At 62.2% G+C, this 225,133-nt stretch carries 204 protein-coding genes, 6 tRNA genes and 1 riboswitch (2 of these 211 only partly in view); of the genes, 103 read left to right on the top strand and 107 right to left on the bottom strand.

Annotation, left to right across the window (positions count from 1 at the left end):
- The 4 genes in view from ACTJLB_RS07965 to ACTJLB_RS07950 are tightly spaced (at most 46 nt apart) and all read left to right on the top strand, a layout consistent with a single transcriptional unit that may run on beyond the window.
- On the top strand, positions 1-465 hold the 3' end of the coding sequence (locus ACTJLB_RS07965; protein WP_440782980.1) for an ABC transporter permease. It extends 543 nt beyond the left edge of the window; 465 of the gene's 1,008 nt are visible here — the last part of the coding sequence; its start codon lies beyond the left edge, outside the window; its stop codon occupies positions 463-465.
- Positions 466-508: 43 nt separating this feature from the next.
- The gene (locus tag ACTJLB_RS07960) at positions 509-1,606 is read left to right on the top strand and encodes an erythritol/L-threitol dehydrogenase (protein WP_020069187.1); all 1,098 of its coding nucleotides are present in this window, start codon (positions 509-511) and stop codon (positions 1,604-1,606) included.
- 46 nt (positions 1,607-1,652) lie between these two features.
- Positions 1,653-3,197 carry an FGGY-family carbohydrate kinase gene (locus ACTJLB_RS07955; protein ID WP_440782979.1) on the top strand — a complete coding sequence of 515 codons (1,545 nt, stop codon included), beginning with the start codon at positions 1,653-1,655 and terminating at the stop codon, positions 3,195-3,197.
- The gene (locus ACTJLB_RS07950; RefSeq protein ID WP_310067599.1) at positions 3,194-3,931 is read left to right on the top strand and encodes an SDR family oxidoreductase; all 738 of its coding nucleotides are present in this window, start codon (positions 3,194-3,196) and stop codon (positions 3,929-3,931) included. Before ACTJLB_RS07955 ends, ACTJLB_RS07950 begins: the two co-directional genes overlap by 4 nt.
- A 109-nt stretch (positions 3,932-4,040) precedes the next feature.
- Here the strand turns inward: ACTJLB_RS07950 and kynA are convergent, their stop codons facing one another.
- The 3 genes from kynA to kynB are packed head-to-tail and all read right to left on the bottom strand — an operon-like array spanning position 4,041 to position 6,919.
- On the bottom strand, positions 4,041-4,982 hold the full coding sequence (gene kynA, locus ACTJLB_RS07945; RefSeq protein ID WP_288825272.1) for a tryptophan 2,3-dioxygenase: 942 nt from the start codon (positions 4,980-4,982) through the stop codon (positions 4,041-4,043).
- A 10-nt stretch (positions 4,983-4,992) separates the two neighbouring features.
- Complete coding sequence (kynU, locus tag ACTJLB_RS07940; RefSeq protein ID WP_288825273.1) at positions 4,993-6,243, bottom strand: kynureninase; 1,251 nt, start codon at positions 6,241-6,243, stop codon at positions 4,993-4,995.
- Positions 6,244-6,280: 37 nt separating this feature from the next.
- The gene (gene kynB / locus ACTJLB_RS07935) at positions 6,281-6,919 is read right to left on the bottom strand and encodes an arylformamidase (protein ID WP_440782978.1); all 639 of its coding nucleotides are present in this window, start codon (positions 6,917-6,919) and stop codon (positions 6,281-6,283) included.
- A 129-nt stretch (positions 6,920-7,048) separates the two neighbouring features.
- Between kynB and ACTJLB_RS07930 the strand changes: the two genes are divergently transcribed.
- Complete coding sequence (locus ACTJLB_RS07930) at positions 7,049-7,564, top strand: Lrp/AsnC family transcriptional regulator (protein ID WP_020069181.1); 516 nt, start codon at positions 7,049-7,051, stop codon at positions 7,562-7,564.
- 42 nt (positions 7,565-7,606) lie between these two features.
- Here the strand turns inward: ACTJLB_RS07930 and ACTJLB_RS07925 are convergent, their stop codons facing one another.
- On the bottom strand, positions 7,607-8,116 hold the full coding sequence (locus tag ACTJLB_RS07925; protein ID WP_027804823.1) for a flavin reductase family protein: 510 nt from the start codon (positions 8,114-8,116) through the stop codon (positions 7,607-7,609).
- Positions 8,117-8,371: 255 nt separating this feature from the next.
- On the opposite strand from ACTJLB_RS07925, the gene msrA reads away from it, so the two are divergent.
- Positions 8,372-8,920: a peptide-methionine (S)-S-oxide reductase MsrA gene (msrA, locus tag ACTJLB_RS07920; RefSeq protein WP_440782977.1), complete on the top strand. Its 549-nt coding sequence runs from the start codon at positions 8,372-8,374 to the stop codon at positions 8,918-8,920.
- Here the strand turns inward: msrA and ACTJLB_RS07915 are convergent.
- The 3 genes from ACTJLB_RS07915 to pdxH form a co-directional block, all read right to left on the bottom strand.
- Positions 8,907-10,313, bottom strand: coding sequence for a DUF72 domain-containing protein (locus ACTJLB_RS07915; RefSeq protein ID WP_440782975.1), 1,407 nt, complete (start codon positions 10,311-10,313; stop codon positions 8,907-8,909). The two genes, msrA and ACTJLB_RS07915, sit on opposite strands and share 14 nt — an antisense overlap.
- A gap of 71 nt (positions 10,314-10,384) precedes the next feature.
- A complete protein-coding gene (locus ACTJLB_RS07910) occupies positions 10,385-11,599 on the bottom strand; it encodes an SAM-dependent methyltransferase (RefSeq protein ID WP_020069177.1) in 1,215 nt (404 codons plus the stop codon).
- 143 nt (positions 11,600-11,742) lie between these two features.
- Positions 11,743-12,384 (bottom strand): pyridoxamine 5'-phosphate oxidase, encoded by a 642-nt coding sequence (gene pdxH, locus ACTJLB_RS07905; RefSeq protein WP_020069176.1) that lies wholly within the window; start codon positions 12,382-12,384, stop codon positions 11,743-11,745.
- A gap of 220 nt (positions 12,385-12,604) precedes the next feature.
- Here pdxH and tcdA point away from each other — a divergent pair, with 220 nt between their 5' ends.
- Positions 12,605-13,456 (top strand): tRNA cyclic N6-threonylcarbamoyladenosine(37) synthase TcdA, encoded by an 852-nt coding sequence (gene tcdA / locus ACTJLB_RS07900; protein WP_408130984.1) that lies wholly within the window; start codon positions 12,605-12,607, stop codon positions 13,454-13,456.
- A gap of 86 nt (positions 13,457-13,542) precedes the next feature.
- Here the strand turns inward: tcdA and trxA are convergent, their stop codons facing one another.
- Together trxA and ACTJLB_RS07890 are read right to left on the bottom strand one after the other, a co-directional pair.
- Positions 13,543-14,391 (bottom strand): thioredoxin, encoded by an 849-nt coding sequence (gene trxA / locus ACTJLB_RS07895; protein WP_020069174.1) that lies wholly within the window; start codon positions 14,389-14,391, stop codon positions 13,543-13,545.
- Positions 14,392-14,487: 96 nt separating this feature from the next.
- Positions 14,488-15,363 carry a pirin family protein gene (locus ACTJLB_RS07890; RefSeq protein ID WP_440782974.1) on the bottom strand — a complete coding sequence of 292 codons (876 nt, stop codon included), beginning with the start codon at positions 15,361-15,363 and terminating at the stop codon, positions 14,488-14,490.
- A gap of 175 nt (positions 15,364-15,538) precedes the next feature.
- Here ACTJLB_RS07890 and ACTJLB_RS07885 point away from each other — a divergent pair, with 175 nt between their 5' ends.
- Entirely contained in the window at positions 15,539-16,420 is an 882-nt protein-coding gene (locus tag ACTJLB_RS07885; RefSeq protein ID WP_440782972.1) for an EamA family transporter, read from the top strand.
- Between the two features lie 101 nt (positions 16,421-16,521).
- Here the strand turns inward: ACTJLB_RS07885 and ACTJLB_RS07880 are convergent, their stop codons facing one another.
- Together ACTJLB_RS07880 and tsaE are read right to left on the bottom strand one after the other, a co-directional pair.
- The gene (locus tag ACTJLB_RS07880; protein WP_440782971.1) at positions 16,522-18,135 is read right to left on the bottom strand and encodes an N-acetylmuramoyl-L-alanine amidase; all 1,614 of its coding nucleotides are present in this window, start codon (positions 18,133-18,135) and stop codon (positions 16,522-16,524) included.
- A complete protein-coding gene (gene tsaE, locus ACTJLB_RS07875; RefSeq protein WP_440782969.1) occupies positions 18,117-18,689 on the bottom strand; it encodes a tRNA (adenosine(37)-N6)-threonylcarbamoyltransferase complex ATPase subunit type 1 TsaE in 573 nt (190 codons plus the stop codon). Before tsaE ends, ACTJLB_RS07880 begins: the two co-directional genes overlap by 19 nt.
- A gap of 17 nt (positions 18,690-18,706) precedes the next feature.
- Here tsaE and queG point away from each other — a divergent pair, with 17 nt between their 5' ends.
- The 3 genes from queG (at position 18,707) to xerD (ending at position 21,463) form a co-directional block, all read left to right on the top strand.
- Positions 18,707-19,954, top strand: coding sequence for a tRNA epoxyqueuosine(34) reductase QueG (queG, locus tag ACTJLB_RS07870; RefSeq protein WP_440782968.1), 1,248 nt, complete (start codon positions 18,707-18,709; stop codon positions 19,952-19,954).
- A 76-nt stretch (positions 19,955-20,030) separates the two neighbouring features.
- On the top strand, positions 20,031-20,501 hold the full coding sequence (locus ACTJLB_RS07865; protein WP_088175668.1) for a methylated-DNA--[protein]-cysteine S-methyltransferase: 471 nt from the start codon (positions 20,031-20,033) through the stop codon (positions 20,499-20,501).
- Complete coding sequence (gene xerD, locus ACTJLB_RS07860; RefSeq protein WP_440782967.1) at positions 20,498-21,463, top strand: site-specific tyrosine recombinase XerD; 966 nt, start codon at positions 20,498-20,500, stop codon at positions 21,461-21,463. The genes ACTJLB_RS07865 and xerD overlap by 4 nt, the downstream gene beginning before the upstream one ends.
- A 46-nt stretch (positions 21,464-21,509) precedes the next feature.
- Here xerD and ACTJLB_RS07855 read toward each other — a convergent pair whose 3' ends face one another.
- The gene (locus ACTJLB_RS07855; protein WP_440782966.1) at positions 21,510-23,072 is read right to left on the bottom strand and encodes a class I adenylate-forming enzyme family protein; all 1,563 of its coding nucleotides are present in this window, start codon (positions 23,070-23,072) and stop codon (positions 21,510-21,512) included.
- A 140-nt stretch (positions 23,073-23,212) separates the two neighbouring features.
- Between ACTJLB_RS07855 and ybaK the strand changes: the two genes are divergently transcribed.
- Positions 23,213-23,704: a Cys-tRNA(Pro) deacylase gene (ybaK, locus tag ACTJLB_RS07850; RefSeq protein ID WP_310352756.1), complete on the top strand. Its 492-nt coding sequence runs from the start codon at positions 23,213-23,215 to the stop codon at positions 23,702-23,704.
- A 161-nt stretch (positions 23,705-23,865) separates the two neighbouring features.
- Positions 23,866-24,504, top strand: coding sequence for a glycerol-3-phosphate 1-O-acyltransferase PlsY (plsY, locus tag ACTJLB_RS07845; RefSeq protein WP_440782965.1), 639 nt, complete (start codon positions 23,866-23,868; stop codon positions 24,502-24,504).
- A gap of 136 nt (positions 24,505-24,640) precedes the next feature.
- Here the strand turns inward: plsY and ACTJLB_RS07840 are convergent, their stop codons facing one another.
- Positions 24,641-25,126, bottom strand: coding sequence for a YajQ family cyclic di-GMP-binding protein (locus ACTJLB_RS07840; protein ID WP_020069163.1), 486 nt, complete (start codon positions 25,124-25,126; stop codon positions 24,641-24,643).
- Between the two features lie 174 nt (positions 25,127-25,300).
- On the opposite strand from ACTJLB_RS07840, the gene murB reads away from it, so the two are divergent.
- Positions 25,301-26,356, top strand: a complete 1,056-nt coding sequence (murB, locus tag ACTJLB_RS07835) for a UDP-N-acetylmuramate dehydrogenase (RefSeq protein WP_440782964.1) — start codon at positions 25,301-25,303, stop codon at positions 26,354-26,356.
- Between the two features lie 248 nt (positions 26,357-26,604).
- Here murB and ACTJLB_RS07830 read toward each other — a convergent pair whose 3' ends face one another.
- Together ACTJLB_RS07830 and argF are read right to left on the bottom strand one after the other, a co-directional pair.
- The gene (locus ACTJLB_RS07830) at positions 26,605-27,831 is read right to left on the bottom strand and encodes an argininosuccinate synthase (RefSeq protein WP_440782963.1); all 1,227 of its coding nucleotides are present in this window, start codon (positions 27,829-27,831) and stop codon (positions 26,605-26,607) included.
- A 270-nt stretch (positions 27,832-28,101) separates the two neighbouring features.
- A complete protein-coding gene (gene argF, locus ACTJLB_RS07825; RefSeq protein WP_020069160.1) occupies positions 28,102-29,031 on the bottom strand; it encodes an ornithine carbamoyltransferase in 930 nt (309 codons plus the stop codon).
- Between the two features lie 448 nt (positions 29,032-29,479).
- Between argF and ACTJLB_RS07820 the strand changes: the two genes are divergently transcribed.
- On the top strand, positions 29,480-29,827 hold the full coding sequence (locus ACTJLB_RS07820) for a DUF3579 domain-containing protein (protein ID WP_020069159.1): 348 nt from the start codon (positions 29,480-29,482) through the stop codon (positions 29,825-29,827).
- A gap of 186 nt (positions 29,828-30,013) precedes the next feature.
- On the opposite strand, the gene rpsT is transcribed toward ACTJLB_RS07820, so the two are convergent.
- Positions 30,014-30,292 (bottom strand): 30S ribosomal protein S20, encoded by a 279-nt coding sequence (rpsT, locus tag ACTJLB_RS07815; protein ID WP_020069158.1) that lies wholly within the window; start codon positions 30,290-30,292, stop codon positions 30,014-30,016.
- 502 nt (positions 30,293-30,794) lie between these two features.
- Here rpsT and murJ point away from each other — a divergent pair.
- Entirely contained in the window at positions 30,795-32,345 is a 1,551-nt protein-coding gene (gene murJ / locus ACTJLB_RS07810) for a murein biosynthesis integral membrane protein MurJ (RefSeq protein WP_087752904.1), read from the top strand.
- A gap of 5 nt (positions 32,346-32,350) precedes the next feature.
- A complete protein-coding gene (locus ACTJLB_RS07805; RefSeq protein WP_027778942.1) occupies positions 32,351-33,193 on the top strand; it encodes a SirB1 family protein in 843 nt (280 codons plus the stop codon).
- 114 nt (positions 33,194-33,307) lie between these two features.
- On the opposite strand, the gene ACTJLB_RS07800 is transcribed toward ACTJLB_RS07805, so the two are convergent.
- From ACTJLB_RS07800 to lpxK, 5 genes are all read right to left on the bottom strand, one after another.
- The gene (locus ACTJLB_RS07800; RefSeq protein WP_440782962.1) at positions 33,308-34,066 is read right to left on the bottom strand and encodes a 3-hydroxyacyl-CoA dehydrogenase; all 759 of its coding nucleotides are present in this window, start codon (positions 34,064-34,066) and stop codon (positions 33,308-33,310) included.
- Positions 34,067-34,237: 171 nt separating this feature from the next.
- Positions 34,238-34,903 carry an adenylate kinase gene (gene adk / locus ACTJLB_RS07795; protein WP_440782961.1) on the bottom strand — a complete coding sequence of 222 codons (666 nt, stop codon included), beginning with the start codon at positions 34,901-34,903 and terminating at the stop codon, positions 34,238-34,240.
- 208 nt (positions 34,904-35,111) lie between these two features.
- Positions 35,112-35,912 (bottom strand): 3-deoxy-manno-octulosonate cytidylyltransferase, encoded by an 801-nt coding sequence (gene kdsB, locus ACTJLB_RS07790; RefSeq protein ID WP_440782960.1) that lies wholly within the window; start codon positions 35,910-35,912, stop codon positions 35,112-35,114.
- Positions 35,913-36,175: 263 nt separating this feature from the next.
- Positions 36,176-36,379, bottom strand: coding sequence for a Trm112 family protein (locus tag ACTJLB_RS07785; RefSeq protein ID WP_007180583.1), 204 nt, complete (start codon positions 36,377-36,379; stop codon positions 36,176-36,178).
- Positions 36,360-37,376 carry a tetraacyldisaccharide 4'-kinase gene (gene lpxK, locus ACTJLB_RS07780; protein ID WP_310067646.1) on the bottom strand — a complete coding sequence of 339 codons (1,017 nt, stop codon included), beginning with the start codon at positions 37,374-37,376 and terminating at the stop codon, positions 36,360-36,362. Before lpxK ends, ACTJLB_RS07785 begins: the two co-directional genes overlap by 20 nt.
- A gap of 574 nt (positions 37,377-37,950) precedes the next feature.
- Here lpxK and xseA point away from each other — a divergent pair.
- From xseA to ACTJLB_RS07765, 3 genes are all read left to right on the top strand, one after another.
- Positions 37,951-39,330 (top strand): exodeoxyribonuclease VII large subunit, encoded by a 1,380-nt coding sequence (xseA, locus tag ACTJLB_RS07775; RefSeq protein ID WP_440782959.1) that lies wholly within the window; start codon positions 37,951-37,953, stop codon positions 39,328-39,330.
- A 218-nt stretch (positions 39,331-39,548) separates the two neighbouring features.
- Positions 39,549-40,127 carry a superoxide dismutase [Fe] gene (gene sodB, locus ACTJLB_RS07770; protein ID WP_440782958.1) on the top strand — a complete coding sequence of 193 codons (579 nt, stop codon included), beginning with the start codon at positions 39,549-39,551 and terminating at the stop codon, positions 40,125-40,127.
- A 342-nt stretch (positions 40,128-40,469) separates the two neighbouring features.
- A complete protein-coding gene (locus tag ACTJLB_RS07765) occupies positions 40,470-41,051 on the top strand; it encodes a YMGG-like glycine zipper-containing protein (RefSeq protein ID WP_440782957.1) in 582 nt (193 codons plus the stop codon).
- Positions 41,052-41,118: 67 nt separating this feature from the next.
- Here ACTJLB_RS07765 and ACTJLB_RS07760 read toward each other — a convergent pair whose 3' ends face one another.
- Positions 41,119-42,612 carry an NYN domain-containing protein gene (locus ACTJLB_RS07760; RefSeq protein WP_440782956.1) on the bottom strand — a complete coding sequence of 498 codons (1,494 nt, stop codon included), beginning with the start codon at positions 42,610-42,612 and terminating at the stop codon, positions 41,119-41,121.
- A 108-nt stretch (positions 42,613-42,720) separates the two neighbouring features.
- Positions 42,721-43,380: an ATP-dependent Clp endopeptidase proteolytic subunit ClpP gene (gene clpP / locus ACTJLB_RS07755; protein WP_440783098.1), complete on the bottom strand. Its 660-nt coding sequence runs from the start codon at positions 43,378-43,380 to the stop codon at positions 42,721-42,723.
- A 201-nt stretch (positions 43,381-43,581) separates the two neighbouring features.
- On the opposite strand from clpP, the gene ACTJLB_RS07750 reads away from it, so the two are divergent.
- Positions 43,582-44,769: a sigma-70 family RNA polymerase sigma factor gene (locus ACTJLB_RS07750; RefSeq protein ID WP_440782955.1), complete on the top strand. Its 1,188-nt coding sequence runs from the start codon at positions 43,582-43,584 to the stop codon at positions 44,767-44,769.
- Here ACTJLB_RS07750 and ACTJLB_RS07745 read toward each other — a convergent pair.
- From ACTJLB_RS07745 to ACTJLB_RS07735, 3 genes are all read right to left on the bottom strand, one after another.
- Positions 44,725-45,999, bottom strand: coding sequence for an EAL domain-containing protein (locus ACTJLB_RS07745; RefSeq protein ID WP_087752966.1), 1,275 nt, complete (start codon positions 45,997-45,999; stop codon positions 44,725-44,727). The two genes, ACTJLB_RS07750 and ACTJLB_RS07745, sit on opposite strands and share 45 nt — an antisense overlap.
- A 509-nt stretch (positions 46,000-46,508) precedes the next feature.
- A complete protein-coding gene (gene mdtD / locus ACTJLB_RS07740) occupies positions 46,509-47,969 on the bottom strand; it encodes a multidrug transporter subunit MdtD (protein ID WP_440782954.1) in 1,461 nt (486 codons plus the stop codon).
- 257 nt (positions 47,970-48,226) lie between these two features.
- Complete coding sequence (locus tag ACTJLB_RS07735) at positions 48,227-49,639, bottom strand: aminotransferase-like domain-containing protein (RefSeq protein WP_288825326.1); 1,413 nt, start codon at positions 49,637-49,639, stop codon at positions 48,227-48,229.
- A gap of 172 nt (positions 49,640-49,811) precedes the next feature.
- Here ACTJLB_RS07735 and ACTJLB_RS07730 point away from each other — a divergent pair, with 172 nt between their 5' ends.
- Positions 49,812-50,117 carry a DUF2917 domain-containing protein gene (locus ACTJLB_RS07730; protein ID WP_440782952.1) on the top strand — a complete coding sequence of 102 codons (306 nt, stop codon included), beginning with the start codon at positions 49,812-49,814 and terminating at the stop codon, positions 50,115-50,117.
- Positions 50,118-50,185: 68 nt separating this feature from the next.
- On the opposite strand, the gene ACTJLB_RS07725 is transcribed toward ACTJLB_RS07730, so the two are convergent.
- Positions 50,186-51,415, bottom strand: coding sequence for a citrate/2-methylcitrate synthase (locus tag ACTJLB_RS07725; RefSeq protein ID WP_088177052.1), 1,230 nt, complete (start codon positions 51,413-51,415; stop codon positions 50,186-50,188).
- 128 nt (positions 51,416-51,543) lie between these two features.
- Between ACTJLB_RS07725 and ACTJLB_RS07720 the strand changes: the two genes are divergently transcribed.
- Positions 51,544-52,962, top strand: coding sequence for a CoA transferase (locus ACTJLB_RS07720; RefSeq protein WP_440782951.1), 1,419 nt, complete (start codon positions 51,544-51,546; stop codon positions 52,960-52,962).
- Positions 52,963-53,004: 42 nt separating this feature from the next.
- On the opposite strand, the gene ACTJLB_RS07715 is transcribed toward ACTJLB_RS07720, so the two are convergent.
- Positions 53,005-53,751 (bottom strand): GntR family transcriptional regulator, encoded by a 747-nt coding sequence (locus ACTJLB_RS07715; RefSeq protein WP_020069137.1) that lies wholly within the window; start codon positions 53,749-53,751, stop codon positions 53,005-53,007.
- 207 nt (positions 53,752-53,958) lie between these two features.
- Between ACTJLB_RS07715 and ACTJLB_RS07710 the strand changes: the two genes are divergently transcribed.
- Complete coding sequence (locus tag ACTJLB_RS07710) at positions 53,959-54,804, top strand: aldo/keto reductase (RefSeq protein WP_408419872.1); 846 nt, start codon at positions 53,959-53,961, stop codon at positions 54,802-54,804.
- A gap of 133 nt (positions 54,805-54,937) precedes the next feature.
- Here the strand turns inward: ACTJLB_RS07710 and ACTJLB_RS07705 are convergent, their stop codons facing one another.
- From ACTJLB_RS07705 to ACTJLB_RS07655, 11 genes are all read right to left on the bottom strand, one after another.
- Positions 54,938-55,420 (bottom strand): hypothetical protein, encoded by a 483-nt coding sequence (locus ACTJLB_RS07705; RefSeq protein WP_020069135.1) that lies wholly within the window; start codon positions 55,418-55,420, stop codon positions 54,938-54,940.
- 246 nt (positions 55,421-55,666) lie between these two features.
- A complete protein-coding gene (locus tag ACTJLB_RS07700) occupies positions 55,667-57,901 on the bottom strand; it encodes an ABC transporter ATP-binding protein (RefSeq protein ID WP_440782950.1) in 2,235 nt (744 codons plus the stop codon).
- A complete protein-coding gene (locus ACTJLB_RS07695) occupies positions 57,898-58,767 on the bottom strand; it encodes an ABC transporter permease (protein ID WP_110405006.1) in 870 nt (289 codons plus the stop codon). Before ACTJLB_RS07695 ends, ACTJLB_RS07700 begins: the two co-directional genes overlap by 4 nt.
- On the bottom strand, positions 58,764-59,771 hold the full coding sequence (locus tag ACTJLB_RS07690) for an ABC transporter permease (RefSeq protein WP_440782949.1): 1,008 nt from the start codon (positions 59,769-59,771) through the stop codon (positions 58,764-58,766). Before ACTJLB_RS07690 ends, ACTJLB_RS07695 begins: the two co-directional genes overlap by 4 nt.
- A gap of 41 nt (positions 59,772-59,812) precedes the next feature.
- A complete protein-coding gene (locus ACTJLB_RS07685; protein ID WP_440782948.1) occupies positions 59,813-61,486 on the bottom strand; it encodes an ABC transporter substrate-binding protein in 1,674 nt (557 codons plus the stop codon).
- A 364-nt stretch (positions 61,487-61,850) separates the two neighbouring features.
- A complete protein-coding gene (locus tag ACTJLB_RS07680; protein ID WP_204522356.1) occupies positions 61,851-62,879 on the bottom strand; it encodes a HoxN/HupN/NixA family nickel/cobalt transporter in 1,029 nt (342 codons plus the stop codon).
- A 17-nt stretch (positions 62,880-62,896) separates the two neighbouring features.
- Positions 62,897-63,421: a cupin domain-containing protein gene (locus tag ACTJLB_RS07675; RefSeq protein WP_440782947.1), complete on the bottom strand. Its 525-nt coding sequence runs from the start codon at positions 63,419-63,421 to the stop codon at positions 62,897-62,899.
- Between the two features lie 213 nt (positions 63,422-63,634).
- Entirely contained in the window at positions 63,635-65,740 is a 2,106-nt protein-coding gene (gene fusA, locus ACTJLB_RS07670) for an elongation factor G (RefSeq protein WP_027804816.1), read from the bottom strand.
- A 377-nt stretch (positions 65,741-66,117) separates the two neighbouring features.
- Positions 66,118-66,633 carry a DUF192 domain-containing protein gene (locus ACTJLB_RS07665; RefSeq protein ID WP_027804815.1) on the bottom strand — a complete coding sequence of 172 codons (516 nt, stop codon included), beginning with the start codon at positions 66,631-66,633 and terminating at the stop codon, positions 66,118-66,120.
- 144 nt (positions 66,634-66,777) lie between these two features.
- Positions 66,778-66,972: a hypothetical protein gene (locus tag ACTJLB_RS07660; protein WP_011489640.1), complete on the bottom strand. Its 195-nt coding sequence runs from the start codon at positions 66,970-66,972 to the stop codon at positions 66,778-66,780.
- A 386-nt stretch (positions 66,973-67,358) separates the two neighbouring features.
- On the bottom strand, positions 67,359-67,928 hold the full coding sequence (locus ACTJLB_RS07655) for a pseudouridine synthase (protein WP_027804814.1): 570 nt from the start codon (positions 67,926-67,928) through the stop codon (positions 67,359-67,361).
- A 330-nt stretch (positions 67,929-68,258) separates the two neighbouring features.
- On the opposite strand from ACTJLB_RS07655, the gene icd reads away from it, so the two are divergent.
- The gene (gene icd / locus ACTJLB_RS07650; RefSeq protein ID WP_204522353.1) at positions 68,259-69,515 is read left to right on the top strand and encodes an NADP-dependent isocitrate dehydrogenase; all 1,257 of its coding nucleotides are present in this window, start codon (positions 68,259-68,261) and stop codon (positions 69,513-69,515) included.
- Between the two features lie 294 nt (positions 69,516-69,809).
- Here the strand turns inward: icd and ACTJLB_RS07645 are convergent, their stop codons facing one another.
- Positions 69,810-70,016: a cold-shock protein gene (locus ACTJLB_RS07645; RefSeq protein ID WP_007180614.1), complete on the bottom strand. Its 207-nt coding sequence runs from the start codon at positions 70,014-70,016 to the stop codon at positions 69,810-69,812.
- A 549-nt stretch (positions 70,017-70,565) separates the two neighbouring features.
- On the opposite strand from ACTJLB_RS07645, the gene clpS reads away from it, so the two are divergent.
- Together clpS and clpA are read left to right on the top strand one after the other, a co-directional pair.
- Positions 70,566-70,880, top strand: a complete 315-nt coding sequence (clpS, locus tag ACTJLB_RS07640; protein ID WP_440782946.1) for an ATP-dependent Clp protease adapter ClpS — start codon at positions 70,566-70,568, stop codon at positions 70,878-70,880.
- A complete protein-coding gene (clpA, locus tag ACTJLB_RS07635) occupies positions 70,877-73,174 on the top strand; it encodes an ATP-dependent Clp protease ATP-binding subunit ClpA (RefSeq protein ID WP_020069123.1) in 2,298 nt (765 codons plus the stop codon). The genes clpS and clpA overlap by 4 nt, the downstream gene beginning before the upstream one ends.
- Before the next feature lie 76 nt (positions 73,175-73,250).
- Here clpA and dut read toward each other — a convergent pair whose 3' ends face one another.
- From dut to ACTJLB_RS07605, 6 genes are all read right to left on the bottom strand, one after another.
- Positions 73,251-73,697 (bottom strand): dUTP diphosphatase, encoded by a 447-nt coding sequence (dut, locus tag ACTJLB_RS07630; RefSeq protein ID WP_440782944.1) that lies wholly within the window; start codon positions 73,695-73,697, stop codon positions 73,251-73,253.
- Positions 73,698-73,711: 14 nt separating this feature from the next.
- Positions 73,712-74,731 carry an LLM class flavin-dependent oxidoreductase gene (locus ACTJLB_RS07625; RefSeq protein ID WP_440782943.1) on the bottom strand — a complete coding sequence of 340 codons (1,020 nt, stop codon included), beginning with the start codon at positions 74,729-74,731 and terminating at the stop codon, positions 73,712-73,714.
- Between the two features lie 76 nt (positions 74,732-74,807).
- Entirely contained in the window at positions 74,808-76,022 is a 1,215-nt protein-coding gene (coaBC, locus tag ACTJLB_RS07620) for a bifunctional phosphopantothenoylcysteine decarboxylase/phosphopantothenate--cysteine ligase CoaBC (protein WP_440782942.1), read from the bottom strand.
- Between the two features lie 141 nt (positions 76,023-76,163).
- Positions 76,164-76,670, bottom strand: a complete 507-nt coding sequence (gene lspA, locus ACTJLB_RS07615; RefSeq protein ID WP_251031403.1) for a signal peptidase II — start codon at positions 76,668-76,670, stop codon at positions 76,164-76,166.
- 11 nt (positions 76,671-76,681) lie between these two features.
- A complete protein-coding gene (gene ileS / locus ACTJLB_RS07610; RefSeq protein ID WP_440782941.1) occupies positions 76,682-79,519 on the bottom strand; it encodes an isoleucine--tRNA ligase in 2,838 nt (945 codons plus the stop codon).
- Between the two features lie 165 nt (positions 79,520-79,684).
- Positions 79,685-80,680 carry a bifunctional riboflavin kinase/FAD synthetase gene (locus ACTJLB_RS07605; protein ID WP_020069117.1) on the bottom strand — a complete coding sequence of 332 codons (996 nt, stop codon included), beginning with the start codon at positions 80,678-80,680 and terminating at the stop codon, positions 79,685-79,687.
- Positions 80,681-80,796: 116 nt separating this feature from the next.
- Here ACTJLB_RS07605 and purN point away from each other — a divergent pair, with 116 nt between their 5' ends.
- The 6 genes from purN to nadC all read left to right on the top strand — a co-directional run bounded on the left by purN (position 80,797) and on the right by nadC (position 87,754).
- Positions 80,797-81,450, top strand: a complete 654-nt coding sequence (purN, locus tag ACTJLB_RS07600) for a phosphoribosylglycinamide formyltransferase (RefSeq protein WP_131317013.1) — start codon at positions 80,797-80,799, stop codon at positions 81,448-81,450.
- The gene (locus ACTJLB_RS07595; RefSeq protein WP_440782940.1) at positions 81,447-82,706 is read left to right on the top strand and encodes an RsmB/NOP family class I SAM-dependent RNA methyltransferase; all 1,260 of its coding nucleotides are present in this window, start codon (positions 81,447-81,449) and stop codon (positions 82,704-82,706) included. Before purN ends, ACTJLB_RS07595 begins: the two co-directional genes overlap by 4 nt.
- 79 nt (positions 82,707-82,785) lie before the next feature.
- Positions 82,786-84,159 (top strand): mechanosensitive ion channel family protein, encoded by a 1,374-nt coding sequence (locus ACTJLB_RS07590; protein WP_440782939.1) that lies wholly within the window; start codon positions 82,786-82,788, stop codon positions 84,157-84,159.
- 202 nt (positions 84,160-84,361) lie between these two features.
- A complete protein-coding gene (locus ACTJLB_RS07585; RefSeq protein WP_027778980.1) occupies positions 84,362-85,558 on the top strand; it encodes a DesA family fatty acid desaturase in 1,197 nt (398 codons plus the stop codon).
- Positions 85,559-85,685: 127 nt separating this feature from the next.
- Complete coding sequence (gene nadA, locus ACTJLB_RS07580) at positions 85,686-86,825, top strand: quinolinate synthase NadA (RefSeq protein WP_440783097.1); 1,140 nt, start codon at positions 85,686-85,688, stop codon at positions 86,823-86,825.
- Entirely contained in the window at positions 86,825-87,754 is a 930-nt protein-coding gene (gene nadC / locus ACTJLB_RS07575; protein ID WP_310067703.1) for a carboxylating nicotinate-nucleotide diphosphorylase, read from the top strand. The genes nadA and nadC overlap by 1 nt, the downstream gene beginning before the upstream one ends.
- Positions 87,755-87,817: 63 nt before the next feature.
- Here nadC and nadB read toward each other — a convergent pair whose 3' ends face one another.
- The 4 genes from nadB to radC form a co-directional block, all read right to left on the bottom strand.
- Positions 87,818-89,416 carry an L-aspartate oxidase gene (gene nadB, locus ACTJLB_RS07570; protein ID WP_440782938.1) on the bottom strand — a complete coding sequence of 533 codons (1,599 nt, stop codon included), beginning with the start codon at positions 89,414-89,416 and terminating at the stop codon, positions 87,818-87,820.
- Positions 89,417-89,657: 241 nt separating this feature from the next.
- Positions 89,658-89,825, bottom strand: coding sequence for a 50S ribosomal protein L33 (gene rpmG, locus ACTJLB_RS07565; RefSeq protein ID WP_007180630.1), 168 nt, complete (start codon positions 89,823-89,825; stop codon positions 89,658-89,660).
- Positions 89,826-89,835: 10 nt separating this feature from the next.
- Positions 89,836-90,069 (bottom strand): 50S ribosomal protein L28, encoded by a 234-nt coding sequence (rpmB, locus tag ACTJLB_RS07560; protein ID WP_006050117.1) that lies wholly within the window; start codon positions 90,067-90,069, stop codon positions 89,836-89,838.
- 278 nt (positions 90,070-90,347) lie between these two features.
- Positions 90,348-91,112, bottom strand: coding sequence for a RadC family protein (gene radC / locus ACTJLB_RS07555; protein WP_087752875.1), 765 nt, complete (start codon positions 91,110-91,112; stop codon positions 90,348-90,350).
- A gap of 177 nt (positions 91,113-91,289) precedes the next feature.
- Here radC and ACTJLB_RS07550 point away from each other — a divergent pair, with 177 nt between their 5' ends.
- The 7 genes from ACTJLB_RS07550 (at position 91,290) to ACTJLB_RS07520 (ending at position 98,330) form a co-directional block, all read left to right on the top strand.
- Positions 91,290-91,745: an FKBP-type peptidyl-prolyl cis-trans isomerase gene (locus ACTJLB_RS07550; protein ID WP_440782937.1), complete on the top strand. Its 456-nt coding sequence runs from the start codon at positions 91,290-91,292 to the stop codon at positions 91,743-91,745.
- A 2-nt stretch (positions 91,746-91,747) separates the two neighbouring features.
- A complete protein-coding gene (gene ispH / locus ACTJLB_RS07545) occupies positions 91,748-92,707 on the top strand; it encodes a 4-hydroxy-3-methylbut-2-enyl diphosphate reductase (protein ID WP_410800440.1) in 960 nt (319 codons plus the stop codon).
- Positions 92,708-93,241: 534 nt separating this feature from the next.
- Positions 93,242-94,444 carry a branched-chain amino acid ABC transporter substrate-binding protein gene (locus tag ACTJLB_RS07540; RefSeq protein ID WP_020069106.1) on the top strand — a complete coding sequence of 401 codons (1,203 nt, stop codon included), beginning with the start codon at positions 93,242-93,244 and terminating at the stop codon, positions 94,442-94,444.
- A 229-nt stretch (positions 94,445-94,673) separates the two neighbouring features.
- Positions 94,674-95,624 (top strand): branched-chain amino acid ABC transporter permease, encoded by a 951-nt coding sequence (locus ACTJLB_RS07535; RefSeq protein ID WP_013340266.1) that lies wholly within the window; start codon positions 94,674-94,676, stop codon positions 95,622-95,624.
- A gap of 22 nt (positions 95,625-95,646) precedes the next feature.
- The gene (locus ACTJLB_RS07530; protein ID WP_440782935.1) at positions 95,647-96,816 is read left to right on the top strand and encodes an ABC transporter permease subunit; all 1,170 of its coding nucleotides are present in this window, start codon (positions 95,647-95,649) and stop codon (positions 96,814-96,816) included.
- 18 nt (positions 96,817-96,834) lie between these two features.
- Positions 96,835-97,608, top strand: coding sequence for an ABC transporter ATP-binding protein (locus ACTJLB_RS07525; RefSeq protein ID WP_013340264.1), 774 nt, complete (start codon positions 96,835-96,837; stop codon positions 97,606-97,608).
- A gap of 17 nt (positions 97,609-97,625) precedes the next feature.
- On the top strand, positions 97,626-98,330 hold the full coding sequence (locus ACTJLB_RS07520; protein WP_027804809.1) for an ABC transporter ATP-binding protein: 705 nt from the start codon (positions 97,626-97,628) through the stop codon (positions 98,328-98,330).
- A gap of 120 nt (positions 98,331-98,450) precedes the next feature.
- Here ACTJLB_RS07520 and ACTJLB_RS07515 read toward each other — a convergent pair whose 3' ends face one another.
- The 3 genes from ACTJLB_RS07515 to ACTJLB_RS07505 all read right to left on the bottom strand — a co-directional run bounded on the left by ACTJLB_RS07515 (position 98,451) and on the right by ACTJLB_RS07505 (position 101,547).
- Complete coding sequence (locus ACTJLB_RS07515; RefSeq protein ID WP_440782934.1) at positions 98,451-98,924, bottom strand: GNAT family acetyltransferase; 474 nt, start codon at positions 98,922-98,924, stop codon at positions 98,451-98,453.
- 15 nt (positions 98,925-98,939) lie between these two features.
- On the bottom strand, positions 98,940-100,124 hold the full coding sequence (locus ACTJLB_RS07510) for an acetylornithine transaminase (protein WP_408130959.1): 1,185 nt from the start codon (positions 100,122-100,124) through the stop codon (positions 98,940-98,942).
- Between the two features lie 391 nt (positions 100,125-100,515).
- Positions 100,516-101,547: a CDP-6-deoxy-delta-3,4-glucoseen reductase gene (locus tag ACTJLB_RS07505; RefSeq protein WP_087752872.1), complete on the bottom strand. Its 1,032-nt coding sequence runs from the start codon at positions 101,545-101,547 to the stop codon at positions 100,516-100,518.
- 128 nt (positions 101,548-101,675) lie between these two features.
- On the opposite strand from ACTJLB_RS07505, the gene ACTJLB_RS07500 reads away from it, so the two are divergent.
- Positions 101,676-102,743 (top strand): NAD-dependent epimerase/dehydratase family protein, encoded by a 1,068-nt coding sequence (locus ACTJLB_RS07500; protein ID WP_440782933.1) that lies wholly within the window; start codon positions 101,676-101,678, stop codon positions 102,741-102,743.
- 140 nt (positions 102,744-102,883) lie between these two features.
- On the opposite strand, the gene ACTJLB_RS07495 is transcribed toward ACTJLB_RS07500, so the two are convergent.
- A complete protein-coding gene (locus ACTJLB_RS07495) occupies positions 102,884-103,072 on the bottom strand; it encodes a hypothetical protein (protein ID WP_020069098.1) in 189 nt (62 codons plus the stop codon).
- A 166-nt stretch (positions 103,073-103,238) separates the two neighbouring features.
- Positions 103,239-103,949 carry a pseudouridine synthase gene (locus ACTJLB_RS07490; RefSeq protein ID WP_288825405.1) on the bottom strand — a complete coding sequence of 237 codons (711 nt, stop codon included), beginning with the start codon at positions 103,947-103,949 and terminating at the stop codon, positions 103,239-103,241.
- A 92-nt stretch (positions 103,950-104,041) separates the two neighbouring features.
- Here ACTJLB_RS07490 and ACTJLB_RS07485 point away from each other — a divergent pair, with 92 nt between their 5' ends.
- From ACTJLB_RS07485 to ACTJLB_RS07445, 9 genes are all read left to right on the top strand, one after another.
- Positions 104,042-105,292: an MFS transporter gene (locus ACTJLB_RS07485; RefSeq protein ID WP_440782932.1), complete on the top strand. Its 1,251-nt coding sequence runs from the start codon at positions 104,042-104,044 to the stop codon at positions 105,290-105,292.
- A gap of 148 nt (positions 105,293-105,440) precedes the next feature.
- Entirely contained in the window at positions 105,441-106,448 is a 1,008-nt protein-coding gene (locus ACTJLB_RS07480; protein ID WP_020069095.1) for a MurR/RpiR family transcriptional regulator, read from the top strand.
- On the top strand, positions 106,445-107,440 hold the full coding sequence (locus ACTJLB_RS07475) for an isoaspartyl peptidase/L-asparaginase family protein (RefSeq protein ID WP_440782931.1): 996 nt from the start codon (positions 106,445-106,447) through the stop codon (positions 107,438-107,440). The genes ACTJLB_RS07480 and ACTJLB_RS07475 overlap by 4 nt, the downstream gene beginning before the upstream one ends.
- A gap of 58 nt (positions 107,441-107,498) precedes the next feature.
- Entirely contained in the window at positions 107,499-109,421 is a 1,923-nt protein-coding gene (locus tag ACTJLB_RS07470) for a dipeptide ABC transporter ATP-binding protein (RefSeq protein WP_408202145.1), read from the top strand.
- 141 nt (positions 109,422-109,562) lie between these two features.
- Positions 109,563-111,125 (top strand): glutathione ABC transporter substrate-binding protein GsiB, encoded by a 1,563-nt coding sequence (gene gsiB, locus ACTJLB_RS07465; protein ID WP_131317027.1) that lies wholly within the window; start codon positions 109,563-109,565, stop codon positions 111,123-111,125.
- 111 nt (positions 111,126-111,236) lie between these two features.
- Positions 111,237-112,157: a glutathione ABC transporter permease GsiC gene (gsiC, locus tag ACTJLB_RS07460; protein WP_020069091.1), complete on the top strand. Its 921-nt coding sequence runs from the start codon at positions 111,237-111,239 to the stop codon at positions 112,155-112,157.
- Positions 112,158-112,164: 7 nt separating this feature from the next.
- Positions 112,165-113,070: a glutathione ABC transporter permease GsiD gene (gene gsiD, locus ACTJLB_RS07455; RefSeq protein ID WP_020069090.1), complete on the top strand. Its 906-nt coding sequence runs from the start codon at positions 112,165-112,167 to the stop codon at positions 113,068-113,070.
- On the top strand, positions 113,067-114,179 hold the full coding sequence (locus tag ACTJLB_RS07450) for a DmpA family aminopeptidase (RefSeq protein ID WP_440782929.1): 1,113 nt from the start codon (positions 113,067-113,069) through the stop codon (positions 114,177-114,179). The genes gsiD and ACTJLB_RS07450 overlap by 4 nt, the downstream gene beginning before the upstream one ends.
- Positions 114,179-115,012 (top strand): M55 family metallopeptidase, encoded by an 834-nt coding sequence (locus ACTJLB_RS07445; RefSeq protein WP_440782928.1) that lies wholly within the window; start codon positions 114,179-114,181, stop codon positions 115,010-115,012. Before ACTJLB_RS07450 ends, ACTJLB_RS07445 begins: the two co-directional genes overlap by 1 nt.
- A gap of 56 nt (positions 115,013-115,068) precedes the next feature.
- Here ACTJLB_RS07445 and ACTJLB_RS07440 read toward each other — a convergent pair whose 3' ends face one another.
- Positions 115,069-116,019 (bottom strand): alpha/beta fold hydrolase, encoded by a 951-nt coding sequence (locus tag ACTJLB_RS07440; RefSeq protein WP_440782927.1) that lies wholly within the window; start codon positions 116,017-116,019, stop codon positions 115,069-115,071.
- A gap of 213 nt (positions 116,020-116,232) precedes the next feature.
- Between ACTJLB_RS07440 and ACTJLB_RS07435 the strand changes: the two genes are divergently transcribed.
- Both ACTJLB_RS07435 and ACTJLB_RS07430 read left to right on the top strand, forming a co-directional pair.
- On the top strand, positions 116,233-117,618 hold the full coding sequence (locus ACTJLB_RS07435) for an amino acid permease (protein WP_440782926.1): 1,386 nt from the start codon (positions 116,233-116,235) through the stop codon (positions 117,616-117,618).
- Positions 117,619-118,149: 531 nt separating this feature from the next.
- Positions 118,150-119,577: a hypothetical protein gene (locus ACTJLB_RS07430; RefSeq protein ID WP_440782925.1), complete on the top strand. Its 1,428-nt coding sequence runs from the start codon at positions 118,150-118,152 to the stop codon at positions 119,575-119,577.
- Between the two features lie 76 nt (positions 119,578-119,653).
- On the opposite strand, the gene ACTJLB_RS07425 is transcribed toward ACTJLB_RS07430, so the two are convergent.
- Positions 119,654-120,052, bottom strand: a complete 399-nt coding sequence (locus tag ACTJLB_RS07425) for a hypothetical protein (protein WP_440782924.1) — start codon at positions 120,050-120,052, stop codon at positions 119,654-119,656.
- 988 nt (positions 120,053-121,040) lie between these two features.
- Positions 121,041-121,304, bottom strand: a complete 264-nt coding sequence (locus ACTJLB_RS07420) for a hypothetical protein (protein WP_440782923.1) — start codon at positions 121,302-121,304, stop codon at positions 121,041-121,043.
- Between the two features lie 386 nt (positions 121,305-121,690).
- Between ACTJLB_RS07420 and ACTJLB_RS07415 the strand changes: the two genes are divergently transcribed.
- Together ACTJLB_RS07415 and ACTJLB_RS07410 are read left to right on the top strand one after the other, a co-directional pair.
- Positions 121,691-122,617 (top strand): replication-relaxation family protein, encoded by a 927-nt coding sequence (locus ACTJLB_RS07415; protein ID WP_440782922.1) that lies wholly within the window; start codon positions 121,691-121,693, stop codon positions 122,615-122,617.
- A 602-nt stretch (positions 122,618-123,219) separates the two neighbouring features.
- Positions 123,220-123,969 carry a DUF5131 family protein gene (locus ACTJLB_RS07410; RefSeq protein ID WP_440782921.1) on the top strand — a complete coding sequence of 250 codons (750 nt, stop codon included), beginning with the start codon at positions 123,220-123,222 and terminating at the stop codon, positions 123,967-123,969.
- A 7-nt stretch (positions 123,970-123,976) separates the two neighbouring features.
- Here ACTJLB_RS07410 and ACTJLB_RS07405 read toward each other — a convergent pair whose 3' ends face one another.
- The gene (locus ACTJLB_RS07405) at positions 123,977-125,251 is read right to left on the bottom strand and encodes a three-Cys-motif partner protein TcmP (protein ID WP_440782920.1); all 1,275 of its coding nucleotides are present in this window, start codon (positions 125,249-125,251) and stop codon (positions 123,977-123,979) included.
- A 109-nt stretch (positions 125,252-125,360) separates the two neighbouring features.
- Between ACTJLB_RS07405 and tcmP the strand changes: the two genes are divergently transcribed.
- Positions 125,361-126,203 carry a three-Cys-motif partner protein TcmP gene (tcmP, locus tag ACTJLB_RS07400; protein WP_440782919.1) on the top strand — a complete coding sequence of 281 codons (843 nt, stop codon included), beginning with the start codon at positions 125,361-125,363 and terminating at the stop codon, positions 126,201-126,203.
- A gap of 661 nt (positions 126,204-126,864) precedes the next feature.
- On the opposite strand, the gene trfA is transcribed toward tcmP, so the two are convergent.
- A complete protein-coding gene (gene trfA / locus ACTJLB_RS07395; protein ID WP_440782918.1) occupies positions 126,865-128,352 on the bottom strand; it encodes a plasmid replication initiator TrfA in 1,488 nt (495 codons plus the stop codon).
- Positions 128,353-128,544: 192 nt separating this feature from the next.
- On the opposite strand from trfA, the gene ACTJLB_RS07390 reads away from it, so the two are divergent.
- The 5 genes from ACTJLB_RS07390 to ACTJLB_RS07370 all read left to right on the top strand — a co-directional run bounded on the left by ACTJLB_RS07390 (position 128,545) and on the right by ACTJLB_RS07370 (position 139,057).
- The gene (locus ACTJLB_RS07390) at positions 128,545-128,748 is read left to right on the top strand and encodes a hypothetical protein (RefSeq protein WP_440782917.1); all 204 of its coding nucleotides are present in this window, start codon (positions 128,545-128,547) and stop codon (positions 128,746-128,748) included.
- 177 nt (positions 128,749-128,925) lie between these two features.
- A complete protein-coding gene (locus ACTJLB_RS07385; protein ID WP_440782916.1) occupies positions 128,926-131,964 on the top strand; it encodes an ATP-binding protein in 3,039 nt (1,012 codons plus the stop codon).
- 16 nt (positions 131,965-131,980) lie between these two features.
- Complete coding sequence (locus tag ACTJLB_RS07380) at positions 131,981-132,466, top strand: DUF7680 family protein (protein WP_440782915.1); 486 nt, start codon at positions 131,981-131,983, stop codon at positions 132,464-132,466.
- A 399-nt stretch (positions 132,467-132,865) separates the two neighbouring features.
- Positions 132,866-135,829 carry a DUF1156 domain-containing protein gene (locus tag ACTJLB_RS07375; RefSeq protein ID WP_440782914.1) on the top strand — a complete coding sequence of 988 codons (2,964 nt, stop codon included), beginning with the start codon at positions 132,866-132,868 and terminating at the stop codon, positions 135,827-135,829.
- Positions 135,830-135,832: 3 nt separating this feature from the next.
- The gene (locus ACTJLB_RS07370; protein ID WP_440782913.1) at positions 135,833-139,057 is read left to right on the top strand and encodes a DEAD/DEAH box helicase; all 3,225 of its coding nucleotides are present in this window, start codon (positions 135,833-135,835) and stop codon (positions 139,055-139,057) included.
- A 482-nt stretch (positions 139,058-139,539) separates the two neighbouring features.
- Here the strand turns inward: ACTJLB_RS07370 and ACTJLB_RS07365 are convergent, their stop codons facing one another.
- Entirely contained in the window at positions 139,540-139,881 is a 342-nt protein-coding gene (locus ACTJLB_RS07365) for a hypothetical protein (RefSeq protein WP_440782912.1), read from the bottom strand.
- A gap of 447 nt (positions 139,882-140,328) precedes the next feature.
- A complete protein-coding gene (locus ACTJLB_RS07360; protein ID WP_440782911.1) occupies positions 140,329-140,682 on the bottom strand; it encodes a hypothetical protein in 354 nt (117 codons plus the stop codon).
- Between the two features lie 245 nt (positions 140,683-140,927).
- Between ACTJLB_RS07360 and ACTJLB_RS07355 the strand changes: the two genes are divergently transcribed.
- On the top strand, positions 140,928-141,440 hold the full coding sequence (locus ACTJLB_RS07355) for a hypothetical protein (RefSeq protein WP_440782910.1): 513 nt from the start codon (positions 140,928-140,930) through the stop codon (positions 141,438-141,440).
- A gap of 35 nt (positions 141,441-141,475) precedes the next feature.
- On the opposite strand, the gene ACTJLB_RS07350 is transcribed toward ACTJLB_RS07355, so the two are convergent.
- Positions 141,476-141,754, bottom strand: coding sequence for a hypothetical protein (locus ACTJLB_RS07350; protein ID WP_440782908.1), 279 nt, complete (start codon positions 141,752-141,754; stop codon positions 141,476-141,478).
- Positions 141,755-141,957: 203 nt separating this feature from the next.
- Between ACTJLB_RS07350 and ACTJLB_RS07345 the strand changes: the two genes are divergently transcribed.
- The 4 genes from ACTJLB_RS07345 (at position 141,958) to ACTJLB_RS07330 (ending at position 144,504) form a co-directional block, all read left to right on the top strand.
- Complete coding sequence (locus ACTJLB_RS07345) at positions 141,958-142,512, top strand: HAD domain-containing protein (protein WP_440782907.1); 555 nt, start codon at positions 141,958-141,960, stop codon at positions 142,510-142,512.
- Positions 142,506-142,889: a hypothetical protein gene (locus ACTJLB_RS07340; RefSeq protein WP_440782906.1), complete on the top strand. Its 384-nt coding sequence runs from the start codon at positions 142,506-142,508 to the stop codon at positions 142,887-142,889. Before ACTJLB_RS07345 ends, ACTJLB_RS07340 begins: the two co-directional genes overlap by 7 nt.
- A gap of 512 nt (positions 142,890-143,401) precedes the next feature.
- The gene (locus ACTJLB_RS07335) at positions 143,402-143,785 is read left to right on the top strand and encodes a hypothetical protein (RefSeq protein ID WP_440782905.1); all 384 of its coding nucleotides are present in this window, start codon (positions 143,402-143,404) and stop codon (positions 143,783-143,785) included.
- A gap of 140 nt (positions 143,786-143,925) precedes the next feature.
- Entirely contained in the window at positions 143,926-144,504 is a 579-nt protein-coding gene (locus ACTJLB_RS07330) for a hypothetical protein (RefSeq protein ID WP_440782904.1), read from the top strand.
- Between the two features lie 54 nt (positions 144,505-144,558).
- Here ACTJLB_RS07330 and ACTJLB_RS07325 read toward each other — a convergent pair.
- Positions 144,559-144,643, bottom strand: a tRNA-Leu gene (locus tag ACTJLB_RS07325).
- A gap of 312 nt (positions 144,644-144,955) precedes the next feature.
- On the bottom strand, positions 144,956-146,341 hold the full coding sequence (hemN, locus tag ACTJLB_RS07320; RefSeq protein ID WP_440782903.1) for an oxygen-independent coproporphyrinogen III oxidase: 1,386 nt from the start codon (positions 146,339-146,341) through the stop codon (positions 144,956-144,958).
- A gap of 221 nt (positions 146,342-146,562) precedes the next feature.
- On the opposite strand from hemN, the gene ACTJLB_RS07315 reads away from it, so the two are divergent.
- Genes ACTJLB_RS07315 through ACTJLB_RS07305 form a run of 3 tightly spaced genes read left to right on the top strand, consistent with a single transcriptional unit; the run spans position 146,563 to position 148,430 of the window.
- On the top strand, positions 146,563-146,883 hold the full coding sequence (locus tag ACTJLB_RS07315) for a YkgJ family cysteine cluster protein (RefSeq protein WP_087752860.1): 321 nt from the start codon (positions 146,563-146,565) through the stop codon (positions 146,881-146,883).
- A 54-nt stretch (positions 146,884-146,937) separates the two neighbouring features.
- Positions 146,938-147,528: a DUF1439 domain-containing protein gene (locus ACTJLB_RS07310; RefSeq protein ID WP_020069083.1), complete on the top strand. Its 591-nt coding sequence runs from the start codon at positions 146,938-146,940 to the stop codon at positions 147,526-147,528.
- A gap of 50 nt (positions 147,529-147,578) precedes the next feature.
- Positions 147,579-148,430, top strand: a complete 852-nt coding sequence (locus ACTJLB_RS07305; protein ID WP_020069082.1) for an undecaprenyl-diphosphate phosphatase — start codon at positions 147,579-147,581, stop codon at positions 148,428-148,430.
- A gap of 63 nt (positions 148,431-148,493) precedes the next feature.
- On the opposite strand, the gene trmB is transcribed toward ACTJLB_RS07305, so the two are convergent.
- Entirely contained in the window at positions 148,494-149,282 is a 789-nt protein-coding gene (gene trmB / locus ACTJLB_RS07300) for a tRNA (guanosine(46)-N7)-methyltransferase TrmB (protein WP_440782902.1), read from the bottom strand.
- A 425-nt stretch (positions 149,283-149,707) separates the two neighbouring features.
- On the opposite strand from trmB, the gene ACTJLB_RS07295 reads away from it, so the two are divergent.
- Positions 149,708-150,091, top strand: coding sequence for a hypothetical protein (locus ACTJLB_RS07295; RefSeq protein ID WP_440782901.1), 384 nt, complete (start codon positions 149,708-149,710; stop codon positions 150,089-150,091).
- 107 nt (positions 150,092-150,198) lie between these two features.
- Here the strand turns inward: ACTJLB_RS07295 and ACTJLB_RS07290 are convergent.
- From ACTJLB_RS07290 to ACTJLB_RS07275, 4 genes are all read right to left on the bottom strand, one after another.
- Positions 150,199-150,272 (bottom strand) — tRNA-Gly (locus tag ACTJLB_RS07290).
- A gap of 106 nt (positions 150,273-150,378) precedes the next feature.
- Positions 150,379-150,942, bottom strand: coding sequence for a YggT family protein (locus ACTJLB_RS07285; RefSeq protein ID WP_027776334.1), 564 nt, complete (start codon positions 150,940-150,942; stop codon positions 150,379-150,381).
- Positions 150,943-151,139: 197 nt separating this feature from the next.
- Positions 151,140-151,460 carry an EthD family reductase gene (locus ACTJLB_RS07280; RefSeq protein WP_440782900.1) on the bottom strand — a complete coding sequence of 107 codons (321 nt, stop codon included), beginning with the start codon at positions 151,458-151,460 and terminating at the stop codon, positions 151,140-151,142.
- Positions 151,461-151,537: 77 nt separating this feature from the next.
- Positions 151,538-152,491 (bottom strand): Rossmann-like and DUF2520 domain-containing protein, encoded by a 954-nt coding sequence (locus ACTJLB_RS07275; RefSeq protein ID WP_440782899.1) that lies wholly within the window; start codon positions 152,489-152,491, stop codon positions 151,538-151,540.
- A 239-nt stretch (positions 152,492-152,730) separates the two neighbouring features.
- On the opposite strand from ACTJLB_RS07275, the gene ACTJLB_RS07270 reads away from it, so the two are divergent.
- The 3 genes from ACTJLB_RS07270 to ACTJLB_RS07260 all read left to right on the top strand — a co-directional run bounded on the left by ACTJLB_RS07270 (position 152,731) and on the right by ACTJLB_RS07260 (position 154,760).
- Positions 152,731-152,892: a hypothetical protein gene (locus ACTJLB_RS07270; protein WP_164701921.1), complete on the top strand. Its 162-nt coding sequence runs from the start codon at positions 152,731-152,733 to the stop codon at positions 152,890-152,892.
- 368 nt (positions 152,893-153,260) lie between these two features.
- Positions 153,261-153,575, top strand: coding sequence for a hypothetical protein (locus tag ACTJLB_RS07265; RefSeq protein ID WP_020069074.1), 315 nt, complete (start codon positions 153,261-153,263; stop codon positions 153,573-153,575).
- A 219-nt stretch (positions 153,576-153,794) separates the two neighbouring features.
- The gene (locus ACTJLB_RS07260) at positions 153,795-154,760 is read left to right on the top strand and encodes a threo-3-hydroxy-L-aspartate ammonia-lyase (RefSeq protein WP_408131016.1); all 966 of its coding nucleotides are present in this window, start codon (positions 153,795-153,797) and stop codon (positions 154,758-154,760) included.
- Positions 154,761-154,834: 74 nt separating this feature from the next.
- Here the strand turns inward: ACTJLB_RS07260 and ACTJLB_RS07255 are convergent, their stop codons facing one another.
- Both ACTJLB_RS07255 and ACTJLB_RS07250 read right to left on the bottom strand, forming a co-directional pair.
- On the bottom strand, positions 154,835-155,530 hold the full coding sequence (locus ACTJLB_RS07255; RefSeq protein WP_020069072.1) for a LysE family translocator: 696 nt from the start codon (positions 155,528-155,530) through the stop codon (positions 154,835-154,837).
- A 58-nt stretch (positions 155,531-155,588) separates the two neighbouring features.
- Entirely contained in the window at positions 155,589-157,157 is a 1,569-nt protein-coding gene (locus tag ACTJLB_RS07250) for a UbiD family decarboxylase (RefSeq protein WP_440782898.1), read from the bottom strand.
- Positions 157,158-157,759: 602 nt separating this feature from the next.
- Between ACTJLB_RS07250 and ACTJLB_RS07245 the strand changes: the two genes are divergently transcribed.
- The gene (locus ACTJLB_RS07245) at positions 157,760-158,965 is read left to right on the top strand and encodes a transglycosylase SLT domain-containing protein (protein ID WP_440782897.1); all 1,206 of its coding nucleotides are present in this window, start codon (positions 157,760-157,762) and stop codon (positions 158,963-158,965) included.
- Between the two features lie 209 nt (positions 158,966-159,174).
- Here ACTJLB_RS07245 and ACTJLB_RS07240 read toward each other — a convergent pair whose 3' ends face one another.
- The 8 genes from ACTJLB_RS07240 to ACTJLB_RS07205 all read right to left on the bottom strand — a co-directional run bounded on the left by ACTJLB_RS07240 (position 159,175) and on the right by ACTJLB_RS07205 (position 166,750).
- Positions 159,175-160,374, bottom strand: a complete 1,200-nt coding sequence (locus tag ACTJLB_RS07240; RefSeq protein WP_440782896.1) for a pyridoxal phosphate-dependent aminotransferase — start codon at positions 160,372-160,374, stop codon at positions 159,175-159,177.
- A 156-nt stretch (positions 160,375-160,530) separates the two neighbouring features.
- Entirely contained in the window at positions 160,531-160,968 is a 438-nt protein-coding gene (gene nusB / locus ACTJLB_RS07235; protein WP_440782895.1) for a transcription antitermination factor NusB, read from the bottom strand.
- Complete coding sequence (gene ribH / locus ACTJLB_RS07230; protein WP_020069066.1) at positions 160,965-161,468, bottom strand: 6,7-dimethyl-8-ribityllumazine synthase; 504 nt, start codon at positions 161,466-161,468, stop codon at positions 160,965-160,967. Before ribH ends, nusB begins: the two co-directional genes overlap by 4 nt.
- Positions 161,469-161,524: 56 nt before the next feature.
- Positions 161,525-162,655 carry a bifunctional 3,4-dihydroxy-2-butanone-4-phosphate synthase/GTP cyclohydrolase II gene (ribBA, locus tag ACTJLB_RS07225; protein WP_088175261.1) on the bottom strand — a complete coding sequence of 377 codons (1,131 nt, stop codon included), beginning with the start codon at positions 162,653-162,655 and terminating at the stop codon, positions 161,525-161,527.
- A 254-nt stretch (positions 162,656-162,909) separates the two neighbouring features.
- Positions 162,910-163,524 carry a riboflavin synthase gene (locus ACTJLB_RS07220; RefSeq protein ID WP_087752849.1) on the bottom strand — a complete coding sequence of 205 codons (615 nt, stop codon included), beginning with the start codon at positions 163,522-163,524 and terminating at the stop codon, positions 162,910-162,912.
- 11 nt (positions 163,525-163,535) lie between these two features.
- Positions 163,536-164,693, bottom strand: coding sequence for a bifunctional diaminohydroxyphosphoribosylaminopyrimidine deaminase/5-amino-6-(5-phosphoribosylamino)uracil reductase RibD (gene ribD / locus ACTJLB_RS07215; RefSeq protein WP_440782893.1), 1,158 nt, complete (start codon positions 164,691-164,693; stop codon positions 163,536-163,538).
- A gap of 56 nt (positions 164,694-164,749) precedes the next feature.
- Positions 164,750-166,033, bottom strand: coding sequence for a glutamate-1-semialdehyde 2,1-aminomutase (hemL, locus tag ACTJLB_RS07210; protein ID WP_440782892.1), 1,284 nt, complete (start codon positions 166,031-166,033; stop codon positions 164,750-164,752).
- 138 nt (positions 166,034-166,171) lie between these two features.
- A complete protein-coding gene (locus tag ACTJLB_RS07205; RefSeq protein ID WP_408191743.1) occupies positions 166,172-166,750 on the bottom strand; it encodes a hypothetical protein in 579 nt (192 codons plus the stop codon).
- A 263-nt stretch (positions 166,751-167,013) separates the two neighbouring features.
- Here ACTJLB_RS07205 and ACTJLB_RS07200 point away from each other — a divergent pair, with 263 nt between their 5' ends.
- Together ACTJLB_RS07200 and ACTJLB_RS07195 are read left to right on the top strand one after the other, a co-directional pair.
- Entirely contained in the window at positions 167,014-168,234 is a 1,221-nt protein-coding gene (locus tag ACTJLB_RS07200; RefSeq protein WP_440782891.1) for a Bcr/CflA family multidrug efflux MFS transporter, read from the top strand.
- A gap of 204 nt (positions 168,235-168,438) precedes the next feature.
- A complete protein-coding gene (locus ACTJLB_RS07195; RefSeq protein ID WP_088175265.1) occupies positions 168,439-168,669 on the top strand; it encodes a hypothetical protein in 231 nt (76 codons plus the stop codon).
- A gap of 179 nt (positions 168,670-168,848) precedes the next feature.
- Here the strand turns inward: ACTJLB_RS07195 and ACTJLB_RS07190 are convergent.
- The 4 genes from ACTJLB_RS07190 to rph form a co-directional block, all read right to left on the bottom strand.
- Positions 168,849-168,938, bottom strand: a tRNA-Ser gene (locus tag ACTJLB_RS07190).
- A 55-nt stretch (positions 168,939-168,993) separates the two neighbouring features.
- The gene (hemW, locus tag ACTJLB_RS07185) at positions 168,994-170,223 is read right to left on the bottom strand and encodes a radical SAM family heme chaperone HemW (RefSeq protein ID WP_392394262.1); all 1,230 of its coding nucleotides are present in this window, start codon (positions 170,221-170,223) and stop codon (positions 168,994-168,996) included.
- Positions 170,220-170,867, bottom strand: a complete 648-nt coding sequence (rdgB, locus tag ACTJLB_RS07180) for an RdgB/HAM1 family non-canonical purine NTP pyrophosphatase (protein WP_408172702.1) — start codon at positions 170,865-170,867, stop codon at positions 170,220-170,222. Before rdgB ends, hemW begins: the two co-directional genes overlap by 4 nt.
- Positions 170,860-171,600: a ribonuclease PH gene (gene rph, locus ACTJLB_RS07175; protein WP_408413077.1), complete on the bottom strand. Its 741-nt coding sequence runs from the start codon at positions 171,598-171,600 to the stop codon at positions 170,860-170,862. Before rph ends, rdgB begins: the two co-directional genes overlap by 8 nt.
- A gap of 221 nt (positions 171,601-171,821) precedes the next feature.
- Between rph and ACTJLB_RS07170 the strand changes: the two genes are divergently transcribed.
- The 5 genes from ACTJLB_RS07170 to ACTJLB_RS07150 all read left to right on the top strand — a co-directional run bounded on the left by ACTJLB_RS07170 (position 171,822) and on the right by ACTJLB_RS07150 (position 176,769).
- Positions 171,822-172,745, top strand: coding sequence for a YicC/YloC family endoribonuclease (locus ACTJLB_RS07170; protein ID WP_027776353.1), 924 nt, complete (start codon positions 171,822-171,824; stop codon positions 172,743-172,745).
- A gap of 17 nt (positions 172,746-172,762) precedes the next feature.
- Entirely contained in the window at positions 172,763-173,446 is a 684-nt protein-coding gene (gmk, locus tag ACTJLB_RS07165; RefSeq protein WP_020069050.1) for a guanylate kinase, read from the top strand.
- 60 nt (positions 173,447-173,506) lie between these two features.
- Positions 173,507-173,710: a DNA-directed RNA polymerase subunit omega gene (rpoZ, locus tag ACTJLB_RS07160; RefSeq protein ID WP_006025620.1), complete on the top strand. Its 204-nt coding sequence runs from the start codon at positions 173,507-173,509 to the stop codon at positions 173,708-173,710.
- 111 nt (positions 173,711-173,821) lie between these two features.
- Positions 173,822-176,182, top strand: coding sequence for a RelA/SpoT family protein (locus ACTJLB_RS07155; RefSeq protein WP_440782889.1), 2,361 nt, complete (start codon positions 173,822-173,824; stop codon positions 176,180-176,182).
- Positions 176,183-176,277: 95 nt separating this feature from the next.
- Entirely contained in the window at positions 176,278-176,769 is a 492-nt protein-coding gene (locus tag ACTJLB_RS07150; RefSeq protein ID WP_440782888.1) for a phage protein NinX family protein, read from the top strand.
- A gap of 96 nt (positions 176,770-176,865) precedes the next feature.
- On the opposite strand, the gene ACTJLB_RS07145 is transcribed toward ACTJLB_RS07150, so the two are convergent.
- Positions 176,866-176,942 (bottom strand) — tRNA-Arg (locus ACTJLB_RS07145).
- 79 nt (positions 176,943-177,021) lie between these two features.
- Positions 177,022-177,098: transfer RNA gene (locus ACTJLB_RS07140), tRNA-Arg, on the bottom strand.
- Positions 177,099-177,218: 120 nt separating this feature from the next.
- Here ACTJLB_RS07140 and greB point away from each other — a divergent pair.
- Positions 177,219-177,788: a transcription elongation factor GreB gene (gene greB, locus ACTJLB_RS07135; RefSeq protein ID WP_440782887.1), complete on the top strand. Its 570-nt coding sequence runs from the start codon at positions 177,219-177,221 to the stop codon at positions 177,786-177,788.
- Positions 177,789-177,887: 99 nt separating this feature from the next.
- Here the strand turns inward: greB and ACTJLB_RS07130 are convergent, their stop codons facing one another.
- Both ACTJLB_RS07130 and ACTJLB_RS07125 read right to left on the bottom strand, forming a co-directional pair.
- Positions 177,888-179,033, bottom strand: a complete 1,146-nt coding sequence (locus ACTJLB_RS07130) for a porin (protein ID WP_440782886.1) — start codon at positions 179,031-179,033, stop codon at positions 177,888-177,890.
- A 571-nt stretch (positions 179,034-179,604) separates the two neighbouring features.
- A complete protein-coding gene (locus ACTJLB_RS07125; protein WP_440782885.1) occupies positions 179,605-179,853 on the bottom strand; it encodes a hypothetical protein in 249 nt (82 codons plus the stop codon).
- Between the two features lie 547 nt (positions 179,854-180,400).
- On the opposite strand from ACTJLB_RS07125, the gene ACTJLB_RS07120 reads away from it, so the two are divergent.
- Positions 180,401-181,552, top strand: coding sequence for an exonuclease domain-containing protein (locus tag ACTJLB_RS07120; protein WP_440782884.1), 1,152 nt, complete (start codon positions 180,401-180,403; stop codon positions 181,550-181,552).
- Positions 181,553-181,657: 105 nt separating this feature from the next.
- Here the strand turns inward: ACTJLB_RS07120 and ACTJLB_RS07115 are convergent, their stop codons facing one another.
- From ACTJLB_RS07115 to pepN, 7 genes are all read right to left on the bottom strand, one after another.
- Positions 181,658-182,254: a chorismate mutase gene (locus tag ACTJLB_RS07115; RefSeq protein WP_310352599.1), complete on the bottom strand. Its 597-nt coding sequence runs from the start codon at positions 182,252-182,254 to the stop codon at positions 181,658-181,660.
- Positions 182,255-182,529: 275 nt separating this feature from the next.
- The gene (locus ACTJLB_RS07110) at positions 182,530-182,679 is read right to left on the bottom strand and encodes a hypothetical protein (protein WP_006050185.1); all 150 of its coding nucleotides are present in this window, start codon (positions 182,677-182,679) and stop codon (positions 182,530-182,532) included.
- A 984-nt stretch (positions 182,680-183,663) separates the two neighbouring features.
- A tRNA-Thr gene (locus ACTJLB_RS07105) sits at positions 183,664-183,739 on the bottom strand.
- Positions 183,740-183,793: 54 nt separating this feature from the next.
- Positions 183,794-184,810 carry a class 1 fructose-bisphosphatase gene (locus ACTJLB_RS07100; protein WP_020069041.1) on the bottom strand — a complete coding sequence of 339 codons (1,017 nt, stop codon included), beginning with the start codon at positions 184,808-184,810 and terminating at the stop codon, positions 183,794-183,796.
- A 131-nt stretch (positions 184,811-184,941) separates the two neighbouring features.
- The gene (locus ACTJLB_RS07095; protein WP_088175277.1) at positions 184,942-185,397 is read right to left on the bottom strand and encodes a HigA family addiction module antitoxin; all 456 of its coding nucleotides are present in this window, start codon (positions 185,395-185,397) and stop codon (positions 184,942-184,944) included.
- A gap of 16 nt (positions 185,398-185,413) precedes the next feature.
- Positions 185,414-185,695, bottom strand: a complete 282-nt coding sequence (locus tag ACTJLB_RS07090) for a type II toxin-antitoxin system RelE/ParE family toxin (RefSeq protein ID WP_020069039.1) — start codon at positions 185,693-185,695, stop codon at positions 185,414-185,416.
- A 202-nt stretch (positions 185,696-185,897) separates the two neighbouring features.
- Positions 185,898-188,603 (bottom strand): aminopeptidase N, encoded by a 2,706-nt coding sequence (gene pepN / locus ACTJLB_RS07085; RefSeq protein WP_204522309.1) that lies wholly within the window; start codon positions 188,601-188,603, stop codon positions 185,898-185,900.
- Positions 188,604-188,859: 256 nt separating this feature from the next.
- Here pepN and ACTJLB_RS07080 point away from each other — a divergent pair, with 256 nt between their 5' ends.
- On the top strand, positions 188,860-189,570 hold the full coding sequence (locus ACTJLB_RS07080; RefSeq protein WP_440782883.1) for a DUF4136 domain-containing protein: 711 nt from the start codon (positions 188,860-188,862) through the stop codon (positions 189,568-189,570).
- A gap of 69 nt (positions 189,571-189,639) precedes the next feature.
- Here the strand turns inward: ACTJLB_RS07080 and ACTJLB_RS07075 are convergent, their stop codons facing one another.
- A complete protein-coding gene (locus tag ACTJLB_RS07075; protein WP_440782881.1) occupies positions 189,640-190,212 on the bottom strand; it encodes a TMEM165/GDT1 family protein in 573 nt (190 codons plus the stop codon).
- An 11-nt stretch (positions 190,213-190,223) separates the two neighbouring features.
- A riboswitch (yybP-ykoY riboswitch) is annotated at positions 190,224-190,440 on the bottom strand.
- Between the two features lie 519 nt (positions 190,441-190,959).
- On the opposite strand from ACTJLB_RS07075, the gene ACTJLB_RS07070 reads away from it, so the two are divergent.
- Genes ACTJLB_RS07070 through ACTJLB_RS06985 form a run of 18 tightly spaced genes read left to right on the top strand, consistent with a single transcriptional unit; the run spans position 190,960 to position 208,224 of the window.
- Positions 190,960-191,766, top strand: coding sequence for a beta-ketoacyl synthase chain length factor (locus tag ACTJLB_RS07070; RefSeq protein WP_440782880.1), 807 nt, complete (start codon positions 190,960-190,962; stop codon positions 191,764-191,766).
- Positions 191,750-192,544, top strand: coding sequence for a lysophospholipid acyltransferase family protein (locus ACTJLB_RS07065; protein WP_020069034.1), 795 nt, complete (start codon positions 191,750-191,752; stop codon positions 192,542-192,544). The genes ACTJLB_RS07070 and ACTJLB_RS07065 overlap by 17 nt, the downstream gene beginning before the upstream one ends.
- The gene (locus ACTJLB_RS07060; RefSeq protein ID WP_020069033.1) at positions 192,519-192,818 is read left to right on the top strand and encodes a phosphopantetheine-binding protein; all 300 of its coding nucleotides are present in this window, start codon (positions 192,519-192,521) and stop codon (positions 192,816-192,818) included. Before ACTJLB_RS07065 ends, ACTJLB_RS07060 begins: the two co-directional genes overlap by 26 nt.
- 3 nt (positions 192,819-192,821) lie before the next feature.
- The gene (locus ACTJLB_RS07055; protein WP_020069032.1) at positions 192,822-193,073 is read left to right on the top strand and encodes an acyl carrier protein; all 252 of its coding nucleotides are present in this window, start codon (positions 192,822-192,824) and stop codon (positions 193,071-193,073) included.
- Positions 193,073-193,741 carry a hypothetical protein gene (locus ACTJLB_RS07050; protein ID WP_440782879.1) on the top strand — a complete coding sequence of 223 codons (669 nt, stop codon included), beginning with the start codon at positions 193,073-193,075 and terminating at the stop codon, positions 193,739-193,741. The genes ACTJLB_RS07055 and ACTJLB_RS07050 overlap by 1 nt, the downstream gene beginning before the upstream one ends.
- Positions 193,738-195,450, top strand: coding sequence for an AMP-binding protein (locus ACTJLB_RS07045; RefSeq protein WP_440783096.1), 1,713 nt, complete (start codon positions 193,738-193,740; stop codon positions 195,448-195,450). Before ACTJLB_RS07050 ends, ACTJLB_RS07045 begins: the two co-directional genes overlap by 4 nt.
- Positions 195,450-197,186, top strand: a complete 1,737-nt coding sequence (locus tag ACTJLB_RS07040; protein WP_408488299.1) for a glycosyltransferase family 2 protein — start codon at positions 195,450-195,452, stop codon at positions 197,184-197,186. Before ACTJLB_RS07045 ends, ACTJLB_RS07040 begins: the two co-directional genes overlap by 1 nt.
- Entirely contained in the window at positions 197,173-198,786 is a 1,614-nt protein-coding gene (locus ACTJLB_RS07035) for an HAL/PAL/TAL family ammonia-lyase (RefSeq protein ID WP_440782878.1), read from the top strand. Before ACTJLB_RS07040 ends, ACTJLB_RS07035 begins: the two co-directional genes overlap by 14 nt.
- A complete protein-coding gene (locus ACTJLB_RS07030; RefSeq protein ID WP_408162344.1) occupies positions 198,783-199,223 on the top strand; it encodes an acyl-CoA thioesterase in 441 nt (146 codons plus the stop codon). Before ACTJLB_RS07035 ends, ACTJLB_RS07030 begins: the two co-directional genes overlap by 4 nt.
- Positions 199,214-199,894 carry a LolA family protein gene (locus ACTJLB_RS07025; RefSeq protein WP_408162345.1) on the top strand — a complete coding sequence of 227 codons (681 nt, stop codon included), beginning with the start codon at positions 199,214-199,216 and terminating at the stop codon, positions 199,892-199,894. The genes ACTJLB_RS07030 and ACTJLB_RS07025 overlap by 10 nt, the downstream gene beginning before the upstream one ends.
- Positions 199,894-202,407, top strand: a complete 2,514-nt coding sequence (locus ACTJLB_RS07020; RefSeq protein ID WP_440782877.1) for an MMPL family transporter — start codon at positions 199,894-199,896, stop codon at positions 202,405-202,407. Before ACTJLB_RS07025 ends, ACTJLB_RS07020 begins: the two co-directional genes overlap by 1 nt.
- Positions 202,404-203,588 (top strand): beta-ketoacyl-[acyl-carrier-protein] synthase family protein, encoded by a 1,185-nt coding sequence (locus ACTJLB_RS07015; RefSeq protein ID WP_088175286.1) that lies wholly within the window; start codon positions 202,404-202,406, stop codon positions 203,586-203,588. Before ACTJLB_RS07020 ends, ACTJLB_RS07015 begins: the two co-directional genes overlap by 4 nt.
- A 6-nt stretch (positions 203,589-203,594) precedes the next feature.
- Positions 203,595-204,080 carry a hotdog family protein gene (locus ACTJLB_RS07010; protein WP_087752772.1) on the top strand — a complete coding sequence of 162 codons (486 nt, stop codon included), beginning with the start codon at positions 203,595-203,597 and terminating at the stop codon, positions 204,078-204,080.
- Positions 204,077-204,802: a 3-ketoacyl-ACP reductase FabG2 gene (locus ACTJLB_RS07005; RefSeq protein ID WP_020069022.1), complete on the top strand. Its 726-nt coding sequence runs from the start codon at positions 204,077-204,079 to the stop codon at positions 204,800-204,802. Before ACTJLB_RS07010 ends, ACTJLB_RS07005 begins: the two co-directional genes overlap by 4 nt.
- Complete coding sequence (locus tag ACTJLB_RS07000) at positions 204,802-206,028, top strand: beta-ketoacyl-ACP synthase (protein WP_087752771.1); 1,227 nt, start codon at positions 204,802-204,804, stop codon at positions 206,026-206,028. The genes ACTJLB_RS07005 and ACTJLB_RS07000 overlap by 1 nt, the downstream gene beginning before the upstream one ends.
- Entirely contained in the window at positions 206,025-207,263 is a 1,239-nt protein-coding gene (locus tag ACTJLB_RS06995; RefSeq protein ID WP_440782876.1) for a beta-ketoacyl-[acyl-carrier-protein] synthase family protein, read from the top strand. Before ACTJLB_RS07000 ends, ACTJLB_RS06995 begins: the two co-directional genes overlap by 4 nt.
- 36 nt (positions 207,264-207,299) lie before the next feature.
- Complete coding sequence (locus ACTJLB_RS06990; protein ID WP_440782875.1) at positions 207,300-207,722, top strand: signal peptidase; 423 nt, start codon at positions 207,300-207,302, stop codon at positions 207,720-207,722.
- Positions 207,723-207,780: 58 nt separating this feature from the next.
- On the top strand, positions 207,781-208,224 hold the full coding sequence (locus tag ACTJLB_RS06985; RefSeq protein WP_020069018.1) for an excinuclease ABC subunit A: 444 nt from the start codon (positions 207,781-207,783) through the stop codon (positions 208,222-208,224).
- 16 nt (positions 208,225-208,240) lie between these two features.
- Here the strand turns inward: ACTJLB_RS06985 and ACTJLB_RS06980 are convergent, their stop codons facing one another.
- A complete protein-coding gene (locus ACTJLB_RS06980; protein WP_408191761.1) occupies positions 208,241-208,969 on the bottom strand; it encodes a class I SAM-dependent methyltransferase in 729 nt (242 codons plus the stop codon).
- Between the two features lie 120 nt (positions 208,970-209,089).
- Between ACTJLB_RS06980 and ACTJLB_RS06975 the strand changes: the two genes are divergently transcribed.
- Positions 209,090-210,343: an NAD(P)/FAD-dependent oxidoreductase gene (locus tag ACTJLB_RS06975; protein ID WP_087752793.1), complete on the top strand. Its 1,254-nt coding sequence runs from the start codon at positions 209,090-209,092 to the stop codon at positions 210,341-210,343.
- Positions 210,344-210,463: 120 nt separating this feature from the next.
- On the opposite strand, the gene guaD is transcribed toward ACTJLB_RS06975, so the two are convergent.
- The 10 genes from guaD to ACTJLB_RS06925 all read right to left on the bottom strand — a co-directional run bounded on the left by guaD (position 210,464) and on the right by ACTJLB_RS06925 (position 223,653).
- Positions 210,464-211,828, bottom strand: a complete 1,365-nt coding sequence (gene guaD, locus ACTJLB_RS06970) for a guanine deaminase (protein ID WP_440782874.1) — start codon at positions 211,826-211,828, stop codon at positions 210,464-210,466.
- A gap of 82 nt (positions 211,829-211,910) precedes the next feature.
- Positions 211,911-212,957: an adenosine deaminase gene (locus tag ACTJLB_RS06965; RefSeq protein WP_027804794.1), complete on the bottom strand. Its 1,047-nt coding sequence runs from the start codon at positions 212,955-212,957 to the stop codon at positions 211,911-211,913.
- 66 nt (positions 212,958-213,023) lie between these two features.
- A complete protein-coding gene (gene xdhC, locus ACTJLB_RS06960; protein ID WP_440782873.1) occupies positions 213,024-214,040 on the bottom strand; it encodes a xanthine dehydrogenase accessory protein XdhC in 1,017 nt (338 codons plus the stop codon).
- A gap of 152 nt (positions 214,041-214,192) precedes the next feature.
- Positions 214,193-216,643, bottom strand: coding sequence for a xanthine dehydrogenase molybdopterin binding subunit (xdhB, locus tag ACTJLB_RS06955; protein ID WP_440782872.1), 2,451 nt, complete (start codon positions 216,641-216,643; stop codon positions 214,193-214,195).
- A complete protein-coding gene (gene xdhA / locus ACTJLB_RS06950; protein WP_440782871.1) occupies positions 216,643-218,187 on the bottom strand; it encodes a xanthine dehydrogenase small subunit in 1,545 nt (514 codons plus the stop codon). Before xdhA ends, xdhB begins: the two co-directional genes overlap by 1 nt.
- 494 nt (positions 218,188-218,681) lie before the next feature.
- Positions 218,682-219,191, bottom strand: coding sequence for a disulfide bond formation protein B (locus ACTJLB_RS06945; RefSeq protein ID WP_408162351.1), 510 nt, complete (start codon positions 219,189-219,191; stop codon positions 218,682-218,684).
- A gap of 124 nt (positions 219,192-219,315) precedes the next feature.
- Positions 219,316-220,695, bottom strand: coding sequence for an amidase (locus ACTJLB_RS06940; RefSeq protein ID WP_440782870.1), 1,380 nt, complete (start codon positions 220,693-220,695; stop codon positions 219,316-219,318).
- Between the two features lie 59 nt (positions 220,696-220,754).
- Positions 220,755-221,435: a GntR family transcriptional regulator gene (locus ACTJLB_RS06935; protein WP_020069007.1), complete on the bottom strand. Its 681-nt coding sequence runs from the start codon at positions 221,433-221,435 to the stop codon at positions 220,755-220,757.
- Between the two features lie 159 nt (positions 221,436-221,594).
- Complete coding sequence (locus ACTJLB_RS06930; RefSeq protein ID WP_027804793.1) at positions 221,595-222,944, bottom strand: MFS transporter; 1,350 nt, start codon at positions 222,942-222,944, stop codon at positions 221,595-221,597.
- Between the two features lie 22 nt (positions 222,945-222,966).
- Positions 222,967-223,653 carry a DUF2848 domain-containing protein gene (locus ACTJLB_RS06925; protein ID WP_440782869.1) on the bottom strand — a complete coding sequence of 229 codons (687 nt, stop codon included), beginning with the start codon at positions 223,651-223,653 and terminating at the stop codon, positions 222,967-222,969.
- A 169-nt stretch (positions 223,654-223,822) separates the two neighbouring features.
- Here ACTJLB_RS06925 and ACTJLB_RS06920 point away from each other — a divergent pair, with 169 nt between their 5' ends.
- On the top strand, positions 223,823-225,133 hold the 5' portion of the coding sequence (locus tag ACTJLB_RS06920) for a cation:proton antiporter (protein ID WP_440782868.1). The gene runs 447 nt beyond the window's last position; the window shows 1,311 of its 1,758 coding nt (coding positions 1-1,311); its start codon is at positions 223,823-223,825; its stop codon lies beyond the right edge, outside the window.

The raw sequence follows: 225,133 nt of genomic DNA, 5'->3' as shown, positions 1-225,133 counted from the left end.
ATTCTCGGCATCCAGGCGCCGGTCGTGATCATGGCGGTGATCTATGTCATCGCGTGGGTGTTTCTGGAGCGCATGCCGTTTGGCCGCTACGTGTATGCGATCGGCGGCAATGAACAGGCGACGCGTCTATCCGGCGTGCGCGTAGCGCGCGTAAAGCTGATCGTCTACACGATCGCAGGTTTGACGTCCTCGTTCGCCGCCATCGTATTGACCGCACGTTTGATGAGCGGCCAGCCGAATGCGGGCGTGGGTTTCGAACTCGACGCCATTGCCGCCGTGGTAATGGGCGGCACTTCGATTTCCGGCGGACGCGGCTCGATCATCGGCACGTTGATCGGCGCGCTGCTGCTCGGCGTGTTGAACAACGGGCTGAACATGGTCGGCGTCAATCCGTATGTGCAGAACGTGATCAAGGGCGGAATCATTCTGCTCGCGATTTACATCAGCCGTGACCGTAGAAAGTAAGGCTCGAATTTCCATCTGATCTCCACTTCAGGCAGGATTTGCAATGACGAATCAATCTACTTCATCCGACCAGCAGAACATGACAGCGATTGTTTGCCACGCACCGAAGGACTATCGCGTGGAACAGGTAGCGAAACCGCGTGCGGGAGCGCACGAACTGGTGATCCGTATCGCCGCGTGCGGCATCTGCGCGAGCGACTGCAAATGCCATTCGGGCGCGAAGATGTTCTGGGGCGGTCCAAGCCCGTGGGTCAAGGCGCCGGTGATTCCGGGCCACGAGTTCTTCGGCTTCGTGCAGGAACTCGGAGACGGCGCGGCCGAGCATTTCGGCGTTAAGGTCGGCGACCGTGTGATCGCGGAACAGATCGTGCCGTGCGCAAAGTGCCGCTATTGCAAGTCGGGCCAATACTGGATGTGCGAAGTGCACAACATCTTCGGGTTCCAGCGCGAAGTCGCGGACGGCGGCATGGCCGAGTACATGCGTATTCCGCCGACCGCGATCGTCCACAAGATTCCCGACGGTATCTCACTTGAAGACGCTGCGATCATCGAGCCGCTCGCGTGCGCGATTCACACCGTCAATCGCGGCGAGTTGCAGCTGGACGACGTCGTCGTGATTGCCGGCGCGGGGCCGCTCGGATTGATGATGACGCAAGTCGCGCATCTGAAGACGCCGAAGAAGCTCGTGGTGATCGACCTCGTGGAAGAACGCCTCGCGCTTGCGCGCGAATACGGCGCGGATGTCACGATCAATCCAAAAACTGACGACGCGCTCGCGATCATCCATTCGCTTACCGACGGCTACGGCTGCGACGTATATATTGAAACAACCGGTGCGCCGATCGGCGTGAATCAGGGCATGGATCTGATCCGCAAGCTCGGGCGCTTTGTCGAGTTCTCGGTGTTTGGCGCGGATACGACGCTCGACTGGTCGGTGATCGGCGATCGCAAGGAACTCGATGTGCGCGGCGCGCATCTCGGGCCGTATTGCTATCCGATTGCGATCGATCTGCTCGCGCGCGGGCTCGTTACGTCGAAAGGAATTGTCACGCACGGCTTTTCGCTGGAAGAATGGGATGAGGCGATCAAGATCGCCAATTCGCTCGATTCGATCAAAGTACTCATGAAGCCGCGCGCTTGAGCCTGCGCCTGGGCGGAAACCGGAGCGGCATATAAACGGAGACTGTATGGATTACGTCATCGGCGTGGATATCGGCACGCAGAGCACGAAGGCGCTGCTCGTGGATCAACATGGCGCCATCGTCGCGCACCATGCGTCGAGCTATCAGCCGGATACGCCCAGGCCGCTATGGGCGGAACAGTGGCCCGCCGTGTGGTTCAAGGCGGTCACGGAATGCATTGCCGCGTGCGTTCGCAAGGCACAGGAGGCGGGCGTTGCGGCAAATACCATCAAGGCCGTGTGCGTGAGCAGTCTGTATGGCGGCTCGGGCATTCCTGTCGATAGCGATATGCGTCCACTCTATCCCTGCCTGATATGGATGGACCGGCGTGCGACCGATCAGGTCGAGTGGGTGCGCAACAACGTCGACCTCGATCGGCTTTATACGATCACCGGCAACGGCGTGGACAGCTATTACGGCTACACGAAGATGTTGTGGCTGCGCGATCACGAGCCGGACGTATGGGCGCAAACACGTTATTTTCTTCCGCCGAATGCGTATGTGATCTACATGCTGACCGGCGAGATTGCCGTCGACCACAGTTCCGCGGGCAATATCGGCGGTATTTACGACATCGCGAAGCGCGACTGGTCGGACGAGGCGCTCGACATGCTCGGCATTCCCGCAACGATGATGCCGGAGCGCCTCGTTGAATCGTCCGAAGTCGTCGGCAGCCTGCTGTCGCAGTGGACCGAAGAATTGGGACTCGCCGCAGGCACGGCGATCGTCGCGGGCGGTGTGGACGCAGCCGTCGCAACGTTCGCGGCCGGCGTGAGCCGCGCGGGGCAGCATGTGGCGATGATCGGCACGAGCATGTGCTGGGGATACATCAATCAGACGGTGGACGCCCGCCACGGATTGATCAGCATGCCTCACGTTTTCAACGGCCAGCGCGACATTTATGTATTCGGCGGTGCGATTACCGCCGGGGCGTCCGTGACCTGGTATCGCGATCAGTTCTGCCATGCGGAAATCGAAGCCGCGCGCGCGACGCCTCATGGCGATCCGCATCGGCTGCTAGAAGACAACGCCGCGAAGGTGCCGGCCGGGTCAGATGGCGTGATGTTTTTGCCGTATCTGATGGGCGAACGCAGTCCGGTCTGGGACGCAAAGGCGAGCGGCGCATTCGTCGGGCTGAGTCTGTTCCATACGCGCGCGCATCTTTATCGCGCGGTACTGGAGGGCGTGTCGTTCGCGTTGAAGCACAACATAGAGGCAGGCCGCAAGGGCGCGCAGTCGCTGGAAGACAAGCTGGTGGTGGTCGGCGGCGCGGCGCATTCCGACTTGTGGATGCAGATCATCGCCGACATCACCGGCTATCCGGTCTACACCATCGAGCAGGAAGTGGAGGCGGCCATGGGCGCCGCATTGCTCGCGGCGCTGGGCGTCGGACTGATTTCGCAGGAAGCGGCGCAGGGAGGATGGGTCACGCTGGTTGAGCGTGCGCAGCCGGACGCCGCGCGAATGGCGCTCTATGAACAGCGCTTCGGTATCTACACGGATCTCTATCCGGCATTGAAGCCGGTCATGCATCGCTTGCAAACATCATGAATGCTACTTTCGATTTTTCTGGCCGCTCGATACTGGTGACGGGCGCTTCGAGCGGAATCGGCCGCGCGACGGTCGAGATGTTGTGCGCTTGCGGCGCGAACGTGGTGGCGGCGGCGCGCAGTGTCAGCGAGCTTGCGCGCCTCGCTGAAGAGACCGGCTGCGAGCCGTTGATGCTCGACGTAAGCGATGAAGCTGCAATCGACGATGCGTTCGCGTCGCTCGGCCCTTTCGACGGTCTCGTGAATTGCGCAGGAATCGCGTTGCTCGAACGGGCAGTGGATACCACGGCCGCGAGTTTCGATCGCGTGATGGCAGTGAACACGCGCGGCGCAGTGCTGGTTGCGAAGCATGTCGCGCGAGGAATGATCGAGGCGAAGCGGGCTGGCAGCATCGTCAACGTGTCGAGTCAGGCGGCGCTCGTCGCGCTCGACGATCATCTGAGCTATTCGGCTTCAAAAGCGGCAATGGATGCGGTGACGCGGGCCTTGTGCATCGAATTGGGGCCGTTCGGAATTCGCGCGAATAGCGTTAATCCCACTGTGACGTTGACACCTATGGCGGTGCAGGCCTGGAGCGATCCTGTGAAGCGCGAGCCTGCCCTCAAGGCTATTCCACTCGGACGGTTCGCCGAACCCGCTGAAGTGGCTTCGGTCGTGGCGTTCTTGTTGAGCGATGCGGCTTCTATGGTGAGTGGGGTTTCGTTGGCTGTCGATGGGGGATTTACTGCGAGGTGATTGGGGGCTCGTGGCAATTGTTGTTCTTCAACCCTTGGCCGTTCCTTGATGTCACCGTGGTTTATGCGCGCTGCCCCGTGCGAGGCAGCGCGCAGCAACTACAACACAACTACAACATAGTCCTGACATGCCAAAGCTCAGGAAACAGCACCACGTCGAGCATTTTGCGCAGATACGGCGCCCCACTGGTCCCCCCCGTGCCCTGCTTGAATCCAATGATCCGCTCGACCGTAGTCACATGCCTGAAGCGCCACTGCCGGAAAGCATCCTCGAGATCGACCAGTTCTTCGGCCATCTCGTACAACTCCCAGTGCTTCGAAGGATTGCGATAAACCTCCAGCCAGGCCGCTTCAACGGAAGCATCATGAACCGTCGGCTGCGTCCAGTCGCGCGCGAGCCGCGAAGGCGAGATCGCAAAGCCGCGACGCGCCAGCAGCTTCACTACTTCATCGTAGAAGGACGGGGACTCGAGAGAAGCCTTCACCTCGGCGAGCACTTCAGCACGGTGCGCATGCGGCTTTAGCATCTGCTCGTTCTTGTTGCCAAGCAGAAACTCGATCTGCCGATACTGGTAAGACTGAAACCCCGACGAACTGCCCAGATAAGGACGCATCGACGTGTATTCGGAAGGCGTCATCGTTGCAAGTACGCTCCAAGCTTGCACCAGTTGCTCCATGATCCGCGAGACGCGGGCAAGCATCTTGAACGCCGGAGGCAATTCATCGCGATGCACAGCGCCCAGCGCGGCGCGCAACTCGTAGAGCGCGAGCTTCATCCACAGTTCGCTTGTCTGATGCTGAATGATGAACAGCATCTCGTTGTGATCGGGCGACAAGGGATGTTGCGCATCCAGCACCGTGCCGAGCGACAGGTAATCGCCGTAACTCATCGACTCGGAGAAGTCGAGTTGTGCGTCGTGCCAGCCATCGGCTGAAGCAGCTTCTGTAGCCGGCCCGTCAGCGGAAGCGGACGCAGCGCGCCCATGACCGAACGGGCATCCTTGCGCGGGCGTTTCTTCGGGCAAGCCCGGCGTTTGCATGTGATCGTTCATCGCGCGCTCCTCAGGTCACCGCGCCGCGCGCGGCGAATTCGGGTGCTCGCCAGGTCTCGCGCACGAGCACCTCGCGCAACGTTTCGACGGCATCCCATACATCGACGAAGCGCGTATACAGCGGCGTGAAGCCGAAGCGCAATACGTGCGGCTCGCGATAATCGCCGATCACGCCGCGCGCGATCAACGCCTGCATGACCTCGTAACCATGCGGATGTTCGAAGCTCGCATGCGAGCCGCGCTGTGAGTGTGCGCGCGGCGTGACGAGCTTCAACGGAAATTCGCTGCAACGTGTCTCGACCAGTTCGATGAACAGATCGGTCAGCGCAAGCGACTTGCGGCGAATCGCCTGCATGTCGGTCTGCAGGAAAACATCGAGTCCGCATTCGACGAGCGCCATCGAGACCATCGGCTGCGTGCCGCACAGAAAGCGGCCAATGCCGTCGTCGGGCTGATACGCGGGGTCCATTTTGAACGGCGCGCGATGCCCCCACCAGCCGGAGAGCGGTTGCGCAAACTCGTTCTGATGGCGCTGCGGCACCCAGACGAATGCGGGCGAGCCCGGGCCGCCGTTCAGGTATTTGTACGTGCAACCGACTGCGTAGTCGGCACCCACGCCGTTCAGGTCGACCGGCACGGCGCCGGCCGAATGTGCGAGATCCCACAGCGCCAGCGCGCCCTTGTCGTGGATCAGTCTGGTCAACGCGGCCATGTCGTGCATGTAGCCGGTGCGGTAGTTGACGTGCGTGATCATCGCGATTGCGGTGTCTTCGCCGATCGCCTCGGGCAACTCGGACGGGTCGTCGACGAGTCGAAGTTCATAGCCGCGGTCGAGCTGCTCGATCAAGCCCTGCGCGATGTAAAGGTCCGTCGGAAAGTTAGAGCGCTCCGAGACGATCACGCGGCGCTTCGGGTCGCGTGCGTTCGCGAGCCGCAGCGCGGCGGACAGCAGCTTGAACAGATTGATCGAAATCGTATCGGTGACGACCACTTCGTTTTCAGCCGCGCCGATCAACGGCGCAAGCTTGTTGCCGAGGCGCCGCGGCAACGCGAACCAGCCCGCGGCGTTCCAGCTGCGGATCAAACCCTCGCCCCATTCGGCGGCGATCACGGTTTGTGCACGTTGCGCCGCTGCGGCGGGCGGCACGCCGAGCGAATTGCCGTCGAGGTAAATAGTGGTCGCCGACAACGCGAACTGATCGCGTAATGTCGCGAGCGGGTCGGCGCTATCGAGCGCCAATGCTTCTTCGCGGTGTTTCATGGTGGTCTCGTTCAGTCGGATGATGCGGATTCAACAATCAGTGCGCGTCTGGGAGCGCGCGAAGCACTGCGCGCACGGGGCTTGCGTCGAGCGTGGTCAGTTTCAGCGGCAGCGCGATCAGCTCGTAGTCGCCGGGAGCGACGTCGTCGAGCACGATGCCTTCGAGAATAGCCATGCCGTGCGCGCGAACGCGGTGATGCGCGTCCATCGTTTTCGATTCCTGTGGATCGAGCGAAGGCGTGTCGATGCCGATCAGCTTCACGCCGTTCGCCGCCAGCAGGTCGATCGTCTCAGGCGCGACGGCGCAGAAGCCGCTGTCCCACGCCGCAGTCGGCGCATTTCTGTAAGTTCGTAGTAAGACTCGCGGTGGCAAGTCGCTCTGCAAACCATCCAGGTGTTGTGGCGTCACAACAGGCGAGGCGCCAATGCAATGAATCACGCGGCATCGTCCGAGGTAGATGTCGAGCGGTACATGGCCAATCGCGGCGCCTGCTGCGTCGTAGTGCAAGGGGGCGTCGGTATGGGCACCGGTGTGCGGCGAGAGAGTCAGCCGTGCGACGTTCACGGGCGAGCCGGCCTCGATTCGCCAGACGCGCTCGATGCCAACCGGGGTGTCGCCAGGCCAGACCGGCGTTGCCGTATCGACGGCGGGGGTGATGTCCCAGAGTGTCTGCATGTCTCCATCTGCGGTTGATGTCTATAGGGAATGATAGGTGTCTGACCGCGAAATGTGATTGCGAAAAAATCACCTTCCGAGCCGTGTCTTGGAACATAATTTGAGACAAATGGGAAAGGGAGACCGAATATGAACGCGATCTCGCTCGACGCCACCGATTGCCGTATTTTGGCGGTGCTCCAGCAAGAAGGACGAATCAGCAATCTCGATCTCGCGGAGCGCATCTCGCTGTCGCCGTCGGCGTGTCTGCGGCGCTTGCGTCTACTGGAAGAGCAGGGTGTCATCGAACACTACCGCGCGTGTCTGAACCGCGAGGTGTTGGGATTCGAACTGGAAGCATTCGTGCAGGTGTCGATGCGCAATGACCAGCAGAACTGGCACGAGCGCTTTGCGGATGCGCTGCGCGATTGGCCCGAAGTGGTCGGCGCCTTTGTGGTGACGGGGGAGACGCACTACCTGTTGCGCGTTCTTGCGCACAACCTCAAGCACTATTCGGATTTCGTCCTGGAGCGTCTCTACAAGGCGCCGGGAGTGATGGATATTCGCTCGAATATCGTGCTGCAGACTCTGAAGGAAGATTCGGGCGTGCCGGTGTCGCTGGTCACGAAAACCGGCGGGCACGGCGCGCCGCACAACGACCGTTGAGGCGCGGCCTCGCGTTGGCGCCGTTGCAGGCGCTAAAAACGGTTACAGCGGTTTGAGCCCGTGAAACTGGCCGTTCTGAAACACGAGCGGCGCGATCTCCGCCGCATTCTCATGCACGCCGCAACGCTCCACCTCGCCGACGAAAATCACGTGGTCGCCTTCTTCGTAACGGCTGCGGTTGTGGCACTCGAACCAGGCTAGCGCGCCGTCGAGTACCGGCATGCCCGTGTCGCCCGCCGCGTGCGATACGCCTTCGAACCGATCGCCTTTGACCGTGGCAAAGCGCTTGCATAGATCGAGTTGCGACGAGGCCAGCACATTGACGACGTAATGGCTGTTCGTGCGGAACACCGGCATGGACGCCGAGCGCGTTGCGAGGCTCCACAGCACGAGCGGCGGGTCGAGCGAAACCGAATTAAACGAACTGGCGGTGATGCCGATCAACTGCCCGGACGCCGCACGCGTTGTGATCACGGTGACGCCGGTAGCAAACTGGCTGAGCGCCTGCCGGAAGGCGGCCTGGTCGAAATTAGGCGGGCTGGCTCGCTTCATTGTGCGGAGGCCGTGGATGCACGTAGACGGGAGGCCGCGTTAAAGCGCTTGCCCGCACAGCGGGAAACAGATAATTCGAAAGTCATAGTGAAAATCGTCGATTTGCCCCAATTTTAACTGCAATCGCGATGCACCGGCCGGACACAGAACGGCGCATCGCAAAACCCGCTAAGCTGAACACTGCGCCGGCACCATAAGCGCTATGGCGAAGCGGAAGCGGCATAGGCCGATCACGAGCTTGAAGGAGCGAGCAGCATGAGTCAGACAGGCGAAGTCGCCACCTTGGGTGGCGGGTGTTTCTGGTGCCTCGAAGCGGTCTATCTGGGCGTCGAGGGAGTGAACTCCGTGGAGTCGGGCTATGCAGGCGGCGAGACCCAGCGTCCGACATATGAACAGGTGTGCGATGGCGCAACGGGCCACGCCGAAGTCGTCAAGGTGGACTTCGATCCGGCGAAGATCGGCTATCGCGAGATTCTGGATATTTTCTTCGCGATCCACGATCCGACGCAGTTGAACCGTCAAGGTAACGACGTCGGCACGCAATATCGCTCAGTGATCTTCACGCACTCCGACGCGCAGCGCGAGACAGCTTTGCAGGCAATCCGCGAGATCGGCGCGCAGGGCATCTACGACGGCCAGATCGTCACGCAGGTACTGCCGCTCGACGGCAACTACTGGCCCGCCGAGGCCTATCATCAGAACTATTTTGCGCAGCATCCGAATCAGGGCTACTGCTCGTTCGTGGTCGCGCCGAAGGTCGCGAAGTTCCGCCAGAAGTTCGCGCACCGCATCAAGGCGAGCTGACGGGGAGTGCGCCGAGATCTTCGTGCTCGTGTGCAAGCCGCGCACAGGCTTCGACGATCTCGCGCGCCAGTTCCACACAACTGAGCGGCGCTGAGCCTTCAGCCTTGTTGTTGACCGCGATCACCACCGGCTGGCCGGCAAGCGCATAACGCGCGGCCAGTTCGGCGAGCGACGCGCGCGTCGCCGGGTCCTGATCGACGAGCCGGTCGAACGGCTCGTACTTCGCCTTCGCCTGCTCGTACTTGAAGCCGCCATGCAGGCTCCAGCGAACGATTAGCGGCCCGGCCGGTTCGCCGTCCAGCAGCGCGAGCGCAGCCGCCTGCCGAAGAGGGTCGGGCATCCGCGCATGGATGCCCACGCAGTAGCGCACGCCCGCCGCTTTGAGCGTACGAATGAAGCGCGGCGTGAGCAGACTGGCGTCGCGGATTTCGATTGCATAGCAGGTGCCTTGCGGCAGCTTCGGCAGCGCCATCAGAAAGTCGCCGAGCCGTTCTATGAACGCGGCCGGCTGCGCGAGCATCTGGTCGGGCAGCGGCGACAGCTGGAACACCAGCGCTCCGGCCTTTTCGCCGAGACCTTCCAGACACGGCGTGACGAAGTCGTCGATCGCCATCTGCGCGTTGAGAAAGCATGGGTTCAGCGACACCGGCTCGCCGCGTTCGGCGCGCACGGTTGCGTCGGTGATCGTCATCGGCGCTTTCACGATAAAGCGGAAATGCTCGGGCACCCGCTGCGCGTAGCGCAGATATTCGGTGACCGTGAGCGCCTGATAGAACGACCGGTCGATGCTGACTGTCTTCAGCAACGGATGCGCGCCGTAAGCGGTGAGGCCGTCGCGCGAGAGCTTGCTGTTGCTGTACTCATCGCCGTACACAATGCCGTTCCAGCCGGGAAACGACCATGTCGATGTGCCGAGGTGCACGTGCGGCGGCAGTTGCGCGGCGAGTGCGAGTACCTCCGGTGAGGGTGGGGCGGCGAGGATTTCCTTCGTGCGCCGCTTCTTTGGCGTATCGGCTGGCGGCGGGTTTGCAGCGGCGGATGTCGGCGCTTCGTCCTGCTGCTCGTCCTGCAGCCCGTCCTGCTGCCAGAGCGACGCGGCGGCGGCTTTCTCCCGCGCACCGCGCCGGCTCGCGGGCTTCGGCACAGGGGCGGAGTTGGCGGCCGGAGACTGAGAGGCGGCTTCCGGCGCGTGCGGCAATGGATCGCCCGATACAGTGCGCAAGGGCTTCGCGCGCGCTTCGGTTTCCGCCGATGCAACCGTCGACGCGACCGCCGGTTCCACCGGCATTCCGAATAGATCGAACTGTACCGCTTCGCTTTGCACGTCCGCCTGGAGTGGCGCTTCCGGCTCGCCCGGCGCCTGTTCCACTTCGCTTGTCCCGCTCTGGCCCATCGAGATTCGACCTGCTGTTCAGTAGTTTGCGCCGCGGCGGCACGCTGGTGCACGACGCTGCGGCGCTCACGTCACAGCGGCTTCTCGTACATGTAGCGGCGCGACCACGGCAGGGTTTTCGCACTGCGGCCGGCCTTCCGGCATACGACCTGATAGATGGAGACGTCGTCGTTTTCGAATGCGTACGCACAGCCGGCCAGATAGACGCGCCAGATGCGGAATTTTTCGTCGTCGACGAGCTTGCGGGCTTCTTCCGCATGCGCCTCGAAATTCTCCGCCCAGATGTCGAGCGTGTGCGCATAGTGACGGCGCAGGCTTTCGACGTCAACCGCTTCGAGCCCGCCGCGCTGCATCGATTCGAGCGCGAGGCTGATGTGCGGCAACTCGCCGTCGGGAAACACATAACGGTCGATGAACTCGCCGCCGCCAAGCGCGGTTTCGCCACTATCCGAGTCGCTCGACGTGATGCCGTGGTTCATCGCGACGCCGTCGTCGGCGAGCAGGTCGTGCATCTTCCTGAAATAACCCGGCAGATTTTTGCGTCCGACGTGCTCGAACATGCCCACACTCGTGATGCGGTCGAATTGCCCTTCGACGTCGCGGTAATCCTGCAGACGAATCTCGATCTGATTTTCGAGGCCCGCAGCTTTCACACGCGCCGTGGCGAGATCGAACTGGTTCTGCGACAGCGTCACGCCCACGCATTGCGCACCGAATTTCTGCGCTGCGCGCAGCACCAGCGCGCCCCAGCCGCAGCCGATGTCGAGCAGGCGCTGCCCCGGCTGCAACTGGATCTTGGTGAGGATGTGGTCGATTTTCTTGATCTGCGCGGTCGCCAGATCTTCGTTGCCGTTCTCGAAGTACGCGCACGAGTACACCATGTTCTCGTCGAGCCACAGCTTGTAGAACTCGTTCGAGACGTCGTAGTGATACTGGATCGCCTTCCGGTCCGACGCTTTCGAATGCTGGAAATAGCGCCGCATGCGTGCGAGTTTGCTCGCACTGGTGACGGTATTGCGCGCGAGCTGATAGCCCACGTTGATGATGTCCGAGAGCTTGCCCTCGATGTCGATCTTGCCCTTGACGTACGCCTCGCCCAGATTGTCGAGGCTCGGTTCGAGCAGGTAAGGCAGCGCCGTCGCGCTTTTCACATGCAACGTGACCTGAGGCGCGGCGAACCGCCCGAAGTCGTGTTGCTGGCCGTCCCACAGCACGAGACGTGCTGGTAAGTCAGCCTTGGTTTTTACTTCTTCCACCCACTGCGCCAGCTTTTTCTCCCAGAACATGCGATCTCTCCGTGTCCGTTGAACTAAAGCGAAGCTTGTGTGGAGCGCAAATCAATGCGGCGCGACTCCCATGCCGCGAGATGCGATCCGTGCGCCGCGCGCTGCTGCGTTGGCTGCGCGCTGGCGGCATTGTTTGTGTCGATTCACGGCGAGAGACGGGAGATCTGCCAGTTGCTGTTCTCGCTTACGCGCGTGTAAAGCAGGCGGTCATGCAGACGCGACGGCCGACCTTGCCAGAATTCGATTGCTTCGGGCACCAAACGATAACCGCCCCAATGCGGCGGACGGGGAGGTTCATCGCCATATTGCAGGCGCATTTCGCGTTCGCGCGTTTCGAGCTGCGAGCGGCTTTCAATCACCTGACTCTGATTCGATGCCCATGCGCCGATTCGCGAACCGGCCGGACGAGACGCGAAATACGCGTCGCTTTCTTCCGCGCTCGTTTTGACGACGCGCCCCTCGATGCGCACCTGGCGCTCGAGTTCGATCCAGTAGAACAGCAGGCTCGCGTAAGGATTAGTGGCTAGCTCGCGGCCTTTGCGGCTTTCGTAGTTGGTGAAGAAGACGAAGCCCCGTTCGTCGACGCCCTTGATCAACACGATGCGCGCCGAAGGCCGGCCGCGCGAGTCGACGGTGGCGAGCGTCATCGTGTTCGGTTCGGGCAGCTTCGCGTCGACAGCCTGTTGAAACCAGACGTCGAATTGCCGGAACGGGTTGCGATCTACGTCGCCGATGTCCAGAGAACCCAGCGAATAGTTTTTTCGAAGTTCGGCGAGTGAGGTCATGTTGTTATGCGAACGCTACAGTCAGGGCAGTATAGCTAAGGCATTAATTTTTTGCGCGCGACTGGGTCAAGCGCGACGCAGGCCCGGCGTGCATGAACGGGTAATGCCCCGGAGCGCGACAGGGTGATTGCGGCGGCAATGCTCATGCAGGCGTTCAGGCAAAATACGGCTGCGCGATCTAGAAGCGCGTCCGTTTCCTGCCTGTTCAATGAGTCCCATCATGTCGACCACCGCGCAATCTGATCTTACTACCAGCCTCGACGGGAGTGAAACCGCCGACCGTGCGCGGCGCTTCGGCGGCATTGCGCGTCTGTACGGCGCGCCGGCGCTCGCCGCTTTCGAAAGCGCGCATGTCGCGGTGATCGGCATTGGCGGAGTCGGGTCGTGGGTGGCCGAAGCGTTGGCGCGCAGCGCTGTCGGCACACTGACGCTGATCGATCTCGACAATGTCGCCGAGAGCAATACCAACCGGCAGATTCACGCGCTTGACGGCAACTACGGAAAACCGAAAGTCGAAGCGATGGCTGAGCGCATCGCGGCAATCAATCCGTTCTGCGACGTGCGCCTCGTGGAAGACTTCGTCGAGCCCGACAACTTCTCGACGACGCTCGGCGGCGGCTTCGACTATGTGATCGACGCTATCGACAGCGTACGCACCAAAACCGCGCTGATCGCGTGGTGCGTCGAGCGCAAGCAGCCGTTGATCACGATTGGCGGCGCGGGCGGTCAACTGGATCCGACGCGCATTCGCATCGACGATCTCGCGTTGACGATTCAGGACCCGTTGCTGTCCAAGGTGCGTGGGCAGTTGCGGAAACAGCATGGGTTTCCGCGCGGGCCGAAAGCGAAATTCAAGGTGAGCGCGGTGTATTCGGACGAGCCGCTCATCTACCCGGAGGCGGCGGTCTGCGATATCGATGCGGAAGCGGAGCACGTCACCACGTCGCCCGGTCATACGGGGCCGATCGGCCTGAACTGTGCGGGCTTCGGTTCGAGCGTTTGCGTGACGGCGAGTTTTGGTTTCGCCGCCGCCGCGCATGTGCTGCGTGCCTTGGCGAAACAGGCGGGGTGATGCGTTTCTGGCGCGGCAAGCGGCGTGCGGGACGAGCCGGAATTCAGCCCGACGCCGCACGCGAGGTGCGGGCGCCTACCCGCGCTTCAGTACAGCGCCGCGCTTAGCTTGCGCCGCCATTGCGACACCAGCTCCGGCTGATGCGCGGCGAGATCGAACACGGAGAGCATGGTCTTACGGCCAATGTCGTCGCGGAACGTGCGGTCGCGCTGCACGATGCCCAGCAGATGTTCCAGCGCGCCCTCGTATTTGCGGCGTGCGATCAGCGCGCTTGCCAGATCGAAACGCGCCTCCAGATCGTCCGGATGACTTGCGACGCGCGCTTCCAGTGCGTCGGTGGGCGGCAGGTCGGCGGCGGCATCCACGGCGTCGAGCCGCGTCTTGATCGCGTTGAAGCGCGCGTCGATGCCTTGCGTGGTTTTCGGCGACAGCAGATCGACTTCGTTGCGCGCCTCGTCGATGCGGTTGTCGTCGAGCAGCATCTCGATGCGATCCATGCGTGCTTCGTCGAAGCCCGGGTCGTAGGCGAGCGCGGATTCCAGCGCATCGTAAGCGTCTTCGCGGCGACCTTCTTCGAGCGCGGTCTGCGCCTCGAGACGCGCGGCATCCGCGCCTTGCGGCACGAGCCGCTCGATGAATTCGCGCAGTTGGCCCTCAGGCAGCACGCCGATGAACTGATCCACCGGTTGGCCGTCGGCAAACGCCATGACGTGCGGGATGCTGCGCACCTGGAAGTGCGCGGCGAGTTCCTGATTCTCGTCTACGTTCACCTTGACGAGCTTCCATTTGCCGGCGGCTTCGGCTTCGAGCTTTTCCAGCATCGGGCCAAGCGTCTTGCAGGGGCCGCACCACGGCGCCCAGAAATCGACCAGCACAGGGGCCAGTGTCGACGCCGTGATGACGTCCTTTTCAAATGTGGCCAAAGTGGTGTCCATTGCGTCCTCGTCGATAAAAACGGTTTGTCTGCTAGTTGGGGCCGAACGGCGTGGATTCAATGTTCAATGCGCGCCGCGCCGCGCCGGGACTGGCCGTCATTGTTTTTGCGGCAGCGGAATCCATTCGGTTTCGCCCGGCACTTTGCCCATCTCCTGATTGGTCCATGCCACTTTCGCGGCTTCAATCTTCTCGCGCGAGCTTGCGACGAAATTCCATTCGATAAAGCGTTCACCGTCGAGTTTCTCGCCGCCCAGCACCATCACGCGCGCACCGTGCGTGCTCGCGAGGGTGACGGTCTCGTCGAGCGCGAGCACTGCCATCTGGCCGACTTCGAGCGGCGTGCCGTCGATTTCCAGATCGCCGTCGACAAGATACACGCCGCGTTCCTCGTGCTCCGGTTCCAGCGCGAAGGCGCTGCCCGGCGCGAACTCGCCGGCGACATACAACGTGCCGGAAAACGTCGTGACAGGCGACGTTTCGCCGAAGGCCGTGCCGGCGATCACGCGCAGCGTGACGCCGTTGCGTTCGACCACCGGCAGCGTGTCGGCGGCGTGATGCGCGAACGACGGCTCCACCTCTTCGTCTTCGAGCGGCAGCGCGACCCACGTCTGAATGCCGTGGATGGTCTGGCCGTTCGCGCGGTCCTCGGCGGGCGTGCGCTCGGAATGGACGATGCCGCGCCCGGCCGTCATCCAGTTGACGTCACCGGGGATGATTTTCTGCTCGGAGCCGAGGCTGTCGCGATGCATGATCGCGCCTTCGAACAGGAAGGTCACCGTGGCAAGGCCGATATGCGGATGCGGACGAACGTCGAGGCCGACGCCCGGTTGCAGTGTCGCCGGTCCCATGTGGTCGAAAAAGATGAACGGTCCGATCAGCCGCGCGGCCATTGCAGGCAGCACGCGCCGCACAGTCAGACTGCCGACATCGCGCAGATGCGGTTTGAGAACTGCTTTGATCGAAGAGGACATGGCGGGCTCGGCTGAATAAGGAGGAAGAAATTTCTCAATGGACGATTCTACTGCGGAGGGCGCAACGACGACGTTTCGCAGCACAGTCCTGCTCCGAAAATCCGTAGCACGAACAATCACGTGTCCCGCCACCCTCCGCTAAACTGGCAGGTTCAATAATCAATTGGAGACTGGGATGTCACCCAGGGACCTGCTGCTCGCGCTGATCGTGGTGATCGCGTGGGGCGTCAATTTCGTTGTAATCAAGGTGGGCTTGCATGGCGTGCCGCCCATGCTGCTAGGCGCGCTGCGCTTCATGCTCGCCGCGTTTCCGGCGATATTTTTCGTCAAGCGTCCGCAATTGCCGTGGCGCTGGCTGCTGGCATACGGCGTGACGATCTCCTTGGGGCAGTTCGCCTTCCTGTTCTCGGCCATGTACGTCGGCATGCCTGCGGGGCTCGCGTCGCTCGTATTGCAGGCGCAGGCATTTTTCACGCTGATCTTTGCGGCGTTTTTCCTGCACGAACGCTTCCGCTTGCCGAACGTCGCCGGTTTGCTGATCGCAGCTGCCGGGCTCGCCGTCATAGGCATGCAAGGCGGTCACGCCATGACGCTCGCCGGTTTCCTTCTCACGCTGTGCGCCGCGTGTTCGTGGGCGCTCGGCAACATCGTCACGAAGAAAGTCGGCAAGGTGGATCTGGTCGGCCTCGTGGTGTGGGGCAGCCTGATTCCGCCGCTGCCGTTCCTGGCGCTGTCGTATGCGTTGGAGGGCTCGCAGCGAATCGCTGCGGCGCTGTCGGGTATCAGCGCCATGTCGATCTTCGCGATCGTTTATCTAGCGTTCATCGCCACGCTGATCGGCTACGGTTTGTGGAGCCGTCTGCTGTCGCGCTATCCGGCGAGCCAGGTCGCACCGTTTTCGCTGCTCGTGCCGATCGTCGGCCTGGCGTCTGCATCTCTCTTTCTGGATGAGCGGCTTTCCGGCGCGCAGATCGCCGGCGCGGTACTGGTAATGGCAGGTCTCGCGGTCAACGTGTTCGGCGGATGGGTCGCTCAGCGCCTGTCGCCGGCGCGTTGAATCGCGCTACTGAACGAGAAGGGAAGGAAAAACGGCCGCATTGCTGCGGCCGTTTTTTTGTCGTCGTATGCGTCGTCGTGTGAAAAGGCGCTATACGCGCGTCACGTCATGCGGTTCTTCGCGAGTGGCGGGTTCGCCGCAAAGTAACGCTTGATGCCAGTCATGATCGCGTCCGCCATCTTGTCGCGGTACGCGTCGTCGTTCAGGCGGCGTTCTTCGTCCGGGTTGCTGATGAACGCGGTTTCCACGAGGATCGACGGAATATCGGGCGCCTTCAGCACCGCAAATCCCGCCTGTTCGACCGAGCCCTTGTGCAGCTTGTTGATTCCGCCGATCTCCTTCAGCACGAAGTTGCCGTAGCGCATCGAGTCGCGAATCTGCGCGGTGGTGGACATGTCGAACAGTGCGCGGTTGACGGTCGCGTCGGCGGACTTGATGTTGATGCCGCCAATCTGATCCGACGAGTTCTCCTTGTTCGCCATCCAGCGCGCGGCTGCGCTCGACGCGCCGTGCTCCGACAGCGCAAACACCGACGAGCCCCGCGCCTCGGGCGTGGTGAACGCGTCCGCGTGGATCGACACGAACAGGTCTGCGCCAACGCGCCGCGCCTTTTGCACGCGCACGTTCAGCGGCACGAAGAAGTCGGCGTCGCGAGTCATCATGGAGCGCATGTTCGGCTGCGCGTCGATCTTCGCGCGCAGCTTCTTCGCGATGTCGAGCGCGACGTGCTTTTCGTAAGTGCCCGAGCCGCCGATTGCGCCCGGATCTTCGCCGCCATGTCCCGGATCGATCGCGACAGTCAGTAGGCGGACCGTGTTGCTCTTGCCCGGCTTCGGCGTGGTGAACGCGTAGGTGTCGTCGCTCGCGTCGTCGTCGTTGCCGAGGCTGTTAGCGCTGTTGCCACCGTTACTACCGTTACTACCGCTGCCTTTATTGCGCGCGATTGCGCTGGGCGGCGACGCGGGAGCGCCCGGTGTCGCCGGCTTCGCGATGATCGGCGGGATCGGCGGCAGTGGCGTCGGTGCGCCGTGCGCGGGCGGACGTTGCACGCTCGGCGCCGACCCGCTGCCGCCGTTTTGCGCATAACGCTCGAAGAACGCTTCGCTGTTGTCGGCGACCGGCGGCGTGGTGCCCGGGCCGCTCAACGTGGCCGGCGGCGCGTTGTTTTCTTCGTTCAGCGTTTGCTGCTTGCGCTCGCTCTGCGCGAGCAGTTCCATCAGCGGATCGGGTGCGACGGCGGGATACAGGTCGAACACCAGCCGGTACTTGTACGCGCCGACAGGCGGCAGTGCGAATACCTGTGGCTTCACCGAGCCCTTCAGGTCGAACACCATACGCACGACGTGCGGCTGAAACTGGCCGACTCGCACCGACTGGATCTGCGGATCGTTTGGCGTGATCTTCGAGACGAGGTCCTTCAGCGCCTGGTCGAGATCGAGGCCGCTGAGATCGACCACGAGCCGGTCCGGACCCTGAAGCAACTGCTGCGCGTTTTGCAGCGGCTGATCGGATTCGATCGTCACCCGCGTGTAGTCGCGCGCGGGCCATACGCGCACGCCGAGCACCGAGCTGGCGAGTGCAAGACGCGGTGCGACGAGACCGAGCACAAGCGTGGATGCGCCCGCGCACAGAATCTGCCGGCGCCGCCAGTTATGCGTTGCGGTGGCCGCTGATTCGATCGAGCGGAACGGTTTGATCAACATCTTTCGAGACATGCCTTTCCTGTTTCGCTGTATGCCCGTGCGACGAGTACGCGGCCGTCGCCCTCGCTATCCAGGTCGAGCGAGAAGACGAGATCCGGCACGCCGAGAAGACGCCCCGCGCGTTGTGGCCATTCGACGAGGCAGACCGCGCCGCTGTCGAAATACTCGCGAAAGCCGGCGTCGGCCCATTCGGCCGGATCGGTGAATCTGTACAGATCGAAGTGATAAAGCGCGAGTTCCCCAGTGGGTCGCTCGAGCACGTAGGGCTCGACGAGCGTGTACGTGGGACTGCGCACGCGGCCCGTGTGACCGAGGCCGCGCAACGTGGCGCGCACGAGTGTGGTTTTGCCGGCGCCGAGATCGCCGACCAGTTGTACTTGTAGACCGTGGAATGCCTGAGCACCCTGGCCGCTGACCTGGCCTTGTGCTGCGACGGCGACGCTTTCGATGGCCCGTGCGAAGCGCTCGCCGAATGCGAGCGTGGCGGCTTCGTCCGCGAACGTGAAGGCGCGTTCGAGCAGAACTTCGGCGGGCGGCGCGATCGCGCGATCGGGATGGTCAGGCATTCTCGTAAAATGGCGTGATGAACCGAAGTCCGGAGTCTCCCGTGTCCCCTGCGCCCAATGCGCCGACGTCTTGCGACGAGGCGCGCGCCGAGCGTCAATTCGATGAAGCGGCGCTGCATGCGCTCGCGCGAAACATCAAGACGTGGGGCCGTGAACTGGGTTTCGGGGCGATCGGCATTAGCGACACCGATCTCTCCGCTGCCGAAGCGCCGCTTGCAGCCTGGCTGGAAGCGGGGTGCCACGGCGAGATGGATTATATGGCGAAACACGGTATGAAACGCGCGCGGCCTGCCGAGCTTGTGGCCGGCACGCTACGTGTGATTACCGCTCGCATCGCCTATTTGCCCGCCCATGCAATCAGCGGAAAGCCGGGCGAAAGCGAACCGCAGGAAGTGCCGCCCAGCGAGGACTGGCGGGCTGTCGAGCATGCGCGCCTGGCCGATCCGTCGGCCGCGGTGGTGTCGATTTATGCGCGCGGCCGCGACTATCACAAGGTGATGCGTAACCGTCTGCAACATCTGTCAGAGAAAATTCAGGCGGAGATCGGCGCGTTCGGTTATCGCGTGTTTACCGACTCCGCGCCGGTGCTCGAAGTGGAGCTTGCGCAAAAGGCCGGCATCGGCTGGCGCGGCAAACATACGCTGCTGCTGCAACGCGATGCGGGTTCGCTGTTCTTCCTTGGCGAAATTTATGTCGATGTGCCTTTGCCGACCGACGCCGAGACGTCGCCCGAGCACGCGCCTGAAACGCCGGGCTCGCATTGCGGCAGTTGCGCGCGCTGCATCGGCGCATGTCCGACAGGCGCGATCGTCGCGCCTTACAAGGTGGATGCCCGCTTGTGCATCTCTTATCTGACCATCGAACTGAAGGGCAGCATTCCCGTCGACATGCGTCCGCTGATCGGCAATCGCGTTTATGGCTGCGACGATTGCCAGCTCGTGTGTCCGTGGAACAAGTTCGCGCAGGCTGCGCCGGTCGGCGATTTCGACGTGCGGCACGGGCTCGATCGCGCGTCGCTGGTGGAACTGTTCGGCTGGAGCGCGGACGAGTTCGACACGCGCATGCAGGGCAGTGCGATCCGCCGTATCGGCTACGAAAGCTGGCTGCGCAATCTTGCCGTGGGCATGGGCAACGCGCTGCGTGCGCCGCGCGAGACTTTAAGTGCGGACGCTCGCAAGGCGATCGTAGAGGCGCTCGAGCGCCGCGCCGACGACTCGTCTCACGTGGTGCGCGAGCACGTGCAATGGGCGCTCGAAGCGGCGTGAAAAGCGGCGTAAAGTATCGGCAATCCGCGAGTCTGTTGTACGTCTCGAATCATCGTCGCGCGAGTCAGGAGGCGCCATGTTCAACGCAGTGATCGACGCGCCGTTCGGCAAGGTCGGCATTCGCCTGGAAGGCGAGGCCGTGCGCGAGATCGTCTATTTGCCCGAGTCGATGCAGAACGTCGCGCCTGACACGCCGTTGGCGCGACAGGCGGTCGAGCAGATCGAGCGGTATTTCAGCGAGGCGTCGGCGACATTCGAACTGCCGCTCGCGCCGGTCGGCACCGCTTTCCAGCGACGCGTGTGGCAGGCAATTTGCGAGATTCCGCCGGGTGCCGTGGTGACCTACGGCCAGCTTGCCCGGCAACTCGGCAGTGTGCCGCGCGCGGTCGGCCAGGCGTGCGGCGCCAACTACTTTCCCATTGTCATTCCATGTCATCGCGTGGTGAGTTCGAGCGGCATCGGCGGATTCGCGCATCACGCCGAAGACGGTTTTTTTCGCAACGTCAAGCGTTGGCTGCTGACGCATGAAGGCCTTCCCTACGCATGAGCGATACCCTGGTTGAAGACGCGAGCGCGCAATCGCCTTCGCCGTCGCCGTCGCCGCTATCGTCGCCTTTGTTCGCGACGAGTTCCGCGTCGATCGATGCATTCTGCGACGCGCTCTGGCTCGAACACGGTCTGTCGCGGAACACGCTCGACGCATACCGCCGCGACCTGCGTCTCTTTAGCGAATGGCTCGCGCAAACGCGCAACGCGTCGCTCGACACCGCCAGCGAGGCCGATCTGAACGCGTACAGCGCCGCGCGTCAGAAAGACAAATCGACGTCGGCGAATCGGCGACTCTCGGTGTTTCGACGCTACTACGGGTGGGCCGTGCGCGAGCATCGCGCGAAAGTCGATCCGACGTTGCGCATCCGTTCGGCGAAGCAACCGCCGCGTTTTCCGTCGACGCTCAGCGAAGCGCAAGTCGAGGCGTTGCTCGGCGCGCCCGACATCGAGACCGCCCTGGGTTTGCGCGATCGCACGATGCTCGAACTCATGTACGCGAGCGGCTTGCGTGTTACCGAACTCGTCACGCTGAAGACGGTGGAAGTCGGTCTGAACGAGGGCGTGGTTCGCGTAATGGGTAAGGGCTCGAAAGAGCGGCTGATTCCGTTCGGCGAAGAGGCGCACGGGTGGATCGAGCGCTACTTGCGCGACGCACGACCGGCGCTGCTCGGCCCGCGCGCGGCAGACGCGCTGTTTGTCACGAGCCGTGCCGAGGGCATGACGCGCCAGCAGTTCTGGAACATCATCAAGCGACATGCGGCGGTGGCCGGTGTGCACGCGCCGTTGTCGCCGCACACGTTGCGGCATGCGTTCGCAACGCATTTGCTCAATCGCGGCGCCGACTTGCGCGTGGTGCAATTGCTTCTTGGGCACACCGATATTTCGACCACGCAGATCTACACGCACGTGGCGCGCGAGCGGCTGAAGTCGCTGCATGCGCAGCATCATCCGCGTGGATGAACGTGGTTTATGAGCTAACCGCTGCCGCTGGCGTCGTGTTGCGGCTTCAGAGGAATTCGCGCAGCCGGTGCTTGAGAATCTTCCCCGTCGATGCAGCCGGTAACGCGGCAAGCACCTTTACTTCGGCGGGCCGCTTGTAGGGCGCGAGGCGCTCGACGCACCAGGCAATCAGTTCAGCCGGCGTCACGCTTGCATTCGCCGCCAGTTCGACGAACGCAATAACCTCTTCGTTGCCCTGGACAGGGCGTCCGATCACCGCCGACTGAACGACCTGCGGATGCGCGTTGAGCACGTGCTCGACCTCGGCGGGATACACGTTGAAGCCGGAGCGAATGATCAGATCCTTGCTGCGTCCGACGATATGCAGCGCGCCGTCGGCGTCCTGCCGCGCCAGGTCGCCGGTTTTCAGCCAGCCGTCCTGGGTCACGGCGGCGCGCGTTTGCTGCGGGTTGCGATAGTAGCCGAGCATCACGTTCGGGCCGCGCACCCACAGCTCGCCGGTTTCGCCGACTGCGACATCGGCGCCGTCGAGGCCGACGAAACGCACTTCAACGCCCGGAATGACCTGGCCCACCGAGCAGTCGCGGCGCGGCGCGTCGAGCATGGTCTGTGAGACCGTGGGACTGCTCTCCGTCATGCCATAGCCGTTATGCAGCGGCAGACCGTAGACGCTTTCGACGTGCGCTTTCAGCGCGGCGTCGAGCGGCGAGCCTCCTGAATAGATGAAGCGCAGATGCGGCGCGTGCCACGCATGCCCGTGCGTCTGCAAATGTTCGATCAATTTCGCATGCATGGCCGGCACGCCCTGGAAAATCGACACGCGTTCGTCGGCAAGCGCGCGCCGCACCGCGTCCGGCGCGAAACGCGGCGCGAGGCGCAAGGTCGCGCCAGCGTACAGGCTGCCGAGACACACAGACGCAAAGCCGTACACATGCGAGATCGGCAGCACGGCGTAGACGACATCGTCGGGACGAACCTGGCGCAGGCGGCTGGATACCGCGGCGATGAACAGCAGATTGCGATGCGACAGCATCACGCCCTTTGGCGCGCCGGTCGTGCCGGTCGTGTAGATGAGCGCCGCGCATTGGCGGTCGTTCGCGGCTTCCACCGGTTCGGCTTGCGCGGACGTGTCCATCGTGAAGGACCACACGCCGATACCCGGCGCGACGTCTGGCGCTGCGCTTGCTCCATGACGCTGCGCGTGCTGACCGGCATCGACTGAGCTTTCCACCGCGTAGGCCGTCACGCGCGGCTGCGCGTGCGCGCGAATCGCATCAAGCTCGGACGCCGACAGGCGCGCATTCGACACGAGCGCCCAGGCGTCGAGCCGCGCGGTCGCGAAGAGCAGCACGATCTGCGCGATGCTGTTTTCCGCCACTATCATGACCCGGTCGCCGCCACGCACGCCCCAATCCCGAAGCAACGCAGCGATGGCCTCGACGGCTTGAACCAGTTGCGCGTTGGTGAGACGGCGTCCGTCTTCGATCAACGCGACGTGTTGCGGATCGCGCCCGGCCGCCAGCGCGGGAATATCGGAGATGCGCGCGGGCAGGGCGTCCAGTAGCGCGGGAACGTCGATCGTGGAGCGTAAAGGCGAGGCGGTACTCAAGGGCGTCTCCTGAATGCGATTGCGTGCCCGGCGTGCATCGCGCCGGAAGATTTTCGAACGATCGTGCCACAATGCATCGAGCCGCACAATTGACCATTCGGCAAATAGCCGTTGCGCAAACTCGCCATTACAATGCGCCGATGAGCAAATCCAGACACGTATCCGAAACGCCTGCCACGCAGTTCCTGCGCCGTCACGGCGTCGTTTTCGGCGAGCATCCATACGATTATGTCGAGCATGGCGGCACAGGTGAATCGGCGCGCCAGCTGGGCGTGGACGAACATCATGTGGTGAAAACGCTCGTCATGGAAGACGAGCATGCCAAGCCGCTCATCGTCCTCATGCATGGCGACCGTACTGTCAGTACCAAGAACCTCGCGCGGCAGATTGGCGCGAAGCGCGTCGAGCCGTGCAAGCCCGAGGTGGCGAATCGTCACTCCGGCTATCTGATCGGCGGAACCTCGCCGTTCGGCACGCGCAAGCAGATGCCGGTGTACGTGGAGTCGAGCATTCTCGAGATGGAAAGAATCTGGCTGAACGGCGGCCGGCGCGGCTTTCTCATCAGCATCGAGCCGAAGGTGCTCACCGACCTGCTGGCAGCGAAGCCGGTGCAGTGCGCGAGCGTCGATTGACGTTTGCTTGAATGTTCGTAGCGAGCGCGCGTTCGGTAGAATGTGCGCCGCTCGGTCCGCCTCTTTGGTCCGCTGCATTGCGTCACGTTCCGTTGCGATTTTCGTTCCCCGAGCGGTTGAGGTATCCAGTTGCAGACCGCCGATCCTTTTAAGAGTCACAGATGCAAAACCTGATCGTTGCTGTCGTTGCCTACCTGATCGGTTCGGTGTCGTTCGCCGTGATCGTGAGCGCCGCGATGGGGCTCGACGACCCGCGCTCCTACGGCTCGGGCAACCCCGGTGCGACGAACGTATTGCGCAGCGGCAGCAAGAAGGCCGCGATCCTGACGTTGATCGGCGACGCGTTCAAAGGCTGGCTGCCGGTGTGGTTCGTCGTGCATTTCGGCGCCCATTACGGGCTCGACGATACGTCGGTGGCGATTGCGTGCGTCGCCGTGTTTCTGGGCCACCTGTATCCGGTGTTCTTCCGCTTCAAGGGCGGCAAGGGCGTGGCAACGGCAGCCGGTGTGCTGCTCGCGATCAACCCGATCCTCGGCTTGGCAACGCTGCTGACGTGGCTGATCGTGGCGTTCTTCACGCGCTATTCGTCGCTCGCCGCCTTGGCGGCGGCAGTATTCGCGCCGATCTTCGACGGCTTCCTATTCGGGCCGCACATCATTGCGCTGGCCATTGTCGTGATGAGCTCGCTGCTCGTGTGGCGTCATCGCGGCAACATCGCCAAGCTGATGCGCGGCGAGGAAAGCCGCATCGGCGACAAGAAAAAGGCGGCTGCGGCTGCGAGCGCGGGCGAGGATCGTTGAGCGGCTGGGTTGCGGCCGCGCGCGGCTGCGTGCTGCGGGTGCCATGCCTTTGCAACTGTTGCTTGCGTTTTGCAATGCGCTCGCCGCTGCAGCGCCCGCCATGGCTTACGCGCTGTGGCGCTTCTTGAACAAACGCTCAGTCGCGGAAGTTGTTGAAGTCGAGCGGCGTGTCGGTCACGTCCTTGCGCAACATCGCAATCACGCTTTGCAAATCGTCGCGCTTTGTTCCGGTGACGCGAACCGCGTCGCCCTGAATGCTCGCCTGAACCTTGATCTTGCTGTCCTTCACGAGTCGCACGATTTTCTTCGACAGATCGCCGGACACGCCTTTCTTGATCTTGATGACCTGCTTGACCTTGTCGCCGCCGATTTTCTCGATCTTGCCGTAGTCGAGAAAGCGCACGTCCACGTTGCGCTTCGCCATTTTCGACAGCAGCACGTCTTTCACCTGGCCCAGCTTGAAGTCATCGTCTGCGTAGGCGGTGATTTCGTTTTCCTTGTGTTCGACGCGCGCGTCGGACCCTTTGAAGTCGAAGCGGGTTGAGATTTCCTTGTTGGACTGCTCGATCGCGTTCTTGACTTCGATCATGTTCGCTTCGCAGACGACGTCAAACGATGGCATTGCATTCTCCCAATAGTGCGGCGGTGCGCGACGCAGCCGGTCGGCTCGTCGTGTGGCACTCGCTATAATCACGGACCGATGTCATTTTACCGACGCCGCCCCCATTTGCCTAAGGCCGCCGCGCGGCCGCAGCCCGAAGCCGTTTTCGGCTCGTCGCCCGATAGTTCTCATCCAATGTCTCACACCGATTCCGCCGATTCCGCCGAGTTCGTTGCCGGCTATCCGCTCAAGGCCCACAACACTTTCGGCTTCGATGTCCGCTCGCAGTGGGCTTGCCGCATCGAGCGCGAAGCGCAATTGCTCGCCGCGGTGCGCGACCCGCGCGCGGCCGGCTTACCGCGTCTCGTGCTCGGCGGCGGCAGCAATGTCGTGCTGACAGACGACTTCGCTGGACTGGTGCTGCTCGTGGCCTTGCGCGGGCGCCGGATCGTGCGCGAAGACGCCGACGCCGTGTATGTCGAAGCGGCGGCCGGCGAACCGTGGCACGACTTCGTTGCGTGGACTCTCGCTCAAGGGCTACCCGGTCTCGAAAATCTTGCGCTGATTCCCGGGACGGTGGGCGCGGCGCCGATCCAGAACATCGGCGCGTACGGCCTCGAGATGTGCGAGCGCTTCGCGTCGCTGCGGGCCGTCGAGCTTGCGTCGGGTAAGACGGTCGAGTTCGATGCGCAGGCCTGCGCGTTCGGCTACCGCGACAGCTTTTTCAAGCGCGAAGGGCGCGATCGTTTCGTCATCACGTCGGTCGTTTTCCGTTTGCCGAAGGTGTGGCAACCGCGCGCGGGTTATGCAGACCTGGCGCGTGAACTCGCCGCGAACGGCTATGCCGCCAATGGCGAGCAGCCCGACGCAAAGGCGATCTTCGACGCCGTCGTCGCGGTGCGGCGCGCCAAATTGCCCGATCCGCTTGAACTGGGTAACGCAGGGAGCTTCTTCAAGAATCCGGTGATAGACGCCGCGCAGTTCGAGGCGCTGAAAAGCAGCGAGCCGGACGTGATTTCGTACGCGCAGCCCGACGGGCGCGTGAAACTTGCGGCAGGGTGGCTGATCGACCGTTGCGGGTGGAAGGGCCGTGCGCTGGGCGCCGCCGGCGTTCACGAGCGCCAGGCGCTGGTGCTGGTCAATCGTGGCGGTGCGAGCGGGGCGGATGTGCTGGCGCTTGCACGAGCAATTCAACGCGATGTGCAGGCGAGATTTGGCGTCGAACTTGAAGCCGAGCCCGTTTGCGTGTGATTACGGGCGGCGTGAGCCGGTCTGACAAGCCGCTAACCGTCTGACGGTAAGGAAAAAATAAAGGCGCCGGGGCTTTTTGGCCCCGGCGCCTTTTTGTATGCCTGCGTTGCGGCGTCAGCCGCGCTGTAGCACATCACGCGTCGGTCGCGGCTCGGGTCGTCGCCGTCCGCTACCGTGCGCCGCGCCGAGTGCATGTGTCGGCGCTGAACTTCACACGGCGCGAAGTGGCCCTCGCCGAAGCTTCTGGCTTAGCAGCGCTGACGGCGGGCGTTCTCCGCGATGCGCATACGCAAAGCGTTCAGCTTGATGAAGCCGCCGGCGTCGGCCTGATTGTAGGCGCCGCCGTCGTCGTCGAACGTTGCAATGGTCTTGTCGAACAGCGTTTCCTTCGAATCGCGAGCGACCACCGACACGCTGCCCTTGTACAGCTTCACGCGCACCCAGCCGTTGACTTTCTCCTGCGTGTGGTCGATCAGCACCTGAATCGCGCGACGCTCCGGGCTCCACCAGTAGCCGTTATAAATCAGCGACGCGTAGCGGGCCATCAGGTCGTCTTTCAGGTGCGCGACTTCACGGTCGAGCGTAATCGACTCGATGCCGCGGTGCGCCTTCAACATGATCGTGCCGCCCGGCGTTTCATAGCAGCCGCGCGACTTCATGCCTACATAGCGGTTTTCCACCAGGTCGAGACGGCCGATGCCGTGCTTGCCGCCAAGACGGTTCAACTCGGTGAGCATTTCCGCTGCCGAGAGGCGCTTGCCGTTCAGCGCGACCGGGTCGCCGTGCTCGTATTCGATATCGACGTATTCGGCCTGATCCGGCGCCTGTTCGGGCGACACGGTCCAACGCCACATGTCGGCTTCGGCTTCCGCTTTCGGGTCTTCCAGATGACGGCCTTCGAACGAGATGTGCAACAGGTTCGCGTCCATCGAATACGGCGCGCCGCCTTGCTTGTGCTTCATTTCGATCGGAATTCCAGCTTTTTCCGCGTAGGCGAGCAGCTTTTCGCGTGACAGCAGATCCCATTCACGCCACGGCGCGATCACCTTGATGCCCGGCTCGAGCGCGTAGTAGCCGAGTTCGAACCGAACCTGGTCGTTGCCCTTTCCGGTTGCGCCATGTGATACCGCCTCCGCGCCGGTGGCGCGCGCGATTTCGATCTGACGCTTGGCAATCAGCGGACGCGCGATCGACGTGCCCAGCAGGTACTCGCCTTCGTAAATCGTGTTCGCGCGGAACATCGGGAACACGAAGTCGCGCACGAATTCTTCGCGCAGGTCTTCAATGAAGATGTTTTCCTGCTTGATGCCGAGTTGCAGTGCCTTCTTGCGCGCCGGTTCCAGCTCTTCGCCTTGGCCGATGTCGGCCGTGAACGTGACGACTTCGGCGTCGTAGTTGTCCTGCAACCACTTCAGGATGACGGAGGTGTCGAGGCCGCCCGAATAGGCGAGCACGACTTTCTTGATATCGCTCATGGTGAACTCGTAGCTGGAAAAAGCGGGAAAACAAGGCGCGCCGGCGGTCCCGGAGCGCGGAAAACAACTATTTTGACACTAAACGGCTGCGTGGCCGCATTTTGCGGCTTCTACGACCGGGTGACGGCGCATTTGCGCGCTCACTTGCGGCCCGATTGTCGACTGGAAGTGCAGCGGCGCATTGGATGTTGTGCGAGGCCCCGGCGCCGATGCCTTGCCGCTCAGTCGACGCGCGGCCGCGCCTCACGCAGTGGCTGCAAAGCGGTCGGCTCAGTGATTGAGCTTGCCCAGCAGCAGATATTCCATCAACGCCTTCTGCACGTGGAGACGGTTTTCGGCCTCGTCCCATACGACGCTTTGCGGACCGTCGATCACTTCCGCGCTCACCTCTTCGCCGCGGTGGGCTGGCAGGCAGTGCATGAAGAGGGCGTCCGCATTGGCGCGCGACATCATCTCCGCGTCGACGCACCAATCGGCAAAGGCCTTCTTGCGCGCTTCGTTTTCCGCTTCGAAGCCCATGCTGGTCCACACGTCGGTAGTGACCAGATCGGCACCTGCACAAGCTTCGTTCGGATCGTCGAACTCCTGGAAGAACGGCGCGCTCTCCGCTGCGACCAACGCGCGGTCGAGCTTGTAACCCGGCGGCGTGGACAGGCGCAGCTTGAAGCCGAGAATCTGCGCGGCTTCAATCCATGTGTACAGCATGTTATTGGCGTCCCCGACCCACGCAACCGTTTTGCCGCGAATCGGACCGCGATGCTCGAAGTACGTGAAAATGTCGGCCAGCACCTGGCACGGGTGATATTCGTTTGTGAGACCGTTGATCACCGGCACGCGCGAATTTTCGGCAAACCGCTGAATAATGTCCTGTCCGAACGTGCGGATCATGATGATATCGACCATGCGCGAGATCACTTGCGCTGCGTCTTCGATCGGTTCGCCGCGACCCAATTGCGTGTCGCGCGTGCTCATGAAGACGGCATGGCCGCCCAACTGGAAAATACCGGCTTCGAACGAGAGGCGTGTGCGAGTCGAATTCTTTTCGAAGATCATCGCCAGCGTGCGGTCGTGCAGCGGATGGTAAGTCTCGTAGTTCTTGAACTTGCGCTTCAGAATTCGCGCGCGCTCCAGCACGTACTCGTAGTCGTCTAGCGAGAAATCCTTGAACTGCAGATAGTGGCGAATTTTCTTGGCGGTCATGAAACAAATACGGCGGTCTCACCCGGCAGGATTGCCGGACGGCGCCGCCGTCGTTATGTGGTAACTCAATGCAGCATAAAGGATTTCGCCTCATTTGACGAGTCGGCGAAAAGGCCGGAAAAGCGCTTTGAAAGGTTCGGTGTGCTGTCGGAACGAGCTTGTGTGCAGTGCGGAAAAAGGCCTGCTGCGCTATAATCTGCGGGTTATTCCAAGGCCCAGCAGGCCGGTGCTTCGCTTCGGCGGGGGCACGGCTCGTATGGCTCGCGCGGTTCGGAAGGGCAGTTCGCGGTGCGCCGTCTCCACGTGCGTCACAGCGGCTCAACCCGCCTCACGGTCTCCGCCGGCGCGGCGCTCTGGAGCGGCTCACACGCGAGGCTCAGGGTTTCAAAATCCATTTTATCGCTTGCTGTCGCCGTCGTCCGCTGGGCAGTCACACAGGTATTCCTACATGGCCGAAGCAGCTCCAACCGAATATTTCATTCAGGGCATCACGTCGACGGGAAAGAAATTCCGGCCGAGCGACTGGTCGGAGCGGCTCGCGGGTGTGATGTCATCTTTCGGGCCGGGTGCGCGGAAAGGTCCGCACGCCTACATGCAGTACTCGGTGTACGTCCGGCCAACCATGATTGGCGACCTCAAGTGCGTGATTCTCGATTCGCGCTTGCGGGACATCGAGCCCATGGCGTTCGACTTCGTCATGAACTTCGCGAAAGACAACGACCTCGTGGTGACCGAAGCGTGCGAACTCGAACTCGAGCATGCTCCGCCGCCGCAAACCAAACGACACTTCATTTGAGGCGCGCTGCGCTGGCTTTTCAGAATGCAAAAAACCCGCTGCTCGCGGGTTTTTTTGTGTCGGCGTTGGGGGGCAGAGCCGCGAGCCCTTCTCTAGTCTCGCGCAGCCAACAAAAAAAGCCCGCCAAAGCGGGCTTTCATGCGCAGCGGAAACAGGAGGTAGCCCGCCGAAGCGGGCTGACCGGAATTACTGTGCTGCGGACGCCTGCAGACCCTTGATGGCTGCGGCGAGGCGGCTCTTATGGCGAGCTGCCTTGTTTTTGTGAACGATTTTCTTGTCGGCGATGATGTCGATGGTCTTCGACGATGCCTGGAAGATTTCAGCAGCCTTAGCCTTGTCGCCGGCGTCGATCGCCTTGCGCACTGCCTTGATAGCCGTGCGGAACTTCGAGCGCAGTGCCGAGTTGTGCGAGTTTGCCTTGGCGGCCTGGCGGGCGCGCTTGCGTGCTTGTGCGGAGTTAGCCATGACGGTTCCTTATCCTGTTCCTGTTTCCAGTACCTGACCTTCAAGTGGTGAGGCGCTGCTTTTAGATCCGAACTCTTGGAAGCGATTGCCCAAGAGCGCAAAAGTGTCGAAAAACGGTCGAACTACGCGAAGGCGGGCCGATGTTTGCGGCGCCATGTTCCGGCGTATTGCAGACTGGTAGCAGATAACCTGGTGCCAGCCTCAGCCCTATCCGGAAGCCGTCCGCGAACTGAGCGAGCTTCGAAACCGGCGATTATAGCAACAAAATCATGGACGTGGCAACGGGAATGCGCTGCCTGCGTGCCGCGCCTTGGTCGGCAGGATCTCCGTGACCGAGGCCCCAACGCTGTCCGCGGACGCAAGTCATTTGCAACCGCCCGTGCGCGGGGCAACAAAAAACGACGCAATTCGCCGCCGCGCCGCGAACGTCTGCCGGGTAAATCGGTCCGAATCGCTTCCGGCTCGTCGTCCGCATCTGCGGCACCCTTATAATAAGCGCCCCATGAATCTATTCCGAGCCCTGCTGACGGTCAGCGGCTTCACGCTGTTGTCGCGCGTGACCGGACTGGCCCGCGAAACGCTGATCGCCCGCGCGTTCGGCGCCAGTCAATACACTGACGCGTTCTACGTCGCCTTCCGAATTCCGAATCTGCTGCGCCGCATTTCCGCCGAAGGCGCGTTCTCGCAGGCCTTCGTGCCGATCCTCGCCGAGTTCAAGAATCAGCAGGGGCACGACGCCACGAAGGCGCTCGTCGACGCCACTTCGACGGTGCTTGCCTGGGCGCTCGCCGTGCTGTCGCTGATCGGCGTCCTGGGCGCGTCGGGCGTCGTATTCGTGGTTGCCTCTGGCCTCGCCCACGAAGGCCAGGCCTACGCGCTCGCGGTCACGATGACCCGCATCATGTTCCCGTACATCATCTTCATTTCGCTCACGTCTCTCGCGTCGAGCGTTCTGAACACGTACAAGAACTTTTCGCTGCCCGCGTTCGCGCCGGTTTTGCTCAACGTCGCGTTCATCGTCGCCGCGGTGTTCTTTGCGCCGCGAATGCACACGCCGGTCTATGCGCTCGCGTGGGCCGTGATCGTGGGCGGTCTGTTGCAGTTCCTCGTGCAGTTGCCTGGTCTGAAAAAGATCGACATGGTGCCGCGCATCGGCCTCAATCCGGTTCGCGCGCTCGCGCATCGCGGCGTGAAGCGCGTGCTTTCGAAGATGGTGCCGGCGATGTTCGCTGTGTCCGTCGCGCAGATCAGCCTCATCATCAACACGAATATCGCGTCGCGCATCGGGCCGGGCGCCGTCTCGTGGATCAACTACGCCGACCGGCTGATGGAATTCCCAACCGCGTTGCTCGGTGTGGCGCTTGGCACGATCCTGCTGCCAAGTCTCTCGAAGGCGCATGTCGACGCCGACCCTCACGAATATTCGTCGCTGCTCGACTGGGGCTTGCGCGTCACGTTCCTGCTGGCCGCGCCAAGCGCAGTCGCGCTCTTCTTCTTCGCTGAGCCGTTGACGGCCACGCTGTTTCACTATGGCAAGTTCGACGGCAACTCGGTCGTCATGGTGGGGCGTGCGCTTGCCGCCTACGGCGTCGGCCTGATCGGCCTGATTCTGATCAAGATTCTCGCGCCGGGCTTTTACGCGAAGCAGGACATCAAGACGCCGGTGAAAATCGGCATCGGCGTGCTGGTCCTCACGCAGTTGAGCAACTATGTGTTCGTGCCGATTTTCGCGCATGCAGGGCTCACGCTGAGTGTCGGGCTCGGGGCTTGCGGCAACGCGCTGTTGCTGTTTCTCGGATTGCGCAAGCGCGGTATCTATATGCCGTCGAGCGGCTGGCTCAAGTTTTTTGTGCAGTTGCTCGGTGCGTGCCTCGTGCTGGCCGGCCTGATGCATTGGCTTGCTCAGAGCTTCGATTGGATCGGCATGCATGACCGGCCGATCGACCGTATCGCGCTGCTGGGCGCCTGCCTCGTGCTGTTCGCCGCGCTATATTTCGGTATGCTTTGGCTGATGGGCTTCAAATACGCGTATTTCAAAAGGCGAGTGAAGTGATTACGATGACGCGGGTTCTCGACTATTTCAGCACGCTCGTCGCAGAAGACGAAAGCTTGCCGCTGACCGAGGCGGCGCTCTCGCTCGCGCAAGATGCTTATCCCGATCTCGACTTGCAAGGCACGCTGGCCGAGATCGACGAACTCGTGGTGCGCCTGCAGCGCCGCATGCCGGAGGACGCCGATATCCGTCAAAAGGTCGGCGTTTTGAACCGGTTTTTCTTCCGCGAGCTCGGATTCGCGAGCAATCTGAACGACTATTACGACCCGGACAACAGCCACCTGAACGCTGTGCTCAAGCGTCGCCGCGGCATTCCGATTTCGCTGGCCGTCCTGTATCTGGAGATGGCGGAGCAGGTTGGCATCCCGGCGCGCGGCGTGTCGTTTCCCGGACACTTCCTGCTACGCGTAACGACACCTGACGGCGACGTGATGCTCGATCCGACTAGCGGACATTCGCTGTCGGAGTCGGAAATGGTCGACATGCTGGAGCCGTATGTCGCGTCGGCTGGAGAATCGGTGAGCAGAGCGCTGCGCATGCTGCTGCAGCCGGCCACGCGACGCGAAATCATCGCGCGTATGTTGCGCAATCTGAAGTCCACGTATCTGCAGACGGAGCGCTGGCAGCGCCTGCTTGCCGTCCAGCAGCGCCTCGCTATATTGCTGCCCGAGAGTATCGAAGAGATTCGCGACCGCGGATTCGCGTACGCGCGCCTCGACTATCTGCGCCCGGCACTCGAAGACCTCGAACGCTATCTGGGCGAGCGCCCGGATGCCGAAGACGCCACGGTCGTCGAGTCGCAGTTGCAGGAACTGCGTCAGCGAACGCAGCATAACGATCGCGACTAGCAGACAGCAAATAGCGAACGGCGCTCGCGAGCGCTTGAAAATAAAACGCCTGCACATGCGTCATGTGCAGGCGTTTTTCGTTGTCGCCGCCGGAATTCGCGGCGCAGGCGGTTGTTACTTCGGCTGCATGCGAATGGCGCCGTCAAGACGGATCACTTCGCCATTGAGCATCGGATTATCGAAAATCTGCTTGGCAAGCATGGCGTATTCCGCCGGCTTTCCGAGGCGCGGCGGGAACGGCACCATTGCGCCGAGCGCGTCCTGCACCTCTTGCGGCATGCCGAGCAGCATCGGCGTTTCGAAGATGCCCGGCGCGATTGTCATGACGCGGATCGCATTGCGCGACAGGTCGCGCGCGATAGGCAGGGTCATGCCGACCACGCCGCCCTTCGACGCCGCGTAAGCCGCCTGACCGATCTGACCGTCGTATGCGGCGACCGAGGCCGTATTGATGATCACGCCGCGTTCGCCGTTCGCGTTCGGCTCGTTCTTCGACATGGCCGTAGCCGCGAGCCGGATCATGTTGAACGTGCCGATCAGGTTGATCGAGATCGTGCGCGTGAACGAGTCGAGCGGATGCGGGCCGTCTTTGCCGACCGTTTTGACGGCGGGCGCAACGCCCGCGCAATTCACGAGGCCGCGCAGCGTGCCCAGCTTCGTTGCAGCGGAAACTGCTTGCGTCGCGTCGTCTTCGCGGCTCACGTCGCATTTGACGAAAATGCCGCCGAGTTCTTTGGCAAGGGCCTCGCCGGCATCCTGATTGAGGTCGGCCAGCACGACCTTGCCGCCGTTCTCCGCGAGAAGGCGCGCGGTGGCGGCCCCGAGACCCGATGCACCGCCGGTGATCAGGAATACGTTGTCGCGAATCTCCATGTTTCCTCCTTTGCTCGATATGGTAGGTAAGTCAGATTGGATCGGCTTTCAATTATTGATAATCCCACAACGCAATGGCCGGAGATCAAATAAAAACGTCCATGCGGAAACACAATAAAAAACCCGCCGAAAGGGGCGGGTTTTCTGTGTCAGCGAAGGCTAAGGGGCCGATTACTTCAGCGCGTCGAACACGCGGTCGCGGATTTCCTCAACCGTGCCGAGGCCCGAAATGCGACGGTATTGCGGCGCCCGCAGCGGTGTGCTTGCGTCGCCGTTCTTCGCCCAACCGTTGTAATAGTCGATCAACGGCTTGGTCTGCGCTTCATACACTTGCAGACGCTTCTTGACCGTTTCTTCCTTGTCGTCCTCGCGCTGGATCAGCGGCTCGCCGGTGACGTCGTCGATTCCTTCGACCTTCGGCGGGTTGAACTTGACGTGATATGTGCGGCCCGACGCCGCGTGCGAGCGGCGGCCGCTCATACGTACGATGATCTCGTCGAACGGCACGTCGATTTCCAGCACGTAGTCGATCGCGACGCCTGCCTGCTTCATCGCCTCAGCTTGCGGAATAGTGCGCGGAAAGCCGTCGAACAGATAGCCGTTTGCGCAGTCCGGTTGTTGCAGACGCTCTTTCACCAGGTTGATGATCAGTTCGTCTGTGACCAGTTCACCTGCGTCCATAAAGCGCTTTGCTTCCAGGCCGAGAGGTGTGCCAGCTTTGACGGCCGCGCGCAGCATGTCACCGGTGGAAATTTGCGGAATGCCGAAATTTTCCTTGATGAAGTTTGCCTGAGTGCCTTTACCCGCGCCGGGCGCACCCAAAAGGATCAAACGCATGTGTATCTCCAGATCTATGTGAATTCTTTGGGGCGCTGCAGGCATCCCACGAGGGCGAGGGACCCGCGTCGGCTACCGTCTGGTCTCGCGCTGCACGTCGAAGACGGCGCTGCAAGAAACACACACGGCGCGGCCGGGCAAACCCAGGCTCTCGCGAATAAAACGGGAGGCGCGCACAAGCGTCCGATTATGCCATGGGTTTTTGCGCTCAAGACCCGAATAAAGCCCGCACGCGCGCCAGATCCGCGGGCGTGTCCACGCCCGGAAGCGGCACCTCAGGCGTGATCAGGACCGCGATACGCTCGCCGTGCCACATTGCGCGCAATTGCTCGAGCGCTTCGACCTGTTCGATAGGCGAGATCGCGAGATCGGGATACGTGCGCAGGAACTTGGCGCGATACGCATACAGCCCGATGTGCCGATGAACCACCGCGGGCGCGGGCGGCACGGGCATCAACGCGACGTCGGGCCAGTGCGGCTGATAAGCGTCGCGTGCCCAGGGAATCGGCGCGCGCGAGAAGTACAGTGCCACGCCGCGCGCATCGAGCACGACCTTGACCACGTTTGGATTGAAAATCTCCGCCGCGTCGACGATCGGATGTGCGGCCGTAGCGATCGCGCAGTCGTTACTTGCCGCGAGGTGCGACGCGACGCCGCACACGAGCGCCGGATCGATCAGCGGTTCATCGCCTTGCACGTTGACGACGATCGTCTCGTCGCTCCAGCCGAATTGCGACGCAACCTCGGCAAGGCGGTCCGTGCCCGACGGATGGTCGGCGCGCGTCAACACGGAGTCGAACCCATGCTCGCGGGCGGCATCGAGCACCGACTGCGCGTCCGACGCGATCAACACCTGCTGCGCGCCCGACTCGCGTGCGCGTTCGGCGACCCGCACCACCATCGGCTTACCGCCGATATCGGCGAGCGGCTTGTTGGGTAATCGGCTCGACGCCAGACGCGCGGGCACAACGGCGATGAACGGGGGCGTGGCGGGGTTGGTGTGATTCATCGGAGAGATGCGCGCAAGGGTGGAGAGGACGGGAGCAGGGACGCGGTGGGAGTGAGCCAGCAAACGCGGCTTGCGAAGGAGATAAAGCACAAGACAAGGCCGATACGCGGACTCGACATCGCCGGCGGCAGATCGACAATGCAACGGGCACAGAAACCAGCCCGCCGTGCATTCGCGCTCACGGCGCGGTTTGCGCTACCTGCTGCCTTGCATTGACCGAAAACGCGGTCTGCGTGATATGCCCTTCGCTAGCCCGACCCGCGTTAGGCGACCGAACCCGGATTCAGGTCGACCGGCGTGCCTTCGACAGTTTGACGCGCCTCGTCGACCAGCATCACGGGGATGCCGTCGCGGATCGGATACGCGAGCTTGTCGGCGTTGCAGATCAGTTCCTGCGCGGCACGGTCGTAGCTGAGTGGGCCCTTGCAGATCGGGCAGACGAGAATTTCAAGCAGGCGAGCGTCCACGGACTTTCTCCACAACTAATGCAATGAGGCGATGATCGAGCGCGGCTTCAACGGGAACGACCCAGATGCGCGCGTCGCGCCAGGAACCTAATTTTACCGCATCCTTTTCGGTTATCAGGATGGCATCGGCTTCAGCGTCGGTGAAAGGATTGCGCTCGAAAGCATAGTGATCCGGCAGCGCGCGAGTTTCGGGCGCAAGGCCCGCGGCGCGCAGGGTAGCGAAGAAACGTTCCGGCGCACCGATGCCCGCGGCGGCCAGCACCCGCTCGCCGCTGAACTGCGCGAGCGGCCGGCGCAGCGCGGGATTCTCGAGATGCCACGCGTCGGCCGGTGCGAGTTGCAGCGAGAAGGTGTTGGGCCACGCAGGCAGCGTTTTCGCGTACGGGTCGTTGATCAGCGTGGCGTCGCGACGACGCGAGAGCGGCTCGCGCAGCGGTCCTGCCGGCAGCAGAAAACCGTTGCCGCCGAGTCGGTGATCGAATACGACCAGTTCGGCGTCGCGTGCGAGCCGGTAGTGCTGGAGGCCGTCGTCGCTGACAATCACGTCGACGTCCCGATGCGCCGCGCACAGCGCCTGCGCAGCTGCCACGCGATCCGGGCACACCCAGACCGGCGCGCCGGTGCGGCGCGAGATCAGCAGTGGCTCGTCGCCGCCGACACTTGCTGCCGATGCAGGCGTCACCGGCGTCGGCGTCTTCACGCGCGCGCCGTAACCGCGCGACACGACACCAGGGTTGAAGCCGACGCCGCGCAACGCTTCGACTAGCGCGATCACTGTCGGCGTCTTGCCGGTGCCGCCGACGGTCACATTGCCGACCACCACCACAGGCACGCCCACGCGCACCGACTTCAGCCAGCCGAGCGAGAATGCGGCGCGGCGCATCGCGGCGATTGCGCCGAACATGCAGGCAAGGGGCGTCAGCGACCATGCGAGCGGTCCGCGGTGTTGCCACTCGCGGGCAACTCGCGTTTCCAGGCGATCGAAAATTCCGCTCATCGGCAAAGCAGGTGGGCGAGCGGCGCGCTGCTCGCGGGTCGGTTGAGGTGCAGCAGCGGCGTGGAGGCGCCAGGGGCAATGCGCGGGACAGGCATGAACGCGATTCTCCGGACGGTCGAAGTGTTGAGCACGAGTTGAGCACAGGTCGAGCGCGAAAGGGCGCAGGCGGGTCGACATCGCGCCTAAGCGCCGCTCGGGTGTGCTGTGCTGTGCAACCCGCCACTCTAGCGCGCACGCGTCCCGGCCCGCAAGTCGCGGGCACTGGATCCTACGCCCCCATTTCGTTTAGCCGGTTATTTGCGGCCTGTGGATAACTTTGTGGAGAACTGCCCCGCCATCGGGCCGCGAGGGCCGTTGCAAGCGCTTCGCATCGGCAATCATTCTCATTGCCCATCAGTAAAATTCATATAAATCAACGAGATGGTTCGGATTTCCGTAGTGCTGCGGCCTCTTTGGCGGCATCGTCCTGGTAAGTCCCGACATGTGGACACTTTTGACAATTTGCGCGGCCCGCTGGACGCCGATGGCTGCTCGGTCTATCGTCTGTCCGGCCAGTCCCAACAGGTTTCCTTGCATGAATTCCGATAGTTCTTTTAATTCGCCGACGCTGCCCGGCGGCGAAGTCGTCGTTCCAGTTTCCGCTTTGAACCGAGCGATCGGCACCATGCTCGAACGCTCGTTTCCGCTCGTGTGGGTCGCGGGAGAAGTGTCGAATTTCACGCGTGCCGCGAGCGGTCACTGGTACTTTTCAATCAAGGACGCGCAGGCGCAAATGCGTTGTGTGATGTTCCGCGGCCGTGCGCAGTACGCGGAGTTCATGCCAAAAGAGGGCGACCGTATCGAAGTGCGGGCCCTCGTCACGATGTACGAGCCGCGCGGCGAGTTGCAGCTCAATGTGGAAGCGGTGCGGCGGACCGGGCAGGGGCGTCTTTACGAAGCGTTTCTGCGGCTCAAGGCGCAGCTGGAGGCCGAAGGACTCTTCGCCGCAGAGCGCAAGCGCGCGTTGCCTTCGCATCCGCGCGCAATCGGCATTGTCACCTCGTTGCAGGCGGCGGCGCTGCGCGATGTCCTTACAACGCTGTTACGTCGCGCGCCGCATATTCCGGTGATCGTCTATCCGGCGCCGGTGCAAGGCGTGGGCGCGAGCGCAAAGCTGGCGGCGATGGTCGATGCGGCCAGCGCGCGGCGCGAAGTGGACGTGTTGATCGTATGCCGTGGCGGCGGATCGATAGAAGATCTGTGGGCCTTCAACGAAGAAGTGCTGGCTCGCGCGATTGCAGAAAGCGCGGTTCCGGTGGTCAGTGGCGTCGGTCACGAGACCGATTTTACGATTGCCGATTTCGCCGCCGATATGCGCGCGCCGACACCCACGGGCGCCGCCGAACTCGTCAGCCCCCAACGCGTGCTGTTGTTGCGCGACCTCGATCATCGGCACGCCGCGCTCGCTCGCGGCTTCGGCCGGATGATGGAGCGGCGCGCCCAGCAACTCGACTGGCTTGCGCGCCGGCTCGTGTCGCCAGCCGAGCGTCTTGCGCGGCAACGCATGCACCTGCAGCAGTTGAGCGCGCGGCTTTCGTCGGCAGGCGCGCGACCAGTGCGCGACGCTCGAGCGCGTTTTTCGTTGCTGCACATCCGTTGGCAGCGCTGGCGTCCCGACCTCGCCGCGCATCAGGCGAAACTCGACAATCTCACGCAGCGGCTCGATGCCGCGCTGTTACGCCAACACGAGCGTCAGGTCGCGCGCATCTCGACACTGGCCGCACGGCTCGAAGTGCTGAGTCCGCAGCGCACGCTCGAGCGTGGCTATGCCGCGGTGCTCGATGCACAAACCGGTCGTGCGGTGCGAGCGCCGTCGTCGTTAAATCCTGGCCGCCGCCTCACCGTGCATCTCGCAGAAGGCACCGCTGATGTCGCGCTCGCCGATGTGCAACCGCGTCTTGCGGACGGTTTCTGACATTGCGCTGACACCTTGCCGCGTGCGTACTTTTGACTGTGCCTGGCAGCGAATTCGGGTTTAACGCGAGCAGTAATTACGCGGTTTTGCAGGCCATTCGCCGATGCCGGATATAAAGTCCGTTCGTTTGCGGGGTTATTCCAAGTCGCCTACAATCGAGTGCTCTGAAGCGTTATCCGCAGACTCCCCACAACAGATACAGACTGAAGGAAAGCACCATGGAACATACGCTCCCGCCGCTGCCGTTCGCGAAAAACGCACTCGCTCCGCACATGTCGGAAGAGACGCTCGAGTTTCACTATGGCAAGCACCACCAGACCTATGTGACCAACCTGAACAATCTGATCAAGGGCACGGAGTTCGAGAACCTGTCGCTCGAAGAAATCGTGAAGAAGTCGTCGGGCGGCGTGTTCAATAACGCGGCTCAAGTGTGGAATCACACGTTCTTCTGGAACAGCCTGTCGCCGCAAGGTGGCGGCGCTCCGACCGGCGTGCTGGCCGACGCGATCAACGCCAAGTGGGGTTCGTTCGACAAATTCAAGGAAGAGTTTGCGAAGACCGCTATCGGCACGTTCGGCTCGGGCTGGGCATGGCTCGTGAAGAAGGCAGACGGTTCGCTCGACCTGGTGTCGACAAGCAACGCAGCTACGCCGCTGACCACGGACGCTAAGGCGCTGATCACGATCGACGTGTGGGAACACGCGTACTACATCGACTACCGCAACGCACGTCCGAAGTTCGTTGAAGCTTACTGGAACATCGTCAACTGGGAATTCGCGTCGAAGAACTTCGCGTGAGTCGACAGCGAGCGTAGCAACGATCCCGCGGCTTGGTTAATAAACGGCGGTGTCGTTGTGCTGAGGCTCTAAGCTGGTTGCGATTTGAGCCTTAAGCGTAAGCAGAATAGAAGCCCTCCGTGTGAGGGCTTTTGTTTTTTCTCGCAGGCTGAGATATACGGCTCGCGCGCTTACAGCAACTTTGTCACCGTTCGTAACCGCGCGAGTTAAAAAGGGGCGCTGCTTGGGCCACTTGCGCGGCTTTGTGTGTCGGCGCAAAACATACGGTAACTGTTCGGTAAACATAGTGTGCGCCGATTGGTCTAACGTGTGTTCTCCCAATTCCCTGTTACTCGCGCCATCATGATTTCAAGCATAAAACCGGTGCGCGCCGCGCTGCCTCTCGGGGCCGTTGCACTCGCGCTTGCGCTGCTGGGCGGTTGCGCCGTCGTGCCGCCGAGCGGTCCCTCGGTGGTGGCTCTGCCGCGCAGTGGCGAGCCGCTCAGTCAATTCCAGCAAGACGATTACACATGCCGTGACTATGCGTTCCATTCGTCCGATGTAGCTGGCGCATCGCAGAGCGCGACGACGAGCAGTGTCAACAGCGCAGCGATCGGCACGTTCGGCGGCGCGGCAGTCGGCGCACTTTTGGGTGCGGCGGCGGGCAACCCCGGCGCGGGCGCGGCCATCGGCGCGGGCAGCGGTTTGCTGATAGGCGGTGCCGCCGGCGCAAATGGCGCGCAGTACTCGGCGAACAGCCTTCAGGCACGGTATGACGCAGCCTACGCGCAGTGCATGACGTCGAAAGGCAACACCATCTCGCAGCCGCAAGTGCCGGTCTACGCGCCGCAGCCCGTGTATGCGCCGCAGCCTGTCTACGTCGCTCCGCCGCCGCGTTATTACGGGCCGCCGCCGGTCATGTACTCGCCTTATCCGTACTACTGACTGTAGGTCTTGCACACGCGCGCATGAGCCGCGTCCGGCACATGCGCACATGGATGAATGCCGCGACCTATTCCGCGTCGCCGCTCCCCGCCGTCTTGCGCGGCCGACGGTTGCGTGACGACGCCGTTTTTCGCGCGGCTCTCTTCTTCGGCGCTGGCGTTTCCTCCGCGACGGCTGACGTTTCCGCAACTGGCGGGGCAGCTTCCGCGGCGCTGTCCGATTTTTGTGCTGCAGTCTTTCTCGCTTTCTTTGCGGCTGGTTTGCGCGGCTCGCGCGGCCGACGACGTTGAGCCTGCGCGTCGTCTGTCTGCTCTGCCTGGGCATTCGCGACTGCGTCAGCTTCAGTGGTCGTCACGTTGCCCGCTTGCGCGGCGGGTGCCTGAAGCAACTCAGGCGAAAAATCCGCATGTGCCTGCGCGGGTGCCTGCCTAAAGTCGGCGTCCGGATCGCGTTGACTGGCTGCGCCGTAGTCGTCTTGTCGATCAGCGGCTCCGGCGGATTCGTATGGGCTTTCCGGTGCGGCTTCGCGCATGACTTGCTGGCTCGCTCCTCCTTTCCGGTTGCCACGGCCCCGACGACGCTGATCATGCTTACCGCCCGTCTCGGCTGTCACCGTTTCAGCCGCCTGAGGCTCGACAAGCTGTTCACCCACCTGCGCGGTATAGGCATGTTCGCTCGCATGTTCGGCCGTCTGCTCGCCCGCACTTTCTCCGAGCACGTTCGATACCGTGCTCCGGTACACATAGGCGCCTGACTTCTCGTCGCGGCCGAATTCCAGCAGTCCGCGCGCGTGCGCCTCCTCCAGCAGATTGCCGAACGCGCGAAAGCCATAATAGGTCTCGTTGAAATCAGGCTTGCGACGCTTGATGGCGTTTTTCAACACTGATGCCCAGATCTTTCCGCTGTCACCGCGCTCGGAAGCGAGCGCGTCGAACGTTTGCACTGCAATCTCGACGGCTTTAGTGCGACGCTTTTCGAGGTCTTCCTTGCTGCGGCTTTTATCTTCTTCCTGCGATGGCTTGCCGGTCGGCTGAGCCGCCTTCTGTGGCCTTGACGACTCACGCTTTGCAACCGTCCGTTGACTTTCCCGGACCAGGTCGTCGTAAAAGAAGAACTCGTCGCAGTTTGCGATTAGCAGGTCTGACGTGGATTGCTGCACGCCGACGCCAATCACCTGTTTCGCGTTTTCGCGCAGTTTTGACACCAGCGGTGAAAAGTCCGAGTCGCCGCTGATAATCACAAACGTATTGACGTGCGATTTGGTGTAGCAGAGGTCGAGCGCGTCGACGACCAGCCGGATATCCGCGGAGTTCTTGCCCGATTGGCGCACGTGCGGAATTTCGATCAATTCGAAGTTGGCCTCGTGCATTGCGCCTTTGAAACTCTTATAGCGATCCCAGTCGCAATACGCTTTCTTCACGACGATGCTGCCCTTGAGCAGCAGACGTTCGAGCACCAGCTTGATATCGAACTTGTCGTACTTCGCGTCGCGCACGCCCAGCGCGACATTTTCGAAGTCGCAGAAGAGCGCCATGCTGACGGTTTCATTGGATGACGCCATGTAAATCTCCATTGAAGCGCTCGTCGATGTCGACGAATCGCGACCATGATAGCGATTCCAGCGAAGCTGATCAGCTTTTGTCCAAACAACGCAGTTCAACGCGCCGACCTATAGATCGTGACGTTTTTCTGGCGCGGCAGGAAACGGGCTTAGTGCCGCCCGTGTTTCCAATACCTCGTCCACCAGGCCATAGGTTTTTGCCGCGAGGGCTGACATGAAATTGTCGCGGTCTGTGTCACGCGCGATCTCCTCAATGCTTCGCCCCGTCCGTTCGGCCATCATCGCGTTCAGGCGTTCGCGCAGATAGAGCACTTCCTTAGCCTGAATGTCTATATCTGCCGCCGTGCCTTGGCTACCGCCCGAGGGCTGGTGGATCATGATGCGTGCGTTAGGCAATGCGTACCGTTTGCCGCGTTGGCCGGCGCACAGCAGGAACGTGCCCATGCTTGCAGCAAAGCCGGTGCATAGCGTCGACACTTCGGGCTTGATGAACTGCATGGTGTCGTAAATGGCTAGACCGTCGTACACGGAGCCGCCCGGCGAATTGATGTAAAACGAAATATCCTTGTCGGGGTTCTCGGATTCGAGAAACAGCAGTTGCGCCACGATAAGACTGGCCGACTGCTCGTTCACGGGCCCCACTAGAAACACGATGCGCTCGCGCAACAAACGAGAATAGATGTCGTAGGCGCGCTCACCGCGACCGGACTGCTCTATAACGGTTGGGACGAGCCCGAGACCTGTGACGGATGCGTAATTGGAATGCATTTTTGCCTCGCGGAAGTGGGCTGCTGTCCCTATGACGATCCCGCTGCCGGTGGCGTGACATAAATATTTTTTGGCGCGCCTGTCACGCAACGTATCGCCCAAGCGTCAAGCTGCAATGGATGCCCTTTTGCGGTGAGCCGCCGGAGCATCCTGCATATCAGCGCACGCGCTTTTCATCACACACGATCTGGAGGTCAACGCATGACAGAACACGAAATCGACAAGGCATCCAGCTTCGGTGCGGTGCGCGCCCGTCTTATCGCATTGGCGTACCGCATGCTGGGCAGTCGCGCGGAGGCAGAAGACATCGTGCAGGACGTCTGGCTGAAGTGGCATCTTGCCGACACGCGTGAAGTGCAAACGCCGGCGGCGTGGCTGACCACACTGACCACGCGCACGGCGATCGACCGTCTGAGAAATGTGCAGCGCGAGCGGGAATCGCAGGCCACCGGCTGGTTGCCGGAGCCTTGGCTCGACGAAGTCGCACCATCCGCTGAAGAACTCGCCTTGCGTGCCGCGGAAATGTCGTATGGCGTGATGCTGTTGCTTGAGCGTCTCAAACCCGACGAGCGCGCGGCGTTCGTGCTACACGAAGCGTTCGATTGTGACTATGCCGAGATCGGCAAGATCCTGGAGCGTACGCCTGCAAGTTGCAGGCAGATTGTCCATCGGGCAAGAGTTCGTTTGCAGCGTGCGGGCGCGCCGTTGCAAAGGCCCGACGCGCAGGCGCACGCGCGGATCGTCGAGCGTTTGCGCAGCGCGCTGGAGGCGCAAGACCGGGCGAGCTTGCTCGACCTGTTTAGCGACACGCCGGTAGTCGTCAGCGACGAGCCGGAGTTCGGGGCGCTGAATGTGGTGGCAAGTTCGCCCGCACCTTTGGCTACACCTCTGGTCGCACCTCCAGTCACACGTGGGGGTGCGGAAGCGGTAACAAAGCCGCCGGGAGTACCGGCACAGGCGATTGCCCAAGCACCTGGCTGCGAGCACGAATCTAAATTCGGCTCTACATTCGGCGATTGGATCGAGAAGGTGACGTCGCTGGCGGGGCAGGCGAGCCATGTCGAACTGGTGTCGGTGGGCGGAATGCCGTCCATCGCTTTCCTTATCGAAGGCGATGTCGTCGCGCTGATCGACGTCTCTACAGAAGACCCGTACAACAGCCTCACAAGCGCCGAGAGGCGCAGTCGGGCACAGGGCCCGGTCTGCAACGCGACCAACAGCGCTCAGAAGATCGTTTCGTTGCACGCGGTAACGAGCGCGTCGCGACTTCAGTCCGCCAACCGCGTTTTAGGCCGCGCAGCGGTCACTGAGTTGCTGGCGCGAATCACGCGCAACCCGGCGCAGTCAGTTGCGATGGGCCGCGACTTCCCAGTTGATGTCTACGCATAGGACTTGTGTGCCCTTCGGCGTATGCGCGGCGATTGAGGCAGTCACACACAAGTGCGCTTCGTTGATCGAAAGATAGGGAGGTGTTAGATGCACCTGGCCCGGCACGCGCATTGCCTGGATGAAATACGGCCGCCGCTCCCAGCTTGCTCCCTCCGAATGCAGCAGTGGGCGGAAGCGTTTGGCGCGTTGCGAGGCGCGCCCTGGAGGCAGCACGTTGTCGCCGATCTGCCGTCCTGAGCCGTCCAGAATGAAGCAGCGTGCTGTCTCGCCGAGTTTCAGCAGCGGGGCAGTCGCCTCGGCAGCAGGCCGCCCAGCCACAAGCTCGGCGGCTGCCGTTTGGAGCGCAGTCACGTACGGCGCGAGGCGCGTCGCCTGCGCGCGCTCACGCGCTGCAACCCGCTCACGCAACGCTGCCGAAAGCGAGTCCATCAAACCAGCAGCGGTTTGCGGCTTGACCGCATCGACGCTCGGACCTGCAAAGAAGGCGCCCTGCACGAAATCGACGTTGCATTCGAGAGCGATCAGCGCATCGCGTTCAGTAGTGAGGCCACCCATCAGCACCAGTTGGCCGGACTCATGCAACAGCGAGACGAGGCCGGGCAGCACGCGTTCAATGTGCGAATGCTCGCTGGCTTGAGCGAGAATGCAGCGATCGAGCGTGACAATGTCGGGGCGCAGGTTCCAGACGCGGTCAATGTTCGAATGCTTGGCGCCAAAGCCATCGAGCGCAATCAGGAAGCCTGACTTGCGGAGTGCGTCGATGATCTCGGCAAAACGCGTTGTTTCACCGCCCGCCTGTTCGGACACTTCCAGGACCACGCGTTGTGGCGGCAAACCCAACGCCTTGAGGCCGGCCAGGAGTGCATCGCCATAGCTGGTGTCCATCAGTGCGGCCGGGTGAAGGCTTAGGAAGAGCCATTCATCGTGACTGTCGAACGCGTTGAAGTTGCCAAGGTGAAGCGATTCGGCCAGCCGCCCGAGTTCGAGCAGGTCGCCGCGCCGCGCGGCCTGGGTGAAGACCTCGTGCGAGGGTACTTGTGCCGCGTGCTCGTCGTGGGCGCGCAGCGACGCGTGATAACCGATTGCGCGCCGGTGCGATACCGAGAAAACCGGCTGGAACACGCTGAAGACGGTGTAGCCGCCGTATAGAACGGTGCGCCGGGAGCCTTCGTCGCCGGCCATCGGGCGGGGAGGCTGGAAGCCGGGAGGATCGAGTTCGATCATGCTCATCATGTCAGTCGTGTGAAGGGCGGCGCGATCGCATGCTCGATGTGGGTGTGCATGCGCGATACGTAAGTTTACAGGATTGAAGAGCAAGATCTATGCACGTGCAGAGATGCTGCGTGCGCGCACGATTGCCACGAGGGATCGGCAACATTGTGCGCCAACCCGGGCGCTCACGCGATAGTTCGCACTTTGCTGGTGCGGCAGCGCCCTGCGGCAGAGCCCGCGTTGGCAGCCACGCTGCCGCTGAGAAAGCATGGCAGGCGCTCTGCGTGGAGTTGTGCCAGGTGCTCGGACTGCCGTCGGCGACCAACAGCTAACGTCGCTGACTGCCATCACCTATCGCCGCCGAGCGACAGCCAACGCCCCGACGAACGCCTCAACCAACGCCTCAACCAACGCTTCAACCAACGCCTCAACCAACGCCTCAACCAACGCCTCAACCAACGCCTCAACCAACGCCCCAACGAACGCCCCAGCCCCACCCCCAGCCCCCGCCAGCCGACCCAAAAAACTCACGTGCGCTCAGAAGGATCAGTCTTCTTCGCGGGCGTCCGGATATCAGGCGACAACTGCGCGAAGATCCACGCCGAACCTGCGGTGATAATGCCGACGCACAGGAAAGTCGCGTGGAACGCGGGCAGCGAATTAGCGGCTGTCACGCGTGGCAAGAGGCCCGTGAACGTGGCGAGCAGGGCGCCGGCCACCGTCACGCCCAGGCTCATCGACAGCATCTGGACAAGCGAGAACAAACTGTTGCCGCTGCTTGCGCCGCCGGTTCCGAGGTCCTTGAGCGTCAAGGTGTTCATCGCGGTGAATTGCATCGAGTTGACTGCGCCGAACAATGCCAGTTGCACAAGCCTCAACCATAACGGCTGGCCCGCGCTGGTGAGCGAGAAGCTCGCCATCGTCAAGCCGACAAGAATCGTGTTGAACATCAATACGCGGCGATAACTGTACTTAATGATCAGCGTCGTCACGAGGCGCTTGGACGCCATGCCCGCAGCCGCGACGGGCAGCATCATCATGCCGGCTTCAAAAGCGCTATAGCCAAGGCTCACCTGCAATAGCAGCGGAATCAGATACGGCATCGCGCCGCTGCCTATCCGCGCGAATAGATTGCCAAGCAGTCCGACGCTGAAAGTGTGGATCTTGAACAGATCGAGCGGAAAGATAGGTGACGGCTCACGCACCGCGTGCAAACCGTAGGCGACAAAACACGCCAGGCTCAGGATCAGCAGCACGAGCACGGTCGCGTGTTGAATGCCGAATTCGGTGCGTCCGTCGAGCGCGGACGAAATCGCCACCATGCCGGCCACGAGCAGAAGGTAGCCTTTGACGTCGAACTTGCCGACCTGTTCGTTACGGCTATCCGGCATGAAGATGAATGTGGCGATGCATCCGGCGATGCCCACAGGCACGTTGATCAGAAAGATCCAGTGCCAGGATGCGATCTTAACCAGCCAGCCGCCAAGCGTCGGTCCAATCAATGGACCGATCAGTCCGGGGATGGCAACGAATGACAGCGCCGGCAGATAGCGCTCGGCCGGAAACGTCCGCAGCACGGCAAGCCGCCCGACCGGCAGCAGCATCGCGCCGCCCACGCCCTGCACGATGCGGAACACCACCAGTTGGTTCAGCGTATGAGCGTTCGCGCACAGCAACGAGCCGACCGCGAAAACCAGGATCGCGCTGAAGAACACGCGTCGTGTACCGAGTTTGTCGGCGAGCCAGCCGGACACGGGGATCATCACGGCCATCGTCAGTGAATAGGCGATGACGACCGACTGCATGCGCAACGGGAGTTCGCCGAGGCTCGTTGCCATCGCTGGGAGGGCGGTGTTGACGATCGTCGAATCGAGCGTCTGCATGAAGAAGCCAGTCGCGACGAGCCACAGCATCACCGTCAGTGAGCGGGCGGAAGGGGCGCTGGCTGAGACGGTTGCCGAGGCAGGCGGAGTTGGCGGCGTGGACATGAAGTAGCGGCTAGGCGCAAGGACGGCAGGGACCCGCTATTCTAGGGAAAAGCAGCCGACGACGCAGGGAGGTCAAGGCCCGAGCCACGCACGGAGGACAGGTCGTGACGTGCTGACGTGCGCGGCGGGGTTAGATGCAACGCAGTGAGGCCGCGGAGCCAGACGCGACAAAACCACGCCAGCCACACAACGAACCTCAGCCAACAACCCCAACCCCGCAAGCCCAAGCCAACGAACCCCAACCCCGCAACCGCCCCTCACCCCCGCAACGCTGCCGCCGCCCGAAAAAACGCTTGCGCCCTCGGCTCGTTTCCGAACGCGGCGTGAATCCGGATCCACGGACTCTGCTCCATCCCCGGCCGGAAATAGCTGCCCGGCGCAACGGTCACCCCCAAAGGCGCACCGCACTCCACCAGCCGCTCCGCATTGTCCACATGCGGCACGCGAGCCCACAGAAATTTGCCTCCGACCGGTTTCTCGAACACCTCCCAGCCGGCATCTTCGAGCGTTTGTATCGTCGATCCCAGCGCATCGCGCATACGACGCCGCAGTCGCTCGAGATATTTGCGGTATGCGCCGCGCTCGAGCAGCGACGCCGTCACCGTCTCTGCAAAGAGCGACCCGCCGATGCTGGTCAGCATCTTGATATCGACGAGATCCTTGATGATCGCGTGGCTCGCCACGACACAGCCGATGCGCAATGACGACGACAGCGTCTTCGACAATCCGCCGATATAAATCACGTGTTCCAACTGATCGAGCGTCGCGAGGCGGTCCGTGATGTCGGCCTGAAAGTCGGCGTAAATGTCGTCTTCGATAATCGTGAAGTTGTGCTCGCGCGCGAGTTGCAGCAGACGGAACGCCACCGGCGGGGCAACGGTCGTCCCGGTCGGATTGTGGAACACGGTGTTGATGAAGAACAGCTTCGGCCTATGCCGCTTCAACTGCGCCTGCATGACGTCGAGGTCCGGGCCGCTCCGCGTACGCGGAATGCCGATCAGCCGGACGCCGTGCAGCTTCAGCAGGCCATACAGGTTGTAGTAGCCGGGATCCTCGACGAAGATCGTGTCGCCCGCCTTCAGCATGTAGCGCATCAGCAGATCGAACGCCTGGCTTGCGCCGTTCGTAATGAGAATCTGCGAAGTGTCCGCGCGGATACCCAGTTGCGCGATTCGTGCCTGCAAGTGCTCACGCAAGCTCAAGTTGCCGAGCGGCGTCGCATAGTCGACCATGCTCGCGGGATCGGTGCGCAACACGTGTCGTATCGCCTGGGCGATGTTGTCGGTGTCCCGCCACGGCTCGGGAATGAAGCCGCTTCCAAGTTTCAACGTTTCGCCGGGATGGTTGAACTGCTGGAGCAGGTGATCGGACTCGTCCTCGGCGCGGCGCGGGTCCGACGTGCCGTCGCACTGCGAGCCGCCCGGCGGCCGGTCGGCCACGTAGAAGCCCGAGCCGTGGCGCGAGTCGACGTAACCGAGCGACACGAGCCGGTCATAGGCCTCGATCACCGGAAAGCGGCTCACGCCATAGTCGGCTGCGAACTGGCGGATCGACGGCAATTTCGAGCCGGGATGCGCGGCGCGCGAGCGGATCCACGCGGTCACGCCCGCGACGATCTGCTCGGTCAGCGGCACGCCGTTGTCTCTGTCCAGCTGAATTTCGAGTCGCATACGGTTTCCTTCCGCGAACGCGTTGTGCGGGCCAACAGAGCCGTCGCGCGCCAACTGTTCGGTTTTTCAACTGCACAGTTCCGACGAAAGTGTTCGGAAGTGTGCATGGGTATTCGATCATCGCACGTCAATAATCGATACAACAGAGAAGCCCTTTTGAAGGAGAACGGCAATGCGTGAAGTGCGGATTTTCGAACTGGAACATGAAGAGCCGGCCGCGGCCTGGCATGTCGCGCGCCCGTCTACTTTCAAGGTGATCTCGGGTGAGATCTGGCTGACGGTCGAAGGCGACAGCGAAGACTACTGGCTTGCCACGGGTGAATCGATCGAGTTGCCGCGCCGGGCCGTGGCGTGGATCAGCGCCGGGCGTGATGGTGCGCGCTTCGCGCTCGCAAGCGGATCGGAGCGCGGAACCATCAAGCCGGTGCTCGGCGCGCCGACACCGAACTGGCTGCCGCGCTGGCTCGGCGCTGCCTGACAATACCGGCAGAAGTACCGGCAGAAGTGCCGGCAGAAGTACAGGCGCGAGGGGCGGCTTCCCGCCGCTCAAGCCTCGAGCTCGCCAACATAACGTGCTCGCGGCCGGATCAGACTGCCGTCGCGCGCCTGTTCCATTGCATGCGCAATCCACCCGACCACTCGCCCCACTGCAAAGAGCGTGAAGGCGGCGCCCGTCGGCAAGCCGAGCACACGCTCGATGGCCGCAAGCGCGAAGTCGACGGTCGGCTCCGCGCCGGTCGTATCGCGCACCGCTCGCGCGAGCGCCAGCACCTGAGGGAGCGGCGAGCGGGCCGGCGCACAGTCTTGCAACAAGTCCAGCAGAAGCCGCGCGCGCGGGTCGCCTTCCGGATAAAGCGGATGCCCGAAGCCCGACAGCACCGGCCCTTGCGTGCCTTGCTCGTGACGCGACAAACGGGTCGCCAGGTAACGATCGAGATCGGCGGCGCGTGAGGCTTCGTCCAATAGCGCGGCAATGCGCACGGTTTCTCCGCCGTGACGCGGGCCCGCAAGCGCGGCGAGACCGCCCGCGACCGCGCCGAACAGATGAGTGCCCGTCGACGTGATGCAGCGGACCGTGAACGTCGACGCGTTCAGTTCGTGATCCGCGCACGCGACAAGCGCCGCGCGCAGCAGCCCCGCTTGCTGACGGCTGCGCACCTGCCAGGCCGTTGCCAATTGCCGATGCAGTGGTGCATTCGACGGCGGCGCCGAGATCATTGCGGCGGCCAGCAGCCGCATCACGGCGCAGGCGCTGTCCAGTTGCGCATCGCGACCGAGCGCCCACACCCGCGGCATTTGCGCCGCCGCCGCAGGCAACAGAACAAGCGCGCGATCGAGCGGCGTATTGTCGCCCCACAGCTTCAGCCACGCGGCCCACTGAGCGGCGGCGATCGGCACGGCCGGCGCATCCGCAATGCGCGCCGCGCTGCACTCCCACAACAACGCGGCGACGTCTTCCAGCGACTCGGTGCGCGCGAGCGCCGTCGCATCATGCCCGCGATACAGCAGGCGTCCGTGTGCGACCAGCGTGATCGACGATTCGAGCACCGGCACGCCCCAGTCCAACACTTTCTGCGCGACTTTGCCCGCGCGTTTGCCGTCTTCCTTGCGCCGTGCGAGCCGCCGTACCTCGCGCGCGTCGTAGCGGCGATGCTTGCCTTGTGCGTCCGGCGACGAGCTAAGCAAGCCCCGGCTCACATACGCATATAGCGTGGCAAGGCTGATGCCGAGTTCGGCGGCGGCTTCGCGGGCGGTCAACGAGTCGGGCAAAGGCATAGGAATGCGCGGCAAAAGTAGAGTTCAACCAAAGAAATCAATATATGTTGATTATCATAATCAAGATTGATTAACGCAAGGCGCGATTCTAGACTCGATCGCATCCCCGTTACTCGACTGTGAACAACATGACGCCCGAACTCGCGCTCGACCACATCTGGAGCCTCGCGAACTGCGAGCCAGCCGCGCTTCGTTCCGTACATTTCACCGGCTCGGAGCCGGGCTTGCCGTCGGTATTTCGCGTCGGGGCGCTGGCGTCCGCGACCATCGCAGCGGTGGGTTTGGCGGCGGCTGAGTACCATCGGTTGCGCACGAGGCACGGCCAGCGAGTGACGGTGGACATGCGGCGCGCGCTGGCTTCGTTCCGCAGCGAACGTTACCTGCGCGTCGACGACGGGCCGCCGCCTGCGCTGCGCGATCCGGTGACGGGTTTCTACGAGACGGGAGATGGCCGCTGGATCCAGCTGCATACGAATTTCGCGCATCATCTGAACGGCGTGTTGAAGGTGCTCGGTTGCCAGAACGATCGTGCCGCAGTCGCGGCGGCAATTCGCGGGTGGGACGGCGCCACGCTCGATCAGACTCTCGCCGATGCGGGCCTGTGTGCCGCGCTGATCCGCACGCCCGGCGAATGGGCCGCGCTCGAACAGGCGAAAGCGATCGCGGGTTTGCCGCTCTTCGAAATAGAGCGGATCGGCGATGCGCCGCCGGCATTGCCCAAATCCCCGCCGTCGTTCGAGCCGTCATCGCGCAATACTGGCAGCCGGCCGCTGTCCGGCGTGCGGGTGCTGGATCTGTCGCGCATCATCGCAGGACCGGTGGCCGGGCGAGCGCTTGCGCAGCATGGCGCTCAGGTGCTGATGATCAACGGGCCGCATCTGCCGAACATTGCGCCGCTCGTCATCGACAACGGGCGCGGCAAACGCTCGGCCTTGGTCGATCTGCGCGACTCGGCGGGGCGCGAGACGTTGCGCGGTTTGACGCGCGACGCCGACGTCTTTCTGCAGGCGTATCGGCCTGGAGCGCTGGCCGCGCGCGGATTCGGTCCCGAGGACGTGGCGCGCTTGCGGCCCGGCATTGTCTATGTGTCGGTGTGTGCGTATGGATACGAGGGACCATGGGCCTCGCGACGCGGTTTCGATAGTCTCGTGCAGTCCGCGAGCGGCATCGCGATGACCGAGCAATCCGCAGCCGGATCGACCGAGCCGAGACATCTGCCGTGTCAGGCGCTCGATCACGCGACGGGCTATCTCGCCGCTTTCGGTGCCATGGCTGCGTTGGCGCGACGCGCCATCGAAGGCGGAAGCTGGCACGTCAAAGTTTCGCTCGCGCAGACGGGCCAGTGGCTGCAATCGTTCGGCGAGATCACCGACGGGTGGCAAGCACCCGATCTTTCGCTCGATGACGTGCGCGACTGCCTCGTCACAGTGGACTCCGAATTCGGTCGCGTACAGGCCGTGCAACCGGCCGAACAACTGGAAGAGACGCCGGCTTTCCTCGGGCTGCCGCCGTCGCGCATCGGCGCGCACGACGCGAAGTGGCTGTAACGGAACCGCGTCGCTGCGTCGGCCCGCCCGTGACACGCCCGCCTATTTGCGCAGTTCCGCGACGAAATCGTAGTAATCGTTGCGGCAATACGTGTCGGTCAATTCGATAGCGCGCTGGTCGGCCGTATACCCGACGCGCGTAATCAGCAGAAGCGCTTCGTTTGGCGCGATGCTCATTTGCTGCGCGATCTCCTCGCTCGCATTAACCGCGCGGAAATGCTGCAGTGCGCGGACGATCGTCAGTCCGCGATTCTCCAGATAGGTGTAAAGCGAATCGCCAATCGCCTGCGGATCGGGAATTACCGCAGCGGGGAATGTGGAGTTCTCGACCGCCATCACGATGCCGTCGGCGAGACGCAAACGCCGCAGCCGCGTCACGGCCGCAGCCGGCGAAAGCCCGAGTTGGATTACCTCTTCGCGATTGGCCGGCAGAATTTCGCGCGACAGCCATTTCGAACTCGGCGTAAAACCTCGCCGCCGCAACATTTCGCTGAAGCTCGACAGACGCGACAGCGGATCTTCATAACGTGGTGTGATGAAACTGCCGGCGCCTTGCGTGCGTCGAATCAATCCCTGCTCGACGAGTAGCGCGATAGCCTTGCGTGAAGTGATCCGCGAGACACCGAGCGCCTCCGAAAGCACGCGCTCCGACGGCAGTGCCTCGCCGGCGTTCCAGCGGTTCTCGTGAATGGCCGTGCCAAGCTTGCGGGCAAGTTGAAGATAAAGCGGTGTGTCGTTTTCCGGGTCCGGGCGCAGGTCGCGCCAGCGGTCTTCCGAGGCAGAGGTCATGGGGCTTACGCTAGAAGGGCGAGGAGCAATTCTAAGACATCGGCGCGCTACGTTATAGCGGGCTTTTGCCTGATGGCCTGTCGGCCGGTCTTACAACCGCTAAACTCGTCGATACGCTTTCTCGCAGCACCGCCGCGCGTTGGTTCGACGCCGGCGCGTGGTCACACGTTCGGCCACAGTCCACACTCAGTCACCTCAGGAGTCAGCATGACGACCGATATCGCAAGCGTGAGCCTGCCCGACGGCGAGCGCATCCCCAAACTCGGGCAAGGCACGTGGGAAATGGGCGAGCAGCCGGCACGCCGCGCGGCCGAGATCGCCGCAATCCGCTTAGGCGTCGAGCTTGGTATGACGCTCGTCGATACCGCGGAAATGTACGGCGACGGCGCAACCGAACTGTTGCTGGGCGAAGCACTCGCGGGGCTGCGCGATCAGGTGTTCCTCGTTAGCAAGGTCTATCCGCATAACGCAAGCAAGCGCGGCGTGGTCGCTGCTTGCGAGCAGAGCCTCAAACGTCTGAAGACGGATCGGCTCGATCTGTATCTGCTGCATTGGCGCGGTTCGATACCGCTCGAAGAAACGGTTGCCGGGTTCGAAGCGCTGCGTGACGCGGGGAAGATCCGCCACTGGGGCGTGAGCAACTTCGATACCGAGGACATGGAAGAACTCATCGCTACGCCCGGCGGCACGGCGTGCGCGACGGACCAGATTCTCTACAACGTTGCGCGGCGCGGGCCGGAATTCGATCTGCTGCCGTGGCTCGCCGAGCGCAATATGCCGGCAATGGCCTACAGTCCCGTCGATCACGCACGTCTGCCGAAACGCTCGCCGCTCGACGACATCGCCAGCGCGCGCGGCGTCTCCGTGTTCCAGGTGGCGCTCGCGTGGGTGCTGCAGCAGCCGGGCGTGTTCGCCATTCCGAAGACGGGCCGCGTCGAGCACGTGCGCGACAATCATCGGGCGCTGCAGCTGCGGCTCGACGCTCAGGAACTCGCGGCCATCGACAGCTATTTCAAGCCGCCACGCGGCAAGCGCCCGCTTGAAATGCTCTGAGCCAGGCGCGCGCCGCAGAGGTATCGCGGCGCAGTGAGCGCCCGGCGGCATTCAGAGCATTCTTGGCGCGCCGCGTACTACGCACACGAAGTCGCGACAGGAAAACCGCTGTGCGCGGCGCTGCTCAGTGTCGTCAATTGCAATTGTGATGCAGGTGCACAGAGCCCAGCACTGCGACTTCGGCGGGCGTGTGCTTGAGCGAATCTTCGTTGACCTGGCCCGCGTCCGCGACGAATTCGTCGACGATCGAAGAAACCGGTGTATTGCGCAGACACAGCGACACACGCTGGGTTTCGTTGGCCGGCAAGGACGCGCGCTGGCCGAGGAACAGCACACCGTACTGATAACCGTGGATGATGCCGCGGATCGCGCCGACGCATTGACCGTGCGCGACGTTGTCGTTCTTCTGCTTGCAGGCTTGCGCAAGCGAGTAAGCAGAGAAGGTGGGGTCCACAGGCGGCGCGGCTTGCGACATCGTGGGCGACAGCGGTTGCGCCGTCGGTGCCGTGCTTTGCGCGCCGGTCTGCGCATTGGCGAGCGAGGCGAAGCTCAGAGCAGCGGCCGCTGCGAAGCCGACGACCGCGCGTGCCGCGGAGCAGGGGACGTTTCGTTGCATGTTGTGGTGCCCTCATATCGAACGTAGAAACTGATATGAGGCAATTGCCGCGCTTTGGTTCCGGACGTATGCGCCGCGCCGGCTCGTGGCATTCGTCGCGCATGCCGGCGTGGAGGCGAGAAAGCGGAGGTGGCACTAGCGCATTCGCCGCAGTGCGTTACTTCCGAAGCAGACGCAGAAAGCCTCGATGCGTTTGCTTCGACACTGGGCGGCAGCGCGGCCGAAAACATCGCCTGTGAAGTAGCGCTACGAGTCGCGCCCGGCACCATTGGCGGGACTTGCGGGCTTGTCACGGGCAACGTCGCTCGCTTCGTCGCGTGCCTGGTCGTTTGCCTGGTCGCGCGACGCGGTTTGTAGTGCACGCAGTTCGTCGGCCGGAATGTGGCAGCGGATCAGATGCTTGCGGCCGATGCCGTTCGTAGCCTCGCGTGCTGAACCGGTCGCTTGAGACACATATGCCGCATCGGCCGCCTCGGCGAACGGCGGGTCCTGCTGTTCGCAGATCGCGCCGAGCTTGCGTGGACAACGTGTGTGAAATACGCAGCCGGACGGCGGCGACGCGGCGCTCGGCAGATCGCCCGACAGCCGAACGCGGGCCACGCTCGCGTGGCCGTCGAGTGTCGGCACGGAAGACAGCAGTGCTTCCGTATAAGGATGCTGCGGCCCGTCGAATACCGCCGCGGCCGGTCCGATCTCCAGCAGTCTGCCGAGATACAGTACAGCGATGCGATCGGACAAATATCGTACGACGTGCAGATCGTGCGAGATGAACACGTAGCTCACGCCACGCTCGCGCTGCAAATCGGCAAGCAGATTGAGGATCGCCGCCTGCACCGAGACGTCGAGCGCGGAAGTGGGTTCGTCGCACACCACCACGCGCGGCTCGCCGGCGAACGCGCGCGCAATGGCCACGCGTTGCTTGAGTCCGCCGGAAAGCTGGCGCGTGCGCGAGCCGAGATAGCGCTCCGGCAAACGGACTGCGGCCGTCAATGTGGCAAGCCGTTCGTCGATGGCGGCACCGCGCAGCGCCGCAAGACGCGACAACGCGCGGCCAATCAGCCGCTTCACAGAATGCGCGCGGTTAAGCGCCGAGTCGGGATTCTGGAACACGATCTGCAGCGACTTGACCTGCTCGTCGTTGCGCCGTGTGACGCGCGCGGCGAGCGGCGCGCCGTCGAGTTCGAGCACGCTGCCTGCGTCCGGTGCGAGAAGGCCGAGCATCAGTTTCGCGAGCGTCGTCTTGCCGCTGCCCGATTCGCCGACAAGACCCAGCGTTTCGCCGGCCGCGAGATCGAGCGAAACCTTGTCGACGGCGCGCAGCGCTGTGCCGGACACATGGAAAGTCTTCGATAGATTCTCGGCGCGCAAGACGAGTTCTCGCGGGTTCTTGTCCGCATTCGCAAGGCCATGCTCGGGCAATGCTTGCGCGATCGCGCGCGGCAACTCGATCGCGCGCTCGTGATAGTGACAGCGTGACATCTGATCGCCATGCGCCGCGCTGACGCGGTACGGCGGCGGCGCTTCGCGGCGGCACCGGTCGTCGGCGAGACGACAGCGCTCTGCGTAGATGCAGCCTTGAGTCACCGAGCCAGGCGAGGGCAGGCCGCCTGCAATGGTATCGAGCCGCTCGGTATCCTTGCTGCGTCCCACGGTGGGCAGACAGCGCAACAGTCCCACGGTGTACGGATGACGCGGCCGCGTGAAAACGTCTTGCGTCGCGCCCTCCTCGACGAGCTTGCCCGCGTAAAGCACGCCGACGCGCTCACACATTCGCCCGATCACCGCGAGGTTGTGACTGATAAACAGCACGGCGGTGCCGAGTTCCGCACGCAGTTGTGCGACCAGGTCGAGCACTTCCGCCTCGACGGTGGCGTCGAGCCCGGTGGTCGGCTCATCGAGAATCAGCAGCGCCGGGTTCGACGCGAGCGCCATCGCGATCACCACGCGCTGCTGCATGCCGCCCGATAATTGATGAGGATAGCTGTCCATCACCCGTTCCGGCGATGCAATGCGCACGCGCTGCAGCATCTCGAGCGAGCGTTGCAATGCTTCATGGGGCGCGACACCGGCGGCTTCGAACGCTTCGGATACTTGCCGCGCGATGGTCAACGACGGATTCAGCGCGCGCGCCGGGTCCTGATAGACCATTGAAATGGTGTTGGCGCGCATCGTGCGCAAAGCGTCGGCGTCGAGCTTGTTGACGTCGGCGCCGGCGATGACGATCTTGCCCGCCTTTACCTTGCCGTTGCGCGGCAGATAGCGCAGCGCCGCCATCGCGACGGTCGACTTGCCGCAGCCCGATTCGCCGACGAGCCCGTATGCTTCGCCGCGACGCACACGGAACGATACGTCCTGCAACACTTCGCGATCGCGTCCGCGCATCCGGTATGTGACCGTCAAGCCGACGACGGTCAGCGCATCCGTGCGGTCGCTCTTCGACACGTCGAAGGCGGGGAACGAGGAGGGCGGAGGTCCGTTCATCGGTCGAGCACGCCTTGTACGCCGTCGGCGATGAGATTCACACCGACGACCAGCGTGGCAATTGCGCCCGCCGCGAATACGACGGTCCACCACGCGCCGCCCGCCATCAGCGTGTACGACTCGGAAAGCGCGAGGCCCCAGTCGGCTGAAGGCGGTTGAATGCCGAAGCCGAGAAACGACAGCGTGGCCACGGCGAAGATCGCATAACCGAGCCGCACGGTCGCCTCGACGATGATCGGCGGCAGCACGTTCGGCAGAATTTCCGCGAACATGATGTACGGCGCGCGTTCGCCACGCAGTTGCGCGGCGGCGACGTAGTCGAGATGGCGCTCGGCGAACACGGCGGCGCGCACGGTGCGCGCGGTAATCGGCGTAAAGGTGATGCCGATCACGAGTATCACGGTCAGGTTCGACGCGCCCACCGCAGCAAGCGCGAGCAGCGCGACGATCACGAGCGGCAGCGCGAGTACCGCGTCGATCGCGCGGCCCACGACGTTATCGACCCAGCCGTCGAAGTAACCGACGACGAGACCTAGCGACGTACCCGCCACGGTGCCGAGCAGTGTGGCGAGCGGCGCAATCGTGAGAATGTCGCGCGCACCGACAATCACGCGCGAGAACACATCGCGGCCCAACTGGTCAGTGCCGAACCAGTGCGCACGGTCGGGCGGCATGAGCGAATTGAGCGGGTCGGACGCATACGGGTCGACAGGCACGAACCATTGCCCGGCAATCGCGCATACGATCCACCACACGACGATCAGCACGCCCACCACGAACGTCGGCGAGCGCAGCAACACACGCAACTGATCGAAGCGCGGCTCGCTTGCGGCGCGCGGCGCGGCCGGCGGAACAATGGTGCTCATTCGGCGCTTTTCACGCGCAGGCGCGGGTTGAGCAGCACGTGCAACGCATCTGCGACGAGATTGGCGACGGTGTAGACCACGCCGACGGTCAGTACACCTGCCTCCAGCATCGGGAAGTCCTTCGCCTTCGCGGCGTTGTAGATCAGCGAGCCGATGCCCTGATAGTGGAACAGTGTCTCGACCACCACGAGGCCGCCAATCATGTAGCCGAGTTGAGTGGCGGCCACGGTGATGGTCGGCAGCAGCGCGTTGCGCAACACGTGCCGCCAGATCACGGTGTGACGCGGCAAGCCCTTGAGGATCGCGGTGCGCGTGTAGTCGGCGTCGAGCGCTTCGACGGTGCCGGCGCGCGCCATCCGCGCGATATAGCCGAAGAACACCAGCACCAGCGGCAGCACCGGCAGGATCAGATGACGCAGTTGTTCGAGCGCGCCGGCGTCGGGCGCATACGCAGCTTCGATAGGCAGCCAGCGCAGCCACACGCCGAACACGAGAATCAGCACGATCGACGACACGAATTCCGGCACGACGGTCGCCGACAAACCCGCAATGCTGATCGTGCGATCCAGCCAGCGTCCTGCGTGCATTGCGGACCACACGCCGCCCGCAATGCCCAGTGGCACCACGACGATGAACGCGAGCAGGCCGAGCTTCGCGGAATGCGCAAGTGCATCGGCGATAAACGGTCTCACTGGCTCGCGATAAGCGTACGAAAGTCCCATGTCGCCTCGCACGAAATGCGAAATCCACTCGACGTATTGCGTCATTAGCGGACGGTCAGCGCCGAGTTGATGATTGAGCGCCGCCACCGCGCGCGCGTCGGCGAGCGGCCCGAGAACCGCACGACCGATATCGCCGGGCAGCAGCTGCCCGCCGGCGAACACGATCACGGACAGCAGCCATAGCGTGATCAGCGACAGCCCCACGCGCGTCGCAAGGAAACGCACGACGCGGCCGGCGTTGCCTTTCGGGGCCGAGGCGGGAGAACTCACTGTGGTCGACATCGTGAACGCTTGCCGAAGAATTGCGCGCCGATGCGAGACGCTTACGCGCTCAACACCGCGCGGTCAAAGTAGAGCTGCGCGAGCGCGGTGAAGCGCACGCCGTTCACGCCCTTGCGCATCGCGATCAACTGATCGTAGAAGAACGGGATGATGATCGGCGTTTCGTCGAGCAGCAGCGTCTGGATCTGGCCGGAGATTTTCTTCTGCGATGCGAGGTCGATGGCTGCGACGAATTGCGCGACCAGTTGATCGTATTGCGGGTTCTTGAAGTGCGCGGCATTCCACGTGCCGCTGCTCGTGAGCGGCGCATTCAGAAACACGTTCGGTACGCCGCGATGACCGTAGTCGGTGATGCCGAGCGGCGAGTCGAGCCAGTCCGATTTGCCCGGCGTGCCCGCGCCGTAATACAGCGACTGGCTCTCCACCTTCAGATTGATGCGCACGCCGATCGCCTTCGCCGCGTTCTGCACCACGACCGCAAGGTCGGGAATCTCCATGTACTTTTCAGTGGTCAGCGTCACGTCGAAACCGTTGGGCACGCCCGCTTGCGCGAGCAGTTGCTTCGCTTTCGCTACGTCGATCTTGCGCTGCGCAACACCCGCATCGGACGACGGAAACACCGGCGCAAAGGGACTGTCGTTGCCGAGTTGCGCGCGGCCCTTGAAGAGGCCGCGCACCAGCACCTCGCGATCTATCGATAGCGCAAGCGCCTGACGCACGCGCTTGTCCTTGAAGAGCGGGTTGTCGTTGCGCATGTGAATCTGCCGATGCGCGCTCGACTTCACGCCGATTGCCTTGTAGTCGGGATTGTTCAGAATGGCCGCGCCGCCTTGCACGGTGAAGGTGCCCATTACGTCGGCCTGATGGCCTTGCAATGCGAGCAGTTGCGCTTGTTGGTCCGCATAGAAGGAGAACTGTACGCGTTGCGGTAACGCTTTCTCGCCCCAGTAGTCGGGGTTGCGCACGAACGATGCGCCGACCTTCGGCTGATACTTTTCGAACTTGAACGGACCGGTGCCGATGAAGCTCTTTTCATAGCCGCCCGCGTAGTTCGCGGGCACGATCACGGCGTTGTAATTGTCCGAGGAAACGTAGTACGGGAAATTGCCGTTCGGTGCGTCCAGGTGGAACGCGACGGTGTGATCGTCAACCACCTTCGCGCCGCCTTTGGACAGCACGCCCTTCAGCACAGAGAGCGCCGCCGAGCCGGTCGCAGGGTCGGCGAGACGGTCGAATGTCGCGACCACGTCTTTCGCCGTGAAGGGCTGGCCGTCGTGGAATTTGACGTTCTCGCGCAGCTTGAACGTCCACACGTCGCCCTTGTCGTTCGGCTTCCAGGACAGCGCGAGGGCGGGCTTTAGCATGAGCTTTTCGCCGTCGTCGTCGATCAGGAATTCGCCGGTCTGATTCAGCAACGCGAGACTCGCGGCATCGGTCACTGTCAATGGGTCGACGGCGCCCGCAGGCGTCAGATGCGCGACCCGAATCGTCTGGTTCGACGGACCGCCCGCGCTTGCCTGACCTTGTGCGTGCGCTGCCGGAAGATTCAGCACGCCGCCGCCAACGAGCGACAAGCCGATCACGCTCGCGTAGCGCAGCAGATCGCGACGAGTGATACGGCCGGCGAGAAATTCGTCGATGGCGTGATTGCCGTACGCGTCGGCGGTGCTGCGGGCGAGGTCGAGAGCGGGGAATCGGTCAGCGGGAGTCTTCATCGATGGAATGTCCAGTCCGTTCGGTTGCCGGTTCTGAGAAGCCGCGCTGGATGCGCGACAGTCAGGCTGCGAGGCGGCACGATTGCGGCGATGCTTGTGGCGATGCTTGTGACGATATTAGGCGGCTTCAGTTTAAGCGATTGCTCGCGGATTGGAGCGCTTGCGGCGATGTCGTGTTGGCGATCCGCGAATAAAAGGGCCGGTGTGTGTCGTCATCACAACGGTCGGCGCGACATCGCCGTGGCACGTTCGGCGCCTCTCGCGCGGCGCGCCTGCGACTGTCGGCGCTGCAGTGGACGAACCGGCGCGGTAGCTGTGGAAAGCTTACCGGCCGCGGCGCACGCGCGCGTCGATGCGGACGCAATTACCGCGCCGCGATAGCTGGGCGCTTCCAGCGATGAAACAGCACCGAGCCGATCCAGCACGCCATGAACGCCGCGACGATGCCATAGCCGAGCACGCCGAGCTGCTCATTGGCGTTCGTCACCGCATCCCATATCCCCCCGTTGAGACCGAGCTTGTCGGACAGCAGTCCCAACGCTTCTACGCCGCCGATCACGATCGCGACGACCGCCGACACGAAGGTAATGCTCGCGTTGTAGTAGAGCTTGCGTTTGGGGTCGTCCATGGCCCAGCCGTATGCATGGACCATCAGCACGTTATCCGTCGAATCGACGAGCGTCATGCCTGCGGTGAAAAGCGCTGGAAACACCAGGATCGAATACAACGGCAAACCCTTGCCGGCTTCGGACGCGGCAATTGCCAACAAGCCGATCTCGGTTGCCGTGTCGAAGCCCAGTCCGAACAGCACGCCGACTGGGTACATATGCCAGCTTTTGGTCACGAGGCGGAACAGCGGCCGCAACGCGCGGGACAACAGGCCTCCAGGACCGGCTGCATGGTCGGTGTCCAACGCAGCAGCAGCCAGTTCGCCGTCATGTTGGACATGACGGTAACGCCGCCACACGTCGCGCAGAATCACGAGGTTCACGGCCGCGAGCGTGAGCAGGAATGTTGCCGAAACAAGGGTACCGATGGTGCCGCCCACGGCCTTGAACGTCTCGAAGCGGCCGTGCAGCGAATGCGCGGTCCACGCGATGCCGAGCGTCGCGAGAATCACGATGCTCGAATGTCCGAGCGAGAACGACAGGCCCACGCCGAGCGGCCGCTTGCCGGTCTGCATCAGTTTGCGCGTGACGGCGTCGATAGCGGCGATGTGGTCGGCGTCGACTGCATGGCGCAGACCGAAACCGTACGCGAGCAGCGCGGTACCGAGCAGCAGCGGATAGTGGCGAAACGCAATCAGCGCCCATGCCCATGCGCCCAGATTGGCCGCGATCAGAACCGTGTACAGCGTGAGAAGGCGAGGGCGCAGCGAAGCAGTCGGCGTCATGAGTCGCGTCAAAGTGATTAGTGATCGTGCGGATGTTTGTGAATCGGATCGACCCAATACACCGCTTCCGGTTGTTCGACTGCGTCGATATTCAGATTGACCACGACCGCTTCGTTGTCGCTGCGCACGAGCACGCATTCGAGCGGATCGTCGGTGCTCGCATTGATTTCCTGATGCGGCACATACGGCGGCACGAAGATGAAGTCGCCAGGACCGGCTTCGGCGGTGAACTCCAGATGCTCACCCCAACGCATCCGCGCCTGGCCGCGCACCACATAGATCACGCTTTCGAGCGCGCCGTGATGGTGAGCGCCGGTCTTCGCATTCGGATGGATGGTCACCGTGCCGGCCCAGATTTTCTGCGCGCCTACGCGTGCGGCATTGATCGCGGCCGCGCGATTCATGCCTGGCGTTTGCGCGGTGTTGGTGTCGAGCTGATCGCCCCGAATCACCTTGACGCCGTGCTCGCGCCAATCGACGGGTGCGACCTCCTTCTTGTCGCGCTCGTCGCTGTAATGCGGATGTTCGTGATCCTGGCTCATCGCATGTCTCCTCGTGGCTTGCGTTTGACATTCGTCGTGGAAAGGGCCGCGGCGCCGTTTGGCATTTTTACACGTTAAAAAACGTCCGTGGGGCGAGGGACCGCCTGCGTCTTCGTGGACGAAACAAAAGCCCGTCCATGAAGGACGGGCTTTGGCCGGTCAGCCTGAGTGGCCATGCTGCGGCACGCAGGCTTGTTTCATTAGCGCAAGCGCCTACTTGTGCTTCGCGTTGATCACGGCTTCGGCGACGTTGCTCGGGGTTTCAGCATAGTGCTTGAACTCCATCGTGTAGGTAGCGCGGCCTTGCGTGGCCGAGCGCAGCGACGTGGAGTAGCCGAACATTTCCGCGAGCGGCACTTCGGCGCGCACCAGCTTGCCGCCGCCGCCCGCAATGTCTTCCATGCCTTGCACGAGGCCGCGGCGGCTCGACAGATCGCCCATCACATTGCCCATGAAGTCTTCGGGCGTTTCCACCTCGACGGCCATCATCGGCTCGAGCAGCACGGGCTTCGCCTTGCGCATTGCTTCCTTGAACGCCATCGAGCCGGCCATGCGGAACGCGTTTTCGTTCGAGTCGACGTCGTGGTACGAACCGAAGGTCAACGTCACTTTCACGTCGACCACCGGATAGCCCGCGAGCACGCCGGCCTTCAGCGTTTCCTGGATGCCCTTGTCCACCGCCGGAATGTATTCGCGCGGAATCACGCCGCCCTTGATCGCGTCGACGAACTCGTAGCCCTTACCCTGCGGCGCCGGCTCGAGCGTCACCACCGCGTGGCCGTACTGACCGCGGCCACCCGATTGCTTGACGAACTTGCCCTCGACGTCCTCGACCTTGTTGCGCACCGTTTCGCGGTAGGCGACCTGCGGCTTGCCGACGGTCGCTTCCACGCCGAACTCACGCTTCATACGATCGACGAGAATTTCGAGGTGCAGCTCGCCCATGCCGGAAATGATCGTCTGGCCGGATTCCTCGTCCGTTTGCACGCGGAACGAAGGATCTTCCTGCGCAAGACGGTTGAGCGCGATGCCCATCTTTTCCTGGTCGACCTTGGTCTTCGGCTCCACGGCCTGCGAGATCACGGGCTCGGGGAAGATCATCTTTTCGAGGATGATCACGTTGTTCGGATCGCACAGCGTGTCGCCGGTAGTCGCTTCTTTCAGGCCGACGGCCGCAGCGATATCGCCCGCGTACACTTCCTTGATTTCCTTGCGCTCGTTCGCGTGCATTTGCAGAATGCGGCCGAGACGTTCCTTCTTTTCCTTGATCGCGTTGTAGACCGTGTCGCCCGAATTCACGACGCCCGAATACACGCGGAAGAAAATCAGCTGGCCGACGAACGGGTCGGTCATGATCTTGAAGGCGAGTGCCGAGAACGGATCGGTGTCGTTCGGGTGGCGCTCGATTTCCTTGTCGTGTTCGTCGTGACCGGTAATCGCGGGCACGTCGACCGGCGACGGCAGATAGTCGATCACCGCGTCGAGCATTGCCTGCACGCCCTTGTTCTTGAACGCGCTGCCGCACAGCATCGGCACGATCTCGTTGGCGATGCAACGCGCGCGAATGCCGTGCTTGATTTCCTCTTCGGTCAGCGTTTCGCCGCCCAGGTATTTATCGAGCAGTTCTTCGTTCGCCTCGGCGGCGGCCTCGACCATCTTGTCGTGCCATTCCTTCGCGGTGTCAGCGAGCTCCGCCGGAATGTCGCGGTATTCGAACTTGATGCCCTGGTTTTCTTCGTCCCAGAAAATCGCCTTCATTTTGACGAGATCGACCACGCCCTGGAAGTGTTCTTCCGCGCCGATTGGAATCTGGATCGGCACGGCGACGCCCTTCAGCCGCTCGCCGATCTGCCGCTGCACGCGGAAAAAGTCTGCGCCGACGCGGTCCATCTTGTTGACGAACGCGATGCGCGGCACCTTGTACTTGTTCGCCTGACGCCAGACGGTTTCAGATTGCGGCTGCACGCCGCCCACCGAGTCGTAGACCATGCAGGCGCCGTCGAGCACGCGCATGGAGCGCTCGACTTCAATCGTGAAGTCGACGTGCCCCGGCGTATCGATGATGTTGATCCGATGCTCGGGATAGTTGCCGGCCATACCTTTCCAGAAGGCGGTGGTGGCTGCCGACGTAATCGTGATGCCGCGCTCCTGCTCCTGTTCCATCCAGTCCATCGTCGCCGCACCGTCGTGAACCTCACCGATCTTGTGGGTCACGCCGGTGTAGAACAGGATGCGTTCGGTGGTGGTGGTTTTGCCGGCATCGATGTGAGCGCTGATGCCGATATTCCGGTAGCGCTCGATGGGAGTCTTGCGGGGCACGTGAACCTCCTTGGAATAGCGCGCCTGAAACGGTTGGCGGGCGGCAGTCTGTGCCGCCCGGACCGCGGGATGCTGCATTGCTAAGAATACTAGGATAGCGCGTCGGCCCGTCTTTTGCAGGAATCTTGCCAGGCGAGGGCTGGCCGGGCGGGGAGGGGGCGGCGGTGCCGCGATGCAAGAATGACAGGGAGTGCGCGGCAAGAATGACAAAAGCCGCCGCCTTTGGAAAGGCGACGGCTTCATGGTGGTCGATCTGGCGAAAGCGGCTGGCTTTTCAGGCGCGCTGCCGCTGCGAAACGGGGCGATGTTCGCGGCGGAGCACTGCGCGATGACCGACCCGCGAACTGCCGCGCAAACTCGTGCGACAGTTGCGCTGGTTACTGCGCAGCCGGCAGCCCCTGAATCTTCATTCCGGGCTTGATACCCTTCGACGTGAACCAGCCCTTGCTCATCTCGAGCGCGTAGACACCGTTATTCTTCGGGCAGTGGTTGTTGGTCGTCTCCGCCTGCATTTCGTCGATGTCGGTCACGGTCCCGTCGGCTCTGATAAATGCAATCGACAACGGGATCAACGTGTTCTTCATCCAGAAGCAATGCACGGCATTCTCGTTGAAGACGAACAGCATGCCTTCGTTCGGCGCCAGGTTCGTGCGGTACATCAGACCTTGCTCGCGATCCGCGTCGTTGGCGGCGACGGCCGCGTCGATCACGAACATGCCGGCGGTGAGCTTCGCGCGCGGAAATTCGCCAGGCTGTTTCGCGCCGGCCGGCATTTGCTGCGCATGAGCGGGGGCCGCATTCAGAGCGGCAAACGACACCGCCGACACCGCCGCGAACGGCAGGATTGCGGCAACGGCGAAACGCGCCACCAACGAGCGCATGGAAAATCGCACGGCATGACTCCTTGCTGAAATTAACCGGGGAATGTTACGCGAGCGCGTCAAAAACAAAAAGGCAGATCGCCTTGCGGTGATCTGCCTTTCAACGCCGTAAGAACGGCAATGAAGCTAGTTCTTGACTGCGTCTTTACAACAAACTTACTCCGAAGCGCCCGAAGCTGCAGCAGCTGCTGCTGCCTTCTTGTGCGACTTCTTGTGAGCGTGCTTCGTGGTCTTCTTAGCCGACGAAGCAGCAGCTGCCGGAGCTGCCGAAGCTGCTGCCGGTGCCGAAGCTTGTGCGAATGCTGCCGTTGCGAAGAGGCCAGCGACCAGAGCGGCGATCAGTTTGTTCATTTTGCAAATCCTCAGCTTTAGTAAATTAACCAAATGACCCGGTTATGTTTGAGTCATGTCGGTAAACGTGCCATCCACCTTTCGGTTGACAGGTGCGTCGAACAAATTTTCGACGCGCCCGCCTAGCGCTCAGACTGCCCGCACGGACCGCACATGCGGCTTGTACAAAGGCCCTTAAGGCTGAATGCCGGACGGCTTAGAGCGGCATCTGCGTCGAATAACGCGTGAGCTCGCGCACCGGTTGACGTAAATTTTCCGGAAAGTTTCGATGTGGGACGTTGAGGTGAACCAGGCTTTCGACGAGTCGCGCGAATGCCGGTGTTTCACGGTTTTTCACTCGCGAGTTTCACGCGCCGTTTTGCTCACGCTGACAATGACTTAGCGATTCAGGCGTAGCCTTCCCAAGGTGCTTTCAGCGGCAGATCGAGGCTTTCTCCCGGCTGCAGACCAAGCGAAAAAATATCGAGCGCGCCGATGCCGACGCGCACGAGACGCAGCGTCGGAAAGCCGACCGCGGCCGTCATGCGGCGCACCTGGCGATTCTTGCCCTCGGTGATCGACAACTCGATCCACGTGGTGGGAATGGCGGCGCGGTAGCGGATCGGCGGCGTGCGGGCCCAAAGCGTATCGGGCGGTTCGACATAGTCGGCGCGGCAGGGCTGCGTCACGTAGTCGCCCAGATCGACGCCGCGCGCGAGCTTTTTCAACGCGACGGAATCGACGGCGCCTTCCACTTGCGCCCAATAGCGCTTGACGAGCTTATGACGCGGTTCGGCGATACGCGCTTGCAGCGCGCCGTCGTCGGTGAGAAGCAGAAGGCCCTCGCTGTCCGAGTCGAGACGCCCGGCTGGATAGACGCCGGGCACCTTCACCCAGTCGGCCAGCGAAGCGCGCGTCTCGTGCGCGGAAAACTGGCAGATCGTGCCAAACGGCTTGTTCAGGGCGAGAAGGCGCATAAGAATGATGGAGTCGTGCGACGCCCGTCGCGGCGTGAAGCGCCGATGCGCAAAACAGAACACGCCCGGGCCTGTAGTCGATGGCGCGATCATAAAGCATAGCGCGTGTCCGAAAGCGCTGAGTCCTATGTAAGACACGACGTTCGGCCATGGCGGTCGTGGGCGCTTCATGTTGGAAAACCCCGAGCCGCTCTCGCCTCGGTGCAGCGCCCGCGTGGGCTAGAATAACGGCCAGGCCGCTTGCGGGCGTCCGGCATTGCGCGTAGCGAGGAGCGCCCATTTTCGCAGTCTCCCATCAGCTTTCAGCACAGCCTTCACTGGAGTCCGATCATGCCGTATCAGCACATCAACGTTCCGACCGGTGGTGACAAGATCACCGTCAATGCGGATTTCTCGCTCAACGTGTCCGACCAGCCGATCATTCCGTTTATCGAAGGCGACGGCACCGGTGTCGACATTACGCCGGTCATGATCAAGGTCGTGAACGCCGCCGTGGAAAAAGCCTACGCGGGCAAAAAGAAGATCCACTGGATGGAAATCTACGCGGGCGAGAAGTCGACCAAGGTCTACGGTCCGGACGTGTGGCTGCCGGAAGAAACGCTTCAGGTGCTGAAGGAATATGTCGTGTCGATCAAGGGGCCGCTCACCACGCCTGTCGGCGGCGGCATCCGCTCGCTGAACGTCGCGCTGCGTCAGGAACTCGACCTGTACGTGTGCTTGCGTCCGGTTCAGTACTTCAAGGGCGTGCCTTCGCCCGTGCGCGAGCCGGAGAAAACCAACATGGTGATCTTCCGCGAGAACTCGGAAGACATCTACGCGGGTATCGAATGGCCGGCCGAATCTGAAGAGGCGAAAAAGGTCATCAAATTCCTGAAGGAAGAGATGGGCGTGAAGAAGATCCGCTTCCCCGACACATCGGGAATCGGTATCAAGCCGGTGTCGCGCGAGGGCACGGAGCGCCTCGTGCGCAAGGCGATCCAGTATGCAATCGACAACGATCGCCGCTCGGTCACGCTCGTGCACAAAGGCAACATCATGAAGTACACGGAAGGCGCCTTCCGTGACTACGGCTATGCGCTCGCGCAGAAGGAGTTCAACGCCGAGCTGATCGACGGCGGTCCGTGGATGAAGGTCAAGAACCCGAAAACGGGCGGCGACATCGTCGTGAAGGACGTGATCGCCGACGCGTTCCTGCAGCAGATCCTGTTGCGCCCCGCCGAATACGACGTGATCGCGACGCTCAATCTGAACGGCGACTACGTGTCGGACGCGCTGGCCGCGCAGGTCGGCGGAATCGGCATCGCGCCGGGCGCGAATATGTCGGATTCGGTCGCAATGTTCGAGGCCACCCATGGCACGGCGCCGAAATACGCGGGCAAGGACTACGTGAATCCGGGCTCGGAGATTCTTTCCGCGGAAATGATGCTGCGCCATATCGGCTGGCTGGAAGCGGCGGATCTGATCATCAAGTCGATGGAAACGTCCATTCTGCAAAAGCGGGTCACTTACGACTTCGCGCGTCTGATGGAAGGCGCGACGCAGGTCTCGTGCTCGGGTTTTGGTCAGGTGATGATCGAAAACATGTAAGCGGCGCGTGGCGAGCCGCCTGACCGGCATCGCGAGGAAACCCGGTTGCGCTTCAGAGGCGGCCGGGTTTTTTTACGCCAGTTGGGCGGTATGAGGTCTCGTTACTGACGTGTACCGGCTGAAAACGGAGCGCGCGATGACACGAGGCGAGGCACAGTGGGAGCCGGAATGATCATCTGCCCGTTATTTGGGACGTCGATGTATTTGCAACGGACCTCGAATTAACAGAAAGCGTCGCCCAAAAAGAAACCCGGCGCGAAGCCGGGTTTCAAAAGGACGGGTACCGAACAGGTGTCAGGCGGGTGCCTGGATGTTCGATGCCTGCTTGCCTTTCGGGCCTTGCACGACCTCGAAGGTCACTTTTTGGCCTTCCTTGAGGGTCTTGAACCCATTCATCTGGATGGCCGAGAAGTGTGCAAACAGATCCTCACCACCTTCGTCAGGCGTGATGAATCCGAAACCTTTTGCGTCATTGAACCATTTGACCGTACCAGTTGCCATTCCAACTTCCCCTGTAACTCATGTCACTACCACGAGCCCTCGAAAAGCTCGACGACCGCGCGATGCAGCCGCTCCCTCCTCACAAGCTCACCATCGGCATTTTTTCGAATTTGGCGCAGTGAAAAAAGTGCCAGCTTGATTGTTGAGGCTCTTTATTCGAGTGTCAAGAAAATTTTGAGACGGGGTTACACGCGTTGCCAATAGGCGGTTTCCAGGGTTTTTCCCGCTTTTGTTATGTGCGGTTGCGCAAGCGGGGCGTCTTGAAAAGTCGCATAATCGACTCACTTGCTGTTCTGCGGGTCGCTCGCCGCGAGATGGGCGAACGAGTGGCGGTCAGCTAGCTCCGGCAGGTTGTGCGATACTCGATCCGACTGCGGCGCAGCACGGCCGCGACGCATGATCTGGATAGGGGGCCGGCTCCGCAATCGGCTCGTCGAATGGCGCATGCAGGCGGTGAGTTTCCGCCGGGCGGCGGCGTTCGGGTGAACCGGCCGGTTGGCCGGGTTTTGACAGGATTGCGGGCCTGTCCTAGATGTTTAGAATGGGTGTATGGCGATTATCCCGGACAAGCAGGACGGCACCGTACTGGAGCGGCAGGAGAAAAAGCTCAAGCCGCCATCCATGTACAAGGTGGTGCTGCTGAATGACGACTTCACGCCAATGGAATTTGTCGTGATGATCGTGCAGGAATATTTCAATAGAGATCGTGAAACCGCAACACAGGTTATGTTGAAGGTGCATCGCGAGGGCAGGGGAGTTTGTGGGGTCTATACGCGGGACATCGCGTCGACCAAAGTCGAGCAAGTCGTTACCCACGCACGGCAGGCCGGGCATCCGCTGCAGTGTGTGATGGAGGAAGCATGATTGCCCAGGAACTGGAAGTCAGCCTGCACATGGCGTTCATGGAAGCACGCCAGGCGCGGCACGAGTTCATAACGGTCGAACATCTTTTGCTGGCACTGTTGGACAATCCGACAGCGGCGGAAGTGTTGCGTGCATGCGCGGCCAATATCGAGGATCTGCGCCAGAACCTGCGCAACTTCATTCATGACAACACGCCTACCGTGCCCGGCACGGACGACGTCGACACGCAGCCCACACTGGGTTTCCAGCGTGTGATTCAGCGCGCGATCATGCATGTTCAGTCCACCTCGAATGGCAAGAAGGAAGTGACCGGCGCGAACGTGCTGGTTGCGATCTTCGGCGAGAAGGACTCGCATGCGGTCTACTACCTGCAACAGCAGGGCGTGACACGTCTGGACGTGGTCAATTTCATCTCGCACGGCATCGCCAAGACGAGCAGCACCGACGCCGCGAAAGCGAGCGACGCGAATGCCGAGTCTGACGAAGCCGCCGCGCAGAAAGAAACTCCGCTCGCCCAGTTCACGCAGAATCTGAATCAGATGGCGAAAGACGGTCGCATCGATCCGCTGATCGGGCGCGAGTCGGAAGTGGAGCGCGTGGTCCAGGTGCTGTGCCGCCGCCGCAAGAACAATCCGCTGCTAGTCGGCGAGGCGGGCGTCGGCAAGACGGCGATCGCCGAAGGTCTGGCGTGGCGAATTACGCGCGGCGAAGTGCCGGATATTCTGGCCGACGCTCAGGTGTATTCGCTCGACATGGGCGCGCTGCTGGCCGGTACCAAGTATCGCGGCGATTTCGAGCAACGCCTGAAGACGGTCCTGAAGGAATTGAAGGAACGCCCGCACGCAATTCTTTTCATCGACGAAATTCATACGCTGATCGGCGCTGGCGCCGCGTCGGGCGGTACGCTGGACGCGTCCAACCTGCTGAAGCCGGCGTTGTCGTCGGGTACGCTCAAGTGCATCGGCGCGACCACGTTCACCGAATATCGCGGCATCTTCGAAAAAGACGCGGCATTGTCGCGCCGTTTCCAGAAGGTCGACGTGACTGAGCCGTCTGTCGAACAGACGGTGGCGATTCTGCGCGGCCTGAAGTCGCGTTTCGAAGAGCATCACGGCGTGAAGTATTCGTCGGGCGCGCTGTCGGCGGCAGCGGAATTGTCGGCACGCTTCATCACGGATCGTCATTTGCCGGACAAGGCGATCGACGTGATCGACGAAGCCGGTGCGGCGCAACGCATCCTGCCGAAGTCGAAGCAGAAGAAGACGATCGGCAAGAACGAGATCGAGGAAATCATCTCGAAGATCGCTCGCGTCCCGCCGCAAAGCGTGTCGCAAGACGATCGGAGCAAGCTGCAAACGCTGGATCGCGATCTGAAGAGCGTGGTGTTCGGGCAAGACCCGGCTATCGACGCGCTGTCGGCCGCAATCAAGATGGCGCGTGCGGGTCTCGGCAAGCTGGATAAGCCGATCGGCGCGTTCCTGTTCTCCGGTCCCACGGGCGTCGGCAAGACAGAAGTGGCCAAGCAGTTGGCGTTCACGCTCGGTATCGAGTTGATCCGCTTTGACATGTCCGAGTACATGGAACGTCACGCGGTCAGCCGTTTGATCGGTGCGCCTCCGGGCTATGTCGGTTTCGACCAGGGCGGCCTGTTGACCGAGGCTGTCACCAAGAAGCCGCACTGCGTGCTGCTGCTCGACGAAATCGAGAAGGCGCATCCGGACATTTACAACGTGCTGCTGCAGGTCATGGACCACGGCACGCTGACGGACAACAACGGCCGCAAGGCGGATTTCCGTAACGTCATCATCATCATGACGACGAATGCGGGCGCCGAGGCAATGGGCAAGTCGGTGATCGGCTTCACGAATCGTCGGGAAACCGGCGACGAAATGGTCGACATCAAGCGCATGTTCACGCCGGAGTTCCGTAACCGTCTGGACGCGACGATCAGTTTCCGTGCGCTCGATGAAGAAATCATCATGCGCGTGGTCGACAAGTTCCTGATGCAACTGGAAGATCAGTTGCACGAGAAGAAGGTCGATGCGCTCTTCACCGACGCGTTGCGCAAGCACCTCGCGAAGCACGGTTTCGATCCGTTGATGGGCGCGCGGCCAATGCAGCGTCTGATTCAGGACACGATTCGTCGTGCGCTGGCCGACGAGCTGCTGTTCGGCAAGCTGATGAGCGGCGGCCGTGTTTCGGTCGACGTCGATGCGGAAGACAAGGTCCAGTTGACCTTCGACGAGCATCCGGCGCCGCGCAATCCGAATCCGGAAGCGGTCGAAGTCGAGTAAGCGTCGAGCGTACTCGTCACAGAAAAAACGGCGTGGACCGCAAGGTCCACGCCGTTTTCATTTGCGCCGGTTCAGTTCAGTGCTTGCCGGTGCTGCCGAAGCCGCCTGCGCCGCGCGCGCTTTGCTCGAAGTCATCGACGATATTGAATTGGGCCTGCACGACCGGCACGATCACGAGTTGCGCGAGACGCTCCATCGGATTGAGCACGAACGTGGTCTCGCCGCGGTTCCATGTCGAGATCATCAGTTCGCCTTGATAATCGGAATCGATCAGGCCGACCAGATTGCCGAGCACGATTCCGTGCTTATGTCCAAGACCCGAGCGCGGCAGGATCAGTGCGGCATAGCCGGGGTCGCCCACGTGTATCGCGAGCCCGGTCGGCACGAGGGCGGTTTCGCCGGGTTTGAGCGTCAACGGCTCTTTCAGACACGCGCGCAAGTCGAGCCCCGCGCTACCGCTCGTCGCGTAGGCAGGAAGCTGGTCGCGCATGCGCGCATCGAGAATCTTCAGGTCGAGTTTCATGCAGGTTAGAAGGTTTAAGAAGTTGAAGCCGGGCGCCCGAGATCGAACGCTTCGGCCAGGAGTTCATAGGAACGCAAGCGCGCGCGATAGCTGCCTGCGACGGTAAGCACGATCAGCTCGTCGGCCTGGAATTGTTCCTGCAACGCATGGAGGCGCTCGGTCACGACTTCCGGCGTGCCGATGATACTGCGCGGCTTCTCACGGTCGATCACCAGTCTTTCGCGCTCGCCATACTCCTGCGCGACGCCCTGTTCGATATTCGGGATCGGTTCGTTCAAACCATAAGCCATTTGCACGCGACGCAGGTCGACGGCTTTTGCCAGATCAGCAGCCTCCTGTTCGGTGTCCGCGCAAATCACGAACACGGCGGCGGCCAGATACGATTGCTGCGTTTCCTCGCTCGGCTTAAAACGCTCGCGATACGCATGCGCGACCTGATGCCCGAAATGGGCGTTGATGAAATGCGCGAATGCGAAGCGGATTCCGAGCTGCGCTGCGAGCAACCCGCCGAATTCGCTTGAACCGAGCATCCACAGTTGCGGACGCGTGGCAACTTGCGGTTGCAGCAGTACGCCTCGCGCGACGTGATCAGCAGGCAGCGTGCCGTGCATCACGCCGAACAGATCGGCCACCTGTTGCGGGAAGATTTCGCCGCGGTTGTAGTCGCCCGCGGCAACCGCCTGGGCGGTGCGCATGTCGCCGCCGGGCGCGCGCCCTACGCCGAGATCGATGCGGTTAGGGAACAGCGCCTCCAGCATCATGAATTGCTCGGCGACCTTGAACGGGCTGTAGTACGGCAGCATGATGCCGCCGGAGCCCAGCCGGATGCGTCGCGTGACGCTGCCAAGGCGCGCGAGCATTACTTCGGGGCAGGGGTTCGACACGCCGCGCAAGCCGTGATGCTCAGCGCACCAGTAGCGCGTGTAGCCGAGATCGTCAGCGAGTTGCGCGAGTTCTACCGTGGCGGCAATCGCATCCGCCACCGAGTGCCCTGAAATGACGGGCGTTTGATCGAGCACGGAAAGTAGCGTCATGTCAGTGTGCTCCAGATGGGTCATTCGCTTCGCCGCGTTGCTTGCGGCGACTGCGTGCCGGCGCCGGACCGCCGGGTCAGCGAATCAAACTCGTGTCGGGCAGACGCTTCGCGATTTCCGCGATCAGCGCGCGCGCGAGCGTCTGCTTGTCGGCGCGCGGCAGCCTGGTTGCGCCGCCTGCTTCGAACAGGATGACCTCGTTATCGTCCATTCCGAATGTGAGCGGCCCGAGATTGCCGATCAGAAGCGGCACGTTTTTGCGCAGGCGTTTTTCCTCGCCATGCACTTCGAGATCGCCGCTTTCCGCAGCGAAGCCGACGGTGAACGGCGGGTGCGGCAACTTCGCGACCGAGGCCAGAATGTCCGGATTTTCGACGAACGAAAAAGTGGGCAGCGCGCGATCCGCGCTTTTCTTGATCTTGTGGTCGCTGGGGTGATCGACGCGCCAGTCAGCGACCGCGGCTACGCCGATGAAAATGTCCGCATCTGTCACCGCGCGCATCACGGCATCGTGCATCTGCTGGGCGGTTTGCACGTCTTCGCGGAACACGCCCCACGGCGTTTCGAGCGCGACAGGACCGGCCACGAGGTGCACGTCGGCGCCCGCCTGTTGCGCGGCGCGGGCCAGCGCGAATCCCATCTTGCCACTCGACCGGTTGGTAATGCCGCGCACCGGATCCAGCGGTTCGAACGTCGGCCCGGCGGTCAGCAACACGCGCCGGCCGGACAGAATTTTCGGCGCGAAGAACGACGCGATCGCCTCGTAGGTTGCCGCGGCTTCGAGCATGCGGCCGTCGCCAATTTCGCCGCAAGCCTGAGGACCGGAGTCCGGCCCCAGCACTTCGATTCCGTCCGCGCGCAACTGTGCGACGTTGCGCTGCGTGGCCGGGTTTTGCCACATCTGCCGGTTCATCGCGGGCACGACGAGCAGCGGACAATCGCGCGCGACGCACAGCGTAGCGAGCAGGTCATCGGCCATGCCGTGTGCGAGTTTGGCGAGGAAGTCGGTGGAGGCGGGCGCGATCACAATTGCGTCGGCTTCGCGCGACAGATCGATATGCGCCATGTTGTTCGCAATACGCGCGTCCCACTGGCTCGTGTAGACGGGCCGGCCAGACAGCGCCTGCATGGTCACCGGGGTGATGAACTGCGTGGCCGCTTCGGTCATGACGACCTGCACGGTTGCGCCGGCCTTGGTCAGCAGGCGCGTGAGTTCGGCGATCTTGTAGCAGGCAATGCCGCCCGTCATGCCGAGGACGAGGTGTTTCCCTGCGAGTTCTGCGGTTGCCAACGAAAGCCTCCGACAAAGCGTGGTGGCCGAGCGCGGCGCGCTTACACCGTTGCCGGCCGTCAAAGCGGACTTCTGGCGCGAGGCGAGCGGTCGAAAGCCGACCACGGCCTCGCGCGGTGAGGCGACCTTGTTGAGCCGACCTTAACGCGAGCCGCGTACGCGCCGCAACTCGTCGACTACGAGCAGGATCGCGCCGACCGTGATCGCGCTGTCGGCCAGGTTGAACGCCGGCCAGTGCCACGCGCGCACGTGGAAATCCAGGAAGTCGATCACGTGGCCGTACGCGAGCCGGTCGATCACATTGCCGAGCGCGCCGCCGAGTATCAACGCAAGCGCCGTGCAAAACATTTTTTGGCCGCCGTGGCGCTTGAGCAGATAGCAGATCACCAGCGCGGCGACCACGCCGAGTGCGGTGAACGCCCAGCGTTGCCAGCCGCCAGCCATTGCGAGGAAGCTGAATGCGGCGCCGCGGTTGTACACGAGAATCAGGTTGAAGAACGACGTGACCTCATGCGCGACGCCATAGGCAAACACCTTCTGCACCGCGATTTTGGTCAACTGATCGAACAGGATCACGATCAGCGCAACGCCCAGCCAAGGCGCCAGCGAACTGTTTCCGGCGGAAGCTTTCGATGTGGTTTTCGCCATGGTTCTCGCCATTATGCCGCGCTCCTCGCTTCACCGTTGCCGAACAGGTTGCTGACACAGCGGCCGCACAGCGTGGGGTGTTCGGCGTCCGCGCCCACGTCCGCGCGATAGTGCCAGCAGCGCTCGCATTTCAGATATTTCGACGTGATCACTTCGACGCCTTCTTCCGCTTCGTTTTCGACCTTGACGACGCTCGCAGCCGACGTGATCAGCACGAACTTCAGGTCGTCGCCGAGGCTTTTCAGCGCGTCGTAACGTGCGCCGCTCGCGCGGATTTCCACTTCCGCCTGGAGCGACGAGCCGATCAGGTTCGCAACGCGCGCTTCTTCCAGCGCCTTCGTCACGTCGCCGCGCGCAGCGCGCAACAAAGTCCATTTGTCGAGCAGCGCGCCGGCGTCCGGCACCGCCGGGAACGCGTGGTACGTCTCGGTGAAAATGGTCTCGCTCTTCGGCTGGAACACCTTCCACGCTTCTTCGGCTGTGAACGACAGGAACGGCGCCATCAGACGCAGCAGGCCTTGCGCGATGTGATACAACGCGGTCTGAGCCGAGCGGCGCGCGACGGAATCCGCAGCGGTGGTGTAAAGGCGGTCCTTCAGCACGTCCAGGTAGAAGCCGCCGAGGTCTTCGGAGCAGAACGTTTGCAGCTTGGCGACGACCGGGTGGAACTCGTACTTGTCGTAATGCGAGAGGATGTCGTTTTGCAGATTCGCCGACAGCGCCACCGCGTAGCGGTCAATCTCGAGCCAGTCTTCAACAGGGCGCGCGTTTTTCTCGAAGTCGAAGTCCGACAGATTCGCGAGCAGGAAGCGCAGCGTGTTGCGAATGCGGCGATAGCCTTCGGTCACGCGCTTCAGGATTTCTTCGGAGATAGCGAGTTCGCCCGAGTAATCGGTCGAAGCGATCCACAAGCGGATGATTTCTGCGCCGAGCCGGTTCGCCACTTCGTGCGGATCGATACCATTGCCGAGCGACTTGCTCATCTTGCGGCCTTCGCCGTCGACGGTGAAGCCGTGCGTGAGCAGCGCGTTGTACGGCGGACGGCCGTCGAGCATCGACGCGGTCAAAAGCGACGAGTGGAACCAGCCGCGATGCTGGTCCGAGCCTTCCAGATACAGGTCGGCCGGGAATTGCAGCTCGTCTTTATGCGAGCCGCGCAGCACGTGCCAATGCGTGGTGCCGGAATCGAACCACACGTCGAGCGTGTCGCGGTTCTTTTCGTACATGTTCGCGTCGTCGCCGATCAATTCGCGCGGGTCGAGTGTTTGCCAGGCTTCGATACCGGCCTCTTCGACGCGCTTCGCGACTTCCTCGAGCAACTCCAGCGTACGCGGATGCAGTTCGCCGGTTTCCTTGTGCACGAAGAAGGCCATCGGCACGCCCCATTGGCGCTGACGCGACAGTGTCCAGTCGGGACGGTTCGCGATCATGCTGAAAAGGCGCTGCTTGCCCCACGACGGATAAAACGCCGTGTTTTCGATGCCTTCGAGTGCGGTTTCGCGCAGAGTCTTGTCGGTATCGTTCGGCTTCACGTCCATGCCTGCGAACCATTGCGACGTGGCGCGGTAGATGATCGGCGTCTTGTGGCGCCAGCAGTGCATATAGCTGTGCGTGTACTTCTCGGTGCGCAGCAGCGACCCGGCGCCTTGCAGCGCTTCTACGATCTGCGGATTGGCCGCCCAGATCGACAGGCCGCCGAATAGCGCGAGCGATTCGATGTAACGGCCGTCGCCCATCACCGGATTGATGATGTCGGAATCGGCCATGCCGTGAGCCTTGCAGGACACGAAGTCTTCCACGCCATAGGCCGGCGACGAATGCACGACGCCCGTGCCGGTTTCGGTCGTGACGTAGTCGCCCAGGTAGACCGGTGCCGTCCGCTTGTAGCCGGGATGAGCGGACGCGAGCGGATGGTTGAAGCGCAGATTGACGAGCTTCGCGCCGGGCGTGGTCGCGACGACCGAGCCTTCCAGGCCGTATGCGTTCAGACATGCTTCGACGCGTTCTTCGGCGAGGATCAGCAGGCCGCGCGGCGTGTCGACGAGCGCGTAGACGATTTCCGGATGCAGGTTCAGCGCCTGGTTCGCGGGGATCGTCCACGGCGTGGTGGTCCAGATCACGATGCCGCCTTCGTTGCGCGGCAGCGCGGCGAGGCCGAACGCCTGCGCGGTCTTTTCCGGCTCGGCAAAGCTGAACAGCACGTCGATGGTCGGATCGGTCTTGTCCTTGTACTCGACTTCTGCTTCAGCGAGCGCCGAGCCGCAGTCGAAACACCAGTTGACCGGCTTCAGGCCGCGGAACACGTAGCCCTTTTCCATGATCTTCGCGAGTGCGCGGATTTCTCCGGCTTCGTTTGCGAAGTTCATCGTCTTGTACGGGTTGTCCCACTCGCCGAGCACGCCCAGACGACGGAAGCCGACCTTCTGCTTTTCGATCTGCTCGGTCGCATAGGCACGCGCCTTCTGCATCACTTCGGCGGCGGGCAGCGACTTGCCGAACTGCTTTTCGATCTGGATTTCGATCGGCATGCCGTGGCAGTCCCAACCCGGCACATAGACCGCGTCGAAGCCCGCCATGTTGCGCGCCTTGACGATCATGTCCTTTAGAATCTTGTTCACCGCGTGCCCGAGGTGAATGTCGCCGTTCGCATACGGAGGGCCGTCGTGCAGGATGAATTTCTTGCGGCCCTTGCTGGCGGCGCGGATCTTCTCGTAGACCTTGCGTTCCTGCCATTCCTTGACCCATTGCGGCTCGCGCTTGGGCAGATCGCCGCGCATCGGGAACGGCGTGTCGAGCAGGTTCACGGGATAACGTGACGGCGGTTTCGAATCGGCTTTCTTGTTGCTCATGATGTGGTCGCGGTGAATTCTTTATAAGCGCAGCGTGGCGCGGGTTGCGCACGATGCGCGAGAGCGTGGGGCGCGCCCGGCAGGCATGTCGCGCGATGCACGGACGCCTTTCGATGCGCGAGAGCGGCGGTCCTTGCGGCAATCAGCGCGCATGGACCGCGGCGGCTATCTAATTCGGTCGGTGGCCGACGTGGCGAAACCGGTGGAACGGCTGCCCGGCGAACCGGCGCCGACGGCCGCGAACCACGCGCGCGCGTTGGCGACGTCGCGCGCGATGGCGGCCGTGAGCGTTTCGAGGTCGACGTACTTTTCCTCGTCGCGCAGCTTCTTCAGGAATTCGACGCGCACGAGCTTGCCGTATGCGTCGCCGTGCCAGTCGAGCAGATGCACTTCGAGCAGCACGCGGCCGGAATCGTCGACGGTCGGACGCAGGCCGAGGCTCGCGACCCCCGGCAGCGGTTCGTCCGCCACGCCATGCACGCGCACGACGAAAATGCCCGCGAGCGCCGGACGCTTGTGCGCGATCGGCAGGTTTAGCGTGGGGAAGCCGAGATCGCGACCGAGCTTCATGCCGTGCACGACGTGACCGCTGATCAGATAATCGCGGCCCAGCGCGGCGCGCGCCGCGTCGAGATCGCCGGCCACCAGCGCGGCGCGCACGCCTGAACTGGATATACGCGCGCCGGACGGATCGGCGACCGTTGCCATTTGCTCGACTTCGAAACCGTAGTGCTGGCCCGCGGCTTTCAGCGACGCGAAGTCGCCCGCGCGCTTTGTGCCGTAGCGGAAGTCGTCGCCGATCATCACCCAGCGCGCGTGCAGCCCGTTGACGATGATCCGTTCGACGAACGCATCCGGCGACTGGCTCGCGAATGTGTGATTGAAGTGCTCTACGACGACGCGGTCCACACCGTTGGTGCGCAGCGCCTCCAGCTTGTCGCGCAGCATCGCGATGCGCGGCGGCGCGCCAGCGGGATTGAAGAACTCGCGTGGGTGCGGCTCGAAGGTCATCACGCAGACGGGCAGGCCGCGCGCGTCGGCCGCCGCGCGCACGTGCGCGAGCAAAGCCTGATGGCCGCGGTGGACACCGTCGAAGTTGCCGATGGTCAGTGCGCAGGGCGCACGGCTTTCAGCATTGGGAAGACCGCGGAAGACTCTCACGATAGCGCGTCGGGATAGAGCGGGCGAGGTGCCGCAAAACAAATGATTATAAACGCTCGGCGCATGGGACGGCGGCGCGTCGCGGTTTGGGTGCCCTCGAATGATAAAATCCGCGCATGAAAAAACTCGTCATCCTGATTTCAGGGCGGGGAAGCAACATGGAAGCTATCGTTCGAGCCTGCTCGGACGAAGGCTGGCCGGCGCAGGTCGCTGCCGTGATTGCCAACCGTCCGGATGCCGCGGGCCTTGCGTTCGCGGCGTCGCACGGCATTGCCACGGCGGTGGTCGATCACCGCCAGTTTCCCGATCGCGACAGCTTCGACTCCGCGCTCGCTGAACAAATCGATCGTTTCTCGCCCGATCTGGTAGCGCTCGCAGGCTTTATGCGCGTGCTGACAGACGGTTTCGTCGACCGTTATGCGGGGCGCATGTTGAACGTGCACCCGTCGCTGCTGCCGAGCTTTCCGGGACTGAAAACGCATCAGCAGGCGCTCGACGCCGGCGTGCGCCTGCACGGCGCGTCGGTGCATTTCGTTACTTCGCAGCTCGATCACGGGCCCATCGTCGCGCAGTCGGCGGTGCCCGTCGAGGCTGGCGATACGCCAGCCACGCTCGCCGAGCGCGTGCTTGCAACTGAACACATTATTTATCCACGCGCGGTGCGCTGGTTCGTCGAAGGGCGTCTCGCTCTGGATGGCCTGCGCGTCACGCTTACGCCGCCGGAGCCGCAATGGCTCTTTGCCGGTCACACCGCCGGAGAGGGCGCATGAGATTACATGGTTTTCTGATTGGACAAACTGAGACTTTGCTGGCCGAAGTCCTTCGACTGAACGGTCCTGCCGACGCTACCACGAGCCGTTTTTTTCGTGCGCATCCGAAGCTCGGGCACGGCGAGCGCGGCGTGATTGCCGAGGCGGTTTTCGCAGTGCTGCGTCGCCGGATGGAGTTTGCGCACCTTGCCGAAAGCGGCGCGGGCAGCCCCGCCCGCCGCATGGCCTTGCTCGGCCTGATGCAGACGGCCGGCCGCACGGCGCTCAAGCCGTTCGTGTCCGACTCGGAGTCGAAATGGCTCGAACACGTCGCGATGATCGATCCGGAAAGCTTGCCGCTGCGGATTCGCCTGAACCTGCCCGACTGGATCTATCAGGCGCTCGCGAAGCGTTTTGAACCAGCCGAACTGGCTCAACTGGCCGCCGCGTTGAACTACTCGGCGCCTTTGGATCTGCGCGCGAACCCGATCAAGGCGAGCCGCGACGACGTACTGAACGCGCTCTCGAAAGCCGGTATCGAAGCCGGCGCAACGCCGTTCGCGCCGTTCGGCGTGCGGGTAGTGGGCAAGCCGCCGCTCACCAAACTCGACGCGTTCCAGCACGGTTGGGTCGAGGTGCAGGACGAAGGCAGCCAGTTGCTGTGCTCGCTGGTGGCGCCCAAGCGCGGCGAGATGATCGTCGACTTCTGCGCGGGCGCGGGCGGCAAGACTCTGGCGCTGGGCGCGGCGATGCGCTCCACCGGGCGTCTCTATGCGTTCGACATCTCCGAGCGGCGTCTCGCCAAGCTCAAGCCGCGACTTGCGCGCAGCGGTTTGTCGAACGTGAATCCGGTACTGATCGACAGTGAACACGACGCCAAGATCAAGCGGCTCGCCGGCAAGATCGACCGCGTGCTGGTCGACGCGCCCTGCAGCGGTTTGGGCACGCTGCGCCGCAACCCCGACCTGAAATGGCGCCAGTCGCCGGAGTCGGTCGCCGAACTCGCGCCCAAGCAGGCGTCGATTCTGGCGAGCGCGGCGCGTCTGGTGAAAAAGGGCGGTCGCCTCGTGTATGCGACCTGCTCGATCCTGGAAGCGGAAAACGAAGCGGTCGTCCAGCAGTTCCTCGCAGATCATCCGGACTTTGCGCTCGTCCCCGCGCGCGAGGTGCTGGCCGAGCAGCGCATCGATCTCGAAATGGGCGATTACCTGTCGCTCTGGCCGCACCGCCACGCGACCGACGGCTTTTTCGCCGCCGTGCTCGAACGTCAGAGCTGAGCCCGCAATAGGCCAGCCGGCTCGCGGATCGATTATCCGAACCGCGAGCCGCACCTGAGCCGGTCATTCCGGCAACATCATGCAAAACCGTATCTTTTCTCATCTCTTCGGCGATCTCGCGCGCGACTTCGGCCAGCCCGTCATGCTTTGGCAAGTCGGGGTGCTGATTGCCACGCTCGCGCTCGCCTGGCTGCTCGCCCGCCTGTTGCGCCGGGCGCTTGATTTGCGCCGTCAAACCCGCTATCAGACGCTGCGCTTTGGAGCGGAAAGCCTGAACCGCGCGTTTTTCCCGCTGATCGGCGCCGTGCTGGTGTGGATCGCACGGGCGATCGCCGGGCGGTTCATCCACACGTCGCTGCTCGATCTCGCGTTGGTGCCGCTCTTCGGCATCGGCTTGATTTACATCGTGTTTTTCTTCGCGCGGCGCGTCTTCAGCCATGACGGGGAGACGCACCCATGGCTTTTCCTCGTCGAAAAGATCGTTTCTCTGGGCGTGTGGGTCGCCATGGCGCTCACCGTGATGGGCATTCAGGACGACGTGATCGCGTGGATGGCGAGCGTGCACTTTCGTGTCGCCAATGCGCATATGACGCTGCTCTCGCTCGTCACGGGCCTGCTGTGGGTCTGCGTGACGATGATCGTCGCAATGTGGCTCGGCTCGGCGTTCGAAGACCGTCTGATGCGCGCCGCGACGCTCGACGCGAATCTGAAAGTCGTGGTGGCGCGTGTCGGCCGCGCGGCGTTTGTACTGGCGGCGGTGTTGATCAGCTTGTCGCTGGTGGGCATCGACATCACCGTGCTCGGCGTATTCGGCGGTGCGCTGGGCGTGGGGCTGGGGTTCGGGTTGCAGAAGATCGCCAGTAACTATGTGTCGGGCTTCATCATTCTGATCGACCGGTCGCTACGAATCGGCGACACGGTTAACGTGAGCGGCCTGCAAGGCATGGTCACGCAGATTCGCACCCGATATACGGTCGTGCGCGGTCTTGACGGCATCGAAACGCTGATTCCCAACGAAAAACTGATTACCGACGTCGTGCAGAACCAGTCGTCGTATCTGACGCGTGGCTATGCGAAGGCTGCCGTGCAGATCGCCTACACCGCCGATGTCGAGCAGGCCATGGCGCTCCTCGCGCAAGCAGCGGACGGCGTGCCCCGCGTACTGACGGACCCGGCGCCTACGCCTTATCTCGTAGGCTTTGGCGCCGATGGCATCAACCTGGAGCTAGGCTTCTGGATTGCCGACGCGGCAACTGGCACATCGGCCGTCCGCTCGGCGGTCAATCGCAACATCTGGCAGCTTTTTTCCGCACACGGCATCTCCATCCCTTTCGCGCAACGCGAAGTCCGCATTGTCGGGAATGCGACTGACGTAGCAAATCTCGGAGGCGTGTTGTCCAAACCGGTAAGTGTGACCGACGGGATGGCGAATCAGGCTGGCAACGCTATTTAGCGGGCACTCGCACGGCACTGATGAGTCTAAGAGAGTTTGCTGCGGGCGTGTTTGTGTTGATGCTGCACAAAAAATCCCTATTTGTTACAAACACTTGGAACGCTTCCAGTAGAATGTCGTCCAATCCCGCTGTATGCTTTCACTTTCTTGACACGCGCAGTTCGCGGGTGTCTCGTGTCTCTCGTTCCACAGGTAAATTGCCTTGTTGAATTCTTTGCTCGATTTCCTTGCCCACGGTCTGATGCGCTTCTCGTGGTGGCAACTTGTTCTGTACACGCTCGCCGTGACACACGTCACGATCATCGGTGTGACGGTCTATCTGCATCGCTGCCAGGCGCACCGCGCGCTGGAGTTGCACCCTGTCGTCAGTCATTTTTTCCGATTCTGGCTGTGGATGACCACGGGCATGCTGACCGGTCAATGGGCGGCTATCCACCGTAAGCACCACGCCAAGTGCGAGACGGAAGAAGATCCGCATAGTCCGCAAACGCGCGGCATCTGGAAGGTGCTGCTCGAAGGCGCGGAACTCTATCGCACCGAAGCGAAAAATGAAGAGACGATGCGCAAGTTCAGTCACGGCACGCCGAACGACTGGATGGAACGCAACGTCTACACGAAGTACCCGATTCTCGGCGTCAGCCTGATGATGGTGCTGAACGTCGCGCTGTTCGGCGTGGTCGGCCTGACCATCTGGGCGGTCCAAATGGTTTGGATTCCGTTCTGGGCGGCCGGCGTGGTGAACGGTCTCGCGCACTTCTGGGGTTATCGCAACTTCAACTCGTCGGACGCCAGCACGAACATTTTCCCGTGGGGCATCATCATCGGCGGTGAAGAGCTGCACAACAATCACCACACGTACGCCACCTCGGCGAAGCTGTCGAACAAGTGGTACGAGTTCGACATCGGCTGGATGTACATCCGCATCATGTCGGCTTTCCGCCTCGCCAAGGTGAAGAAGGTCGCACCCACGCCGCGTCTGACCACGGGCAAGATGGTGCTCGATCAGGACACGTTGCAGGCCGTGCTGGCTAACCGGTACGAAGTGATGGCGCGTTACGGCAAGGCGCTCAAGCGTGCGTACCGTCAGGAACTCGCGCATCTGAAGGAAGTGGGCGCGCGCGAGAAATATCAGGTCATGCGCGGGGCGCGCAGCTGGTTCCACAAGGAAGAAGCGGGGCTCGACGAGCCGCAAAAACGTCTGCTGCCGCAAATTTTCGCGAACAGCCAGAAGTTGAAGACCTACATCGACATGCGTAACGAACTTGCGTCAATGTGGGAGCGCTCGAACGCGTCGCGCGATCAGTTGCTGGTGCAGTTGCAGGACTGGTGCCATCGCGCCGAAGCGAGCGGCATCAAAGCGCTGCAGGAATTCGCAATGCGACTGCGCCGTTATGCTTAGTCACGAAATCCATTAAAATTTCGTTACGTCACAAAACCCCGCGTTGGCGGGGTTTTGCTTTTTGGGCCGCGGAATTTGCATGACGCGACGGGTATTCCACGGCGGCAAAGCGAGGGCAGAAGAGATCATGGATCAGCAGGCGATCAGGGCCGTGGAATACGACCGGCCGCAGGCGCAGGGGACATCCTGCGGGATCGGGCAGGCGTGGGCGAAGGTGCCCGAGGTGCCGTCGGCGCAGGAAAAAGTGGCGCTGAAAGAACGCATTCGCGCATTGCTGAAGCGCGAGAAGGCCGTGCTCGTCGCCCACTACTATGTCGACGCCGAATTGCAGGAGCTGGCCGACGAAACGGGCGGCTGCGTGGCGGATTCGCTTGAAATGGCCCGATTCGGGCGCGATCACGAGGCCCAGACTCTCGTGGTGGCGGGAGTGCGGTTCATGGGCGAGACGGCAAAGATTCTCAGCCCGGACAAGCGCATTCTGATGCCGGATCTCGACGCAACATGTTCGCTGGACCTCGGCTGTCCGGTAGATGAATTCTCGGCTTTCTGCGACGCACATCCGGACCGCACGGTGGTCGTTTATGCGAATACGAGCGCGGCCGTTAAAGCCCGCGCAGACTGGATGGTGACATCGTCGATTGGACTGGAGATCGTGGCCGACCTTCACGCGCGCGGCGAAAAGATCATTTGGGCGCCTGACCGGCACCTTGGCGGTTACATCCAGAACAAGACCGGCGCGGACATGCTGATGTGGCAGAGTTCGTGTCTCGTACACGATGAATTCAAGGGCATTGAACTCGATTTGCTGCGCGCCGAATACCCGGGCGCGAAAGTCCTGGTTCATCCGGAGTCTCCGGCCAACGTGGTTGCGCAGGCGGATGTCGTCGGCTCCACCACTCAGTTGATCGATGCCGCGCAGAAGTTGGATGCGACGCACTTCATCGTGGCAACGGACCTCGGCATCCTCCATAAGATGCAGCTCGCCGCGCCCGGCAAGACGTTGATCGCCGCGCCTACTGCCGGCAACAGCGCGACATGCAAGAGTTGCGCGCACTGCCCGTGGATGGCGATGAACGGTCTCGCGAATCTCGCCGACGTCCTCGAACGCGGTCATAACGAGATTTTCGTCGAACGCGCGGTTGGCGAGCGTGCACGTGTGCCGATCGACCGTATGTTGGACTTTGCCGCGCGCCATAAAAAGCGCGTGCAAGCGAGCGGCGACCTGGCGCGCGACGCGCAGTTGTATTCGAACGTGGGAGCTGCCTGATGACCGCGGCAGCGCAGAGTTCAGCAGTGCCCCGTTCGGCGCCATACAGTCACGCCGAAGCCGTGTCGCCACTCTTCGCCGAGGTCCATGCGCAATACGGCGCGGCGTTCGACGCAGCGCTTGCGCGCAACGTCGCCGACGCGCTTGCGGAGGACGTCGGCACGGGTGATCAGACCGGCCGCCTCGTCCCCGCCGATGACGTGCGCCGCGCGCGTGTCGTCGTCCGTGAGGATGCGGTGTTGTGCGGTGTGTCGTGGTTCAACGCGGTTTTGCGGCAAGTGGATTCGCGGATCGAGGTGCAGTGGCTTTACCGCGAAGGCGACCGGATGACAGCGGACACTCCCGTGTGCGAACTGCGCGGGCCGGTCCGTGCGCTGCTCACTGCCGAGCGCAACGCGCTTAACTTCCTTCAACTTCTATCAGGCGTGGCGAGCGCCACGCGCCGGTATGTGGATGCGGTCGCTCATACGCGTACCCGCATTCTCGATACGCGCAAGACCTTGCCCGGCTTGCGGCTCGCGCAGAAATACGCGGTGCGCGTGGGCGGCGGAGCGAATCAACGGCTCGCGTTGTATGACGGCATTCTGATCAAGGAAAACCACATTGCCGCTGCCGGCGGAGTGGGGGCGGCTATGGACGCCGCGCTCGCGCTCAACGCGGGCGTCTCTATCCAGATCGAGGTCGAGACGCTCGATCAGCTGGAAACGGCATTGGCGCATGGCGCGGAGTCTGTTCTTCTCGACAACTTTTCGTTCGATTCGATGCGGGAAGCTGTGCGCATCACTGCGGGGCGTGCAGTACTGGAAGTGTCGGGTGGAGTGAACTTCGAAACAGTGCGGACTATTGCCGAAACGGGCGTCGACCGTGTGTCGATCGGCGCCCTGACGAAAGACGTGCGAGCGACCGACTACTCTTTGCGTATCGTCTGACGAAGTTCTTGCTTATAAAACGCCACCACCGGCCCGGAGCCGACGGTGGCGTTTCGCCTTTGATCACACGTTGCGGTTTCGGACGTGCTCGGGCGAGAGCACAGTTGGCAGCGCTTTCGGCAAAGTTGCCGGCCAGTCGCGGCTGAAATGCAGGCCGCGGCTTTCGCGCCGGGAGCGCGCGCCGTCCACGATCAACGAGGCTACGTCCACCAGATTGCGCAACTCGAGCAAGTCGCGGCTCACCTTGAAGTTCGCGTAATACTCGTGGATCTCGTCGCGCAACAGCGCCAGACGGTGTTTGGCTCGAGCGAGGCGTTTGTCCGTGCGCACGATGCCAACGTAGTTCCACATGAGCCGGCGAAGCTCGTCCCAATTGTGGGCGACGACCACTTCTTCGTCGGGGTCCGAAACGCGGCTCTCGTCCCAGTCTGGCAAAGGCGCGTGGACGGCGCCGCAGAATCCCTCTTCTTCGATCGCGCGTGCCGCCGAGCGGCCAAGCACGAGGCACTCGAGCAGCGAATTGCTGGCAAGGCGGTTCGCGCCGTGCAATCCAGTGCAAGATGTTTCGCCGACTGCATAGAGCCCTGCGAGATCGGTGCGGCCGGCCAGGTCGGTAACTACGCCACCACACGTGTAGTGTGCCGCCGGGACTACGGGGATCGGCTCCTTCGTAATGTCGATACCGAATTCGAGACACCGAGCGAGGATCGTCGGAAAGTGCTCGCGGAGAAAGTTCGCCGGCTGATGGCTGATATCTAGATACACGCAATCTATGCCGCGTTTCTTGATCTCGAAGTCAATCGCGCGCGCCACGATGTCGCGCGGCGCGAGTTCAGCGCGTTCATCGTGGTTCGGCATGAACCGCGTGCCGTCCGGCAGCTTCAGGACGCCTCCCTCGCCGCGCACCGCTTCAGAGATCAGGAATGACTTTGCGTACGGGTGGAAGAGGCAGGTGGGATGGAACTGGATGAATTCCATATTCGAGACCCGGCAGCCTGCGCGCCATGCCATCGCGATGCCGTCGCCCGTCGCGGTATCGGGATTTGTCGTGTACAGATAGACCTTGCCGGCGCCCCCGGTGGCAAGCACCGTATGCGGCGCCTCGATCGTGACGGTGCGTCCGCTTTCCACATCGAGCGCATACAGGCCATGGCAACGGCGGCCCGGCAGTCCGAGCCGGTCAGACGTGATCAGGTCGATTGCGTAGTGATCTTCCAGCAGCGTGATGTTCGGATGCTGCCGCACGCGTTCGCTCAGCGTGGCAACTACCGCATGGCCCGTCGCATCCGCCGCATGAATGATCCGCCGATGGCTATGGCCGCCTTCCCGGGTCAGATGGAAGCCGAGTTCCGCGGAGTCGTCTTTGGTGAACGGCACGCCTTGTTCGATCAGCCATTCGATCGCAGCGCGCCCGTGCTCGACGATGAAACGCGTAGCGGCTTCATCACACAGGCCGGCGCCTGCAACGAGCGTATCGCGCACGTGATTTTCGATGCTGTCCGCCGAATCGAGCACCGCGGCAATGCCGCCTTGCGCCCAATCGCTCGCACCCTCGGTTATAGACCGCTTGGCGATCACCGCGACCCGCCGCGTCTGCGCGAGGTTGAGCGCGACGCTCAGTCCCGCGAGACCGCTACCGACAATCGCCACATCGAATTCCATTGCTCGCATCTCCGTCTTTCGTTTTGCTGTAGCAGCGTGCGATTTACGCGCTGCTAAAACGGGAAAGGATACGCGCCGCGGCGGTCAAGGGAAAGCTGGCTGAACGTTATAAGACTCTGTATCGCCGACGATGGCGACTTGTCAGGGTCAGCTGGTTTGGTTGGTCCAAAACAAAAAGCCTCGCACGAGTGCGAGGCTTTTTGTGTATGTCTTGCCGTCGTCAGGCGGCAGGAGCCAAGATTTATTTAATCTTGGTTTCCTTGTACTCAACATGCTTACGGACGACCGGATCAAATTTCTTGATCAGCATCTTTTCCGGCATGTTGCGTTTGTTTTTCGTCGTCGTGTAGAAGTGACCCGTGCCTGCGGTCGATTCCAGCTTGATCTTGTCGCGTGCGCCTTTCGCCATGATTTACTCCTTAGGCTTCACCGCGTGCGCGCAGATCTGCGAGCACAGCGTCGATACCGTTCTTGTCGATCAGGCGCAGGCCGGCGTTCGAAATACGCAGACGCACCCAACGGTTTTCGCTTTCCACCCAAATGCGGCGGCTTTGCAGGTTCGGCAGGAACCGGCGCTTGGTTTTGTTGTTCGCGTGGGAAACGTTGTTGCCGCTCATCGGCGCTTTCCCAGTTACTTGGCATACGCGTGCCATGAGAGCACTCCTAATACGCTAATTCTGAGTTCGAACGCCGTGAAAGTTTCCCGAAAAGAGTCGCGCTGAAATTCAGGCACGTATCCTTTCCGGAACGCCTTGGTGGCTTCGGAACAGGGGGTTGGAAACAGGCAAACCGGAATTCTAGCAGAAAAAAAGCCGCAAAATCAAACCTTATTTGCGGCAGCAAGACAAGGTGCAGGGCCTTCTCCTTCGCCGTTCGCGCTTTTTCCATACCGTTTCGGGACGAGCTACAGGCGCCGACGCATGGTCCAACGTCAGGGCCAGCCGTCGCGGGCAAAGGAGTATACGCTGTCCGAGCCGATCACCAGATGATCGACCAGTTGAACGTCGATCAGCGCAAGCGCTTCGCGCAGTGCGCGCGTCAGACTGCAGTCGCTCGCGCTCGGCCGCACAGCGCCAGACGGATGATTATGCGCGACGATCAGGCTTGCCGCATTGAGCGTCAACGCACGCCGCACGATCTCGCGCGGATACACCGCCATACGCGTGAGCGTGCCGCGCGCGCTTTCCTCGCTGCGGATAAGCCGGTGCCGGGCGTCCAGAAACAGCGACACGAACACTTCGTGCGGACGGCCGCCTATCAGCAGGCGCAGGTAGTTTTCGACCGCTTCCGGAGAGTTCATGAGCGACCGGCGACGCATTTTATCGACGAGCGAGCGCCGCGCCATTTCCATGATCGCGAGCAATTGCGCTTTTTTCGCGGGCCCGATGCCGCGCAGCCCGTCGAAGTCCGTGTAAGTGGCGTCGAGCATTGCCCGCAGTGAGCCGAAACGGTCGAGCAGCTCGCGAGCCACACTGAAAACATCGTGGCCCGGCAAGCCGGAGCCCAGTACCAGCACGATCATCTCGGTGTCTGATAGTACGCCGGGGCCCTGGTCGATCAGCCGCTCACGCGGCATGTCACGTTTGGGCCATTTGCGCCTGCGACGCAATCCATCCGCCGTGGGAGCCGGAGCACCCGGCGGCGAACGAGCGAAATCCAACATTGGTTCGTCGATCGTCGACGCATAATCAGACATATACAGACAATTCCTCCGCTTGGGGTTCGGCCCGGTGCGCGCGATGGACGCAAGCCGAGGCCAGCCATGTGGCTTACAATAGACGCTTTGCGCACGGCACGCCGACGGTTTGCCGCACGCGTCAGCTGCGCCCCGCGGCGCACGCGTGAGAGCGCGCTTCGACTGAGCGAGCATTGCATGAGCATCATCGACATTTCCGAAGTGAAGGCCGGTTCACACGTGACGCTTCACTACCGGCTTTCCCTTGCCGATGGCGCCGAAGTCATCAACACCTTCAACGACAAGCCCGCCACGCTGCTGCTCGGTGCGGGACAGCTCGCACCGCCGCTGGAAGACATTCTGATGGGTTTGAAGGTCGGCCACCATTCGACCTTTCAGCTAGCCCCCGGGGCCGCATTCGGTCCCCGTAATCCGGAGTTGATCCAGCGCGTGTCTCTGGCCACGCTGCGGGAAAACAGCATGATCGGCGAGGATTTTTCGCCAGGCGACCTGGTCGAATTCAACGCGCCGGGCGGCGGCCGCTACGCTGGCGTTCTGAAAGAAGTGAACGAAACGTCGGCCCTGTTCGATTTCAACCACCCGCTTGCCGGCCTGGCGCTGGCATTTGAAGTGAAAATCATCGGGATTCTTTAAACATGATCATCGCGGATACGACCCTTGCCGAAACGGAGATCCTGCTGGCTCAGCCGCGCGGGTTCTGTGCCGGCGTCGATCGGGCTATCGAGATTGTCGAGCGGGCCATCAAGCTGCACGGCTCGCCGATCTACGTGCGCCACGAAATCGTCCATAACGCCTACGTCGTCGAAGATCTGCGCAAGAAGGGCGCTATTTTCATCGAGCGTCTGGAAGAGGTGCCCTCCGGCAATACGGTCATTTTCAGCGCGCACGGTGTCTCGAAAGCGGTGCGCAGCGAGGCCGAATCGCGCGGGCTGCGCGTCTACGACGCCACCTGTCCGCTCGTCACCAAAGTGCACATCGAAGTGGCGAAGATGCGGCAAGACGGCTTCGACATCGTCATGATCGGTCACAAGGGCCATCCAGAAGTGGAGGGCACGATGGGCCAGGCGGGCGAAGGCATGTACCTCGTCGAAGACATCGAAGACGTGCAGGCGCTGCAACTAGCCCGCCCAGATCGGATCGCATTCGTCACGCAAACCACGCTTTCCGTCGACGACGCAGCGGAGATCATCGGCGCGCTCAAGGCGAAATATCCGTCCATTCGCGAGCCGAAGAAGCAGGACATCTGTTACGCCACGCAGAACCGCCAGGACGCCGTGAAGTTCATGGCGCCGCAGTGCGACCTGGTGATCGTGGTCGGCAGCCCCAACAGTTCGAACTCCAACCGGCTGCGGGAACTCGCCGAAAAGCTCGGCGTGCCTTCCTATATGGTGGACTCGCCCGACCAGATCGATCCGGCATGGGTCGAGGGCAAACGCCGGATCGGCGTGACTGCCGGTGCCTCGGCGCCTGAGGTGCTTGCGCAGGCCGTGATTGCCCGTCTGCGCGAACTCGGCGTGCGCAACGTGCGCGCGCTCGAGGGCATTGAGGAAAACATCGCGTTCCCGTTGCCGCGTGGCTTGGGTCTGCCAGCCTGACCTCTCTGAAATAGTCAGAAAGTGCGCGCCCTCGGGCGCGCTTTTTTTGCCCGTGGCTAGCGAGTGCGGCCAGCAATTGGTGCCACATCGTCCAAGGCGCCCGCTTTTCGCCTCCCGTTTCGATATTTTTTCGCGAATTCGATCCGACATTTATTGAAATTTGATGACTATGGCCCCGTTTTATGAGGCTTGATCCGGCCGCAAACTATTTTGACGCACTAACATGGTGCCGAGAGAGCGGCGGCGCCGTTTAAATATGATTTAAGCGAAAGCGCGCTGCGACCGGGCCTTGAACCAACCGTCCGCAACACTTGATGCGAGCGGATCCCACGGTGGTGCAACTGATGCACGAAAATCAGTCGCAACCGGGTTGCGCCTCCGGCTTCGATGCGGTCTTGAAAAACGGTTGCAATGCAGGAAAACCCTGCCGGTTCAACAATATTGCCCGTCGCAAAATTGGAGTTACAATGCGCGCGTTCTCAAGGCCTTAGGGTCCCGAACAATAGATTTTGCAAGGCGCGGGAGACCTATTTAATGCGAGTCAAGTTTGCTTACGCCGTGTCCATCGCGGCCGCGGTTGCGATGCTGACCGCGTGCGGCAAAAAACAGGATGGCGAGGCGGGAGCAGGGGCATCGGCGGCAGTGGCGGCATCCGCTGCGCCGGCGAGCGAAGCAATCGTTGTGAAGATCGGCCATGCAGCCCCGCTGACGGGCGGCATCGCGCATCTGGGCAAGGACAATGAAAACGGCGCGCGTCTCGCGGTCGAGGAAATCAACGCACAAGGACTGACGATCGACGGTCACAAGATCGACTTGCAGCTCGACGCGCAAGACGACGCGGCGGATCCGAAGGCCGGTACGGCGGTCGCGCAGAAGCTCGTCGACGATCACGTGGTGGCGGTGGTCGGGCATCTGAATTCGGGTGTGTCGATTCCGGCTTCGAAGATTTATAGCGACGCAAGCATTGTGCAGATCTCGCCTTCGTCGACGAACCCGGCGTACACGCAGCAAGGTTTCAAGACGACCTATCGCGTCGTCGCCACCGACGCGCAGCAAGGTCCGGCGCTCGCCAATTACGCCACGAAGGCGTTGGGCGCCAAACGCATCGCCGTCGTGGACGATGCAACCGCCTACGGTAAGGGGCTCGCGGACGAATTCGCGAAGACCGTCGAGGCGAGCGGAGCGAAAATCGTCGCGCGGGAAGCGACGAACGACCGGGCCACGGACTTCCGGGCCATCCTCACAAAGATCAAAAGTGTTCATCCGGACGCCATCATGTTCGGCGGCATGGACGCGACGGGCGGGCCGTTTGCCAAACAGGCGGCGGCGCTCGGTATCAGGGCAAAAATCCTTGGCGGCGACGGCGTGTGTACCGACAAGGTGGGGGAGCTGGCGGGAACCGCCGTGCAAAACCTGGTCTGTTCGGAAGCGGGACTCGCGCTTTCGAAAATGGACAGGGGAGCGGACTTCGAAAAGAAGTACGTGGACCGCTTCCACACGCCGGTGCAGATTTACGCACCGTTCACGTATGACGCTGTGTACGTGATTGTCGATGCAATGAAGCGCGCTAATTCGATCGAGGCGCCCAAGGTGCTGGCTGCGATGCCGTCCACCGATTACAACGGGGTAATCGGCCGCATCGCGTTCGACGACAAGGGTGATTTGAAAGAGGGCGCCATTACGCTTTACGACTTCAAGGACGGCAAGAAAGCGGTTCTCGACGTCGTGAAGATGTGATGACGGGACGTTCAGCCTGACGGCACCGAACCACCCAACGGTGCCGTTTTTGCATCCGCTGAAGGCGAGCCTGCGACTGTGACCCAGTCGTCTGGGCAAACCGGCGGCGGATAAACCCTTACCGGTCTTTTACATCAGTACCCGCAGTGCCGTTGAGATTCCGTAACGCATCACCGCCCACCGGCTGATGAAGAGCGCGAATCCAGTCGCACGGGCTAAGGAGCATTAAATGGATATCTTCATCCAGCAGATCCTAAACGGACTGGTGCTGGGCAGCGTTTATGCCATCATCGCACTGGGCTATACGATGGTTTACGGCATTCTTGGCATCATCAACTTCGCTCACGGCGATGTATTGATGGTGGGCGCGATGGTCGCGCTCTCCGCCATAGGCGTGCTGCAAAACCACTTCCCTGGCCTCGGCAACGTGCCGACGCTGTGCATCGCGCTGGCAATTGCCGCCGTGGTTTGCGCGGTGGTGGGCTACACGATCGAGCGCGTGGCCTACCGGCCGTTGCGCAAGGCGCCGCGTCTCGCTCCGCTGATCACCGCGATCGGCGTGTCGATCCTGCTGCAAACGCTCGCCATGATGATCTGGTCGCGCAACCCGCTGCCTTTCCCGCAGCTTCTGCCCACCGATCCGCTGAACGTGATCAAGGCCACCGACACGACGCCTGGCGCCGTGATCTCGATGACTGAAATCGTGATCATCGTTGTCGCGTTCCTCGTCATGGCAGGCCTGCTGCTGCTCGTGCACAAGACCAAGCTCGGCCGCGCGATGCGCGCCATCGCCGAGAACCCGGGCGTCGCCTCGCTGATGGGCGTGAACCCGAACTTCGTGATCTCGGCGACCTTCATGATCGGCTCGGCGCTTGCTGCGCTCGCCGGCGTGATGATCGCATCCGAATACGGCAACGCGCACTTCTACATGGGCTTCATCCCCGGCCTGAAGGCCTTTACCGCGGCGGTGCTCGGCGGTATCGGCAATCTCGGCGGCGCGATGGTCGGCGGCGTGATTCTGGGGCTGATCGAACAGTTGGGCGCCGGCTATATCGGCAACCTGACCGGTGGTGTGTTCGGCAGTAACTATCAGGACGTGTTTGCGTTCATCGTGCTGATCATCGTGCTGGTGTTCCGTCCGTCGGGTCTGCTCGGCGAACGCGTTGCGGATCGCGCTTGATCCAGGCCAAGGAGTAAATCAAATGACCTCAATTCAACCGATCGAGCCGTCCACGACGCTCATTCCCGAGAAGAACCTGGCGAAGACGCTGACCGTCGGCATCGTCACTGCGTTCTTCGTGATCGCTGCGCCGATGATCATCGGCACCGCCGGCGGCAACTACTGGGTTCGCGTGCTCGACTTCGCGATGCTGTACGTGATGCTGGCACTCGGTCTCAATGTTGTGGTCGGCTTTGCCGGCCTGCTCGACCTGGGTTATATCGCCTTCTACGCGGTGGGCGCCTATACCGCGGCGCTGTTGTCTTCGCCGCATCTGACCTCGCAGTTCGAGTGGATCGCGCATCTCGCACCGAACGGGCTGCACGTGCCGTTCCTCATCATCGTGCCGTGCGCGATGGCGGTGGCGGCGTTTTTCGGCGTGATACTCGGGGCACCGACGCTGCGTCTTCGAGGCGACTATCTCGCCATCGTGACGTTGGGCTTCGGGGAAATCGTCCGGATCTTCCTGAACAACCTCGACCGTCCGGTGAACATCACCAACGGCCCGAAAGGCATTACCGGGATCGATTCGGTGCACCTGGGCGACTTCAGTCTCGCGCAGACGCACTCGCTGTTCGGCTTCCAGTTCCCGTCGGTGTACTCGTACTACTACCTGTTCGTGCTTGCCGCGCTGCTCGTGATCTGGGTCTGTACGCGTTTGCAGCACTCGCGTATCGGCCGTGCATGGGCCGCGATTCGCGAAGACGAAATCGCCGCCAAGGCGATGGGCATCAACACGCGTAACGTGAAACTGCTCGCGTTCGCGATGGGCGCGTCGTTCGGCGGCCTGTCGGGCGCGATGTTCGGCGCGTTCCAGGGCTTCGTGTCGCCGGAATCGTTCACGCTGCCGGAGTCGATCGTCGTGCTGGCGTGCGTGGTGCTGGGCGGCATGGGCCACATTCCTGGCGTGATTCTCGGCGCGGTGCTGCTCGCTGTGCTGCCGGAGTTCCTGCGCTCGACGATGGGTCCGCTGCAGCACATGCTGTTCGGCCATGAAATCGTCGACACGGAAGTGATCCGCCAGCTGGTCTACGCACTCGCGATGGTGCTGATCATGCTGTATCGCTCGGAAGGCTTGTGGCCGTCGCCGAAGCACGAAGACAAGATTGCGAAACTGTCGAAGCGTGGCGGCAAGAAGCCGGTGCGCGCCTGACGGACAGGGAGAAAAAACATGAGCGATAACATTCGACTGTCGGTGAAGGGCGTCAACAAGCGCTTCGGCGGTTTGCAGGCACTGTCCGACGTCGGCCTGGAAATCAAGGCCGGCCAGATTTATGGTCTGATCGGCCCGAACGGCGCCGGCAAGACAACGTTCTTCAACGTGATCACGGGCCTGTACACGCCTGACTCGGGCGACTTCAAGCTCGACGGCCAGAACTACACGCCGACCGCGGTGTATCAGGTGGCGAAGGCGGGCATTGCCCGTACGTTCCAGAACATCCGTCTGTTTGGTGGCATGACCGCTCTGGAAAACGTGATGGTCGGCCGGCACGTGCGCACGAAACACGGCTTGCTGGGCGCGGTGTTCCAGACGCCGGCCGAGCGCAAGGAAGAGCGTGAGATCAAGGAGCGCGCGATCGAACTGCTGGAGTACGTCGGCATTGCGCAGTACGCGGACTACACGTCGCGCAACCTGTCGTACGGCCACCAGCGCCGCCTCGAAATTGCGCGTGCGCTTGCAACCGATCCGAAGCTGCTCGCGCTCGACGAACCCGCTGCCGGCATGAACGCAACGGAAAAGGTCGAACTCACGCGACTGCTCGACAAGATCCGCGCCGACGGCAAGACGATCCTGCTGATCGAACACGACGTGAAGCTCGTGATGGGTCTGTGCAACCAGATGACGGTGCTCGACTACGGCAAGGTGATTGCCCAAGGACTGCCGCAAGACGTGCAGAAGGATCCGAAGGTGATCGAAGCTTATCTGGGTGCAGGAGTCCACTGATGTCCACGACGCAAGCAATGTTGAAAATCAAGGGCCTGCAGGTCAATTACGGCGGCATCCAGGCAGTGAAGGGCATCGACCTCGAGGTCGGGCAGGGCGAGCTGGTCACGCTGATCGGCGCGAACGGCGCGGGCAAGACCACGACGATGAAGGCGATCACCGGGCTCAAGCCGTATGCCGCAGGTGACATCGAGTACATGGGTCAGTCGATCAAGGGCGTGCCGCCGCATGAGCTTCTGAAGCGCGGCCTCGCGATGGTGCCGGAAGGCCGCGGTATCTTCGCGCGCATGTCGATCGTCGAGAACATGCAGATGGGTGCGTATCTGCGCAGCGACAACGACGGCATCAAGGCCGACGTCGACCGTATGTTCGGTTTCTTTCCGCGTCTGAAAGAACGCGCCACGCAATACGCGGGCACGCTTTCGGGCGGCGAACAGCAGATGCTGGCCATGGCGCGCGCGATCATCTCGCGTCCCAAACTGCTGCTGCTCGACGAACCGTCGATGGGCTTGTCGCCGATCATGGTCGAGAAGATCTTCGAAGTGGTGCGCGCCATTTCCGCTGAAGGCATGACCGTGCTGCTCGTCGAGCAGAACGCGCGTCTCGCGTTGCAGGCGGCGAACCGCGGCTATGTGATGGACTCGGGTCTCGTCACGATGTCGGGTGATGCGAAGCAGATGCTGGACGATCCGAAGGTCCGGGCGGCTTATCTCGGTGAATAAGCTGGGTGAATGAGTTGGGTGAATAAGCTTTCAAGCTGAACCGCCGATGAAAAAAGGCCGCATGCGTGAGTCAAACGCATGCGGCCTTTCTCTTTTTACGACGCATGAAGCGCCTGCAAACTAAACCGGCGGCGAGTCCGCCAACTCACCAAGACGTTTGCCGAAACTGACCACCGCATCCGCGCGATAACCGAGCGCCTCGTAAAACGCGCGGACGTCGCTCTTCGCGGACAACACCTGCAGGTTCAGCTTCGGACAGCCCAAAGCCGTCAACGCGTCTTCGACGTGTGCGACCAGCCGCGAGCCGATGCCATGTCGCCGCACCGACTCGTCCACCGCGAGCGAATAAAGCCAGCCGCGATGACCGTCGTAGCCGCCCATCACCGTGCCAACCACTCGCTCAGCCAGCACCGCTACAAAGAACAGCTCGGGCTGCGTCGCGAGCTTGTTCGCAATCGACAGATGCGGGTTGCGCTGCGGCTTCGTCACGTCCCTGTATTCCGGGAAGGCCTGCTGCCACAGCGCGACCACCGCGTCGGTGTCGCTCGCGTCGAAGCGGCGGATAGAGAGTGTTGCGGTCGCGGTCGTCGTCATACGCGTTCTGTGCAATTACAGCGTGTCGAGGATCGAACGCAGCATCGCCATCATCTGGTCGATCTCTTCGTTCGTGACGTTCAGCGCAGGCATGAAGCGCAGCAGGTTCGGGCGCGCCGCGTTCAGCAGGAGGCCGTCGGGCTGCATGTCACGCGCCTTTTCGACGATCTGGTTGCCGATGTCCTTGCCGAGCAGCAGTGCACGCAACAGACCTTCGCCGCGCTCTCCCTTGAAACCGCGCTCTTCCGACAACTCGAGCAGTTTCGCGCGCAAATACTCGCCGCGAGCACGCACGCCTTCGAGGAAGCCCGGCGCGGTGAGTTGCGAGATCACCGAGTAACCGACCGCGGTCATCAACGGATTGCCGTTGTAGGTGCCGCCCTGGTCGCCTGCTTCGAACACGGCGACTTCGGCTTTCGCGAGTAGCGCCGCGAGCGGCACGCCACCGCCAATACCCTTGCCGAGCGTCATGATGTCCGGCTCGACGCCCGACAGCTCATACGCGAACAGCGTGCCGGCACGGCCGCAGCCGCTTTGCACTTCGTCGACGATCAGCAGCACATTGTGCTTGCGCGTCAGCTCACGCAGTTGCTGCATGAATTCGCGCGTTGCCGGAATCACGCCGCCTTCGCCCTGGATCGGTTCGAGCATCACTGCTACCGTCTTCGCGTTGATGAGCTTTTCCACCGACGCGATGTCGTTCAAATCCGCTTTCGGGAAGCCGGGCACTTGCGGCGCGTAGATCGTGTCCCAACCCGGCTTGCCGCTTGCCGACATCGTGGCGAGCGTGCGGCCGTGGAAGCTGTGATCGAACGTGATGATTTCGAATGCGCCGTCCTTGAATTTCTTGCCCCACTTGCGCGCGAGCTTGATCGCGCCTTCGTTCGCCTCGGCACCGCTGTTCGCGAAGAACACCTTGTCGAAGCAGCTATGTTGCGTGAGCAGCGCCGCGAGCTTCGCCATCGGCTCGTTGTAGAAAGCCGGCGACGGATTGAAGAGCAGCTTCGCCTGCTGGTTCAGCGCTTCGATCATGCCTTCGTTGCAATGACCGAGGCAATTGACCGCCCAGCCCTGAATGAAGTCCAGATATCGCTTGCCGTTGTTGTCGTAGAGCCACGAGCCCTTGCCGTGCGTGAAAACGATTTCGGGCCGGTTGGTGATGTACATCAGCGACTCGATCGGATATTCATTGAAATTCATGACGGCAGGCTCCAGACAGCGGGTAAGAGGTGGATAAGGCGTTGGCGCACGTCAGCCGATGAGCAAACGGGCCGGAAAAACAAAAAAGCCACGGCATGCCGTGGCTTTCATGATTCGAACAGCTTGCGCTTTGTTGTAGCGCGAATCCGTGATGAAGCCGGCGGCGTCCCTAGGGAAGCGGCGAGCGGCGACGTCGAAGTTCGGATTGGATGCGGTTCATGCGCGAAAGAATACGACAATAAAAGCGCTGGTGTAAACCTTGAATTTGCACGGATTCATCGCGATGGGCGCGTCTGGCAGTTTTTGCGCGCCTGTCTTCATGCTGACATGTTGTCTCAGGCACGGCTCGCTCGTTGTTACGAGCGGGCCGTTTCTTTCAGCGGGCTTCGAGTTAAACCGCGTTCGCCAGGTCCGCGGCGCTCGTGAACGAGTCCGCGTAGAACTCGTCTTCGGGCAGGCTGTGATGCTGCGTGAAATCGCGCTGTGCCGACTCGACCATGACCGGCGCGCCGCACGCATATACCTGATACGCGGACAGGTCGGGAAGGTCTTCGATCACTGCCCGATGCACGAAGCCGACACGGCCGGTCCACGCATCACTCGCGTCCGGCTCCGAAAGCACCGGCACGAACTTGAAGTTCGGGATTTCGCGCGCCCATTGTTCGGCCAGTTCGAGCAGATACAGATCTTTCTTGCGACGCGCGCCCCAGTACAGCGTCATCGGACGGTTCAGGTTCTTGAAAACCGCATGCTCGACGATTGCCTTCAGCGGCGCGAAGCCGGTGCCCGAAGCAAGCAGCACGATCGGCTTGTCCGACTCTTCGCGCAGGAAGAACGTGCCGAGCGGCGCTTCGAAGCGCAGGATATCGCGCTCTTTCATAGCGTTGAACACGTGGTCGGTGAACGCGCCACCAGGCATGTGGCGAATATGCAATTCGATCGGGCCTTCGACGTGCGGAGCATTCGCCATCGAATAGCTGCGGCGCTTGCCGTCCTTCAGAATGAATTCGAGGTATTGGCCGGCAAGATATTGCAGACGTTCGTTAGCGGGCAATTGCAGCTTGAGCACGACGACGTCGTCGGCCTTGCGCTCGATCGCATTCACACGGCACGGCAGTTTCTTCACCTGCACGTCGCCCACACCTGCCACTTCGCGGATATCGATCTCGAGATCGGAGCACGCCGTTGCGCAGCAGAAGAGCGCCATGCCGCGCGTTTTTTCTTCGTTCGACAAAGCCGACGACGAATGTGCGCGCTGTTCCACCTGGCCACTGACCACAGCGCCTTTGCACGAACCGCACGCGCCGTTCTTGCAGCCGTACGGCAGACCGATGCCTTGACGCAAGGCGGCGTTCAGCACCGGCTCGTCCTGTTCTACCTGAAACTGCCGGCCGCTTTGCCGGAGCGTGACGTTGAATGCCATAAAGTGTTCGAAGTCGAAAAGTCGGTAATCGTTAAACGGAGAGGCGGGGCACGCAAAGCCGGGATCGTCGGAGCCAGCGGTACCGTCGCCCGGCGCCCCGCGTGCTTGACGGCTACAATGCGTGCACCATGAAAGCCACACGAAACTTCCGCCGTCCGCGCGTGCTGATCGTAGGTTGCGGCGATGTCGGCATGCGCTGCGTACCGCTGTTGCAGCGCGCTCACGTCTTTGCACTGACAAGCCATGCGGAGCGCAGCGCCGAGTTGCGTGCCGCGGGCGTTTCGCCGCTGGTCGGCGATCTCGACGAACGCCGCAGCCTGAAACGGCTCGCGGGCCTAGCACCCACGGTGCTACATCTCGCGCCGCCACAGAAAACCGGCGACGACGACCGCCGCACTCGCGCGTTGCTATCAGCTCTCGCGATGCGCCGCGCTCGCGCGGTGTCAGGCACGCATGGGACCCGCGCCACCATCGCGCCGGTCGGGCGCTTGCGCCGCGCGCGCGCTTCATGGGCACAAGCACGGCCACTCCCGGAACCAGCCGATATTGTACCCGACGGCCTTCGCCGCGCCGCCGCTTCACGCGCGCCGCTGCGCTTCGTGTATGCGAGCACGACAGGCGTCTATGGCGATTGCGGCGGGGCGTGGATCGACGAGACGCGCGTCACTGAACCGGCCAATGCGCGTGCGAAACGCCGCGTGTCGGCCGAGCAGCAATTGCGACGCGCGACCGCTCGCGGGGCGATTGCCGCGAGCATCGCGCGGATTCCGGGCATTTATGCAGCCAATCGCCTGCCGCTCGCGCGGCTTGAAAAACGCACACCGGCGCTCGTCGATGCCGACGACGTCTACACCAACCACATTCATGCGGACGACCTCGCCGCGATCCTCGTGCGCCTCGCCACTCATGGCAGGCCGGCGCGCGTGGTTCACGCGTCCGACGACTCGTCGCTGAAAATGGGTGAGTACTTCGATCGCGTCGCCGACGCGTTCGGTTTGGCACGTGCGCCACGTATCACGCGGGCTCAGGCTGAAGAGCAGATCGAGCCGACCTTGCTGTCGTTCATGCGCGAGTCGAGACGGCTCGTGAACCGCCGCCTGAAAGAAGAGCTAGGCGTACGCCTGCGCTATCCGAGCGTCGAAGATTTTTTGCGTGAAGCCGCAGGCGCTGGGGAAGTGAGTAAAGACGCGCCGTGAAGGCCCGGCAGAGCTATCTCGATGCCTTAAAAGCCCGGCGACGCAGCGGCAAAGAAATTCCGCCGGACATCGGCCGGACAACTTCGTTAAGCGTCGCCGCGCGGCACACCACAGCACCGTATAGCAGCGCGCCTCGTGCCTCAGGTCAGCGCGGGCAGTGCTTCGAGCAGCAGGAAACACAACATCCCGCCGATCAACGCGCCGATCAGATTCGGATCGTATTTGTGCCGCAGCCGCATGGCGATCAGCAGTCCGCCGATCACCAGCAACCCGACACACACGAACGCCGGCAACACGTACGAGAGCATGACTCCGTTATGGACGATCATGGCCGCTCCTTGAACTCTTTGTAGTCTTTGTTTAAACGAGTATAGGGCGCGGCCTGATGAAGAGCATGCTGCAGCGCAGCGTCGATCGCATGCGCGCTCGCGCAAATGTGCGGATGCGCACAGGGCTTTCCTAATCTTGTCAGAAGGTTGCGCGCAACCTACCGGTTTACCCGCTCCGTAAAGATCCGAGGTCGGTTTCGTCGAGCCATTGCCACGCGCCCGGTGCGAGGGTCGCAGGCAAAGCGAGTCCGCCGACGCGCTCGCGATGCAGCGCTTCGCAACGGTTGCCGGCCGCCGCGATCATCCGCTTGACCTGGTGATACTTGCCTTCCATCACGGTGAGCGCCAGCGTGTGCTCGCCGCGCGCATCGGCCTCGACCGCCGCGACCGGCTTCGACTCGCCGTGCAATAGCACGCCATTGCGCAGCGCGCTCAACTGCGCGTCGTCGATCGCATGACGGGTTGTCGCGACATATACCTTCGGGACTTTGCGTTTGGGCGACGTGAACATGTGGACGAACTTGCCGTCGTCGGAGAGCAGCAGCAAGCCGGTGGTGTCCTGGTCGAGCCGGCCGACGCATTGCACGCCCCGCTCGGCGAACTGCGGCGGCAGCAGACTGAATACGCTCAGGTGATGCTGCGGATCGCGCGAGCACTCGTAGCCGGGCGGCTTGTTGAGCAGCAGATATGCGCGCTCCCGGTACGGCCAGACCACGCCGTCGACGCTGAAGCAGAACGACGCATCGTCAGTCGGGAAATCGGCGTCGGCGTCGGTGCACAGTGTTCCGCCGATGCTCACGCGAGCGTCGTTTATGAGCGCGCGGCATTGGCGGCGCGAGCCGAAGCCCTGGGTGAAGAGAATGCTTTCGAGATTCATGGCGAGCGAAGAATAACACCGCAAGAAGCGGGGCGTCCCGCGATGCGTTCGCGGCCACGATGGTCGCTCCTGTTTCGTTGCCGGAGCCATCGATGCACGCCTCGCCGTCTTCAACCCGTGTCCGTTTGCCGGCCGCTTTCCAGCGGCTCGCGTGGTCTAACCTCGTCGCGCAATCCGCCGAGCAGATCAGCCTCGCCGCCGCGCCGCTCGTCGCCGTGTTCGCGCTCGGCGCCGACGCACGCGGCACGGGACTTCTGCAGACAGCGCAGACATTGCCTTTCCTGCTGCTGTCGATCCCGCTCGGCGTATGGGCCGACCGCCGCTCGCGCCGCACGTTGATGGCGCTCGCCGAGAGTGTGCGCGTCGTCGCCATGCTATGCGTGCTTCTGCTTCTGATGACCCATGCGCTCAGCCTGCCGTTGCTCGCCGCGCTCGGCTTCGTGGCCGCGACTGGCACAGTGGCCTACAACGTCGCCGCGCCTTCGCTCGTGCCGTCGCTAGTCTCGCGCGAAGCGTACGCCAGCGCGAACGGCCGTCTGGAACTTGCGCGCAGCGTCGCGTATTCGGCTGGGCCGGCGCTGGGCGGCCTGCTGGTCGGCTGGATCGGCGCCGGATGGGCATACGGCTGCGCGGCCGCGTTGTCCGCGCTCGCGGTGGGCTTGCTCGCGGGACTGCGCGAACCGCCGCGCACGACGGCGCCTGCGCGTCACTTCATGCTGGAGTTGCGCGAGGGTACGCGCTTCGTATTGCGCGATTCACTGCTGCTTCCCATGCTCGCGACGGCCGTCTTTTTCAACCTCGGCTTCTTCGTGCTGCAAGCGGTGTATGTGCCGTACGCGGTGCATCGGCTGGGATTGAGCGCTTCGGCGGTAGGCATCACGCTGGGTGCGTATGGCGTCGGCATGGTGTGCGGTGCGTTGGCCGCACCCGCCGTCGCGCGACGCCTCGCGTTCGGCCGTGTGCTCCTGATCGGCCCGTCGTGCGGGCTGCTCGCGTCGCTCGTGATGGTGGGGACGCTCGTCGCACCGTCGTTCTGGCTTGCGTTGCTTAGCTTCTTTCTGCTCGGTGCCGGGCCGATTCTGTGGGTGGTCGGCTCGACCACGCTGCGCCAGGCCATCACGCCGCAACGGATGATGGGCCGCGTCTCCGCGCTGAACAGCACGGCGACCTATGGCGCGCGGCCGGCAGGCGCACTGCTCGGCGCGGCGATCAGCGCGCGCTGGAACATGGACGCCTGCTTGATCGCCGCCGCCTCGGCCTTTTTCGTGCAGGCGTCGATCATCGCGATGTCACCTGCGGCGCGGCTCGCGCGCATTCCCGACGAACGCGTCACAGCTTGCTGAAGATCAATTTCATTGCACGATGAGCGCCAGGGCAAACCCCCAAAAAATGAAAATGAATTTTTTCTCGGACCAATTCCATGTAAATATACTTTCATTCAATTTGCATACAGCTCTACACACTGCCGCGCTGACACGCCGCTTCGCTCGCATGATTCATCAACCGTCCGTTGCATCCAATCCGGCCGAGCAGGCCATCGCTGCGCGCATCGAGGCGGCCATGCCTACGCTCACGCCGATTCATCGACGTATGGGCGAGTACGTGCTGGCCAATCTGTTCCGCGCGGCCACCATGCGAATCGACGAACTGGCGAGCGTGGTCGGCGCGTCGGTGGCGACCGCCAATCGCTTTGCCCGCGCACTCGGTTTCGACGGCTATCCGCAGTTTCGTGAGGCGCTCGTGCGCGGCTTCGAGGCGACGCTCGCGCCGGTCGAACGTCTGCGCAGCGCGCAGGAGTCGCTCGCTGCGGGCGATGACGTGGTCGACGCGTCGCTCGAACAGGCTGCCAACAACCTGCACTTGACCCGCACGGCGATCGACAGCGCCGCCGCCGAGGCCGCGGTCGAAGCGATCCTCGCCGCGCGGCGTGTGTTCGTGCTCGGCGCAGGAACGAGCGCGTTCCTGGCCGGGCTGATGGAGCACGGCCTGATGGCGTATCACGACAATGTGCAATCGCTCGCGTTCATCGGCGGACCGTCGCATGCGGCGCGGCGCCTGTTCAACTGCGGCAAGGGCGATCTCGTGATCGGCATCGCGTTCCCGCGTTATGTCGACGACACCATCGAGCTCGCGCGCCGTGCGGCAACTCGCGGCGCGCGGGTGCTGGCGCTGACCGACGGACCGCGCTCGCCGCTCGCGCAGTTCGCCGATCTCTCCTTATACGTGCGCTCCGAACGCCGCCTCGCGGCGAACGCAGATGCCGCTGTTCTTGCTGTGATCGAAGCGCTATGCGACGCGGTCGCTTATCGGGCGAAGCGCTCGGTGAAGGCAGCCGCCGACGTTACCGAATTCGTATTGCCATGGCTCACCGATCCGCTGTCCGCATCCGCGAGTGGGGCGGGTGAAGCCGTGCGCGAACCGGCGCGCACTGCGCGTACGTCAGTAGGCGCAGTACCGAACCCTCGCACCACCCAGGCAAAATCCAAACTCAAACGATGAACGACAACGCAGTCATTGCCATTCATGGCGGCGCGGGCACGATCCTGCGCGCGTCGCTGTCGGCCAGTGCCGAAGCCGAATACCACGCCGCTTTGCACGCGGTGCTCGCCGCCGGCCAACGCGTGCTTGCAGACGGCGGCAGCGCGCTCGACGCAGTCAGCGAGGCAGTGCGATTGCTCGAAGACTGCCCGCTATTCAACGCGGGCCGGGGTGCGGTTTACACGGCAGCGGGCACGCATGAACTCGACGCGGCGATCATGGACGGCAGCACGCTCGAGGCCGGTGCGATCTGCTGCGTGAAGCGCGTGCGCAATCCGGTTCTGGCGGCGCGCCGCGTGCTGGAGTGCAGCGAACATGTACTCTTCACCGGCGAAGGCGCGGAAAGTTTCGCGGCCGCGCAGGGACTCGAATTCGTCGAACCGCAGTACTTCGATACCGAAGCGCGTCATCGTCAATGGCTGCTCGCGCGCGATCAGCAGCGCGCAGTGCTCGATCACGACGGCGCGTCGCTCGCCGCGTCGTCGTCGGCTACAGACAACAGCGATCCCGTGCCGCACGAGCCGATCGATCCGAATCGCAAGTTCGGCACTGTCGGCGCGGTCGCACTCGACAGGCACGGCCACGTTGCGGCGGCGACGTCGACGGGCGGCGTCACCAACAAGCAGGTCGGGCGCGTGGGCGATACGCCGCTGATCGGCGCGGGCTGCTATGCGGACGACGCAACCTGCGCGGTCTCGACCACCGGCTCGGGCGAGATGTTCATGCGCATGGTCGCGGCTTACGACGTCGCCGCGCAAATGGCCTACCGCAACGTGTCGTTGCAGGAAGCCGCGCACGACGTCGTGATGAACCGCCTGCCGAAGATCGACGGCCGCGGCGGCCTGATCGCCGTCGACGCACTCGGGAATATCGCGTTGCCGTTCAATACCGAGGGTATGTACCGCGGTTTCGCGCGTATTGGCGAGGCGCCGACGACGGCGATCTACCGTTAGTTCGTTACCCTGAACATTGCTGAAGACCGCTAGCGCGTTCGAATTCAAAGGAATCATTGTGCCGACTTCATCGCACACCGCCAGCCCGCTTACCGAAAACCTGCCGACGCAACGCGTGCTCGCAGTCGACAACCTGTCGGTCGCGTTTCGCAGCGGCGAGACCACCTTCAACGCGGTGCGCAATCTGTCGCTGACGGTCGAGCGCGGCGAGACGTTGGCGATAGTGGGCGAATCGGGTTCAGGCAAATCAGTGACATCGCTCGCGTTGATGCGGCTGATCGAGCATGGCGGTGGGCGCCTTGCCGGCGGCAGCATCGCATTCCGGCGCCGCGACGGCAGCGTGCTCGACCTCGCGAAAGCGTCGTCCGGCACGATGCGCTCGATTCGCGGCGCCGACATCGCGATGATTTTTCAGGAGCCGATGACCTCGCTCAATCCAGTCTTCACGGTGGGCGACCAGATCAGTGAGGCGATCTCGCTGCATCAGGGCAAGAGCCGCTCGGCGGCCTTCGCGGAAACACTGCGTCTGCTCGAACTCGTGCGCATTCCCGAGGCGCGGCGCGTGGCGGCGCGGTTTCCGCATCAACTGTCGGGCGGAATGCGCCAGCGCGTAATGATCGCGATGGCGCTGTCGTGCAAGCCCGCGTTGCTGATCGCCGACGAACCGACCACCGCGCTCGACGTGACCATTCAGGCGCAGATCCTGCAACTGATTCGCGGTTTGCAGGACGAGATGAACATGGGCGTGATCTTCATCACGCACGACATGGGCGTGGTCGCCGAAGTGGCGGACCGCGTGCTGGTGATGTATCGCGGCGAGAAGGTGGAAGAGGGTGTGTCGGACGCGCTCTTCGCGGCGCCCTCGCATCCTTATACGAAGGCGCTGCTCGCCGCCGTGCCGCGCTTGGGCGCAATGCAAGGTACCGATCAACCCGCGAAATTTCCGATCCTGACGGTCGAGCAGGCGGGCGCGAGCGGTGCCGATGAACCCGTGCGCCCGGCAGCCGCCGTCGCGAAGGAAGCGCAACCGCATGTCGACGAAAGCACGCCGCCGATTCTGCGCGTGCGCGATCTGGTCACGCGCTTTCCGGTCAGGACCGGGCTTTTTGGCCGCCTGACGGGCCGCGTGCATGCAGTCGAAAAAGTCAGTTTCGATCTGCGGCCCGGTGAAACGCTCGCCCTAGTCGGCGAGTCGGGCTGCGGCAAGTCGACCACGGGCCGCTCGCTGTTGCGGCTCGTGGAAAGTCAGAGCGGTTCGATCGAGTTCGACGGCAAGGAAATCAGCTCGCTCACAGGACCTGCGTTGCAGGCACTGCGTCGCGATATCCAGTTTATTTTTCAGGACCCGTTTGCGTCGCTTAACCCGCGGCTGACGGTTGGCTTCTCGATCATGGAGCCGCTCCTCGTGCACGGCGTCGCGCAAGGCGCCGAGGCGCAGGCGCGGGTCGCGTGGCTGCTCGAAAAAGTGGGCTTGCCGCCCGAAGCCGCGCGCCGTTACCCGCATGAATTTTCCGGCGGCCAGCGGCAACGCATCGCGATTGCGCGCGCGCTCGCGTTGAATCCGAAAGTCGTGATTGCCGACGAATCCGTTTCTGCTCTCGACGTATCCGTGCAGGCGCAGATCGTCAATCTGATGCTCGATCTGCAGCGCGAGCTCGGCGTCGCGTATCTGTTCATCTCGCACGATATGGCGGTGGTGGAGCGCGTCAGTCATCGCGTTGCAGTGATGTACCTCGGCCAGATCGTCGAGATCGGTCCGCGCCGCGCAGTGTTCGAAGCGCCGCAGCATCCGTACACGAGAAAGCTGATGGGCGCGGTGCCGGTTGCCGATCCCGCGCGACGTCACGCGAAACGGATGCTCGCCGCCGATGAAATCCCGAGCCCGATCCGCTCATTGAACGATGAACCGGCCGTGGCGCCGCTCGTCGCCGTGGGGCCGGGGCACTTCGTCGCACAACATCGCGTCGGCGGCGCGTATTGAACGGCAACAAAGCCGGACAACAAGCCGGACAAAAAACCCGATGCAGCAACTTAAAACAACGTAAAGCAACCTAAAGCAACTTAAAGCAAATCGTCTCGCAGCAACTTAAACCATTTCATTTTCGCAGCCTGGAGCACACTCATGAACCTGCCGGTCCCGTCTTCCACGTTCCGTTTGCGCGCGCTGATCAGCGGCGGCGCGGTAATGTTCGCGATGCTCGCGGGCAATATGGCGCACGCCGAAACCACCGCGGTGATGGCCGTCGCCTCGACCTTCACCACGCTCGATCCGTACGATGCGAACGACACGCTGTCGCAAGCCGTAGCGAAGTCGTTCTACCAGGGGCTCTTCGGCTTCGACAAGGACATGAAGCTCGTCAACGTGCTCGCCGATAGCTACGAAGCGAGCCCGGACGCGCGCGTCTACACCTTCAAGCTGCGCCACGGCGTGAAGTTCCAGGACGGTACCGACTTCAATGCCGCCGCAGTCAAAGCGAACTTTGACCGCGTGACGGATCCGGCGAACAAGCTGAAGCGTTACAACATGTTCAACCGCATCGAGAAGACGGAAGTGGTCGATCCGTACACGGTGAAGATCACGCTGAAGGCGCCGTTCTCGGCCTTCGTCAACGTGCTTGCGCATCCGTCGGCGGTGATGATTTCGCCGGACGCGCTGAAGAAGTACGGCAAGGACATTGCGTTCCATCCGGTCGGCACGGGCCCGTTCGAATTCGTGAAGTGGGATCCGGCAGGTGACCTGGCGGTGAAGAAGTTCGGCGGCTACTGGAAGAAGGGTTATCCGAAGGTCGACGCGATCGACTGGAAGCCGGTGGTCGACAACAACACGCGCGCCGCGCTGATGCGCACGGGCGAAGCCGACTTCGCGTTTCAGGTGCCGTTCGAGCAGGCCGCGCAATTGCAGTCGAGCCCGAAGGTCGATCTGATCGCGTCGCCGTCGATCATTCAGCGCTACATCAGCCTGAACATGAATCAGAAGCCGTTCGACAATCCGAAGGTGCGCGAGGCGCTGAACTACGCGGTCAACAAGGAGGCGCTGACCAAGGTCGTGTTCGCCGGATATGCAACGCCTGCCGACGGCGTCGTGCCGCAAGGCGTGGACTACGCGGTGAAGCTCGGGCCCTGGCCGTACGATCCCGCAAAGGCTCGCGCGTTGCTGAAGGAAGCGGGTTACCCGAACGGTTTCGAAACCACGCTGTGGTCCGCGTATAACTATTCGACTGCGCAGAAGGTCATTCAGTTCGTGCAGCAGCAATTGGCGCAAGTCGGCATCAAGGCGCAGGTCGAGGCGCTCGAAGCCGGCCAGCGCGTAGCCAAGGTAGAAAGCGCCCAAGACGCGGCGACCGCGCCGGTGCGCATGTATTACGCGGGCTGGTCGTCGTCCACGGGCGAAGCCGACTGGGCGATCACGCCGCTGCTCGCGTCGGTCTCGTTCCCGCCGAAGATGGTCAATACCGCTTACTACAAGAACGATACGGTCGACGGCGACCTGAAGCAGGCGCTCGAAACCACGGATCGCACGCAGAAGGCAGCGCTTTACACGGACGCGCAAAAACGGATCTGGGCCGACGCGCCGTGGATTTTCCTCGTCAAGGAAAAGGTCGTGTATGCGCGCAGCAAGCGTCTGTCGGGTGCTTATGTCGCGCCGGACGGCTCGTTCAATTTCGACGAGATCGCGGTCAAGTGATGAGTTGACCGTGCGGCGCTGCCTGTCGCATCAGGACATGCAGCGCCGCGCTCCCGTATCGCTGCCCTACATGACACCTCGTTGCCCGCTTCATTGCCGGATTGAGCTTCAATGCTGAACTTCCTCGTCAAACGTCTCTTTGGCCTGCTGCCGACGCTCTTTATCGTCGCGGTGCTGGTCTTTCTGTTCGTGCATCTTTTGCCGGGCGATCCGGCGCGGCTCGCCGCCGGTCCCGATGCCGACGAAGCGACCGTCGCACTGGTGCGCGCCGACCTCGGACTCGACAAGCCGATGCCGCAGCAGTTCGCGCACTTCTTCGTGAAGATCGCGCACGGCGATTTCGGCACGTCCACGCGCAGCAAGCGGCCCGTGAGCCAGGAGATCGGCGAGCGTTTCATGCCGACGCTGCTGCTCACGCTCGCAAGCATGGTGTGGGCGGTCGTGATGGGCATGGGCATCGGCATCGTGTCGGCGGTGTGGCGTAACCGCTGGCCTGACCGGCTCGGCATGACGCTCGCGGTGTCGGGTATTTCCTTTCCCGCATTTGCACTCGGCATGTTGCTGATGGAGATTTTCTCGGTGAAGCTCGGCTGGCTGCCCATTGTCGGCGACGGCTCGTGGCAGAGCTACATACTGCCTTCGCTCACCCTCGGCGCGGCTGTCGCGGCGGTGATGGCGCGCTTCACGCGCGCATCGTTCGTGGAAGTGATGAACGAGGACTTCGTGCGCACCGCACGCGCGAAGGGCGTGCCCGAGCGGCTCGTGATCGTCAAACACTGTCTGCGTAACGCAATGATCCCCGTCGTCACGATGATGGGTCTGCAATTCGGCTTTCTGCTCGGCGGCTCGATCGTGGTCGAGGTCGTGTTCAACTGGCCGGGCCTCGGGCGCTTGCTGGTGGATGCGGTGTCGATGCGCGACTATCCGGTGATTCAGGCCGAGGTGCTGCTGTTCTCGCTCGAATTCATCATCATCAATCTGGTCGTCGACGTGCTGTACGCCGTGATCAATCCGACCATCCGTTTCAAGTGAGGCCTGCATGAGCACGACAGCCACCGGGCCGGATGCGGCCAAACCTTCCGGCGCAGAGCGCGCGATCCGCACGCCGTGGAGCGAGTTCTGGCGCAAGTTTCGCAAGCAGCACGTCGCGCTCGCGGCGGGCATTTTCGTGTTGCTGCTGGTCGTGATCGCGATTGCCGCGCCGCATATCGTGCCCTACGACCCTGAGAATTTCTTCGACTACGACGCGTTGAATGCAGGGCCATCGGCCGCGCACTGGTTCGGCGTGGATTCATTGGGCCGCGATATTTTCAGCCGTATTCTCGCGGGCTCACGCATTTCACTCGAAGCCGGCTTTTTGTCTGTAGCCATCGGCGCGGTGATCGGCACTTTTTTTGGGCTGCTCGCAGGCTACTACGAAGGGTGGTGGGATCGCATCACCATGCGCGTGGCCGACGTGCTGTTCGCTTTTCCCGGCATTCTGCTTGCAATCGGCGTGGTCGCGATTCTCGGCAACGGCATGATCAACGTGATCTGCGCGGTGGCGATCTTCAGCATTCCAGCCTTCGCGCGGCTCGTGCGCGGCAATACGCTGATGCTCAAGCAGCTCACGTATATCGAAGCGGCGCGTAGCATTGGCGCATCGGATTGGACCATTATCGTGCGTCATATCTTGCCGGGCACGATCTCGTCGGTGGTCGTGTACTTCACGATGCGTATCGGCACCTCGATCATCACCGCCGCTAGTCTGTCGTTTCTCGGACTGGGCGCTCAACCGCCAACGCCCGAGTGGGGCGCAATGCTCAACGAAGCACGCGCGGATATGGTCACGGCTCCGCATATCGCGCTGTTTCCGAGTCTCGCGATCTTCCTGACCGTGCTCGCGTTCAACCTGCTGGGTGACGGCTTGCGCGATGCGCTCGATCCGAAGCTCGATCGCCCATGAGTTCGACGCAGTTGCCGGGTTTGCACAAGTTGCCGGATGTGCCGCATATCGGCGAGTTGCAGTGCGGCCCGCTGGGCACGATTGCCGACGTGCATGGCGTGAGCGTCGGACACTGCACGCTCGATGAAGGCGCGCTACAAACCGGCGTGACCGTGATTCGTCCGCATGCGGGTGATCCGTTTGTCGACAAGGTGCCGGCGGCGTCGTCGGTAATCAACGGCTTTGGCAAGAGCGTGGGCCTCGTGCAGGTCGACGAACTGGGCACGCTCGAAACGCCTATCGCGCTGACCAATACTTTCGGCGTGGGTGCTGTGGCGCAGGCGCAGATTCGCGCGGCCATACGCGCCAATCCGGGCATCGGCCGCGACTGGCCGACCGTCAATCCGCTGGTGTTCGAATGCAACGACGGGTATCTGAACGATATTCAGGCGTTAGCAGTCGGCGAGCAGCACTTCAATCAGGCATACGACGCGGCGAGTACGAGCGTTGCGAGCGGGTCGGTCGGAGCGGGGCGCGGCATGTCGTGCTTCGATCTGAAGGGCGGCATTGGCAACGCTTCGCGTGTGGTGCGGATCGGTCAACGTGAATACACAGTGGGCGCGCTCGTGCTCGCCAACTTCGGCCGTGCGCCGATGCTGATTGTCGACGGTACTCCGCTCGGGCGAATTCTTGCCGGGCGTGCGGCAACCGAGAAGGCGGAATCGGCTGGCAAACGTGCGGACGTCGCGAAGCCCGAGCAAGGCTCGATCATCATGGTCGTCGCAACCGATGCACCGCTCGACGCGCGTCAACTCAAGCGCCTTTCGTTGCGCGCGGCCGCGGGCCTTGCGCGCACGGGTTCCGTCTATGGTCACGGTAGCGGCGATATTGCGCTCGCTTTTTCAACGGCTTATACGGTGCCGCATATCGCCGAATTCATCGCGCTCCCGCCTCTGCTCGCCGATCAACACATGGACCCGCTTTTTCGCGCCTGCGCCGATAGCGTCGAACAGGCGATTCTCGATGCGTTGTGGAGCGCGGAGTCCGTGACCGGCCGCGATGGGCATCGACGTTTATCACTGGGCGAGAGCGCTCCCGACCTCGCGCATTTACTGAAAAGAAAGTCCTGATGAAAGTCCTTATTTCCGCCGACATCGAAGGGATTGCCGGCGTGTTCCATCCTGAACAAACGCGCTCGGGCAACGGCGAATACGAAGCTGCGCGCCGCTGGATGACGCTCGAAGCGAACGCGGCGATTGAAGGTGCGTTCGCTGGCGGCGCGACTCAAGTGTGGGTCAACGATTCGCACGGCGGGTTTCGCAATCTGCTGCCCGACCTGCTCGACCCGCGAGCTCAGGTGGTGCTCGGCAAGCCGCGCACGCTCGGCATGATGGCTGGTCTGGAATATGGCGCCGCGCTCGTTTTCATGATCGGGTATCACGCAATGTCGCAAACGCGCGGCATCCTCGCGCACACCATCAACAGTTTCGCGTTTGCACGCGTGTCGCTGAACGGGAAAGAGGTGGGCGAGGCGGGGCTCTACGGCGCGCTGGCGGAAGAATATGGCGCACAGGTAGCGCTTTTATCCGGCGACGACGTTTTCGCCGACGAAACCGCGCCGCGCTTTCCAGGCGCGCGCTTTGTCGTGACGAAGAGTGCGACCGGACACGCGAGCGGCGTCACGCAGTCGCCGGCCAGAGCTCGCGCAGCTATCGAAAGCGCTGCACGCGAGGTGGTGCAGCAGCATCTCGCCAACGGTCACCCTTCGCAAGCAACACGCGGCGCGGCCAAGCCTGTCGAGTGCGAATTGCGCGTGCAGACAAGCGCGCTAGCCGATCTGTTTTGCCAGTGGCCGACTATCACGCGTGTCGATGTCGTCACGTTGCGCTTCGGTGCGGAATCGGCTGAACATGCGGTGCGCGTGCTCAACTGTTTATCCGCGATGTCGTTCATGCTGCGCTAGCGTTTGCGTTCTGCATTTGCGTTGCAGGACGCGCCGCGAGTCATTGAACGGCTGTACTACTGCTGCCTGCTCAATTCGCGCGCGGCACGGTCTATCACGTCGGCAATCGCGCCCGCATGCGACACCGGCGCGAGATGGCTCGACGCCATCGGCACGATCTTCGCGCCCATCCGTTCGGCCATGAATCTCTCGACGTCCGGCGACACTGCGCGGTCTTTTGTCGTCACCACGTACCACGACGGCTTCTCCTTCCACGCGACCTGGCTCACCGTTTCGCCGAAAGCCTTGGCGGCGATCGGTACTTGCGCGGCCGACAGCACACGCGTCAGGTTTTCGGGGACGTCGGCGGCGAAGTCAGCGTGGTATTTACTGCGGTCCAACCACAGAAAACCGCTCGCGTCCTTGATGATGTTCTGACCCGAGGGCATGGGCGCGCCGCGCTTCAGCAGGTCCATTGTCGACTCGTGCAGATCGGGTGCGATTGCCGCGATGTACACGAGCCCCGCGACGTTCGGCGCATTCGCCCCCGCTTCGGTAATCACGACGCCGCCCCAAGAGTGGCCGACGAGCATCGTCGGGCCTTCCTGGCGAGCAAGCACGCGACGTGTCGCGGCGACGTCGTCGGCGAGCGAGGTCAGCGGGTTTTGCACCGAACTCACGTGGTAGCCCTTCTGCTGCAATTTAGCGACGACGCCATTCCAGCTCGAGCCGTCGACGAACGCGCCGTGAACCAGCACGACATTGCGCACCGGTCCTGTCATCGTCGCGATGGCGGGCTTGGCGGCCGAGGCTGTAGCTGGCGCCCCGGAGGCGGCGGAAGGCACCGTAGATGGGCTGGCTTCGGCTGCCGGCGGAGCAACCGGCTCGGCGGACTGGGCGGGTTCGGGCGTGCGCTCCGCGGCCGGTGCCGCAGGTGCCGTGTTCTGTGCGACGTTTTGCGCAAAGACGCCGAAACTTTCCAAACCGAGACAAAGGACGGCGGCGCAAAACAGGTGTTTGGGCGACATGTTGCATCTCCTGAGGCATCGAACCCGACTACGGCAACATACAGAAGCGACGCGGCAGTGACAACCGCTATCCTCCCGTGCCGGTGCGGTGCGAAACAAAGCGCGGGTTGGTACCAGTATTTGGGCAATATCGGCCGAGGTAAAATTTTCGGTTCTGCCGGGGCGGACCACAAGTCCGGTCGGGCGATCGAAATCCATACACTGGGGCGCAATTTGGACGATGCACTACAGCAAGACGGCTTGAAGCGCGGGCTGAAGAACCGCCACATCCAGCTCATCGCATTGGGCGGCGCGATCGGCACTGGACTCTTTCTCGGCTCGGCAAGCGTACTGCAGGCCGCGGGCCCTTCGATGATTCTCGGCTATGCAATTGGCGGTGTCATCGCGTTCATGATCATGCGGCAGTTGGGTGAAATGGTCGCGCAGGAACCCGTGGCCGGCTCGTTCAGCCACTTCGCGTACAAGTATTGGGGCGACTTTCCCGGCTTTCTGTCTGGCTGGAACTACTGGGTGCTGTACGTGCTCGTCAGCATGGCCGAATTGACGGCGGTCGGCACATACGTTCACTACTGGTGGCCCGGCGTGCCGACGTGGGTGTCGGCGCTGGTGTGCTTCGCGGGCATCAACGCGATCAACCTCGCGAACGTCAAAGCGTACGGCGAGACGGAATTCTGGTTCGCGATCATCAAGGTCGTGGCGGTCATCGGCATGATCCTGTTCGGCGGCTATCTGCTCGTCAGCGGGCATGGCGGGCCGCAGGCGTCGATCAGCAATCTCTGGAGTCACGGCGGATTTTTCCCGCATGGGTTCCACGGACTCTTCACGATGCTCGCGGTCATCATGTTTTCGTTCGGCGGGCTGGAACTGATCGGCATCACCGCGGCGGAAGCTGACGAGCCGCAAAAGAGCATTCCGAAGGCCGTGAATCAGGTCATCTACCGGATCCTGATTTTTTATATCTGCTCGCTCGCGGTGCTGCTGTCGCTGTATCCGTGGAACGAAGTCGCGGCCGGCGGCAGCCCGTTCGTGATGATCTTTTCGCAGATCGGTTCGACGCTGACCGCCAACGTGCTGAACGTCGTGGTGCTGACCGCGGCGCTGTCCGTGTACAACAGCGGCGTCTATGCGAATAGCCGCATGCTGTACGGTCTCGCGGAACAGGGCAATGCGCCGCGCGCACTGATGAAGGTCGACCGGCGCGGTGTGCCGTATATGGCGATCGGCTTATCGGCGCTCGCCACGTTTACCTGTGTGATCGTCAACTATCTGATTCCCGCCGAGGCGCTCGGCTTGCTGATGGCGCTCGTCGTCGCTGCACTCGTGCTGAACTGGGCGCTGATCAGCCTGACGCATCTGAAGTCACGCCGGGCGATGGTCGCAGCGGGCGAGACACTCGTCTTCAAGTCGTTCTGGTTTCCCGTCAGCAACTGGATCTGCCTCGCGTTCATGGCGCTGATCCTCGTGATTCTCGCGATGACCCCCGGCCTGTCGGTGTCGGTGCTGCTCGTGCCGGTTTGGCTCGTGGTTATGTGGGCGGGTTATGCGTTCAAGCGTCGTCGCGCGGCGGCGCATGTTGCCGCGCGGGTGGTGGGACGCTAGGAGAATGAGGCGAGCACGGCGAGAGCCGTGCTCGCCGAAAAGCAAAAACCCGCGGAGCGTTTGGCTTGCGCGGGTTTGCGATACATCTTGCGGCTGATTTAGCGCTGATTCGTGCTAACTACAAAAAAGTTTGGTGCCCAGGGCCGGAATCGAACCGGCACGCCTTGCGGCGGGGGATTTTGAGTCTCCTGCGCCTAACTTTGAAATGAATCAGGTCAGAGTCGGTATCAAAGTGCGTTCATATAAGTGTTTGATTTTGCGTTATAAATACGGTGCATTATGATTTTGGCCGGCTGCGGGCGCGGGGGACGGTTATATTCAGGCAAGGGAAAATCGGTGCGCGGCGGCGGTCACGCTGAGAATGCGCTGAGAACGCTGAGAAGAAATAAAAGGACGCTCAAAGTGCGAGGTTTGGACGCGGGGGATTTCTGCTGATAGACTGCGCACATCCTCGGTCTCCGCTCTGGTGCAAGTATGGGTCGCAAGAAAATCGTTCCCGTGGGCAAGTTCCACGACATCAACGACACATTCGTGGAGCGCGCCGTCTTTCCCAAAGATTGCACCGACACGAGTTACATCTATCGCGATAACGAACTGGTCGGATTCGCGCTTCGTGTGTCGAAAACAGGCCTGAAGACGTTCTTCGTCGAAGCCAAGTCCGGCGTCGTCGAATACAACGAGGACGGCACACCGAAAAAACCGAAGCAGAAGCAGGAGAAGATAGGTAGAGCCGGTCCGGGCGGGTACACGGCGAAGGCTGCGCGTGAGCTGGCAGAGAAAAAACTCGCGGCAATCCGGACGGGCAAAACCGCCCAGGCTACGAAGACGGTGCGCTGGGCTCTGGACAGCTACGTGAAGCTGGAGGGCTTGAGCACGGAAACGGTCAAGAGCATGAAGAAGTGCCTGAACAACTACTTCGGCGAATTCCTGGACAGGCTCATGAACAGCTTCGACGTCGACGAATGCCGGCTCATCTACGAAACCGTGTACCGGACGGGGGGCAAGGAAGGGCAGGGGGTCCCCTCTCAGGCAAACCTTATGAAAAGGTACCTACAGGCCATCTTCGAGTACAACCAGATAATTCCAAATCCGTGGCACTACGTGCGCGTGAGCACTCCTCCCGCTGTTCACAAAAAAACGGTACTCGAGGCTAGCGACATCAAACAGCTGTGGTACGCAATGCAGGACGCACGTGCACTGCCGCGCGACGCCATGTTCACCATGCTGTTTACCGGTTTCCGGCACCTGGCGATTCGCTCGATGGAGTGGAAATATCTCGACATGGAGCGTTGCGTCTACCGCATTGCAGAGAAGGCACCGGGCTTCAAGAACGGCCCGGCTGTCGACTACCCGCTGCCGCAGTGGCTTGTCGACAACGTGCTGCGCCGACGATACGCGCTGTATCACGACAAGAGCCCGTATATTTTTCCTAACCGGGTAGACCCGAGCCGGCCCATGGACAATGTGCGGGGCACGTATCAGCGCGTCGGCAAGCAGGTGGGCACGCACCTGTCTACGTACGTCTTCCGGCGCACCCGCGCGACGTTCACGGAGTCCTTCTTCGGCTCAACGCTCATCACACAACGCTTCCTCAACCATCGCGTCAAGGTTGCGATGAAGGATGCGCCGGCAACGGGGTACTACGCGAAAGCGACCATGCGCATGCTGCGTCGCTACGCGGAAGCTTATTGCAGCATCATCATGCAGCTTGCTGGTCAACTGCCGATGTCTGAGAAGGTGAAGCAGGTCGTGCTCGACGAGTACGCAGACGTGCGTCAGCAGACTGTGACGCTGGAGGAGGTCGATGCGATGCTCGACACTCGCATGCTGGATGTGCTCGCGCCGGCACCAGATGAGAACGACCGGGCGGCCGACCAGTTGGGCGCCGAGATGTTCGAATACGAAATGGCGACTGCTGCGCCGTCGTCTGCTGACGAGAAAGACGAGGGCGACGACTGACGCGCAAAGAAAAAACCCCGCCGGGATGGGGCAGGGGCTGCGCCCCCGGCAAAGGGGCGTTGCGGAGGACGCGAGGTTACTGCGCGCCGCCCATCGGACGTGCGGCCCAGGCGCTGGACGCGCCGCCAGCCACCTGGCTGCTCACAGGGGCGCTCACCTGAGCGCTTACGGCCGTACCCTTGCTTGCAGCAGCTGGGGCTTTCGCGTCGTCGTCGCCGGCATCCCCTGCGACCTGCTTCCTGATGCTCGCCTTCTGCGCGGCGCTGAGACCGTCCACGTACGACTTAAAGTCCCGGTCCTGGTCGAACCACGCCACCAGGAGCTGCTCGACAAGTTCACTGCGCTCGCAGCTCTCGCCATACGTGGCCAGGTAAAAGTTCTGGTACTGCGCGATGGCCGTGCGGGTGCTCTCTTTAAGCGAGAGATTGACACGGGCCGATGGGTCGATGACGGTGAATTTCTTGAGCGTTGCCATTTGCGGATACTCCACATGAGAGAGAGGGTGTTCAAGCGCACATCGTGTGGTGCCTTGTACTTCGTATAGCACCCTCGAAAAAACAGCCTCGGTATCCCTAGCACTCCTCTGTTCCTTGCTTGCAATGCCACCCTACACCGGTCCCGACGACGTGCAGACACGCGGACCTTTTGACCGAGGCATTCCGCGCGCGTAAGTGCGCACGACCCTTTCCTGCGGTTGCACACCCTTAGCCCGCCCGGCTGCACCGGGCTCACCCTTCCTGCGGCCGCGAGGCTTCAGCACAGCGTGAGCCCTTCCTGCGCAGGTCACAGTTCCCCCGTCATGACTCCCTCGTGCGCAGTCAGGACTCTTCCCAGCCCAATTGAAGCCAATATAAAAGACGAGGGCCCAGGCCCACAGGCCGGGGTCTGCGAGGTCCGGGCTCGTGCGTAGTGAGTGTTCGAGCCGAGGTACGAACTCGTGTACGCACCTGTCCACGCGACGCGTACACACAACCGCACCTACGCTCACCCGGCGGGATACCGTGTCACGGGGTAGGGGACCGGGGTTTTCCCGGCACCCGCCCCAGACCCTCGGGCGAGCTGCGGTGTTGCCGCGCCGCCGAGCACCCCGCCTGCGCATGAAGTACACCGCGGCATCAACGCAGCGAGCAAAGCGAGCTGCCAACAAAAAAGTCCGCCGGGAGGCGGACAACTTCCTCTCACCAGTGAAGGCTCATGCTCGCTTCGCTCGCATCAGCAACATCGCCGGGCTCCCGCCCGGCTGAGACTCGTCCTGTGCTCGAAGCGCACGGGTTGCATCTCTTTTGGTGTATCGGCGAGCGGTGCTGGGCATGAAAAAGCCCAAGGCGGTGCCGGGCCTCTTCGCGGGATGTGTCATTCAGGGGAGCTGTTGCTGTTCCAGGACTTGCGCTGCGCGCTTGAGGTCAGCGGCAATCTGATGGGCTTGTTCATCATGAGAGAGTCCGTTTGTGTGATTGTGGGTATCAGCCGCGCAGTCCGGAGGCGAGCTGCTTTTCGAGCAGCATCCGCACACGCTGGCTGCGCGAGTAGCCAGGCATGGGCTCGACCTGTTTGACGGCGGCATTCAGGCACCTGCGGAACGCAGCCCGCGAGCCGCACTTGGCAACGAACGTGTCCAGCAGGCATTGCGGGATGGAGACCGAGGTCTTGTGGCCGTCCTTGGTCCGCACCGGAAGCCGAACCTGCGGCTCGATGTGAACAGAGAGGATGTTGGCGGTTGTGTTCATGGTGTGTCTCTCCGTGTGTATGGGGATGCGCGCGGGGTGCGTTCAGTCGGGGCAGCGTAGGGTGTCGGTGTGCTTCCGTACTTCGTATAGCCACTGCTCCAAAATGGCTTTGGCCACAAGGCTGGTGGCGGGTGTAGGGAGTAATGGTTATATCTCCCGTCGTGCGGAGGTCGCTGGTTTGGCCTGACGTCACGGGGCGCGATTGCCGGCGTGCCTGCGCCTAGCCGGACAAGGGTTTGCGGGCGGGAGCCCGTACGGAAAGGGACCAAACTACGCGCGCCGGGGGAGGCGTACGGGGGTGGCTCCGGCGAAAGGGACCAATCTACGCGAGGCGTTTTAGAGAGGTGGCTATACGCAGTATTCCTGAATACCTGCGGAGGCTCCCGATGCCCTCGACAAACGCCCCGGCGAAGCAGCGCGACGGACGCCTGCTCGCGATTGAAAACGAAGAAGCAGTTCTTATCGCCCTGTACCAGTTCGGCTGGCTCGCGACACGGCAGCTCTCCGCGCTCGTGTGGCCGAATGCTACCTCGCCGCGCGTCGCGCAGCGCACGCTCGAGCGCCTGCGCGCAGCCGGCGAAGTGCTCTGGAAGAAGGGGAGCGATGGCGCCACGGTGTACGCGCTATCGACAGCTGGCGAGCGTCGCGTCTACGATGTGTACGGCGAAAAGGCACTCGTGAGCAGGGAGCCGCTGCGCTACATCGAGCGGCACTACGAGCACCGGTGCCTCGCTAACGACGTCTGCATCTGGTGGCTCAACGCGGCAAAGCACCTGGGCGGCTTCGTCGACACGGAGCACGAAATACAGAAAAGGAAGGCCGTCATCAACGTGAAGGAGGCGCACTTTGCGAGCCAGTCAGGCAAAGTGCCGGACGCGTTGCTGCACCTGCCCGTGCCGCCCGATGTGCCGAACCCGGACGGCGACGACTACTGGTCTGTGTGGGTCGAGACCGAGTGCGGGCACAAGAATTTGAAGAAGCAGGAGCACATGGTCGCGGAACTTGCGTACATCGTGGGGCGCTATGGCACGCAGATGTCGGAGCGCCGGCGTGGGCCCGACGGCATCGTGCGGACGTACCGCGTGCGTGAAGCGTATGTCGTTTGCCCCAAGACTGCACACGAGGAACGGCTCGTGAAGACGCTGCTCGCGTTCCTGCGCAGGCCCACGGTTGCTGCGAATTACAACGGCGCGCTCATCCGGAAAAGCATCAAGGTGTGGCGCCCAGATGGCACCGGCGAGAGCGTCGAGGACCTCGTGAAGCGCGTGCCTGCACTGGCGGCATACGACAAGGAACTGCAGAAGCGGGCATGAAAACATGTACTGTGTAGTCGGAGCCATTGCTTGGGGTTTTGGAAGGCATCCACTGAGACATTTATTGATGGATGCGCTCGATTGCTTGCAACGATGGCGCCTAGCTGACGTCACAGCCGAAAGAACGACGGGCACAGACTTTGAGGTGGCCGTCGTTTTTTCGGCCTGCGCGACAATCATAGGGTGGCCTACTAGCCTGGCTTCTACAGCGATTCCGCTTGCACCAGCCTTGCCCAGCTAACGCACAGCGCACTCGTTAGGCGCCAGAGCATCGTAGTCGGGTGTCCCGGTGTTCTGCTCAAGCGCCTGCGCTCCCTGTAGACACGGATTGAATCAAGGTTGCGACTTGCCCGGGGGCTGCTGATGAGCGGCTCAAAGCAGCACGGCAACGCACGTGTGAGCCGAGCGGAATCCTGTATATTTATACAGCATTGAAGGATAGCGGATGCGCTTGGACGAGCAGTCGCTTGCGTACTTTCTGTCGTTTTTCATGCAGGGCCTTAACAAAAAGAATCCGGCGCCATTGCATGAAGCGAGCATGGCTATCGCAGACCGGCCGCGCGAAGCCCGATAGAATTGCACACTAAATGAGAGGTCTGATAATGAGCGGCGGGCAAAGCAAAATCGAGTGGACGGAACGAACGTGGAATCCAACAGTCGGTTGCACGAAAATATCCCAAGGCTGCAAGAACTGCTATGCCGAAGGCATGGCAAAGCGCTTGCAAGCGATGAGAACGCCGGGCTACGAGAATGGCTTTCGGCTGACAGTGCTCCCGAATCGGCTTGATGAGCCTCGGACCCGCAAGAGTCCCACGGTTTATTTTGTGAACTCGATGTCGGACTTGTTCCATCAGTCGGTGTCGGACGCCTATATATCCCGGGTTTTTGACGCCATCCGAGACTGTCCTCAACACACGTTCCAGATTCTTACCAAGCGAGCGGAGCGACTCGCGGCATATTGCGGCCACCACGACATTCCAACCAATGCTTGGCTTGGCGTATCTGTGGAGGACCGCCGGCATGGCGTTCCTCGAATAGACCACCTGCGCCGAATTCAGGGCGGCGTACGATTCCTTTCCGTCGAGCCGCTACTGGAGGACCTAGGCAAGCTGAACCTTCGCAATATCGATTGGGTTATCGTGGGCGGGGAGTCGGGTCCGAAAGCGCGTCCGATGGACGAAAAGTGGGTTCATCGGGTCAAAGCGCAGTGTGAGAAGCAGGGCGTCAAGTTCTTCTTCAAACAATGGGGAACATGGGGGAAAGACGGTGTACGCCGCTCCAAAAAGGCAAACGGCCGCCTGCTTGACGGCCGTACTTGGGACGATATGCCCGAACGAACGGTATTTGCCTGAAGCGAGCTCAAGTCAGGATTATCTGCCGTGAGTGCTCAATGACGTCGCTGGGCACATAGAGCCTCGACGGTCGCCGAGGGCGGTCGTTCTTGTTGAATATGACAATGCTTCCCGAAGAGTGTAGGCCTCGGAGGACTTTCTGGAGACGAGACTCGTCGGCCATCGTGTTCGAGATATTCTTCTCGAATAGCTGTGCGACGGTCACTGGCTGCTGATTGTCGGCCAGTTGCCGCCCGAGTTGTTCGGTCAGGGCCTCCACGCATCGCTGCTCGCCGCTTTCATCGAAAAGCAGCGACGACTGACCGCTGTAGTCTTCATCTTTTCGTGGGTTGTAGCCAAGCATGAAAAGGCCTGGCTCAAGTTCATGACCAAATTCGCTGGAGTGCTCCCAATGGAGCGCTTTCATGACGTCATGAGCTTTATAGCGTTGGGATAGGTGCACTAGCCAGTAGCTCCACGAGTTCGCGGCCTGCGGTCGAACAAAGAACAGCGTCATGAACTTTGCGTCTGTCTCGACTTTGACGCCATGAGCGATGTGCCGTTGAAGCGATGTGCGCCAGTCTTGGCCTGTTTTTAAGCTTTTTAACCGCTCCCATGGGATGTATTGCTCCAAGTCAATAGCTCGCACTGGTTTGCGGTTCCTTTCGCAATTGCTGAGGAACGTCATGAGCGAGTCGACGTTGAACGTGAGGATGACCTCGGCACCTGGAAGCTCCGACATCAGCCACCGAATAGTGCTCATTGGCACGGCGTGATAGTTGTATTGGTCCAGCAAGAATATGGACCGGCAACCATTGCGACGCGCTTTGATTCGCGCAACGATTTGCGGCAGTTCGTCGAGGAAGCCAGAGTTGTGCAGTTGGACCCTCGAGTAGTCGATGTCCGCTATCGCTCCTTCAGCGCGTCGCTTTGCCAGATGTTGATAAAGATACTGGGCTGACTCCTTGTTTTTCTCAACGAAGAAGAATTCCGCTTCTACTTCCCGTGGGGTGATTGTTCGGCCCACGTTGATTTTGGCGCGCGCTTCATGGACCGCTCGTAACAAAAGCAACGGCGTTCCGTCGACCGAGCCTGTCCCAGTCTCGCTAAGGTACTCCCCTCCGCCTGCGAAACCATCGACCAGCGACAAGGTCAGCTTCGGGATGTTTGCCGGTGACATGACCGTTTCGATATAACGGGTGACGTAGCTTTCGACAATCGAATGCTTTACAGCGCTATGCTGGTCGAGGACAGGCGGGGCATTTCCAGTCTGCCATTCGTATTTGTCTTCAGTCTTGGCCATACGGTGTATTTTTGGGGGCCTTGGTCTGGTGAAAGATTAGCAGGTTTGGGCTCGGGCAACTTACCGGTTGGCATACTATTTAGACCGCACGCGATACGAATGGACCAGAATGGTGAAAGCTAAAAAGACGGACGAGCCTGTTTTCGACCCCGCTGATGGTTTGCCCGTCATGAAGGTGGGAGCATGGTCCGAGGAGAAGCACGTCGCGCTATCGCGCTACATCGATTCGGCGCGCCAGGCGCGTGCGAAGTGGCCGTACGCCTCGTTCATTGACCTTTTTTCCGGGCCGGGGCGCGTCATCAACCGCGAATCGAAGCTCATATCCGACGGCGGGGTACTGTCGGCGTGGCGTATGTCCCAGCAGGGCGGTGTCCCGTTCAACGAAGTGTTCATCGGGGACGTCGATGCTGAATCCGTGCAGGCATGTGAGGAGCGTCTGGTTGCAGCGGGGGCATCAGTGCGCGCATATGTCGGAAGCGCGTCGAGCACCGTCGACGAAGTTCTGGCGGCTCTACCTAGAGGCCTGCATTTTGCTTTTCTTGACCCATTCAGCATAGAACATCTGGATTTCGAGATAATTCGCAAGCTCTCGTTGCGCCCGAACATCGACATCCTCATTCACTTCAGCGTGATGGATGTGCAGCGCAACATTGGCGGCGATTTCAAGCTACCCAATTCGAGGTTGGACGCGGCCGCGCCGGGCTGGCGAGAAAATCTGAGGCTCGACGCGGTCCCAAAGCATGAGCAGGTTGGCACTTACCTGCAGTACTGGGAGACTCTTGTCTCCGACCTGACGAAGATGCACGTCGCGCAAAGGAAGCCGTTGTTCGTCAACATGAACCGCGGTCCGCTCTATCGGCTTATCCACCTCAGCCGCCATCCGTTGGCCCAGAAGCTCTGGAATACCGCAGCGATACCGAGCTCACGACAGCAATCGCTGTTCGACTCCTGATATGAAGGCCGGTAAGGCCATGGGAAGCCTAGCCTGGACGGGCCGGTACAAGCGGTGTTGCAGGCCCGCCGGGCTTCGTTGACGCCTGCCGAGGCTCTTCCCCCGGTTCGGACGCCGCGCCATACTTGTGCCTTATACCCTGAGGCTTTCTTCCTGCCCGAGGCCTCGTTCCTGGGAGCGCCATGCGCTCCCTATGCAGCGGGAGCGCTTGCGGTTCCTGAGAACTTCCTTGCATAGCGGTGCAGGGCTTCTTTTCAAGCCCTGTATAGGCAGAATCGGAAAGAGGACTTTTAAGGGGAAGAAGGCGTGTAAGGAAGGGGCTGGCCAAGGGGCTCCTCAGGCCGCACCCAGCTACTAGTTTTAGGTATTAGGTATAGGGTCCGGCAAAACCTTGCTGGATAAGGCTCCCAGCGATTTGAGCGGGACCAATCTACGCGGGGGGCGGCGCAAATCGGGCGCAACTTCGGCGCACCAAAGGGACCACTCTGCGCGTCGTTTGCGGACCAATCTACGCGCCGTTGGGTGACTTGGGCAGGCGACTTACATGGAGCAAGCTACGCGGACTGTTCTACGCACGCAGGGGCGAAATACACGCCGGCACCAAAGGCCCGCCGGAGCGGGCCAGGGCAAGCTACATGGAGCAAGCTACATGAGGGATGAATTACACGACGGCAGCGCCGATGCACTTCACGGTCTTTGCCTCGACCTTCTTCTTTGGTTTGACCTTCCTGTCGATGACATAGCAGAGCGTCTCCAGCCTCCGGTGGCTCTGCTCGAACTTCCAGCCCTTGATGGCACCTTTGGCTTTCAGCTCGTCGTGGGCCTTATTCATTAGGTTGCGGAACTTGCTGTCCTGCCCCATCGTCGAGCCCATGTATTCTTTCAATTCGGCGAGGCGCAGCGGCCAACAGTTAACGTGCGAGCCATAGAGAAGGTACAGTCGGCGCGCGGCGTCGCCCTTGAGCGAGTAGTACACGTCCTCGTCGAACCACGACGACAGCTTCTTACCGAACAATGTGCGGATTTTGCGCGGCACTTCAATCGTCCACGTGCTGCCGTCAGTTGTGCTCGCGCCCAGCAGCTGGACCCGGATTTCGACGAAGCGCGATTTTTTGGCCTTAATCACAGACGGGTCGCTCGGAAAGAGGTCCACCATCTGGTCGATGAAGTCCGGGTCCGAAGACTTGATATGCAGCATCGCTGCCTGCAGACGGGTTACTTCCTCGCGCAACGTCGCGTAGGCATTTCCGCCCGTGCCGCGCCCATGCAGGCTTGTGAGTAGGCCGCGTGCGCCAATGTGCACGTCGGACCCAAGCGGCATATTGACAGCGGCATGCAGCAGCTTCGACCACGTTTCGATGTCGCCTGGGCGCAGCTCCTCGCCGGAGTACGAGATGACCACCTCGCCGTCCTTGTAGCCACTCACGCGACGGATGACCTTCGGCGCCTGCTCGGTCCAGCGCTCGCGCGTCCTGTTCTTCGGACCCGTGCGCACTATGCCGCTGCCGACAATCAGGTTCGGCAGGTGCATGAAGCCGTCGCGGATGGCAGGCAGGAAAATGTCGTGCTCGACCCAATCGACCTCGGGCGATAGGTGCTCGTCGCCGCCTTCTTCGGCCCGTTCGTCTTCCTCGAGTTCGAAGTCTCTCTGCGCGAATTCCTCCCAGTCGTCAGTCACAGCCTCGACCACTACGGACGCTGGAGCTGCCGTGCGAGCTTTTTCACTAGCGGCTTCAGCCTGCGTGTGTGCCTCACGCACCGCCCGGGCCTGCGCGCGCTCAGCCTCGATGCGTATCTGCTCGGCCATATGGTCAGCGTGCAGGGTTTCATTGTCGTCAACGACCTTGAGATAGCGGCGGGCACCCTCGGCAATCGCTGCCATCTTGCTGAACCATTCGGCGTCCGTCATCGGGCGCACGAAGCCAGCGTATGTATACAGTGCCTTGTCGTCAGCCGTCACCGACGCAGCAGACAGCATGTTGGAGAGCATCTCTGCCGTCGCGTTGCGCTCAAAGGCAATGTCGCGCAGGTCTTCTGGCGCCCACGCAAAGGCGAAGTCGATATCGAGTTCGAGCGCTTCGCGTAGCTGCTGTGTCGTTTCCAGTGCGATGAGGTCGTATTTGTCGACAAGTGCAGGGCGGATGTTCATCGGCTTTTCCGTGTGAGAGTGCTTACCCCCATCTATAGTGAATCGAGTTATACGGGTTATAGCCGGAGCGCTGTTCCTTCTGTGTTGAGGTTTTAGGCCGGGCGGACTGGGTCTTATCGTCTTTTGGAAGCCTATAAAGCTCGTCTGCGATGTGCTAGCATTCCACTCGCAAATTGCATACAGGGAGGGTGTGTGTCGACGGGCAAATCCGAAGCTGTCAGTGTCAGGGTCGAGCGGCATATCAAGTCGGCGCTGCAGACGGCCGCCGAGCGCGAAATGCGTAGTCTCGCCAACATGGTTGAGGTAATGGTGGTTGCCTACTGTCGTTCCCAAGGCTATCCACTGGATGGGGTTCCAAGCGATGCTTTGCCGAACACGATGCAGAAAGAACAGTAACGTGACTGTGCAACGCGAAGCTCTCCCGTTGAAGAGGGGTGGTCAGTTGGCATCAATGGGCGGAACGCCATGATGTTGGAGGACCTGTGCTGGTTTAGCCGTGCCATGCGGCAGACCTAGGCTTCATCGTCAAATGTATCGTGATACATTTTCGCCACTAAATAAAAAGCAGACCTCATGACCGACAATCTGTTCGCCATTTGTGAGCCGCGCGCCGACGTTCTCAAAGGGGCTCTTCGAGAAAGCGATTTTGCAGCCGACCTTGCGCAAGTGCTAAAGGGGGACGCGCCCGACGAATACAAGCTTCCCGCGCTCTTTTTCGCCAATACCTATCCGACCAAGGGGCTGAAAAACGTCCTCAAATTGGTTGCGCTCCGCGTACTCGGACGCCCAGAGCAGGTTGGCGCCATCTTTCGCTTGGACACGCAATTCGGTGGTGGTAAGACCCACACCCTGATTGCGCTCGCGCATGCCATGCAAGGTCTGCAAGGCGTCGCCAACGCAGACGAATTCCTTGAGGTCGCCTTGCGGCCGTCAACTCCCGTGCGTATTGCCGCGTTCGACGGTGAGAACGCGGACCCGGCGAACGGACGTCGGCTCGGAAATGATATTCGCGCCCATACGCCCTGGGGCGAGTTGGCCTATGCCTTGAATGGCCCCGAAGGCTATCGATTGGTCGAGGCCAGTGACCGTGAGGGTATCGCCCCAGGTGCGGATACCTTGCGCGAACTCATCGGTAGCAAACCCGCGCTCATCCTAGTCGATGAAATTGCGCCTTATCTGCGCAAGGTGTCGGGGCGCAATGTCCAGCGCGCGGCCGAACAACTTGCCGCCTTCCTCACTGCATTGATGAAGGCCGTCGAGAGTTCGCCCCAAGCGGCACTCATCTTCACTCTAGCGGTCGGCAGAGATGGCAAGGCGACCGACGCCTACGCTCGCGAAACGCAGGAAATTGCAGCGTTCTTTGCAGAGGCGGAAAGTGTTGCTGCCCGCAAGGCAACGGTCATCGACCCTACCGAGGACGACGAGACTGTCAAGGTCATTTGCCGACGTTTGTTCGCGCATATCGACCATGACAAGGCCGAGCAGGTTATCGCGCAATACAAGGCCCTCTGGGATGGGAATCGCGAGCAACTTCCACCGGCGCCGGCACAGGACCGACGTATGGACGAATTCCGCGCGGGGTATCCTCTGCATCCGGAGCTCGTCAAGGTTCTCACCCAGAAAACTGGCACCTTGGGTAACTTCCAGCGCGTGCGCGGCATGCTGCGCCTTCTGGCGCGCACAGTCGCACGGTTGTGGGAGCTACAACCCGCGGACGCTTTCGCGATTCAGACGCAGCACATCGACCTGGGCTTCGAGCCCATTCGTCTCGAGCTCATTACGCGCTTGAAGCAGGACATTTACGTGCCGGCCATCAAGGGTGAAATTGCCGCTGTTGACAGTACCCCAGCCCTGGCTGAACAGCTCGACGCGGGGCCGTTCAGGGGGCTCCCCACTTACGGTTCTTACGTTGCGCGCTGTGCTTTTATGCACACCCTGGCGTTCAATGAGAACCTCCGTGGCCTGAATGCGGAAGAACTGCGGTACGCCATTCTTGGCCCGGGCACCGATATCGCATTTATCGACGATGCTCGCAAGCGTTTCGTGACGGACTCGGCCTACCTGGATGACCGTCCGGGTGCTCCGATGCGTTTCCTCGCTGAAGCGAACCTGACGCAAATCATCCGGCGGGAAGAAACCAATACCGACCGCGACGAGGTGCGTACGCGCCTGAACAGCTACATCCGTGACCTGTTTGCCGGTCCGAACTTGAATCTCATTCCGTTTGCCTCTGGGCCCCACGATGTGGCGGATGACGACGGTAGTGGCCGCCCGTACCTGGTCATGCTGGGGTACGACGCCGTGCACGTGTACAGCGATGCAGTGCGTATCGACCCGCTGGTCGAGCGAATTTACATGCATAAGGGCGGCGGCAACGACTGGCGCCACAACCGCAACAACCTTGCCTTCCTGGTGGCCGATGCCGCAGGCACGCCCAACATGAAGGCCAAGATGCTGCGGAACATCGCTCTCGAAACCCTTCGCCAGACGGACAAGCTCAAGGACCTGGCAGATTACCAGGTCGACAAGCTGCGGGAATTGCACGAGCGCTCGAAGCAGGAGCTCGCCGTGGCCGTTCAGCAGTGCTTTCGCCACATTTTTTATCCGTCGCGCAACCGGCTTGATGGAGCTTCGTGCGACCTCGCCCACACGGTTGTCGATATTCAGACCGCATCAGACCGTCCGGGCGATGGTCAACGGCAAGTCGTGACTCAGCTCCAGAACGCGAGCAAATTGCGCTTGCCAACTGACCAGCCGGATTCACCCGTGTACGTGCGTGACCGCACCCCGCTCAAGAAAGGCCAAATTACAACGGCCGCTTTACGTACAGAGTTCCGCCAGGACCCTTCGCTGCCAATGCTGGTCGGTGATGACGTCTTTATCAAAGGCATCCGCCTCGGCATCGACCAGGATGTCTTCGTCTATCAGTCTGGGGACTTGCTGCGCGGCAAGGGCGACCCGCATGCCGAAATTAAGGTCGACGAGCAGTCCTTTCTTTATACCACCACTTACGCCCGCGACAACAACATCTGGCCAAGGCCAGAGCCGGCACCATCGGCAGGCGGGGACGGCGGCAGCGAAAGCAGCTCCGGCAGCAGCACAGGAGCCGGCACGTCGACTGGGGGCCATCGAAGCACTGGGGGCGGTACGCCGTCGCCGAAAGTGCGCTCGGTCAACTCTGTTGAAGCCGAAGACGTTCTCAAGGCCGCGCTGACTCAGGTCTTCGAGAAAGCGCAGCACAAGAAGATTCAGGCATTGGGGACGATGACCATCAAGCCTTTCGACAAGGGCGATGCCTTGAAGCTCATGCCCTTGGTCAAGTCTGTGCCGAATGCTCAGAAACGCGTAGAACTGGAGGCATCCTTCGAGACCGCGACCGGCTCAACGGCAGAGCTTGAGTTCCGGGGCGACATTGATGACGCCATCGTGCTGAAGGACTATCTCGAACCCCAGTTCCGTGCCGCGAGCGACAGCGACGCCTCCGTCACCTTTATGTTGTCTTTCGAGCCTCCGCTACAGGTGCAAGGCGCATCTGCGGACGGACTTATCCAGCGACTGACACGACTCGTGTCGACCTCGGCGCAAGTCATCGCGACCGGCACGGACGCATAGTGAATGAAGGAGTCTTATGGGAAAAGTCACTACATTGCTTAGCGTGAGCAGCAAGCAACATTCGGCGCTTCCACACTACGAGCTGCGTGCGCGTCGCCTCGCCGGCTCCGACATGGAAATCGAAATCTGGCAGTTGCCGGCTAGCGCGACGCCGCACATTAAACAGCCCACCTACATTGCCGGGTTGCGTGGTCGCAACCTTTCGCTCATCGAGCACCGCCTGCTGCGTCGCATGAAGCAGGTGCGCATCGACCTCCTGAACCTACCGGCGATTGACGCTTTGCGTGTTCCCATCGACGAGGACATGGCCATCAATCTCGGCCTGCTGCTGCGTGTGCTCGCGCCGATGCGTAATCGCGAGCACATCGCCGCCGTAGCCGCGGGCATAGAAGCGATGACCAAGGAAGAAGCCGGATACTGGCTTGGCATGGCGATGCATCGCAAACACCCCCGACGTGTGCTGATGGCGCTGCGTTTCCTATTGATTGAGCCGAACCGCTAAGGCACGCACATGCGTGAAGTCACAGAAGTCCGCGGGACTCTTGGAGCGGCTGGAAGCCCAAGCCCTCGAGGCCTAGGGGCCTTGATTTCACGGAATTGGCGGCCGCACCCAATGAGGCCAATCGGCTCGCCGTCGAAATAGCCGTCTGCATGACCAATGGCGGCGGTGGCACAGTCGTATTCGGCGTACGGGACAGAGTGGCCAGGCTGGGTAACGCCATCGTCGGTGTGCCGATGGAGGCCAACCGCCAACGACATCTACGAGCGTACGGCACCCAAGCTGACGCCTGACGTATTCCGAACTACGTGCCTGAACACAACCAAGACTACAAGAAGATATGACTCAGTCAGACAGATGCTTTACCGCCACGCTTGTCGTGAACTCGAAGGTAGGTTTGCGATGAGCCGCCGCCTAATTGAGTCTTGGCTGCCAATTGCTGCGCTCGGCGAGGAAAGCGTGCGTGAACGCCGCTCCATGACGGCACTGCCGCCCACCTATTACCTGCATGTATGGTGGGCACGTCGCCCGCTTGTGGCCTCGCGAGCGGCCATTTTGGCCTCGTTGCTACCGCAGGATGCGGACCATAGCAGATTTTTGGATACGGTAGGAATACACGGAGACCCCGTCGCAACTCGCCGCCGCATTGACCGTGCGAAAAAAACTGGAGAAGACTTAGGGCTAAATCCCTATGGGTACGACCGCGCGTTCAAGTACTTGCCAAGCCCGGAAGAGAAAGAGTGGCTGCAATCTGAAATAGCTCGGGTTGCTCCGGGTACTCCAGCGGTTCTGGACCCAACTGCGGGGGGCGGAAGTATTCCATTTGAGTCGCTTCGTCTCGGCCTTGCCACGCAAGCCAATGACTTGAATCCGGTTGCTGTACTCGTTCAGCGCGGAACCTATGAATTTCCGTTGAAGTATGGCGCTAGTGTTCAGGTTGAGTTTGAGCGGATTGCCGAGCGCTTTCTGGAGGTGGCGGAGCCCAGATTTACCGGTCTGTTCGCACCAGAGCCCGACGAAGCTCAGGTTCTCGGCTATTTGTGGACCCGCACTGTTCGTTGCCCACACTGTGATGGCCTTGTTCCGCTGTCCCCCAACTGGCGACTTGCGCCGGATGGTACTGGTGTTCGCTTGCATCCGCATCAGGGAACGGGCGTGGGCGACAAGTCACGCCACGTCAACTTTATCATTGTCAGCAAGGCGAAGGAGCAGTCGGCGGGCACCGTCTCCGGCGGTGACGCGACCTGTCCGTTCGAGGACTGCGCGCGGCTGATTTCAGGGGACCACATCAAGGCAGAGGCCCAAGTTGGTCGCATGGGCGAGCAGCTGTACACGGTCGTCTTCAAGAAGAAGGTCATTACCGGCCAAACCAAATCCGGCAAGCCGAAGGAGAAATGGGTACGTGGTTATCGTGCCCCCCGTCCTGAGGACGACCTATCGGAGTTGGTTCAGGCCCGGCTCAGCGACAAGCTACCTGATTGGGAGGCGCTCGACATGGTGCCTACCGAGGTGGTAACGCCGGGCCATAAAACTGAAGAGCCCCTTCGGTACGGCATGAAGCGCTGGCAAGACATGTTCTCGCCACGTCAGCTACTGGGACACGGAACCGCCGTTGAGGTCTTTCGTGAGCTTATTGAAGAGGAAAGGGCTGCCGGACGCTGGAATGAAATCGTTAGTGCGGCGTTTGCATATCTGTCGCTCACACTCGACAAGATGCTCAATTACAACTCGCGAATGTCGGTTTGGATGTCGACCCGAGAGGTGATAGCGAATACATTCAATCGTCACGATTTCGCGTTTTGCTGGTCGCATGCGGAAATGCCACCGCTTATCGTTGGCTTCGGCTATGAGTGGGCCGTCGAACAAACCGCCAAATGCATCGGCGAGCTAGTTGAGCTGGCGCGCCCTGATGCGCCGGGTACCCCAGAGCGCCAAACCAGTCTGTTCGGCACTCCGGCGGCAGAAAAGCCGTTTGTTCCGTCGCCGGTCACGTTGACCTGCAAGTCTGGCGACAGTCTCGACCATCTTGCCGACGCCAGCATTGATGCGGTAGTGATGGACCCGCCTTACTATGACAATGTCATGTATGCCGAGCTATCCGATTTCTTCTATGTTTGGCTCAAACGCACAGCGGGCTACGCCTATCCGGAGTTATTTCGCCGACCACTGACCGACAAGGAGAATGAGGCAGTCGCCAACCCAGCCAAATTCAAGGGCGAGAAGGGCGCCAAGGTGCTTGCTGGACGCGACTACCAGCATCGCATGTCAGCCATCTTCACAGAGATGCGTCGCGTGCTGAAGCCGGACGGTATCATGACGCTCATGTTCACGCACAAGGCTACTGGCGCCTGGGACGCACTGACCAAGGGTCTGATGGAAGCAGGCTTCGCCATCACGGCTTCCTGGCCTCTGAACACGGAGGCCGAGGCCAGCATGCACATCAAGGACAAGTCCGCTGCCAACTCGACGGTCTTTCTTGTCTGCCGCCCGCTCAATCATCAGGGGACGGAAACGCGCTACTGGGAAGACGTCGAACCCAAGGTGCGCGCCGCCGTGCGCGAGCGTATCGGTGCTTTCCAGAAGGGCGGAATTCGCGGGGTGGACCTCTATCTCTCCTGCTTCGGCCCTGCCCTGGAAGTGTTCTCGCAAGCCTGGCCGCTGGTGCGTGGCACGCCGCGCCAGGATGTCGAGCAGACGCGCCGCAAGCGCCGGCAGGCGGAGATTTTCGAGGAGGAGTACGACCCCTTCGCGGTGTCGCCCGAAGACGCACTGGTCGCGGCCCGTGCTGAAGTGAAGAACTGGCGCTTGTCGCAGTTGGCGCATGCAAAGCGCAATGTCGAACTCGACAATCTCACGAGCTGGTTTGTGCTGGCTTGGGACGCCTTCGAAGCGCCGGTTTTTCCATATGACGAGGCCAACAAGCTAGCCAAGGTGTGCGGCGTGGACATGGAACGCGATGTTATAGGCAAGCTCGCCGAGAAGAAGGCATCAGACGTGGTGCTGTGGGACGCAATGACTCGTGCGGCGAAAGGGTCGTTGGGCTTGCCAGACGGGCGCGACTCGATGATGGACGCGTTGCACCAATTGGCAAAGACTGTGCGCGGCACGTCACTCGAGTCCGCCAACGAGCTCCTGGCCAAGCATGGGCTGGCAAACGAGCCGGCCTTTCTGACAGCGCTGGAGGCTGTGCTCGAAGTGCTTCCCGTGGGTAAGGCCTGGAGTGGGTTCGACTTGCCTGACGCCGCGACAGGTGCGGGGGCCGACTTCGACGCCTTGGAAAACCTGCGTCGCTTGGCACTGGCCGAAAAGGTGGCCGAGCCTGAGCAATTGAAGATGTGGCAAGAAGAAAACATTGCACAGGAATAAGCCATGCCTTTGCTGACGGACCTTGCCTGGCAGAGCAAGTACAATCACGATGACGGCTCGCTCGTAGAGCAGTTCTACGTGCACGCCTTGTCGTGCGCGCAGCGCTACGACCGAACGACTGGCTATTTCACCGCGACAGCGCTTGCGATTGCGGCGCGTGGTATCGAGGGCCTGGTGCTTAACAACGGGCGGATGCGCATGGTGGTCGGTTGCACGCTCGACGAAGCGGAAGTCAACGCTATCGAACGCGGTCAAACTTTGCGCGATACGGTAGAGGTCAAGCTGTTGGCCATGCCGCTGCGTGGCGAGACGGTACGCGAGCAAGAAGCACTGGCTTTATTGGCTTGGATGGTGGCCCGCGGCTATCTCGAAATCAAAGTGGCCGTGCCCTGTGATGCGCATCGCAATCCAGTGACAAGCCAGGCCATCTTTCATGAAAAGGCCGGTATCATCGAAGACAAGACGGGGAGCCGCCTAGCGTTCGCTGGTAGTGTGAACGAGACGGCCTACGGGTGGCAACATAACTGGGAGAGCTTTCACGTCTTCTGCGACTGGGAAGGCGACCAGAAGCACGTTGAGGACGAGGAGCGTAGCTTCGCGCGCCTATGGGCGGACAGGGCCAAGCGTGCAGTGGTAATGGACGTGCCGTCTGCTGTGCGTGAAAACGTACTGCGTTTCTTACCGCCAGGAGAGGAGGAGCCCGAGCGTCTGAAGCGCGCCCGTAAGCAAGATGGAGATGCTTCTTCAACAGAAGACGAACAGCCGCGCCAGTCTCCCGTAGTCAAACAGCCGTCCGTTGACGAACGCCGCCGCGACATCTGGCAAACTATCTGGGCAACTCCCCGACTGCCCGGTGGTGAGCGCATCGCCGAGGCGACCAGCGCGATTACGCCATGGCCACATCAGGTGCGCGCCTTTCAGCGCATGCTGGACCACTGGCCGCCGCGCCTTCTGATTGCGGACGAGGTAGGGCTGGGCAAGACCATCGAAGCCGGTTTGCTACTGCGCTTCGCTTGGCTCTCGGGGCGCGCAAAGCGCATCCTCGTGCTCGCGCCAAAGGCCGTCATGACACAGTGGCAGATTGAGCTGCGCGAGAAGTTCAACCTCAACTGGCCCATCTATGACGGCAAGCGGCTTACCTGGTATCCGTCGCCGATGATGCGCGGGCATGCCGAGAAGGATGTGTCGCGCGAAGAGTGGCATCGGGAGCCGTTCGTCATCGCGTCCAGTCATCTGATGCGCCGTCGTGACCGTCAGCGCGAACTTCTGGATGTCGCCGAGCCTTGGGACCTTGTCGTGCTCGACGAAGCACACCATGCACGACGCAAAAGCCCCGGCGGAACACAGGAAGGTCCGCCCAACCTGTTGTTGCAGCTCATGCAACGCCTACAGGCCCGCACGCAGGCGCTATTGTTACTGACGGCGACGCCAATGCAGGTGCATCCGGTAGAAGTGTGGGATTTGCTCGCGCTACTGGCGATGCCACAGGAGTGGAGCCGTACCGCCTTCCTGGAGTTTTTTCGAAAGGCAGGCAATGAGAACCCCTCGCACGAGGATTTTGAGTTTCTCGCCAGTCTGTTTCGTGCCGCCGAGAACGCTTTCGGCGAAGTCCGACTCGAAGCAGCCCAGCGACGTGCTCCGGGCAACAGCACCCTGAAGGCTAAGCGCATACTGCGCTCGCTGCGAGAATCGGCCGCCACGCCACGGCGTCAGCTGTCCGCCGAGGAGCGACGTAGCGCGGTCAGCATCATGCGGGCGTATACGCCCGTGGGGGGGTTGGTGTCGCGTCACACGCGTGACCTGCTGCGCGAGTACCACCGCCGGGGCATGCTCGGGACACCGATTGCCTCGCGCGAGGTTGTCGATGAGTTTCTCGACATGACTAATGAAGAGGCGCAGGTGTACGGCGCACTCGAGTCCTATATCTCGACAACCTACAACAATGCCCAAGCTGATAAGCGAACGGCTGTAGGTTTCGTGATGACAATCTACCGCAAACGCTTGGCGTCAAGCTTCTACGCGCTACGTCGAACGTTGGAGGAACGCCTTGCCTTCGTGAAAGGACAGGCTCGTCTGCCCTTCGACGAACTGCGTTCGAGCGAAGATGCAGAAGACGACGTCGACGAGACAGGCGATGCCGCTGACGATGAAGTAGTCGAACTGCAAAAGGAAGCAGCCTTGCAGCTCGAAGAGCAGACGGACATCGGGGAACTGCTTGCGCAGGTGAGACGCCTACCGGTGGACACCAAGGCGAAACGTCTGGCCGAGGTGCTGCGTGCGCTACAACGCGGTAGCTACCACGCAATGGACCATTCGCTATTGCCGGCGTATCCCCAGGCGATTGTCTTTACGCAATACACTGACACGCTCGACTACTTGCGCGACTTCCTGAAGACTGAGGGTTTTTCTGTGCTGTGTTATTCGGGCCGTGGGGGCGAGTGGCTACAGCCCGATGGGCAATGGAAGAATTTGACGCGAGAGGAAACCAAGCGGCGCTTCAGGGCACAGGACGCACAAGTGCTGGTATGCACGGATGCCGCTGCCGAAGGCCTCAACTTCCAGTTTTGCGGCGCACTCGTAAATTTCGATTGTCCCTGGAATCCAATGCGCATCGAGCAGCGCATCGGGCGTGTCGACCGTCTGGGACAAGCTTTTTCGCGCATCGCCGTCGTTAACCTGATGTACGAAAACACCGTGGAAACGGACGTCTACCGTGCACTGCGCACGCGCATCAATCTCTTCACTTCGATTGTGGGCCCCTTGCAACCCATCCTCGCAACAATGCCTGCGAGGATTGCCGAAGTTGCGTTGGCCAGTCCCGACCACCGAGAACAGGCACGGGCAAACTTGGTCAGCCAGTTGCACCAAGCGGTTTCACAGCCGCCTGCCGATGCATTCAGCCTGGATGAGGCACTAGAGGCAGCGCTGGAGATGTCGGAGCGTGCGCCAGCGCCTTATGGCTTGGATGAGTTGGGGCTGTTACTCGACCGTGCTCCTATGCTTCCAGATGGGAGCGAGGCACAGCGCGTGAGCAGCAAAGAGGTTTTCTGGAGTGAGCCGGGTGCACCGCGCATTAGCGTCACGACCGACCCGGAATTTTTTGATGAGCACCCTGAATCAGTCGAGTTTTGGACCCCGGGCAGCCCAGCATTTCCTGATATGCCAACGAACCTAGAAGTCGATGAGGAGAAAGGGATGAGTCTCCAGGACTATCTGCGCGCAGGCTGAGTATTGGGTATCGCTATAGCGGCGGCAGCACCTCGATGACAGCATGTTCTATGTCGCAAATCGATTTGCTCGCAGATGGGCGGATTTCAAAAGAACCAGTTCTTTCCCCGCTGGTCGAGCCAGGCGTTGAGCTTGGCGCATACGAACTCTCACTCGACGGAATATCGCGTCACGAGGTAGGGGCCAGGGAGCTTCTGGGCTCCCGCTCCTGATTCCAGGCTTGCTGCGGTGTTACTGCGCCGGGGGCGCTGCCGGGCGGCTTGCCGACAACGCACCGTCGTAAACCAGCGTTGCAAGCACTCGACTGACGTGAACGGGACTGCCCAGCGGAGCTATCTCGGAACGCGGAATGACAAGGTCTTTGCGCATTGCCGGATGGAACGAACGAGTCGGTCTTCCAGCCTCATAGGCCCTCCCACGACTCGGTCACGTCGCATTGTAGGCAAAGAAAACGCCCACACGAGGTGGGCGTTGGAATCAGGTCAGTGCTTGTACTTGGCCTCGATTTGTGCGAGTTCCTTGCGCAAACTTGCGGCGCGTCTGACTGCGCGACGGATACCGCTGGTGATAAACAGTGCGGAGAGTGTGCACATCGCCGTCAGCGCTGCGACAACGAGCCCGCCTACCAGATGGCCCGCAACCGCACCGGATATCATGACCACAGCAGTGGGAACGGCTTTCAGGAAGCCCTGCTTGTGCAATCGCAGCGTCGTCTCGGTGAGACCCTGACAGAGCCAGATTGTCGCAAGAAGGACGACGACTTTGAGCCCAGCCGGCAGTGAGACCAGCAGGTCCGTCACGGGTTGGATGTTCAGTAGAAGCATAGTTTCACTCTCGAGAATGTCCTCGCGACTTCCACCTCGGCCCGTTGGCCGAGAGTGAAGGCCAACGGGGTGGTTGACGGCATCGTCATGCCGATAGAGGTTGCTTGCGCGGGAGCCTCCATACGCTGTATATGCACTGCTCATAAACCAGGCCCACTCTTAAGGACATTCCTGAAGAGAAGATGCGGGGTCCTTCTCTATACTTTTTTATTAGGAATGCGAACGTAACAACTGGTCAAGAAAAAACCCGCGCGAGGCGGGGCTCTTGTGAGCAGGAGAGGGTCGCGTGCCGTTACGCTTGTTCGTTGCCGTTCCCAAAGGTTTCCGGGAAGAGGAGCGACAGCACGGCGGCTGCAAATGCGAAAGTCAGTGCGAAGGTCATCGAATGCTCGCAAGGGGTGCGGTTGTGCGCAGTATAGTGGGGCTCGCGCCGGTTTACAAGCGGCCTCAGACCTCTTCGAGCTGCTCGGCTGCCAGCAGCGCCTGAAGGCGCCGGTCTGCCTGCGCGACAAACGCCGCGCGTGCTTTCAGGTGGTCGATGGGGGCAGGCGCGCTGCTACCAAAGCCGTGCACGGGCACCAGAAACCAGTGCGAGGTCGGGGCACTGGCGGCCATCAGCTGGTTGACCGCGGCGAAGCCGGCCTGGACGGCCAGGGCCCGGTAGGCAGAGACGCGCTCTACGGACATGATGCTGGCGACAAAGCGGGGTTCCGTGCTGCCAGGGGCGGGCCGGGCAGGGTAGACGGCGAGGAGCGGACCCCGGGGCTCGGCGCGAAAGGCCTGCAACTGCGGGTGGGGCATGGGCGCCGCGTCAAGCGGCGCATTGCTCGCAGGGGCGGTCTGAGCGACCGCCGCCGCAGAGGGGGCAGGTCGGCGCGTTGCACGCGCCGGGCGGGAGTTTGGGCGTTTTGCAGAGGTAGTCATGCCTGCGTGTAAGTCGCCCCTTTATTTTCGCCGCGTCAACCGGATATAGCGTCAACCGCGCGGCTTGACCCGTGCGTTTGCGGCACCGATACTGTGTTTTTATACAGTGGTCGGTGGGCGCCATGGAAGCAATGCAGGATGATGCGAACGCGGTCGAATTCATTCTGGAGCGGATGGCCATCCGTGAGATAGACGGCGGCATGCAGCGCTATCAAGCGGAGGAATGGGCGATGGTCGATACGCGCCATTACTGCCAGCGCACCGGCATCCCGGAGCCCCGTGACGGCCGGTACCGCGTATTCGTGCAGCTGATGGAGAAAGGTTGGAGGCCGCGGCTGCCAGAGCCGGAGGCCCAATACGTGACTATTGCCGAGCTGGCAGAGGCGCTTGATATCAGTCAACTGGCCGTGCGACTAACCGTCCTCGACACCGGGCGGTTGCAAGCGGTATGCAGCGTCGACGGTGGGCTGGCGTTCGACCGGGAAGAAGCCCGGCGGTACGTCCAAGCTGCTAAGCGACAGGCTCAAATTTCGACGTCGAAACTGGCCACCCAACCGTCCTTGATAGGGGAACTTTCGACGTCGAAACTGGCGGGCGTGGGTCAGCCCCTAGGCAACTTTCGACGTCGAAACTGAAACGCGAATTAACTCTGCCTTTACGAGAGAGCGGCTTAGTCAGCCGTTCGAATCCCAAAAGTCGCTAATGGGTGGTCCAACACAAGCGTGAATACGTCCTGAAACGCGAGAATGAGTTCGACTTGTTTCGATGTGAAATCGAAGTAATCATCGAACATTGCTCGGCATATGCGCATGCATTGCTTCCGTTCATATTTTTTGATTATTTTGAGCAACTCCTCGCACTCCGAGGGTAGCCTGAGTTCGTCCGCGATAGCTGACTTGTCTCCGCCTGTATCAACGGTCACCACAGCTTTATAAAGCTTCTTATTCATTTGAATATCACCGAATTAAAAGGCTTTGTGCTTTTGAGCAACAAAGTATGGATGCCTAATGAGTGGCGAGAATATGCTAGCATTCAAATCTGCAATTAACGCAGTTGAAAAATAAACGGGGTGAATCGCATGTATGGGGTGATTGCGGATTTGGCGAGGCGACCTAGCGTGTGTCGGCAGAGCGCGGCTGACGTGGTGCGCGGATGCTGACAGGACTTCCCGGGCCTGCCGACGTGCCGCGCCCGCGGCAAATGGGCGGCGTCGTGCTTTATCTGGATATAGATGGTGTCTTGAACCCGGAGTCGGTCTACCGAAAGAGGGGCACGGGCCCATGGATTTTTGGCGCGCCGGGACATTGGCTCTTCGAGCATGCAGAACTGCTCGCGGACCTACTCGAGCCCTATCCGCAAGTCCGCATAGTGCTGTCGACATCGTGGGTGCGTGTATATCGCAGCGTACGAAAAGTGGCGCGGAAGCTGCCACCTCGGCTGCGTGCTCGCGTTATCGGCGCCACATACCACAGCAGAATGGACCCGGTCGAGTTCGCCGCTGCGCCGCGCGGCATGCAAGTGTGGGCGGACGTACGTCGCCGCAAGCCTCAGGCATGGCTCGCGCTCGATGATGAGCACGAGGGGTGGCCGACGTGGTGCCGCGACCACCTGGTACGGACGGACCCCGTGCTTGGCATAAGCGAGCCCTCGGTACTCGAGGAGCTGAAAACAAAGCTGGAAGCAATGTCGAGGGAGCGAGGATGCTGACAATTTCCATTTACGACGGCGACGTAAGCGCGCTCGCACATTTGTGCGATATCGAAGGCTCTGTCGTGCCTGATGACCGTCCGCCGTTTTCAGTTCTGGAAGAAGCGCTGCGCGTGCTCGAAATGTGCGAGGAGCGATACAGCACGCCTCCGCTGAGCGGCACTGGTTTTACCGTTTTTATTGGGCGCAAGAATGGGCTCGAGGTGACGCCCCTGTTGCGGCTCGATGGCTATGTCCGCAATGAATTCGCGAGCGCCAGGGTAGTCGGCCCCGGGTCGTGTTGGGACACCGAGCGCGTGTATTGCAGCCTCGATGAGGACGCAGTGACCATTGTGCGCAAGATGCTTGAGCAGAGCAGATTGATTGGAGGCAAATAATGCTGCGAACAATCGAACGCGGCCGGCGGTAGGGACGACGCTATGTGGAACGCCGTGAGCCACGCAGTGCAAATATTACGCGAACAATGGGCGCTGCTGGCCTTCCCAGCATGCGCCGCTGCCCTTGGCTACCTGCTGGGGCGCCTGCTTCGTCGCTTTGGTCGGAAATAGCGGTTGCCCCGGGAAATTTCGGCGGCGTGCACCGACAACACACTCATCATCAAGTTGGCACCATTCTTCTCCCACTGTCTCACCCGATTTGAGACCATGCAGCGTACTCTGGCCCCAAATGTACTGTATTTTTTGCGAAAAGTGCAGTACCGCGAGAGCCGCACCCCGTAAGGCGCAGCGGCAAGTGCATGTGCGTGCATACAGCCTGTAAATTTGTACAGACCGCCGCCGTCCCCTTTTGTTGAATTCAAGTTTTTGTAAGGCTGGACGATAAGGTGTGTGCGGCGTTTAGCCGGCCCGGGTGGTACCCGGTGCATCACTTTGAAGACAAGGGAACAGGCATGAGCGAAGTAGCTGAAAAACAGCAGTACACACCTGCATCCACCGCATTGGACGCAATTCTCCCCATTTTTTTTCATACCCACCGCTCGGTGGCGAAGTCCATTTCGGCTCCGCTTCATCCCGCTGCGGCGGTAGTGCTGTGCATGCTCGCCAATGCCGATGCTGAGGGCAAGGGTCTGCACCAGTTCCAGCTGAAAATCGGTCTACGATTTGCGCTGGACCGGGACGAGGCCAATCGTTTGGTCGAGGCGGGTACAGAGAAAGCGGTGAAGGCCGGCCTCGCGGAGACCTATGTCGATGGGGAGGGGAGCACGATGTATCGGTTGACTGCAGAAGGGAAAGAGATGTTCGTGCATCTCAACTCAGTGTTCAAGGACGACTGATTCTGGACTGGCGCTGGTTCGGATATCGACCAAGCCCCGCTGTCACAGTGCAGTAGCCTAGTGAGGGCTGCGCAGTTCGCTGCGTGGCCCTTTTTGCATCGCGGAGCCGTACACTACAAGCCAACAACAAGGGGGTAAGAATGCCAGACGGGGTGTTCACAATCGGAGCCGCAGTCATTGCCGCGGGTGCAGCGGTGACCGTAGCATATGCGACCAACTTCATGGCTGAGCAGTATCGCAGGCATCTGGACAGCACAAGTTGGGCGGCAGCACTCGCGGGCGAACTGGAGTCGCACGCCTCTGCGTTCAAGGTGCTGAAGGCAGGGCTGCAAGGCGTGGTGCTCGTTGTCAGGCAGGGAAAGAAACCACCGTTGTACAGCATGGAGATGCCGACAGACCCGATTTTCGACAGTGCGCCTGCGAAGGTGGGCTCCCTTGGTCCAGAGCTGGCGGGAGAACTGGCTTTCGCCTATGAGCAGCTACGCGCGTTCCGGATTGGAATGCAGCTGGTGACCGAGCATCACGAACAGATGGACCAGGAGGAGATTGCAAACAGGCTGCTGTATCTGTTGCAGCTTATCGAGTCGAACGAGGCGCGCTTGTCCGCGCTGATACAGGCCCTTTATGCGTACTCGGACCTGGGCTTCGACAAGTCACGATTCGTGTACTGGTGGAAAGAGAAACTGAAGTGGCGACGCACTATTCGCGTACCCGGCTAGGAAAGCAAAAAGCCCCGCAGACCTGTCGTCTATGGGGCTTCGTGCGTTACGATGTGGTGCCTCGGGCCGGAATCGAACCGGCACTCCTTTCGGAACCGGATTTTGAGTCCGGCGCGTCTACCAATTTCACCACCGAGGCGTCTTCTGCGCCCTCTAGATGTCCCAGATTTTTTCTGGCACGCTGAGAATACGCTGAGAAAACAAAAAACTCTCTTGTCAGCAGAGGGTACGAAACTTCCTACAGACCCTTACTGCACAAGGCACTCAAAAATTGGCGCTGTTCTTTGTCGAGCTGAACAACGGAGATTTTGAGTCCCCTGCGTCTACCAATTTCACCACCTGGGCAGATCTTGCAGCGCACGCGCGAGATGCTGGCGCGTCGCGAAGACGCAGATTATGGCCGAAAATTCGACGACGGGCAAGCCGGTTGCAGCCGCCGCCCGCCATGCCGTCAAACAGTGCGCGAGAAACGTTCGAGCGTCTGTTGGCCGAGATAGCGGTCGAACACCATTGCGATGTTGCGCACGAGCATGCGCCCGGCCGTCTGCACTTCCAGCTTGCGCCCGGTCAGCGAAACGAGGCCGTCGTGCTCGAAGCCGCGCAAGCGGTCGAGTTCGAGCTCGAACGTATCGGCGAAGCGGATGCCGTACATCGCTTCGAATTCGTCGAACCGCAATTCCAGATTGCACATCAACTGGGTGATGATGTCGCGGCGTAGACGGTCGTCGGCGGTGAGGCGGACACCGCGTGCAATTGCCAGTTTGCCGGCGCTGATGGCCGCGCCATACGCGGGCAGGTCTTTCGCGTTCTGCGCGTAGACGTCGCCGACCTTGCCGATCGACGACGCGCCGAAGCCGATCAGGTCGCATTCGGCACGCGTGCTGTAGCCCTGGAAGTTGCGGTGCAAGGTTCGCTGTGCCTGCGCGCGCGCCAGTTCGTCGGTGGGCAGCGCGAAGTGATCCATGCCGATGTAGACGTAGCCCGCTGCTGTCAGACGCTCGACTACCCGTTGCAAGATAGCGAGCCGCATTGCAGGCGAGGGCAGCGCGGCCGAGTCCATCTGACGTTGCATTTTAAAGAGCTGCGGCATATGCGCATACGCGAACACGGAGAGGCGATCAGGCGCGAGTTCGATCATCGTGTCCAGCGTGCGAGTGAAGCTTTCCACCGTTTGATGCGGCAGCCCGTAGATCAGATCGACGCCGATCGAATGAAAGCCCGTATGCCTCGCGGCCTGCATGACAGAGGCGGTCATATCGAGCGGCTGAATGCGGTTGATAGCGCGCTGCACGAGCGGATCGAAGTCCTGCACGCCGAGACTCAGTCGATTGAAGCCGAGCTTGCGTAGATGCGCGATGGTCTCGGGCGAAGCCTCGCGCGGATCGACTTCGATCGAATATTCGGCATCGTCGTCGGGCAGCAAGGCGAAGTGCTCGCGGGCCGCGCTCATCAGTTCGGCCAGTTCATCGTTCGACATGAACGTGGGCGTGCCGCCGCCCAGATGCAATTGCGATACTGGCCGGCGCGTATCGAAACACGCTGCCTGCAAGGCCATTTCGCGCTTCAGCTGTTCGAGGTACGGGCGGGCGCGCGCGCGGTTTTTCGTCGCGATCTTGTTGCAGCCGCAGTAGAAGCAAACTGTGTCGCAGAACGGAATATGGAAGTACAGCGAGAGGTCCGCGGCCGATGCGCCGGGGTCCGCTGCGGCGCGTAAATAGTCGGCAACGGAGAAGTTGTCGCGGAACTGAAGGGCAGTGGGATAGGACGTATAACGTGGGCCGTTCGCGCTGTACTTGGCGAGCAGATCCGGACGAAACAGCGAATTGGCGGTGGTCATGAAGGGCTCGTTGTGATGGCCACCGGCAAAGAGGCGGAAACTCCGCTGTTTCCCGCATTGATGAACGGAACTCGCGGCGCCTCACGAGCGTGGCCTTGAGGGTCAGTCGAGTTTACGTGAGCGGTCTCGCGCCGGATTGTGTAAAAAGGTCGCACGGGACGCAGTGGCACAATGCGGGTCGGGTGGCGATACGCCGCTCTTCGATTTAAGGACAATGTGTAGTGAGTGATGTGCGCGATCGCGTGACGAAACGCGACTCTCCGTTTGATGTGGCAGATCATGCGTGCCGCCCTGATTGCGGCGCGTGTTGTATCGCGCCGTCGATTTCGAGTCCGATTCCGGGCATGCCGAACGGCAAGCCGGCGGGCGTGCGCTGCGTGCAACTAGGCGAAGACTTGCGATGCGCGATCTTCGGCCGGCCCGAGCGGCCGGCATGCTGCTCGGGGCTGCAGCCGCAGTTGGAAATGTGTGGGCCGGACCGAGGAAGCGCGCTTGCATGGCTCACGCTGCTCGAAGCGCAAACCCGGCCGGAAGTTGGATAAAGCAAGTACCTGGACCGAGGCAGGCTCTCAATTGTGGTTGATCGGAGATTGTGTATGACTGGACTTGTCGCGCCCACCAGGCGCCGTTTTCTACTCGCAGCGCTGGCCGGTGCCGGCGCGCTTGGCGTTGTCTCGCTCACGGCCTGCGCCGCGTCGATCTTTCCGTTCATTCCGTCGCACTACACATTCTCGCAGCAGCAAGTGCAGGACGCCGTGCAGCGCAAATTCCCGTATCAACGCACTGTCTCACAAGTATTCGACGTCGCGCTGAGCCATCCGGTGGTCGGCTTGCTGCCCGACGCGAACCGTGTTTCGGTGAAGCTCGATGCGCACCTCGCGAGCCCGTTCATGCCGCAGCCGGTCGACGGCGTCTTCACGTTGTCGAGCGAACTTGCGTACGACGCCGCGAGCAAATCCGTCGTGCTGAAGTCGCCCAACGTCGACAACGTCAGCGTGACCGGCGACGCGCAGGCTTATACGCAACAGATCAACGCCGCCGCCGCCGTGCTCGCCACGCAGTTGCTGAGCAATTACCCGATCTACACATTCAAGCCCGAACAACTTCAATTTGCCGGAGTTAATTACGAACCCGGTACAATCACCATCCTTACAAACGGTATACGCGTGCAAATCGTCGAGAAATGACGTTGCGCGTGGCCGGCAGGGCCGACAAACGAAAACGATGAGGGGCACGGATGGACTGGTTATTGGCTTGCAAGGCGTTGATTCTGGGCGTCGTAGAAGGCTTGACGGAATTTTTGCCGGTGTCGAGTACGGGGCACCTGATCGTCGCGGGGAGTCTCCTCAACTTCACCGACGAACATGCCAAGACCTTCGACGTCGTCATTCAGCTCGGCGCGATTCTCGCGGTGTGCTGGGAGTTTCGCCGCCGTATCGGCAGCGTGGTGACCGGCCTGCCGAGCCGTCCGGAAGCGCGGCGCTTTACGTTGAACGTGATCATCGCGACCATTCCGGCGGTCGTGCTCGGTCTACTGCTGGAAAAGTCGATCAAGGCTGCGCTGTTTTCGCCGGTGCCGGTGGCGTTCGCGCTGGTGGTGGGCGGCGTCGTCATCTTGTGGGCAGAAGCGCGCCAGCGCGCGCAAGCCCGCGAAGGCGGACAAGCCAGGGTTGCGCGCGTGACCAGCGTGGACGATCTGAGCGCAATGGACGCGCTGAAAGTCGGCCTCGCTCAATGTTTCGCATTGATCCCTGGCACGTCGCGCTCGGGCTCGACAATCATCGGCGGGATGTTGTTCGGACTCGACCGGCGCGTGGCCACTGAGTTTTCGTTTTTCCTCGCGATCCCGATCATGTTCGGCGCGACTGCCTACGAGTTGTACAAGGACTGGCATCTGCTGTCCGTCGACGCGCTCGGCGTTTTCGCGCTCGGCTTCGTGGCTGCGTTCGTCAGTGCCTTTCTGTGTGTGCGATGGTTGCTTCGCTACATCGCCGGACACGATTTCACGGCGTTCGCGTGGTATCGCATTGGCTTTGGATTGCTGATCCTGCTAGTCGGCTATAGCGGCGCGCTGAGCTGGACGGAGTAAGTCTCCCCGCTTTTCGCAGGCCGGAAAAAAAGGTCCGTCACTTGAGGTGGCGGACCTTTTTGTTTATGCGACGTCGCGTTTGCGGAACACGAGATCCCACACACCGTGGCCGAGGCGCAGGCCGCGTCGCTCGAACTTCGTTACCGGACGATATTCGGGGCGCGGCGCATAGCCGTCGACGGTGTTTTGCAACGTCGGCTCCGCATTGAGCACTTCAAGCATCTGCTCGGCGTAGTTCTGCCAGTCGGTCGCGCAATGCAAATACGCGCCGGGCTTCAGGCGCGACGCGAGCAGCGCGACGAACTTCGGCTGAATCAGACGACGCTTGTGATGGCGCGCCTTGTGCCACGGGTCGGGAAAGAAGATGTGCACGCCGTCGAGACTGTCCGGCGCGATCATCTGTTCGAGCACTTCCACGGCGTCGTGCTGAATGATGCGGATGTTGGTCAGCGCCTGCTCGCCCATCAACTTCAACAATGCGCCGACACCCGGTTCGTGCACTTCGACGCCGAGAAAATCGTCAGTTGGACGGTGCGAGGCGATTTCCGCGGTGGTCGCGCCCATGCCGAAGCCGATCTCCAGCACGCGCGGCGCTTCACGGCCGAATACGGCGTTCCAGTCCGGCTGCTGCGGCGCGAACGGAACGACGAAGCGCGGGCCGAGCTCGTCCATCGCGCGGCGCTGACCGGTCGACACGCGGCCGGCGCGCGTGACAAAGCTGCGGATGCGCCGAAGATGCAAGGCTTCGCCGTGCGGCGCGGAGTCGTCGGCAGCGGCGGCGACATCGTCTGTTTCGTTGGAGGACGTCGGAAGGTCGTCGGGCAAGCCGGCGTTGTTGGGATCGTGGATCATGGTCGATGCTGCTACAAGAATGAAGGCTTCGCGGCTTGCTCGGCGCGGGTTGGCAAAATTGGCGCTGGTTGGCGCTGATCGGCGCTCGCTGACAACGACGCGGCGCACCGCGTTAGCGCGTGCCGGTTGTCATGTCGGCAAGCGGATTGCGATCAGTCGCCGCGCGGGCTAGCCGTCGCTACAAAAAAGCCGCCTTCGTAGAGGCGGCTCGTGCCTGATTAGTGCCCAAGGCTCGGCAACAACGTGGAGCGGGCGTTGCAAGTGCGCGTAAGGTAGCACAACGCGAAAGGGTGCGTCCAGACAGCGCGCCGTTCGCCGCAGCCGCAGGCAGCGCACATTACGTTTTAATAACGGTGCAGGTCTTGTATGATTTAATCGTTCTGTAAGCCAGCCCTTTTCAACGATTAAACTACGCGAATACCGTTATGAGTAAGCACACACACAATCACCGCGAAGCAAAACCAGCGAAAACCGGCTGGAGCCCGATTAAACCCACCAAGATCCCCGCTACGTCCGTGAATGCGCTTCGGGAAGCGATGTCTACTGAAGGTGTGCCGCTGACTCAATTCAACGATCTGCTGTGGCTCATGGCGCAGGAGTCGGGCGGCGCGGTGAATCTGCGCAATCCTAAATCCGGCGCACGCGGGCTGTTTCAATTGCTGCCGTCGCAATATGAATTGAATCCGGATGGCGTCAAGTCTTTTGGCAACGCAGTGCAAGAATGCCGCGGCGGAATTCGATATATTCTCGGCCGCTATCACAATGCGACGTCAGCCCGTTTGGCGTGGAAAGCCAATCAGTGGATTTGACGTATCAGGCGTGTTCTGCTTTGCGTAACTGAACTTCAGTGCGGTGAATGCAGATACTTTCTTCGAAGCAGCAGTTGCGAGCAGGTTGCCAAACTGCCGGAAAGTACTGGAGCGGGCGATGGGAATCGAACCCACGGCTCTAGCTTGGGAAGCTAGGGTATTACCATTATACGACGCCCGCAGAGCGCGCTATTTTACTCGCGAAAGGGCAGCGAGCGCAAACTGCGCCGCTGCTTTTCCTTATGCCGCATTGTGCGCGGCGACGTCGTCCGGCATTCCGCGTTGCTTCAGATCACGAAGTAAGTCAGTTGGACAGCGGCGCGCGTGACCACCATCAGCAGCACCTGCACGATCACGAACAGAAGAATCGGCGAGAGGTCGATGCCTCCCAGATGCGGCACGACGCGTCGCAGCGGATTCAGAAACGGTGCGGTCAGTTGATAAAGGATCGGCATTGCCGGCGAACGCGGATTCAGCCACGACAGCAGCGCCATCAGGATCGTCATCCAGATGATCAGATTCAGCGCCCACTTGATTACGGTCAGCACCGCGACGATCAGCAGCGTCGGCACCAGCGTGAGCGGGTCGGCGCCGGTCAGGACCACCATCAGCACGACGTAGACGATCGCCGCGATCAGCGCCGCGACGAGGCTCGCCCAGTCGACGTTGCGCGTGCTCGGCAGAATGCGGCGCAGCGGCAGAACGATCCAGTTCGTCGCTTGTAGCACGGCGTTCGTGACCGGGTTGTACGGCGGCATGCGCACGACCTGCAGCCAGGCGCGCAAGAGCAGCGCCGCGCCGAAGAGGGTGAAGACGGTATTGAGCAGAAAACGGGCGATATCGCCAAACATCGTGTGTCCTTATGCTTCTGATGACAGCCGTGGAACGGCATGGGCGCCGGTGCTTTTAGGTCTGGAGCACAGGCGGGTCAGTAACTGGCATCGGCCGCCGACGCGGCCGCATGCATTGCCAAGCGGATGATACGGGTCATGCAAGGCTCGCATTTCAACGACGGACGAAGAGCCGCCCCCGCATCAAGTGCGGCCAGTCACACGGAAACCTTGATTTCGCTGATGAGAATGGCGCCGTTGCCGCCGTCGGTGTAGTTCGGAATGTCGGCCAGCAGGCGTTCGGATGCCGGCCTGAAGACCTTGTAAAAGTCATCCGTGCTGTCGAACAGGAAGTGACCCGCGGCCACATAAGGCGGCGGCGTACCCGGCGGGCCCGCGTTGATGCCCACGTCGACGGACCATCCCTTCAACGACGGGCCAAACAGTTCCGCCGCGAGCGGCATGTGGGTGACGCAGTAATAGTCCACGTCGAAGTGGCCGTTTTCCCGATACGGATAGAGGATGCTGACCTTGATCATTGTGCGTTCTCGTCTGTTGGTCCCGAAGCGAGGCGCCGGCGGATTGCGCGCGGCGCCGGACGTCACATTATCACGGCTTACTTGACGCTTGCACCTGCTGCCGCCTGATTCAGCGAGCGGCTCAACGAATCTTCCACCGCGTCGGCGATTGCGGCGATTGCCGCAGGCGGCGTGGCGCGCCGTTGCGCCAGCTCGACCGCGCGCCGTGACAGCAAACCGTACAACGCAGCGTGATCTCCGCCGAGGCTTTCCATCAACGCCAACTGCTTTTGCACGACACCGGTGTCGCCGCGCGAGACCGGCCCGGCGAGCGCGTTGGGCAGTCCCTTGTCGCGAGCGGTCTGAATGGTGCCCGCGAGCATCGGCAACAGCGCGCGCAATGCTTCGTCCTCGGCAAAACCGAGCGTGCGCCACAGCGCGACGCATTCGGCCAGGCTGCAGAGCGCGAAACTCGCCGCATAGTGCGCGGCGCCGTGATACAGCATGCGGCCGCCCGGAGGAATCGACAACGGATGGCAGCCTAGCGCGACGGCCAACGCCGTCAGCGTGTCTTTCAGGTCGCCGTCGGCCTCGATCGTCACCGAGCAGCCGGCGATACGGTCGAGGTCGGCCAGCTCGCCGCTGAACAGGTAGAGCGGATGAAAGCCGCCAATCGCCGCGCCCTGGTCCCGCGCGCCCGCCAGCAACTCGACCGGCGACGCGCCACTGCAATGCACGAGCGCCTTGCCATAGACTGCATCGGGGGCGAAACGCAGTGTGTGCGCTGACGTACCGATGCTGTCGTCGGGAACGGCTAAAAAGACAACATCGGCGCCGTCGACGACTTGCTGAGGATCGTCGAGCGCCATGCAGTTGGGAATTTGACTGGCGAGCCGGCTAGTGGAAGCCGGCGTGCGGCTCGCCACTGCCGTCACCGGATAGCCTGCGCGCGAAAAACTCAGCGCGAGGCATCGCGCGAGCCGGCCCGCGCCGATAAAGCCGAGGCGTGGTAAACGGGAGTCGGGCTGGGACTGGGACTGGGACTGGGACATGTCGACGTGCTCCAGACGGGGCGTGATAGGGAACAAGCAGTATCGCGCATCGGCAGGCGTGCAGCGCGTGCAACGGTCGTCAGATGAGTTTGCCTGCGATATGACGCGAGCTGCTGATCATGGCGTCGCGCGCGCCCTGCGGGCTTGAAAACTGCTCACAATTTCCGGATGGCCGGTCGGCCGTGGCTGTCTATGGGTATTCGCTTCGCAATTTCGCAATCGGATTCGGGGAGGCTACGATGAATATTTTTTCTTACCGGAAGCACTTGCGGTTCTTGACCCACGCTCAGCGGCGTCGCTGGTGGGATCAGAAGAAGCGTCTGAGCCCACGCGTGCGCATCAGCGCCGCGTACGTGCCACCGAACGTGTCCCGCGAATTCGCTTACGTGAAGGTCGGCTGACCGACCCCCGTTTCGAGCCTTAACAAAGCCCGGCCTCTGCGCCGGGTTTTTTATTGGCCGTGGCTCCGCGCCGTCAGCATTGAAGCTAATTTGTAATTAAAGATTACCGACGCGGCGTCCGTTTAACTCGCCATTGCCTCGCGACACCTTCGTGTCCACCGCGAAGAGGCCTAATCCGTTGATTCCTCAGGCCGTTCGCGTTTTTCAAGCGCTGCTGCTTTCCAGGCGACAGCGCAAAACCTTTTCGCGCATTGCAATTTGCAACAAATGCGAACAGCGTCGCGCGGGCTTTTTGGATAAATTGGTTTCGTAGCATGCATGGCATGCGAAGTTGGCGACCTTCAATGGGCCGCGCCAGGAGAACAAAAGTGAAGAAGATCGTTCCGTTCGTCGTTGCCGCCGCACTCGGCGTGGGGCTTGCCGCCACCGCGCAGGCACACGTCTCTGTCGGTATCGGTATCGGGGTACCGGTCGCGCCGGCTTATCCTGTCTATGCCGCGCCCGTCTATGCCCCGCCGCCGCCGGTGTACTATTCGCCGCCGCCTCCCGTCGTCTATGCGCCGCCGCCTGTAGTCTACGGCCCGCCGCCCGTCGTAGTGGGTGGGTATTACGGTTATGGTCGACCCTATTATCGCCACGGCTACTACGGTGGTGGTTATGGCCACGGTTACTATCGGCGCTAATTCTGCCTGACCCACGAGTTGTGATCGACACCTGCCTGGTTGGCGCCTCGCTGTAGGCGGGCAGAGAGTCTGAACGGCGTAACGCCGGCTTGATCGCCGCGTTACGCCGTTTTGTTTTCTGCGGCATTGAGTGAGTTGTTGCGGAAGTTTCAAAGCGTCGGCGAAGCTGGGAGAATGGCTGTTTCGCCACCGCTCTGGAGAACTCCGCCAATGCAGCCGATGCACCCACTTCCCGCTCCCACCTTCGACGACGTGCTCGACGCCGCAGCGCGACTCGAGGGCGTCGCGCACCGCACGCCAGTTCTCACATCGAGCACGTTCAACGAGCGCACCGGAGCGTCGGTATTCTTCAAGTGCGAGAACTTTCAGCGAATGGGCGCGTTCAAGTTTCGCGGCGCCTATAACGCGATCTCGCATTTCGACGCGGAGCAGCGCAAGGCCGGCGTGCTGACCTATTCGTCCGGCAACCATGCGCAGGCTATTGCGCTGTCGGCGCGCCTCGCCGGCATCCGCGCGACGATCATCATGCCGCACGACGCGCCCGCAGCCAAAGTGGCCGCCACCAAGGGCTATGGCGGCGAGGTAATCACCTACGACCGCTATAAGGAGAACCGCGAGGAAATCGGCCGACGGCTCGCCGAGGAGCGCGGCATGACGCTGATTCCTCCATACGATCATCCCCATGTGATCGCGGGGCAGGGCACGGCGGTGAAGGAATTGATCGACGAAACGGGGCCGCTCGACATGCTATTCGTGTGTCTGGGCGGTGGCGGGCTGATTGGCGGCAGCGCGTTGTCGGCGGCGGCCTTGAGCCCGGACTGCACGGTAATCGGCGTCGAGCCGCAAGCAGGCAACGACGGTCAGCAATCTCTTGCGCGCGGCGAGATCGTGCATATCGACACACCGCGCACCATCGCCGATGGCGCGGCCTCGACGCATCTGGGCGACTACACCTTCGCGATCATTCGCAAGCTCGTTGCACAGATCGAAACCGTCACCGACGAGCAGTTGATTGACACCATGCGCTTTTTCGCCCAACGCATGAAGATCGTCGTTGAGCCGACCGGCTGCCTCGCGGCGGCGGCCGTGCTCAACGGCGTGGTGCCAGTGAAGGGCAAGCGTGTGGGCGTGGTGGTGAGCGGCGGTAACGTCGATCTCGAGAAGCTCGCGCAGTACCTGGCCTGATTGTTTCCGGCCAGAAGCCGGCTGACGTGTAGGAAGACGGCCCGCCCCAGGTTCATAGGGCGGGCCGTTGCATGTCAGCTCGCCGCTTGTGCGACTGGCGAGCGCTCTGCCGTTTGCAGAATCAGATCGCGGTAACCGTTCACGATCACGCTGTATGAGAAGTAGGCGAACAGCAGCGCGGACAACACATGGCACGCACGTAGCAAACCGGTGCCAGCGCGCTTGCGGCCGTGGCTGCCGAGGCCGCAGATGAACACCGTCCAGCACAAGCCGCCAAGAAAGAAACCGCCGAGAAATACGGGCGCCGTTTTGGCGCTCGTCGCGCCGGCTTTGGCGATCAGCGCGCCCCCGACTGCGGCAAACCACAGAATTGCCGACGGTGACGACACCGCCAGCAACACCCCGCGCAGGAAGCCGCGCCACGCAGACAGATGCGGCGAACTGGCGTCCGCCTCGCCGGCAACAGGCGGTGCCGACGCCGGAAACATCGCTTCGCGCGCCATCTTCCAGGTAAGAAACAGCAGGATGACCGCGCCGCCAATCCACACGACCCAGCGCACCGACTCGAACTGTAGCAGCGCAGCCATGCCCGCTAGCGCAAGCGCCGCATAAATCAGGTCGCCGACGCACGACCCAAGGCCGAGCCAGAAGCCCGGCTTGAATCCGTGCGACAGCGCCAGCGAAATCATCGCGACGTTCACGAGGCCGATGTCGAGACACAACGACAAAGACAGGAAGAACCCGTCCGACATCATCGAGAAGGCATGCATGCCTGCAACTGCTCCATCTGTTTGTTATGCGGCTGCGCGATCGATGCGCTCGACGCGTTCACAGTCCCAGTTCATTCCACAAACTGTCGATTCGCTGCTTCACCGCCGGGTCCATTTCGATAGGCCGGCCCCATTCGCGATCGGTCTCGCCAGGCCATTTATTGGTCGCGTCGAGTCCCATCTTCGAACCGAGGCCCGCGACCGGCGACGCGAAGTCGAGATAGTCGATCGGCGTGCGATCGACGAGCACCGTATCGCGCGTCGGGTCGACGCGCGTGGTGATCGCCCAGATCACTTCTTTCCAGTCGCGAATGTTGACGTCTTCGTCCACGACGACAATGAACTTCGTATACATGAACTGTCGCAGGAAGCTCCAGACGCCGAACATCACGCGCTTGGCGTGGCCCGGGTAGCTCTTCTTCATCTGCACGATCGCCATGCGGTAGCTGCATCCTTCTGGCGGCAGATAGAAATCGGTAATCTCGCTGAACTGCTTCTGCAGAAGCGGCACGAACACTTCGTTGAGCGCGACGCCGAGCACGGCAGGCTCGTCGGGCGGTTTGCCGGTGTACGTGGAATGGTAGATCGCGTCGCGGCGCATCGTGATGCGCTCGACCGTGAACACCGGGAACCACTCCTGTTCGTTGTAGTAGCCGGTATGGTCGCCATACGGGCCTTCCAGCGCGTGCTCATAGGCGGCCGAGGCGCCCTTGACCGGCCGCGGCGGCGCGCCAGCCGGGGCGGGCGAGGGCGCACCTTCCTGCGGATAGATAAAGCCTTCGAGCACGATTTCAGCGCGCGCGGGTACCTGCAGACCGTCGACGCCCGGCGTAATGCATTTGGCCAGCTCCGTCCGACCGCCGCGCAGCAAGCCGGCAAACTGGTATTCGGACAGCGTGTCCGGCACTGGCGTCACCGCGCCGAGGATGGTCGCCGGATCCGCACCTAGCACGACCGCTACCGGATACGGCTGGCCGGGATTCTTCAACGCGAACTCGCGGAAGTCGAGCGCGCCCCCGCGATGTGCGAGCCAGCGCATGATCAGCTTGTTGCGTCCGATTAACTGCTGGCGATAGATGCCGAGATTTTGTCGGCTCTTGTTCGGGCCTTTTGTGACGGTCAGGCCCCACGTGATCAGCGGGCCGGCGTCCCCGGGCCAGCAAGTCTGGATAGGCAGCTTTTCCAGGTCGACGTCATTGCCTTCCCACACGATTTCCTGGCAAGGTGGCGCGCTCACAGTTCGTGGCGCCATGTCCCACACCGCCTTCGCAAGCGAGAACAGTTTGCCCGCGTCCTTCAGCCCTTTTGGCGGCTCCGGTTCCTTCAACGCTGAGAGCAGCCGGCCGACATCGCGCAGCGAATCCAGCGCGGCGCCGTCGCCTTCGCCGGCTTCCGCGTCGATGCCCATACCGAGCGCTACCCGGCGCGGCGTACCGAACAGGTTGCCAAGCACCGGGAACGCATGCGCCTCCTGGTTCTCAAACAGCAGAGCCGGCCCCCCAGCGCGCAGCACGCGGTCGCACAGTTCGGTCATTTCCAGTACAGGCGATACCTTTTGCGGGATACGGCGCAGTTCTCCAATCGTCTCGAGACGGCCGATGAAGTCACGCAGGTCTTTGTATTTCATCTGATGCGGTTGTGTGCCGCGAGCGGCGATATAGAAAAGCGCGACTGCGGAGGAGGCGCCGAACGATTGTCGATTTTACCTGCGTTGGCTAGCGCACGTAGATCGGCCGAACGTCATAGGGCGAGCGGCAATCGCCAAAATGCCCAAAAACCGCTCCGTACGGCCCTCTGAGCGGTCGGAACCCTTGTCGTTATTACAATTAGTTATACTTTCGCGAGTTTATAGTGTTGACGATCTATAAAACCGTGCCCTAGAATCCGTCCACGTTGGTTGCAGGGCGTGAACCTTTTACCACTGCCCCCGGTCCCATCAGACGCAACGCGTCACCGCTTACCGAAGCCCTGCACGGTATTCGTCGGTCTTATCGATGTCCTTGCCAGCGCCAACTGACGCTGGTTTTTCGCGTGGGAGCCACCGCCCGCATGTTTTCGGCATGCCGCGGACCGCTTTTCAGGAAGGCTCCCCACAAACGGTATTTGCCGTTTTCCCGACGTCGCTGCTGCCCTAACCAGACAGAGCGCGCGATGTCTTGACTCTGCGAATGTGTGGTACCGCCTGTTTTTCCGGTGGGGTTCGCGGATCATGCAACATGGGAGATCTGAATGAACGCCTGGTTATCGTGGCGTCCCGACGAACGTATCGCGCAAGTCGTGCGCGGTGCAGTCCGTCGCGGGACGCAATTGAGTCATCACCTGTTCAGCATTGTCGGCGGCATTGCCGTGGTGCTGGCAATCGCGCTGTGGCTGATGCCCACGTGGCGCGGCACCCTCGCGGCGAAGCTGATGCCGGTCCTTTCCGCGGCTGTGCAAGCGGGCCCTGCGCGCCTGCTGCAAGGCAACCCGCTGCCTGCTTTCGGGCCGCCGGGGCGTACTTCGTCGGACGAAACGCTGTCCGTAAACTCGAACCCAAACAGCGCTGACGCAGCAAGCGTCGGCAATAACGTGGGCGTGAGCGTCAGCAACACCAGTTATGACGGCGCGTTCGACGGTTCCGGCTCCGCCGGCATGGGAATCGCGGCGCTCAACGGCCTCGATCCGCGCACGATGCAAAGCGTTTCGGCGTTGGCCAGACTGATTCCTGCGAAACGCGTGTCCGCCGATGCGCGCGACGATCGCGTGCTGATTTCGTCGCGTGAGCAGGCTCTCGTAGCGTCGTACCTGGCTCGTCGCTACCGCGTCGCCCAGGAGCCTGTCGGCGAGCTGGTCAAGGCTGCGTTCGACACCGGTCGCGAAGTCGGTCTCGACCCGCTGCTGTTACTGTCGGTCATGGCGATCGAATCGGGTTTCAACCCGTACGCCGAGAGCGGCGTGGGCGCCCAGGGCCTGATGCAGGTGATGTCCAAGGTTCATTCGGACAAGTTCCAGTATTTCGGCGGCGAGAGCGCTGCGCTTGAGCCGGTCGCGAACATCAAGGTCGGCGCGCTGGTTCTGAAGGATTGCATCGCGCGCGGCGGTTCGCTGCCGGGCGGACTGCGGCTGTATGTCGGCTCGACGTCGCAGGACGACGGCGGCTACGGCGCCAAGGTGATGGCAGAACGCGCGCGTCTGCGTGACGTGGCGCGCGGCCGCAAGGTGCCGATCAACGCGCCGCAGGCGCCGGTTATCACGGCATCGAATAATGCGTCGTCGTCATCCTCGTCGTCGTCCGCTGCTGCGAACAACAGCAACGGCAAGCGGGTGCAGGTTACGCTGGAAGGAAGCCATCCGTTGAGCGCCGCTGCGCCTGGCAAGACGCCGGTCTCGGAACAGGACGACGCCAGCACGAGTGCGCCCAAACACGTGGCGTCTGCCGCGGAACTGGGCGCCTGAATCGCTCGCAAAGCCAGCCTCATGCTGATCGCCTGACACGAACGCGAACGGCAAGAAAAAGGACACCCTCGGGTGTCCTTTTTTTGCTTTGGGGGAGGTCGCGCGGCCGAAAGACAAACAGACAGCAGCGTCCGGAGCCCGGCTGTGCCTGGCTGCGGGCACCTCTCGCTACGCACGAGGCACTCGTCAGGCCCGGCTACCTTGCGCTCCTACTGCCGTTGGCCGAAAAGCCGCGCCAGGCGTTCCACCGCCTCTTCCAGCTTCTCGTAGGCGGTTGCGTACGACAGCCGGATATATTGTTTTGGCGCGTGGCTGCCGAAGTCCATTCCTGGCACGAGCACGACACCTGCCTCGTGCAGCATCGCTTTCGTGAGGGCCGAACTGTCGCCTGCGGCAGGGTGAGCGACGCTCCGGCAGTCGGCGTAGACGTAGAACGCGCCGTCGGGCATGACAGGCACTGTGAAGCCCAATGATTCGAGCGCCGGCGCGATGAAGTCACGCCGACGTTTGAACTCGAGACGGCGTGCCTCGTACGTTGCGATGGTCTGCGGTTCGAAGCACGCGAGCGCCGCGTGCTGGGCGAGCGCTGACGCGCAGATGAAGAGATTCTGCGCCAGTTTCTCGAATGCGCTCACCATGCCCGGCGGGACCACCAGCCAGCCGAGGCGCCAGCCCGTCATGTTGAAGTACTTCGAAAAGCTGTTGACCGTAATGACGTCGTCGCCATAGGACAGCGCCGACACGGGTTTAGCGTCGTAGCTCAAGCCCTGGTAAATCTCGTCGACGATCGTGAAGCCCCCACGCGCGCGCACCGCTTTGACGATGCGTTCCAGTTCCGCCGGCTCGATCGACGTGCCGGTCGGGTTGGACGGCGACGCGAGCAGTACGCCACGCGTGCGCTCGTTCCAAAGCCGCTCGACGTCGGCGGCGGTCAGTTGGAAGCGTTCGGCAGGGCCGCTTGGCACCATCACCGGTTTGCCTTCGGCGGCGATCACAAAATGGCGGTTGCACGGGTAGCAGGGGTCCGGCATCAACACTTCGTCGTCGCGATCTACCAGTGCCGCGCACGCCAGCAGCAACGCGGCCGACGCGCCTGCGGTCACCACGATCCGGGCGGGATCCACGTTGACGCCGTAGACCTCTGCGTAGTGCGCCGAAATTGCTTCGCGCAGTGCGTGCAGGCCAAGTGCGCTGGTGTATTGCGTGACGCCGCGGCGCAGCGCGGTCGCTGCTGCCTCGATGACAGGTTCGGGGGCGGTGAAATCGGGCTCGCCGATTCCCATGTGAATGATGTCGCGTCCGTCGCGCTCAAGAAGCGCAGCCTCTTTTGCCAGCTCCATCACGTAGAACGGCTGGATGGAGTCGACGCGTGCGGCGAGCCGCATAAGAGGTTCGGTCACGGAGTTCATACGGTCAAATCCAGTTCAAATGCGAAAGCGCGACCGCCATTCGCGTGGTTCTCGCGCGCGGCAGCGTTGTGACAGGCGATGCATTTCGTTGTGTCGGCGTCGCGTACATTTGCGACGGTTTTGCCGCCGTGTTGCGCGAGCCGACCACACGCATGCCTAGCCCTTCTTGCGAGCGGCGTCGATTTCGGCGACGCGCAGCTTGGCCGCCAGCTTGTCGAGCACGCCATTCACGTACTTGTAGCCGTCGGCGCCGCCAAAGGTCTTGGCCAGTTCAACCGCTTCGTTGATCACCACGCGATAAGGAATATCGAGGTGATTCTTCAGTTCAAACGCGGCGACGAGCAGCACGGCGCGTTCGACCGGCGAAAGCTGCTCGATCGGACGGTCCAGGCAAGGCGCGATGTCCGCGGACAGCGCCTGCGAATCGCGGATCACGCCGTGCAGAACGGCGTCCAGATGCTCATGGTCCGCTTTGTCGAAGCCCTGCGCGCCGCGCAGTTGCGCGTCGATCTCACCGCCGGGCGAACCCGACAGCAGCCACTGATAAAGCCCCTGCGTGGCCAGTTCGCGGGAGCGTCGGCGTGCGCTCTTCATGCCTCTTCCTCTTCTTCGTCTTCTTCTTCGTCGCCACCGAGTTGTTCCAGCGCGACCGCGAGGTTCGCCATTTCGACCGCCACGCGTGCCGCGTCGCGACCTTTCTCGGTCATGCGAGCGACGGCTTGTTCGTCGTTCTCAGTGGTCAGCACCGCATTTGCAACAGGAATGCCGAAGTCGAGGCCGATGCGCGTGATGCCCGCGCCGCTTTCGTTCGACACCAGTTCGAAATGGTACGTTTCACCGCGGATGACCGCGCCGAGCGCGATCAGCGCGTCGAACTGCGCGCTCTCAGCAAGCTTTTGAAGCGCCAGCGGGATTTCTAGTGCGCCCGGCACGGTGACGAGCAGCACGTCTTCGCCGGTCACGCCGAGGCGTTCGAGTTCTTCGATGCACGAGTCGGCAAGGCCATTGCAGACGGGTTCGTTAAAACGCGCCTGGACGATGCCGATGCGCAGTCCGTCGCCGTCGAGGTTCGGTTGATATTGTCCGATTTCCATGTGAATTCCGTAGTGTTTTTGGGTGAGCGCGAGGCGCGTGAATGACCGGGTCAGCGTTATTGCGGAGGCTGCGCGGCACTGCCTGGCATGGGTATGAAGCCTGTGACTTCGAGGCCGTAACCCGACATGCTGCCCAGCTTGCGCGGATTCGACAGCACCTGCATCTTGCCGACGCCCAGCTCGCGCAAAATCTGCGCGCCGATGCCGTAGGTCTTGAAGTCGACGGGCCGGCGCTTGAGCGCGTCTGCTTTTTCTTTCGAATCGAACGCCTTGAAGACGTCGATCAGATGTTCCTTCGAGTCGCCGCAATTGAGCAGCACGATCACGCCGACTTCGCGCGAGGCGATCTCTTTCATGGCTGCGTCGAGCGTCCACGAATGAGTGGATTCGCCGACTTCGAGCAGGTCGAGCACCGATAGCGGCTCGTGCACGCGCACCGGCGTGTCGTGCTCGGGGTTCGGTGTGCCGCGCACGAGGGCAATGTGCGGCTGGCCGCTTGGCTGATCGAGATACATGACCGCGCGGAAAGCGCCGTGCGCCGTCTGCATGGTGCGCTCGCAAATGCGCTCGACGATCGATTCGGTGCGGCTGCGATAGTGGATCAGATCCGCGATCGTGCCGACCTTCAGATCGTGCTCTTTTGCGAACTCCATCAGGTCGGGCAGGCGCGCCATGGTGCCGTCGTCGTTGATGACTTCGCAGATCACTGCAGCCGGCGTCAGGCCTGCCAGCGCGGTGAAGTCGCAGCCTGCCTCCGTGTGGCCGGCGCGCACGAGCACGCCGCCCGGCTGGGCCATGATCGGGAACACGTGGCCAGGCTGCACGATATGCTCCGCCTTGGCGTCCGGTGCGACTGCCGCGGCGATCGTACGGGCGCGGTCGGCGGCCGAAATGCCGGTCGTCACGCCCTCCGCCGCCTCGATGCTGACCGTGAACGCGGTTCCGTACTGCGTGCCGTTGCGGTACGTCATGAGCGGCAGGTTGAGCAGCTTGCAGCGTTCCTGCGTGAGCGTGAGACAGATCAGGCCCCGGCCGTAGCGCGCCATGAAGTTGATCGCTTCCGGCGTCACGAATTCGGCGGCGAGCACCAGATCGCCCTCGTTTTCGCGATCTTCTTCGTCGACGAGGATCACCATCCGGCCGGCTTTGAGTTCGGCGATGATCTCTGTAGTGGAGGCGAGCGTCATGTTGGCGAGTTTTTCGGGAAAGCGCGTATTTTACGCCACGCGCGGTCCCAAGTCGCCTCCGCCGGACGGCATATGCCGTTTGGCCGACTGGCGTTGCGTCACCGGCCGTTGATATGCTCGGCAGAACGATAGACGCATGGACTGATGAAAAGCGGCAAGGCGCCGCATGCGTGGGCGCCCGGCGGCGGCTGCCGCTTTGAGTTGTTGCCGCCTGCTGGTGTTGCTGTTGGCGTTGTTGCTGGCGTTTTTGCCGTCTACTTCGGTGCGTTGAGCATGCGCTCCACGTAGCGAGCGATCAGATCGATTTCCAGATTCACCGGCGTGCCTTCGCGCAGATGCTTGAGTGCGGTGACTTCCACGGTGTGCGGAATCAGATTGATCGAAAACTCGCAACCGTCGTCACGATCTTTAACCGAGTTGACGGTCAGACTCACTCCGTTGACAGTGATAGAGCCCTTGTACGCCAGATAGCGGCCGATCTCGCGCGACGCCAGCACTCGCAGTTCGTGCGATTCGCCTACCGGCGCAAAGTGGGTGACCGTGCCCAGGCCGTCCACGTGACCCGAGACGATATGGCCGCCCAGCCGGTCGTGCGCGCGCAGTGCCTTTTCCAGGTTGACTTCGCCCACTTCGCCAAGGCCCGCTGTGCGATTCAGGCTTTCTCGCGACACGTCCACTTCGAACGAATGGTCGGTCTTCGCCACCACGGTCATGCAGGCGCCCTGAATGGTGATGCTGTCGCCGAGTTGCACGTCGGCGAGATCGAGGCCGCCGGCCTGCACGTTCAGGCGCACGCCCGCGTCGCCGTCCGTGCCGAGAGGCTTGACTGACTCGATGCGGCCCACTGCCGCGACGATTCCTGTGAACATCGTACTAATCCTCAAAACGAAACGGGTTGGGACGCGGTGTCGGTTCCGGCTGCGGTTACGGCCGCCGGCACGAGGCGCGCGAGAATCCGAAGATCCTCGCCGATTCGCTCGACGTTATGAAAAGCGAGCTTGACGCGTCCTTCAAGTGTTTCAGGCGCGCTCAGGTTGAACATGCTCATCGAGTCGATGCCGAGCAGGCTGGGCGCGAGATAGACGAGTAGTTCGTCCACGCAACCTTCGCGCAGCAGCGAGCCGTTCAGCTTGTAGCCGGCTTCAACGTGTAGTTCGTTGACCTGGCGCTCGCCCAGCACTTTCAGCATGGCAGGAAGGTCCACCTTGCCGGCCGCGTTGGCCAGCTGAACGATCTCGGCGCCACGCTCGCGTAGTGCTTGCGCTCGGTCGCTATGCCGTTGATCGAGATTGCCGCAAAAAATCAGCGTGGGCGCCCCGGCCAGGATCTGCGCCTGTGGCGAGACTTCCAGCTGACTGTCGATCAACACGCGTTGCGGCTGACGCGGCGTGTCGACAGCGCGCACGGTCATGCGCGGATCGTCTTCCCTGACTGTGCCGATGCCGGTGAGTACCGCCGACGCGCGGGCGCGCCATGCATGTCCGTCGGCCCGGGCGGCCTCGCCGGTGATCCATTGGCTGACGCCGGAGGGGAGGCCGGTGCGGCCGTCGAGCGAGGCTGCCACTTTCATGCGAACCCACGGCCGGCCGCGTGTCATGCGCGACACGAAGCCGATGTTCAACTCGTGCGCCTCATTGGCGAGCAGCCCGCAGCGTACTTCGATCCCGGCATCACGCAGCACCGCAAGACCGCGTCCGGACACCTGCGGATTGGGGTCTTCCATCGCGGCCACCACGCGCGCGACTTGCGCTTCGATCAGCGCGTTCGCGCACGGCGGCGTGCGTCCAAAGTGGCTGCACGGTTCGAGCGTTACGTAAGCGGTGGCGCCGCGCAGATCGTGACCGCGCGAACGCGCGTCTTTCATCGCGCGGATTTCCGCGTGGTCCTGGCCGGCCGGCTGCGTGAAGCCTTCGCCGATCACTTCGCCGTTCTTGACGAGCACGCACCCCACGCGCGGGTTCGGGTCGGTCGTGTACATGCCGCGCTTGGCCAACGCAAGCGCGCGTTCCATATGGACGAAGTCGGTTTGCGAAAACATCGGTGTGTGGTTAGGTCCGGTGGCAGGGTGGCGACGGTTTCGGGACGCTCGGTCGCTCAGGCGCTCAGCGACGCGAACGCGCCACGGGCGGCATCCACAGTTGCGTCGACGATCGCGTCGTCGTGCGCAATCGAAACAAAGCCTGCTTCATATGCCGACGGTGCGAAGTAGACGCCCGCGTCGAGCATCTTGTGAAAGAACGCGTTAAAGCGCGGCACGTCGCTCCTGGTCACTTCGGCGAAGCTCGTCGGAATCGACTCGGTGAAGTACAGGCCGAACATGCCGCCGAGCGAGTCGGCCGCGAACGGCACATTGGCTTCGCGAGCGACTTGGGCGAGACCCTTCGCAAGACGGGCAGTGCGCGCGGCGAGTGTTTCGTAAAAGCCCGGCGCCTGGATCAATTGCAGCGTCTTCAGTCCCGCGGCGACCGCGATGGGATTGCCGGACAACGTGCCCGCCTGGTAGACGCCGCCGAGCGGCGCGAGGTGGGCCATGATGTCGCGCCGTCCGCCGAAGGCGGCCGCCGGCATGCCGCCGCCGATCACTTTGCCGAGACACGTCAGATCCGGCGTGATGCCGTAGACCTCTTGCGCGCCGCCGAGCGCCACGCGGAAACCGCACATGACTTCGTCGAAGATCAGCACGGAGCCGTATTCGGTGCACAGGCGTCGCAGAGCCTGCAGAAACTCGGGCGTGGCACGCACCAGATTCATGTTGCCCGCCGCCGGCTCGACGATCACCGAGGCGATTTCGTTGCCGAAGGCTTTGAACGCCTCTTCGAGCGCGGCGACGTTGTTGTATTCCAGAACCGTGGTGTGCTTTGCGATGTCGACCGGCACGCCCGCCGATGTCGGATTGCCAAACGTGAGCAGCCCCGAACCGGCTTTCACGAGCAGGCTGTCGGCATGGCCGTGGTAGCAGCCTTCAAACTTGACGATGCGGCTGCGGTTCGTGAAGCCGCGCGCGAGACGCAGCGCGCTCATGGTCGCTTCGGTGCCGCTCGACACCATGCGCACCTGTTCGATCGACGGCACGAGCTTGCAGATTTCCTCGGCGATTTCAATTTCCGACTCGGTAGGCGCGCCGAACGAGAAGCCATTGGCCAGCACGCGCTGCACCGCTTCCAGAACTTCCGGGTGCACATGCCCGAGAATCATGGGTCCCCAGGAGCCGATGTAGTCGATATAACGTTGGCCATCGGCGTCCCAGAAATAAGGACCCTGTGCGCGTTCGATGAAACGCGGCGTGCCGCCGACCGAGCGGAATGCGCGGACCGGCGAATTCACGCCGCCGGGAATGGTGCGTTGCGCGCGGTCGAAGAGGGTTTGATTGTTGGACATGACGATGCCTGGAATTGGGTTGCGCAGCGGCGCGGCTTGCCTGCGAGCGGTTCGCGCGACGCCGGGATAGATGAGAGAAATTGTACCGGAGTCGGTGTGAACAGGTTTTGCGGAGCCACGTGGCTTTCAGACGCATTCTCAGTGCCGGGGCGCGCGCTTCCTTGCGGGCGTCTTCACGGAGGCCTTAACTGGCGATGCGCCGGTGGGCGATTGCGCCGCGTGCGCTGTCGCTTTGGTGGAGCGTGCCGGGCCAACCGGCGCGTCCAGTGGCGGCGGCTTGCGTTTGCCCGTGAGTTCAGCCCAGCGCTTTTCCAGCGCGCCTTCCGCGATCGGTTTGATCACCGTGCCTGAACTCTGCGCGTCCCAGGTCTGCACCGAAAATGGATGCACGCGCAACATGTCGCGAGGGATCACCACGTTTTCATGCGCATCGACGAGCCAGTCGTACACGAAGTCGATGCACAGGCGGTAGCCGCGCTTCGTGGCTGGGTCCGGGACCTCGTACGGTGCGCGTGTCACATAGCCCGAGCCAAAGATGCCTTTCGGCTCCGTGGCGACACGATGCAAAAACACGCGGTCGCCGGGCAGAATGCCGCGTGCGAATCCACAACCCCACACGTCGGCTACGGCGACGCCCGCCGCAACGCGCTTGGCCACATCGGGCAGTTCTGGCCACGGCCATTTCTTGGGGCTCCAGATCAGCAGGAAGGCAGTCATCGCAACGTTGCACAGAAAGGTATGAGGGACGCACGCCGCTGGCATCTTCGCGCGACGCTGAACAGCCGAAACGGTTCACGCGGCAGCTTAACCGATCAGCGGCGCGCTTGCCCTGCAAGCCTGCAACGGCCTCATGCTGCTGCTCGTGCTCGCTGCTGGCGAAGTCGATGCCTTAACCGTCGCGTACAATCGATGCGACCAACTGCAGTCTTTTTGTATCCCCGCGCGCCGGTTTTCCGAGGACGCGCTTCACCTGGATTCCCATGTCTCACGTCACCGGACGCCGGCCAGATGGCCGGCTGATTCTGTTGCTCGGTGCGCTTGCCGCGTGCGGGCCGATTTCCATCGACATGTATTTGCCGAGCTTGCCGACCATCGCGCAGGCGTTCGCGATCGGAACGGGCGCCGCACAAACCACGTTGACCAGTTTTATGTTCGGCTTCTCGATCGGCATGCTGCTTTATGGGCCGCTGTCCGACACATATGGCCGCCGGCCTGTGCTGCTGGGCGGCATCATCATGTATGCGCTGGCGAGCATTGCGTGCACGCTGTCGTTCTCGATCGGCGCCTTGGTCACGTTCCGTTTCGTGCAGGCGCTCGGTGCGGGCGCGGCATCGGTGCTGGCTCGCGCCATTGCCCGCGACGCGTATGGTCCGACCGACGCTGCGCGCGTGTTGTCCATGCTCGCCATCGTCACGTCGATCGGACCATTGCTCGCGCCGTTGATCGGCGGACAGTTGCTGCTGCTTGGCGGCTGGCGCGTCGTCTTCATTGCGTTGACGCTGTTCGGCATGGTGTGCGCGATAACCGCGTTTCTCAAAGTGCCGGAAACCTGGCCGCGCGAAAAGCGTGCGCATTCGGCGCTACTCAAATCGTTCGCCGCATATGGCCGGCTGTTACGCGATCCGGTTGCCTGGGGGCATATGCTGTGCGGTGGCATGGCATTCGCGTCGATGTTCGCGTACATCACGGCGACGCCGTTCGTCTATATCCAGTACTTCCACGTGTCGGCGCAGCATTATGGCTTTCTGTTCGCGCTGAACATCGTCGGGATCATGCTGGGCAACTTCATGAATACGCGGCTTGTCGGCAGGCTTGGGTCGCTGCCGATCATTTCGTTCGCCGCGAGCGTGAGCTGTATTTCGTCGCTGTTCGTCTGTCTTGTCTCGTTGACGGGTTGGGGCGGGCTGTGGTCGATCGTTGCCGGCCTGTTCTTTGTCGTTGGCGTGGTGGGTTTGCTGTCCGCCAATTGCACGACGGATCTGATGCATCGCTATCCGGTGAATGCGGGTGCGGCAGCTGCCGTGTTCGGCGCGGTGCAACTGGCGCTCGGCGCGCTGTCGAGCCTCGCGGTCGGACTCTGGCAGGACGGCTCGCCGAAAGGCATGGGCGTGGTGGTGGGCGTCGCAGGGTCGCTGTGCTACGTCGGCCGTATCCTGGTCGTCAGATGGCACGGGACGAAGGCGCCGGTGGCTGTCGTCTAAGGACGGTGTGATGGAGATGCGCAATAAAGGCGGCGGAGCAGGGACGCCGTAAAGAGAGCGCTCCGGGTTCCTGCACCTGGTGCGTACTCGCATTTCCGGTGCACGGAGCGCTTCTACCGGAAAACACCAGGTGTTGCGCGCACGCGACCTTGTCTTTGAATTGGCATTGCTATGATGGGATCACTGTTCCTCGGAGCGGCAATCATGGCGATCAGAGATTTGATGAACGGCGAGCGGCAACATGCTGCTTTCGCCGAAGCGCGGAAGCTGGCCGACAGCGGCGCGTATCACGATTACACGGACATCGAATACGTTTTGCGCTTTGATTACGGCTTGACCGATGTGTCCGCGCTGCTCGACAGCCAGTTGATGCATCGCGATCTGAACCGGCGTTGCGCCGACGCACGCGAGAAGCTCGACGCGGTAAGTGTGTGACGCGGGGTGGGGGCATTGTTTGTCGTCGTGCTGTCTTTATGGCGCGTACGGGCAATCGCACACCTGTTCCGCAAGTTCGTACGGCTTCAAGGTCGAAGCCAGGCGCCGGCGCGGGTGTAGTGTGCGGGGCGAGTACAAACAAAAACGGGCCTTGCGGCCCGTGGATGTGTACAGAGATCTGGCGGAGGCGGTGAGATTCGAACTCACGGAAGGATCACTCCTTCGCCGGTTTTCAAGACCGGTGCCTTAAACCGCTCGGCCACACCTCCAAGCCGCAAATTGTAACCTGAAAAAACCTCGCTGCGGCGCTCTCTTGATCCGCATTCACTGCGGATCTTTCAGAAACAACGCCTGTAGATCGTTGAGGAACGCTTGTCCAAGCGGCGTAGGCGCAATCTTTTCGTGGTCTCGCGTAATCAGTTTGCGGCGCTCCGCCTCCTGCAAGGCCGGCTCGATAGAGGTCATCGACAGACCCGTGCGTTCGATGAACCGATGCACCGGAAAGCCTTCCACCAGTCGCAGTGCATTCAGCATGAACTCGAACGGCAGGTCGCGCGGTCCGACTTCGTGTTCTTCCTGCACCGCCGCGCCGGCCTTGGCGTGCTCGATGAACGCGGTCGGATGCTTGTAGCGCGCCTGACGCAACACACGATTCGGAAACGACAGCTTCGTGTGCGCGCCGGCGCCAATCCCAAGATAGTCGCCGAAACGCCAGTAGTTCAGGTTGTGCTTGCTCTGCCGATGCGGCCTGGCATACGCGGAAACTTCGTAGCGCTCATATCCCGCCGCCGACGTGCGCTCGTGAATCCAGTCGTGCATGTCGGCGGACGCGTCGTCGTCCGGCAGCGCAGGCGGGAATTTCGCAAACAGCGTGTTCGGCTCGAGCGTCAGGTGATACAGCGAGAGATGCGGCGGCGCGAACGACAACGCAGTCTCGACATCGGCCTGACATTCGGCGAGCGTCTGCTGGGGCAGCGCGAACATCAGGTCCAGATTGAAATTGTCGAACGTAGTGGCGGCCACTTCCACCGCATGGCGCGCTTGCGTCGAATCGTGAATCCGGCCGAGCGCCTTCAGATGCGCCTCGTTGAAACTCTGTATGCCCACCGACAGCCGGTTCACACCGCTCGCGCGAAACTGCGCAAACTTCGCGGCCTCGAACGTGCCCGGATTGGCCTCGAGAGTGATCTCCGCATCGGCGTCGAGCGGCAAGAGGGCTCGTACGTCCGACAGCATGCGGTCGAGTCCGGCCGCTGACAGCAAGCTCGGCGTACCGCCGCCGATGAACACCGTATGCACCTGCCGTCCCCACACGAGCGGCAACGCCATCTCCAGGTCGGCACGCAATGCGTCGAGATACTCGTTCTCGGGGAAGCTGTCGCCTTTCCATTCATGCGAGTTGAAATCGCAGTACGGACACTTGCGCACGCACCACGGAAAATGCACGTACAACGAGAGCGGCGGCAGCGACGTCAGACGGATGCTGCCCGGCGACGTGAATGCCTTGATCACGCCGTTTCCGACATCGGCGGGTGTCGGCTTGATCGGAATCACGCTTCCTCCGTCAAACGCGCAAGCAGCTGGCGCAACGCAATCGCGCGATGACTGCTGGCGTTTTTCAGCGCCGGCTCGAGTTCCGCGGCGCTTGCGTTGAGCGATGGCAAAAAGAAGTACGGGTCGTAACCGAAGCCGTTCGCGCCGCGCGGCGCATCGAGAATCTCGCCATGCCAGCGGCCTTCGGCGATCAGCGGCTCGGGGTCGTCGGCGTGACGCACCAGTGCCAGCACGCAGTAGTAGTACGCGCGGCGATCGCTCTCGCCTTGTAGCGCGGAGACGAGCCGCGCGTTGTTTGCCGCGTCGCTTTTTTCGCCGCCGGCCAGTTGCGCGTAACGCGCCGAATAGACGCCCGGCGCGCCGCGCAGCGCGCGCACACACAGACCGGAGTCGTCGGCGAGGGCAGGCAGCCCGGTGAGCCTGGCCGCATGCCGTGCCTTGGTCAGCGCGTTTTCGACGAAAGTGGGATGCGGTTCTTCCGCTTCCGGCACACCCAGTTCGCCCTGCGCAATCAACTCGATGCCGGCCGCGCCGAGCAGCGCCGCGAACTCGCGCAGCTTGCCGGCGTTATTCGACGCCAGCACGACCTTGTTCAACGGCGATCCCGATAGAGGCGCGCCATTGCCTTCACGAACTTCACTCACCTCGGTACTCCAATGCTTCTTTCTGTTTCGCGATCAGCGTGGCGATGCCGTCGCTCGCGAGATCCAATAGCGTGTTCATTTCATCGCGCGAAAAAGGCACGCCTTCTGCGGTGCCCTGAATTTCGACGAAGCCGCCCGCGCCCGTCATGACCACGTTCATGTCGGTGTCGCATTGCGAGTCTTCGTCGTAATCCAGATCGAGCACCGGCACGCCGTCGTACACGCCGACTGAAATCGCCGCGACGTAGTCGGTGATCGGCGAACTCTCGATGCGCCCCGCAGCCAGCAGTTTGTTCACCGCGTCATGCGCGGCGACAAAAGCGCCGGTGATGCTCGCAGTGCGTGTGCCGCCGTCGGCCTGAATCACGTCGCAGTCGATATGCAGCGTGCGCGCGCCGAGCTTCTCCAGATCGAACACCGAGCGCAGCGCGCGACCGATCAGACGCTGGATTTCCTGGGTGCGCCCGGTCTGCTTGCCGCGCGCAGCCTCGCGGTCGCTGCGCGTATGCGTGGCGCGCGGCAACATGCCGTATTCGGCGGTGAGCCAGCCCTGGCCGCGATCGCGCAGGAACGACGGCACGGTCTCCGCGATGCTCGCCGTGCAGATCACCTTGGTGTCGCCGAATTCGACCAGCACCGAACCCTCCGCGTGCTTCGTATAGTGGCGCGTGATGCGCACGTCGCGCAGCTGATTGGCGAGACGGCCGCTAGGGCGTTGAGTGGTGTCGGTCATGTCGATTGGGTCGGGAAGGAAGCGGGAGGGGAAAGCACGATTTTACAGCCGATCCGCGCAGGTATGCGCCCCGTCGGCGCGCCGCGTCGGCCGTGGCTCTCCAAGGGGTCCCATCGCCAAAAATGGGATAATGCCGTTTCCCCGCCTCGCGTCTCGTACACGCCGGGCGATTCGACTCTTCGGCCAGCGTCTCACGCATGGCCACCATCGCGAGAAATACGATGATCTACAGCATGACTGGCTATGCGAGCGCGACACGCGAACTCGTCGCGGCCTCCGGCACGGGCGGCGTGAGCGTGTCGGTCGAACTGCGCACGGTGAATTCGCGCTTTCTCGACCTGAACTTCCGTATGCCCGAGGACGTGCGCGTATGCGAACCCACGCTGCGCGAAATGCTGATGAACAAGCTGTCGCGCGGCAAGGTGGATATTCGTATCAATCTGCAGCGTAGCGAACAGACGGCAAACGCCGGTTCGATCAATCATGACGCGCTGACGCAGCTTGCGTTGCTGGAGCGCACCGTGCTGGCGACGTTTCCGGAAGCGGGCCGTCTGCGCTCGGGCGAAATTCTGCGCTGGCCCGGCGTGCTCGCCGAGACGGGCGTGGCGCCGGACGTGCTGCGCGACGCAGTGCTTGCATGTGGCAAACAGGCCATTACCGATCTGATCGACGTACGCGCCCGCGAAGGCGCACAACTGGCCACGATGCTGCTCGCCAACGTCACCGAGATGGAAGCGATCGTCACGAAGATCACGCCGCTCGTGCCGGAACTGATCACGAAGCATCAGCAGAAGATCGTCGAGCGACTGCAGGAGGCGCTCGGCATTGCCGCGCCCGAAACGGCGGCGACCACCGTGTCGCGGGAAGAGATCAACGAGCGGATTCGCCAGGAAGTGACGATGTACGGCATCCGCATCGACATCGCCGAAGAACTGTCGCGGCTCACGGCTCACCTGAACGAAACGCGTCACGTGATCCAGAAGGGCGGCAAGGTCGGCAAGCGGCTCGACTTCATGATGCAGGAACTCAATCGCGAAGCGAACACGCTCGGCTCGAAGGCGGCGGCGAAGGAACTGGCGGATTCGTCGATGACCTTGAAGCTGCTCATCGAACAGATGCGCGAGCAGGTACAGAATCTGGAATAAGGCTGGAGCATCACAACATGACCGATCACCACACACGCGAAAGCGGCGCACCGCGCAACCCGTATGCCGGAGCGTATCCGGGCAACCTGTTCATGGTCGTCGCGCCGTCGGGCGCCGGCAAGTCGACGCTCGTGAACGCGCTGCTTGCCGGCGACGACGCGATTCGTCTCTCAATCTCGTACACGACGCGTCCGCCGCGCCCGAAAGAGCAGGACGGCGAGCATTACCACTTCACGTCCGTCGACGATTTCATGCGGCGTCACGACGAGGGCGAGTTTCTGGAAAGCGCCGAAGTGCACGGCAACTACTACGGCACTTCGCGCGTGTGGATCGAGGAGCAGATGAAGAGCGGCCATGACGTGCTGCTCGAAATCGACTGGCAGGGCGCGCAACAGGTGAAGAAGCAGTTTCACAACGCGGTCGAAATTTTTATCCTGCCGCCATCGCTCGAAGCGCTCGAAGAGCGTCTGAAAAAGCGCGGCCAGGACGAGCCGAATGTGATTACGCGCCGGCTTCTCGCTGCAGGCAGCGAGATGGCGCACGCGGCCGAAGCCGAGTATGTGGTGATCAACGAGAACTTCGATCGCGCGCTCGGCGAACTGCAGTGTCTCGTGGCTGCTACGCGTTCGCGCTTCGCCTCGCAATACGCGCGTCATACGCAGCTTTTCGTGCAGCTCGGCATTCACCTTCCGCACCCCTGAGCGCGGCGGCGATTCGAGCACATAAGGTAGAATAAGCAACATACTGAGAAGGAACTCAACATGGCCCGCATTACCGTCGAAGACTGTCTCAAACAGATCCCGAATCGTTTCGAACTCGCGCTCGCCGCAACGTATCGCGCGCGTCAGCTCGCTCAAGGCCACACGCCGAAAATCGAAAGCCGTGACAAGCCCACGGTCGTCGCGCTGCGCGAAATCGCGGCCGGCCAGGTCGGCGTCGAAATGCTGAAGAAGGTGCCGGTTTAAGGCGCACTGTTTCTGTTTTCGGTTGGCAAGCATTTTTGCCATAGTTTTTGCGTCACCTGATTGCATCAACGTGCAGACCGGCGTCAACTCTCAACCGCTACGGAGGCGACCATGAGTACTACCCCGCCCACCGCCACGGAAGCGGAGCATGACGCCGACTCGCCCTCGTCTGCACGCAAGTACATCGACGCGGTCCTAGAACAGTCGTTTCGCCATCTGTTCGGGCCGACCGCCACGCCGGAGCAGCCGCGCCGGCATGACGTCGTATCGATTGCCAAGCTGACGTCCGCGTTGTCCGGCTATTTGCAGCCGGAAGAGATCAAAGAGGTCAAGGCGGCCTTCCATTTCAGCGACGAAGCCCACCTCGGCCAATATCGCCAGAGCGGCGAACCCTACATCACGCACCCGGTTGCCGTTGCGGAAATCTGCGCCGGCTGGAATCTCGACGGCCAGGCAATCATGGCCGCGTTGCTCCATGACGTGATGGAAGACCAGGGCGTGACCAAGGCCGAGCTCGCCGAGCGTTTTGGCGCAAAGGTTGCGGAACTGGTCGACGGTTTGTCGAAACTCGACAAGATGGAGTTTCGCAATCGCGAGGAAGCGCAGGCGGAAAATTTCCGCAAGATGCTGCTCGCCATGGCGCGCGACGTCCGCGTAATTCTCGTGAAGCTGGCCGACCGGCTGCACAACATGCGCACGCTCGGCGCGGTGCCGCCCGAAAAGCGTCGTCGCGTGGCGCGCGAAACGCTGGACATCTACGCGCCGATTGCGCACCGGCTCGGCTTGAACAATACGTATCGCGAGCTACAGGACCTGAGTTTCGCGAACTTCAATCCGCATAGGTATGCCACGCTCGAGAAAGCCGTAAAGGCGGCGCGCGGCAACCGGCGGGAAGTGGTCGGCAAGATTCTGGAATCGGTGCAGCGCGCAATCGCCGACGCGAAGATCGACGCGGAAGTGACCGGTCGCGAGAAAACCATTTTCAGCATCTACAAGAAAATGCGCGACAAGCAGTTGTCGTTCTCGCAGGTGCTGGACGTGTACGGCTTTCGTGTGGTGGTGGGCAGCGCGCTCGAGTGCTACACCTGCATCGGCGCATTGCATGCTCTCTACAAGCCGGTGCCGGGCAAGTTCAAGGACTACATCGCGATCCCGAAGGTGAACGGCTATCAGTCGTTGCACACTACGCTCGTCGGTCCGTTCGGCGCGCCGATCGAGTTCCAGGTGCGTACCCGCAAGATGCACGAGATCGCCGAAGCCGGCGTGGCGGCGCACTGGCTGTACAAGAACGGCAGTGCGGATCTGAACGATGTGCAAAAGCGCGCGCATCAGTGGCTGAAGTCGCTGCTGGACATTCAGAGCGAAGCCGGCGACTCGAGCGAATTCCTCGAGCACGTAAAGATCGACTTGTTCCCGGACGCGGTCTACGTCTTTACGCCGAAGTCGAAGATTATGGCGCTGCCGCGCGGCGCCACGGCGCTCGACTTCGCGTATTCGATCCACAGCGACCTGGGCAACCAGTGCGTCGCGGTCAAGATCAATAACGAATTGCTGCCGCTGCGAACCGAGTTGAAGAGCGGCGATATCGTCGAAGTCATCACGGCGCCGTATTCGAAACCGAATCCGGCGTGGCTCGGTTTTGTGCGCACCGGCAAGGCCCGTTCCGCGATCCGCCACTATCTGAAAACGATGCGGCTGAACGAATCGGTTCAGCTTGGCGAGCGTCTCGTCGATCAGGCTTTGAAGGGCTACGGCCTGGCGCTGTCGGACGTGACGCCCGAAGCTTGGGAAAAGCTCGTGCAGTGGACGGGCAACAAAAATGGCCAGGAAATTTTCGCGGACATCGGTCTCGGCCGACGCGTCGCGGCGGTCATGGCGAAGCGTATCGAAGTGTTGATGAGCGGCCGCGATGCCGACGACGACGGTTCGCGCTCCGAGTCCGGTTCCACGCCGCATGCGCCGCCGGTCGTGATCACCGGCACCGAGGGCATGTCGGTGCAACTGTCCGCATGCTGCCGTCCGATTCCGGGCGATGACATCATGGGCTATATCGGCATTGGCCTCGGCATGGCCATCCACACTACCGACTGCCGCGTTGCACAGCGAATCCACCGGCGCGATCCCGGCCGCTGGATCGACGTGGCGTGGGCGCCGCAACCGGGGCGTCTGTTCGACGTCGCAATCAAGGTGCTGGTCAAGAACACGAAGGGCGTGTTCGCCCGCGTGGCCGCAGACATTACTTCTGCAGACGCGAACATCGTGCATATCGCGATGGACGAAGACCTGTCGCAGGAATCCACGATCTTGCGCTTCGTGATTCAGGTCAGCGATCGCGTTCATCTGGCCAACGTCATGCGCCGCGTGCGTACAAATCTCGACGTAATGCGCATCGCGCGTGAGCGGCCGAGCGACGACGGCCATCACCGGCATGACGGCGGCATGCGAATCGACCGCGAGCGGGCCGATTACTGACCTCTGCCGCCCATCGGGCGGAGAGGCGCTGCTTCTTTCTGCCGGAACGCCGGCGCCGCTAGCGAGTCTCACCTGAAAACTCAGGGAGAACGCTGATGAAAGTAGCTGACCTCGAAGGCCTCGCACTGGATTATTGGGTGGCCCGCAGCCTGCACGATTTCGTGCGAGAAATTCACTTCACCGACAGCGGCGAGACCGTCGCCATCCGCGGGAACGATCGTGGTCGTCCGTGGGATGGCCGTTTCACACCGACCACCTCATGGGACGCCGCTGCGGCAGTGATGGAGCGCGCGCGTCGGCTCGAAATGCGCGAACGTAGCGGGGAAAGCCCTGCACACTGCGTGGCGGAATTCGAAGGCGGCCGCGGTGAGGTGGAGGGACGTGGCGACTCGTTGCGCGTGGCGCTGCTGCGGGCGTTCGTGGAAAGCCGGTTCGGCGATAGCGTGGGCGAAATGCTGCACGAGTCGCAGATGCTGGTCGACAACACGGCTCGGCGCATAGCCGAAGCCACCGCTGGCTATACTTTTGAAGAGGTTCCGAGCCCGGACGGGCACATCGGCGATATTCAGTCTCCGCCACGGCCATGACGGCAACACGGCGATCACCGTGCTGTCGTGCGAGCGGTTGACGCAGAAACGCGCCGGAAAGACAAAGGGCCTTCCAACTGGAAGGCCCTTTAGAGGTGGTGCGGCTGGCAGGATTCGAACCCACGACCCCTTGGTTCGTAGCCAAGTACTCTATCCAACTGAGCTACAGCCGCACGCGAAACAGGTGGTGCACTACTTCACTAAAACTGGGTAAAACATAAGGGCCTCCCCGGAGGGAGGCCCTCGAATAAGTGGTGCGGCTGGCAGGATTCGAACCCACGACCCCTTGGTTCGTAGCCAAGTACTCTATCCAACTGAGCTACAGCCGCACGCAGAAACGAGATTATAGCAAAGGTTTCAAAAAAGGGAAGCGTGTAACTGCGATTTGTCTCATTGTCATGATCGTGTACCCTAGTGGAGCAGCCGTTTGCTGCAGCTTATGGATCATCATGAACAAGGCCTTTGTCAAAGAGTCGAGCGACGATAATGACGACGATCTCGACGTCGCCCAGCCGGAAATCCCCGCCGGAACCAAAAACTACATCACGCCTGCCGGTTACCACCGCATGCGCGATGAACTGCTGCATTTGATCGACGTCGACCGGCCAGAGGTCGTGAAGCTCGTGTCATGGGCTGCATCGAATGGCGACCGCTCCGAGAACGGCGATTACATCTACGGCAAGCGCCGCCTGCGCGAGATAGATCGGCGCATCCGCTTTCTGACCAAGCGTCTGGATCTCGCCGAGGTTGTCGACAGCAGCAAGCAGGAAAACGTCGATCAGGTCTTTTTCGGGGCGACTGTCGAATATGCGACAGAGGACGGTGAAGAGCACACCGTGACGATTGTCGGCATCGACGAGGTCGATCTCGATATCGGACACGTGAGCTGGATCTCGCCGATCGCACGGGCGTTGCTGAAGGCGAAGGTGGGTGACACCGTGACGTTGTACACGCCGGCCGGTCCGAAGCCAATCGACATTCTCGACGTCAAATATCCGCCTGCAAAGAGCGACGTCTAGTCTGCCACCTCGTGCAAACTTGTCCGCACGGAGCGTTTTCAGGCAATAAAAAAGGCGCCGCGAACGGCGCCTTCCATGCTGCGGGTCCTGCCCGCCGCGTTAGAAGCGGTGACGCAGACCTGCCGTGACCGCAACCTGCTTGTTGTTGCTCGAAGCACCCAGACCGTTGATGTCTGCACCAACGATCGCGCCTTCGTTGACCTGCTGGTATTCACCCTGCAGATAAACGTCCGTGCGCTTGGACAGTGCGTACGCCGTTTGCAGATTGAACTGATTCCAGTGCGGACGGGTGCCCGCGAGGCTCGCACGCGTGTACGTGTACGAACCGGCAATGCTGACAGCCGGCGTCAAAGCGTAACGAGCGTTTGCTTCGTAGTTCTGGAAGTGCGCGCTGTTGCTCGGCAGACCGATGCCGCCGGTTTGGCCCGAAGCACCTGCGCCGATGCCGACGAGACCCGACAGGTTCGTCTGCGAATAGACGAGGCCGACGGTTGCCGGACCAAACGCGTAGTTCGCGCCTGCGCCCCACGTCTGCTGACGGCGAGCGAAGAACGTATTGTCGCTAGACACGGCACCGCCGGAGTTGAACGCCGCAGCCGCGCCGTTCGCGCCGTTGCTGTTCAGTTGCAAATATGCTGCGCCGACGTTCAGGCCGCCCCAGTTGTACGACGCGCCCGCGCTGTAGGCGCGGTTGTTTGCGAAACCGTCAGCCTGGTTCGAGAAGCCATACAGGCCGCCGAACTTGAAGCCGCCGTAGTTCGCGCTCGTGTATTTGACCGAGTTGTTGATACGGAACGAGTTGTTCAGGTTGTCGTTGTCGAACGGGTGGGCGAACTGCGTGCCGCCGTATTGCGTACCGGTCAGCGCCAGCGGGCCAACGTAGTCAACCATGCTGTCGTATTGACGGCCAAGCGTGACGGCGCCGAACTGGGTGCTCGACAGGCCAACGAATGCCTGACGGCCGAATTCGCGACCGCCTTGTTTCAGCGAGCCGTCATTGATGCCGAAGCCGTTTTCCAACGTGAAGATCGCCTTCAGGCCGCCACCGAGGTCTTCCGCACCGCGCAAGCCCCAACGGCTGCCGTTCACCGAACCGCTCGTCTCTTGCCAGTTGCTGTGACCGTGCTGGTTGTTGGTGTAGGTAATGCCGGCGTCGATCAAGCCGTACAGCGTGACGCTGCTTTGAGCGTGCGCCGCAGTTGCAAAAACGCCCGTCAGGGCCGCGACCATGAGAGTCTTTTTCATTTTGTTACTCCGAAAGCGAGAGTGAGCGGTGAATCGTGCTTCGGAAACCTTCACGCGGGCGCTGCGAGAGGCGTATCCGTGTCAAGGTGCGCTTGAAGGTAGAGCGCTGATTTCCGGTTACGCAAAGTGTAGAGAGAGCGTTGATTCAATGGACGTTTCGATTCTCGCAATAAAGAATTACTTGATTCGAAACGATGAAAGAATTCCGCCAAAGCCTTGCTGGTCAATGGCTGCGGGCATGCCAGCAAGTATCCGAACTGATGAATGCGAAGTGGCGTTGCGAAATCGCGACGGTAATTCGATGCGAAAAAACAACGAAATCCAGCCGTCAACTTATTGTTGTGGTTCTAGCAACAGACGATTGTATTTTGTGTGAATAATCGGTTTGGGATTAAACGCTATACTGAAAGTTCTGCTTTCCGAAGCGGACTTTTTCGTTGACGAAAAAGATCTCCAAACCTTTGTCGGCGCGACTTCCCAGTCGCGCTTTTTTTTCGTCCGCTAATTGGCGAGTCGGCCGCGAGTCGGCCGCGAGTTGGCGGCGGGGTGGCGTTATGGCGCCGGGCGAGGATCAGTGGGCAGATGCGGCGCGGTCCGCACTCCACTCATCCGTTGTGGTCGCGGTCCAATCTTCCATGACGTAGCGTCGGGCGTCCATTGGGGAGGACAGCAGGTTCTGCCAGTGGTCGCCGTGCCACATCGGATCGAATTCCAACGCCGATGGCTGACTTGACTCTGGCGGGAGAGGTGAGGCGGCGGGCGATCGTTCCAGATGAGGAATCAGATTAGAAAGGATTCGGCGGATATCACTGAACTGCATGGCAACCTCCTGATGCGCATTACCGCAAACGCTGGTTTCATGATCCGATTGCGTCGGTCCGCGAACAAGTCGGAGAAACACTTATCAACGTTGCAGAGCATTACAGGCACTGGCGGTCGGAAAATACTTCTTTCTTTTTATTCGATGGTTATTCGGCCTGAGTAATATTGACGTAAGCGCGCGGAGCGATGCGATTAGGCTGTCGATATGAACGCCGATCTATCGCATCGCAGAAAAAAGTGCGTATCGCCGGAGTTTCATTGGACCTATTTAAATAAAGGGCACAAAATCCATCCGATGAACAATTTGTTAAGCGCACAAGAAAAAGAATTTCCAAATGCCTTACTAAACCTGCGACTCAATTACTCACGGTCGATATAACGCGCGTACTTTTCAAGCCCCCGCCGCGTTGCGAGATGAGGCTGCCGCCGACTCCTGGAGACCCTTTGCCGGCGAAGAGCGGTCGAGGCCCTGCCGATGCCCGCAGGTCACCGGCCGCTAACTAGTGCATACTTGGCGCAAAGTCACGCGTCCAAGCATTCCTTTCATGTCTGAACAGTTTTTGTCCGAACCGGCCCTCAGCGATCCCATCGTCTTTGTCGATCTGGAAACCACCGGCGGCTCGACTAACGAGCACCGCATCACCGAAGTCGGCGTCGTCGAAGTAGGGCCGGCCGGCGTCTCGCGCTGGAGCAGCCTCGTCGATCCGCAGCAACCGATCCCGTCGTTCATCCAGCAGCTCACCGGCATCACGAACGCGATGGTGCGCGGCGCGCCGACGTTCGACGCCATCGCGCCCGAACTGTTCGCCCGACTCAACGGCAAACTGTTCATCGCGCATAACGCCAGCTTCGACCGAGGGTTTCTGCGCGGCGAGTTCCGCCGTGCCGGCCTGTCCTTCGACCCGGACGTGCTGTGCACCGTGCGCCTGTCGCGCGCGTTGTTCCCGTCTGAAAAGCGCCACGGGCTCGATGCGCTGGTTGAGCGGCACTCGCTGGTGCCGTCCGACCGGCATCGCGCGCTTGCCGACGCTGATCTGATCTGGCAGTTCTGGCAGCGGCTTCACGGCCTCGTGCCGCTAGACGTTCTGCGCGCGCATATCGAGCGCACGACGCGGCGCTACCGGTTGGCAGGCGACATCACCGAAGATCTGCTTGAGACCGCACCTGCCGGATGCGGTGTCTACGCATTCTATGGAGACGACGACTTGCCGCTGTACGTCGGACGGAGCGTGCGCGTCCGTCAGCGACTTCGTGCGCATCTGACAGGCGAACGACGTTCGTCGAAAGATATACGGCTTGCGCAGCAAGTGAGGCGCGTAGAGTGGCGCGCCACCGGCGGCGAGTTGGGTGCGATGCTCGCCGAGGCGCAGTGGATCGCGACGCTGCGGCCGGGGCACAACCGTGTGCCGCGCGTTTCGAAGAGCGATCCTGCGGGCGCGCCGTGGCCGTTCCAGGGGCCCGTCGTTTTCGAGGAGCATGAAGAAGCGTCGCAGGCGCGCGCTTTCCATGTCGTCGACCAATGGTGTTACATCGGCCATGCGCCGTCGCTGGCGCAAGCGACCGAACTGCATGCAGCCAGTCTGGCCGGCGGCTTCGAAGCGTCGACCTACAAGATTCTTCAGAGCCACCTTGCGCGCGGGTTGCGGATCATGCCGCTCAGCGTGCTGGACGCCGCGCCAGTCGTAGGCGTCGTTTGACCGCTCTCGCCTGATTGCGCGGCTGCTACGCGTGACCAGGGGGATCTCGTTATTCCTCGCGGCGCAACGTTCTTCCTTCGCCCGCTTCTTGCGTCTACCGAACCGTCAGCCGGTTGCGCCGACGCCACCGCTTTCGCATACGTGCCCAAGCGCGCGATTCAATGCAGTTGAGCGCGCGGAATCATAGCGGGTCATAGACTTCCAGCTAGCCAGCGATTGCGCGACGCGCGACGGACAATCCGGCGCCCCGCGCAGCGGTTGCACGCGAGCAAGGCCGGCGACGAGCGATTGCGTCAAGCGATCCAGTTGTGGGCGCGTGCTCGTTGCGAGGTCGGGAGCCGGCTCCTGCGGCGGCTGCGTTGCGCGCCAGCTCGCAAAAAGCGCGTTCTGCACATCTTTGCTCGCGTCGATCTGATCCTGGAAGAACGCGCGCGCGAACGCCGGATCGACGTTGGCGGCTGCCGCTCGTTTCTCCACATCAGCAAGCAACGCCTGCTCGCGCGGCGTGTCGGTGATTGCCTGGTGATTAGCCCACTTCCAGCGCGCGACCGGTTCCGCGAGGGCGAGTCGCTGCGACGCGAGCGCGATCAGATTCGTGAGCGCGGTATCGTCGCCGTCGGCGAGGGCAGAACCAGGGGCAGCCAGGAGTGATGCGAGAAGGGCGAGCGCGCACGGCGCGGCGAAGCGAAACAGGCGATTCATAAGGTGGACGATGGCCGGGCGGCTGTGGAAGGAAAGCTGAAGCATAGACGATGCTTCATTGCCCAAGCGTTTTCGCCGGCATCAAAGCGGTGCTGCCGGTCGCGCCAGAACAGCCGGTTCACGCGGTCAGAGGCGGTCGCAGGCTCGAGTGCGAGCGTCAACGCCAGTCAGCGCTAGTCAGCCTGGTGAGAGTGATCCAAAGAAATCAGCGAGCCGCGCGGCACCGCGCCTCGTGCCAAGCACAAGGACCGCTACCGAGTCGCGCCGCTGCACAATTACTTTGCGTCGCAAGACTTGCGTTGTTCGTCGAAAAAGGCGCGCACATGCTCCGGCAATTCCGCCCCGAGAAACTCGACGCCGACAGGTTCCGGATCCGGGCTAAAGACTTTGTCCGGGGTCGGGATCTTCGGTGGTTTGGCATCCATGATCGTTCTCCTTTACAAACCGATTATCGGCCTCGTGCCCCGTTTCGCACCAGTGTCCGATTAGCATCACACCATCTTTGTTGCTTTAACGGCACAGCGCACCATTTCAGCAGAGCTTCTGATGAAATTTATAGGTTTGCTTGTGTCGTCGTTCGTGGTCTTCCGTACAGTTTCGATGTCGAATGTTTCGAAATTCTCTCGCGAGCCTTATCTGACGGGCTGTTGCGAAGGTGAGCGGCACCCTCGCGGTATAAGTCGTCAGTATGGCCCGGGTATTCCCGGATTGGCGATCAATTGGTGCATTGCGATATCGGCATAATCTTCCCGGTAAAAAGCGAACGTTCGTTTATTGCCGATCGGACATTTATTCTGTCGTAACCACGGTGATTACTTTGTAAACGATTTATTTGTCACCTCGTTGACGAGGCGCCAAATTTTAAGCGCGATACGCATAAGGCTCTCCTCGCATGCGAGTGCGTCAGCCGTGTCGTGTTGCCGGCGTCAACGCTGCACACTTTGCGCCAAAACTTCGTCTGCTTGAGTGACGAGCCTCGCCGCATCAGCGTCGAATCCTATGATGAAGGTGGCTGGTTTCGGTCGGCCACAGTGCGGTGGACAACTGACCCCCGCCGGCCAACGCGGAAGATGGTTGTCTTCGCATTCAGAGGGTTCGTCATGGAAAACGTTGTGTACTGGAATGGACGGCAGGTCGGAATCGAATGCGATGGCCGCATCTCGTGGTTTCCGTCAGCGCCGAATGAAGCAGTAGCAGCGTACGGAGGCGCTAAGCGCACGGACGGCAAAGAAGGCGCCGGTCAGATGAGCGACACGATCGTCGCGCGCAACCTGGGGACAGTCGCGCAATTTGGTAGACCTGACTTGCGTGGCTAGGAAGCGAGCGGGATAGGTCGACGAAAAGCAAAAAAGGTCGATGAAAAGCAAAAAGCCCAGTCACGAGGACTGGGCTTTTTGCTTGAATCTTGATGGTGCCGGAAAGAGGAATCGAACCCCCGACCTTCGCATTACGAATGCGCTGCTCTACCGTCTGAGCTATTCCGGCATCAGGAGAAACGAGATTATAGGGACTTCTTTATTGGCTTGGCAAGCCCTCGAATCACTTTTTTGTTTCGAGATGGTAGCGGGTCACGCGGTCCACTTCGTTCTTCGATCCGAGGAACACCGCAACGCGCTCATGCAAGCTCTTGGGCTGAATGTCGAGGATGCGCTTTTCGCCGTTGGTTGCAGCGCCGCCCGCCTGTTCAACGATGAACGCCATCGGGTTCGCTTCGTACATGAGCCGCAGCTTGCCCGGCTTCTCCGGCGTGCGCTTGTCGGCCGGATACATAAAGATGCCGCCACGATTCAGGATACGGTGCACGTCTGCCACCATCGACGCGATCCAGCGCATATTGAAGTCGCTTTGACGCGGGCCGTCTTTGCCCTGCTTGAGTTCGCCGATGTACTGCTCAACCGGCGGATACCAGTGACGCTCATTGGACGCATTGATTGCGTACTCCCGCGTTTCGACAGGAATGCGCATGTCGCTTTGCGTGAGCACCCACGAACCGAGTTCACGGTCGAGTGTGAAGCAGTTCACGCCGTTGCCGGTGGTCAGCACCAGCACGGTTTGCGGTCCGTACACCGCATAACCCGCAGCAACCTGTTCTGTGCCTGGCTGCAGGAACGACTGTTCGGTGGGCTGCTGGCCATCTGGGCAGCGGAGCACCGAAAAGATCGTGCCGATAGAAACGTTCACGTCGATGTTCGATGAGCCGTCGAGCGGATCGAACACCAGCAGATACTCGCCCTTCGGATAGTTCGCGGGGATAGGGAAGAACTGCTCCATTTCCTCCGACGCCATGCCCGCCAGGTTGCCGCCCCATTCGTTGGCTTCGAGCAGGATTTCGTTCGACAGAATGTCGAGCTTCTTCTGTACTTCACCCTGGACGTTCTCGCTGCCGGCCGTGCCGAGTGCGTCGCCCAATGCGCCTTTGCTAACGTGATAGCTGATCGCCTTGCATGCCCGTGCGACAACTTCGATCAAAAGCCGCAGGTCGGCCGGCAGGTTATTGGTTTCCCGCTGCTGCTCGATCAGGTACTTCGTGAGAGTGGTACGACGTTGCAAGGACATTGCTGTACTCCAGGAGGCTTGAGGAATATCCCGATTTTAACCGCTCGGTGTGTCCGCTCTGTGCTTTTGACATCGGAGCGCGCATGCAATGGCGCCCGATCGGTGCCAGCGGCTCTGCGTGAGCGAGCCGTTCAGCCTTTGCGCCGGGCCTTTCCGCCCGTCGCGTTGCCGCTCACGCTTGCTGCGAGCGCCGCAGCCCGGGCGTGTTCCGCCGATACCTTCGGCAGCTTCGGACGGTCCGCCTTAGGCATGGGTTCTATCTCGCGTTCGATCTGCTCGCCCGCTGCCGCCGTGGCAACGCGCAGGTCGTATGCGATTTGCAGGTTGAGCCAGAACTGCGCGCTCGCGCCGAAATAGCGCTCGAGGCGCAGCGCAGTGTCCGCGGAAATCGCGCGCTTGCCGCGGACCACGTCGTTGATGCGCGGCGCCGGTACGCGCAACGCGAGCGCAAGCGCGTTGACTGACATGCCGAGCGGTTCGAGAAATTCGCTGCGCAGAATCTCACCCGGATGGATCTCCTCGATGCTGTCTCCCGCGTCGATGTCGGAGAAATCGATACTGTCCAGATCGGAGCGTTTGATGACCATGCCGGTCTCCCAATAATCAGTGATAGTCGACAATCTCAACATTCAGCGCCTCGCCTTCGATAAAGTGGAAACAGATGCGCCACTGAGCGTTGATCCGGATGCTCCATTGCCCGCTGCGCTGGCCTTGCAGTGCTTCGAGCCGGTTGCCGGGCGGCGTGTGCAAGCTGTGGATGCAGTCTGCAGCGTCGATCATCAGTAACTTGCGGTACGCGAGCGCCTGGATATGACGCGGCAACGTATGCACGAACTTGCCCTGAAAGATTCTCGCCGTAGCCTTGTCGCCAAATGTCGTGATCATGGGATCATATAACGAATCGCGTTAAACGTAAAACGTTAAATGGATGCGTTTACTTTCACCCGTCCGGACGCGGCCGACCAGTCAGCCAGACGGCTAACGTCGATGCGAGTCTGAGACCCGAAGTCGTCGTAAAACAAAGGGCGAAAAAAAAGCCGGCAACGTGTGCCGGCTTTTCGATACGGAGGACCGCGTCAGCGGAGCGTCATGCGAGCGCTTTCTCGACAATCTCACGCACGTCGCGCGATTTGACCTGCGACGCCACTTTTTCCAGCGCCGCGCGCATGCCTTCGCGCAGCGTCGGCGTGAAGCGGCGCCACAATTCGAGCGACCGCGCGAGGCGGGCGGCCACTTGCGGGTTGATCGCGTCGAGTGCGATTACCTGGTCCGCCCAGAACGCGTAACCCGAGCCGTCTTCGGCATGGAACTGCGCGGGGTTGGCCGCGCAGAAGCTGAAAATCAACGAGCGCGCGCGGTTCGGATTTTTCAGATTGAAGGCCGGATGCGTCATCAGCTTGCGTACGACGTCGATGACCGGACGCTGCGCGCTGCCGCGCTGCGTGGCCTGCAAAGCGAACCACTTGTCGATCACAAGCGGCTCCTTCTCGAAGCGCCGGTAGAAGTCGTCGAGCGCATGCTGCGCTTCCGCGCTGCCGCCATTTGCCGCCGATGCATTGAGCAACGCGGACAGCGCCGCCGCGCGGTCCGTCATGTTGTTCGCCGCATCGTATTGCGCGGACGCGAGCCGCACCGTTTCCGACGGATCGTCGAGCTCCGTGAGATAAGACAGCGCCAGGTTCTTCAACGCACGGTGGCCTGCCGCCGCCGGCGTGGCTTCATACGGGCCGGGCGTGCGATGTTGCTCGTAAATCTTGAGCCAGTCGTTCTTGAGTGCATTGGCGAGGCGCTTGCGCACGAACTGCCGCGCCGCATGCACGGCCGCCGGATTGGATTCGGCCATCTGCTCGGCGAGATACGCTTCGGACGGCAGCATCAATGCAAGTTCGCGGAAGGCTGGAGAGAGCGACTCGTCCGTGAGTACGCGTGCGAACGCGGCCGCCACCGAGTCGTCGAGCTGCAGTTCCTCGCCGCTCGCGGCCCGTCCTGCTAGCGTCAGCAACTCGCGCGTGGCGAGCCGTTGACCGGCTTCCCAGCGGTTGAACGGATCGCTGTCGTGCGCGAGGAGGAACGCCAGTTGATCCGCCGAGTAATCGTATTCGACGATCACCGGCGCCGAGAAATTTCGCAACAGCGATGGCAACGGTTCCTGCGCCACATTGACGAACGTAAAGGTCTGTTCGGTCTGCGTGAATTCGAGCACGCGAGTGGTCGAGTCCGAAGCCTTCGGCTCGCTCTCCAGTTGCAACGGCAAGTCTTTCCCGTCTTTGCCGATCAGGCCGATCGCAAACGGAATCAGCAGCGGGCCTTTTTGCGTTTCGCGTGCGGCCGGTGCCGCGTCGCCATAACCTTGCGTGAGCGTTACGCTGTAGCGCTGCTGCGCGGCGTCGTAACGCGTGCGCACCGTCACCCGCGGCGTGCCCGCCTGGCTGTACCAGCGCTCGAACTGCGCGAGGTCGCGGCCGTTCGCGTCGGCGAGCGCGTGACGGAAGTCGTCGCAGGTCACGGCCTGGCCGTCGTGCCGCTTGAAATACAGGTCCATGCCTTTGCGAAACCCTTCGCGGCCGAACAGCGTCTGATACATCCGCACGACTTCGGAGCCTTTCTCGTAGACCGTCATCGTGTAGAAGTTATTGATCTCGACGTAGCTTTCGGGACGCACTGGGTGGGCCATCGGTCCGGCGTCTTCGGCGAACTGCATCTGGCGCAGCACACGCACGTCTTCGATGCGCTTGGTGGCGCGCGCGGCTTCGTCACTGCCGTCGGCCTCGCCGGCGGCCATGTCGGCCGAAAATTCCTGATCGCGAAATACTGTCAGGCCTTCCTTGAGGCTCAACTGGAACCAGTCGCGGCAGGTCACGCGATTGCCGGTCCAGTTGTGGAAATATTCGTGGCCGACCACCGCCTCGATATTCGCGAAGTCGGTGTCGGTCGCCGTTTCGGGATTCGCCAGCACATACTTCGTGTTGAAGATGTTGAGCCCCTTGTTCTCCATCGCGCCCATGTTGAAGTCGCTCACGGCGACAATCATGAAGCGGTCCAGATCCAGTTCGAGCCCGAAGCGCTCCTCGTCCCAGCGGATCGAGTGAATCAGCGAATCCATTGCGTGACGCGTCTTGTCGAGATCGTGCGGCTCGACCCATACCTGCAGCAGTTTTTCCTTGCCCGAACCCGTCTTGACGCGCTCTTCCAGCGCAACGAGCTTGCCGGCGACAAGTGCGAACAGATAGCTCGGCTTTCTGAACGGATCTTCCCAGCGCGCGAAATGGCGGCCGTCCGGCAGATCGCCTTCTTCGAGCAGATTGCCGTTGGACAGCAGCACGGGGTAATCGGCCTTGCTGGCTCGCAGCGTCACCGTGTAAGTGGCCATGACGTCCGGCCGGTCGAGGAAGTACGTGATGCGGCGAAAGCCTTCGGCCTCGCACTGCGTGAAGAAATTCCCACTCGAAACATACAGGCCGGAGAGCGTGGTGTTCGCGGCCGGATTGCAGATGCTCGTGAGCGTGAGCTCGAACTTCTCCGGCACGTTGTCGAGGACCAGCCCGTGTTCGTGCGCATGCGCGTTGGCGAACGGCTGGCCGTCGAGCGTAGCGCTGACGAACTCAAGCTGTTCGCCCATTAGCTCGAGATGCGCGGCGCGCGACGCGTCCGGATTGCGGCGCACGCGCATTGTGTTCTTCACGACCGTGCGTTCCGGCAGCAGGTCGAATTCGAGTGCGACGGTGTCGATCAGGAAAGCGGGCGGCGCATAATCGGCGCGGCGGATCACATTGGGCGTTGCGGTATCGGCCATGGCGTTCTGTAGTGATGGGACTCGAGCGGCCGGCGCACGAAGGCGTGTGAGCCGGGCTTGTCGAGCCATTGTACAAAGCCTCGGCGAATCGTGCGGAGCGAACTTTCGACCGTTCCCAACGCGCCGCAAGGCCGGCGCGCGAGCGGCCGTCCAGACAAACATAGGGCCACGCGGCGGGGCCCGGAACGTGAGGCCTGGCCTACGGTCTACGTACAATACGAACCCGAGCCGACCCAAACGCTTCACGAGGTAGACCATGAAAACGAATCGATGGACGCGCCGCGCCATGCTGCTGCTGGCGGCGCTGACCGTGCTGCTGTCCGGCTGCACGACTTATGTGACGACGCAGGTCACCGCGTTCTCCGACTGGAGCGGCGGCGACGCGACGCGCACCTACGCGTTCATGCGCGAACCCGATCAGCGGAACAATCTCGAACTGACCACGTATGAGCGCATCGTCGCCAATGAACTGGCCACGCACGCGTTTCGCCAGGTGGACGGCGCGCAGGCGCGCTATCTGGTCGGACTCTCGTATGGAATTCGCTCGGACGTGGTGACAGTGGCCGAGCCGGTCTATTACAACCCGTGGCCGGCGCCTTACTGGGGGTGGGGGCGTCCGTACGATCCGTGGGGGCCATGGGGACCGTTTCCCGCCGGATACGTGAACCAGAGCTATCCGATCTTCACGCATCTGCTCGGTGTTCGGATCACGGAGAGCGCGACCGGCAAGGAGGTCTACAACGTGACCGCGCGCAATTCGGGCGGCGAGTCGTCGCTGGTGAGGGCCATGCCGTATCTCGCTCGCAGCGCGCTCGCAGACTTCCCGCTCGGCAATGGCGTTGTGCGTACGGTCAAGATTCCGCTAGGCACCGGCGCAGGCGCTCCGAACGAAACGCCCGTGCCCGCCGCTGCACCGGCATCGGCAATGGCGCCCGCGCCCGCGTCCGGCGCAAAAGCCGCGCAGTGATGCAGCGGTGACGGAGTGGTGAGCGCGGCGGCGCGCAATCCGGCTGGCGCCCGGATCGCGCGGTTCGCTTCAGATTCCTGCGCCGAACAGCGCCATTGTCCCAAGAACGACGAATAGCACGGCGGCGATGCCATGCACGACGCCGGTCGGCAGACGATGAGCGAAACGGTCGCCGAGCACGATCGCCGGCACGTTGGCGATCATCATGCCGAGCGTGGTGCCGGCCACCACGCCGAAGAAATCGTGAAACCGCGCGGCCAGCGCCACCGTCGCGATCTGCGTCTTATCGCCCATCTCCGCCAGGAAAAATGCCACGACAGTTGCGCCGAAGACGCCGAGGTGGGTGCGGTTCGTGTTGGCCTCGTCATCGGCTAGCTTGTCGGGCACGAGAATCCACAAACCCATGCCGATGAACGAAATAGCCAGCGCCCAGCGCATCACGGTCGGCGTGAGCAGCGAGCCGAGCCACGCGCCAAGTGCGCCCGCGCCCGCGTGATTGACGAGTGTCGCCGCCAGCACGCCCAGAATAATCGGCACCGGCTTCCGATAACGCGCGGCAAGCACGAGCGACAGCAATTGCGTCTTGTCGCCGATCTCGGCGAGCGCGACCGCTCCGGTCGAAATGAGAAAAGCGTGGATCACGTTGTTTTGAATTCCCGGGCCGAGATTGAACGAGCGACGACCCACGACACGCCGGGCCCAATTGCGGCGGGGTGTGGGTCATCGGTCTCGCCAGGCCTGAGGCTGCGGCTGCCATGGCCGTGACGGCCAAGTCTGTTGACAGGCGCCCCCGCGAGTTCGCGTTCCACGAGCCCGGCCTGCTTGCCGGACGAACGCGCTGCGGGGCGGCTACTCCCCAATGAGGGGCGGATTATAGCAGGCGCGGCATGACGGCCGCAGCGCCGACCCTTGCATCGGCCGGCAAAATGAATGTATTGAAGTGCAACAGCCTTCGCAGAAAGTTTATTGAAAGTTTCAAGCGGCTTTTAACGTAAGCCGCGTTGCGCAACACTGCAATCCGACAGGAAAACACACCGCCATAGGTAGATTCCCAAGCGTCCCTTGAAACGTCCGCGAAATCCAATATGGCCTGAACGGCACCGTGGCAATCGCGACACGGATACAGATGGATACGTCTTTTTTGGCTGATTTAAACGAAAATCTTCAGTATGATTCCGGCCACTGCGGGAGCCGGAGCCAATTTATAAGGTCGATTGTCAGAGGCACCTAAATAATCTGGCCGAAGTGCCGTTAATTTCGGTGAACCTACAAAAAGACTGATCGACCCGCGGCTGGAGTTGCCGGTCCGCGCGGCGCGCATACGCTATGAAGGCTGCGTGTTCCGTCAGGCGCTTCAACCTCTCCCTGCTTCTACGCGCGAACACCGATATGCCCGATCCGCACTGGACCATTCCGGTCGCTCGCTGGTCTAGCTGGCCTGCCGCCGCTTCTGCCGCACCCGACATCGGCTTTATCGAGCCGATCGTGCGGCGGCGTCTCAGCACTCTGTCCAGAGTCGCGCTGAAGGTTGCGCACGATTGTGTCGGCGCCGACGAGGCCCGCGTCGTGTTCGCCTCGCGGCACGGAGAATTGCGCCGCACTACCGACATCCTCCGCGCAATCAGCTCCGGCGAGCCCGTTTCGCCGACCGCCTTCAGCCTCTCGGTGCTCAACGCCATGACGGGCGTGTTCGGCATTGCGCGCGGCGACCGCTCGGCGGCGAGCGCGATCTCCGCCGGGCCCGAAACGCTCGGCTATGCGCTCCTCGAAGCCTATGCGCAATTCGCGACGCAACCTGCGTCGCCGGTATTGCTCGTCTACGCGGACGAGCCCGCAGATCCCGCATACGGCACCATCGAAGACGAAGTCCAGGGCGGCGCGATCGCTATTCTGCTGAGCAGCGAAGGCGCGTTGGGCCATCTCGTGTGCGCGCGATCCTCGGCTGTCGCCCCGGATACCGCGCGCGCAGTCGGCCAGCGCGACCCCTGCCCGACGGCTGAAACAAGCGTAGCGCCGGGCCACAGTGCGGCAACAGGTGCAACTGGCGCGGCGCAACCGCCCGATACCGCCGAAGCGGAAACGCGCTTCGCCACGCAAAGCCAGGCGCTGCTGCACTGTCTCGAAACCGGCAAGCCGGCGGCCTGGCAGGGCGCCGGCGCCCTCTGGCATTGGGGATGGCATGACTGCACGGCTTGATTACGCCTGGCGACTCTTTGCCACCGGCATGGCGTTCGTCGTGTTCGGCATTTGCGGCGTGCTATTTTCTGTGCTCGTGTTTCCGCTCGCGTGGCTGTGGCCGCATCGCGCGTCGCGACAGTTTGCAGTGACGGGCGTGATCCACTGGTTCTTCCGCGCGCTTGTCGCCGTACTGCAGCGCATCGGCGTGATGGAGCTCGAAGTCTCGGGCGTGGATGCGTTGCGCGCGCGCACACCGTCCATCGTGGTAGCGAATCACCCCACGTATCTGGACGTGATGGTGCTGCTCTCGCTCACGCCGCATGCATGCTGCGTCGTGAAAAACGCGCACTGGAGCAATCCGTGTTTCTGGGGCATCGTGCGCTCGGCGGAATACGTCAGCAATGTCGATCCCGCCGAACTGGTCGAGGCCGGCGCGAGGCAGCTGGCCGCGGGCTATACGATGATCATATTTCCGGAAGGCACGCGCAGCCCCGCGCCGAACCGGTTGCATGCGTTTTCGCGCGGTTTCGCGCATATGGCGTTGAAGGTCGGCGCGCCGATCGTGCCTGTGCTGATGGATTGCGATCCGCCCGCGTTCACGAAGCAGATGCGCTGGTACCACGTGCCCGCGCGAGCGTTCCGCATGCGCGTGAACGTGCTGGAACCATTGGGCGTGGACCAGCTCAAGGCAGACGACACCACACCGGCTCTCGCTGCGCGCAGCGTGACGAGTGCCGTCGAAGCACACATTACTCAGCACCTGTTCGATTATGGATTCTTTAAAACTGGAAATTAAGCAGCTCCTTATCGAAGCACTCGATCTGGAAGACCTGAGTCCCGCCGATATCGACGACGACGCGCCGTTGTTCGATACCGACGGCATCGGTCTCGATTCGATCGACGCGCTCGAAATCGGCATCGTGCTGCGCAAACAATACCAATTGACCATTGCGGCAAACGACGAACGCACGCGCGAACACTTCCGCTCGATCAGCACGCTGGCCGCGCTGGTCGAGAGTCAGCGCGAAGCGGCGCACGCTGCGAACGAAACCAACAGAAAAGGGGAATAAATCGTGTCCGAGGCAGAGATTCTTGAACGCATCCGCGCCATCTTCAAAGAAAACTTCGCAATCGAGCCCGAGCGCGTGACGCCCGACGCCCATCTGTTCGAAGACCTCGATCTGGATAGCATCGACGCCGTCGATCTCGCGATCAAGCTGCAGGAAATGACCGGCCGCCGAATCAAGCCCGAAGAGTTCAAGTCGGTGCGCACGGTCGGCGACGTGATCGGTGCTGTCGAATCCCTGCTGGCGGCCCAAGGCTGATGCCGGCAGTGCGCTCGGGAACGCCGGTGGCTGCGACTGAAGCGCCTGCTTCCGGCGCCTCGTCCACCGGCGGGCGTCATTGGGTCAAGGCAGTCGTGCAAGTGCTGGTGAAGCTCGCCTATCCGGCGTTGATCCTGTGCGCGTGGCGGTGGGACACGCCGCGTTATGTCGGCTGCATGCTGTTCGCGATCCTGTGGTTGCAGCGCTGGGCCGGCAGCGGTCCGGTCGCGACATCGCTGCGCCGCCTTTCCGCAATCGACTGGACGGTGGTCGGCTTGCTCAGCTGCGCGTCGGCGGCAATCGTGTTGACCAACAGCGAGCTGTTGTTGCGCCTGTATCCATCGCTCGTCAATCTCGGACTGCTGATCGCGTTCGGCGCGACGCTCGTGCACGGGCCGTCGATGATCGAAAAGTTCGCGCGCCTCGGCAACCCCGATCTGCCACCGGGCGCAGTGCGCCATACGCGGCGCGTTACTCAGGTGTGGTGTGTGTTTTTTCTGCTGAACGGTGCTTTCTCCGCTTATACCGCGCTCTACTGGAGCCGCGCGAGCTGGTCGCTCTATAACGGCGCGATTGCTTACGTGCTGATCGGTGTCTTGCTGATCGCCGAGGTCATATGGCGCTACCTCGTGGTGCTGCCGCGCGCCGCGCGTTCGGAGGCGGCATGATCGCGTTGCACGACCTGTTGTCGACTCCGTTGAGTACAGCGGCTGCCGCTACGCCGGTATGCCGCGATCGCGGTTTGCTGCTCGATCGCGCCGCATTTCGCGCGCGCGTTGCGACGCTGCGGGCGGCCGTGCAGTCGCAGGCGGCGCAACGCTACGCATTGTGTATCGACGATCCGTTCGATTTCGCCTGCGCGTTATTTGCGCTGTTCGCATGCGGCAAGGAGCCGGTGATTCCTGCGAACGCGACGCCCGGCTATCTCGCCGACCTCGCCGATGCGTACGACGTCGTGCTCACCGACGCCACGCTGGCGCCGCATGTGCAAGCCGCCGCCGCCGCCGACGCCGCTCAAGCTCTGGGCGCACATATCGACCCGCAAGCACCGCTCACGCTCTATACGTCGGGGAGCAGCGGCCGGCCCAAGCCGATTCGCAAAACGCTCGCGCAGTTCAACGCCGAGGTGCATACGCTCGAAAAGCAGTGGGGTGCGCTGGTCGGCGACGCGACGATGCTCGCGAGCGTCCCGCATCATCACATCTACGGTCTGCTGTTTCGCGTGATGTGGCCGCTGGCCGCCGGCCGCGCATTCGACCGTGAGATCAGCATCGAACCGCTGCATCTGCAAGCGCAGCTCGCGCAGTGCGGCGCGGCGGTGATCGTGTCGACGCCCGCGCAGTTATCGCGCTGGCCTGCGCTGCCTGGCTTCACCGGATTGACGCCCGCACCGCGCGCTTTTTTCTCGTCGGGCGGTCCGCTCGCGCTCGAAGCCGCGCACGAATATGCGGCGGCTTACGGCGCTGCGCCGCTCGAAATCTATGGCAGCACTGAGACCGGTGGCATTGCATGGCGCCGCCAGGATCAGACGGATGCATGGCAACCGGTGACCGGCATTGAAGTGCGCCGCGACGAAGACGGTGCGCTCAGCGTGCGCTCACCGCATCTGGACCACAACGGCTGGCATCGCACCGACGACCGGATCGCATTCGACGAGCAAAGCCGCTTCCGTTTGCAAGGGCGCCTCGATCGCGTGATGAAGCTCGACGGCAAGCGCGTGTCGCTGCCGGAACTTGAAGCGCGCTTGGCGCTGCATCCATATGTCACGCAAGCCGCAATCGTGCCGCTCGAGGGCGGCGTGCGAGAGCGCGTCGGCGCTGTCGTCGCATTGACCGAAGCGGGTAATAAAGCATTGCGCGACGAAGGCCGCGTGCTGCTCGCGAAAACCTTGCGCCGACATCTCGCCGATTATTTCGACGTCGTCGTGTTGCCGCGTCACTGGCGCTTTCGTCTCGCGTTGCCGTTCGACGCACGCGGCAAGCTGCCGGTCTCGGCGGTCGCAGCGACGTTCGAGCCGCGCGCCGAAGGCGTCGAAGTGCTGGCCGAAGCGCGCGGTGGCGACACCGGAGAGACACTGCATTACGAGTTGCGCGTGCCCGCCACGCTCACGCATTTCGCCGGCCACTTTCCGGGCTTGCCGATTCTGCCGGGCGTTGTACAGATCGATTGGGCGATGCGTCTGGCCGCGGAGCAACTGCCTTGCGTGCGCGGTTTCACGTCGATCGATCGATTGAAGTTCATGGCACCGGTTGGGCCGGGCGCGGTGCTCAAGCTCACGCTCGCGCACGATCCCGCACGTCAGCGCGTGCAGTTCGCGTACCGGGCGAACGAGCGCGAATGTGCGTCGGGCGTGATCGTCTATCGGGCGGACGCATGATGAACTTCGCTCCCTGCATCGTGATCCCGATCTACAACCACAAAGACGCAATTGGTGCGACCGTCGCGCATCTCGCGGTGCACGGCTTGCCGATTTTTGTCGTCGACGACGGCAGCGACGAGGCCACGCAGCAGGTGCTCGCGCAACTTGCGCGAGAGTACGCGGCGCAGCTCACGTTACTGCGCCTGCCCGTCAACGGCGGCAAAGGCGCAGCGGTGATGGCGGGGTTGCGCGCCGCGCGCGACGCCCACTACACGCACGCGTTGCAGATCGACGCCGACGGCCAGCATGACGCCACCGACGTACCGCGCTTCATCGAAGCGGCGCGCGCCGAACCGGGTGCGGTTATTCTCGGCCGTCCCGTCTACGACGAGAGCGTGCCGAAAGCGCGTCTCTACGGCCGTTATCTGACGCATGTCTGGGTGTGGATCGAAACGCTTTCGCTGACCATTCGCGATTCCATGTGCGGCTTTCGCCTGTATCCGCTTGCGCTGGCTTGCGATCTGATCGACAGCGTGCAGTTGCCCACGCGCATGGACTTCGACATCGAAATTCTCGTGCGTCTCTATTGGCGTCGCGCCGCGTTCCGCGCGATTCCCACGCGCGTCACCTACGCGAGCGACGGCGTTTCGCATTTCGACGTGCTGTGGGACAACGTGCGCATCAGCCGCAGCCACACGCGGCTCGTCTGCGGCATGCTGGCGCGTCTGCCCATGTTGCTCGCGCACAAGTTCATGCCACGGCGTGCCGCGCCAGCCGATACACGAAGCAAACAAAGCGGTAGCCCTGAAGCGCAGGACTGGTGGCGTATTGCCGAACGTGGCAGTCATCTGGGCATGTCATTGCTCGCGCTCAGTTGCAAGCTGTTCGGCCGCCGCTTCACCGGGCTGTGGCTGCATCCGATCGTTGCATATTTCCTTTTGACCGGACGTGCCGCGCGCGAGGCCTCGGCGAATTACTTCAGGCGTCTGCACGAAGCCGAACCGCGCGGCGATACGCCTCGCCCAGGCTGGCTCTCCGCGTATCGTCACATGCTGGCATTCGCCCAATCGGGCTTCGACAAGCTCGCCGCGTGGTCCGGGCGCGTCAACAATGCGGACGTCCAGTTCGAAGATCCTTCGGCATTCGAAGCATTGGTCGCGAGCGGCAAGGGCGCGCTTGTTATCGGCGCGCATCTCGGCAATCTGGAGATGACCCGTGCGCTCGCCGCACAGGGCGCGTATGCGAAAGTCACGGCAGTCGTCTATACCGAACATGCGCGCCGCTTCAACAGCGTGCTGGCCTCCGCGAATAGCGAGTTCACGCGGCACCTGCTGGAAGTCGCGGACTTCGGGCCCGAAACCGCGATGATGATGCAGGAGCGCGTCGACGCGGGCGAGTTGCTGGTGATCGTCGGCGACCGTGTGCCTGCGCACGAAGCCGGCCGCACCACCGAGGCGCGTTTCCTCGGCGCGACTGCGCCTTTCGCGCAAGGTCCATATGTGCTCGCGCATGCACTCGGCTGTCCGGTCTACCTGTTCTTCTGTCTGAAAGAACACGACGGTTATCGTCTTTATTTCGAGCCGTTCGCCGAGCGCATCGAATTGCCGCGCCGCGAACGCACGCAGCATCTCGCGGCCTGGGCGCAGCGTTATGCAGTGCGTCTCGAACATTACTGTCGCAAGGCACCTTATCAATGGTTCAACTTCTTCGATTTCTGGGCTCGCCCCAAGCGAGACGCGAATGGCCGAACATGACCTGATCGACGCGCCGGATGCCGGCGCGCATGCGGCTTCCAACGGCGATAGCCACGCGGCTCGCGTCGTGATCGGCGGGCGCAAGCTGAGTATCGAAGAAGTCGTCGCGATTGCTCAGCATCGCGCGCCGGTTGCGTTGAACGCGGACCCGGCATGGCGCGCCCGTATTCAACGCGGCGCGGATTTTCTGCGCCGCCATCTTGCCGCGGGCGAGACGGTCTACGGCGTCAACACCGGTTACGGCGACGCCTGTGTGGTGGACGTGCCGATGGAGCTCGTCGAAGCGTTGCCGTTGCAACTCACGCGTTACCACGGCTGCGGCATGGGCCAATATCTCGACGATGCACAGACGCTCGCCGTCATCGCCGCGCGTCTGAACTCGCTCGCCTATGGTTTCTCAGGCGTGCGGCCGGTATTGCTCGAACGCCTCGCGGACCTCGTCAATCATCGCGTGCTGCCGCGAATTCCCGCCGAAGGTTCGGTCGGTGCGAGCGGCGATCTGACGCCGCTCTCGTATGTCGCCGCAGCACTCGCGGGCGAACGGGAAGTCATGTTCGAAGGACGTCTGCGCGACGTGCGTGAAGTGTGGAACGAACTCGGACAAACGCCGCTTACGCTTGCGCCTAAAGAAGGCCTCGCACTGATGAACGGCACAGCGGTGATGACCGGCCTCGCGTGTCTGGCGTTCGCTCGCGCGGATCATCTGACCCGGCTCACTGCGCGCCTGACCGCGCTTTGCACCGTCGCGCTCGACGGCCGCGCCGCGCATTTCGACGCCACGCTCTTCGAGGTGAAGCCGCACGCCGGCCAGGCGCAAGCAGCCGCATGGATACGCGACGATCTGGAGGGCCGCGACGATACGCCCGGCCACCGTTTGCAGGACCGCTATTCGATCCGCTGCGCGCCACATGTGATCGGCGTTGCGCGTGATGCGCTGAGCTGGGTGCGTCGCGATATCGAAAACGAACTGAACAGCGCAAACGACAACCCGCTGATCGATCCCGACAACGAGCGGGTACTGCACGGCGGCAACTTCTATGGCGGTCATATCGCATTCGCGATGGATTCGCTGAAGGTCGCGGTCGCCAATCTCGCCGATTTGATGGACCGGCAACTGGCGCTCCTCGTCGACGTCAATTTCAATAATGGCCTGCCGCGTAACCTGACTGGCGCCGCGCCCGCGCGCGCCGCGATCAATCACGGCTTCAAGGCCGTGCAGATTTCGTCGTCCGCGTGGACTGCCGAAGCGCTCAAGAACACGATGCCCGCAAGCGTGTTCTCACGCTCGACCGAGGCGCACAATCAGGACAAGGTCAGCATGGGCACTATCGCCTCGCGCGACTGTTTGCGCGTGCTGGAGTTGACCGAGCAGGTTGCCGCCGCGCATACGCTTGCAGCGGTTCAGGCTGCGCGTTTGCGCTTGCGCCTCGACAGCGCGAAGCCGGTGCCTGCGGCGTTGCGAACGTTCATGGAAAACGTCGGCGCGCAATCGCCTTTCGTCGACGAAGATCGCGCGCTCGAACACGATTTGCGCGCGCTGACTGCGCGCATTGCCGCATGCGGGTTGTTGCAGGATTATCGCGGAGGGCCGCAAGCATGAGCACGACGGAAAGCGTGACCCGCAAGGTACTGAGCGCGAGTGCAATAGTGGAGGTGCCGTTCCACGACGTGGATGCGATGAATGTGTGCTGGCACGGCCATTATCTGAAGTACTTCGAGATCGGCCGTGCGGCGCTGCTGCGCGCATTCGATTACGACTACCGCGAGATGCAGGCGTCCGGTTATCTGTGGCCGATCGTCGAAGCGCATCTCAAGTATGTTCGCCCGGCTACGTACGGTCAGAAGATCGACGTGCGCACCCAACTGCTCGAACACGAAAACCGCCTGAAAATAGGCTACGAAATTATCGATTGCGAATCGGGCACGAGGCTCACCAAGGGCTATACGATCCAGGTGGCGGTCGACGCCGCCACGCAAGAGTTGCAGTTCGTGTCGCCGCCGGTGGTCTTCGAGAAACTGGAGCGTGTATGGCGATAACGAATTCCGGCGTGCGATTGTTGAGCGGGCTGCGCGCCTGTGCATTTTCGTTTGCGGTGGCCAGCGCGTTGAGCGTACCGGCGTGGCCGGTGTGTGCCGCGTCTACAGACGGCAATCCCGCGTTGGTCTCGCAGGTCGCATCGCATCTCGCTCAAGCCAAAGGGGTGCGCGCGCAATTCACGCAAACGCAGACGCTGGCCGCGATGAAGCAGCCGCTCGTCAGTACCGGTTCCTTGTTGTTCCTGCGTGAGCGCGGCGTGATCTGGCGTATCGACACGCCGTACAAAGCCACTTATGTCATCACCGATGCAGGCGTCGCCGAAATCAATGCCAACGGTCAGCGCGTCACGGCGCACAGCGCGCAAGGCACGCGCGGCGTCGCGCAAGTTTCGAAGATGATGCGTGCAATGCTCGGCGGCGATCTGTCCGCACTCTATTCCCAATTCGACGTGCAGGCCGAGGGCAGCGCCGCGCACTGGCGCATGCAGCTGACGCCGAACCAGCCGCAGCTTGCGCAGTCGATCAAAGGTTTGCAGATGAGTGGCGGAGACTTCCTGCAGAGTTTGCGTATCGCGCTCGCCAACGGCGATACGACGCAACTCGAATTCAGCAAGAGCGAGGCGGTGAGCGAACCGGCCGCGGCCGAACGCAGTCTGCTCGGGGCGCCCTGATGGACCTCCTGCAACACAGGTCCGCGAAAAACGCTTGGGGCATGCGCGCCGCGTGGCTGCTGCTTGCGCTCGTCGCGGCGCTGTATTGCGGCTGGCGTTTTTCCGGACCGTCGCCGTTGCAGACGAATCTGCTTGCGCTGCTGCCGGCAACTGAGGCAGATCCGGTCGCCGAGAAAGCAGTCGATACGCTGGCGAGCGCTCTGGGCGACCGCACGGTCTTTCTCGTCACCAGTCACGACGATGCGCACGCCAAAGCGGCGGCAAAGCAACTTGGCGCTTCGCTGCAAAAAAGCGGGGCGTTCGCTTCGGTGACGGCGGAGTTGCCGCCATTCGATCTGTCGCAGATTACGGCGCTGTATCTGCCATATCGTTTCGGCTTGCTGACGCCTGCTGACCGCGCGGCAATCGCGGGCAGTAAGGCGCCCGACGCCGCGTTGCGCGACGCGCTCGCCCAACGCATCTATAGCCCGGTGCGGGGCGGACTCACCACGTCGCTCGCCGACGATCCATTCGGCTGGCTCGAACACTGGCTCGGCAATCTGCCGCTCGCCACATCGAATCTCGAACTCGAAGACGGGTTGCTGGTATCGCATCAAGACGGGCATCAAGGGGCGCATCAAGACGGGCAACAAGGCGCTGCGACGAGCGTACTGATCGTGGCTACGCTGCCAGGCTCCGCTTATGAAACCAAAACGCAGCACGCGGTGCTCGCGGCGCTGTCGCAAGGCGAAAGCGCGTTGAAGCAGGCATTCCCCGACGTGTCGGTCGCACGAACCGGCGCCGTGTTCTACGCCGAGTCGGCGCGCAGTGCATCGGAACGCGAAGTGCATCTGATCGGCGTCGCGTCGCTCGTCGGCATCGCGCTGTTGATGATGTGGGTGTTCCGCTCGCCGCGTCTGCTCCTGCTCGGCTTCGTCTCGACCGCGCTTGGCATCGTCTGCGCGCTTGCGGTGACGCTGCTCGTATTCGGCAAGCTGCATCTGCTGACGCTCGTATTCGGCGCAAGTCTGATCGGCGAAGCTGTCGACTATTCGATCCAGTATTTCGTCGTCTATCTCGGTGCCGGGCGCGATTGGGACGCGCGACGGGGCGCACGTGCGGTGCGTCCCGCGTTGAGCGTAGCGCTTGCCACGAGTCTGCTTGGCTACGCGATTCTCACGTGGGTGCCGTTTCCCGCGCTCAAGCAGATCGCGTGCTTTGCGATGGCAGGCATCGTGACGGCGTTCGCCTCGGTGATGTGGCTGTTGCCCGCGTTGCTGCCGCACACGCCGAAGCGCAGTCCCCGGCGACTCTTCGAACGCTCGGCGCGTTTGTTGAGCGCGTGGCATCGGTTGATCGGCGGCAAGCGCGCCTGGATCGTCGCGGCGCTGTTGCTGATCGTCGCGATTCCCGGCTGGTTGCGTCTCACGAGCGACGACGACGTTCATCTGCTGATCCAGCGCGACCCGTCGCTCGTCGCGCAAGAGGACAAGGTGCGCAACGCGGTGGGGATCGACAACAGCGCGCAGTTTTTCGTCGTGCGCGGTGAGACGCCGGAGTTCGTGTTGGAGCGTGCCGAAGCGCTGGGTGCAAAACTCGACGCACTTGGCGGCACGCCGAACGGGGTAGGCGGTTATCAATCGGTCGTGCAGTTCGTGCCGTCCGCGCAGCAGCAGAGCAGAGACCGCGCGTTGCTCGCGCAGCATGTGTTCGACGACACGGCGGCATTGCGCGCCACGTTGCTGCAAGCGGGCTTCAAGGACGAAGTCGCCGACGCGTGGATCGCAGCGGAAAAGAATGCGCAAACGAAACCACAATCTCTTCTGACCGTCGACCAGTGGCTTGCCGCGCCGTGGTCGCAACCATACCGACATTTGTGGCTCGGCCAGGTCGATGCGGCGACGAAAGCGTATGCCGCCGTCGTGATTCCGCAAGGCGTGACACCGCGCAACGAGGCCGCCTTGATCGCGACCGCGCGTTCAGTGCCAGGCGTGGCTTTTGTCGATAAGGCCGCAAGCGTGTCGAAGCTGTTCGGTGCGTATCGCGTGGACAGCGGCTGGTGGCTCGGCGGCGCGCTGACATTGGTGCTGATTCTGCTGATCGTTCGCTATGCCCGAAAGCAACCGGACTCGGGGCATGCCGCGAACGAAGTGCCGCTCGCATACCGCATGCGCGGCGGCATCGCTGTGACGCTGCCCGTACTGCTCGCAGTAGGCGTCACGCTAGCGGTATTCGGCTACGCCCGTGTGCCGCTCAATCTGTTCAACTGGCTGGCGCTCATGCTCGTGCTCGGCGTCGGCGCGAACTACGCCGTATTTCTGCGTGAAGGGTGCCTGCGCACGGACGCGGATCTCGGCGCGGTGTGGACGGGCGTGCTGCTTTCGGCCGCCACCACGCTGTTGTCGTTCGGCATGCTCGGCATGAGTGCGATGCCTGCGTTAAAGAGTTTTGGCGCGACGCTCGCGCTCGGCATTGCGGTCTCGGTGCTGCTCGCGCCGATCGGCATGCCATCGGAATCCAGGAGGGCCGCATGAAAGCGCCACCAGTTTATTTGCACGCGCTTGGCATGATCAACGCGCTCGGCGGCGACCTCGACAGCATCGTGCCGGCGCTCGCCGCGAGCCACGCGCGAGGCATGGCGGCCGTGCATACGGGCATCGGCGACGCGTTTGTGGGCAGCGTCCTGACGCCGCTCGATCTCGCTCCGCCCGCCGATCTCACGCGCTACGACTGCCGCAATAACCGCTTGCTGCTCGCCGCGCTCGCGCAGATCTCGCCTGCCGTCGACGCCGCGCGCGAACGCTACGGCGCGCATCGGATCGGCGTGGTGCTCGGCACCAGCACATCCGGTATCGAAGCGGCTGAGGCCGCGTTCGTGTATCAGGCGCAAGCGGGCGACTTGCCGGCGAACTTCAACTACCGGCAGATGGAAATCGGCACGGCCGCGCCCTTCGCGGCGGCGGCACTCGGCTTGAAGGGCCCAGCGTTTACGATCTCGACGGCCTGCACGTCGAGCGCGAAAGCGTTCGCGTCGGCCCGGCGTCTGTTGCAATTGCAGATGTGCGATGCGGTGGTGGTGGGCGGTGTCGATTCATTGTGCGAACTGACGGTGCAAGGGTTTGCGTCGCTCGAATCGACCAGCGGCGAGCGCACCAATCCGATGAGCCGCAATCGTTGCGGCATCAATGTCGGCGAAGGCGCGGCCGTATTTCTGATGAGCCGCGACGAGGCGGCGGTGCGCCTCGCGGGTGTCGGCGAATCGAGCGACGCGCATCATATTTCGGCCCCCGATCCGCAAGGCGTGGGTGGCGAAATGGCGCTGCGCGAAGCAATCGCGGATGCGGGCATCGCGCCGTCGTCGATTGGTTATGTGAACTTGCACGCCACGGCCACGCGCAAGAACGACGAGATGGAAGCGAACCTGATGTCGCGTGTGTTTCCCGACGGCGTCGCGACGAGCGGCACGAAACCGCTGACCGGCCACCAACTGGGCGCGGCGGGCGCGACCGAACTCGGCTTCGCCTGGCTCACGCTCGCGCGCGACGACGTTGCACTGCCACGCCATATCTGGGACGGTGAAGCGGACCCCGCGCTGCCCGCGCTGGAACTCGTCGAAAGCGAACGGTTTTTGCCGCGCGGCGAGGGCGCTCAATACGTGATGAGCAACTCGTTTGCGTTCGGCGGCAGCAATGTCAGTCTGATTCTTGCACGGTAAGGCGCGATGAACTCGACACGAAGCATTGACGAACTGCTGCAGCAACCTATCGAAGCGATCATCCCGCATCGCGGCACCATGCTGCTGATCGACGCCGTCACCGCGTTCGACGAACAGACACTGAGCGCGCGCGCAACCGTGCATGCCGATGCCTGGTATGCGGACGCGCAAGGCGCGATGCCCGCGTGGATCGGCATCGAGTTGATGGCACAGTCGATCGCCGCGCACGTTGCGTTGCTCGCCATGCGTGGCGGTGGCCGCGCGCGGCCCGGCGTGCTGCTCGGTTCGCGCAGCTACAAGGCGTTGCAGCCGTCGTTCGCAGGCGGCGCGCAACTGCTGATTCACGCAACGGAATTGCTGCGCAGCGACGAAGGCCACGGTGCATACGAATGCACGATTCATCACGACGACGTGTGTTGCGCCGAGGCGGTGATCAAGGTCTTCCAGCCGTCCGATTTTCAGTCATTCATCGAAGGGAGTTTCAATTCATGAGCCGGCGTGTTCTCGTTACCGGCGCAAGCCGCGGCATTGGCCGCGCGATTGCGTACCAGTTGGCCGCCGACGGCTTTGCAGTGTCCGTGCACTGCCGCACGGGGCGCGCTGAAGCCGAGGCAGTGGCGTCGGGCATCGCCGCTCAGGGCGGCACTGCGCGGGTGCTGCAGTTCGACGTGCGCGAGCGCGCGGTGTGCCGCGATGTGCTCGAAACCGATGTGGCGGCGAACGGACCGTACTACGGCATCGTATGCAGCGCCGGCGTGACGCGCGACGCCGCGTTCCCCGCGCTCACCGACGAAGACTGGGACGTCGTGATCGAAACCGGTCTCGACTCGTTCTATAACGTCGTTCATCCGCTGACCATGCCGATGGTGCGTGCCCGCAACGGAGGGCGCATCGTGACTATCGCGTCGGTATCGGGCGTGATGGGCAATCGCGGTCAGGTCAACTACAGCGCGGCAAAGGCCGGCCTGATCGGCGCGACCAAGGCGCTCGCGGTGGAACTCGCGACGCGCAACATCACCGTCAACTGCGTGGCGCCCGGTCTCATTGAAACCGGCATGCTCGACGAGATGCCGCTCGAACACGCATTGAAGACGGTGCCGATGAACCGCGTCGGCCAGCCTGCCGAGGTAGCGTCCGTGGTCAGCTTCCTGATGTCGGATGCGGCCTCGTATGTGACTCGTCAGGTGATCGGCGTCAACGGCGGGATGGTCTGATGAAGCGAGTCGTCATTACCGGCATGGGCGGCGTCACGGCGCTCGGCGATAGCTGGGACGCAATCGAAGCGCGCCTGAAAAGCGGCGTGAACGCAGTGCGGCGCATGCCCGAGTGGGACTACTTCGAATCGTTGCATACGCGGCTCGCATGTCCGTTGCCGCAGTTCGTCACGCCCGCGCATTATCCGCGCAAGAAGACGCGTTCGATGGGCCCTGTGTCGATGTATTCGGTGCGCGCAAGCGAACTCGCGCTCGCAGATGCGGGCCTCGCCGACGACGCGAGCATCAAGGACGGCCGCATGGGCGTCGCGTACGGCTCGTCGTCGGGCTCGGTGCAGCCGATCCGCGCGTTCGGCACGATGCTCGAAAGCGGCTCGATGAGCGACGTCACGTCGAACAGCTACGTGCAGATGATGCCGCACACGACAGCCGTCAACGTCAGCCTGTTCTGGGATCTGAAAGGGCGGATCATTCCCACGTCGTGCGCATGCGCGTCGGGCAGCCAGGCGATCGGCTACGCATATGAAGCAATTCAGACGGGCAAGCAGACTCTGATGCTGGCGGGCGGCGCGGAAGAATTGTCGGGTCCGGCGGTCGCCGTATTCGATACGTTGTACGCAACCAGCACGCGCAACGACGAGCCTCATCTGACGCCGCGTCCATTCGACGCCGCGCGCGACGGCCTCGTGGTCGGCGAAGGCGCCGCTACGCTCGTGCTCGAGGAATACGAGCACGCGGTGGCGCGCGGTGCGCGGATTCACGCGGAGATCGTGGGCTTCGGCTGTAACTCGGACGGCGCGCATATGACGCAGCCCACGGCGGAAACCATGGCGTTCGCGATGCAGCTTGCACTGAAAGACGCAGCGCTTCCGCCCGAGGCGATCGAGTATGTGAACGCGCATGGCACGTCCACGGATCGCGGCGATGTCGCGGAGAGCCACGCAACCGCGCAGACATTCGGCGAGCGCATGCCGATCAGTTCGCTGAAAAGCTATGTGGGCCACACGCTGGGCGCGTGCGGCGCGCTCGAAGCCTGGTGGACCATCGAGATGATGAAGCGCAACTGGTACGCGCCCACGCTGAATCTGCAGGACGTGGACCCGGCCTGCGCGCCGCTCGATTACATCATCGGGACGGGGCGCGAGATTGACGCCGAACTGGTGATGAGCAACAACTTCGCGTTCGGCGGGATCAACACGTCGCTTATTTTCAGGCGTGTTCAATGAGCGTGGCGTTACAACGCGTGGTCGTTACCGGCATGGGCATCGTGTCGTGCCTCGGCAATTCGCTCGACGAAGTGTCGGCTGCATTGCGCGCGGGGAAGTCGCGCATCGAGCGAGTCGAAGCATGGCGTGAGCGCGGCTTTGCGTCGCAAGTCGCAGGCGTGGCGTCGGTCGCTAATGAAGCGCCTTTCGAGCGCAAGCTGGAGCGCTTCATGGGCGATACCGCGCGCTTTGCCTGCCATGCCGCGCGCAAGGCGATCGACGATGCCGGGCTCGATGCGGCGATGTTGCGCTCGCCGCTTGCCGGCACCGTGATCGGCTCGGGCGTCGGCACGATGTCGAGCTACGACGCCGCGATGACCGTTGCCAACACGCGCGGCGTCGATAAAGTGCCGCCTTACACGGTGCCGCATGCAATGAGCAGCACAGCGTCCGCGAACGTCGCGCAGGTGTTCGGGCTCGAAGGCGTCGGCTATTCGCCGTCGTCGGCATGCACGACTTCCGCGCTCGCCATTGGCCAGGCGATGCAACTGATTCAGAGCGGCCGTCAGCAGATCCTGCTCGCGGGCGGTAGCGAGTCGCTGCACGACAACATGACGCTGATGTTCGACGCGATGGGCGCGTTGTCGCGCCGCTCCAACGACGCGCCCGAGCGCGCGTCGCGTCCTTACGATACGGCGCGTGACGGTTTTGTGATCGCGTCGGGCGGCGGCGTGCTCGTGCTCGAAGCGCTGGACCACGCATTGGCGCGGGGCGCGCGCATCTACGCGGAACTCACGGGGTTCGGCGACTGCACGGACGCCGGCATGGTCACGCCGCGCGCGGCAGGCATCGCCCGCGCCGTGCGCGGCGCGCTGGACGAAGCGGGCAAGCGTCCGGACTACATCAACACGCATGCGCCTTCCACGCCGCTTGGCGACGTCGAGGAACTGCATGCGTTGAGGCAGGTGTTCGGTGCCGCATCGGAGCGCGGTGTGCCCGCGTTTTCGTCGACCAAGGGCATGACCGGGCATCCGCTTGGCGCATGCGGCGCACACGAGGCGATCTATACGTTGCTGATGATGCGCGACGGGTTTATTGCGGGCACCACGGGGATCGATTCGGTGGAGCCGGAAATCGACGGCATGCCGCTCGTGCGTGAGACGCGTGACGCGCGCATCGGCTCGGCGATGTCGGTGTCGTTCGGCTTCGGCGGAAGTTGCGCGAGCCTGATGTTCGAGGCATGGCAGGGCGGCTGAAACGGTCGCGATTTTAAAAAAACGAGGGTGATAAAAATGAAAAGAACATTGGTGCTGGGTGCATTGACGATTGCAGCCGCGACGCTGACGGGATGTGCGACACAGGTGAAGTCGCTGCCGCTCGCGGCCGCGGGCGGTGAATCGCGCGGCGGCGTTCCCGTGTATTTCGGTGAGCAAAGCCATCCGGCCGTGAAGCGCGGGTTGGGCGACGTCTCATACTCGGTGCGCATCGCGCGCAAGGTCGCGGGCCCCGACGACGCATGCCGCGAGGCGCTTGCCGAGGCGATCGGCAAGCTTCGCGCGGCGGCGCGCGAGCGCAATGCGAATGCGGTGATCGACGTGACGACGCGCTTTCACAGCAGCGAAAGCAATTCGTCCAGCGAGTTCACTTGCGGCGTGAGCCCGAGTGCCGCCGCGATCGCGATCAGCGGCCGGTTCGCTGTGCTCGAGGCGAACTGATTTGCAGGGCAGTGAATGCGGGAATCGTAAAACCCATAACAACCAGGAAGGAGTATCAATGAAACGTCATCTGATGTTCGTCACACTCGCCGCTTCTTTTTCGATGCTGAGCGCCGCACCGGCTTTTGCGCGGGACTCGGTGGGCACCTATCCGATCAATGAAGCGTTGCATAGCGAGCCTGGCAAGGTCGGCGACGACATCCAGTTGTATTTCGCGGGCCAGCGGCATCCGGCCGTTGCGAAAACGATCGGCGAATTTGCGACGAACAAGAAGACCAACGCGTTCGGCAAGAGCGATGAGGCCGCATGCCAGCACGTGTTCCTGTCGGCGGTGATCGAGTTGCAGGATCGCGCGCGCAAGGAAGGCGGCAACGCGGTGATCAACATCAAGAGCAACTACAAGAACGAAGTGCGAGAAAGCGCGACCGAGTTCACCTGCGGCGCGGGTGCGGTGATTGCGGGCGTGGCGCTGAAGGGCGACGTCGTGACGCTGCGCAAGTAACGCAACCTGGGCCGGCTCAGACGGTCTTCACCGCTGCGACATTGACGAGCGTCTCACGGCGCTTGCCGGGTTGCGGACGGTAAAGGCCGAGCCGTTCGAGCAGACCGAAGTCTTTCGCGCGGCTCCACCAGAGGTACGGCAGGGACACGTTGCGTTCGGTGAAGCTGAAGCCGCCGCGACGAATCATGTCGAGATAGCCGTCCGCGCTTTTTTGCACGTGCATTGGATGACGAAACAGCAGCCGGATCACCCACGACCTGATGTACGCGTCGGTCGATTCGGCGAACAGTAGCACGCCGCCGGGCTTCAACACGCGGCGGAACTCGGCGAGCGCGCGGTCCTGCTCGACGAGATGATGGAAAGTCTGATGGCAGAACACGATGTCTGCGCTCGCATCGGGCAGCGGCAGCGCCGCGCAGTCGCCGTGCAGCAGTTCGATGTCGGCGACCTTGTCGCGGCAGGAGTTCGCCGCATCGGCCGCGAGCGCAAGCGACGGTTCGTGATAGTCGATGCCGACGATGCGGCGCGGCTCGAACGCATCGGCAAGCAGGCGAAACGAAATGCCTTGTCCGCAGCCAACGTCGACGATGACGGGCGCTGCGGGCAACGGCGTATCGATCAGGCGCTTGAGGTCGTTGATCGCGACGCGCAACACATGATGTTCCCATGTGTGAGTACGCAGGAACCAGATTCCAAATGCCGTTTCCGGCACGAACGGCACACTGGATGTTTGAGACGGCGGCACGCTGGACTCCCCGGTGAAATATGTATTGCTGCTAGAGATGCAATGTAACAGGACGTAAGGATGCAGCGTATTGCTGCGTCGGGCAAGCAAACGATTGAGGCGAACTTGAGTACACATGACATGAAGCACACGGCGGAACACACGACGGTCGACGTCGCGATCATCGGCGCCGGCCCGGCCGGCGCAGTCGCGGCCGCGTTGCTGCGCAAAGCGGGCCGCTCGGTGCTCGTGCTGGAGCGCCAGCACTTTCCGCGTTTTTCGATTGGCGAAAGCCTGCTGCCGCAAAGCATGGCTTATCTGGAAGAAGCCGGCATGCTGCAAGCGGTGATCGAGGCTGGATTCCAGTACAAGAACGGCGCGCAGTTCGTGTATCGCGGCCAATCTTCGTCGTTCGACTTCCGCGACAAGCACACGGCGGGGTGGGGCACGACGTATCAGGTGGAACGCGCGGTGTTCGACGAGATCCTGATTCGCTGCGCAGCGGAACAAGGTGCGGATGTGCGCTTCGGGCATACGGTACAGGCCGTGCATACCGGCGAGGGCACGGGTGCCGCGCCGCGCGTCGACGTAATCGACGAGGCCGGTCATGCGTATCAGGTCGAAGCGCGTTTCATATTCGATGCAAGCGGCTTTGGCCGCGTGCTGCCGCGTCTGCTCAACCTGGAGGCGCCCACGCGCATGCCCACGCGCGCCGCGCTCTTTTCGCATGTCTACGACGGCCTCCCCGCGGGCGCCCACGACCGCAACAAGATCTGCGTGGCAACGCATCCCGAGCGCCGCGACGTGTGGTTCTGGATGATTCCGCTTGCGGGCGGACGGTCGTCGGTGGGATGCGTCGCCGAGTCAAGTTTTCTCGACGTGCCGCCAACGGAGCGCGAGCCGAAGTTGCGTGCGCTGATCCAGAAGGAGCCGACGTTTAACCGGTTGATCGGCGACGCGCCTTTCCTGTTGCCTGTGCGGCATATCGGCGGCTACTCGGCGAATGTCGAGCGTCTGCACGGACCGGGTTATGCGCTCCTTGGCAACGCGGGCGAGTTTCTCGACCCCGTGTTCTCGTCGGGCGTGACGATCGCACTACGCTCGGCGCATCTGGCGGTGCAGACCTTGAACCGTCAACTGGATGGAGAGCAGGTTGACTGGTCCGCGAATTACGACGTGCCGTTGCGCAAGGGCATCGACACATTCCGCGCGTTTGTCGAGCGCTGGTACACGGGCGAATTGCAGGACATCATTTTCTATCCCGACCAGACACCGTCGATCCGCCGCATGATCAGCGCGGTGCTAGCGGGCTATGCGTGGGACGAATCCAACCCGTATGTCGCCGACCCGGTGCGCAGGCTCAATGCCTTGCATGAGGTTTGCACGCAGCGCTGAGTCCCCGCGGGTGGGGCATGCATTGAACGTAGAAATTGAAACGGCGCTTCCTCGTCATGCAAGGAAGCGCCGTTTTTATTCAGAAGCAGCGAAGACCATCAGGCCGCATTCGAGCGGCAATCAGGCCGCGAATCGAGCGACGCGCGGCGCGTGCTGCCGCACGTCGTCGCGGCGATGCACGCGCTTGCCGGCCGCATACGTTTCATAGACCGCGCGATCGTCGCCGAGCAGCGCGAAGGCGAACAGCAATTCTTCGAGCGACTCCGTGCGCGCCGTGCGGCGCGCGAGCAGCGGCGTTGCTTGAGGATCGAGCACGACAAAGTCCGCTTCCGACTTCGGCCTGAGCGTGCCCACCTTGTCTGCGAGATCGAGCGCTTCGGCCGCCCCCGCTGTCGCGAGATAGAACATGCGCGTGGCCGTCAAATGGTGACCCGTCAATCGCGCGACCTTGTGCGCTTCGTTCATTGTCTGCAGCATCGAGAACGACGTGCCGCCGCCGACGTCCGTGGCGAGCGCGATGGGCATGTTAGCTTCGTCGGCCTTGTCGAAATCGAACAGACCGCTGCCGAGGAACAGGTTCGACGTCGGGCAATGCGACGCGACAGCGCCGGTTTGAGCCATGCGTTGCCGGTCTTGCGCGTCGAGATGAATGCAATGCCCGTACACCGCGCGGCGGCGTAGCAGGCCGTAGTGGTCGTAGATGTCCAGATAGCTGCGGTGACCGGGGAAGAGACTGTTGACCCATTTCACTTCGTCGGTGTTCTCGGCGACGTGACTCTGGATGAACACATCCGCATGCTTGCCCGCCAGCACGCCGCAAGCTTCCAGTTGCGCTTCGGTCGAAGTCGGCGCGAAACGCGGCGTGAGCGCGTACATCTGACGGCCGCGGTTGTGCCAGCGGCTGATCAGCTCGGCACTGTCGTCATAACCGGATTGCGCGGTGTCGCGCAGGAACTCCGGACTGTTGCGATCCATCAGCACCTTGCCTGCCACCATGCGCAGATTGCGCGCCTCGCTTTCGGCAAAGAGCGCGTCGGCCGACTCCTTGTGCACGGTGCAATAGACAAGCGCGGTGGTCGTGCCGCAAGACAGCAGTTCTTCAAGGAAGAAGCTTGCTGTATCGCGGGCATAGGCCTGATCGGTGAAACGGCGTTCGGTCGGAAACGTGTATGTGTCGAGCCACGGCAACAGGCCAGCCGCAGGCGACGCGATCATGTCCGTTTGCGGGTAATGAATGTGCGTGTCGATGAAACCCGGCACGATCAGCTTGTCGCGCATGTCCTGAACCGGCGTGCCCGGCGCGAGTCGAGACGCGAGCGCCGCATACGCGCCCGCTGCGACGACATGGCCGTCTTCGACGATCAGAAGGCCGTCCTCATTGAAGATCGCCGCGTCGGGCGAGCGCGAGGGATCGCCGTTGAAAGTCAGCAACTGCGCGCGGAATGCGGATTGGGCCGGGTTAGCCGTTGTAGCCGGGTGAGTCATGAGAAAACCGTCTCCGAATGTGAAAAGCTGAGCAGCGTGGAGGGCCGTGTTGCGATGCCCGCGCTGCAAATACGTCGGCCCGTTAATGTGGGCCGCTTTGATTCCAGTGCGCGTCGAGCTTCGCGATCAGTTCCGCGCGCTCTTGCGGCGTAACGAACGACGCTTCGAAACCGTTGCGGATGATCGTATAGACCTCGGCATCGTCGAGCTTCAATGCGTCGATGGTCGCCGCATAGTTGGCGTTCACATAGCCGCCGAAATACGCCGGATCGTCGGAATTCACCGTGACGGCAACGCCGCGATCGAGCAGGTCTTTCAGCGTGTGTTTTGTCATGTCGTCGAACACGCAGAGCTTGAGGTTCGACAGCGGACACACCGTCAACGCGACGCGCGTGTCGGCAAGACGCGCGACGAGCGCCGGGTCTTCGATGCTTCGCACACCGTGATCGACGCGGTCCACCTTGAGCAGATCGAGCGCTTCATAGATATACGACGGCGGTCCTTCCTCTCCCGCATGCGCGACGAGCTTCAAACCGAGTGCACGCGCTTTTGCGAAGACACGTTCGAACTTTGACGGCGGATGGCCGCGCTCCGACGAATCGAGCCCCACGCCGATCAGGCGATGCTTGTACTGGTCGAACAGCGGCCGTGCTTCTTCGAACGTTGCAAGTGCGTCTTCTTCGGACAGGTGACGCAGGAAACACAGAATCAGCTTGCTCGACATGCCGCGTTTTTCCGCGTCGGCGAGCGCGCGCTCGATGCCGGCCACCACCGTCGCGATGGGCACGCCGCGCTCGGTGTGCGTCTGCGGATCGAAGAAAATCTCGCTATGAATCACGTTGTCGGCGAGGCAGCGCTCGACATACGCCATCGTCATGTCGTAGAAGTCCTGCTCGTGCAGCAGCACGCTCGCGCCAGCGTAATAGATGTCGAGAAACGATTGCAGATCGGTGAATGCATAGGCTGCGCGCAGTGCTTCGATCGAGTCGTAAGCGAGCTTCACGCCGTTGCGCTCGGCAAGGGCGAAAATCAGTTCGGGTTCGAGCGAGCCTTCAATGTGAATATGCAGCTCGGCCTTCGGTGCGAGCATGGCCTTTTCGATGAGGGACGTAGCGGTTGTTGTGTTCATGGTCGGTCAGAAGTTTGTTGGTGTCGTTGTGCGCCGGATGCGTAAGCGTGATGTCGACTCGCGTCGTCAAACCGTCTGCGCCGCGCGATGCACGCTCGCGTTCGCTTCGACAGCTTGCAGCACTTGCGCGGCCGCGGAAATCGCAATGATCTCCGGCGACTTGTCGACGATGCCATCCACGCCGAGCGGGCACTTCATCCGCGCAATCCGCGAAGGATCGATGCCGCGCGCGGCGAGCCGGTGTTCGAACTGTTTGCGCTTGCTGTGCGAGCCGATCATGCCGAAGAACGCGAAATCGCCGCGCCGCAAAATACGCTCGGCCAGTTCGAGGTCGCGCGTATGGTTGTGCGTCATGACGATGAAGTACGTGTTGGGCGCAGCCGTGTCGACGGCTTCGTCAGGCGCGTCGTTCGCGTCGATCTTTACGTTGTGCGCGTGCAGCGATTCAACGGGCGGAAACTGGGCATCGCGTTCGTCCACCCAGCGTACCGTGCAAGGCAGCGTGGCGAGCACGCGAACCAAAGCGGCGCCCACGTGCCCCGCGCCAAACAGCACGACCGGGAAGTCGCCTGGCGCAATCGTCTCGGTGAGCAGCGCGCCGCTGTCGTCGAAACCGGCGCCGTCCCACAGCAGGCAGTCGGCGGCATCGACGCCCGGCTCGGGGTCGGACAGCATCACCGCATCCGGTGCGGGGCCGAATGATACGCTACGCACCGTCGATTGACCTGCGGCCACGCGCTTAGCAAGCGACGTGATCCAGCCGAGATCGCCGATGTCGAGCCGTTCGAACGCGAGTATCACGGCGCCGCCGCAGCATTGCCCGAGACTCGGGCCGAGCGCGAAACGCTCGAGCCGGCGCATATGCGGCGAGCGCATGCCGTCGCGCAACACCTGGCGCGCGGTCTCGATCGCTTTCCATTCGAGGTGTCCGCCGCCGATCGTATGTTTCGCCGAATCGCGCGTCACGATCATCTTGGTCCCGGCCTCGCGGGGCGCCGAACCTTCGACGCGCGCGACCGTCACCAGCACGGCGGCGTCGCCGTGCGCGAGCAGTTGTTGCAGGTCAGGTAGCCATGGTTGCATCCGACGAATCTCCGTACAGTGCCGCTCGGGATTTCCGTGCGGCCGGTTGAACCTGGTGTGAGGCGATCGTGTCGCGCCGGGCGTATCTGCAAGTCACTTGCGTTCGCTGCGCTGCGCCCGGATCTGAGCTTGAGTTGTCTGTTTCGCGCATGTCAGGCAGTCGTGTCGCTGGTCGACGCCTCTATGCTCGTTCCTTGCCCGGATGCCGGCTCGCTCGCGCTTTGTGCGTGCAGCGCATCCAGTGCATCGAGGATCGCTTCGGGCGTCGCGGGCGCGCGCAACATGGGCGCATGCTGTGCGCTCGGTACCGCGGCCGCGATCGCGTCGCGAATCGCGAGGAACACGGAGAACGGCAACAGCAGCGGCGGCTCGCCGACAGCCTTCGAGCGGAACACAGTCGGCTCTGCATTCGGGTTTGGGTAAAGCCGCACATAGAAAGCGGCGGGCGTATCGTTCACAGCCGGAATCTTGTACGTGGACGGTGCATGCGTCATCAGACGGCCGTCGCGGTTCCACCATAACTCTTCGGTCGTAAGCCAGCCCATGCCCTGAATGAAGCCGCCTTCGACCTGACCCAGATCGATCGCCGGATTGATCGACTGACCGGCGTCGTGCAGCACGTCGGCACGCAGCAGTTTCCATTCGCCGGTCAGTGTGTCGATCACTACTTCGGACACGGCCGCGCCATACGCGAAGTAATAAAACGGATGACCGGTCAGCGTTTTCGCATCCCAATGCACTTTCGGCGTTGCGTAGAAACCGTCCGACCACAACTGCACGCGCGCGAGGTAAGCGGCGCCGACCAGTTGATCGAAGGGCATCGCACCGCCGTTCACCGCTACCTCGCCGTTCGCGAACAGCACGTCGTCTGCGTTGCCGCCGAGTTGTTTCGCCACGAGTTCGGCAAGCCGCGCACGAATGGTTCGCGCGGCGTCTTGCGCGGCCTTGCCGTTCAGATCGCTGCCGGTGGAAGCTGCGGTCGCCGACGTGTTGGCGACCTTCGAGGTATCGGTTGCGCTCACACGCACGCGCGAGAGCGGCAAGCCGAACTCGTTCGCGACGACTTGCGCGACCTTCGTGTTGAGCCCCTGGCCCATTTCGGTGCCGCCGTGATTGACGAGCACCGAGCCGTCCTTATACACATGCACCAGTGCGCCGGCCTGATTCAGAAAGGGCACGTTGAACGAGATGCCGAACTTGACCGGCGAAAACGCGAGGCCGCGCTTGAGTACCGGGCTCCTGGCGTTGAACGTGGCGATGGCTGCGCGGCGCGCGCGATAGTCGCTGGAATCCAGCAGATCGTCGGTCAACGGCGCGATGATGTTGTCTTCGACCAACTGTCCATACGGAGTCGTATTGCGCTCGCCTACGCCGTAGTAGTTGGCGAGGCGTACGTCTAGCGGATCGTGGTTCAGTTGACGCGCAATGCTGTCGAGCATCACTTCCATCACGAGTGCGCCTTGCGGGCCGCCAAAGCCGCGGAACGCGGTGTTCGACTGCGTATTCGTTTTGCAGCACAGCGCGACGATGTCGACGTCGGACAGGTAGTACGCGTTATCGAAATGACATACGGCGCGCGTGGCGACGGCGCCGGAGAGGTCAGCGGAATAGCCTGCGCGCAACGCAATTTCTACGCGCGCGCCGAGAATGCGGCCATTGTCGTCGAAGCCCGCTTCGTATTCGTAGATCGCGTCGTGCCGCTTGCCGGTGATCATGAAGTCGTCGTCGCGATCGGCGCGCAGTTTGACCGGACGACGCAGCAGCTTCGCCGCGAGCGACGCCACGCAGGCAAAGAGCGCCGATTGCGATTCCTTGCCGCCGAAGCCGCCGCCCATCCGGCGGCACTCGCACACCACGTTATGCGCGGGCCAGTCGAGCATATGCGCGACGACCTGCTGCATTTCGCTTGGATGCTGCGTCGAGCTGTAGACGAGCATGCCGTCCATCTCTTTCGGCACCGCATACGCGACCTGGCCTTCCAGATAGAACTGCTCCTGCCCGCCGACTTCGAACGTGCCGCGAATTTTATTCGGAGCGGCCGCGATCTTCGCGTCCGGATCGCCGCGCTTCAGATGCAGCGGCGGCAGCACGAACTGTTTGGCGGCCTTCGCGTCCGCCGGCGTGAGAATCGCGTCGAGCGGCTCATAGCGGATCACGTCGTCGCTTTTCGCAAGCGCCGCGGCGCGGCGCGCGAGCTCGTGGCTCTGCGCAATCACGGCGAACACAGGCTGACCGAGGTACAGCACTTCATTGACGGCGAGAATCGGGTCGTCGTGCAGCACCGGGCCGCAATTGTTTTCACCTGGGATGTCTTCGGCGGTCAGCACCGCTATGACGCCGGGCGCTTTTTTCACCGCGTCGAGATCCATCGACACGATGCGCGCGTGCGCATGCCGCGACAAGCCAAGCGCCGCGTGCAGCGTGCCTTGCAGTTCGGCGATGTCGTCGGTGTAGGTCGCCTCGCCGCTCACGTGCAGCGCGGCCGATTCATGCGGCAGCGCGACGCCGATCGCGGCTTCGGGTCGATGCAGATCGGCGGGGTTTCCAGCAGGGCCTTCCGCCTGTCTTGCAGCGCGTTCGACAAAAGCATCGGTGCGATTCATCACGACGGCTCCTTCACGACCGCGTCCGGCGTGCCGGCTTCGAACGCAAATGCATTCACGTCGAAGAGCGCGAGCGGCGCGTCCTCGCGCGTTTCCAGATAGAAGCGCCACAGCAGGTTGCGCGCCACCTTCAGCCGATAGGCGCTCGATGCGCGCATGTCGGTGAGTGGCTGGTAGTCGGCGGCAAGTGCGTTCATGGCCTGTCGCGCGGTGCTTTCGTTCCACGTCGCGCCGCTCAGCACGGTTTCGGTTTGCGTGGCCCGCTTCGGCGTTGCAGCCATGCCGCCGAATGCAACGCGAGCCTCGACGATCGTGCTGCCTTCGTCGATATGCAGAGCGAATGCCGCGCAGACCGCCGAGATGTCCTGATCGTAGCGCTTGGACACTTTGTAGGTGCGAAAGCGCAGATTGCCCGTCGGCCGCGGCACGCGCAGCGCGGCGACGAATTCGCCCGCCGCGAGCGCGGTTTTCTGGTAGCCGAGATAGAACCCGTCGAGAGGCAGCGTGCGCATTTTCGTGCCGTGGCGTAGCACCACTTCGGCACCGAGCGCAAGCAGCGCGGGCATCGAATCGCCGATCGGCGAGCCATTCGCGACATTGCCGCCGAGCGTGCCGGCATTGCGGATCGGCAGCGACGCAAAGCGCGTCCAAAGTTCGGCGAGTTCGGGGTAGTCGGCGGCTAGAGCCGCATACGCGTCTTCAAGCGTGACGGCCGCGCCGATAGTGAGCGTCTGCGCATCGCGCTCGATCGTCTTCAGTTCGCGCACATTGCCGATGTAGAGAACGTCGCCGAGATCGCGGAACTGTTTGGTGACCCACAGGCCGACGTCAGTGCTGCCGGCCACGAGCCGGGCTTGCGGATGTTCGGCGCGAAGCCGCGCGAACGCGTCGAGCGTGAGCGGCGCGTAAAACGCTGGCGCACCGAAGGCGGCGCCGCGCGTGTCGGGCGCGCGGTACTCGAAGGTGTCGTTGCGTTGCAGTGCGCGCAGCGTTTCTTCGACAGCCTTGCGATCGAGCGTCACGCGCGGATATTGCGCGTAGTCGAACATTTTCTGCGATGCGTCCACGATCGGCCGGTAGCCGGTGCAGCGGCACAGGTTGCCGGACAGCGCGGTGTTGATTTCGTCGCGCGTCGGCAGGCCGGCAGCCGCCGGCTGTTTTTCGTAGAGTGCCCACATCGACATCACGAAGCCTGGCGTGCAAAAACCGCACTGCGAGCCGTGACAGTCGACCATTGCCTGTTGCACGGGATGCAGCGTGCCGTCCGCGGCGCGCAGGTCTTCGACCGTGAACAGGGCTTTGCCGTCGAGCGTGGGCAGGAACTGGATGCAGGCGTTGACCGCTTTCAGCGCGAGCGCGCCTTGTGCGTCGAGTTCGCCGATGACGACCGTGCAGGCGCCGCAGTCGCCTTCAGCGCAGCCTTCCTTCGTGCCGGTGCAATGCAGGTCTTCGCGCAGATGCTGGAGCACGGTGCGCGATGCGGGTACGCCGGAGATCTCGTGAACGGACCCCTGGCGATAAAAGCGGATGGTTTGCGTTGTCATGGCGAATCCAGAAGACAGTGCGGACCGGGCGCGCGTTACGCATGGGGTCGCGCCAAAGCCGGCCTCGCGCACGTAGATCGCCATCCATATCCGAAGATAGCATTACGGCGCCCCAAAAATATTTCCGATGTCGCATGAAGCTTATTCGGAAGATGCAATGAGATCAGTCCGATTTGAGTCGGATTCGCTTCGTGCGGGGAAGTTGCGTCGGGTGGGGAGGAGGCGCACTGGCAGAAGCTGGCGCGAAAGAGGCGAACGGGCAGGAGTTGGACTGCGGACCAGGCGAAGCGCCGTGCCTGCGGTTCAAAACCGCCGGAAACCGGGGCGCGGCGGCGGAAGCAAGAGAATCAGCAGAAAGGAAAGCGGCAAAAAACCGACACAGGGCAGAGGCGGCCCGATCCACATAGGCGGTATCACTGCGTCGGTGTCCGCCATGTCGCCGCGCCGGCAGGCGCGGGATAGATGCCAGCGCCGTTTAAAACCGGCAAATTTCCTCAAGCAATCCGTCTGCGATTGCGCACGAGGCTAATCGCCAGCGGAACAAAAGCCAGCACGAAGCCGACCAGTGCCCACATCGGCAGCGTCAGCCCGAAGATCGGCGGATAGGCGGTTTCGCATAGCCCGGCCACCTTGAACACGCCCGGCAGCCAATGCGCAGGCGGCAGACTGTCGACGATCGGCTGCAGCGCGTCGAAGCCACAGCTAAAGCCCGGATTCGCCTGCACATACACGTGCCGGGCCGCGGTCACGATGCCCGCCAGCGCCGACAGTGCCGCCATCGTTTCGAGCAGACGGACGCCGCGCCAGCTGTTGAACCGCGCGCCGAGGAACGCGAAGATTGCGATCAGCAGGAAGAAATAGCGCTGGATGATGCACAGCGGGCACGGGTCCTCGTGCTTGACGTACTGCAGATACAGCGCGCCGGCAACGAGGCCGACGCAGATCAGGCCAAGCAGGACCAGCAGGGAGCGCTCGCGGCGCAGCATCGCATTGTCGTTGTTCATGGATCGTGTGGCGGTTGTGTAGCTGTTGTGTGGCCGCTAATCAGCGGAAACGGCGAGTGCCCGCGATTTTAGCGCGAACCCCCGCCCACACGACGCCACACCCGCACGCAAACCGTGACGCCGCTCAGCGAATCGCGTTGAGCACCGCTTCGGCGCCCCGGCCAATGGCGAGAAGCGCGTCGTCCGCGTGCGGCGCGCCTGCCAGCATCAGGCCAACCGGCGCGTCGCCTCGCAGGTGGCAAGGCAGCGACAGCGCGCAGGCGTCGAGGAAGTTGAACACGCCCGGGTTGCGCAGCATCAGTGCGTTGGTGCGGCCGAAAAGGTCGTCGTCGGAAACGAGTTCGGCGACGCGCGGCGGCAGTATCGGCACGGTCGGCGCCACTACCGCGTCGAAGCGCTGCCACAGCGTGCGGGCCGCTTCGGCGAGCATCGCGTCGCGTTCGGCGAGCAGGTCCAGATAGTCGGCGGCGCTCGCCGGCTGGCCCTTGAGAATGCGCACCAGCACGCGCGGATCGTATTGTTCGCGGTGTTTCTCCAGCAAAGGACGATGCCACGCATACGCTTCGATCGGCGAAAAGCCGAAGCGGTTGATGTCCGGCAGACGGTCGAGCGATGCAAAGCGCACTTCGCTGACAATGGCTCCGGCCGCTTCGAGGTGCTTGAGCGCGGTGTCGACGGCCGCCGCGACCTCGGGCTCGACGCTGTCGGTAACGTAGTTGGTCAGCACGCCGAGGCGCACGCCTTCGAGCGGCCGCGCAGCCGGCACGCGCGGTTCGAGCCCGGCGAGCATGCGGTCCACCAGTGCGCAGCACGCCACCGAGACGCCGATCGGGCCGAACGAATCGAGCGTCGGCGAAAGCGGCACGCCGCCTTGCTTCGGAACGCGCGCGGCGGTCGGCTTGAAGCCGGTCAGACCGCACAGCGCGGCCGGAATGCGAAGCGAGCCGCCCGTGTCGGTGCCGAGCGCGACGGCGGCCATGCCGTCCGCGACGGAAGCCGCCGCGCCCGACGACGAGCCCCCCGAGATCCGCTCGTCGCCCTTTACGTCGCGCCGGTACGGCGACAGCGGGTTGCCGTAGTGCGGATTGAGTCCGAGCCCGGAAAACGCGAATTCGCTCATATTGGTTCGTCCGACGATCACCGCGCCCGCCCGCTTAAGGCGCGCGACGGCCACGGCGTCCTGCGTGGCGGCGGGTGCGTCGGCAAGCACCGTCGAGCCGGCGCGGGTCGGCTGGCCTTCGATGTCGAACAGGTCCTTTACCGAGACCGGGATGCCGGCGAGCGGCGAGAGTACCGTGCCGGCGGCGCGTAAACGGTCGTGCGCATCGGCGGCCTGGCGTGCGCCGTCGGCATCGACGTGCATGAAGGCGACCGCGCCCTGGCCGGCCGGATCGGCGATCCGTTCGAGCGCGGTTTCGACGAGCGCGCGGCTCGTGGTGCGCCCCGCGGCAAGGTCGGCGGCGAGCTGGGCAAGCGGCGGGAAGGGCGTGAATTCAGTGGCCATGTCGTTCGATCCAGTTGGTCTGCGTGAAGCCGCTTACGTAACGGTCCTACATGCGGGTTCTACATGCGGTTGAAAAGCGTCGCGCGGAATGCCTCGATATGTTTCTGCACCGAGCGTTTCGCGCCTTCGGCGTCGCGCTCGCGCAGCAGGCGGAACAGTTCGAGGTGTTCTTCGTGAACGTCTTCGAGATGATGCGGCTCAGAGAGTGAAATGAACCAGAAGCGCAACGAGCGCTCATGCAGTCCGCGCAGAATGTCGGCGAGCACCGCGTTGCGCGAGGCGGCCGAAATGGCCAGATGGAACTCGCGGTCAATGTCCATCATGCCTTCTATGTCGTGCGCGGCGACGCACACGGCCGAGCGCTCCAGCAGCGTCTGCATCGCGTCGTAGTCGTGCTGTTGCGCGTGACGCGCGGCGAGTTCGACGCAGTAGCTCTCGTTGACGAGGCGCACGTCGATGATCGCAAGCACGTCGTCGAGTGAAACCGGGCGCACCATGATGCCCTTGCGCGGCATGATGGTCAGCATCCCTTCGTGCACGAGCCGGTGCAGCGCCTGGTGCACCGGCGTCCTGCCGATGCCGGTCAGCGCCATCAACTCCGCTTCGTTGAGCACCTCGCTCGGCCGCAAACGCATCGTGATGATTTCGCGCTTGACGAACGCATAAGCCTGTTCGGCGAGACTCGCGTTGGCGGTCGCGCGGGTGGGCCGTGGAGGGCGGGCGGTCTGCAAAAGCGTCATGTGAAGAAGGAGCGGACGATGTCGTCCGCGCATTGTAGAGCAAGGTCGAGCGAGCTTTTCGCGGGCGTGGTGGGCGCGGGCTTCGGTCCGATGCAAGCTGCGTGAACCTGGCCTGTCAGGGTGGCTCGTGCCCGCCACGCCACACCAACTATTGATACCTCACGCGCTGCCCGCCACCGTTGTCGCGGCGTGCTGAACTCTGACACGCGGCATCATCAGTGTGACGAGGCCGCCCACGATCAGCGCGCCCGCTATCAGCACGAGCCCGAACGTCACGCTATGCGTCGCGTCTTTCACGATACCGAGTACATACGGGCTGACATAACCGGCGAGGTTGGCGATCGAATTGATCACCGCAATGCCGGCGACCGCAGCGGTGCCTTGCAGGAAGCTCGTCGACATCGACCAGAAGATGCCGAAGCCCGCGAGAATGCCGATATACGCAATCGACAAACCGGTGACGGCAAGCGGAATCGAGTTCGTAACCGACGCGCTGCCGAGCAGGCCCGCCGCGCCGATGAAACAGCACACGGCGTAATGCCAGCGGCGCTCGCCGGTCACATCCGACGAACGGCCGATCAGAATCATGCCGATACCGGCAGCCAGATACGGAATCGCGGTAACGAAGCCATTGGTCACGAGATTCGTCACGCCGAGGTCTTTGACGATCTGCGGCAGCCAGAACGAAAAACCCGCATTGCCGGTGACGAGGCAGAAGTAGATCAGCGTGAGCAGCCAGAAGCGGCCCGAACGCAATGCGACCGAGAGGCTATGTTCGGCGCCTTCTGCCGCAGCCGCGGCATTCTCGCGCGAGATGCGGGCGAGGATTACGCGTTTTTCGTCGTCGCTCAGCCACGGGGCCTCGGCGGGCGTGTTGCGCAACACGGCGAGCGCCCAGAAGCCGGCGAGAATCGACGGAATGCCTTCGATCAGGAACATCCACTGCCATCCGCGCAAGCCGTGCGCTTCGTGCAGCGCCGACATCAGGAAACCCGACAACGGCGCGCCGATGATGCCCGCCACCGGAATCGCAGCCATGAACACGGCGACCATGCGCGCGCGGCGGTCGGACGGGAACCAGAAAGTCAGATACAACACGACGCCCGGCACCAGTCCGGCTTCGGCGACGCCGAGGAAAAAGCGCAGCACGTAGAACATGGTCTCGCTGCGTACGAACATCATCAGACACGACAGCAGGCCCCACAGCATCGTGATGCGGGCGATGGTGGCGCGCGCACCGAATTTCTTCAGCAGCAGGTTGCTCGGCACCTCGAATACGAAATAGCCGAAGAAGAAAATTCCCGCGCCCAGTCCGTACGCGGCGTTGGAAAGTCCGAGATCGCCGGTGAACTGCAGCTTCGCATAACCGATGTTGACGCGATCCAGATACGACAGCACGTAGACAAGGAACAGGAACGGCATGATGCGCCACGTGATCTTGTGGATGGCGGCGGCTTCGAGCGAGGCGTCGGAGGACGCGTCGGCAGCGGATGGCAATGGGGTGCTCATGAATGCCTCATTGAACGATAGCTCATTCGACAACAGGTAACGCGCGCACGCGGTAGGCGTGGCGCAGCGTGCGGTTCAGTACGGGGTCGTGCAATTCGAGTTCGAGCGCGTCGCCGTCGACCATACCGACAATGCCGCCTTGAACCGCGAGCGTGCCGCAGAACATGGCCGCGCCTTGTGCGAGCGGCGCGCGCGCGAGCAGGTCGGCGGCCGGGAGCAGCGAGGCGACGCTGCCTTGCTGATACACGCGGCGCTCGCCGTTCGCGATCGCATAGGCGCGCAGTTCGAGCTGATCCCAATGGTCGGCGACGTCTTCGAATCGCCACGCGTCGCGCGCGACCGGCTTCGGACACACCTGCTTGGAGACGGTCACGCCGTAGGCCTCGACTTCGCGGTCGGTGTGATCGGAGCCGACCGTGACGAGCAGTCCCGCACTGGAATGCACCAGCACGCATTCCGCTTCACCGCTCGACTTCGTGCCGACAACGTCGATCTGTTCGGCTTGCGTCAGCAGTTCGGAGCCGAGACGGTAAAAGCACGGCGTAGTGGACGGGCGCTTCACGCCGAGTTCGGCAAGCTCGGCAATGTGGTGCTCGATTGCGGCCTGATCGCGGCCTGCCCAGCCGGCGATCGTGAGGCGGTTTACATCGATTGAAATGGCGCGCTCGGCGCCGGAACGGTCTACAACCTTGAAAGACACCTGCAACATGAGCGAACTCCGGAACGATATGCGGCAAATATTATTGTGATATTTCACAGGCGTCCAGCGTGTCAAAAACATTGGCTTCCGATCGCCGACGGGCGCGCAAGCCGCGGCGCCGAAGATGGTTTGTTACACTGCGCTTCTTTGAACATTACTTTTTGTAAGGGAAAGACGCATGCATGAAGGCATCGGCTTCATTCAGGATCTGGCGGTCGTGATGGCGCTCGCCGGCGTCGTTACCGTGCTGTTCCATCGCCTGAAGCAGCCGGTGGTGCTCGGCTATATCGCGGCGGGCGTGATCATTGGGCCGTACACGCCACCGTTTCAGCTGATCCACGACGAACAGACCATCAAGACGCTGGGCGAACTGGGCGTTGTGTTCCTGATGTTTTCGCTCGGTCTCGAATTCAGTCTGCGAAAGCTTTTCAAGGTGGGCGCGACCGCGATCGTCGCGGCGCTCTCCGAAATCGTATTGATGCTGTGGCTAGGCTATGAGATCGGCAGCGCATTCGGCTGGAGCCCGATGGATTCGTTGTTCCTCGGCGCGATACTCGCCATTTCGTCGACGACCATCATCGTCAAGGCGTTGTCTGAGCTTGGCCTGAAGCGCGAGAGTTTCGCGCAACTCGTATTCGGCATTCTGATCGTCGAAGACATTCTCGCCATCGCAATGCTCGTGCTGCTGTCCGGCATCGCGCAAACAGGGCAGTTGAGCGCGGGCGTTGCAGCTGTCACGCTGGGCAAGCTGTTGCTGTTCATGACGGTGTCGCTGGTTGTCGGCATTCTCGTCGTGCCGCGCGCGCTGAATTACGTCGCGCGTGCCCGCAGCGACGAGATGTTGCTCGTCGCCGTGCTCGGGTTCTGTTTCGGTTTCTGCCTGCTGGCAGTCAAGCTCGACTACAGCATTGCGCTGGGCGCGTTCCTGATCGGCGCGATCATGGCCGAATCGCGTCATCTGCATCGAATCGAGCATTTGATTGCGCCGTTGCGCGACGCGTTTTCTGCGATCTTTTTCGTCACCATCGGCTTGATGCTGAATCCCACGGTGCTCGTCGACTATGCCTGGCCGATTGCCGTCATCACGGTCGCGGTCATCGTCGGCAAGATCGTCTCGTGCGGGCTCGGCACCTTTCTCGCGGGCAAGGACGGCCGCACGGCGATGCGCGTCGGCATGACGGTCTCACAGATCGGTGAGTTCTCGTTCATCATCGCGTCGCTCGGTTTGACGCTGAAGGTGACGAGCGCGTTTCTTTATCCGATTGCGGTGGCCGTATCGGCTTTGACGACGCTTTTCACGCCTTATCTGATACGCGCTGCAGATCCGCTCACGCGGCGTTTCGCCGACACGATGCCGCGCACGCTCGTCAATGTGTTCGGCATGTATAGCCAGTGGTTGAGCAGCCTCAGCACAGAAAGCGGCGAGCCGACGCTTTTCAGCATGACGCGGCGAATCATCCTGCAGATCGCGGTGAATCTCGCGTTGGTT

Origin of the sequence: Paraburkholderia sp. 22098, assembly GCF_052045935.1 — a bacterium.
Classification (GTDB): Bacteria; Pseudomonadota; Gammaproteobacteria; order Burkholderiales; family Burkholderiaceae; genus Paraburkholderia; species Paraburkholderia caledonica.
This window is presented reverse-complemented; position numbering and strand designations above follow the sequence as displayed.

What these genes read in the sequence shown, in the direction of transcription:
- ACTJLB_RS07960 (WP_020069187.1), top strand. Translation starts at nt 509, where the DNA reads ATGACGAATCAATCTACTTCATCCGACCAGCAGAACATGACAGCGATT.
- ACTJLB_RS07955 (WP_440782979.1), top strand. Translation starts at nt 1,653, where the DNA reads ATGGATTACGTCATCGGCGTGGATATCGGCACGCAGAGCACGAAGGCG.
- ACTJLB_RS07950 (WP_310067599.1), top strand. Translation starts at nt 3,194, where the DNA reads ATGAATGCTACTTTCGATTTTTCTGGCCGCTCGATACTGGTGACGGGC.
- kynA (WP_288825272.1), bottom strand. Translation starts at nt 4,982, where the DNA reads ATGAACGATCACATGCAAACGCCGGGCTTGCCCGAAGAAACGCCCGCG.
- kynU (WP_288825273.1), bottom strand. Translation starts at nt 6,243, where the DNA reads ATGAAACACCGCGAAGAAGCATTGGCGCTCGATAGCGCCGACCCGCTC.
- kynB (WP_440782978.1), bottom strand. Translation starts at nt 6,919, where the DNA reads ATGCAGACACTCTGGGACATCACCCCCGCCGTCGATACGGCAACGCCG.
- ACTJLB_RS07930 (WP_020069181.1), top strand. Translation starts at nt 7,049, where the DNA reads ATGAACGCGATCTCGCTCGACGCCACCGATTGCCGTATTTTGGCGGTG.
- ACTJLB_RS07925 (WP_027804823.1), bottom strand. Translation starts at nt 8,116, where the DNA reads ATGAAGCGAGCCAGCCCGCCTAATTTCGACCAGGCCGCCTTCCGGCAG.
- msrA (WP_440782977.1), top strand. Translation starts at nt 8,372, where the DNA reads ATGAGTCAGACAGGCGAAGTCGCCACCTTGGGTGGCGGGTGTTTCTGG.
- ACTJLB_RS07915 (WP_440782975.1), bottom strand. Translation starts at nt 10,313, where the DNA reads ATGGGCCAGAGCGGGACAAGCGAAGTGGAACAGGCGCCGGGCGAGCCG.
- ACTJLB_RS07910 (WP_020069177.1), bottom strand. Translation starts at nt 11,599, where the DNA reads ATGTTCTGGGAGAAAAAGCTGGCGCAGTGGGTGGAAGAAGTAAAAACC.
- pdxH (WP_020069176.1), bottom strand. Translation starts at nt 12,384, where the DNA reads ATGACCTCACTCGCCGAACTTCGAAAAAACTATTCGCTGGGTTCTCTG.
- tcdA (WP_408130984.1), top strand. Translation starts at nt 12,605, where the DNA reads ATGTCGACCACCGCGCAATCTGATCTTACTACCAGCCTCGACGGGAGT.
- trxA (WP_020069174.1), bottom strand. Translation starts at nt 14,391, where the DNA reads ATGGACACCACTTTGGCCACATTTGAAAAGGACGTCATCACGGCGTCG.
- ACTJLB_RS07890 (WP_440782974.1), bottom strand. Translation starts at nt 15,363, where the DNA reads ATGTCCTCTTCGATCAAAGCAGTTCTCAAACCGCATCTGCGCGATGTC.
- ACTJLB_RS07885 (WP_440782972.1), top strand. Translation starts at nt 15,539, where the DNA reads ATGTCACCCAGGGACCTGCTGCTCGCGCTGATCGTGGTGATCGCGTGG.
- ACTJLB_RS07880 (WP_440782971.1), bottom strand. Translation starts at nt 18,135, where the DNA reads ATGTCTCGAAAGATGTTGATCAAACCGTTCCGCTCGATCGAATCAGCG.
- tsaE (WP_440782969.1), bottom strand. Translation starts at nt 18,689, where the DNA reads ATGCCTGACCATCCCGATCGCGCGATCGCGCCGCCCGCCGAAGTTCTG.
- queG (WP_440782968.1), top strand. Translation starts at nt 18,707, where the DNA reads ATGAACCGAAGTCCGGAGTCTCCCGTGTCCCCTGCGCCCAATGCGCCG.
- ACTJLB_RS07865 (WP_088175668.1), top strand. Translation starts at nt 20,031, where the DNA reads ATGTTCAACGCAGTGATCGACGCGCCGTTCGGCAAGGTCGGCATTCGC.
- xerD (WP_440782967.1), top strand. Translation starts at nt 20,498, where the DNA reads ATGAGCGATACCCTGGTTGAAGACGCGAGCGCGCAATCGCCTTCGCCG.
- ybaK (WP_310352756.1), top strand. Translation starts at nt 23,213, where the DNA reads ATGAGCAAATCCAGACACGTATCCGAAACGCCTGCCACGCAGTTCCTG.
- plsY (WP_440782965.1), top strand. Translation starts at nt 23,866, where the DNA reads ATGCAAAACCTGATCGTTGCTGTCGTTGCCTACCTGATCGGTTCGGTG.
- ACTJLB_RS07840 (WP_020069163.1), bottom strand. Translation starts at nt 25,126, where the DNA reads ATGCCATCGTTTGACGTCGTCTGCGAAGCGAACATGATCGAAGTCAAG.
- murB (WP_440782964.1), top strand. Translation starts at nt 25,301, where the DNA reads ATGTCTCACACCGATTCCGCCGATTCCGCCGAGTTCGTTGCCGGCTAT.
- ACTJLB_RS07830 (WP_440782963.1), bottom strand. Translation starts at nt 27,831, where the DNA reads ATGAGCGATATCAAGAAAGTCGTGCTCGCCTATTCGGGCGGCCTCGAC.
- argF (WP_020069160.1), bottom strand. Translation starts at nt 29,031, where the DNA reads ATGACCGCCAAGAAAATTCGCCACTATCTGCAGTTCAAGGATTTCTCG.
- ACTJLB_RS07820 (WP_020069159.1), top strand. Translation starts at nt 29,480, where the DNA reads ATGGCCGAAGCAGCTCCAACCGAATATTTCATTCAGGGCATCACGTCG.
- rpsT (WP_020069158.1), bottom strand. Translation starts at nt 30,292, where the DNA reads ATGGCTAACTCCGCACAAGCACGCAAGCGCGCCCGCCAGGCCGCCAAG.
- murJ (WP_087752904.1), top strand. Translation starts at nt 30,795, where the DNA reads ATGAATCTATTCCGAGCCCTGCTGACGGTCAGCGGCTTCACGCTGTTG.
- ACTJLB_RS07805 (WP_027778942.1), top strand. Translation starts at nt 32,351, where the DNA reads ATGACGCGGGTTCTCGACTATTTCAGCACGCTCGTCGCAGAAGACGAA.
- ACTJLB_RS07800 (WP_440782962.1), bottom strand. Translation starts at nt 34,066, where the DNA reads ATGGAGATTCGCGACAACGTATTCCTGATCACCGGCGGTGCATCGGGT.
- adk (WP_440782961.1), bottom strand. Translation starts at nt 34,903, where the DNA reads ATGCGTTTGATCCTTTTGGGTGCGCCCGGCGCGGGTAAAGGCACTCAG.
- kdsB (WP_440782960.1), bottom strand. Translation starts at nt 35,912, where the DNA reads ATGAATCACACCAACCCCGCCACGCCCCCGTTCATCGCCGTTGTGCCC.
- lpxK (WP_310067646.1), bottom strand. Translation starts at nt 37,376, where the DNA reads ATGAGCGGAATTTTCGATCGCCTGGAAACGCGAGTTGCCCGCGAGTGG.
- xseA (WP_440782959.1), top strand. Translation starts at nt 37,951, where the DNA reads ATGAATTCCGATAGTTCTTTTAATTCGCCGACGCTGCCCGGCGGCGAA.
- sodB (WP_440782958.1), top strand. Translation starts at nt 39,549, where the DNA reads ATGGAACATACGCTCCCGCCGCTGCCGTTCGCGAAAAACGCACTCGCT.
- ACTJLB_RS07765 (WP_440782957.1), top strand. Translation starts at nt 40,470, where the DNA reads ATGATTTCAAGCATAAAACCGGTGCGCGCCGCGCTGCCTCTCGGGGCC.
- ACTJLB_RS07760 (WP_440782956.1), bottom strand. Translation starts at nt 42,612, where the DNA reads ATGGCGTCATCCAATGAAACCGTCAGCATGGCGCTCTTCTGCGACTTC.
- clpP (WP_440783098.1), bottom strand. Translation starts at nt 43,380, where the DNA reads ATGCATTCCAATTACGCATCCGTCACAGGTCTCGGGCTCGTCCCAACC.
- ACTJLB_RS07750 (WP_440782955.1), top strand. Translation starts at nt 43,582, where the DNA reads ATGACAGAACACGAAATCGACAAGGCATCCAGCTTCGGTGCGGTGCGC.
- ACTJLB_RS07745 (WP_087752966.1), bottom strand. Translation starts at nt 45,999, where the DNA reads ATGAGCATGATCGAACTCGATCCTCCCGGCTTCCAGCCTCCCCGCCCG.
- mdtD (WP_440782954.1), bottom strand. Translation starts at nt 47,969, where the DNA reads ATGTCCACGCCGCCAACTCCGCCTGCCTCGGCAACCGTCTCAGCCAGC.
- ACTJLB_RS07735 (WP_288825326.1), bottom strand. Translation starts at nt 49,639, where the DNA reads ATGCGACTCGAAATTCAGCTGGACAGAGACAACGGCGTGCCGCTGACC.
- ACTJLB_RS07730 (WP_440782952.1), top strand. Translation starts at nt 49,812, where the DNA reads ATGCGTGAAGTGCGGATTTTCGAACTGGAACATGAAGAGCCGGCCGCG.
- ACTJLB_RS07725 (WP_088177052.1), bottom strand. Translation starts at nt 51,415, where the DNA reads ATGCCTTTGCCCGACTCGTTGACCGCCCGCGAAGCCGCCGCCGAACTC.
- ACTJLB_RS07720 (WP_440782951.1), top strand. Translation starts at nt 51,544, where the DNA reads ATGACGCCCGAACTCGCGCTCGACCACATCTGGAGCCTCGCGAACTGC.
- ACTJLB_RS07715 (WP_020069137.1), bottom strand. Translation starts at nt 53,751, where the DNA reads ATGACCTCTGCCTCGGAAGACCGCTGGCGCGACCTGCGCCCGGACCCG.
- ACTJLB_RS07710 (WP_408419872.1), top strand. Translation starts at nt 53,959, where the DNA reads ATGACGACCGATATCGCAAGCGTGAGCCTGCCCGACGGCGAGCGCATC.
- ACTJLB_RS07705 (WP_020069135.1), bottom strand. Translation starts at nt 55,420, where the DNA reads ATGCAACGAAACGTCCCCTGCTCCGCGGCACGCGCGGTCGTCGGCTTC.
- ACTJLB_RS07700 (WP_440782950.1), bottom strand. Translation starts at nt 57,901, where the DNA reads ATGAACGGACCTCCGCCCTCCTCGTTCCCCGCCTTCGACGTGTCGAAG.
- ACTJLB_RS07695 (WP_110405006.1), bottom strand. Translation starts at nt 58,767, where the DNA reads ATGAGCACCATTGTTCCGCCGGCCGCGCCGCGCGCCGCAAGCGAGCCG.
- ACTJLB_RS07690 (WP_440782949.1), bottom strand. Translation starts at nt 59,771, where the DNA reads ATGTCGACCACAGTGAGTTCTCCCGCCTCGGCCCCGAAAGGCAACGCC.
- ACTJLB_RS07685 (WP_440782948.1), bottom strand. Translation starts at nt 61,486, where the DNA reads ATGAAGACTCCCGCTGACCGATTCCCCGCTCTCGACCTCGCCCGCAGC.
- ACTJLB_RS07680 (WP_204522356.1), bottom strand. Translation starts at nt 62,879, where the DNA reads ATGACGCCGACTGCTTCGCTGCGCCCTCGCCTTCTCACGCTGTACACG.
- ACTJLB_RS07675 (WP_440782947.1), bottom strand. Translation starts at nt 63,421, where the DNA reads ATGAGCCAGGATCACGAACATCCGCATTACAGCGACGAGCGCGACAAG.
- ACTJLB_RS07660 (WP_011489640.1), bottom strand. Translation starts at nt 66,972, where the DNA reads ATGAACAAACTGATCGCCGCTCTGGTCGCTGGCCTCTTCGCAACGGCA.
- ACTJLB_RS07655 (WP_027804814.1), bottom strand. Translation starts at nt 67,928, where the DNA reads ATGCGCCTTCTCGCCCTGAACAAGCCGTTTGGCACGATCTGCCAGTTT.
- icd (WP_204522353.1), top strand. Translation starts at nt 68,259, where the DNA reads ATGCCGTATCAGCACATCAACGTTCCGACCGGTGGTGACAAGATCACC.
- ACTJLB_RS07645 (WP_007180614.1), bottom strand. Translation starts at nt 70,016, where the DNA reads ATGGCAACTGGTACGGTCAAATGGTTCAATGACGCAAAAGGTTTCGGA.
- clpS (WP_440782946.1), top strand. Translation starts at nt 70,566, where the DNA reads ATGGCGATTATCCCGGACAAGCAGGACGGCACCGTACTGGAGCGGCAG.
- clpA (WP_020069123.1), top strand. Translation starts at nt 70,877, where the DNA reads ATGATTGCCCAGGAACTGGAAGTCAGCCTGCACATGGCGTTCATGGAA.
- dut (WP_440782944.1), bottom strand. Translation starts at nt 73,697, where the DNA reads ATGAAACTCGACCTGAAGATTCTCGATGCGCGCATGCGCGACCAGCTT.
- ACTJLB_RS07625 (WP_440782943.1), bottom strand. Translation starts at nt 74,731, where the DNA reads ATGACGCTACTTTCCGTGCTCGATCAAACGCCCGTCATTTCAGGGCAC.
- lspA (WP_251031403.1), bottom strand. Translation starts at nt 76,670, where the DNA reads ATGGCGAAAACCACATCGAAAGCTTCCGCCGGAAACAGTTCGCTGGCG.
- ileS (WP_440782941.1), bottom strand. Translation starts at nt 79,519, where the DNA reads ATGAGCAACAAGAAAGCCGATTCGAAACCGCCGTCACGTTATCCCGTG.
- purN (WP_131317013.1), top strand. Translation starts at nt 80,797, where the DNA reads ATGAAAAAACTCGTCATCCTGATTTCAGGGCGGGGAAGCAACATGGAA.
- ACTJLB_RS07595 (WP_440782940.1), top strand. Translation starts at nt 81,447, where the DNA reads ATGAGATTACATGGTTTTCTGATTGGACAAACTGAGACTTTGCTGGCC.
- ACTJLB_RS07590 (WP_440782939.1), top strand. Translation starts at nt 82,786, where the DNA reads ATGCAAAACCGTATCTTTTCTCATCTCTTCGGCGATCTCGCGCGCGAC.
- nadA (WP_440783097.1), top strand. Translation starts at nt 85,686, where the DNA reads ATGGATCAGCAGGCGATCAGGGCCGTGGAATACGACCGGCCGCAGGCG.
- nadC (WP_310067703.1), top strand. Translation starts at nt 86,825, where the DNA reads ATGACCGCGGCAGCGCAGAGTTCAGCAGTGCCCCGTTCGGCGCCATAC.
- nadB (WP_440782938.1), bottom strand. Translation starts at nt 89,416, where the DNA reads ATGGAATTCGATGTGGCGATTGTCGGTAGCGGTCTCGCGGGACTGAGC.
- rpmG (WP_007180630.1), bottom strand. Translation starts at nt 89,825, where the DNA reads ATGGCGAAAGGCGCACGCGACAAGATCAAGCTGGAATCGACCGCAGGC.
- rpmB (WP_006050117.1), bottom strand. Translation starts at nt 90,069, where the DNA reads ATGGCACGCGTATGCCAAGTAACTGGGAAAGCGCCGATGAGCGGCAAC.
- radC (WP_087752875.1), bottom strand. Translation starts at nt 91,112, where the DNA reads ATGTCTGATTATGCGTCGACGATCGACGAACCAATGTTGGATTTCGCT.
- ACTJLB_RS07550 (WP_440782937.1), top strand. Translation starts at nt 91,290, where the DNA reads ATGAGCATCATCGACATTTCCGAAGTGAAGGCCGGTTCACACGTGACG.
- ispH (WP_410800440.1), top strand. Translation starts at nt 91,748, where the DNA reads ATGATCATCGCGGATACGACCCTTGCCGAAACGGAGATCCTGCTGGCT.
- ACTJLB_RS07540 (WP_020069106.1), top strand. Translation starts at nt 93,242, where the DNA reads ATGCGAGTCAAGTTTGCTTACGCCGTGTCCATCGCGGCCGCGGTTGCG.
- ACTJLB_RS07535 (WP_013340266.1), top strand. Translation starts at nt 94,674, where the DNA reads ATGGATATCTTCATCCAGCAGATCCTAAACGGACTGGTGCTGGGCAGC.
- ACTJLB_RS07530 (WP_440782935.1), top strand. Translation starts at nt 95,647, where the DNA reads ATGACCTCAATTCAACCGATCGAGCCGTCCACGACGCTCATTCCCGAG.
- ACTJLB_RS07525 (WP_013340264.1), top strand. Translation starts at nt 96,835, where the DNA reads ATGAGCGATAACATTCGACTGTCGGTGAAGGGCGTCAACAAGCGCTTC.
- ACTJLB_RS07520 (WP_027804809.1), top strand. Translation starts at nt 97,626, where the DNA reads ATGTTGAAAATCAAGGGCCTGCAGGTCAATTACGGCGGCATCCAGGCA.
- ACTJLB_RS07515 (WP_440782934.1), bottom strand. Translation starts at nt 98,924, where the DNA reads ATGACGACGACCGCGACCGCAACACTCTCTATCCGCCGCTTCGACGCG.
- ACTJLB_RS07510 (WP_408130959.1), bottom strand. Translation starts at nt 100,124, where the DNA reads ATGAATTTCAATGAATATCCGATCGAGTCGCTGATGTACATCACCAAC.
- ACTJLB_RS07505 (WP_087752872.1), bottom strand. Translation starts at nt 101,547, where the DNA reads ATGGCATTCAACGTCACGCTCCGGCAAAGCGGCCGGCAGTTTCAGGTA.
- ACTJLB_RS07500 (WP_440782933.1), top strand. Translation starts at nt 101,676, where the DNA reads ATGAAAGCCACACGAAACTTCCGCCGTCCGCGCGTGCTGATCGTAGGT.
- ACTJLB_RS07495 (WP_020069098.1), bottom strand. Translation starts at nt 103,072, where the DNA reads ATGATCGTCCATAACGGAGTCATGCTCTCGTACGTGTTGCCGGCGTTC.
- ACTJLB_RS07490 (WP_288825405.1), bottom strand. Translation starts at nt 103,949, where the DNA reads ATGAATCTCGAAAGCATTCTCTTCACCCAGGGCTTCGGCTCGCGCCGC.
- ACTJLB_RS07485 (WP_440782932.1), top strand. Translation starts at nt 104,042, where the DNA reads ATGCACGCCTCGCCGTCTTCAACCCGTGTCCGTTTGCCGGCCGCTTTC.
- ACTJLB_RS07480 (WP_020069095.1), top strand. Translation starts at nt 105,441, where the DNA reads ATGATTCATCAACCGTCCGTTGCATCCAATCCGGCCGAGCAGGCCATC.
- ACTJLB_RS07475 (WP_440782931.1), top strand. Translation starts at nt 106,445, where the DNA reads ATGAACGACAACGCAGTCATTGCCATTCATGGCGGCGCGGGCACGATC.
- gsiB (WP_131317027.1), top strand. Translation starts at nt 109,563, where the DNA reads ATGAACCTGCCGGTCCCGTCTTCCACGTTCCGTTTGCGCGCGCTGATC.
- gsiC (WP_020069091.1), top strand. Translation starts at nt 111,237, where the DNA reads ATGCTGAACTTCCTCGTCAAACGTCTCTTTGGCCTGCTGCCGACGCTC.
- gsiD (WP_020069090.1), top strand. Translation starts at nt 112,165, where the DNA reads ATGAGCACGACAGCCACCGGGCCGGATGCGGCCAAACCTTCCGGCGCA.
- ACTJLB_RS07450 (WP_440782929.1), top strand. Translation starts at nt 113,067, where the DNA reads ATGAGTTCGACGCAGTTGCCGGGTTTGCACAAGTTGCCGGATGTGCCG.
- ACTJLB_RS07445 (WP_440782928.1), top strand. Translation starts at nt 114,179, where the DNA reads ATGAAAGTCCTTATTTCCGCCGACATCGAAGGGATTGCCGGCGTGTTC.
- ACTJLB_RS07440 (WP_440782927.1), bottom strand. Translation starts at nt 116,019, where the DNA reads ATGTCGCCCAAACACCTGTTTTGCGCCGCCGTCCTTTGTCTCGGTTTG.
- ACTJLB_RS07425 (WP_440782924.1), bottom strand. Translation starts at nt 120,052, where the DNA reads ATGGCAACGCTCAAGAAATTCACCGTCATCGACCCATCGGCCCGTGTC.
- ACTJLB_RS07420 (WP_440782923.1), bottom strand. Translation starts at nt 121,304, where the DNA reads ATGAACACAACCGCCAACATCCTCTCTGTTCACATCGAGCCGCAGGTT.
- ACTJLB_RS07415 (WP_440782922.1), top strand. Translation starts at nt 121,691, where the DNA reads ATGCCCTCGACAAACGCCCCGGCGAAGCAGCGCGACGGACGCCTGCTC.
- ACTJLB_RS07410 (WP_440782921.1), top strand. Translation starts at nt 123,220, where the DNA reads ATGAGCGGCGGGCAAAGCAAAATCGAGTGGACGGAACGAACGTGGAAT.
- ACTJLB_RS07405 (WP_440782920.1), bottom strand. Translation starts at nt 125,251, where the DNA reads ATGGCCAAGACTGAAGACAAATACGAATGGCAGACTGGAAATGCCCCG.
- tcmP (WP_440782919.1), top strand. Translation starts at nt 125,361, where the DNA reads ATGGTGAAAGCTAAAAAGACGGACGAGCCTGTTTTCGACCCCGCTGAT.
- trfA (WP_440782918.1), bottom strand. Translation starts at nt 128,352, where the DNA reads ATGAACATCCGCCCTGCACTTGTCGACAAATACGACCTCATCGCACTG.
- ACTJLB_RS07385 (WP_440782916.1), top strand. Translation starts at nt 128,926, where the DNA reads ATGACCGACAATCTGTTCGCCATTTGTGAGCCGCGCGCCGACGTTCTC.
- ACTJLB_RS07380 (WP_440782915.1), top strand. Translation starts at nt 131,981, where the DNA reads ATGGGAAAAGTCACTACATTGCTTAGCGTGAGCAGCAAGCAACATTCG.
- ACTJLB_RS07375 (WP_440782914.1), top strand. Translation starts at nt 132,866, where the DNA reads ATGAGCCGCCGCCTAATTGAGTCTTGGCTGCCAATTGCTGCGCTCGGC.
- ACTJLB_RS07370 (WP_440782913.1), top strand. Translation starts at nt 135,833, where the DNA reads ATGCCTTTGCTGACGGACCTTGCCTGGCAGAGCAAGTACAATCACGAT.
- ACTJLB_RS07365 (WP_440782912.1), bottom strand. Translation starts at nt 139,881, where the DNA reads ATGCTTCTACTGAACATCCAACCCGTGACGGACCTGCTGGTCTCACTG.
- ACTJLB_RS07360 (WP_440782911.1), bottom strand. Translation starts at nt 140,682, where the DNA reads ATGCCCCACCCGCAGTTGCAGGCCTTTCGCGCCGAGCCCCGGGGTCCG.
- ACTJLB_RS07355 (WP_440782910.1), top strand. Translation starts at nt 140,928, where the DNA reads ATGGAAGCAATGCAGGATGATGCGAACGCGGTCGAATTCATTCTGGAG.
- ACTJLB_RS07350 (WP_440782908.1), bottom strand. Translation starts at nt 141,754, where the DNA reads ATGAATAAGAAGCTTTATAAAGCTGTGGTGACCGTTGATACAGGCGGA.
- ACTJLB_RS07345 (WP_440782907.1), top strand. Translation starts at nt 141,958, where the DNA reads ATGCTGACAGGACTTCCCGGGCCTGCCGACGTGCCGCGCCCGCGGCAA.
- ACTJLB_RS07340 (WP_440782906.1), top strand. Translation starts at nt 142,506, where the DNA reads ATGCTGACAATTTCCATTTACGACGGCGACGTAAGCGCGCTCGCACAT.
- ACTJLB_RS07335 (WP_440782905.1), top strand. Translation starts at nt 143,402, where the DNA reads ATGAGCGAAGTAGCTGAAAAACAGCAGTACACACCTGCATCCACCGCA.
- ACTJLB_RS07330 (WP_440782904.1), top strand. Translation starts at nt 143,926, where the DNA reads ATGCCAGACGGGGTGTTCACAATCGGAGCCGCAGTCATTGCCGCGGGT.
- hemN (WP_440782903.1), bottom strand. Translation starts at nt 146,341, where the DNA reads ATGACCACCGCCAATTCGCTGTTTCGTCCGGATCTGCTCGCCAAGTAC.
- ACTJLB_RS07310 (WP_020069083.1), top strand. Translation starts at nt 146,938, where the DNA reads ATGACTGGACTTGTCGCGCCCACCAGGCGCCGTTTTCTACTCGCAGCG.
- ACTJLB_RS07305 (WP_020069082.1), top strand. Translation starts at nt 147,579, where the DNA reads ATGGACTGGTTATTGGCTTGCAAGGCGTTGATTCTGGGCGTCGTAGAA.
- trmB (WP_440782902.1), bottom strand. Translation starts at nt 149,282, where the DNA reads ATGATCCACGATCCCAACAACGCCGGCTTGCCCGACGACCTTCCGACG.
- ACTJLB_RS07295 (WP_440782901.1), top strand. Translation starts at nt 149,708, where the DNA reads ATGAGTAAGCACACACACAATCACCGCGAAGCAAAACCAGCGAAAACC.
- ACTJLB_RS07285 (WP_027776334.1), bottom strand. Translation starts at nt 150,942, where the DNA reads ATGTTTGGCGATATCGCCCGTTTTCTGCTCAATACCGTCTTCACCCTC.
- ACTJLB_RS07280 (WP_440782900.1), bottom strand. Translation starts at nt 151,460, where the DNA reads ATGATCAAGGTCAGCATCCTCTATCCGTATCGGGAAAACGGCCACTTC.
- ACTJLB_RS07275 (WP_440782899.1), bottom strand. Translation starts at nt 152,491, where the DNA reads ATGTCCCAGTCCCAGTCCCAGTCCCAGCCCGACTCCCGTTTACCACGC.
- ACTJLB_RS07270 (WP_164701921.1), top strand. Translation starts at nt 152,731, where the DNA reads ATGAATATTTTTTCTTACCGGAAGCACTTGCGGTTCTTGACCCACGCT.
- ACTJLB_RS07260 (WP_408131016.1), top strand. Translation starts at nt 153,795, where the DNA reads ATGCACCCACTTCCCGCTCCCACCTTCGACGACGTGCTCGACGCCGCA.
- ACTJLB_RS07255 (WP_020069072.1), bottom strand. Translation starts at nt 155,530, where the DNA reads ATGCATGCCTTCTCGATGATGTCGGACGGGTTCTTCCTGTCTTTGTCG.
- ACTJLB_RS07250 (WP_440782898.1), bottom strand. Translation starts at nt 157,157, where the DNA reads ATGAAATACAAAGACCTGCGTGACTTCATCGGCCGTCTCGAGACGATT.
- ACTJLB_RS07245 (WP_440782897.1), top strand. Translation starts at nt 157,760, where the DNA reads ATGAACGCCTGGTTATCGTGGCGTCCCGACGAACGTATCGCGCAAGTC.
- ACTJLB_RS07240 (WP_440782896.1), bottom strand. Translation starts at nt 160,374, where the DNA reads ATGAACTCCGTGACCGAACCTCTTATGCGGCTCGCCGCACGCGTCGAC.
- nusB (WP_440782895.1), bottom strand. Translation starts at nt 160,968, where the DNA reads ATGAAGAGCGCACGCCGACGCTCCCGCGAACTGGCCACGCAGGGGCTT.
- ribH (WP_020069066.1), bottom strand. Translation starts at nt 161,468, where the DNA reads ATGGAAATCGGACAATATCAACCGAACCTCGACGGCGACGGACTGCGC.
- ribBA (WP_088175261.1), bottom strand. Translation starts at nt 162,655, where the DNA reads ATGACGCTCGCCTCCACTACAGAGATCATCGCCGAACTCAAAGCCGGC.
- ACTJLB_RS07220 (WP_087752849.1), bottom strand. Translation starts at nt 163,524, where the DNA reads ATGTTCACAGGAATCGTCGCGGCAGTGGGCCGCATCGAGTCAGTCAAG.
- ribD (WP_440782893.1), bottom strand. Translation starts at nt 164,693, where the DNA reads ATGTTTTCGCAAACCGACTTCGTCCATATGGAACGCGCGCTTGCGTTG.
- hemL (WP_440782892.1), bottom strand. Translation starts at nt 166,033, where the DNA reads ATGTCCAACAATCAAACCCTCTTCGACCGCGCGCAACGCACCATTCCC.
- ACTJLB_RS07205 (WP_408191743.1), bottom strand. Translation starts at nt 166,750, where the DNA reads ATGACTGCCTTCCTGCTGATCTGGAGCCCCAAGAAATGGCCGTGGCCA.
- ACTJLB_RS07200 (WP_440782891.1), top strand. Translation starts at nt 167,014, where the DNA reads ATGTCTCACGTCACCGGACGCCGGCCAGATGGCCGGCTGATTCTGTTG.
- ACTJLB_RS07195 (WP_088175265.1), top strand. Translation starts at nt 168,439, where the DNA reads ATGGCGATCAGAGATTTGATGAACGGCGAGCGGCAACATGCTGCTTTC.
- rph (WP_408413077.1), bottom strand. Translation starts at nt 171,600, where the DNA reads ATGACCGACACCACTCAACGCCCTAGCGGCCGTCTCGCCAATCAGCTG.
- ACTJLB_RS07170 (WP_027776353.1), top strand. Translation starts at nt 171,822, where the DNA reads ATGATCTACAGCATGACTGGCTATGCGAGCGCGACACGCGAACTCGTC.
- gmk (WP_020069050.1), top strand. Translation starts at nt 172,763, where the DNA reads ATGACCGATCACCACACACGCGAAAGCGGCGCACCGCGCAACCCGTAT.
- rpoZ (WP_006025620.1), top strand. Translation starts at nt 173,507, where the DNA reads ATGGCCCGCATTACCGTCGAAGACTGTCTCAAACAGATCCCGAATCGT.
- ACTJLB_RS07155 (WP_440782889.1), top strand. Translation starts at nt 173,822, where the DNA reads ATGAGTACTACCCCGCCCACCGCCACGGAAGCGGAGCATGACGCCGAC.
- ACTJLB_RS07150 (WP_440782888.1), top strand. Translation starts at nt 176,278, where the DNA reads ATGAAAGTAGCTGACCTCGAAGGCCTCGCACTGGATTATTGGGTGGCC.
- greB (WP_440782887.1), top strand. Translation starts at nt 177,219, where the DNA reads ATGAACAAGGCCTTTGTCAAAGAGTCGAGCGACGATAATGACGACGAT.
- ACTJLB_RS07130 (WP_440782886.1), bottom strand. Translation starts at nt 179,033, where the DNA reads ATGAAAAAGACTCTCATGGTCGCGGCCCTGACGGGCGTTTTTGCAACT.
- ACTJLB_RS07125 (WP_440782885.1), bottom strand. Translation starts at nt 179,853, where the DNA reads ATGCAGTTCAGTGATATCCGCCGAATCCTTTCTAATCTGATTCCTCAT.
- ACTJLB_RS07120 (WP_440782884.1), top strand. Translation starts at nt 180,401, where the DNA reads ATGTCTGAACAGTTTTTGTCCGAACCGGCCCTCAGCGATCCCATCGTC.
- ACTJLB_RS07115 (WP_310352599.1), bottom strand. Translation starts at nt 182,254, where the DNA reads ATGAATCGCCTGTTTCGCTTCGCCGCGCCGTGCGCGCTCGCCCTTCTC.
- ACTJLB_RS07110 (WP_006050185.1), bottom strand. Translation starts at nt 182,679, where the DNA reads ATGGATGCCAAACCACCGAAGATCCCGACCCCGGACAAAGTCTTTAGC.
- ACTJLB_RS07100 (WP_020069041.1), bottom strand. Translation starts at nt 184,810, where the DNA reads ATGTCCTTGCAACGTCGTACCACTCTCACGAAGTACCTGATCGAGCAG.
- ACTJLB_RS07095 (WP_088175277.1), bottom strand. Translation starts at nt 185,397, where the DNA reads ATGGTCATCAAACGCTCCGATCTGGACAGTATCGATTTCTCCGACATC.
- ACTJLB_RS07090 (WP_020069039.1), bottom strand. Translation starts at nt 185,695, where the DNA reads ATGATCACGACATTTGGCGACAAGGCTACGGCGAGAATCTTTCAGGGC.
- pepN (WP_204522309.1), bottom strand. Translation starts at nt 188,603, where the DNA reads ATGGCCGATACCGCAACGCCCAATGTGATCCGCCGCGCCGATTATGCG.
- ACTJLB_RS07080 (WP_440782883.1), top strand. Translation starts at nt 188,860, where the DNA reads ATGAAAACGAATCGATGGACGCGCCGCGCCATGCTGCTGCTGGCGGCG.
- ACTJLB_RS07070 (WP_440782880.1), top strand. Translation starts at nt 190,960, where the DNA reads ATGCCCGATCCGCACTGGACCATTCCGGTCGCTCGCTGGTCTAGCTGG.
- ACTJLB_RS07065 (WP_020069034.1), top strand. Translation starts at nt 191,750, where the DNA reads ATGACTGCACGGCTTGATTACGCCTGGCGACTCTTTGCCACCGGCATG.
- ACTJLB_RS07060 (WP_020069033.1), top strand. Translation starts at nt 192,519, where the DNA reads ATGGATTCTTTAAAACTGGAAATTAAGCAGCTCCTTATCGAAGCACTC.
- ACTJLB_RS07050 (WP_440782879.1), top strand. Translation starts at nt 193,073, where the DNA reads ATGCCGGCAGTGCGCTCGGGAACGCCGGTGGCTGCGACTGAAGCGCCT.
- ACTJLB_RS07045 (WP_440783096.1), top strand. Translation starts at nt 193,738, where the DNA reads ATGATCGCGTTGCACGACCTGTTGTCGACTCCGTTGAGTACAGCGGCT.
- ACTJLB_RS07040 (WP_408488299.1), top strand. Translation starts at nt 195,450, where the DNA reads ATGAACTTCGCTCCCTGCATCGTGATCCCGATCTACAACCACAAAGAC.
- ACTJLB_RS07035 (WP_440782878.1), top strand. Translation starts at nt 197,173, where the DNA reads ATGGCCGAACATGACCTGATCGACGCGCCGGATGCCGGCGCGCATGCG.
- ACTJLB_RS07030 (WP_408162344.1), top strand. Translation starts at nt 198,783, where the DNA reads ATGAGCACGACGGAAAGCGTGACCCGCAAGGTACTGAGCGCGAGTGCA.
- ACTJLB_RS07025 (WP_408162345.1), top strand. Translation starts at nt 199,214, where the DNA reads ATGGCGATAACGAATTCCGGCGTGCGATTGTTGAGCGGGCTGCGCGCC.
- ACTJLB_RS07020 (WP_440782877.1), top strand. Translation starts at nt 199,894, where the DNA reads ATGGACCTCCTGCAACACAGGTCCGCGAAAAACGCTTGGGGCATGCGC.
- ACTJLB_RS07015 (WP_088175286.1), top strand. Translation starts at nt 202,404, where the DNA reads ATGAAAGCGCCACCAGTTTATTTGCACGCGCTTGGCATGATCAACGCG.
- ACTJLB_RS07010 (WP_087752772.1), top strand. Translation starts at nt 203,595, where the DNA reads ATGAACTCGACACGAAGCATTGACGAACTGCTGCAGCAACCTATCGAA.
- ACTJLB_RS07005 (WP_020069022.1), top strand. Translation starts at nt 204,077, where the DNA reads ATGAGCCGGCGTGTTCTCGTTACCGGCGCAAGCCGCGGCATTGGCCGC.
- ACTJLB_RS07000 (WP_087752771.1), top strand. Translation starts at nt 204,802, where the DNA reads ATGAAGCGAGTCGTCATTACCGGCATGGGCGGCGTCACGGCGCTCGGC.
- ACTJLB_RS06995 (WP_440782876.1), top strand. Translation starts at nt 206,025, where the DNA reads ATGAGCGTGGCGTTACAACGCGTGGTCGTTACCGGCATGGGCATCGTG.
- ACTJLB_RS06990 (WP_440782875.1), top strand. Translation starts at nt 207,300, where the DNA reads ATGAAAAGAACATTGGTGCTGGGTGCATTGACGATTGCAGCCGCGACG.
- ACTJLB_RS06985 (WP_020069018.1), top strand. Translation starts at nt 207,781, where the DNA reads ATGAAACGTCATCTGATGTTCGTCACACTCGCCGCTTCTTTTTCGATG.
- ACTJLB_RS06975 (WP_087752793.1), top strand. Translation starts at nt 209,090, where the DNA reads ATGAAGCACACGGCGGAACACACGACGGTCGACGTCGCGATCATCGGC.
- guaD (WP_440782874.1), bottom strand. Translation starts at nt 211,828, where the DNA reads ATGACTCACCCGGCTACAACGGCTAACCCGGCCCAATCCGCATTCCGC.
- ACTJLB_RS06965 (WP_027804794.1), bottom strand. Translation starts at nt 212,957, where the DNA reads ATGAACACAACAACCGCTACGTCCCTCATCGAAAAGGCCATGCTCGCA.
- xdhC (WP_440782873.1), bottom strand. Translation starts at nt 214,040, where the DNA reads ATGCAACCATGGCTACCTGACCTGCAACAACTGCTCGCGCACGGCGAC.
- xdhB (WP_440782872.1), bottom strand. Translation starts at nt 216,643, where the DNA reads ATGAATCGCACCGATGCTTTTGTCGAACGCGCTGCAAGACAGGCGGAA.
- xdhA (WP_440782871.1), bottom strand. Translation starts at nt 218,187, where the DNA reads ATGACAACGCAAACCATCCGCTTTTATCGCCAGGGGTCCGTTCACGAG.
- ACTJLB_RS06945 (WP_408162351.1), bottom strand. Translation starts at nt 219,191, where the DNA reads ATGAACAACGACAATGCGATGCTGCGCCGCGAGCGCTCCCTGCTGGTC.
- ACTJLB_RS06940 (WP_440782870.1), bottom strand. Translation starts at nt 220,695, where the DNA reads ATGGCCACTGAATTCACGCCCTTCCCGCCGCTTGCCCAGCTCGCCGCC.
- ACTJLB_RS06935 (WP_020069007.1), bottom strand. Translation starts at nt 221,435, where the DNA reads ATGACGCTTTTGCAGACCGCCCGCCCTCCACGGCCCACCCGCGCGACC.
- ACTJLB_RS06930 (WP_027804793.1), bottom strand. Translation starts at nt 222,944, where the DNA reads ATGAGCACCCCATTGCCATCCGCTGCCGACGCGTCCTCCGACGCCTCG.
- ACTJLB_RS06925 (WP_440782869.1), bottom strand. Translation starts at nt 223,653, where the DNA reads ATGTTGCAGGTGTCTTTCAAGGTTGTAGACCGTTCCGGCGCCGAGCGC.